Here is a 224,125-nt window from a genome sequence, read left to right as displayed (position 1 = left end):
CAGCTCGTCCCAGAGCCAGACCTGGGCGACGGTGTGGCAGGACGCTGCCCAAGTCGCTTGTGGACGGTCGTAGGCGGCGCCGGTGTAGCCGTGGCGCTTGCGGGCGTCTTCGCGCCATTCGTGGAGCTTCGCGCGCCACGCGGGCCGGTCGGCCGGGTCCGCCGGCGCGGCGAAGATCTTGGCCTCGTCCAATGCGGACAGCGGGCCGCGCACCTCGGTCGGCCGGTCGATCGGCCGCGGGACGAGCGGGTCGAAACCGGCGGTCATCGTGCCTTTCCTTCGAGTTCCGCCACTTCCGCGGCGGTCGGGACGGCGGCCTGTGCCCCGGGCCGCGTGACGGCCAGCGCGGCGGCGGTGCCCGCTCGCCGTGCGGCGTCGGGGAGGTCGTGCCCGTGGGCCAGTGCCGCGGCGAGGACGCCGCAGAAGGTGTCGCCCGCGCCGGTGGTGTCCACGACGTCCACCGGGATGCCGGGGATCCGCACGGGTTCTTCGCCGCGGCGGAGCACGGCGCAGCCCTCGCCGCCGAGGGTGACGACCACCGCGGGCACGCGCTTGAGCAGCTTCTCGGGCTCACCTGCGAGATCGGCGGCTTCGTGCTCGTTCACGACGAGCACGTCGACGACCTCCCACAGCGAATCGGGCAGCTCCCGCGACGGCGCGGCGTTGAGGATCAGCCGCGCCCCGGGCCGCTTGGCCGCGGCGGCGGCCGCGACGACGTCGAGCGGAATCTCGAGCTGGGCGAGCACGACGTCGGCTTCGGCGATCCGATCGGCCTGCGCGGCCCCGATCTTCACGTGCTCGTTGGCGCCCGGGGCGACGACGATGGCGTTCTCGCCGTCCGGGGCCACGGTGATGAAGCCGGTCCCGGTGGGCGCGTCGGCGCGTTCGACGAGGTCGGTGCGCACCCCGGCGCCGCCGAGGGAGACGAGGATCAGGTCGGCGCCTTCGTCTTCCCCGAGCGCGGCGACGAAACTGGTGTCGGCACCTCCGGCCAGCGCGGCGGCGACGGCCTGGTTCGCACCCTTGCCGCCGGGGCTGCGGCGGAGGCGGTCACCGAGGACGGTCTCACCGGCTCGGGGCACCCGGGTCACGTCGACGGCGAGATCCACGTTGGCCGAGCCGACGACCACGACCCGCCCGGTCATCGGACCCCCTCCGCCAGCGCCGCCGTCCGCGCCGCCAGCTCCGCGATCCGCCGTTCCCCGCCCGGCAGCGAAGTCGCTATCCGCCCGTCCAACGGCTTGCTCCAGTACTCGCCGACCCCGCTCACCGCGCCCACCACTCCCCCGACCGTCGCGGCCGCCGAGTCGGTGTCCCAGCCGGCCGTCACCGCGATCGACACGCTCGGGCCGAACTCGCCGTCGCCCTTCGCCAGCGCGTACGCGATCACCGCCGCGTTGTTGAGCACGTGCACCCAGTGCAGGTGCCCGTATTCCGCGTGCAGCCGGTCGAGTCCGCTCGCGACATCACCGTCCGCGGCCGCCGAGCGTCCGAAGTGGACCGCGGCCGCCAGTGCGCTCGAAGCCGGGATCGCCGCCGTCGCCGCGTCGAGGACCTCGTCCACCGTGTCGCACACCATCGCCGCCGAGGCCAGGCCCGCGGCCCACATCGCGCCGTACACGCCGTTGCGCGTGTGGCTCAGCCGCGCGTCCACCCGCGCCAGCCGGGCCGCGCCGTGGACGTCGCCCGGGTGGATCCAGCCGAACACGTCGGCGCGGATCAGCGCGCCGATCCACTCCCGGAACGGGTTCCGGTACGTCGCCGTGTCCGGGCGCGCGTCGAGGAGGTTCCGGTACGCCGCGCGCTCCGCCGTGAACACCCGGCCGGCGGGCAGGTTGTCCAGCCACAGCTGGGCGACGTCCTCCGTGGTGAACCCCCGGCCGTGCTCCTCCACCAGGGAAAGCGCCAGCATCGGGTAGTTGAGGTCGTCGTCCTCGGGCATCCCGTCGATGTTCTCCTCGAGCGACGTCGGCGCCGACCGGCGGTTCCACGGCCACCGCTCGGCGACCTCCCGAGGCAGCCCCACCGCGGTGAACCACCCGGTGAGGGGCCACCGGCCCGTCGCACGCAAGATCTCCTCGATCCCCTCGCGCGGGATCTTCTCCACCGGCTTCCCCAGCAGGCAGCCCGCCGCCCGGCCAGTCCACGCGTTCAGCTCGCGGCCACGGGAGCCGCGGGGCAGCGAAGGCGCCGCCGGCAGCTCCGGTTCCGGCTCGGGCACCGGCGCGTCCAGCGAGTCCAGCAGCTCCCGCGCCAGCGCCCGCAGCCTGGGTGCCGCGGGACCCGCGCCGCTCACCGCGGGCACGGGATCACCGCCCGCCGCGATCCACCGCGCTCGCGCAGCGGCGACGTCCTTGCCCTCCGCGGCGGACTGGACCAGCTCGTGCGGGAGCAGGTCCTCGGGCTGGGCCCAGGTCAGCCTCACGCCGTCGCCTCCAGGAACGCCGCGCGCGCGGCGGCCCGCTCGCGATCGGCCTTCAGGATGTCCACCGCCGCCGAAGCCAGCAGGTGCCCGGTCTCGCGCAGGTCCATCCGGCTGGCGTCGCCGACCTGGTCGACCCACTCGGCGGGCACCACTGCCGTGCCGCCGAGACCAGCGCAGATCGCCGCCGCCATCACGGCGATCGAGTCGGCGTCCCGGCCGTAGTTCACCGCCGCCAGCACCGCGCCGCGGAAGTCGCCCCGGTGCGCCAGCACGAACGCCAGCGCGGCGGGCAGCTCCTCGATCGACTTCGTCCGCGACGGCCGCCGCGCGTCCATCGACATCTCGCGGTAGCGCGGCCCGACCGAGTCGAACGGCGCGACGGTCTCGCGGACGAGAGCCGCCAGCGCGCGTTCTTCCTCGTCGGTGCCCGGGGGGACGGACCGGTCACCGAAGGTCTCCACGACCGCGCGCAGCGCCGCCGCGGTCCCGTCGTGGGCCACGTCCAGCGCGGCCGCCACGACGTCGTCGAGCGACGCGCCCGGGGCGACCGCGGCCGCCACCATCGCGGCGAGCACGCCCGCCGCCTCGCGGCCGTAGCTCGACTGGTGCGCGCCGGTCAGGTCGATCGCCTCGGCGTACGCGGCCCGCGGATCACCCGCGTTGACCACGCCCACCGGCGCGACGTACATCGCCGCGCCGCAGTTGACCACGTTGCCCACGCCCGCTTCGCGCGGGTCGACGTGTCCATAGTGGAGCCTCGCGACGATCCACTTCTCGGCCAGGAAGACCCGCTGCAGCAGCAACGCGGTCGACTCCAGCTCCGGCACCCAGCGCGGCTCGCCGATCATCAGCGGCACCAGGTCCTCGGCCATCGCGTACGCGTCGAGGTGCGCGCGGCGCTTCGCGTACACCTCGACGAGCGCCCGCGTCATGAGGGTGTCGTCGGTGACGTGCCCGTCGCCCTTGTGGTACGGCGCGATCGGGCGGGCCGTCCGCCAGTCCGGGTACCACGGCCCGACGACACCGGTCACCCGGCCGCCGTGCCGCTCTTCGATCTGCTCGGGCGTCCACCCTTCGGTGGCGCCGCCGAGTGCGTCCCCGACGGCCGCACCGGTGATCACCGCGACGGCCCGGTCTTCCAGCCAGGTCACCAATCCGCTCCTGTCACTTGTTGACGTTCTTCCAGCCGTCCTCGAGCTGCTTCGCGAGGCCGGCCGCGTCGATCTTCCGGGCGAGGAACTGCTGGTACGCCGGGGTCGCGACGGTGTCCTTCCACTGCGCGTACTTGCCGGCGAACAGGTAGGGCGCCGAGGTCAGGTGCTCGCCCGAGGCGAGGATCGCGTCCCAGCCGTTCTTGCCGGCGAGCTTCGCGGCCAGCGCCTGGCGCGCCGAGGTCGTCGGCGGGATCAACGCGTCGGCCTCGTTGATCGCGGCGAGGTTTTCGGTGCTGGTGAAGAAGTCCACGAACTCCGCGGCCTCCTTGACGTGCGCCGAGTCCTTGTTCACCGACAGCGTCTGCGGGTTCGCCGCCTGCGCGGGACCGGCCGAGCCGGCCAGCGGCGGCAGGACCACCCAGTCGAAGCCCTTCGGCGCGTCCTTGGCGATGTTGGCCGCCTGGTAGGAACCCTGGACGGTCATCGCGATCTGCCCCGCGTAGAACGGCGCCAGGGCCTTGGTGCCGGACTGCGTCAGCGTCACCGGCAGGATCGAGTGGTCCTGGTGCGCCATCGCGTCGACGAGCTGCGGCAGCGCCTGCTCACCCGGCCCGGCCGTCAGCTTGGCGTCCTTGCCGGTGCCCTCGAAGTACTTCCCGCCGAACCCGGGCGCCAGCGCGACGAACGCCGCCGTCGGGCTCGACAGGCCCCAGCCGAGGCCGAACTTGCCGTCCTTGGTCGTCGCCTTCGCGATCTCGCGCAGCTGGTCCCACGTCATCGAGGCGCCGGTCGGGATCGTGACGCCGGCCTGCTGCAACTGGGTCTTGTTCGCGAAGACCACATAGGACTGCAGCTCGGTCGGCTGGGCGATCACCTTGCCGTCCACCGTGACCGAGTCGAGGACGCCCTTCGGGATGTCCGCGCGCTTCTCCGCCGAGAGGTACGGCGTGAGGTCGGCGAGGAAGCCGTCGGTGGCGAACGGCGCGATCCCGGCCGCCTCGTAGTGCACGATGTCCGGCGCCGACCCGGCGTTGAACTGGGTGATCAGCTTGTCGTAGACGCCGTCCCAGCCCGCCTGCACGATCTTGACCTGCACGTCCGGGTGCGCCTTGTTCCAGTCGCCGACGATCTTCTGCGTCGCGGCGATGGCGGCGGGCTGGTCGGACAGGGACTGGAAGGTGAGGGAGACCGGGCCGTCCCCGCCGTCGCCGCTGCCCCCGCCCCCGCAGGCGGTGAGCAGCAGTCCGACGGCCGTCAGCGCGCCGGCGACCAGTGTGCGTCGTGTCATCATCGACCGACCTTTCGAGCGTTCTTTTGAGGGACAGAGCTGGTGGGGAAACAGGGTTTTCATCCCTTCACCGCCCCGGCCATCAGGCCGCTGGTGAGCTTCTTCCGCAGGATGCCGAAGAAGACGATGCTGGGGATGGCCGCGAGCACGGCGCCCGCGGCGAGCGGGCCGAGGGCGACCTTGCCCTCCCCGCCGACGAACATGGTGAGGGTGATGGGCAGGGTGTAGTTCTCCGGCGACTGCAGCAGCACCAGCGCGAAGAAGAATTCGTTCCACGACGAGACGAAGCTGAACATCGCGGTCGCGACGACGCCGGGAGCCAGCAGCGGGAAGACGATCGTGCGCAGCACGGTGAGCCGGTTCGCGCCGTCCATCGCCCCGGCTTCCTCGAGCTCCACCGGGATCGCGGCGACGTAGCCCTGCAGCATCCACAGCGCGAACGGCAGCATGTACGTCGTGTGCACGAGCGTCAGGCCGGCGAGGTTGTCGGCCAGGCCGAGCGTCCGCAGGATGAGGAACAGCGGCAGGATGATCAGCACCACGGGGAAGACCTGGCTGACCAGGATCCACCCGACGCCGGCCGCGCGCACCTTTCCCTTGAGCCGCGCGAGGACGTAGGCGGCGGGCACGGCGATGACGACCGACAGCGCGGTCGAGGCCAGCGCGACGATCAGGCTGTTGGCCGCGGACCGGATCAGGCCCTGCTTGTTCAGCGCCTCGGTGTAGTTGTCCCAGTGCCACTCGCTCGGCAGCAGGCTCACCGTCAGCGAGTTCAGCTCCCCCGACGACTTGACCGACGCGGAAATGAGCCACAGCAACGGGAAACCGAGGAACAGGATGTAGAGCGCGAGGGCCGCGTACTGGGCCGGGCGCACGAGAACCCGCATCAGCGTCCCTTCCCGGCGGTGCGGTCGTCGCGGAACTGCGACCGCAGGTAGACGGCGAGGATGAGCACCACCACGACGACGAGCACGAGGCCCATCGCGGCGGCGTAGCCGATCTCGCGGTTCTTGAAGGCTTCCAGGTAGATGAACAGCACCGGCACCATCGTCTTGCCGCCGGGGCCGCCCGCGGTGAGGACGTAGACCAGCGAGAACGAGTTGAAGTTCCAGATGAAGTTCAGCGACGTGATCGAGGTGACGATCGGGCGCAGGCTCGGCCACGTCACCGCGGTGAACCGCCGCCACGCGCCCGCGCCGTCGACCGACGCCGCTTCGTGCAGCTCGGCCGGGATCTGCTGCAGGCCGGCCAGGAGCGTCACCGTCGTCTGCGGCATGCCGACCCAGACGCCGACGACGATCACGGCGGGCAGCGCGGTGGAGAAGTCGCCGAGCCAGTTGATGTCGTCGGGCAGCCCGACGCTGCCGAGGAAGGCGTTGAGCGGGCCGCCGTTGGCCGAGTAGATCATCTGCCACATGATCGCCACGACGACCGGCGGCATCGCCCACGGGATGAGCGCGAGGACGCGCGTCAGGCCTTGGAGCCGCAGGCCGGAGTTGAGCAGCAGGGCCAGTCCCATCGCGGCGGCCAGCTGCAGCAGCGTCACGCCGACGGTCCAGATCATGCCGATCCGCAGCGAGTCCCAGAACAGGTCGTTGCCGGCGAGGCGGACGAAGTTGTCGACGCCGGCGAAGTCGTAGTCCGGGTGGCGCACCAGGCGCGCGTCGGTGAAGGCGAGGAAGATGCCGACGACGAGCGGGGCGACGCTGAGCACCAGGATCGGGATCAGCGACGGCAGCACGAGGGCGATCGCCTCACGCCGCCGGGTGCGCGCCAGGACGGGCTTCTTCTTCCCCGCCGGTGGCGCCGGGCGCGTCAGGGTCGCGGTCATGCGGCACCTCCGGTCGACTCGCGGACCCTCAGCTCCGGGCCGACGGCGATCTGCTGGGCCTCGTGGTCCGGGTCGTCGGCGAGCTGGAGCATGATCCGCGCGGCCGCGCGCCCGCGTTCGGTCGAGCCGAGGGACACGCTGGTCAGGCTCGGCTGGAAGACCCGGCCGAGCTCGGTGTCGTCCATGCCGGTGATCGCGACGTCCCCGGGCACCGACAGGCCCTTCTCGCGGACCGCGCGGATCGCGCCGATGGCGAGCAGGTCGTTGGCCGCGACGAGCGCGTCGAGGTCGTGGCGGGCGAGCAGTCCGCGCGCGGCTTCGAGGCCGGCGGTGACGGTGAAGTCGGCGGCGACCTCCTGGTCGACCAGCTCGAAGGCGGTCGTCTCGGTGGCGGCGTCGAACCCGCGCTGGCGGGACGCGCCGGGCGTGGTGTCCAGGGGCCCGTTGAGGAACCCGATCCGGCGGCGGCCGATGGCGTGCAGGTGGTGGACGGCCGCGCCGATCCCGCCCGCTGAGTCGGTGGAGACCGAGCTGATCCCCCGGTCGTCCAGCGCCCGCCCGATCACCACGACCGGCACCGGCGCCTGCTGGATCTCCCGGATGAGCCGGTCGTCGGTGCGCAGCGGGCTGACGATCATGCCGTCGACGAACCCGCTGTTGAGGCTGCGCACGAGTTCGGTGGTCGACGTCGCGGTGTCGCCGGTGGTCATCACGACGACGCGGTAGCCGTGCGGTTCGAGGACCTCGTGGATGGCCCGCATCATCTCGACGTAGACGGGGTTCCCGATGTCCGCGACGGCGAAGGCGACCTGGAAGGTCTTCTTCAGCCGCAGCGACCGCCCGATCGCGTCCGCGCTGTACCCGAGCTCGGCGGCCGCGGCGCGGACCCGCTCGACCATCGCCCGGCTCGCGCCCGTCCCGTGCAGGGCGCGGGAGGTCGAGGCCAGGGAGACCCCGGCGCGCTCGGCCACCTGCAGCAGCGTGGCGCGTGTTGACGTCATCGTCGCTTCTACCCTCGAGTCAGGTGCTGGAAACGTTTCCAGTTCCGGATACTGGACTTGGAAACGTTTCCAATCGGATTAATCCTGATACTGGCACCTGCTCGGCGGACGTGTCAACACGGCACGGAGCGCGCCCGCCCGATCACGAGCGGCACGCACCCGACGGACGTCGGCGACCGGAGTGGCCAACACACCGGAGACCCGGACGCGTTGGCCACTCCGATCGGCGCGAACTGCACGCGCCCTGCCCTCAGCCGACCACGTCGATGTCGAACGGCTCCGCCGCGCTGTACTCGAGGTCGGCCCACACCGCGCCCGGCAGTGCGAACCGGCGGTGGGAGGTGAGGCGGTCGTCGTAGCCCGGGTCGGACTTCGGGTTGTGGCCGACGCCGACCTTGTCCGAGCCCCACGCGAAGATGTTGCCGACCCACATCGGCTTCGCCACGCCGTCGCGGTTGATGCGCGGGCGGACGATGACCGCGGCGCCGGCGCTGCCGGAGAGGTTGAGCCGGACCGTGTTGGAGCCGGCGTTGGGCGGGGTGACCGTGATGCGTTCCATGAGCTCCACTCCGGGTTCGGTGGCAAGGGGTGCCGGTGACGGCCCGTCGACGCCGGGCCAGAAGTCCGCCACGACGGAGATGTCGATGCCGGGCGCGACGTCGAGCAGGTACTGCGCCGCGATCGCGCCCGGCGGGATTTCGGGGCGCCCGGTGGCCGTCGCGATCCAGTACAGCGGCGGTTCGACGCCCTGGTCGGCGAACGCGGCCTTGACCTTCGGCCACGTCGACCGGTTGCAGTAGATCACCGGGTGCGCGAAGCCCGACCGGCGCCGCATCGCCGCCCAGCCGGGCGCTTCCTCGGGCCGCGCGTCGCCGGGTTCCACGTCGAGGACGTGACCGTCGTTTGTGGACGCCTTCTTGACGATCCGCACCTTCAGCGCGTCCGGGAAGAGCGCCCAGTCGTCGTCGGTCCACGGCGCGAGCTTGATCCGGTCGACGTACCCGGCCACCAGCGCGGGCCGCCGGTCCTTCTTCAGGATGTTGCGCGCGGTGAGCGCGTCGTACATGGTGCGCATCGGCTGCCTCGAAACTCGGCTCGGCGGACATCTGCCCGTCCACCATCGCCGAGCCGCGGGCGGCGCCACCACGGCGAAGAGGGCGCCCCTTCGGGCAGCATCACCGTACCGACCGAACAGTCGGCGCGGAATCCGTTGCGCCGCACCCGGTTCCGTTACTCTTCCCGCAACTGTTCCAGGCCGGCCGACCGCCACAGCACCGGCAGTGTCACGGCGGTCACGACCAGCACCGCGGCGGCCGCGGTCGCGGTCAGCACGCCGATCGTGGCCAGGTCGACCACCATCGGGCGGTGCACCACCCAGGTGAGCAGCAGCCAGTCGAGCCCGAGCCCGGCGAGCACGGCGACGAAGACCGCCACCGCCACCGGGATCGCCAGCTGCCACAGCAGCGACCGGGCGAGCACCCCGCGCCCGACGCCGTTCGCCATCAGCGCGGCAAGGCTGCGCCGACGTTCGCGGAGCTGTTCCCACGCCGCGATCAGCAGGCTGCCCGCGGCGAGCAGCAGCACCAGGACCGAACCCACCGAAAGCACCCGCGTGATGAGCGCGTAGGTGCCGTCCCGGCCGGTGCCCAGCGACGCGACGACCCCGTTCCAGCCCACGACGTTCCGCACGCCCTCCACGACATCGGGACCGGCGGCGGGGATCGTCGCGTTCGCGCTCAGCCTGCCGTTCGTCCATTGTGGAGAATCGGCCGCGCATCCCGCGCACGTCGCCGTTACCACCGGAATCGCAGCCAGGCCGGGCAGCGCGTGCAGGGCGGTGGTGAACGCCTCGACGTCGGCGGGGCTCGTGGCGAAGGCGGTCGCCAGCACCCGGACATCGCCCGCGGGCGGCTGGTCGCTCTCCGCCCGCGCGTAAACCCCCTGCAGCGCAATGGATCCGGCCAGCACGACGGCGATGCCACCGACCAGCCGCGCGGCCGTGGCGCTGTCGAGCTGGAGCCGGCGCACGGCCAGCAGCCACGCGGGCGACCCGCCGCGCAGCGTCCCCGCGACGCGCTCGACCAGCCACGGCAGCACGAGCGGCACGGCCGCGAGGACCAGCACGACACCGGCGATCACGGCCGGGTCGAGCGCGTCCTCGGCCCCGGCGCGGACGGCCAGCAGCGCCCCGCCGGCGACCGCGGGCAGCAGGCGCCACCACAGTTTCCGCCGCACCCGCGTGCCGCGCCGGACGACGCCGAGCGGCTCGACGACGACCCGCCGCAGCGCGAAGACGGCCGCCGCGCACGCCAGCAGCGGCAGCGCCAGCAGGGCCGGGACCGCGAGCCGCCAGTCCGGCACGACGTCGGCGGCGAAGATGCCGCCGCGGAAGGCGGACACGGTGATCCGCGGGACGAGCGCGCGCACGAGCAGGAACAGGGCCCCACCGGCGACGAGCCCGCCGAACGAGCCGAGCAGGGCTTCCCCGGCGGCGATCCGGCGCACCTGGCCGCGGTCCGCGCCGACGAGCCGCAGTGCCGCCAGCCGCCGGTCCCGCGCCGCCGCGGCGAGCCGGGTGCTGGTGACGACGAAGACGAACACCGGCACCAGGCACGTCGTCGCGCCGACCACGACCAGCAGCAGTTCGAGCGGGTCGAGCCCGCGCCGCACGGGTTCGCCGCCGAACCCGCTGACGGTGAGGGCGCCGGGTTGCGTGGCGACGGTCGCGGAGCCGATGTAGAAGAACAGCTCGTTGGGCCCGGTCAGGCCGGCGTCGCCGATGGTGCCGATCACCCGCTGCGTGAAGCGCGGGCGCAGCAGTTCCCCTTCCGGCGACTGGAGAAGCGCCGCGAGCGCGGGCGAAAGCACGGCCTCCCCGGGGCCGGGCAGCCGTTCCACACCCGGCGCGGCGGGCAGGCGAGGACCGGTGGGCTGCACGAGGTAGCCCGGCAGACCGCGCCCGCGGAACTCGTCGTCGCGCTCGGCGGCGTAGACGGGGTCGACGCCGTCCACAGCCACCGCGACGGCTGTCCGCCCGGCGGAGCGATCGGCCCGCGCGCCGAGCATGTGCGGCAAGGAGGTGGCGGTGAGCAGCACGACCACCCCGAACCCGACCCCGGCGGCGGTCAGGGCCAGCCGTGCCCACGCGGTCCGGACCCCACCGCCGCCGAGGGCGAGCCGCATGCCGAGGGCGAAGTCGGCGATCCAGCGGCGGATCACCGGGCCGCCTCGAGCCGGCGGGTCCGGCCGTCGCGGACGACGACCTCGCGGTCGGAGTACGCCGCCACCCGGGCCTCGTGCGTCACCAGGACCACCGCCGCGTCGCGGTCGCGGGCCGCGGTCGTCAGCAACTGCATCACCTGCTCGCCGTTGAGGGAATCCAGGGCTCCCGTCGGCTCGTCGGCGAACACCACGCGCGGCGCGGTCACCAGCGCGCGGGCGACCGCCACCCGCTGGCCCTGCCCGCCCGACACCTCCCCCGGCCGCTTGCCTTCGATGCCCGACAGGTCCAGCTCGGCCAGCATCGCGCGGCCCCGCTCGGCGGCGACCCTGCCGCGTACGCCGTTGAGACGCAGCGGCAGGGCGACGTTCTCCAGGCAGGTCAGCTCCGGCACCAGCTGCCCGAACTGGAACACGAACCCGAAGTCCGTGCGCCGCAAGGAAGAGCGGGCGCGGTCGGACAGGCCGGCCAGGTCCGCGCCGTCGTAGCGGACCGTGCCGCCGTCCGGCTGGACGATGCCGGCGAGGCAGTGCAGCAACGTCGACTTGCCCGCGCCCGACGGCCCCATCAACGCCACGACCTCGCCCGCGCGCACCCGCAGGCTCGCCCCCGCGAGCGCTTCGGTCGGCCCGTAGGCCTTCCGCACTTCCGTCGCCTCCAGCAGGACGTCGCTCACGCGATCGCCTCCGCCAGCTGGTCCAGCCGGGCCGCGGTCAGCTCCAGCCAGCGGAGGTCGGCCTCCAGGTGGAACAGCGCGTGGTCGCAGATCAGCTGGTCGACGAGGTCACCCCCGGTCTTGCGGCGGGTCAGCTCGCGCATGGCGTCGAGGTGCGCCGACCGCTGGACGTCGAGGACCTCGGCGGCCGGCCGGCCGGACAGCAGCGCGAGCACCACCTTCGTGTACAGCGTGTTCTGCAGGTACGCGTCGGGCTTCTCGGGCGTCCCCAGCCAGGCCCCGACGTCGGCGACCCCGGCGTCGGTGATCGCGTAGCGCTTCCGCTCGGGGCCGCCGTCCACCTCGACGCCGTCGGCCTCGACGAGCCCCTGCTTCAGCAGCCGCGCGAGGGTCGAATAGACCTGGCCGTAGTGCACCCGGCGGTCGTGCCCGAACCGGTCGTCATACGCGCGTTTCAGGTCGTAGCCGTGCCGCGGGCCGCCCTCGAGCAGCCCGAGCAAGGTGAGTCCGATCGACATGCCGACGACTGTACACGGTGTGTATAGCTACGGTTTATACACCCCGTTCATAGTGATCAACCGCCGCCGCCAGGACCGTCCGCAACGGCGTCGCCGGACGGCCCAGCAGCTCCTCGAGCGCGGGGCCGGTGACGGCGAATTCGCCCCGGCGCGCGGCGTGGAACATGCCGAGCAGCAGGCTCGCCTGCGCCTCCGGGACGCCGTGCCCGGTCAGCCCGGCCACCCACTCGTCGTCCCCGGCCACGACCCGCCGGACCGGGCGGCCCGTCAGCTCGGTGAGCAGGCCGGCGACGTCGTCGAGGTCGAGGGCGGCCGGCGCGGTCAGCGGCGGCGTCGGCCCGTCGAACCGCCCCTCCTCGGCCAGGACGATCGCCGCCGCCTCGGCGAGGTCGGCGTGGGCGGTCCAGGACACCGGCCCGTCGGCGGGCGCGACGAGTTCGCCGGTCCGCAGCGCCTCCCCCAGCAGCAGCGGGACGGTGGCGGCGTAGAAACCGTTGCGCAGCGCGGTGAACGGCGAGCCCGCCGCGGCGAGGTGCCGCTCGGTCGCCGCGTGGTCGGGCATCGGCGCGAACAGCGAGTCCCCGGCGGCCGCCTGGTGGCTCGTGTAGAGAACGCGTTTCACCCCCGCCTCGCGCGCGGCGTCGATCGCCGCGATGTGGTGCGCGCGGGCGGTTTCCCCGGTCGAGTCCGTCGAGACGACCAGCACCTGCGCCGCCCCTTCGAACGCCTCGGCCAGCGATGCCGGGTCGGCGAAGTCGCCGCGGCGCACGCGGACACCCCGGTCGGCGAGTTCGGCCGCGCGGGCGGGCTCGCGCACGCTCACGCCGATTTCGGCGGCCGGGACGCGGTCGAGCAGGTGGCCGACGACCTGCGAGCCGAGCTTGCCGGTTCCCCCGGTGATGACGATCATGGCGGTTCCCTTCGTTAACGTCGTTAGTAACTACGTTAGCACCAATGCTAGCCATCATGCGTTACCATTGGAACCATGAACCGGACGGAAGCCCGCGAGAAGATCGTCGAGACCGCCGCGCGGCTGCTCCGGGAGCAGGGGGCCGCGGCGGTGACCGTCCGCGCCGTCGCCCAGGCGGCCGGCGTGCAGGCGCCGGCGCTCTACCGGTTCTTCGAGGACAAGGACGCGCTGCTCGACGCGGTCGCCGAGCACGTCTTCACCAGCTACGTCGAGGGGAAGTCGGACACCGCGGGCACCGGCGACCCGGTGGCCGACCTACGGGCGGGCTGGGACGCCCACATCGGGTTCGGCCTCGCCAACCCGGCCGTGTTCGGCCTGCTGGTCGTCCCCGGCCGCGTTTCGCCGGCGGCCGAAGCGGGCCTGGCGGTCTTGCGCGGCCGCATCCACCGCGTCGCCACGGCCGGACGGCTCCGCGTCCCCGAGCCGCGCGCGGCCGAACTGGTCCACGCCGCCGGGACCGGGACGGTGCTCGCCCTGCTGGCCGCGCCCCCGGAGAGCCGCGACCCCGGCCTCGCCGACGCCATGTGGGAGGCGGTCGCCCACCGGATCCTCACCGACGCCCCCGAGCCGGACGCGGCCCCCGCCGCGCCGCTCACCGACGCCGAACGCGCACTGCTGGCCGAATGGCTGGCCCGCCCGCGCCAGTGAGTTATTCACCCGCAAGGGGTTTGCGCGATTCAGGGACACTTCCGTCAGCGGTGTAACAACTTTCGGACTCCACACGCCATACGGGACAGCGTTCGCACTTGTCCGGTCCCCACCGCACCTGGAGTTCGTGATGGGCTATCGAAGATCAAGACGTGCCTTGGCATGGGGTGTCGTCGCACCGCTCGCCATCGGCTTCGCCGTGGCCACCGCGCCACCGGCCGCCGCCGTGCCCGCCGGGTTCACCGACACCGTCGCCATCGGCGGGCTGAGCTCGCCGACCGCCGCGGCGTTCGCGCCCGACGGCCGGGTCTTCATCGCCGAGAAGAGCGGCCTGGTCAAGGTCTTCGACTCGCTCGCCGACCCGACCGCGACCGTGTTCGCCGACCTGCGCACCGCGACCCAGGACTTCTGGGACCGGGGCCTGCTCGGGCTCGCGGTCGACCCCGGGTTCCCCGCCCGGCCGTACGTCTACGTCTCCTACACGCTCGACGCCGAGCCGGGCGGGACCGCGCCGCGCTGGGGCGACACCTGCCCCACGCCGCCGGGCGCGACCGACAAGGGCTGCGTCGTCACCGGCCGCGTCTCGCAGCTCACCATGGGCCCGGACGGGACGGCGGTCAGCGAGAAACCGCTGGTCACCGGCTGGTGCCAGCAGTACCCGAGCCATTCGATCGGCGCGCTCGCCTTCGGCCCGGACGGCGCCCTGTACGCGGGCGGCGGCGACGGCGCCAGCTTCAACTTCGCCGACTACGGCCAGGTCGGCAACCCCTGCGCCGACCCGCCGTCGCCGGCCGGCACGAACCTCTCGCCGCCGGCCGCGGAAGGCGGCGCGCTGCGGTCGCAGTCCCCGCGCCGCGCGGCCGGGCAGCCGGTGCTGCTCAACGGCACGCTCCTGCGCATCGACCCCGACACCGGCGCCGGGCTCCCCGGCAACCCGTTCGCGGGCAGCGCCGACGCCAACGCCCGGCGCATCATCGCCTACGGCGCCCGCAACCAGTTCCGCTTCGGGTTCCGGCCCGGCACGAACGAGCTGTGGGCCGGTGACGTCGGCTGGAACACCTGGGAAGAGATCAACCGCGTCGCGGACGTCGGCGACGGCGTGGCCGAGAACTTCGGCTGGCCCTGCTTCGAAGGCACCGCCCGCCAGGCCGGCTACGACGGCGCGAACCTCGACCGCTGCGAATCGCTGTACTCCGCGGGCGGCCAGACCGCGCCGTACTACGCCTACAACCACAACGCCAAGGTCGTCGCGAGCGACCCGTGCCCGACCGGCGGCTCGTCGATCAGCGGCATCGCCTTCGAATCCGGCAGCAACTACCCCGCCGAGTACGCCGGCGCGCTGTTCTTCGCCGACTCCTCCCGCGGCTGCATCTGGGCGATGCAGACCTCCGGCGGCCAGCCGAGCCCGAGCCGGCTGGTGCCGTTCGTGACCGGCGTCAACGTGCCGGTGCAGGTGCTCACCGGCCCGGACGGCGACCTGTTCTACGTCGCGCTCGGCGCCGGGGAGCTCCACCGGGTCGGCTACCCCGGCGGCACCAACCGGCCGCCCGTCGCCGCGGCCACGGCGACGCCGTCCAGCGGGCCCGCGCCGCTCACCGTCCAGTTCGACGGCACCGGTTCCACCGACCCGGACGCCGGCGACACCTTGTCCTACGGCTGGGACCTCGACGCCGACGGCGCGTACGACGACTCCACGGCGTCGCGGCCCACCTGGACCTACACCGCGGCGGCGACGGTCGACGCGGGCCTGCGGGTCACCGACTCGCACGGCGCGACGGCGACGACGACCGTCCGCGTCGCCGTCGGGAACCCGGCCGGGCTCGACCCGGTGCCGGTCATCGACACGCCCGACGCCGCGCTCACCTGGTCGGTCGGCCAGACCGTGCCCTTCGCCGGCCGCGCGATCGACGCCCAGGACGGCCAGCTGCCGCCCTCGGCGCTGTCCTGGCGGCTCGCGATCCGGCACTGCGCGGCCAACGGCACCTGCCACACCCACAACGTCCAGGACTTCCCGGGCGTGGCCTCGGGCTCGTTCGTCGCACCCGACCACGAGTACCCGTCGTACCTGCAGCTGACGCTGACCGCGACGGACTCGACCGGCCGGACCGGGACCAAGACGATCGACCTGCAGCCGAAGACGGTCACGCTGAACTTCACCTCCAGCCCCAGCCAGGCGATGCTCACCGTCGGCGGGACGCAGCAGCGGACCCCGTTCTCGCGCACGGTGATCGCCGGTTCGACCAACTCGATCAGCGCGAACAGCCCGCAGAACCTGCCGCCGCTCAACCTCAAGTACGCCTTCACCAGCTGGGCGCACGGCGGGGCGCGGACGCAGAACGTCGTCGCGCCGCCGACGCCGGCGACGTACCAGGCGAACTTCCGGCTCTGCTGGCTGCTCCAGCCCTGCTGAGCGGGTGACCCGGCCCCGCGCGGGGCCGGGTCAGCCCTGGGGCACCGGTGTGTTCTCCGTCTTCGGCCCCGGGGTCTTCGTCTTGTCCTCGTTCTGCCGCTTGCCCGCGTGCGTGGACGGCTTGCCCGGCTCCGGGTCCGCCGCCACCTCGGGCTTCGTCGGGTTCGCGGCCCCCGCCGACCCGCCGGGCCGCTGCTCGCCGGTCGGCTCCCCGGTCGTCTCGGCGGCGGGGGTGGCGGACCCGGTGAGCGACGGCGCGGGCTGCGCGTCCGACGTCCCGGAGGACGCGGCGGGCGCCACGGCTCGCGTGCCGGGTCCCCGCCCGGCCGGCTGCGTGGTCGTGCTGTCCGGCCCGGAAAGGGGCGGCACGTCGGCGGAGGTGCTCGCGCCGATCGTCACGGTCGTGACCAGCGCCGCGCTCGCCGCGGCGACCTTCGCCGCCGTGGCCCACGACAACGCCGACGTGCCCGCGCTCGCCGCGGCGCCGGACGAGGCGAGCGAGCCGGTGGCGGACAGCCACTGCGACACGACCGGGACGCCCAGGATGAGCGGGATGATCGTCGCGGGCAGTTCCTGGTTGAGCTGCCGGAGGCCGCCGGCGAGCTCCCGGCAGTCCGCGCAGCGGTCGAGGTGGGCGGTGATCCGGTGGGCCTTGTGGTCCCCGATCCCGTCGCGCACGTACCGGGCCAGCTGCGCGGAGACGACCTTGCAGTTCCGCCGCCGCGCGGCCGGCACGTGCTGGTCCAGGTACGCCTGGCGCAGGCCTTCGCGGGCGCGGTAGGCCAGCGCGGCGACGCCGTTCGGCGTCATCCCGATGTCGGCGGCGATCCGCGCGGGCGAATCGCCGTCGATTTCGGTCCGCCACAGGACGGTTCGCCACCGTTCGGGCAGGCTCGCGAACGCATCCGCGGCGACGGTGGCGTGCAGCCGGCTGCCCACCGGCTCGTCGCTCCCCTCCCCCGGCAGGACGTCCGGCACCTCGGCGACGAGGGAGACGGCGGAGTCGCGCCGCCGCCAGCTGATCATCGTGTTCCGGATGGTGGTCAGCAGGTACGGCCGGAAATCCTCGTCCGGACCTTCGCCCGAGCGCAGAATCCGCAGTACGCGGGTGAATCCTTCCGCGATCAGGTCGTCGCGCTCGGCTTCGTCGGCCGCGATCGCGGCCGCCACCCGGCGCGCGGCCCCGAGGTGCCGGTCGTACAGCCGGCCGAACGCGGCGATGTCCCCGCCGCGTACCGCCTCGATCAAAGCCGCGTCGCTCGGGCCGTCCACCGTCCCGGCCACCGCCGGCGCCACCTCGGTCACCACACCCCCTCGCCCGTGCGCTTGCACGTGCAGAAACGTTCCGCGAATAGTCGCGCAACGAGTGACACCCGCGCAAGGTTGCGGCGCCGGAAGGACTTCCCGGATTTCTCCGGATCCGAGTGACCGGTGCCTGCGATTTGTCACTTCCCTGAGCTTTCCCCGGTGTTTCCGCGTCCCCGGACGGACGCTTCGTTGCCCTGGCCCGTACCGGCGAGTAGAAGACGGAGGCGGTGGCCGGCCCGGCCACCGCGCCTGTGTCCGATGTGGACGGTGGTGGGAGCCGGAGCCCTCCCGCCGCGGGCCACCACCAGGAAGGATTCCCATGCGCAGAGCCCTGCTCGTCCTGCTGACCGCGCTCCTGACCGGCCTCGTGCTCACCGGAACCGCCCACGCCGCCGCGCCCACCGTCACCGCCGTGCCCGCGAACGCCGGCAAGGGCTGGCCGGTCAGCGGCGCCCAGGGCGTCCTCGACCTCACCTCCCGCGGGTACGTCGAGGAGGAGTACCTGCTGTCCGGCGAAGCCGACACATTCACCCAGACGGGCCTGTGGACCGACGACGGGCGGTGGGCCACGCGCGTCGCGAGCACCGGCAACCCGTACACCACGCGGATGGTCGTGGTGCGGCCGTCGGATCCCGCGCGCTTCACCGGCACCGTCGTCGTCGAATGGCTCAACGTCAGCTTCGGCGTCGACATCCCCGTGGACTTCTCGCAGTCGTACGAGCACTTCACCCGGCAGGGCTACGCCTACGTCGGCGTGACGACCCAGAAAGCCGGAGCGGACAAGCTCAAGAGCCTCGACCCCGGCCGGTACGCCACCGTGGACCTGAGCGGGGATGCGCTTTCCTACGACGTCTTTTCCCAGGCCGCGCAGGCCGTCCGGACCGACCCGCGGCTGTTCGGCGGCCGGTCGCCGTCGGTCGTGCTGGCCACCGGCCACTCGCAGTCCGCGCTGCGGCTGACCACCTACGCCAACGCGATCCAGCCGGTGCGCCACGCCTACGACGGCATCATGATCCACGGCCGCGCCGCGCTCGCGGCCCCGATCGGCGACGGCGTCCTCGGCCCGCTCTCGGCCCGCATCCGCACCGACCTCGACGTGCCGGTCTTCGTCCTGCAGTCGGAAACCGACGTCGTCGCCTCGGCTTCGGTCCGCCAGGACACCGCCCGGGTGCGCACCTGGGAAGTCGCCGGCACCGCGCACGCCGACCAGTACGGGCTCGACCTCTACAACGCCGCCAACGCCCGTGACCGGTCCCTCAACGACGGCGCGCCGACGACGTGCGACAAGCCGGTCAACAGCATGACCTTCCGGTACGCGGAGAACGCGGCGTTCGCGCACCTGGACCGCTGGGCCCGCGGCGGCGCGGCCCCGCCCGCCGCGCCGCCGATCGCGCTGCTGCTCAACCTGATCGTGGTGCGCGACGGCGACGAGAACGCCCTCGGCGGTGTCCGGCTGCCCGATCTCGACGTGCCGGTGGCGGCGTACGCGCCGAACAACAGCGGCGGCAACGTGCCGGGCGCGTGCCTGCTCCTCGGGACGACGACACCGTTGTCACCGGCGCGGATCCGGCAGCTGTACCCGGACCACGCCACCTACGTCGCGAAGTTCACCGCGGCGGCGGACCGGGCGCTGCGGGCGGGCTACCTGCTGCGGCCCGACCGCGACGAGGCCGTGGCCCGCGCCCAGGCGGCCCCGGTGCCGTGACGCCCACCGTGTTGCCCGAAACTGGAACGTGTTCTAGTCTGGCGCCGCGGAAGGGAGACCGATGGACGAGCAGGCGATGCGGCACCCGAACCACCTCGGACACCTGGTCGTGTCCGCCCTCAAACGCCACCGGGACAAGCCCGTCATGGTGCTCGGCGACACCACGCTGACCGGGGGCCGGACCGCCGAACAGGTCAGCCAGTACGCCCAGGCCTTCGAAGCGCTCGGCGCCGGCACCGGGGCCCCCGTCGCGCTGCTGTCGCTCAACCGGCCCGAAGTCCTGCTCGTCACCGCCTCCGGGCAGGTGCAGGGCTCGCGGCGGACCGCGCTGCACCCCCTGGGATCACTGGACGACCACGCCTACATCCTCGAAGACGCCGGCATCACCACGCTGATCATCGACCCGGTGCCCGCGTTCGTCGAGCGCGCGCTCGGGCTGCTCGAGAAGGTGCCCGGGCTGACCCAGGTGCTCACCATCGGCCCGGTCCCGGAACCGCTGTCGCACGTCGGCAAGGACCTGACCGCGGCCGCCGCCGGCTTCGAGCCGAAGCCCCTCGTGCCCGTCGAGCTGCCTCCGGACCAGGTCGTCTCCATCACCTACACCGGCGGCACCACCGGAAAACCCAAGGGCGTCATGGGAACCGCGCGGGCGATGACCACGATGACCCAGATCCAGCTTTCCGAGTGGGAGTGGCCCGAAGCGCCGAAGTTCCTGATCTGCACACCGCTCTCCCACGCCGGCGCGGCGTTCTTCGCCCCGACGCTGCTCAAGGGCGGCTCCCTGGTCGTGCTGCCGAAGTTCGACGTCGCCGAAGTGCTGCGCGTCATCGAGGAGCAGCGGATCACCGCCACCATGCTGGTGCCGACCATGCTCTACGCCCTGATGGACCACCCCGACTCGCGCACCCGCGACCTCTCGTCGCTGCAGACGGTCTACTACGGCGCGGCGTCGATCAACCCGGTGCGGCTGCGCGAGGCGATCGACCGGTTCGGGCCGATCTTCGCGCAGTACTACGGCCAGTCCGAAGCGCCGATGGCGATCAGCTACCTCGCCAAGGGCGACCACGACGACGCGCGGCTGGCGTCCTGCGGGCGGCCGTCGGCCTTCCTGCGCACGGCCCTGCTCGGCCCGGACGACGAGCCCGTGCCCCCCGGCGAGCCCGGCGAGATCTGCGTGGCCGGCCCCCTGCTCGCCGGCGGCTACTGGAACCTCCCGGAGGTCACCGCGGAGACCTTCCGCGACGGCTGGCTGCACACCGGCGACGTCGCCCGCGAAGACGAGGACGGCTTCTGGTTCATCGTCGACCGCGTCAAGGACATGATCGTCACCGGCGGTTTCAACGTCTTCCCCCGCGAAGTGGAGGACGTCGTCGCCGAGCACCCCGCGGTCGCGCAGGTCGGCGTGATCGGCACCCCCGACGAGAAGTGGGGTGAGGCCGTGACCGCGGTCGTCGTCCTGCGCGAAGCTCTGGACGAGGCCGCCGTCGAGCGCCTCACCGGCGAGATCCAGGCGGCGGTGCGGGAGCGCAAGGGCCCGGTGCACGTGCCCAAGCAGGTGATCGTCGCGGAGTCCCTGCCGATGACCGGGCTGGGCAAGCCGGACAAGAAGGCGCTGCGCGCCCAGTACGAACCCCGCGGCGCCGCCGTGTAGGGCGTTATACAGCGGCCGGGCTGCTACGGTGTACTCAACTTGTTGATTAGGTGAGGTGCCCGCATGAGCAGCTTCCGCAAGGCCGTCGAGGCCCGCGATCCCGACGCCATGGCCGCGACGCTGGCGGAGAACGTCGTGTTCCGCAGCCCGGTGGCCTTCAAGCCGTACCCCGGCAAGGCGATCACCGCCGCGATCCTGCGGGGCGTCCTGCGCGTCTTCGAGGACTTCCGCTACGTGCGTGAGCTGAGCGGCGGTGAAGGGCGCGACCACGCCCTCGTCTTCGAGGCGCGGATCGGCGACGTGCGGGTCGAGGGCTGCGACTTCCTGCACCTCGACGCCGACGGCCTGATCGACGAGTTCACGGTGATGGTCCGCCCGCTGTCGGCGGCGCAGGCGCTGGCCGATGCCATGGCGGCGCAGTTCGGCCAGATTCAGCGGGAAGCACTCAACTAAGTGAGTATCGCTCTGCGCCACGCGCTGCTGGCGGCGTTACTCGAAGGCGAGGCGTCGGGCTACGACCTGGCGAAGGGCTTCGACGCCTCGGTGGCGAACTTCTGGGCGGCGACCCCGCAGCAGCTCTACCGCGAACTCGACCGGATGGCGGCCGACGGCCTCGTTTCGGCGCGGACCGTCCACCAGGAGCGGCGGCCGGACAAGCGCCTGTTCTCGGTGACCGAGGCGGGCCACCGGACCTTGCACGAGTTCACCGCGCGCCCGCCCCGCCCCGGGGTGATCCGCGACGAGCTGCTGGTGCAGGTCCAGGCGGTCGACGTCGGCGACGGAGCCGCGGTGCGGAAGGCGCTCGAGGAGCGGATGGCGCGCGCGGAGACCAAGATCGCCCGCTACGAGCGGCTTCGCGCGCGCCTGCTCGACGGCCGGTTCGAGGACGACTACCTGGCCACGGCGGAGCGGATCGGGCCGTACCTGACGCTGATGCGCGGGCTGTCGTTCGAGCGGGAGAACCTGCGCTGGTGCGAGCAGTCCCTGAAGGTCCTGCGGCAGCGCGTGGCCGGGGAACAGCCCGTCAGCTGAGGCCGGCGTCGTGGACCAGGATCGCCACCTGGGTGCGGTTGGCCGCGTCCAGCTTCGCCATGATGCGTCCGATGTGGACCTTCACGGTCGATTCGCTCACCACGAGCGCCTTCGCGATTTCCGCGTTGCTGAGTCCGCGTCCGATGTGGACGGACACGTCGTGCTCCCGCGGCGTCAGCACCGAAAGCCGGGCGCGGGCCCGGGTGCTGCCGCCGCCCGAGGCGAAGTCGGTGAGCAGGCGCTTGGTGATCTTCGGCGACAGCATCGCCTCACCACGGGCGGCCACCCGGACCGCCGTCACCAGCTCGCGCGGCGGGGTGTCCTTGAGCAGGAAGCCCGCCGCGCCGTGGCGCAGCGCCGTGTAGACGTACTCGTCGACGTCGAACGTCGTCAGGACGACGACCGCCGGGGCCGCCGGGTGGCCGGCCAGCCGCTTGACCACCTCGAGGCCGTCGACCTTCGGCATCTGGACGTCGGTGAGCACGACGTCCGGCCGGTAGCGGTCGGTCAGCTCGACCGCGCGCGAGCCGTCGGTGTCCTCGGCGACCACTTCGAGGTCGTCGGCCGACTCGAGGATCATCCGGATGCCGCTGCGGACCAGCTCCTCGTCCTCCAGCAGCACGACCTTCACCGTCACTCGGTCTCCCCTCCCACCGGGAACCGGGCCAGCACCCGGAACCGGCCGTCGCCGGACGGGCCCGTCCGGAGTTCGCCGCCCGCCAGTTCCACGCGTTCCCGCATGCCCACCAGGCCGTAGCCGGACCCCGGGACGGTGCTGCCGTGCGGGGTCAGCCGGTTGGTCACCTCCACGGTGAGCCGGTCGCCGGTGACCTCCAGCCGGACCTCGACGGCCGCGTGCGGGGCGTGCTTGCCCGCGTTGGTCAGCGCTTCCTGGACGACCCGGTAGACGGCGCGGCCGACCTGGTCGGGCACCGCGGGCAGCGGGTCCGGCAGCGCCAGCTCGACCCGCGCCCCGGTCGCGGTGACCTGCTCCACCAGCTCCTCCAGCGACGCGAGGACCCCGGCGCCCGGCGCCTCCACCGCGTCGTCGCGCAGCACGCGCAGGATGCCCCGCAGCTCGTCGAGCGCGGTCGCGCTGGTGGCCCGGATCGTCTCGGCGGCCTGCTCGGTCTTCTCGTCCGGGGCCCGCAACGACAACGCGCCCGCCTGCAGCGCGACCGCCGTGACGCGGTGGGCGACCACGTCGTGCATCTCCCGCGCGATCCGCCGCCGCTCGGCGAAGACCGCCTGGTCGGCCAGCAGCGTCCGGGTGCGCTCGGCCTCGTCGGCCCGCTCCCGCAGCACCGCCAGCAGCGTGGCGCGCTGGTGCATCCACAGGCCGGCCAGCACCGGGCCGAGCACGAAGAAGCCGAGCACGAGCACCACGGACGTGAAGCTCGCCGGTGACCGCAGCACCGGCACGACGTTCCCGGCGACCGCGGCGATGACGACCGCCAGCCCGGTCACGACGCTCACGCCGTACCGCACCGCGACCGAGTACTGCGCCACCATCAGCGGCAGCAGCGTGACCCCGGCCGGCATGCACCCCACCGCGACGAGCAGCACCAGGAACGGCCACCGGCGCCGCACCAGCAGCGCGAGCCCCGAGACGAACACCGCCGGCACGTAGAGCGCCGGGTGCGGATCACGCGGGTCGCCGCCGGTCAGCGTCACCACGATGATCGCGGCGGCCACCGCGACGTCGAGCGCGAGCAGGACGGCGCGCCCGTCCCACCACGCCAGCGCTCGTTTCACCGTGCCCAGGTTAGGGCGCACCCGGTCAGCCGTCACGGCGAGGCAGGGTGAAGGTCACGACCGCGAGCGCCACGGCCACCAGCCCCGCGTACAGCGCCGTCCCCGGCAGCGCGGACAACGCCGTGCCGGTGAAGGGAAGCGCGGTCACCGGCACGCGCCCGAGCACGGCCAGCGTCGTCTCCCCGACGAACACCCACACCGCGAAGGCGCCGATCGCGAGGCCGGTGTGGCGCAGCAGGCCACCGAGCGCCACCCCGGCGAGTCCGGAAAGGACGGTCAGCGCCAGCACGCCGCCCACCGCCCTGCCCGCCGCCCCCACGTCGGCGGGCAGGGCGCCCCCGCCGGTCAGCACCCCGGCGGCGGTCAGCACCACCATCAGCAGCCCGCCGAGCAGGCCCAGCCCGGCGGTGACGAGCGCCCGCGCCGCGACGATCCGGACCGGCGAGCGCAGCACGAGCCGCGTGGTGGCGAGGGTGCCGTGCTGGTGGTCGAGCCCGAAGGCGGCGACCCCGGCGGCGGCGACCAGCAGGGCGCCGACCCGGTCGGCGAGGCCGAACGCGGACGTCACGGCGTCGAGGGTGCCCAGGTCGCGTTTGAGGCCCCAGTACAGCCCGGAGGCGAACTGGACCACCCCGGCGGCCGTGAGGAGGAGCCAGGTGGAGCGGAGGGAGCGGACCCGGAACCATTCGTAGGCGAGCGCGTGCTTCACGACGCGGTCCCCCGGTGCCGCACGGCCGCCGCGGTCGCGGCCAGGAAGGCGTCCTCCAAGCCGCTCTGCCGCACGAACAGCTCGCGGACGGCGACCCCGGCTCGCGCGGCCACCGCGGCCACCCTGCCCGTGTCGGCCGTCTCGACGACCAGTTCGCCCGCGGCCTCCTGCCGCACCCGCAGGCCGGCCCGCGCCAAGGCCACCAGCAGCACGCCGGCCCGCTCGGCGCGCACCACGACGTCGGCCCGCGCGTGCGCCCGGACGAACTCGGCCAGCGGCCCGGCCGAGACGAGCCGGCCGGCGCCGATCACGATCAGGTCGTCGGCGAGCAGCGACATCTCCGCGAGCAGGTGCGACGACGCCAGGATCGTGCGGCCCTCCGCCGCCAGCCGGCGCAGCAGGTCGCGGATCCAGCGGACGCCCTCGGGGTCGAGGCCGGTGGCCGGTTCGTCGAGGAGCAGGTACTCCGGGTCGCCCAGCAGCGCGGTGGCCAGGCCCAGCCGCTGCTTCATGCCGAGGCTGAACCGGCCGGCGGGCCGGTTCGCGACGGACTCCAGCCCGACGGCCGCCAGCACCTCCCGCACCCGCCGCGCCGGGACGCCGCCGCCCGCGGCGACCATCCTCAGGTGTGCCGCGGCGGATCGCGCCGGGTGCACCGCCGCGGCGTCGGTGAGCACGCCGACCGTCCGCAGTGGACCGGGGACGGCCGCGTAGACCCGGCCGCCGAACGTGGTGCGGCCCGCGCCGCGGGCGAGGCCGAGCATCAGCCGGATGGTCGTCGACTTGCCCGCGCCGTTGGGGCCGAGGAAGCCCGTGACCACACCCGGCCGCACGGTGAAGGACAGCCCGGCGACACCGGAGCCGCCGCGGTAGGTCTTGGTGAGTCCTTCCGCGACGATCATCGGCGGGCGGGCAGGGAGGCGTCACGACGGCCGACCGCGAACCACAGCAGGCTGCCCAGGAAAGGCGCGCAAAAGGCGAAAATCACCCAGACGAGCTTCATGCCGCCGGTCAGCCGCGAGCCGAGGATGCTGACGAGCGCGGACAGGAACAGCACGGCGAAGGCCAGCACGACCGCGCCGGTCAGGCCGAGCAGGAGCCACGACCAGGTTTGCTCGTGGCCTTGGATCAGGTCGGCCGGGTGCATCGGTTCTCCTTTGGCGAAGGCGGAAAGGCGACACACCGAGGATCGCGCGTTTCCCCGCCCGCGCACATCCTGAGTCCGGAGGACCCGGGGTCATCAGAAAGTACTACTCCGGAACCGGCGCTTGTACGGCTCTTGTACGCCCGCCGCCGACCATCGGCCGGACAAAGTCTGGAGGACACGTGAGAACCACACTGAAGGCCGCGGTCGCCACCATCGGGCTGGCCACCGCGCTCACCGGGCTGGCCGCTCCCGCCGCGCAGGCCGCGTCGGCCTACCCGGTTTCGACCACAGTGGACGGACGGACCGTCAAGGACCCCGACGTGGCCGTGGGTTCGCAGCGCATCGCGAACATGTACCCGGCGGGCACGTCGGTCACCCTGGCCTGCCAGGACACCGGCCCGGCCTACGGCGGCAGCAGCATCTGGGACCTGACCACCGACGGCCTGTGGGTGCCCGACGCCTACGTCAAGACCGGCTCGACGTCGATGGTCGCGCCGCAGTGCACGTCACCGCACTCCTTCCCGGCGAAGGCCGACCTCAACGGCCGCGCGAAGAAGGGTGACGCGGCCGACGCGGCGGGCAGCGTCGCGGACAAGTACCTCACCGGCGCTCCGGTGCCCGTGGTGTGCCAGGCCACCGCGTCCGACGAGATCTGGGACTTCACCGCCGACAACCTGTGGGTGCCCGACCAGTACGTCAAGACCGGCACCGAAGGCTTCGTCAGCGGCATCCCGCACTGCGACACCGACGGCCTCAAGCCGGGCGGCTCGGCGTTCCCCGCGGACCCGCGGGCCGACAGCGCGATCGCGTTCGCCAAGGCCCGGCTGGGCCACACCGACTGGAACAACCAGTGCGAGCTGTTCGTCGAACGCGCCTTCGGCACGAGCGGCCGCTTCGCCACCGCCACGACGCACTACCAGTGGCAGAAGAACAACGGCCGCATCCACACCGGCTCGGTCGCCCCGGCCGGCGCCGCGGTCTTCTTCACCAGCACCACCAGCGCCGGGCACATCATGCTCGCGCTCGGCGGCGGCGTCGCGATCAGCACCGGCCCGTCGGTGTACCAGACGAGCACCTACGCGCAGCGTTCCGACTACCTCGGCTGGGCGTACGTCCCGTCGAGCTGGTGAACGGATACCGCCCATCCGGCGAAGGATGTTGCTTCCCCACCCCGCCCGGTACGACCATGAGCCGGGCATCGATCGGACTCTTGGGGGTCACATGAAGTCACGCCATCGATTGACCAAAGCCGCGCTCGCTGCCGGCGTGCTCGCGGGGCTGCTCGCCGCTCCCCCGGCCGCGCAGGCCGCCGCGGGGCCGACCACGCTGACCGCGAGCCAGTACACCCTGGCCGCCAACTACAACCAGTTCGACGCCGTGAACAGCGCACTGGTCTCGACGCTGGGCACGGCGGCCGTGCACACCGTCATGGAGAACGCGAACCACGACCGCACGGCGCTGCCGTCGTCGTTCTCGGTGGCCGGCCTGTCCGGCGGCTTCCGCTTCGACAGCGGCGACAACTCCGACTGCTCGAACTACCCGCAGGGCATCACGACCAGCCGCGACGCCGTCGGCACCGCCAACAGCGGCAACTACGACGGCCACCAGCTCGTGCTGGTCAGCTGGTACACCAAGGACGGCTGCGACGGCGCCCAGCAGCGCAGCCGGATCACCCTGGTCGACTGGGACGCCACCTACCCGAACGCCTACCGCAAGGTGCTGCTGGTCGAGCCGACCGGGACCGCGGCGGCGCCGGACTTCAAGGACATCCCGATCCACGCGGGCGGGGTCTCCTGGTACGGCGACTACCTCTACGTCGCCGACACCGGGAAGGGCATGCGCGTGTTCGACATGCGCAAGATCCTCAAGACGAACACCGGCGGCACCGCCGACCAGATCGGGCACCAGAGCGGCAGCACGTACTACGCGCACAACTACGCCTACGTCCTGCCGCAGGTCGGCACCATCACGTCGAAGACGACGTCGGGCACGAACCTCGCCTGGTCGTCGATCTCGCTCGACCGGGTCAGCAAGTCGATCGTCATGACCGAGTACACCTGCTCGTCGGGCTGCACGGACTACCCGAACCGGGCGCCGCGGGCGATCCGGTACCCGTTCGACTCCACCGGGGTGTTCGCCGCCACGACCACGGCGAGCCAGGCGCTGCAGCTGCCGTGGTACAAGCTCAACGGCGTCGCGTCCCACAACGGCCGCTGGTGGTTCAACTCCTCCGGCCAGAAGCAGCTCTACTACTGGAAGCCGGGCGCGAGCTCGTCCACGTTCGCGTGGGTGAGCGGCGGCGAGAGCATCTCGTACTGGGAGGACGCCACGGCCGCCGACCTGCTGTGGTCGCTGCAGGAGGGCGTGGGCAACCGCAACGTCTTCGCGGTCACCCAGGCCACCTACGGCGGTGGCTGAGGTAGCCTGACCACATCGGACGATTCGGACAGCGCAGCGACCCGGGGTGGTACCACCGCCTCGGGTTGCTGCTCGCCGTCCTGCTGGTCCTCGGCGGTGCACCCGCCGTCCAGCCGTGGTCGCCGGTCCCCGACGGCCCGGCGGTGGCCACGGCGCCGGCGCACGACCTCGTCTCGGTCCGCCCCGCCGCCCCGCGCGGGCCGGCCACCACCCCGGTCCCGTGGGCGATCGGCCCGGCTTCGCCCGGTGCCGCGCCCCTCTTGAGGCCGGGGCACACCGAACGGTCCGGCGAGACCCTCCACGCGGTCTCGGTTCCGGCATCGCGGTCCACCCGCGCCCCACCCGCCTTCGCGAGCTGAAAGCCCGTTCCACGACGCCGTCGCCCGGCGCCGTGGTCACTGCTGCGCGAAGGAAATCCCATGTTGTCCGTTGTCGTGTTGACCCTGCTCGCCGCCACCGCCGCGGTGGCCGTCGGCCTGCTGTGGAAGATGTACCGGGCCGACGAGCCCCTGCTTGGCGGGCTCGGCATCTGCCTGCTGGTCGGCCCCGGAACCCTCCTCGGGTTCCTGTACGTCGGGTTGGCCGCCTAGCCGCGCAGCTGTGCGAGGAGGGTGGTCCGGCCGTCCGCGATGTCATGAAAGAGTCGTTCACCTCGCCGGACGACATGAACGACCCTTTCATGACATCCCCGCGGCGCCGGGCAGACCACGCGGGGCCACGGTCGCCGAACGGCTCCGAACGATTTCGATACAGGCCTAGCCGCGCAGCTGCGCGAGGAGGGTGTCGAGGACGCCGTCGCCGACGAGTGCCTGCCGGATGCCCCACCGGTTGGTGTTGCCGGTCTTCACCGCCTGCGCCCGCGCGACGAGGTCGTCGGCGGCCGCGGTGAGCCGGCCGGCCGTCGCCTGGTCGCCGCGGGTGGCGGCGGCCAGTGCGTCGAGCCGGGTCACCAGCGCGCCGCCCCAGAGTTCGGTGGCGTCGAGCCAGGGTCCGGCTTCCGCGACGAACGCGCGCTGCACCCGGCCGTCCCGGATCACGCCGGCGGCGTCGCGGATGCGGACCGCGTACGCCCGCAGGTCGGCCAGGGCCCGGTGGTCCCCCGCGTCCCAGCGCTGCCAGAACCGCGCGGCCTTCGCGGCCAGGACCGGCGCCTGCGGCTGCCACGGCGCCGGGCCGAACGTCGGGGCCAGGTGCTCCAGGTCGGCGAACACCGTCAGGGCGGCCGTGGCCCGCGGGTCGTCGCCCGCCAGCCGGGCCAGCGCCCGCGGCCACGACCGCTGCGGCGAGTACCCCGCGTCGTTCCAGGCGAAGTCCGCCGCGCCGAACTCGGCGACCTCGCTGGCGGCCTCCTGGTTCATCGGGTTGGCGACGATCCCGTTGAGGTACCGCGAAAGCCCGGCCTCACGCTGGGCGTAGGGCGCGAGCAGCAGCCGCCCTGCCGACTGCTCGTAGTCGTTGACCGGGTAGTTGTCCCAGAGGAACACCTTGCGGCCGTACACAGTGGACACCTGCGCGGCCTCGTCCGTGGTCACGCTGGGCGGGACGACGTCGGTCCCGGTCCACTGCACCACGACCGAGGGGTCGAGGTGCTCGCGCAGCTCGGTCTTGTACGACGAGTCCTTCAGGTCGCTGTACTCGGTCGGCACGGTCTGCAGCGGCCGGACCCCGTTGTGCGTCTTGACGAACTCCTCGGTGATCGTGTTGAGCAGCGAGACCTGCGCGGTGCCCGCGGCGGCCTGCCCGGGCGCGCCGAAGGCCGTCCGGTCGGCGTCGCAGTTCCACTTCGTGTACGAGATGTCGTCGAACGGGATCGAGAACGACCGGACGCCGAGGTCGTAGACGGACTGGAACTTCGCTTCCACCGCCGCGATGTCGGCCGCCGAGGAGAAGCAGACAGAGACGCCCGGCGAGAGCGCGTAGGTGAACTCGACGTGGTGCGCGTTGGCCGACCGCACGAGCTGCCCGAGCGTCGCCAGCTCGCCGGCCGGGTACGGGTCGCGCCACCGGGCGCGCAGGTAGGTGTCGTCCTTGGCGCTGTAGATGTAGGTGTTGGCCTTGACTTCGCCGAGGAAGGCGAGCTGCCGCAGCCGATCTTCGGTCGTCCACGGCGGACCGTAGAAGCCCTCGATCGACCCGCGCAGCGCCATGTTCGGCCAGTCGCGCACGGCCACACCGCGCACCGCCCAACCGGGTCCACTCCGGACGAACAGCTGCCGCAGCGTCTGCACACCGTAGTACTGGCCGGCGCCGTCGCGGCCGCCGATGGTGATGCCCGCGCGCGACACGCTGAGCGCGTACCCCTCGGCCTGCGCCGGGACGTCCCGGCCGGTGCTGCCGAGCCGGACGACCAGGCCGTGGCCGCGGTCGGTGACGCCGTGGTCGCGCAACACCGACGTCAAGAGATCCTTGGCCGCCGCGTCGGTACCGGAGTCGGTGACGAGCGCCACCGACCGGGGCAGCGGCACGTCCGCGGACACCCGGCTGATCTGCTGCGGCGTCGGGGAAACCACCGGGAGCGCGCCACCTGCGGCAGCGGGTAGCGCGGTTCCGGTGAGGGTGGCGGCCACCGTGACGACGGCGGCGAACAGGGCGCGGTGGCGGGTCATGGCTGCCTTTCAGACGGCGGTGCGGTACAACGCGAAGGTGGCCAGGTACGGCGTGGCGCGGGACTGCGTGACGACGACGCGGAGGTGGGCAGCGGTCACCGGCGCGGGCAGGGTGACCAGGCGGGTGTAGCCGATGGTCGTCACCGTGGCGAGGGTCCGCCAGGTGCCGCCGACCTCGGCCTCCACCCGCGCGCCTTCGACGTGCTGGCCGCGCGTGATGTCCTCGCCGAGCCGGACCTGGTCGAACGTGACCGGCCGGGGCAGCCGGACGTCGAGCGGGCGGTCCAGGCGTTCCGCCGTGGTCAGCGAGGCGTCCGTGACCGCGGCCGGGCCGCCCGCGGCGAGGTTGCGGGCCTGCGTCCGGGCGATCGCCTGCCCGAAGCCGGCCAGCGCGGCGGTGTCGGCGGCGGCGATCCGGCCGTCCGGCCCGGGCGGGACGTTGAGCAGCAGCGACGAGTTCCGCCCGGCCGTGCGGCGGTAGATCTCGACCAGCTGCGCGGGCGTCTTCGGCTGTTCGTCCGGGTGGTAGAACCAGCCGGGCCGGATCGAGACGTCGGACTCCGCCGGCGCCCACTGCAGGTAGCGCACCGACGGGTCCGCCAGCACCTGCCGGGAGCCGAGGTCGGCGGCGGTCGCGCCGCCGAGGAACAGCTCCTCGTTGTGCGCGGTTTCCGGGTCGCCGGTGGTGGGCAGCGGGCTCCACTCGGTTTCGCGCGCCTGCCCGGATTCGTTGCCGACCCAGCGCACGCCCGCGGGCCCGGCGAAGGTGACGGTGTCCGGGGACAGCGCGTGGATCAGCCGGAACCACGTCGTGAAGTCGTAGTTTTCGCCGATGCCGTGGTCCCGCCACGGGTTCGCGCCGTCCAGCCACAGCTCGTCGATCGGGCCGTACTGGGTGAACAGCTCGTAGATCTGGTTGAGGTAGTAGGCGTTGTAGTCGTCCTCGTCGACGGTGAACCGCGGCAGTTTCCCGGCGGCGAGCGCGGCGGCCCGGTCGTCGTGCGGGACGAGCGTCGGGATGGTCCGGCGGGTGACCGCACTGCCGGTCCCGTAACGCGCCTGACCTTGCGGCGTGCTGGCCCGGTCTTCGTAGGTGGCTTGTTCTTCGATGCTCAACGGCTGCCCGGCGGCGACCTTGGCTTCGATCCGCCGCACTTCGTCGGCGAAGAACTGCTTCGGCAGCTCGGCACCGTCGGCGGGCGAGAGGTAGACGCCGACCTCGAGCCCGGCCGCGCGCGCCGAATCGACGTAGTCGCGCAGGACGTCGCCACGCGGGTTGGCGCATTCGGTCCGCGCCTGCCAATACGCCGAGGGGTCCTGGACGCGGTTCGCCTCCGCCGCGTCCCGGGCCGGGGCCGCGCACCCGGGCGTGACCCACCACGGGCTCGCGACGACGGAGTGGTTCGTGTAGCGCGTCGGGTAGAGGACGAAGCCGTCGTGGTGCTTGGCGGTGAGCATCACCTGCGTGACGCCGGCGGCCTTGAGCGAGCGCATCCACTGCGCGGTGTCGACGGCCGGCGGGGCGAAAGTGGATTCCTTTTCGGCGCCCGAGCCCCATTCGCGGTCGGTGAAGGTGTTCATCCCGAAGTGGGTGAAGGCGGTGACCGGCCGCTGCTGCCAGGCGAGCTGACCTTTCCGCGGGACGACGGCCGCGGCCTTGGCGACGATCCGGGCCGGGCTGTCGCAGGCCTGGACGGTCATGATGGTCGCGGGCCGGACCGGCCCGGTGCACGCGTCCGCCGAGGCGGCCGGCACCGCCACCACCGTGCCGGAAACGACGATGGATGCCAGGACCAGACCGCGAAACGTCATGACTCTCCTCGTGACGAACCGCGCCACAGACCCGGCGGCGGCAGGACGGGGTGGACGTTCGTCAGGTTAGGTCGGCCAGCCATCGGATGTCTAGACCTGACGAAGTGACAACGAATGTCGTGGACCGGTAACCCGCTTGACGTCCGGTAGCCTGTGTTCACTATTCGAACAGCGGTACCAGACTTTCGGCGGAGGCCCCCGTGACCAAACCGACGCGGTCCACGGACACCCGCGCCGACCAGGCCGACATCCAGGCCGTCAGCCGGGTCAGCCAGATCCTGTCCCTGTTCGACCCCGCGACGCCCGAGGTCACCGCCGGCGAGGTCGCCGAGCGCCTCGGCCTCAACCGCACGACGGCGTACCGCTACTGCACCTCGCTCGTCGCGGCCGGGCTCCTGGAGCGCAGCAACGAAGGCGGTTACGCGCCGGGCGGGCTCCTGCTGCAGCTGGGCGCGTTCGCGATCGGCCACCGCCGGGTGGTCAACCTGGCCCCGCGGCACATGCAGGCCCTCTCGCGGGCGACGCAGACGAGCGTGGTGCTGAGCCTCTGGGGCCTCACCGGCCCGGTCGTCTCGCGGGTCGAGGAGAACGTCTCGACGATCGTGGTGGTGTCCGTGCGCGTCGGCAGCCACCTGCCGCTGGACACCGCGCAGAGCAAGGTCTTCCTCGCCTACCACGCCGACCAGCTGTCGATGGAACGGCTGATCGGGAACCTGTCCGGCACCGCGCGCGACGAGCTGCGCGCCGACGTCGACCGCGTCCGCGCGGTCGGCCACTGCTCCGCGATGAGCACGCCCGGGATAGTGGCCGTGGCGGCGCCGGTCTTCGACGAGTACGGGATCTGCGCGACGATCGCGATCGTGGGCCCGGACAACACGTTGTCGATGGGCGACGACACCCCCGAGCTGCGCGTGGTGGTCGACACCGCGCGGGAGCTCACCCACGAGCTGGGCGGGCACTACCGCCCGGACGACGTCCAGCGCGCGGTGTAGGGCAGCCACGCCGGAGCCGGGAGGGGCGGCACGTCCGCGTACTCCCGCGTCCCGGCCAGCGCGCTGCCGACGAAGCCCTCGTCCACCCCGGCGACGCCGTCGACCAGCTCCCGGAGCGCGGCGGGACCGCCGAGCCACAACGCCGTCACGACTTCCACCGCCCGTGCGCCGGCGGCGAGGAACCGCAGCACGTCCTTCGCGGTGCGGGCGCCGTTCGTCCCGATCAGGGGCACGTCGAGCCGCTGGAACGCCTTGCCCACCCAGTACAGGCTCATCGGCAGGCACCCGGGTGAGCTCCACGCGCCCCACGAGCCCAGCACCGCACCGCCGTCGAGGTCGGGCAGGAAGCCCGGGTAGCGGCCGACCAGCCCGACCGCGTCCGCGCCCGCCGACCGGGCCGCGCGGGCCAGCGCGACGACGTCGGACGCCTGGCCCGGCAGCTTGACGAACAGCGGCACGCCGACGGCGTTCCGCACGGTCCGCACCGCGTCGGCCACACCGTCCACTTCGGTCAGTTGCCGCACCGCGCGCGCCTCGCGGCCGTGCGGGGCGCCGATGTTCAGCTCCACCGCCGGGACCACCGAGGCCAGCGCGCGCCCGATCCGCGCGGCCGCGGCCGGGTCGCCGAGGGTGATGCTGCCCAGTACCGGGCAGCCCCGCGGCGCACCGTGGGCGACCGCGGCGGCCAGGGTGGCGAGCCAGTCGTCCAGGCCCACTCGAGCCAGCCCGGACCGGTTGAGCAGCCCGTCCCCCGGCCGTCCCGAGCCCGGCGCCCGCACCTCCCCGCCGGCGGAAACGAAGGCGTAGTCCGCGATGTCCAGCTGACGCCGGGCGGCGGCGCTTTCGTTGACCGACTTCGCCACCACCGCCCCGGCGCCCGCGTCGACGCACGCGGTGATCCCGTCGAGGGTCATGGTCAGCTCCGAGGAACCGACCCACACCGGGTTGGCGGCGGCGAGTCCCGCGACGTCCATTCAGGACAGTTTCGGGATGGTGCTGTCGTCGGCCATGTCGACGTCCTTGGTCTCCGGGCCGAGGAAGCCGCCCAGGCTGATCAGCAGGCCGGCGACGACGATCAGGACGCCCGGCGCGAGGTGCGCGGGCAGGAACCCGTCGAACTGCTGCAGGTAGAACTGGTAGAACGCCGGGAGGATGAGCGCGAGGCTGTAGCCGACGCCGTAGCCGGTCGACCGGATGCCGGCCGGGAAGCGCTCGGTCAGGTAGGCCGCGATCGGGCCGAACGTGCCGACGGTGAACACGCCGATGAGCACGCCGAAACCGAGCGCCGCGCCGAAACCGCCGTTCGACGCCATCAGCAGCGTGTAGGACCCCGCACCCAGCACGACCATCGAGAAGCCGTAGCCGATGTAGAACCGCCGGCGCCCGATGCGCTGGGACAGCATGCCGAACAGCGGGTACGAAAGCGCCGCGGACGCGTTGATCACCAGCATCGTCAGCGTGACCTCTTTGCTGGACAGCTCCAGGTGCGCCTTGAGCTGCGCGGGTGTCACGGCGGCTTCCATGTTGGTCGCGAGCCAGGTGCCGGTCATCAGGATGAACACCTGGCCCAGCGCCCGCGGGTACTTCTTCAGCAGCCGGACGAACGGGAGCTTGTGCTTCTCGCCGGTCAGCTGCGCCGGGGGTTCGTGGACCTGCTTGAGGTAGTAGCGGAACAGCACCGCGGCCAGCAGCGCGCCGACGAAGAACGGGATCCGCCAGCCCCACTGCACGTACGCGCTGTGCAGGCCGGCGGCGGGCAGCAGCTGCAGCATGAGCAAGGTGAGCGCGGCGATCACCGCGTAGGCGGCGGGCGAGGTCGACGTGATGATCGAGGCGTAGAGGCCGCGCTTGTGCTTCGGGCTCCACTCCATCGCCAGCGGCACGGCGGTCGTGTACTCGCCGCCGAGGAAGATCCCGTCGACGAACCGCAGGGCGATCAGGATGCCGACCGACCACATCCCGATCGTCTCGTGCCCGGGCAGGCACGCGGTCAGCAGCGTGATGGTGCCGAACCCGCCGACCGCGACCAGCGTCGTGCGCTTGCGGCCGACGGTGTCGGCGAAGTGGCCGAAGATGACCGCGCCGAGCGGGCGGCCGATCAGCGTCGAGGCGAACACGAGCGACGCCAGCAGCGCCGTCGTGCTCGCGCTGAGGTTCGCGGCCTGGAAGTACGCGGTCGCCGGCGCCAGCACGACGATCGGCAGGTAGATGTCGAACTGGTCGACGAAGTACGCGAGCGTCCCGCCGCGCACCGCGGCGCGCACCTTGGCGGGGTCGGGGCCGTGCGGGGTACCGGGTCGCGCGGCCGTCTCCGCGGCGCTGGGCGGTGTGGACATCATCGTCCTCCGTTTTCGAACCTAGTGTTCACGAAGCGAACGTCAGTCACTCTAAATACCGCCAACCGTGAACACAAGAGCGGTCACGGGGTTGACAGCCGGTCTTATAGTGAACTTTGACTTCATAATGCGAACGAGAGGCACGCTGATGAGCCCCGCCATCGCCGCCGTCCTGGACGGCCTGGTCGACATGCACGTCCACTCCGGCCCGAGCCCGTTCCCCCGGCGCTTCGACCACGTCGAGGCCGCGCAGGACGGCGCCCGGATCGGGATGCGCGCCATGGTCGCGAAGTCCCACCACCACAACACCCAGATGGACATCCTCGCGATGAAGGGCCGCCTCGAAGGCGTGCAGGCGCAGGCCTTCGGCGGCATCGCGCTGAACAGCACCGTCGGCGGCCTCAACGTGCACGCCGTGCGGATGACCCTGCGGATGGGCGGCAAGGTCGTCTGGTTCCCGACCATCTCCTCCGGCAGGCACATCGACTGCCACCCCGAGGACGGCGCCTTCCCGACCACGACCGTCCCGCTGACGCTGGAGCGCATCGACATCGTCGACGGCGACGGCGTCCTCAAGCCCGAGGCGCTCGAGATCCTCGACGAGATCAAGGAGCAGCAGGCCGTCCTCAACGGCGGGCACATGTACCCGGAGTACATCAAGACGCTGTTCCAGGAAGCGCACGAGCGCGGGATGAAGCGGATGGTCGTCAGCCACCCCGACTTCGTGATCGGCGCGGACCCGGCGCTGTGCCGCGAGCTGATCGAGCTGGGCGCGTTCATCGAGCACGAGGTCGGCATGTACGACCCCGAGGGCACCCAGAAGTGGGACCCGAAGAACCTGCTGACCTGGATCGAGGCGCTCGGCCCGGAGCACACCGTGCTGGCGTCGGACTTCGGCCAGAAGGCCAACCCGAAGCCGGTCGACGCGTGGCTGCGCGTCGGCGAGGCGCTGCTCGACCTCGGCCTGCCGGAGAAGGACCTGCGGCGGATGGTCCGCGACAACCCGACGTACCTGCTGAACCTCGACGCCTGAAAGGACCCGCTCGTGTACGAAAAGGACGATCCCCGCTCGGCGCTGGCCACCGCGGCCCGGCCCGACAGCGGCGCCGAGATCACCGCCGCGCAGTACCTCGACCTGCGCGAAACCCCGGTCGTGCGGGCGCAGAACGTCATCCTGATCCACACCGACGCCCGTGACGGCGACGACCTCGACAACGGCACCCTCGAAGGCGAGCTGGCGATCGTCGTCACCGGCGCCTCCCCCGCGTTCACCGTGCTCACCGCCGACGGCGCGACCAAAGTGGACTCGCCGGGGCTGGTCGTGGTCCCGCCCGGCGCGTCGCGGATCAGCGTCCACGGCGACGGCCCGCTGGTCCGGCTGGTCGAAGCCACCGAGCCCGCATGGCGGGACCGGGTCGCCAACGCCGCCGCTTACGCGCAAGCCCACCCGCGCGTCACGCTGCTGGAACGCTGGCCGGCGCCAGCCGAAGAGCGCGTCCGCTTCTACCCGCTGTCGGAGGTGCCGGACGACCCGAAGCGGTTCGGCCGGATCTTCCGGACGCGGTCGTTCATGGTGAACTTCCTGCCCCTGCAGGACGGCCCGCGCGACCCGCGCAAGCTCTCGCCGCACCACCACGACGACTTCGAGCAGCTTTCCCTGGCCGTGCAAGGGGAATACGTGCACCACATCCGCACGCCGTGGCTGCCCGACAGCACGACCTGGCGCGAGGACGAGCACGTGCGGATCGGCAGCCCGTCGGTGACGATCATCCCGCCGCCGACCGTGCACACCTCCGCGGCGAGCGACCCGGGTGTGAACCAGCTGATCGACATCTTCAGCCCGCCGCGGGTGGACTTCTCGGAGAAACCGGGCTGGGTCCTGAACGCCGACGACTACCCCATGCCGTGAGCGGCCGCACCGGCGGCGGGCTGTTCACCCGTCCGCACACCCCCGTGGGCACCTGGCTGAAGATCGCCTCGACCGAGCCCGCCGAGGTCATGGCGTTCGCCGGGTTCGACTTCGTCGTCGTCGACCTGGAGCACGCGCCGCTGGACCTGGTGACGGCGTACCGGCTGATCAACACCGCCGCCGCGCTCGGCGTGACGCCGATCGTGCGGGTGCCGGACAAGACGCCGTCGACGATCCAGAAGATCCTCGACGCGGGCGCCATGGGCATCCTCGTGCCGCACGTCGACACCGTCGAGGAGGCGGCGGCGGTCGGGCGGGCGTGCCGGTTCCCGCCGCACGGCGGCCGCGGCGCGGGCGGCACCAGCCGGGCCGGGGCGTGGGGGCTTCGCGCCACCTCCGAGTACCTGGCCACGGGCAACGACGACGTCCTCTGCATCCCGCAGCTGGAGAGCGTCGAGGCGATCAAGGCGGCGCCGGAGATGCTGGCACTGGACGCCGTGGACGCGGTGTTCGTCGGCGCGGCCGACCTGTCGATGTCGATGGGCTCGACGCCGGCGGCGCCGGACGTGCTCGACCTGATCGCCTCGGCGATCGCGGCCGCGCACGACGCCGGGAAGAAGTGCGGGCTGGCGTTCGGCGGGGTCCCGGACAAGGCCGCGCAAGCGGTCCGCGACGGCTGTGACTTCGTGCTGCTGAGCAATGACACCACGATGCTGGCCGAAGCCGCGCGTGGGCTGGTCACCGCCTTCCGGGAAGCGGTTTCATGACGCTGTCCCTGCCGCGCACGGCGTTGTCGATCGCCGAGCTGGATGACCTCGACCACGACGGCGTCGTCCGGTTCGTGCGCGCGCTCGAAGAGTTCGGCCACCAGATGGTGTGGATTCCCGAGGTCAGCGGGCGTGAGGCGTTCACGACGGCGGCGCTGGTGCTGTCGGCCACCGAGAAGCTGATCGTCGGCAACGGGGTCGCCCGCGCGCTCGAGCGCGTCCCGAAGTCGGCGGGCTCGGCGGCGCGGGACCTCGCCGCCGGCTACCCCGGGCGGTACGTGCTGGGGCTCGGGGTCAGCGGGGCGGTCCGCGAACGCGGGGTCGGGCCGCTGCCGTTCCTGCGCTCCTACCTCGACGGCGTCGACAAGGTGGCGCCCGGGGTGCCGCGGGTGCTCGGCGCGTACTCGGCCGGGATCACGAAGCTCGCGGCCGAGCGCGCCGACGGGCTGATCACGTTCCTGGTCACGCCCGAGCACACCCGCTGGGCGCGCGAGACGGTCGGGGACCTGTTCCTGTCCGTCGTCCAGTGGGCGGTCGTGGGCCGCTCGCGCGCGGAGGCGCGTGAAGTCGCCCGGCAGCGGCTGGCCTACTACCTGACGCTCCCCCACCAGATCGCGAAGCTGACCCGGCTGGGATTCACCGAAGCCGACCTCGCGCCGCCGGGATCGGACCGGCTCGTCGACGCGCTGGTCGCCTGCGGCACGCCTTCGCAGGTGCGCGAAGCGGTCCAAGCCCAGTACGACGCGGGCGCCACGCAGGTCGCGCTGACCCTGGTGGGCCCGCTCGACGACGGCAAGCTCGCCGCCTACCGGGCCCTCGCCGAGGAGGAGAACTGATGCGCACGGCCGAAAAAGTCATCATCACGACCGCTATCACGGGGTCGGTCAACATCCCTTCGCAGAGCCCGTACCTGCCGTTGTCCGCCGACGAAGTGGCCGACGCCGCTTTGGAGGCCATCGAAGCCGGGTCCGCCGTCGTGCACCTGCACGCCCGCGAACCGGACGGGCGGCCCACCGCCGACCCGGCGGTCTTCGAGAAGATCGTCGGGCGGATCACCGCGCAGACCGACGCGGTCGTCAACATCACCACCGGCGGCGCGTCGTCGATGACGATGGACGAACGGCTCGCGGCGGCGCGGCAGCTGAAGCCCGAGCTGGCGTCGATGAACATGGGGTCGATGAACTTCGTCTACTCCGGCATCGCGGACAAGGTGACGGAGTGGCAGCACGACTGGGAGAAGCCGTACGTGCGCAACACGTACTCCCACCCGTTCGTGAACACCTTCGACCGGATCGAGGACACGCTGCGGACGCTCGGTGCGGCGGGCACGCGGTTCGAATACGAGTGCTACGACATCGGGCACCTGTACTCGCTGGCCTACTTCGTCGAGCTGGGGCTGGCGAAACCGCCGTTGCTGATCCAGGGCGTGTTCGGGGTGCTGGGCGGGATCGGCGCGGACCACGCGAACCTGGAGCACATGGTGCGCATCGCCGACAAGCTCTTCGGCGACGACTACCAGTTCTCGGCGTTCGCCGCCGGGCGCGACCAGCTGGCGTTCGGCACGCACAGCGCGTGGCTCGGCGGGCACGTGCGGGTCGGGCTGGAGGACAGCCTGTGGATCGGCAAGGGGAAGCTCGCGAAGAGCAACGCCGAGCAGGTCCGCAAGATCCGCGCGGTGGTGGAAGATCTCGGCAAGCCGATCGCGACCCCGGCCGACGCCCGGGCGATGCTGGCACTGCGAGGAGGAGCGGCATGAGCTTGCTGGCGGGCAAGGTGGTCCTGGTCGTCGGGGCCAGTTCGGGCATCGGCGCGGACGCGGCACGCGTGTTCGCCGCGGACGGGGCGTCGGTGATGCTGGTGGCGCGGAACGAGGAGCCGCTGGCCAAACTGGCCGCGGAGCTTTCCGACCACGACGTCGCTTACACGACGGGTGACATCACCTCGGCGTCCGATGTGGACGCTTTCGTGGCGGCCACGGTGTCCCGCTTCGGCCGCCTGGACGGCGCGTTCAACAACGCGGCGATGGGCGGCAGCGGCCGGCTCGACACCGTTTCGGAGGCGGACTTCGACCGGATCATGGCGGTGAACGTGAAGGGTACGTGGCTGTGCCTGCGCGCCGAGGTGGGCGCGATGACGGGCGGCGGCTCGATCGTGAACGTGAGCAGCATCGGCGGCCTGCGCGGCAGTTCCGGCATGGGCGCCTACCAGGCGACGAAGCACGCTGTGATCGGCCTGACCCGCACCGCGGCCCACGACTTCGGGCCGCTGGGCATCCGCGTCAACGTCCTCGCCCCGGGCCCGACGGAAACCCCGATGCTGGACGAGCTGCGCCGCACGATCCCCGGCGGGGTGGAGGCCCGCATCGCCGCGACGCCCCTGCGCAAGGCGGGCACGGGCGCGGAAGTCGGCTCCACGGCGGCGTTCCTGCTCAGCGACCGGGCGAGCCACCTGACCGGGGTGGTCGTCCCGGTCGACGGCGGCTTCACCGCGTAGCCTCAGGCCAGGTCGGGGATCAGCTCCCCGATCAGGCGGATGCTCTTCAGGACCTTGTCGTGCGGGATGGCGCCGATCTGCTGCAGGCACATCATGCGGTCGATGCCCAGGTCGGCGTACGCGCGCAGCTTCTTGCGGCACGTCTCCGGGCTGCCCACGATCAGCGAGTCCTGTGCGCTCAGCACCTCGAACACCTCGTCGTCGGCGACCTGCTCGCCCTGCAGGATGCGGGCGATCAGCAGGTTCGCCGCCGACGGGGTGTTCGCCGCCTCGCCGCGGAGGAACTCGCCCGTCAGGCCGCCGCCGTCCGGGGCGGCCAGCAGCTGCTCGTTGCGGGCGTTCTGGCGGACGAACTCCGTCGCCGCTTCGAAGAACGTCAGCGCCGTCACCGTGTACCAGGCGGCCGCCGCCGCGGCGCCGTTGTGCATCGCCTCCTCGTCGGTGTCCGCGCAGTGGACGAACGTGAAGAAGCCGACCTGGTTGTTGACGTACGCGCCGACCGGCTCGGTGCACGCCGCAGCCGCCTCGCGGTACAGCGAGATCAGGCGGCCCGCGCGTTCGAGCGACTCCCACATCGTCGTGCCCAGCACGCCCACCCCGCGCCGGCCCGCCTCCTCGAACGACGCCGGGCTCGCCGCCGCCTGCCAGAGCGGTGGGTGCGGCCGCTGCAGCGGCTTGGGCCCGATCGGCACGTCGTCGATCCGGTAGTCGTCGCTCTCGTACGAGAACCGCTCCGAGGTCCACATCTTCGGCACCATCTCGAACGCCTGCTGCGTCTGGGCGCGGGCCTCGGCCGGCTCGATGCCGAACAGGCGCCACTCCGGGATCGTCGAGCGGGTCAGGCCCAGCTCGACCCGGCCGCCGCTGAGGTGGTCGAGCGTCGCCGCGCGTTCGGCGACGCGGATCGGGTGGTTGAACCGGCCCGGCGCGAGCACGGCGGAGTGGCCGAGCCGGATCCGGCTGGTGCGCTGGGACAGCGCGGCCAGCATCAGCTCCGGCGCCGAGGAGAGGCTGAACTCCCCCGCGCCGTGGTGCTCGACCTGCCACCAGCAGCCGTACCCGAGCTCGTCGGCGAGCACGGCCTGCTCGATCGCCTGGCGGAACCGCAGCCGCTCGTGCCCCGCCGGCCACGGGCGGGGGTTCTGGATCTCGTTGAACAGGTCGATCTGCATCCGCGGCCTCCGCTCGTCGGGTCACCGAGAAGTCAGTCCCCGAGAGCGACCGGGCCGTTACCGGAGTCGCACGTTCGGCCGAACGGTCAGCCCGGCCCCAGGTCGGCCGACAGCCAGTGCTCCGGCCGCAGGAACACCGTGATGTGCTCGCCCAGCTCCTTCCGCTCGTAGGCCACGAACTCTTCGGCCGCGCCCGGTGGCAGGTACCGCGACGCCATCTCCAGCGACCGCTCCTCGGAGTCCGGCTCGGTCCTCGTTACCGGCCCTTCCACCGAGACGTAGCGGACCGTCGGCGACGTCCGCTGCGCCAGCAGGCTGAACCGGCCCGCGGCGAGGATCGCCCGCGTCTTGCGCGCGCCGGGGCCCGTGCGCACCCACAGCTCGCCGCCCGGCGTGTACTGGTACCAGATGGGCACCACGAGCGGCGCCCGGTCGGGCCGCTCCACCACCGACAACGCGCCGACGTGCGGCTGGGCCAGAAACTCTTCGCGTTCCTCCTTGGTCAGCACCATGCCCCGGAAGCTACCCGCGGGGTCCGACAAAAACGTAGGCTGGCGCGACGAGGTCCCACGAACGAGGCGGTGACCATGGCCGTCCAGCCGAGCCGGGCCGAAGTGCTCGCCGCCCTGTCGCTGGCCATCGACCTCGGGCTGGGCCAGCCGATGGAGCACATGCTGCGGTCCGCGCTGCTCGCCACCCGGCTCGCCGACCGGCTCGGCCTCGACGACGAACAGCGGGCGACGACGTACTACGCCACCCTCGTCGCCTGGATCGGCTGCCACGCCGACTCGCACGAGCTGGCCCGCTGGTTCGGCGACGACATCGCCTTCCGCGCCGCCACCTACCGGGTGAACTGGACCGGCCTGCCCTTCCTGCGGCTGCTGGCCACCCACGTCGGGCGGGACAAGGCGCCGCTCGCGCGCGGCGTGCTCGCCGCCGTGTTCCTCGCCGGCGTCCGCGGCCGGATGGCGGCGCTGATCCACTCCCACTGCACCTCGGCCGCCCGCCTGGCCGACCGGCTGGGGCTGGGCGGCGCCGTCCGCGACGCGCTGGCGTGCACGTTCGAGCGCTGGGACGGCAGCGGCCTGCCCGCCGGCGCGCGCGGGGACCAGCTGCCGATCGAGATGCGCGTGGTGCACCTCGCCGAAGTCGCCGAGGTGCACCTGCGCCGCGGCGGGCCGGACGCCGCCGTCGCGCTGGCCGAAGCGCGCGCCGGCAGCCAGTTCGACCCCGCCGTCGTCGCCGCGTTCACCGCCGCGGCACCGGAAATCTTCGCCGGGCTCCTCGACGAAGACGTCTGGACGGCCGCCCTCGGCCAGGCCCCGGACCGCGACCGGACGCTCACCGAGCCGGAGCTGGACGAGCTGCTCACCGCGATCGGTGACTTCGCCGACCTCAAGTGCCCGTTCGCCATCGGCCATTCCCGCGGCGTGGCCGGCCTCGCCGCCGAGGCGGCCCGCCGCGCGGGACTGTCCGAAGCGGACACCCGGCTCGTCCGGCGGGCCGGGCTCGTGCACGACCTGGGCCGGCTGGGCGTGCCCAACAGCGTCTGGGAAAAACCCGGCCCGCTCACCGAAGCCGAACGCGAGCGGGTCCGGCTGCACCCCTACCTGACCGGCCGGATCCTGCGCCGCGTAAAGGGATTGGCGGACGTCGCCGCCGTCGCCGCGGCGCACCACGAGCGGCTGGACGGCTCCGGCTACCCACTCGGCGCGGGCGGTGCCGCGCTGACGCCGTGCGCGCGCCTGCTGGCCGCCGCCGACGTCTACCACGCGCTGCGCGAGCCCCGGCCGCACCGGCCGGCGCGCGACGCGGTCGACGCCGCCGAGATCCTGCGCCAGCACGCGCGCGAAGCCCGGCTCGACGCGCACGCCGTCGAAGCCGTGCTGCTCGCGGCCGGGCACCCGGCCCGCCGCCGGGCGTCCTACCCGGCCGGGCTGACCGCCCGCGAGGCCGAGGTGCTGCGCCTGCTCGCCGGGGGCGGCTCGAACCGGGAGATCGCGCGGGCGCTGTCGATCAGCGAGAAGACCGTGCGCAACCACGTCGAGCACATCTACGCCAAGGCCGGCGTCACCAACCGCACCGGCGCCGGGCTGTTCGCCCTCGAACACGGCATCACGAGCGCGTTCCCGGCCGCCGGAAGATGAGGCATCCGCCCCATGCGGCGGCAGGCGGGCCCGGGCGAGGCTGACGGCGTCGAAAGGAGCGCGCCATGCCCACCCGCGCCGTCATCAGCCTCACCACCGGACTCGAAGACCCCGAAAAGGTCACCGTGGCGTTCCTCGTCGCCGTCGGCGCCGCCGAACAGCACCGCGAGACGCTCATGTTCCTCACCAAGGAAGCGGTCCGGCTCGCCCAGGACGGCTTCGCCCAGGCCGTGGCCTGCGAAGGCTGCCCGCCGCTGGCCGACCTGGTCAAGCGCTACGAAGCCGCGGGCGGCCGGTTCCTGGTCTGCCCGATCTGCTTCACCGCGCGCCACCTCGCCGACGCCGACCTCGTCTCCAACGCCGCGCTCGGCGGCACCGTACCGATGTGGGAGTGGATCGGCGATGAGCCCGTCACGACCTTCAGCTACTGAAACCACGCTGGGCGAACAGTTCGCCCGCGCGCTCGCCGCCCGCGACGCCGCCGCGCTGCATGGCGTCCTGGCCGACCGGGTCGACTTCGCGGCGCTGACCCCGGGCCGCCACTGGACGGCGTCCGACCCGGCGGAGATCGTCGGCGACGTCGTCCTCGGCCGCTGGTTCGGCGCGGCCGACCGGATCCGGGAGCTGTGCTCGGTGACGACCGGCCGGGTCGCCGACCGCGAACACGTGGCCTACCGGCTGCGGGTGCACCGCGACGGCACCGACCACCTCGTCGAGCAGCAGGCCTACTACACCGTGCGGGACGGCGGGATCGACTGGCTGCGGGTCCTGTGCTCGGGCTACCGGCCGCTGCCCGGCTGAGATCCGGATCACGTGGGCGTGGCTCACCGCGCCCACGGGGCCTCCTCCTGCCATCCTTTGCCGTCAGGAAAACAGGCGGACGGAGGCACCCGTGGGCGTCATCAGCTGGATCGTGCTCGGGCTCATCGCGGGGTTGATCGCGAAGGCCCTCATGCCGGGCAAGGACCCCGGCGGCTGCATCATCACGATCCTGCTCGGGATCGGCGGCGCCTTCGTCGGCGGCTGGGTCGGCAAGACCCTGTTCCACACCGACCTCGGCACCTTCTTCGACCTGCGCACCTGGGGCCTGGCGATCCTGGGCGCGCTGATCATCCTGGTCGGCTACCGGCTGATCTTCGGCCGCCGTGACTGACGCCGGTCAGTTCAGCGTCACGCCGTACGCGCTCAGCGCCTCGCCCACCGGCTGGAAGTACGACGTGCCGCTGCCCTTGCCGGACGTGATGCCCAGGCCGACGCTGCCCGCGAACAGGCAGCCGCCCGAGTCGCCGGGGTTGACCAGCGCGGTGGTCTGGATCAGCTGGTACACCGAGCCTTCGGCGTAGTTGACCGTCACGTTCAGCCGCTGGACCGAGCCCGACGTCAGGTGCGTCGTGCTGCCGCTCTTGCTGATGCGCTGGCCGACCGTCGCGGTGCCGGCGGAGCTGATGCGCTGGGTGGAGCCGTTCCACAGGGTGACCGCGCCGGGGGCGCTGCCGGTCGTGTTGCGGATCAGGCCGTAGTCGTTGGTCGGGAAGCTCGCCCCCTGCGACGGGCCGACGTTCCACTGCGACACCGCACGCGTGCAATGGCCCGCGTCGATGAGGTAGTTCTGGCCGCCGCGGTTGGTGTTGAAGCCCGCCGAACAGCGGGTGCCGCCGCCGGTGATGGCTTCGCCGTTGTAGATCGCGGTGTGCATCTCGCCCGCGACGCGCTCCACCCGGACGCGGTCGCCCAGCGCGCGGGCCGCCTCGAGCAGCGCGCCGGTGCCCTTGGCCGCGTCGGCGATGGTCAGCACGACCTGGTTGGTCTTCGGGTCGAGCCCGATCGAGGTGTGCGCGACCGCGGGCAGCGCCTGGAGGGCGTCCTGCGCGCTCGCCAGCGCGGAGCTGGAGTGCTTGACCAGCTTGGCCTGCGCGCCCGCCGCGGTGACCTGGTCGGCGGCGGCCTGGTCGAGCACGTTGACGACCGGCTCCGCGGCCGCGTCGAGGTAGCCGTCGGCGGCGCGGGCGCCCAGCGAGGCGGTGACCTGGTGCAGCTTGTCGACGCTCGCGGCCTGCGTGCGCAGCAGGGCGACGGCGGCGGACTCGCTGATCCCCGCGTCCGCGGCGAGGGACGCGACCGCGTCGCGCTGCACCGACGGCGAGTAGCCGTCGATGGTGGTGGCGGTGGCGCTGACGGGTGAGAAGAACCCGATCGCCGCGGCGGCGGCCAGGAGGGTCGTGGCGGAGCGTGCGGTTCTGCGCATGCCGGTGCTCACTTTCGCGGGGTGAGCCGGCGAGGGGTGGCCGCGCCGGCTCAGGAGTGGGGGAACCGGTGATCCGGTGGGCTCGAGGGTGGTGCGCGGCCCGCGAACGGCGGTACCGACTTTCGTCGGACAGGACAAAAGATAGGTATCGGGCAAATCGCCCTACGCAGTTCCAACGGACAGCAAGCCCGCCGGTCACTGTGCGCGGTTCGGGCGTACGAGTGGTTCAGCCGCCACCGGCCTGCCGGGCGCGTACCGTTTCAAGAACGGACATGGCGCGCTCTCCTCCCCCTCGGTGCGCGCCATGTCCCCCTCGGCCGGCTACTCCGGTGACCACGAAGGTTCACCGGGCCGGGGTCCTGGGTCAGGGTCCGGGTCCCGGCAAAGTCGCGGCGGTTTGCCCGGCGGCGGCTTCGCCGACGTCTTGAATGAGTCATTCAGGTCTTCGGAGGTCCTGAATGACTCATTCAAGACACCGCAGGGCCGCCCGGCGCCGGTCGGTTCAGACCGAGGGCGGTCGGCCCCCGGCGACTTAGCCGGAGCCCTGGGGTCCTGGGTGGTGAGGCCGGCCTGTCGAACGGTCTCGTGCCGATCTCCGGGAACGGCCGGCTCACCGCACTAGTCCGGCCGGCCTTCCCAGTGCACGATGCCCGGCGGCTCGACGAACTTGCGCAGGTGCTGCTCCTCGGTCCGCCCGTGCAGCGGGAACCGGAAGCTCGAGCCGTCCGGCCAGGTCAGCGTGTGCCGCCGGAAGTTCACCGCCGGTGCCTGCGGCTGCCGCGCCTCCCAGACGAGGCTCGGCGGCGGCGCGTCGGCCGGGTCGACGTAGGTCGAGCCGGTGTCCACCAGCGCCACGCACGACGGCGAGAACGCCAGCCACGGCCCCCGCAGCGACCGCAGCCGGTCGGCCAGCTCCAGCACCTGCGCGTCCGCCGGGCCGGTCACCCGGACCTCCCGCTGGAACGGCCGCCCGGCCCCGCCGCCGTTGGCCAGGGAGAACACCGACACCACCGCGGTGCCGACGCCGCGCAGGACTCCTTTGAAGAACTGGCCGACCTGCCCCTCCCCCTCGACCGTGCCGTCCTGGCGACGGCCCGGCACGGCGAAGCCCACGTCGGGGTCGCCGAGGCGCAGCACGATCACCGGCTCGCGCCAGCGGTCGCGCACCAGCGCCTCGACCCGCTCGCGGAACCCCGGGCGGACCTGGGCGTCGTCCGCCCACTGCTCGGCACGGGCGTTGAGCGCGGCCGCCCGGTCGGTCAGATGTCGAGGTCCTTCCGGGTCTCCTCCGGACTCCGGTCCCCGCCGATCTCGCTCTTGTTGAACCACGGTTCGTCCCCTTCGGGCGTCACGGCGTCCTTGCCTTCGGCGAACGCGCCCTTCGCGGCGCCGATGCCCGCCTTCACGCCGGCGCCGGCGAGCAGCGGCCCGGCACCCGCCGAGGCGCCGAACATCGTCGTGAGCACCCGGTTGCTCGGCTGGAAGCCCTGCGCGACCGCGCCGAACCCGAACTTGGTCTCGCCGGGCATCACGCCGATGCGGAGCTTGGTCGTGAACTTGACGACGTTGGTCGAGAACTTCGCCAGGAACTCGATGAAGGTGTCCAGCAGCTTGCCGAACTTGCCCAGGTACCCGGTGACCTTCTTCAGGACCGCCGCGGCCTTGGCGATGGACGCGGTCATCGCGGCGGCCACCGAGCTGCCGAAGCTGATCACCGACGCGGCCAGCGCCGGCAGCCACAGCGTGATCAGCCAGGACACCAGCTCGGTGATGATCCCCTTGATCACCTCTTCGATGACCACCATGACCATCGACCACATCTGCAGCACCTCGGCGACCGAGCCGGCGGCCGAGCCGATGCCGCGGATGCCGGAGGAGAAGTCGCCGAGCGCTTCCTTCGCGGCGTTGCCCGCTTCGTCCACCCACTCGGCCAGCGCGGTGTCGCCGGTCTTCTCGAAGTCGTCGGCCAGCGCGACGAAGCCCTGCGCGATCGTCACGAAGTTCTCCGACGCGTGCCCGATCGCCGGGCCGTCGCCGGTGACTTGGTGCAGCGCGTCCTGCAGCGGCTGGACGAGCTCGAGCAGCATGTTCAGGCCGTGGCTGACCAGCCAGCCGATCGGGTCCATCGCGAAGGTGACCATGTCGCCCGCCGCGGCGCCGACGAACGCGGCCCCGTCACCGACCAGCGCGCCGCCCGCGGACAGCAGCTCACTCGGGTTGTCGGCCTGGAACGCCTGCTGGGCGTGCGCCCCGATCGACTTGCCCGCCTTGTACGCCGTGCCGGCCACCGGCACGAAACCCGCCGCGCGGTCGAGGTTCGCGCCCATGCTCTCGTCGTAGGCCTCGACGTTCAGCGCGTCGGCGATGCTCTTCTTCGGCTCCGTCATTCGCCCTGGCCCCCGACCGCGTCGATTTCCGCCTCGTAGCGCCCGAAGGCGATCTTGCCGGCGTCTTCCATGCCCTGGTACATCTCCGCGGCCTTGGTCAGCTTCGTGGTGAAGCCGTCGACGCCGTCCTTGAGATCGGTCAGCAGCGACCGCAGCTCGGCGAGGCGCTCGGTGTAGCCCTGCTTGGCGAAGAGGCCGATCAGGCCCCAGGCTTCGTTCGTCACGTCGGCCGCGTCGATCTTGGCGCCGAACTTCTCCGCTTCACCCTCGTAGAAGGGCAGCTGCCGGGCGTAGGCGTTGATCGCGCCGATGTTCGTCTGTATTCCGTCTGGCATCGCGGTTTCCCTAGGATCGGCGGAGGATGGGGCCCTGACCGAAGTCGTCATCGTCGTCGTCGGCGGCGGGCCGCCGGACGGGCCGCGACGGCTGCCGCGGCTGCGGTTCCGACGCGGGCTCGGGCGCCGCGGTTCCGAACGCCTCGCTCTGGGCTTCGCGGACCTGCCCGGAGACGTCGACGCCGAACGCGTCCCCGAAGGCTTCGTCGACGATCCCGGCCTGCTGCTGCACGGCCCCGGCCACGGCCCGGCGGATGGTCGCCATGATCGTGGCGGCGAGCTGGCCCGGCTCGACGCGCGTGGCCCCGGCGGTCAGCCGCAGGTCGGTGACCGTCCCGCCGGCCCCCGCGACCACGGTGACGGTCCCGTCCGGCGAAGTGGCGGTGCTCTCCAGGCGCGCAACCCGCTCCTGCATGTCACCGACGCCGGCGAAGCGGGCTTCGGCCTGCCGCACCTTGCTCCGGAAGTTTTCGAACTGGGCGATCAGCTCGTCCATCTGGGCGGACATGTGTCTCCCTTGCGCATTACGGGTGCCGTTGTCCGCATCATGACAGATCCGCCCGCGCGCCGATCCGGTTTCGGCGGATCCCGGCGGTCAGAAGTCGACGAGCTCGACCGACACCGCGCAGGTGTCCCCGATTTCGAGCCCTTCGGCTTCGCGGACGGCCCGCTTGACCGGCAGCACGTAGGCGCCGCGCGCGCTGTCGGGGAAGATCGACGTCCGCCAAGCCGTGCCGCCGACTTTCACCCGGACGCGTACGGCGCCGAACCCGCGCCGCGGCCCGGCGGTGAGCTCCCGGATGTCTTCCGACGCGTCGGCGGGCAGGCTCACGAAGGTCCAGGTTTCGGTGCGCCGGGCGTCCCACTCCCACAGCTCGGCTTCGAAGACGACGTTCACGAGCAGGGCGGCCGGTAGTGGTCGACGCGCAGCCCGCGGAACTCCAGCTCGTTCGGCGTCTTCCCGACGAACACCAGCCCGCGTGCCTCCGGCAGCGCCGAGGCGAACGAATACGGCGGGGTGCCCAGTTCGGGCAACGACGTCCACCGATCGGGTGCGAAGCCGAAGAACTTCGTGACCAGCCGCCCGTGGGTGGACGGCACCAGCGTCAGCCACTTGTCGCCGCCGCTCCAGTGCGAGGTCGGGCGCAGCTGGACGTAGAGGTCGTCGGTCGCCCGGTAGGTCAGCCAGAACCCGGCCGAGTGCGAAAGGTCAGCCTGGGCCTCGAACTGGTTCCCGAGCCAGACGACGGCGACGTGCCATTCGGCGTTCAGGAAGGAGATCTTCGCCGTGTACCGGTGGTGGTCGCGGACCAGGAGGCTGCCGGTCGCCGGGACGGTGGTGCCTTCGCCGCTCGCGAGCCACTGCTGGTACCGGTCGATCGACGGCGTCGCGCACTCGCGGCCCGGCGGCGCGGCGCCGGCCGGAGCCGGGGCGATCAGGGGGAACACCAGCAGCGAAGCCACTGCCGAGAGCGTCCTGGCGAAGGGAAACCGACCGCGCATCCCGGGAAGCTAGCACAAAAGGGCGTCCCCGCCGCCGGTTCACGACCGCCCGGCCGCGGCGCTGGGCCGGACGGCTAGGCTCGTCGTCGGCGAAAACGACCACCATCGCCGACGCCGAACGGCGGGCAAGTGCACCACGATACGGGAGAACAACCCATGCTGGACCGAGCGGTCATCGACGCCCTCTTCCCCGCCGACCTGCCCGAGCCAGGGCACTGGGAGGAGCGCTACCCCGCCCGGCAGCTGCCCGAAGGCGCGCTGGTCACGCGCTTCGGCCCGTCCCCGACCGGGTTCGTGCACATCGGCGGCATCTACACCGCGACCATCGACCAGGACGTCGCCCGCCGCTCCGGCGGCCGCTACCTGGTGCGGGTCGAGGACACCGACCAGTCGCGCGAGGTCGAAGGCGCCGTCGCGCAGTTCGAGCGCGGCTTCCGCTACTTCCACCTCGCCGCCGACGAGGACATCGAGCGCGGCGGCGACTACGGGCCCTACCAGCAGTCGGCCCGCGAACACATCTACCTCAGCTACGTGCGCGAGCTGCTCCGCGAAGGCAAGGCGTACCTCGACTTCGCCACCAAGGACGAGCTGGCCGCCATCACCCAGCGGCAGCAGGCCACCAAGCTGCCCACCGGGTACTACGGCAGCTGGGCGATCTGGCGCGACGCCGACCCGGCCGACGTCCAGGCCAAGCTCGACGCGGGCGCCCCGTACGTCGTGCGGTTCCGCGCCCCGGACGACACCGGCGCGCGGGCCCGGTTCACCGACGCCATCCGCGGGCCGCTGGAGGCCGAGGCCAACCGCAACGACGTCGTCATCCTCAAGAGCTCCGACCAGAGCCCGCGGCTGCCGACCTACCACTTCGCGCACGCCGTCGACGACCACCTCATGCGGGTCAACCTGGTGATCCGCGGCGACGAGTGGATCTCGTCGGTCCCGGTGCACCAGCAGCTGTTCGACGCGCTGGGCTTCGAGCCGATCACCTACGCGCACATCGCGCCGCTGATGAAGCAGGAGGGCGGGTCCAAGCGCAAGCTGTCCAAGCGGAAGGACCCGGAGGCGTCCGTCGACTTCTACATCGAAGCCGGTTACCCCACCGAGGCCGTCCTCTACTACCTGCGCGGCCTGGCCAACGGCCGGCTCGCCGAGCTGCCGCTCGAGCAGGCGCTCACCGAGCCGATCAACCTCGCCGAGTGCGGCGTGGCCGGCCCGCTCGTCGACCTGGTCAAGCTCGACGACATCTCCGCCGACCACATCGCGACGCTCTCCGGCGCGGCGATCCTCGACGCGGTCCGCACCTGGGCCGAGCAGTTCGACAAGGAGCTGCTGGCGGTCCTCGACGCCGAGCCCGAACTCGCGCTGCGGGCCCTCGCCGTCGAGCGCGACGGCGCCGAGAACCCGCGCAAGGACCTGAAGAAGTGGAGCGAGTTCCGCGCCGTCTACGGGTTCTTCTTCCCGCAGCTGCACGCGGCGGTCACGGGCGCGGCCGACGAGCGCATCGCCGCCCTCGGCGTCGACCCGGCGGTCGTCCAGGCGGTCGCCCGCGACTTCGCCGAGGGCTACCAGCAGCTCGAAGACGGCGGCGAGTGGTTCGACCAGATCCGCGCGGTGGCGGCCAAGCACGGCTTCGCCCGCAACGCCAAGGAATTCAAGAAGGACCCCGGCGCGTTCCCGGGCTCGATCCGCGAGGCGTCGCAGATCATCCGCATCGCGCTGTCGGGCTCCACGCGCAGCCCGGACCTGCACGCGATCAGCCAGGCGCTGGGCCGCGACGAGGTCCTCGCGCGGATCGCGCCGCTGACGAAGTAGCGGCGCCCGCCCGGCCGGGGTTCACCCGGCCGGGTCGGCCTTCGTTTCCTCCATCATCAGCAGGGCGCCCTGGCTCTCGCCCGTCGAGCCGCGCAACGCCCCGCAGAGCAGCCGGACGACCGCCGCGCGCCCGCGGCGGTTGATGGCGTGCAGGGTCAGCTCGCCGTGGTAGGCCGGGTCGGCCAGCGCCTCGCGCACCACCGGGCGCACCTCCCCCACCGGCAGGCCGATGTCCAGGTTCAGCAGGTGGGTGCCCTCGGCCTCCTCCCGCCGCACGCCCCAGAGGTCTTCCGCGCCGCGGTTCCACGCCTTGATCCGCATCTCGGAGTCGATCACGACGATGCCGGCCCGGATCGAGGTGAGCACCGACTCGAGGAACTCGTTCACCTCGTCGAGGTCGAGGCTGCGCTCGCGCAGCGCGTCGTTGATCGTCTGCAGCTCGTCGTTGGTCGACTGCAGCTCCTCGTTCATCGTCTCCAGTTCCTCGTTGGTGGACTGGAGCTCTTCGTTGGTCGTCTCCAGTTCCTCCACTGTGGACTGGAGTTCCTCGTTGGTGGTTTCGAGCTCTTCGTTCGTCGACTGCAGTTCCTCGTACGCCGACTCCAGCTGCCGGTTCGTGTGCTCCAGCTCGATCAGCAGCTGGCGCGCCCAGCTCACGTCGTGGAACACCACCGAGACGCCGAGCAGCGTCTTGGCGTTGTTCACCAGCGGGTTGACGTGCACCTCGTACCACACGGTCTCGCCGGCCCGGCGCCACTCGACGTCCTTGATCCGCAGCGACCGGCGTTCCAGGCGGGCCTGCTCGACGTACGCGCGCAGCGCCACCGGCCGGTAGGAGACGTCCAGGTCGCGCAGCGGCCGCCCGATGTCGCGTTCGGACAGTCCGAACGCGACTTCCGCCTGCGAGTTGATCAGCGCCGTCGTCTCGTCTTCGGTGACCACGATCTGGGCGACCGGGCTCGCCGAGAAAGCGTGCTCCCGCAGCCCTTCGAGACCGGAGATGTCCTGGCTGCGCCGCTGCGGGAAGCCGTGGGAAACGAAGTGGTTGAAGCTGATCGGGGAATTGATCGCCTTGCGGAAGACCCGCCGCTTGAGGTCCAGCGGCTCGAAGATCCGGGCGTGCGAGAGCAGCATCTCGGCCTTGCCGAGGAACAGCACGCCGCGGGGCGCGAGCGCGAAGTGGAACCGCTCCAGGACCTTCGTCTGCGTCTCGGCGTTGAAGTACATCAGCGTGTTGCGGCAGACCAGCAGGTCGATCCGGGAGATCGGCGCGTCCTGCACCAGGTCGTTGCGCCCGAAGATGACCGACCGGCGCAGGTCCTTGCGGAAGCAGTACCGGCTGCCCTGCAGCTCGAAGTACTGCTCCAGCTGGGCTTCGGTGAGCCCTTCGACCTCGGCCGGGGTGTAGGCCGCGTGCCGGGCCTGCGCCAGCGCTTCGTCGTCGACGTCGGTGGCGTAGATCTTCACCCGCTGCCGGAACGCCTCGATCCCGAGCGCGTCGGCGAAGAGCATCGCCAGGCTGTAGGCCTCCTGCCCGCCCGCGCAGCCGGCGCTCCACACGCGGATCGGCTCTTCGGGGCTGCGCTCGGCGAGCAGCGCGGGCAGCACCTGCTCCCGCACGTACTCCCACGCGTCGGGGTCGCGGAAGAACCCGGTCACGTTGATCAGGATGGTGTTGAACAGCGCGACGAACTCGTCGGCGTTGACCTGCAACTGGTCGATGTAGTCCGCGTAGCTGTCGATCTCCACCTGGCTCATCCGGCGGCGGACCCGGCGCATCAGGCTGCTCCGCTTGTACCCGGTGAAGTCGAAGCCCCGCGACTCCTTGAGGTAGGTCAGCACGGACTCGAACTCGCCGTTGGGTTCCTTGGGCTCGCTCACGATCCGACACGCTACCCGGCGGAACCGCCACCGCTGGTTCGGGGACGCCGGACGAGAACGGCCCAGACGACCTTCCCGCCGGCCCACGACCGGCTGCACCCCCACGTGCGGGCCAGCTGCGCGACGAGCTTCAGCCCCATGCCGGGTTCGAAGGGGGAAAGCCGTTCGAGCAGCACGGCCGGGCGCGCGTCCTGGTCCGCCACCGCGACCGTGCACACGCCGCGGCGGAGGTCGAGGCGCAGGCGCGGTTCCGAGACGGTGTGCTTCAGGACGTTCTCCACCAGTTCGGTGGCGACGAAGCGGGCGTCTTCGGCGAGTTCGGGGACGCCCCACTGCGCCAGCCTGCCGGTGACGAACTCGCGGACCAGCGCCGAACTGCCCTCGGTCCGGGGGAAGGTGCGTTCGCTCCGCCGGCGCACCGGGTGGTCCAGTGCCGCCACCGCCCCGGTCAGGTCGTCGCGGACCGGCAGGTAGCGGTCGACGACGTGGCGGTTCAGCAGCGCCCGGTGGCCGGGCTCGGCGGCCACCAGCGTGAACGGGATGCCCGGCCAGTCCCCGATCCGCATGGCGATCAGCGGGAAGACGCTCGCCAGCGCGGGGTCGTGGATCCGCAGCGCCCGGATGTCTGCCACCAGTCCTTCGGGGGCGTCCGTCGCGATCTTGAGCAAGCCGTCGCGCAACACCGGGTACGAGCCGGTGTCCAGCTCGCCGGAAACCGTCACCAGGGTCGCCTCCTCGATGCGGTCGACGGCCAGGTTCACCACGGAGCCGGTCATGCCCGCCCCCGCGCTTCGTCGTCCTCCACGACCGCGCGCAGCAGGAAGCGGCGCAATGTCTCCGCGGCGCCGGCGGCTTCGCGGGCGGACGCGGCGTAGCGCTCCGCCAGCCCGCGCGGCTGCCCGCGACCGGTCTGCGCGGCCAGCTTGCCGGCCAGCGCCGCCTTCTCGTCGAGCGCGCGCAAAGCCCGCTGCAGCGCGAGGCGGAACTCGTCCTCCTGCGCGGCGAGCAGGGCTTCGGCCGACCAGGCGTGCCCGATCCGGCAGCGGTACCGGCCGGCCGGGTCGATCTCGGTGAGCGGGCCCTCGCAGTCGGGGCAGGCGAAGTCCGTGGCGAGGTTCCGTTCGGCGGGTTTGAGCGCCCCCGCCCGCACGCCGTCCCTGGCGATCCGGTCCTCCAGCAGGAGGACGTCGGACGGCGGCCCGGCCCCCGCCGGGTCCAGCGGCATCCGGACCAGCTTGTCGAGCACCTCGCCGAGGTCGGCGGCGCGGGCCGGGTACGCGGTGTCCACCAGGGACAGCGCGTTCTCCGGCATGCCGCTGTAGAGCGCGTCCGCCGGGTCCTGGACCACGGCGGCACCGCCCTGGTCCACGATCGCGCGCAGGCCCGCGGCCCCGTCGTCCAGCACGCCCGACAGCACGACCCCGACCACGCGCGGTCCGCCCGACAGCGCGGCCGACCGGAACAGGGCGTTGACCGCCGGCCGGTGGCCGTTCTCGGTCGGTCCCTGCGACAGGACCAGGCAGCCGTCTTCGGTCAGCAGGTGCCGGTCCGGCGGCGCGACGTAGACCGTGCCGGGCTCGATGGCCTCGCCGTGACACGCCGACCGAGCGGGCAGCCGGCCCGCGTTGCCGAGGATCCGGGGCAGCGCGCTGTGCGCCCGCGCGGCGATGTGCATGGTGATCAGGACGGCCGCCGGGAAGTCGTCGGGCAGCCCGGACACGAGGGCGCGCAGCGCCTCGACACCGCCGGCCGAAGCACCGACGACCACGAGGTCACGCCGGAAGGGCGGCACGGCGTCCACCTCCTCTTACCTGCGGCTCCACGGTAGCCGAGCCGGGCCGTTACGACGAGTAGCCCCCGTCGGCCGGCTTAAACCCGTGGGGTGCCCGACGTGCGCCCGGACGGCCCCCGCGAGTTCCGGCAGCGGCAGCACGGTGTGGACCATGCCCGGTGAGGATCGCGGCACCCGGCATCCCGAACTGCGCGGACGTGGCTTCGTCCTGGGCGAAGACGGTGCCCCCGCAGCGGACGACCGCGCGGATCCCCGCCTGGCCGTCGGTCCCCTTTCCGGTCAGGACGACGGCGAGCGCGCGGGGACCGCAGGTGACGGCGAGCGTCGCCAGCAGCAGGTCCGCCGAAGGCCGCGCCGGGGGCAGCGCGCCGGTGTCCAGCAGCCCGATCCGGGCCGCCGGGGTGACCAGCAGGTGCCGGGCCGCCGGCGCGACCAGCACGGTGCCGGGCGTCAGTTCGTCGCCGTCCACGGCTTCCGCGACGCGCAGCGCGGTGCGCGCGTCGAGGATCGGCGCCAGCCCGCTCGGCCGGCTCGGGTCCAGGTGCTGCGCGACGAGCACCGCCGCCGGCAGGCCCGCCGGCAGCGGCCCGAGCACCTCGGACAGCGCGTCCAGCCCGCCGGCGGAGGCGACGAGGGCGACGACCGGGACCCGCACGGGGTAGGCGGGTTCCGGAACGCCACCGGCCACGGTCCGCGGCCGGCCACGGACTTCCCGGCGACCGCGCATACCCCGAGTCTGGCACCCCGCCGCACCGGTCACCAGGTGCCCGGAGTGTCCTCGGTGCCGGACTCCGGGCGGACGTGGCATGCTCGACGCGTGACCACCTGGATCGACGTGATCAACTTTGTCCGGACGCGGTACGAAGTCCTGGAGGAGTCGGACGGCTGGCTGCGGTTCCGGCTGAACGGCCCGAGCGAGCGGACCCAGCAGGCGACGGTGCACCACCTGCCCGAGCTCGACGGCGGCTCGTGGATCGAAATCTCGTCCCCGGTCGGCTGGGCCGACTCGATCGACCTGCGGAAGCTCCTCGAGCTCGCCGGTGGCTCGGCGGTCGGCGGCGCGGCCGTGGTGGACGGCGTCGCCCTGCTCAAGCACACCGTGCCGCTGGAGGACCTCAGCATCCAGGAGGAGTTCGAGCGCCCGCTCAAGACCGTCGTCGCCCGGGCGGACGCCTTCGAGCACGAGCTGACGGCGGCCGACGAGTTCTGACCGTCCACAGGGGACGTCCCGGTGGGACGCGCCCGGCGGCGTCGGGCATGCTTGTCCGCGGTGTCATCGGGCCGAGGGGACGTGAGGGCGAAAAATGGGTGCTTCACCCGAATTGACCATTCCGGCGAAGGTCGACAGCCCGGTGCCGCCGAAGCCACCGGCGTCCGGGGCCGCCCGGTGGCTGCTGGAGCACCGGGTCGCCCCCGTCGGCCGCGCCGGCGGTGAGGACCACGGCACGCCGCAGGCGTGGTGGAAGGTCATGTGCCTCACCGGCGTCGACTACTTCTCCACGCTCTCCTACCTCCCCGGGATCGCCGCGCTCGCCGCCGGGGCGCTGTCGCCGCTGGCCACGCTGCTGATCGTCGCGCTCACCCTGCTCGGGATGCTGCCGATGTACCGCCGGGTCGCCCGGGAAAGCCCGCACGGGCAGGGCTCGGTCGCGATGCTGGAGAACCTGCTGCCGTTCTGGCGCGGGAAGCTCTTCGTGCTCACGCTGCTCGGGTTCGTGGCCACGTCGTGGATCATCACGATCACGCTGTCCTCGGCCGACGCCACCGTGCACATGCTGGAAAACCCGTACCTGCCGGGGTTCCTGCACGGCCACGCCGTCCTCATCACCGTCGTGCTGCTGCTGGTCCTCGGCGGGGTGTTCCTGCTCGGGTTCAGCGAGGCCGTCGGGGTCGCCATCCCGCTCGTCGCGGTCTTCCTGCTGCTCAACGCCGTGGTCACCGTCGCCGGCGTGGTCGACCTGCTCGGCGACTCCGCGGCCCTTTCCCACTGGACCGACGCGCTGACCGCGGGCGGCGGTGGGTTCGGCGGCATCGTCGGGCCGGCCGTGATCGCGTTCCCGCTGCTCGTGCTCGGGCTCTCCGGGTTCGAGACCGGCGTCAGCATGATGCCGCTGGTCGCTGCGAAGGGGAAGACGGCGGAAGAGAAGCTGGAGTCGCGGATCCACAACACGCGCAAGCTCCTCACCGCCGCGGCGCTCATCATGTCGGTCTTCCTCATCGCGACCAGCTTCATCACCACGGTGCTGATCCCGGCGGACGCGTTCAAGGAAGGCGGCGAGGCCAACGGCCGTGCCATGGCCTACCTCGCCCACCACGAACTGGGCGAGATCTTCGGGACCGTCTACGACATCAGCAGCGTCCTGATCCTGTGGTTCGCCGGCGCGTCGGCGATGGCCGGGCTGATCAACATCGTCCCCCGCTACCTGCCCGCCTACGGGATGGCGCCGGAGTGGGGCCGCGCCGTCCGCCCGGTCGTGCTCGTCTACACCGCGATCAGCGTCCTCATCACCATCGCGTTCGGCGCCGACGTCAACGCCCAGGCGGGCGCCTACGCGACCGGCATCCTCGCGATGATGGTCTCGGGCGCGGTCGCGGTCAGCATCTCGGCGATCCGCCACCGCCAGCGGGGCGCGGCCGCCGGCTTCGTCGTCTTGACGCTCGTCCTGCTGTACGCGCTCGTCGAGAACGTCATCGAGAAGCCGGACGGGATCGCCATTTCGGCGCTGTTCATCCTCGGGATCATCGTGGTCTCGCTGGTTTCGCGGGTCACGCGGACCACGGAGCTGCGCGCCGAGCACATCGAGTTCGACGACGAGGCACGCCGGTTCATCGCCGACTCGCTGGCCCACGACGGCGCCCTGAACATCATCGCCAACAAGCGCCAGGGCGGCGACCTCGCCGAGTACTCCGCCAAGGAAGCCGAACAGCGCGGGATGAACCCGGTTCCCGGCGCCGCCGACGTCCTGTTCCTCGAGATCGACGTCGTGGACCCGTCGGAGTTCAGCAACGTGCTGCAGGTGCGGGGCGTCGACGTCGACGGCTACCGCATCCTGCGCGCGAACAGCCCCGCGGCGCCCAACGCGATCGCCGCGATCCTGCTGACCCTGCGCGACGTCACCGGTGTCCGGCCCCACTGCTACTTCGAGTGGTCCGAGGGCAACCCGCTCGGGCACCTGTTCCGCTACCTGCTCCTCGGCCGCGGCGACACCGCGCCGGTGGTCCGGGAGATCATCCGCAGCAGCGAGAAGGACGCCGACCGGCGCCCCGGCATCCACGTCGGCGGCTGAGCGATGGGGTCGTTCGACGTGCCGCTCGACGGCGAACGCGTCCAGCTCGAGGCGTTCCTCGAGGAACACCGCGCCGGACTCGAAGCCGCCCTCGACGGGCTGACCGAGGAGCAGGCCCGCCGCCGGCTGGTCCCGTCGGCGACGACGGTGCTGGGGCTGCTCAAGCACGTGACGTGGATGCAGCGCGTGTGGTTCGAGGAGTGCGTCGGCGGTACGCCCCGCGGGGAGCTCGGCCTGGTCCCGGGTCCGGACGAGTCGTTCCGGCTGGGCGAGGAGGACACCGTGGCGTCGGTCACGGCAGCGCACCGGGAGGCCTGCGCGACGGCTCGGCGGGTGGTGGCGGAGCTGCCGCTGGACACGGTGGTGACCGGACACCGGAGCGGGCCGCGCACGCTGCGGTGGGTGTATCTGCAGGTGCTCCGGGAGCTGGCCCAGCACGGCGGGCACGCGGACATCCTGCGCGAACAGCTCCTGGCCGGCTGACCGGCGGGCTCCGGAGGGGTGCCGGCGATGTCATGAAAGGGTCGTTCACCTCGCCAGACGACAGGAACGACCCTTTCACGACATCCCCGCGACGCCGGGCAGACCACCCGGCGAGGCTCAGCGAGCGGCGGGCGGCGGTCCGGCCCGGCGGACCGGCGCACGAGCCGGCGCCGGGGCCCGCCCGGCGGGCGGCCGCGGCCCACGCACCGGCGGGCGCCCCTCGCGGACCGGTGGCCGCGCCGGGGCCTGGCGCACCGGGCGGCGCTCCGGTTCCGGCTCGGGCGGCAGCGGACCGGGGCGGTTCGCCCACGAGTCGAACAGCAGGATCAGGCCCGCGAAGACCGCGCAGCCCAGCCCCAGCATGATGTTGACCAGGGAACCGAGGATTCCGGCCACCAGCAGCACCGGCAGCACGGCCATCAGGCAGTACGGGTCGATCCGGCCGAATTTCCGGCGTGCCGGGCCCTCGCGCGAGCTCACCTCGCGGCCCCCGGCTTCCTCCTCGGCATTCTTGCAGTATGCAGCGTCCGGCCCGGCGGGGCCACCTCCCCCCGCAGGGCCGTCTCGACCTCGGCGGCGGTGAGCCGCCTCGGGCCGACGTAGTACAGGACCGCGCCGGGCGGCAGTTCCGCGTCCCAGGGCGGGTTGACCTCCAGGTTCGCGCCGGTGCGCACGGCCAGCACCGTCGCGCCGTACGTGCGGCCGAGCGCGAGGCGGCAGTGTTCGGCGGCGAGCGGGCCGAGGGACTCCGGCAGCGTGACCGAGAACGTGTCGGCGCCCCCGGCCGTCATCAGCTCGGCGTAGACCTCGGTGATGCCCGGGGACGTCAGCTCCTCGGTCACCATCCGGGGCGTGTGCCACTGCACGCAGCGGATCCGCGGGTCGACGTACCGGACCAGCTCGGCGCGCTCGAGGTCCCGCAGGGTCACCACGACGTGCGCGGACGTCGTCGCGTGGTCCACCGTCACCGCGACCGCCAGCGCGGCGTTGTCGTCGGCCACGTCGACCAGGACCGCGGCGGCGCGCGCCACGCCCGCCCTGGCCAGGACGCCGTCCGCCGTCGGGTCGCCGCGGACGAACTGCACCGGGGAGTCCGGCATCGGGTGGACGCCGACCTCCTCCCCCGCGCAGAGCACCAGCCCGGGCACCCCGTCGGCCAGCAGCTGGGCCACGATCCGCTCGGTCCGCCCGGCGGCGTACCCGATCAGCACCGTGTGCCCGCTCGCGCGCACCGCCTCCGTCCCCTGCATCCGCCGTCCCTTCGCCTGTTCCAGCACCGAAGCGAGCTTGGTGAACACCGTCGTCAGCGTCGCGATCCCGCCCACGATGACGTAGGCGCCCACGAACCGCCCGGCGACCGTTTCGGGTGAGAAGTCGCCGTACCCGACCGTGGTCGCGGTGACGACGAAGTACCACCAGTACGTCCCGGGTCGGACCAGCTCGCTGCCCGCCGGCTCGGCCAGCGCCATCAGCGGCCAGCTGGTCGCGAACACGACGAGCACCACCGCGGCCGGCAGCAGCCAGCCGCGGCCGGGGGTGAGGACCCAGCGCGCGAACAGCCGCGAAAGGAAGAACGCCACCCACCCTCCTCACTCAGCGCGACCGCGGTCCCGACACCCGATCACACGGTGCGACCGGGCACAACGATCTTTACCCGACCGTGACGACGGACAGAAACGGACAGAATCCCGCCGATCGCGGGAAATCCCGCCGTCCCGTGGTGCACTGGCTGCGATCTACGCGAAGGGGTACGCGCATGGTGCACGACGTCCGGCGGCGGTTCGGCGCAGCGGTCCTGGTGGCGGCGACGGCGTGCGGGGTGCTCACCGGCCCCGCGGCCGCGGCGCCCGCCGCACTCCCCTCGCTCGAGTTCGCGAACCCCGGCAGCCAGGCCCTGTACGGCGCCGCCTACGACGAGGCGCTGGACAACCTCTTGCGCACCAACACGATCGGCTACGACCCGAAGTACGACAAGAGCGGCCTGCTCGACCCGTCCGTCGGCTTCGTCCGCGCCGGCGGCGGCTACGCCCAGCCGTGGACGCGCGACGCGTCGGTCAACAGCTGGAACGCGGCCAGCCTCCTCGACCCGGCACTGGCCCGCAACACGCTCTGGGCGGTGGTCGACAAGGACGCCGGCGGCGCGCTGCGCGTGCAGCAGGACGACCAGCAGTGGGACCAGGTCGTCTGGGCGACCGCCGCGTGGCACCACTTCCTCGTCACCGGCGACCGCGCCTTCCTCGAAGACGCTTACGCCACCACGAAGAACACCCTCGCCATCCGGGAAACGGCCACCACGGCCGGGTTCAACCGCACCTACGGGCTGTTCACCGGCGCGTCCTTCTTCAACGACGGCATCGCCGGTTACCCCGCGCCCCCGGCCGACGCCACCGAGTCGGTCAGCACCGGTAGCATGCCCTGGCCCGGCGTCGCGAGCGGGATGTTCTTGAGCACCAACGAGGTCTACTACGCGGCCTACGTCACCGCCGCGAACATGGCCGGGCAGCTGGGCCGTCCCGCCGCGGAAGCCGCCGCATACCGCACCAAGGCCACCGCGCTGAAGAACGCTATCAACCGCAACTTCTGGAACCCGAAGACCGGCCTGTACGACTACCAGCTCCTCGCCGACGGCACCCGCGGCGCCTACCAGGAGGGCACCGGGCTGGCGTTCGCGCTGCTCTTCGGCGTCGCGAACCCCGCGCAGGCCCGCTCGATCGTCGCCAACGCGCGCGAAATGACGTGGGGCATGCCCGACACCTACCCGAACTGGGCGCGCTACTCCGACGCGCAGCCCGGCCGCCACAACGCGATCGTCTGGCCGCTCGTGCAAGGCCTGTGGGCGAAAGCGCTGGCCGGGCAAGGCGAGCTGAACGGTTTCGCCGCCGAGACCGCGCGCCTGGCGAAGCTGGCCGGGTCGAACAGCGGTTACTGGGAGATCTACCACGGCGGCACCGGGGTCGTCGACGGCGGCTACCAGCGGCTCGGCGACACCGTGAAGTTCCACTGGGGTTCCGAGCCCGACCAGACGTGGTCGGCGACGGCGTTCCTCGACATGATCCACAGTGGACTGTTCGGGCTGCGCTTCACCGCACGCGGCCTGTCCTTCGCCCCGGCCCTGCCCAGCGGCTGGGGCGACGTCACCCTGCGGCACCTGCGCTACCGGGCCGCGGACCTCACCGTCACGCTCCGCGGCGCGGGCACCGTGATCCGCTCGGTCACCCTCGACGGCCGGCCCGCCGCGGCCGAACTCCCGGCCACGCTCGGCGGCGCGCACACCGTCGAGATCACGCTGACCGGCGCGCCCGCGGGCGACCGCGACGGCGACGGCGTCCCCGACGCCCAGGACCGCTGCGCCGACACCGCCGGGACCGTCGCGGGCTGCCCGGACCCGGCGCACCTCGAAGCCGAAGACGCGCACAACACCGGCGGGGTCAAGACGAACGTGAACCACACCGGCTACTCCGGCCGCGCCTTCCTCGACGGGCTCTGGGCCGAGGGCGCGGCGTCGGCCTTCACCATCCACCGCACCACGACCGCGCCGTCGACCGGCACGCTCACCGTCCGGTACGCCAACGCCAACGGCGACGCCCGCACCATGACGCTGTCCGTCGACGGCCACCCGCTGCGGCAGCTGAGCTTCCCGAAGGTCTCCGACAGCTGGGACGACTGGGGCACGGCGACCTTCGCCGACGTCCCGCTCACCGGCCGGGACCCGGTGCTGACCCTGTCCTACGCGCCGGGCGACACCGGCCGGATCAACCTCGACTGGCTCGGGTACCGCTGACCGCGAACACCATCCCGATGTCCGCGGCCTCCTGGACGGGGTCCTGCACCGCTTCGACGGTGAACCCGCGGGAGGCGAAGACGTCGCGGACGGTGTCGCGGTGCTCGCGCCAACCCTCGACCTCGACGACGGCCTGCCGCACCAGCGGCCAATGGCGGTCTTCGAGGCCGCGCAGGACGTCGAGCTCGGCCCCTTCGACGTCGACCTTGAGCAGGTCCACGCGCTCGATGCCGTGCTCGTCGAGCACCGCCGAGAGCGGCCGGACCCGGACGCGGTGGGTTTCGAGTTCGCGCAGCACGCGGAGCTTGCGCCCGACGATGCCGCGCAGCACGGGCGCGGGCACCCGGCGCAGCCCGCCGCCGAGGCCGCCCCGGCGGATCATCTCGACGACGCTCGCGGTGACCCGGCGGCGCTCGACCTCGACGTTCCCCTCGTCCCGCAGCGACGACGAAAAGATGGTCGCGGCCGGGAAGTAGCTGAAGTCGAGCTCGTCCTCGGCGGCGGCGAGGCCGTACGGCAACGCGGTCAGCCGGCCGTCGAAGAAGTCGCGGCCGTTGCAGTCCAGCGTCGCGAACAGGGGCGGGAGCGGTTCGAAGGCGTAGATCCGCGCGTCGCCGCCGAGGCGCTCGAACACGGCCGCCGAGAAGACCCCGACGTTGGCGCCGACGTCGAGGACGGTCGCGCCGGGGGCCAGGTCGATGCCGTGCGCGAAGTAGGCGCCCACCTCCTCGCGCAGGAAGGCCACCTCCCACGCGTTGATGCTGTGGAGGTCGATCGCGTCCAGGGGCACGGGCGAAGGAATATCAGCATCGGCCGCGGTGGTCCACCCCCGGAAGGCGCTTTCCGCGCCGGCGTGAACCGGCGCCCGCCGGGGTAACTGCCGGGCATGACCGAAGCCGAGCACCAGCCCATCAGCCCCGACGTGCCCCGCACGCCCGGTACCCCGGACGTCGACCTCGACATCGAAATCCCCGAGACCGACCGGAAGCGGCCCGGCGGCCAGGACGTCGACGAGGACGCCGTCGAGAGCGAACCGCCCGGCTGAGCTACCCGGCCGGCCAGGGGCGGGCCGCGGTCAGCAGGCCGATCATGCCCGCGACCAGCCGCATCTGCTCCACCGTCCGGATGTCGGCCTCGACCAGCCGCGGCGAGCACACCAGGATCGCCAGCGCCTGGGCCCGTGAGAGCGCGACGTTGAGCCGGTTGCGCGAGAGCAGGAAGTCGAGCCCGCGGGGCAGGTCGACCGCCGACGACGACGTCATCGTCGTGAGCACCACCGGCGCTTCCTGGCCCTGGAACCGGTCGACCGTGCCGACCCGCACCCCGGGGAACCCGGCCTCCTCCAGCGCCCGGCTCACCGTGCGCGCCTGCAGGTTGTAGGGCGCGACCACGACGATGTCGGCGTCGGTGAGCGGCCGGGTCGTGCCGTGGTCGGTCCACGCGCGCCCGTGCAGGTCCGCGACGATCGAGGTGACGACGGCGGCTTCTTCGACCGAGCGGGTCGTGTTGCCGGTGTGGTCGGCCTCGGCCAGGTACAGCCCCGCCTCGACGCCCTCGATGGACCGCTCGGCCGCCGACGGGTGCGAGTGCAGGCGGCCGGCGTAGGACAGCTCCGACACCGGCGCGCAGACGGCCGGGTGCATCCGCCGCGTCTCGTCGAGGAAGTAGCCCAGCTCGGGCGGCATGATGTCGGCCTCGCCGATCAGGTGGCCCAGCGCCGAAGCCTCCGCGCCCGCCGGGTGCGTCCCCTGCACCACCTGCGGCAGCTGCTGCGGATCGCCCAGCAGCAGGACGTTCTTGGCGCACACGGACACCGCGAGCGCGTCGGCGAGGGCGAACTGGCCCGCCTCGTCGATGATCATGAAGTCGAAGGGCTCTTCGCGGATGGCGGCGTTGGCGAACGTCCACGCGGTGCCGCCGACCAGGTGCCCGGTGTCGTGCTCCTCGCGCCACTTGACCAGCGCCGGGTTGCTCTTCGGCTGCTCCCACGGCGCCGCCGGGTCCGGCGTCCGCTTCGCGCGCTTGGCGCACGGCAGGTCGGGCGCGTTCTTCTTCGCCGCGCTCAGCACGTTTTCCACGGCCTTGTGGCTGTTCGAGGTGACCGCGACGGTCCGGCCCGCGCGCACCAGCCGGGCGATCAGCCGCCCGGCGAGGTAGGTCTTGCCCGCGCCCGGCGGGCCCTGCACGGCGAGCGTCGAGCCGTCCATCTCTTCGACCGCGTCGATGACCGTGGCGACGAGGTCGTCGCCCGGCGCGGGCAGCGCGGCGCCCCAGCGCAGCCGCGGCGGGGTCCGGCGGAGCAGGTCGATCCCGGGGTGGCGCGGCAGCTCCGGCAGCGTTTCGACGGTCAGCCGGGCGAGCTCGGCGACCGCCTCGTCCTTGGGCGACGGCCGGACCGGGCTGCCGGGCAGGACCGCCGTCGGCCGGTCGTTCGTGGTGGCGTCGGGCGGGCTGCTCTCCTCGACCGTCAGCTCGACCGCCGACGCGGCGACGACCTTCCCGTCGCGGGCGGTGTCGCCGTAGCGCAGCCGCACCTCGTCGCCGGGCGCGAACGGGTGCGGCCGGTCCGGGTCGCAGGCGAGCTGCAGCGTCCGCTTCGCCGTGCGCACCCGCCCGGCCGGCGGCACCCACTCCCCTGCTTCGAGTGCCACCGGGACGGCGCAGGCGGTGTCGACTTCGAGGTCGCCGAGCGGCGCGGCCAGCTGGCGGAAGTACTCCCACCAGGCCGGGTTGGTCTCGCGGCGGTGGTAGCCGACGGACGCCGCCAGCAGCGCCCGGGCGCGGTCGTCCGCGGTGAAGTCCGCGGGGTCGTCCGGCAGTCCTTCGAGCAGCGGCTCGACCAGCGCGGCCAGCGCCGCGGCCCGTTCGGCGCGCCGCTCGGCGGCGACGTCCTCTTCGGCCGCGCGCAGCAAGGCGTCCTCGGCGGATTCCTCGGCCGGCTCCGGCCCGTCGATCCCGGCGTCGGCGCGGACGCGGTGCAGGAAACCGAACAGCCGCAGCGCCGAGACGCAGTCGTCCTCGGTGTCCTCGGCGATCCGGCGCAGCACCTCGTCCGCGCGCTCCGGCTCGCCGGACCGGTCGAACGCCAGGTACTCCTCGTACTCGTCCACGTCCGACACGGCGGTCTTGGTGCGGGCGCCGGGCTGGTAGAGCGGCTCGAGGTGGCGGATCGAGTACGACCGCTGCGACACGCGCAGCGCCTTGCGCACGACCGCGTGCAGGTCGACGACCGCGCCGCTGCGCAGCAGGTGGTCGACGGTCTCCTCGCGGGTGCCGTGCACGGCCGCGAGCCGCTTGATCGCGGTCACCTCGTAGGGCGCGTAGTGGTAGACGTGCGAGCCGGGGTGTTCGGCGACGCGCGCGGCGGCGAAGTCGACGAACTCCTCGAAGGCGCGTTTCTCCTGGGCGCGGCTGTGTGCCCAGAAGGCGGTGAACCGCCGGTCGCCGTCCTCGGTGACCGCGCCGAAGAGGTACTCCAGCCCTTCGCCGGCGAGGGCGTGCGGATCGCCGGCCAGATCGACGAACACGTCCCCCGGCGCGGGCGCCGGCAGCGCGGCCAGCTCGTCGGGGCCGACGACCTCGTAGCTGATCTCGCCGGTGGTGTCCTGCCGGACCTGCAGCGCGGCCTGGGCTCGCAGGGTCTCGAACGCCGTCACGGACAGGTCCCGCGGCCGGTCGCCCGGCCCGGCGGCGGCCAGCGCGTCGATCGAGCCCAGCCCGGCGGCGGTCAGCTTGCGCCGCTGGTCACCACGCATCCCGGCGACGAGCGAGAGGTCGCGGTCGGCCTCCCGGGCCGACGCGCAGTGCCGCGCGAACCCGCACCCGGCGCAGGCCGGCCGTTCGTCGGCCCACAGCGGGACGGGCAGCCGCGGCTTGCGGTCGCGCAGCCGGGCGCGCAGCCGGTGCACGAGCGGGCGGAAGTCGTCGACCCGCAGCGTCCGGGTGGTGCCGTCGCTCAGCCCGAGGTGCACGTCCGGCCCGGCGACGTCCCCGAGCGCGTCGGCGCAGGCGGTCAGCCGCACCACGGCGGCGGGCGTCGCGTGCCGGACCGGCTGGGCGTCGTGGACCTCGTAGCGGCCATCGGCGGTCCGGACGAGCGAATCGACCCGCGCGCTGAAGTCGCCGTCGCGCAGGACGGCGCCGGGGATGACCGGCGCGCCGGCGCGGATCGCTTCCCGGGTGGCTTCGGCGTCGCCGGCGGGTTCGTCACCCGGGGTCGCCGGGTCGGCGGGGCGGGGCGCTCCGGGCAGGCCCGCGGTCCAGGCCTGGTGGAGGAGACTGCGGTGCTCGCATTCGAGCAGGTCGGCGAGATCGGCTGGGGTGACCATCGTCGCGAAGTCTTACACGGCGAGCGCGGACGGCTCCCCGACACGCCCCGGCGGACGACATTCACTTCGTCCGGCGACAGGGCTCCGGCGCCGCGAGGATGTCATGAACGACCCGTTCATGTCGTCTGGCGAGGTGAACGACCCTTTCATGACATCGCGGATCGCCGGTTCACGTCATCGGGCCGGGTCGTCCAGCAGGCGCGCCAGCTCGGTGGCCGCCTCCTCGTACCCCGCGTCGCTCACCCGCTGCAGCTCCAGCAGGTCACCGGCGGTGACCGCCCGGCGGGTGAGCAGGCGGCCGGCGTGCATGCTGCCCTCGTCGAGCAGCTCGCTCAGCGCCGCGACGTCGCCGCGCGCGTCGGCGAGGTCGGCCAGGCGGTCGAGGGCGCGCTCGTTGCCCTCGTCGGCGAGCGCGCGCAGGGTGGCCGGATCCAGGTTCGTCATGCGATCGAGTCTGCGACCCTGCCCCTGGGGCAGGGTCAAGCGCGGCATCATGGCGGGGTGATCACCATCGGCAGGCTGGCCGCGTACGCCGGCGTTTCGATCAAGACGATCCGCGTCTACCACGCGAAAGGCCTGCTCCCGGAGCCGGACCGGGACGCGTCCGGCTACCGGCGCTACACCGCCGCGCACGCCATCGACCTGCTCAAGATTCGCACCCTCGCCGAAGCCGGCGTCCCGCTGGCGCGCATCAAGCAGCTCGGCGACGCGACACCCGAGTCGGTCCGCGAAGCCCTGCACGACGTCGACCGTGAGCTGACCGCGCGCATCAAGCGGCTCCGCGAAACGCAACGGCGGCTCCGCCGGCTCGGGTCCGGCCCGGTGCACGGGCTGCCGCCCGAGGTCGCGCGGCACCTCGAAGGGCTCCCCGGGCTGGGGTTTTCCGCGCGCTGGGTCGCGATGGAGACGGACCTGTGGATCCTGGTGTACGCGACGCACCCGGAGCTGGCCGCGGAGTCCTTCCGGGACCAGTCGGAGGCCCTGGCCGACCCCGGCTTGCGGCAGCTCTACCTGGACTACGACCGCGCCCACGACCTCGACCCGGCGGACCCGGCGCTCGCCGCGCTGGCCGAGCGGATCATCACCGCCACCCGGCGGCGCTACGGCCCCGGTCCCCTGCCCGGCCTGGACGCACCGTCGGCCGTCCCGGCGCTGATCCAGAACGCGGTGAACGCCGAGTCCCCGGCGTGGCGGCGCCTCGACGGACTGCTCCGCGCGCAGCTGGTGCCGGGCACGTAATGTCCCGGCACGGACGCCCAGCGCCGCGCCCCGAGGAGGTAGCCGTGCCGCATCGAGGTCGTGTTCCCGGGGCCACCGGGCCGGTGCTCGGGCGCGCGCTCAAGGTGCTCGAAGCCTTCTCCCCCGACCACCCCGAACTCCGGCTCAGCGAGGTCGCCCGCCGCGCCGGCCTGCCCGCCGCCACCGCGCACCGGCTGCTGCGCGAGTTCTGCGCCTGGGGTGCGCTCGAGCGGGACGAAGCGGGTGTCTACCGGGTCGGGCTGCGGCTCTGGGAGCTGGGCTCGCTGGCCCCGCGCGGCCTCGGCCTGCGCGAACGCGCCCTGCCGTTCCTGGAGGACCTCTCGCAGATCACCCGGGAGAACGTCCAGCTCGCCGTCCGCGAGGGCACCGAAGTGGTGTTCATCGAACGGATCGCCGGCTCGGGCGCGGTCCCGGTGCTGACGCGCGTCGGCGGCCGGTTCGCGCTGACCGCCACCGGGGTCGGGCTCGTGCTGCTCGCCCACGCGCCCGCCGACGTGCAGGAAGACGTCCTCGCCGGCCGGATCGAGCGCTACACACCGGAAACCGTCACCGATCCGGATCGCCTGCGCCACCTGCTCGCCGATGTCCGCACCCACGGGTTCTCCATCAGCGAGCGCCAGGTGACCCTCGACAGCCTTTCGGTCGGCGCCCCGATCCACGACGCCCGCGGCCAGGTGGTCGCGGCGGTCTCCCTCGTCGTGCGGTACGGCAGCGCGTCGCCGCACGCCCTCGCCCCGCTGGTCCGCACGAGCGCCCGCGCGATCTCCCGCGCGCTCGGCTGAGCTTTCCGACTTATGGAAACGCCCTTCGCGGCGAGGGGCCCGCCCGCCCAGGCTGGGGGCCCCGCCACGAGAGGACGAACTCCGATGAGCGCCATTCCCCGTGACCAGTGGTACGTCGCCGCCTACGGCTCCGAAATCGGCGCGGAGCTGTTCAGCCGCACCGTGTGCGGCGAGCCGGTCCTGTTCTGGCGGACACGCGACGGGAGCGTGACGGCCGTGGCCGACCGGTGCGTGCACCGGCGGTTCCCGTTGTCCCAGCAGCCTTCGCGGCTCGTCGACGACCAGGTCGTCTGCGGCTACCACGGCTTCACCTACGGCGCGGACGGCAAGTGCGTCGCGGTGCCGGGCCAAGCCCGGGTGCCCCGGACCGCCCGCCTGCCGCGGTACCCCGTCGTCGAGCAGGACTCCTTCGTCTGGATCTACATCGGCGACCCGGAGAACGCCGACGCCGCGCGGATCCCGCGGGCGCCCTACCTCGACTCCCCCGGCTACACGACGGTCGCCGGGATGGAACCGCTGAAAGCCCGGTACTCGCTGCTGGTCGACAACCTGCTCGACCTGTCCCACGAGACCTACCTGCACGGCGGCTACATCGGCACGCCGGAGGTCGCCGCGACGCCGATCACGACCGAAGTCGACGAGGAGAACGGCGTCGTCTACGTCTCGCGCCACATGGACGACGCGGAATGCCCGCCCTTCTACGCCAAGTCGACCGGTCTCCAGGGCCGGATCGCGCGCTGGCAGGACATCGAGTACACCCCGCCGTGCCTGTACAAGCTGCACAGCCGGATCGCGCCGGTCGGGTCCGTGCCGCGGCCGGACGGCAGCGATCCCGACGCCTTCCACGTCGAGGTCGTCTACGCGATCACCCCGGAGACCGAGCACTCGACGCACGACTTCTGGGCCGTGGCGCGGGATTTCGCGCTCGACGACGAGGGCGTGTCGGCGTTCTTGGCCGAGAACAACCGCACGGTGGTGCTGCAGGACGTCGAAGCGCTCGACGTCCTCGAACGGGTGATCGCCACGGAACCCGCGGGCTACCAGGAACTTTCGGTCAACATCGACACCGGCGGTCTCGCCGCGCGCCGGATGCTCCAGCGGCTGGTCTCGCCGTGAACCGCGTCCTCTGGGTCCCCGGCACCGACTGGCTGCACGCGATCTGCCACTGCGGCGCCGAACGGGACTTCGACGACCCGGTCGCGCTCTGGGACTGGCTGCTCGCCCACCCCGAAGGACATCGATGAAACTCCTGGTGGCAGACAAGGAAAAGGTCGCGGACGACGTCGTCCGCCTGACGTTGCGCGCCCCGGACGGCGGGCCGCTGCCGCCGTGGGACCCCGGCGCGCACATCGACGTGGAACTGCCCGTCGGCGTGCGGCAGTACTCCCTTTGCGGCCGTCCCGAAGACACCTCGGCGTACCAGGTCGCGGTGCTGCGGGAAGCCGACGGCCGCGGCGGCTCGGCGTACGTCCACGACAACCTGGCGCCCGGCCGGCACGTCGTCGTGTCGGCGCCCCGCAACCACTTCCCGCTGGTGCCCGCCGAGCGATACCTGTTCGTCGCGGGCGGCATCGGCATCACGCCGATCCTGCCGATGCTCGAACGCGCCGGCGAATGGCAGCTCGTGTACGGCGGCCGCACGCGCTCGTCGATGGCCTTCACCGAAGAGCTGGCCCGCTACGGCGACCGCGTGACGATCCGGCCGCAGGACGAGGAAGGCCTGCTCGACCTCGCCGGCTTGCCGGCCGGGCCGGGCACCGCGGTGTACTGCTGCGGCCCGGCCCCGCTCCTGGCGGCGGTGGAAGCACTCGGCTTCGCGGACCTGCACGTCGAGCGCTTCACCCCGGAACCCGACGACGGCCCGCGCACGGCGTTCGAGGTGGAGCTCGCCGGGTCGGGCCGGGTGCTGGCGGTGCCCGCGGACCGGTCGATCCTGGACGTCGTCGAGGAAGCCGGGGTCCCGGTGCTCTCGTCGTGCCGGGAAGGGACGTGCGGCACCTGCGAAACCGGGCTGCTCGGCGGCACGCCGGACCACCGCGACGCCGTGCTGACCGCGGCCGAGCGGGAGGAGAGCGAGGTGCTGATGCTCTGCGTGTCCCGCGCCCGCTCGCCGCGGCTCGTGCTCGATCTCTGACGCCCGGCGGCTAGCGCAGGCGCAGCTTCCGCAGCGTCTTGAGCCCGGAAAGCATGCTCTCGACGTACTTTTCGTAGCCCTGCCCCGGCCGCGGGCCCATCACCTGCTTCTTCAGCACCGCCAGGTTCTGCCCGTCGGTGTACTTGAGCAGCCCCTGGTCGCCGTGGCGGGCGCCGACGCCGGAGTTCTTGACGCCGCCGGACGGGGTGCCCTTGGCCGCGTAGGCCGTCGCGAGGACGTCGTTGACGTTCACGTTGCCGGAATCGATGCGGGCCGCCAGCGCGCGGGCCGCCGGGACGTCGGTGCTCCAGACCGAGGCGTTGAGGCCGTAGTCCGTGTCGTTGGCCAGCGCGACCGCTTCGTCGACCGTGCGGTAGGTGTGCAGCGCCACCACCGGGCCGAACGTTTCCGTGACGCCGCAGAGCATGTCCTTCGTGACGCCCTCGAGGATCGTCGGCTCGAAGAACGCCGGGCCGAGGTCGGGGCGCGGCTTGCCGCCGCACAGCACCTTCGCGCCCTTGGCGACCGCGTCGTCCACATGGGACTTGACGCGGCGCATGTGGTCCACCGACACGAGCGAGCCCATCTCGGGGCCGAAGTCGTACGCGGCGCGGACGTCGAGGGCCTTCGCGCGCGCCACGAACGCGTCCTTGAACTCGGCGTAGCGGGACTCCGGCAGGTAGATCCGCTCGACGTGCATGCAGATCTGCCCGGTGTTGCCGAACGCGCCGAACACCGCGCCCTGCACCGCTTCGCCGATGTCCGCGTCGTCCAGCACGATCATCGGGTTCTTGCCGCCGAGTTCGAGGCAGCAGCCGATGAGGTTGCGCCCGGCCCGCTCGCCGATGACCTTCCCGGTGGCCGTCGAGCCGGTGAACATGACGTAGTCGGCCTGGTCGATCAGCGTCGGGCCGACGTCCGGGCCCTCGCCGCAGACGACCTGGAACAGGCCTTCCGGCAGGCCGGCTTCTTCCAGCAGCCGGATGCCGTAGAGCGGGGAGAGCGCTGTCTTGTTGTCGGGTTTCAGCACGACCGCGTTGCCGGCCATCAGCGCCGGGACGGCGTCGGAAATGCCGGTGGCGAACGGGAAGTTCCACGGCGCGATGATGCCGACGACGCCCTTGGGCCGCCGGACCTCGGTCGAGGACGTCACCAGCGGCACCGGCCCGCCGCGCTTGACCGGCGCCAGCAGCTTGGCCGCCCGCTTCAGGTAGTGGCTCATCACCATCGGCGGGTCGCAGGTCTCCTCGATCGCCATCCGCCGGTTCTTGCCGCTCTCGACCTGGATGAGGTCGGCGATGTCCCGCGCGTGGTCCACGAACAGCGTGTGCGCCCGCTTGAACACGGCCAGCCGCTGCTTGACCGGCGTGGCGGCCCACTTCCGCTGCGCCTCGCGCGCCACGGCGAACGCCCGCTCGATGTCCTCGGGGCTCGACTGCGGGAGCTCGACGAGGACGTCGCCGGTGTAGACCTCGGTCAGCTTCCAGGTCGAGCCGGCCGAACCCGGGACGCGGGCGACAAGCCGGTCTAGGAAGGCGCCGGTCACCGACGCCGGGCGGGTGAGGCCGACCGGGGTGAGGGTCATGACCGGCTCCCGAGGACGAGCTGTGCGCCCATTTCGCCGATCATGATGCAGGGCGCGTTGGTGTTGCCGCCGGTGATCGACGGCATGATCGAGGCGTCGCAGACGCGCAGCGCGTCGACCCCGCGGACCTTGAGGTCGGGCCCGACGACGGCGAGCTCGTCGACGCCCATCCGGCAGGTACCGACGCCGTGATAGACCGACGTCGCGCGGTTGAGGATCGCGTCGCGCAGCGCCTGGCCCTTGAGGTGCTCGCCGGGGTGGATCTCCTCCTTGACGGCGCCGCCGAAGGCCTTCGAGGCCATGATCTCGCGGACCATCTCGGAGCCTTCGCCGAGCACTTCGAGGTCGGCCGGGTCGGCGAGGTACTGGAAGTCGATGAGCGGCGCGGCCGTGGGGTCGGCCGAGGCGAGCCGCAGCGTACCGCGGCTCTTCGGGTAGATCAGCGTGGTGAGCACGGTCAGCGCGCCCCGCTTGTCGACCGCGTGCCGGATCGGGGCGTCCTGGTTCGGCGAGACGTACGCCCAGGGCAGCAGGTGCAGCTGCAGGTCGGGGACGGCTTCGGCCTGAGACGTGCGTAGGAAGGCGACCGCCTCGAAGACCGAGTTGGCCAGGAAGGTGGAGCCGGGCCGCAGCAGCTCCTTGGCCAGGCCGCGGGCGAAGAACGGCGCCGTGCCGCGGAGCTTGCTGGAGGAGACCTGGAAGGTCAGCGCGTGGAACATGTGGTCGTGCAGGTTGTCCCCGACGGGCAGGTCGGCGACGACGTCGATGCCGTGTTCCTTCAGGTGCTCGGCGTGGCCGACCCCGGAGAGCATCAGCAGCTGCGCGGACCCGACGACCCCGGCGGCGAGGATGACCTCCTTGCCCGCCCGGATCGTGCGCTGGCTCCCGTCGGCGTCGACGACCTCGACGCCGGTGGCACGGCCGTTCTCGATGAGCACCTTCTTCGCCAGCACGCGCGACTGGAGCTGCAGCGACGACGGCGCGTGGTGGAGGTAGCCGCGCGAGGCGCTGTAGCGCAGGCCGTCGGCGGCGTTCTGCTGCATCCGGCTGACGCCTTCTTGGGACTCGGCGTTGTAGTCGTCGAGGATCTCGCAGCCGATCGCGTCGGCGGTGGCCTCGAGGAACTGCAGGGTCCCTTCCTGCGGGATCTTGTTGCGGGTGATGCGGATGGGCCCGCCGGCGCCGCGGAAGGCGTTCTCGCCGTCCTCGAAGTCCTCCATCCGCTTGTAGGCGGCGTTGACGCTGTCGGCGTCCCAGCCCTCGTTGCCCTCGGCGGCCCAGGAGTCGAAGTTGGCGCGGTTCCCGCGGACGTAGACCATGCCGTTCACGGAGCTGGACCCGCCGACGACCTTGCCCCGCGGCACCGGCATCCGGCGATCTAGAACGTGTTTCTGCGGAACGGAGTAGTAGCCCCAGTCGACGATCTTCTTCAGCTGCGGCACCGCGTGCATCGGCGCGACCATGCCGGGCTTGGTGACGAGCAGCTGCTCGTCGCTCTTGCCCGCTTCGAGCACGATCACGCTGGCTCCGGACTGCGCCAGCCGCCCGGCAACCGCCGCACCGGAGCTCCCCGACCCGACGACGACGTAATCGGCTTCGTCGCCGCGCGGCGCCCGCTTCGCCATTTCCGCTCCTCGGTCCGCCCGGACACGTAAACTGTAACGTGTTCTAGTCAGGCAACCGTATAGCGTCAAGCCCCGGAAGCGCAACGGTCACCGGCGCGGGCCGGTCGCCGACGCCGGCGACGCCATGAACGACCCTTTCATGACGTCCGACGACAGGGTCCCGGCAAAGTCGGGCAGCACGGCCGATCCGCCCATCCGCGACGTCATGAACGAGTCGTTCACCTCGTCCGACGACATGAACGACCCTTTCACGGCCTTCCCGCGACGCCCGGCAGACCGCTCGACTGCGACTTTGCCGGGACCCTGGCGTCCTACGAGGTGAACGACTCGTTCATGTCGTTCGCGGGCCGGCCCGCACGAGCCGAGCCCGCTCCGGAAGCGCAACGGCCCCCATGCAGTCCACCGGCCGGCGCGTGAAGGTCTTGAATGAGTCATTCAGGACCCCCGAAGACCTGAATGACTCATTCAAGACGTCAGGCCCGCGAGCGCGACGGCCCCGGGATCAGCCAGCCACCAACGCTGGCGACGCCATGAACGACCCTTTCATGACGTCCGACGAGATGAACGACCCTTTCATGCCGTTCGCGAGCCGGCCCGCACGAGCCGAAGCTCAGCCCCAGGTCAGGAACCGGTAGTGCAGCCCGGTCGACGACTCCAGCCACTCCCCCACGGACTCCGCCGCCCGCCCCACCTCGGGCGCGTACGTGTCCCCTTCGAAAGACTCCCGGATCTCCGTCACCACGACCCGGTCCGCGACCGACAGCGCGGCCGCGTACACCGCCGCCCCGCCGATCACCCACACATCGCCCGACACCGCCGCCAACGCCAAGGTCAGCGACGGAAACGTCTCCGCCCCCTCCTGCGGGGTCCGCGAAAGCACCAGGTTCCGCCGCCCCGGCAGCGGCCGAAACCGCGGCGGCAGGGACTCCCACGTCCGCCGCCCCATCAGCACCGCCGCGCCCGCCGTCACCTCGCGGAAGTGGCGCAGGTCCTCCGGCAGGTGCCAGGGCAGCTGCCCGTCACGGCCGATGACGCCGTTCGACGACTGGGCCCAGATCAGCCCGATCACACCGCCACCGGGGCCTTGATGCCCGGGTGCGGGTCGTAGCCCTCGACCGAGAAGTGCTCGTACGTGTAGTCGAACAGGCTCTCCGCCGGCTTCAGCCCGAGCACCGGGAACGGCCGCGCGTCGCGGGCGAGCTGGGTGCGGACCTGGTCGACGTGGTTGTCGTAGATGTGGCAGTCGCCGCCGGTCCAGATGAAGTCGCCGACGCCGAGGCCGACCTGCGCGGCGATCATGTGGGTCAGCAGCGCGTAGCTGGCGATGTTGAACGGGACGCCGAGGAACAGGTCCGCGCTGCGCTGGTACAGCTGGCAGGACAGCTTGCCGTCGGCGACGTGGAACTGGAAGAACGCGTGGCACGGCGGCAGCGCCATCCGGGGGATGTCGGCCACGTTCCACGCCGACACGATGATCCGCCGCGAGTCGGGGTTCTCCCGCAGCGTGCGCAGGACCTCCGCGATCTGGTCGACGTGCCCCCCGTCCGGGGTAGGCCACGAGCGCCACTGGACGCCGTAGACCGGGCCCAGGTCGCCGTCGTCTCCCGCCCACTCGTCCCAGATCGTCACGCCGTGCTCGCGCAGCCAGCCGACGTTGGCGTCGCCGCGCAGGAACCACAGGAGCTCGTACGCGATCGAGCGGAAATGGACCTTCTTCGTGGTGATCAGCGGGAAGCCGTCCGACAGGCGGTAGCGCAGCTGGTGCCCGAAGATCGACCTCGTGCCCGTACCAGTACGGTCCCCCTTGCGGGTTCCCGTTTCGAGCACGTGGCGGAGGAGGTCTTCGTACTGCGTGTCCGGCATGCCCGCGAGCCTAGTACCCGCCCCCGCGACACCACCGGGTGGAACCTGCGCCATAACTTGACTCATTCCAGATACGGTCCTAGGGTCGGCCGTGATGTCCGACTACGAAGCGCAGTTGCGAGCCGTCTCGCTCCGCGTGACGCGGCCCCGGCTGGCCGTGCTCGCGGTGCTGCGCGAAAACCCCCACGTCGACACCGAAACGGTGATCGACCTGGTGCGCGCCGAGCACCCGTCGGTGTCGCACCAAACGATCTACGATGTGCTGCGTGCGCTCACCGACACCGGTCTGGTGCGGCGCATCCAGCCCGCCGGTGCGAACGCCCGCTACGAGTCACGCGTGGGTGACAACCACCACCACGTCGTGTGCCGCTCCTGCGGGGCGATCGCCGACGTCGACTGCGCCGTCGGCCACACCCCCTGCCTCACCGCCTCGGACGACCACGGTTTCGTGATCGACCAAGCGGAGGTCGTCTACTGGGGCACCTGCCCCGACTGCGCGGCCGAACGCACCCGAAATGATTCGCCGCTCTCGGAAGGAAGTAAATGAGCTCCACCCAGGACAACGCCCCGTCCAGCGCGCAGGGCGTGGACCAGAAGGCGGCGGCCGGTTGCCCGGTCGCGCACGACTCCGTGACCTCGCACGGAAGCGAGAGCGAGAACCCGGCGATCGACTCCCCGACGTCGAAGACGGGCGGCCGTCCGCGCACCAACAAGGACTGGTGGCCCAACCAGCTCGACCTGACCGTGCTGCACGCGCACTCGTCGAAGAGCAACCCGCTGGGCGAGAAGTTCGACTACGCCAAGGAATTCGCGAAGCTCGACGTCGAGGCCCTCAAGCAGGACATCGTCCAGGTGCTGACCACCTCGCAGGACTGGTGGCCCGCCGACTTCGGCCACTACGGCGGCCTGATGATCCGGATGAGCTGGCACGCCGCGGGCACCTACCGCATCCACGACGGCCGCGGCGGCGCCGGTGACGGCGGGCAGCGCTTCGCCCCGCTGAACAGCTGGCCGGACAACGCCAACCTCGACAAGGCCCGGCGCCTGCTGTGGCCGGTCAAGCAGAAGTACGGCCAGAAGATCTCGTGGGCCGACCTGCTGGTGCTGGCCGGCAACGTCGCCCTGGAGTCGATGGGCTTCAAGACCTTCGGCTTCGGCTTCGGCCGCGTCGACACCTGGGAGCCGGAGGAGATCTTCTGGGGCCCCGAGGACGACTGGCTGGGTGACGAGCGCTACGCCAGCGACACCGAGATGGTGCCGGAGCTCGGCGCGACCGAGATGGGCCTCATCTACGTCAACCCCGAGGGTCCCCGCGGCAGCGCGGACTTCAAGGCCGCGGCGAGCTTCATCCGCGAGACCTTCGCCCGGATGGCGATGAACGACGAAGAGACCGTCGCCCTCATCGCCGGCGGCCACACCTTCGGCAAGACCCACGGCGCCGGCGTGGCCGACGACCACGTCGGCCCGGAGCCCGAGGGCGCCCCGCTGGAGGCCCAGGGCCTCGGCTGGCTGAACACGCTCGGCAGCGGCAAGGGCCCGGACCAGATCACCAGCGGTCTCGAGGTCACCTGGACCGACAAGCCGACCGAGTGGAGCAACCGCTTCTTCGAGATCCTGTTCGGCTACGAGTGGGAGCTCACCACCAGCCCCGGCGGTGGCAAGCAGTACGTCGCGAAGGACGCGCCGGAGATCATCCCGGACCCGTTCGACCCGAACAAGAAGCACAAGCCGACGATGCTGACGACCGACCTGTCGCTGCGCTTCGACCCGATCTACGGCCCGATCTCGCAGCGGTTCAAGGACAACCCGGACGAGTTCGCGCTGGCCTTCGCCAAGGCCTGGTACAAGCTGCTGCACCGCGACATGGGCCCGGTCAGCCGCTTCCTCGGCCCGTGGGTCGCCGAGCCGCAGCTGTGGCAGGACCCGGTCCCGGCCGTCGAGGGCGAGCTCGTGGGCGACGCCGACATCACCGCCCTCAAGGCGAAGGTGCTCGACTCGGGCCTGTCGGTCGCGGAGCTGGTTTCGACCGCGTGGGCGTCGGCCGCGAGCTTCCGCGCCACCGACAAGCGCGGTGGCGCCAACGGCGCGCGGATCCGCCTGGAGCCGCAGCGCAACTGGGAGGTCAACCAGCCGGAGCAGCTCGGCAAGGTCCTGGAGGTCCTCGAGGGCATCCAGCGCGAGTTCAACGAGGCCGGCGGCGCGCAGATCTCGCTCGCCGACCTGATCGTGCTGGCCGGCTCGGCCGCCGTCGAGAAGGCCGCGCGCGACGCCGGCGTCGAGACGACCGTGCCGTTCCACCCGGGCCGCACCGACGCCTCCCAGGAGCAGACGGACGTCGACTCGTTCAAGGTGCTCGAGCCGCGGGCCGACGGCTTCCGCAACTACCTGCGGGCCGGCGAGAAGCGCCAGCCGGAGGTCCTGCTGGTCGACCGCGCCTACATGCTCGACCTGACCGCGCCGGAGATGACGGTCCTGGTCGGCGGCCTGCGGGCGCTCGGCGCGAACCACGGCGGTGCGGCGCACGGCGTCCTCACCGACCAGCCGGGCGTGCTGACCAACGACTTCTTCGCCAACCTGCTCGCGCCGGGCACCAAGTGGAAGGCGTCGGAGTCGGCCGAGAACGTCTACGAGATCCGCGACGTGTCGACCGACGAGGTGAAGTGGACCGCCACCGCGGTCGACCTCGTCTTCGGCTCGAACTCGCAGCTGCGGGCCCTCGCCGAGGTCTACGCCAGCGACGACGCCCGCGAGAAGTTCGTGGGCGACTTCGTGGCGGCGTGGACGAAGGTCATGGAGCTCGACCGCTTCGACCTCGCCTGATCGCGACGCCAAGGCCCGGCCGGTCCACTGTGGACCGGCCGGGCCTTCGGCGTTCAGGACCGGGCGGCCGCCTCCGTGAGGGCGCGGCGGGTGAGCACCCGGGCCAGGTGACGGCGGTACTCCGCGGTCGCGTGCGGCTCGTCCGGCGGGTTCGTGCCGTCGGCCGCCAGCGCCGCCGCGTCCGCGATCGACGCGCCCGACGCCAGCGCCTCCTCCGTGGCGGTGGCCCGCAGCGGCACGCCGCCCATGTTGATCAGGCCCACCCGGCCGCCGGTGACGGCCACGCCGACCATCGCCCAGTCGATCGCGCGGCGGGTGAACTTCTGGAAGCCCCAGCCCTGCCCGGTCTGGCGGGGCAGCCGGACCTCGGTGAGCAGCTCGTCGGGCTCCAGCGGCGTCGTGAACGGGCCGAGGAAGAACTCCGCCGCCGGGATGCGCCGCTCCCCCGCCGGGCCGCGCGCGACCAGGACCGCGTCCGACGCCAGCACCGCCGCGGGCAGGTCGGCCGCCGAGTCGGCGTGCACCAGCGAACCGCCGATCGTGCCGCGGTGGCGGACCTGGCGGTCGCCGACCTCGCCGGACACCCGCGCCAGCAGCGGCGCGTGCTCCCGCAGCACCGGGTCCTGCTGGAGGTCGTGGTAGCGGGACAAGGCGCCGATCACGACGTCGCCGCCGTCGAGCCGGACGTACCGCAGCTCGTCGACCGGGCCGATGTCGACCACGTACTCCGGCGCGGCCAGCCGCAGCTTCATCAGCGGCAGCAGGGAGTGCCCGCCCGCCAGCACCTTGGCCTCGTCGCCGTGCTCGGCGAGCCTGGCCAGCGCTTCGTCCACTGTGGACACGCGCTCGTAGCGGAATTCGGCGGGGATCACCGGTCCACCTCCTGGCCCGAAGCGTCGATCACGGCGCTGACGATGTTGTGGTAGCCCGTGCAGCGGCAGAGGTTGCCCTCGAGCCCGGCCCGGACCTCGTCGCGGGTCGGCTTCGGGTTGTCGTTCAGCAGCGACACCGACGCCATGATCATCCCCGGCGTGCAGAACCCGCACTGCAGGCCGTGCTGCTCGCGGAACGCCCGCTGCACCGGGTGCAGCGACCCGTCCGGCTCGGCCAGCCCCTCGACGGTGGTGACGGCGTGGCCGTCGGCCTGCGCGGCCAGCACCGTGCAGGACTTCACCGACTCGCCGTCGAGCAGCACCGTGCAGGCACCGCAGGACGTCGTGTCGCAGCCGATGTTCGTCCCGGTGAACCCGGCGGTGTCGCGCAGGAAGTGCACCAGCAGCGTCCGGTCCGGCACCTCCTCGGTCACCGGCCGCCCGTTGACCTCGATCGAGACCTTCACCGCGCGCTTCCCTTCCCCGCTGCTTCCAATGCTTCCCAGACCCGGATCGGGGTCGTGGGCATGTCCACGTGGTGCACACCCCGCGCCGAAAGCGCGTCCACCACGGCGTTGTGCACCGCCGGCGTCGAACCGATCGTCGCCGCCTCGCCGATCCCCTTGACGCCCAGCAGGTTCCGGTCGGTCGGGGTGGCCATGTCGACGAGCTCGAAGTCCGGCAGCTCGGCGGCGGTGACGAACGAGTAGTCCGCCAGCGTCGCGGTCGTCGGGTTGCCGTCTTCGTCGTAGGTGACGACCTCCATCAAGGCCTGCGCCGCGCCCTGCCCGAGCCCGCCGTGGCGCTGGCCGCGGAAGGTGAGCGGGTTGACGATCGGGCCGGCGTCGTCGACCGCGACGATCCGGCGCAGGTCGACCTTGCCGGTCTCGGTGTCGACCTCGACCACCGCGAGGTGCGCGCCGAACGGGAACGTCGGCTTGCCGCCGCCGAACCAGACGTCGGCCGAAAGCTTGCCCTCGCCGGCCGTTTCGGCCACCTGCGCCCAGCTGAGCACGGTGCTCGACGGCGCGCCGCGGACCTGCCAGACCCCGCGTTCGGCGTCCAGCTCGAGGTCGTCCGCCGCCGCCTCCAGCAGGTCGGCCGCCAGCTCACGCGCCTGCGCGATGACCTCCTCCGCCGCCTGCCGGATCGCCGAGCCGCCCAGCTGCAGCGAGCGGGAGCCGAACGTGCCGACGGCCTTGGGCACCTCGTCGGTGTCGCCGTGGCGGACGGTGATCTTGTCCAGCGGGACGCCGAGCTGGTCGGACAGCAGCATCGCCAGCGACGTGCCGAGGCCCTGCCCGTGCGGCGAGCTGCCGGTCCACGCGACGACCGAGCCGTCCGGGTGGATGTCGACGCGGCCGCTCTCGCCACCGCCGTCGCCGCCGGTGATCTCGACGTAGGCCGCGATCCCCAGCCCCAGTTCGACCGGATCGCCGGCTTCGCGGCGCCGCTTCTGCTCGGCCCGCAGCTCGGCGTACCCGGCGGCGTCGAGGACCTTGTCCAGCGCCGCCGCGTACTCGCCGGTGTCGTAGGAGGCGCCGGTCGGCGTCTGGTACGGGAATTCCTCGGGCCGGATGAAGTTGGCGCGGCGGACGTCGGCGGGGTCCAGCCCGATCTCCGCGGCGAAGACGTCCATCCCCCGCTCGACCGCGGCGGTCGCCTCGGGGCGGCCCGCGCCGCGGTAGGCCGCGATCGGCGTGGTGTTCGTGACGACCGCGCGGCTGCGCGTCTCCACCTTCGGGAACCGGTAGACGCCGACGGCCATCAGCTCGGTCAGCGTCGGCAGGAACAGCGTCCGCGGGTACGCGCCGGCGTCCTGGACGACGTCGAGGCGGTAGGCGAGGACGGTGCCGTCGCGCTTCCCGCCGATCGTCACGGTGTTGAGCTGCCCGCGGCCGTGCGTCATCGCGGTGAGGTTCTCGCTGCGCGACTCGACCCAGCGCACCGGGCGCCCGATCTCCTTGGCGGCCCAGCCCAGCACGGTCGCTTCGGGGTCGGCGCCGATCTTCGCGCCGAAGCCGCCGCCGACGTCGGGGGCGACGACCCGGACGTTCTCTTCGCCCACGCCGAGGCTCGCGGCCAGCTGCGTCCGGGCGATCTGGGCGTTCTGGGTCGACAGCCAGACCGTCAGCCTGCCGTCTTCGCCCCACGCGCACGAAGCACCGCGCACTTCGAGCGGCGCGGGCGCGACGCGCTGGTTCACGATCGTCTGCGAAACCACGACCTCGCACCCGTCGAAGATCGCGTCGTCGAACTCGGCCACGCCGTTGACCTGCACGACGTTGCTGCCGGTTTCGGGGTACAGCAGCGTCTCGTCCGCCAGCGCGGCGCCGATGCTCGCGACCGCGTCGAGGGGGTCGTAGTCGACGTCGACCAGCTCGGCCGCGTCGGCCAGCTGGTAGCGCTCCTCGGTGAGGACGAGCGCGACCGGTTCGCCGACGTAGCGCACGACGCCGTCGGCCAGCCACGGTTCCTGCACCGGCCCGGCCGCGTGCCCGCCGAGCCCGAGGTCGGCGGCGGTGAACACGCCGAGCACGCCCGGCGCCGCCTTCGCCTCGCTGACATCGATGCCCTCGATCCGCGCGTGCGCGATGGGGCTGCGCACGAACACCGCGTGCGCGGCGCCGGAAAGCGCTTCCTCCCGCAAATCGTCCACGTAGGTGCCGCCCGCGGTGATCAGGTTCTGATCCTCCTGGCGGACGACCCGGGTCCCGACAATGCTCATCTGGTCTCCTGCTCGCCGTTACCCCGCCGATCATGCCTTGTCCGCGGGGCCGCCGTCAGCCCGAGAGCGGCAAAGTCTTTCAGGCGTAAGCCTGCCAGCCGAGCACGACGGCCAATCCCAGCCCGGCCAGCCCGATCCCGATGCGCAGCGGCGTCGCCGGCAGGTGCCGCACGAGCGTGGAGCCCAGCCACGAGCCGCCGAGCGAACCGAGGCAGACGGCGAGCGCGGCGAGCCAGACGACCTTGCCGGTGCAGGCGAAGACGATCGCGGCGAGGAAGTTCGCCGACCCGGTGACCAGGTTCTTCGCGGCGTTCGTCCGGGCCAGCGGCTGGCTCCACACGGAGACGAGCAGGGCGAGCATGAGCACGCCCGCGGCGGCCCCGAAGTAGCCGCCGTAGACCCCGATGAAGAACGCGGCGACGCCGGTGGCGGGGCTGAGGCCGTGGTGGTCGGCGGCTTCGGCCAGGCGGCGCAGGCGCGGGCCCGCCATCAGGACCAGCGCGGCGCCGCCGATGAGCCACGGGACGATCGCGGTGAAGGCGCCGGACGGGGTGAAGAGCAGCACGAGCCCGCCGGCCGCGCCGCCGACGGTGGTGATGAGGCAGAGCGGGACGAGCCGGGCGCGCTGGCCGGCGAGTTCGGGCCGGGCACCGGCGGCCGCCCCGGCGGTGGTGCCGAGCATGGCGACGGTGTTGGTCACGTTCGCGACGACCGGCGGCAGCCCGGCGGCGAGCAGCGCCGGGTAGGAGACGAGCGAAGCGAGCCCGGCGGTGGCCCCGGTGAGGCCGGCACCCACGCCGGCGAGCACGAGCAGGAGGAAGGTGGCCGGGTCGCTGATCACGTTGTCATCCCAGCACGGCGGACGCGGCGGCTCGCGGTGACCTTCCTCCCACCCTGGCCCGCGACGTCTTGAATGACTCATTCAGGTCTTCGGAGGTCCTGAATGACTCATTCAAGACACCACAGGGCGCCCCTCGGCGACTTTGCCGGAGCCCTGTCGCCCGACGCGATGAAAGGGTCGTTCATGACGTCGCAGCGACCCCGGCGGTATAGGTCGTTATACGAATTACCCGGGCGTTGTCCGAAACCGGACGAGATCGCCGCCCGGGCTTGCCCCCGCGGAGCGCGGCGTCCCAGAATCCGCGCTGACAAGGTTGTCAACGGCCTGGGAGGTCACGGCATGGGCGAGTTCGACCGGCGGCACGCGCTCGCCCTGTTCGGCGCGGTGGGCGCCGCCGCGCTGCTGGTGAACCTGCCCGGCCGGGCGGCCGCCGCCGCGGGGCCGCCCGACCCGGTCGCCGCCACCTACCTGCGCGTCCTGCTGCGGCACACCCGCTGGGCCGAGCAGCAGTTCGACGCGAAGGCCGGGATCTACCCGGCCCGCGACTTCACCTTCGCCGTCGTGCTCGGCAACGCCGTCCTCCTCACCCGCGACGGCTACGACCCCGCGGTCGCCGGCGTCGACCGCGACACGCTCAAGGCCCACACCCTCGCCACGATCCGGCACTTCGCCGCGTCCAGCCTGCTCACCGGCGGCACCGAGTGGGGCCGGAAGCTGTTCTTCGACACCACGTTCCAGTCGTACTTCCTGCTCGCCGCCCGGCTGCTGTGGGCGGAGCTGGACGCGGCCACGCGCGCGAACGTCGAACGCATCACCACCGAGCAGGCCGCCTACACGACCGCGCTCGGCGAAAACGACGACCCCGCCTCCGGCAGCTGGACGCCCAACGGCCTCAAGGGCGGTTTCGTCGGCGACACGAAACTGGAGGAAATGGGCGTCTACGCGCAATCCCTCGCCCCGGCCCTCGCCTGGGCGCCGGCCGACCCGCGCGCGAGCCAGTGGCGAGACGCCTTCGGGACGTGGAGCCGCAACGAAGCCGGGCTGCCCGCCGCCGACCTCGCCAACCCGCGGCTCGTCGACGGCCGCCCGGTCAGCGCCAACACCGCGACCAACCTCTACGACACCTTCCTCGTGGAGAACCACGGCTCGTTCGGCCCGCACTACCAGGAAGAGCTGTGGCGCACCTCCGGCCGCAACACGATGCACTTCCTCGCCGCCGGGACGCCGCTGCCCGAAGTGCTCACCGCGCAGCCCAACGGCGAACTGCTCTGGCGCACCATGTTGCTCATGACCAGCGACGCCGGCGAGCCGCTGATGCCGATGGTCGCCGACCGCGAGCACCTCTACGGCCGCGACGTCATCCCGCTCGCCTTCCGCGCCCAGGTCCTCGGCGACCGCTACGCCGCCTACGCCGAGGCGCAGCTGGCCGCGCGGCTCGAGCCCTACCAGGCCTACGCGCCCGCCGACCGGATCACGAAGTTCTCCGGCGAGCCGAAGTACGAGCCGGAGGCCCGCGCCGAACTCGCCATCAGCTACCTGCTGCACGAGTGGCGCGCGAGCCACGGCGGCCCGGTGACCGCCGCGAGCAAGGACGAGTTCGACGCCCACGCCGCCGGGGTCGCGGACTTCGGGACCGGGCCGGGACTGCTCGCCCACCGCTCCCCCGCCGCCTGGGCGGGCACGGTGACCAAGCCCGGGTTCGTCAAGTTCGCCTGGCAGCCACGTCACGACGACTGGCTCTTCGTGCTCGGCGGCGCCAACCCGGCGCTGCTGCCCGCGACGAACATCGCCGTGCGCGAACGCCACGCGACGACGTACGAGAAGGTCCGCGACGGCTTCGACGCCACCGTCGGCGTGCTGCGCTTCGACACCGGGTACGCCGCTCTCGCCACCCTGCCGACCGGCGCCGCCGTCTACGCCAGCACCGGCGTCGCCGCGAGCGAAGGCGTCCTGAACGTCTACAACCTCGCCATGCCGGGCGTGCCCGGCCTCGACGGCGACCGCGCCTACACCGCCGCCGAAGGCACCGTGACGGTCAAGGCGCAGGCCGCGCCGTCCGGTGCCCGCACCGACGACGTCACCTTCGCCCGCGTCACCGCGCGGTACGTCCGGATGCTCGGCGTCACACCGGATCCGCAGTACGGCTACTCGCTCTGGGCGTTCGAAGTCCGCGACGGCGACGGCCCCGATCTCGCGCGAACCGGGACGGCGACGGCGTCCTCCGCAACGGCGGGCAAGGAAGCGAAGTACGCCAACGACGGCGATCCGGCGACGCGCTGGGCGGTGTCCACATCGGACCGGCCGCGCGCGGACAGCTGGCTCGCCGTCGACCTCGGCGCGGCGCGGGCCTTCGACCGCGCCCGGCTCAGCTGGGAGGCGGCCGCCGGGCGGAAGTACCGGCTCGAAACCTCGTCCGACGGCGTGACCTGGACGGCGGTGGCGACCTACCCGGTCCCGGCGCTGCGCAGCACCGGCGGCCGGCTGGACATCGACGGCCGGGCCGGGATCGTCGTCGACAGCCCGAACCCGATCACCGTCACCGGCGACCGCGTCGTCCTCTCGGACGGTCCGGCCGCTCCCCTGCTCGCGGAGCTGTACCCGGCACCGGCCGGCGCGAAGCCGTCCGGCCGCGTGGCGACCACCGCGCCCGCGGTCCGGGCGAGCGTCACCGACGGCTTCCTGGTGCTGGTCAACCTTTCCGGCACCGCCGCCGCGGGCACGGCGAACCTGCCCCAGTCCGGGTCAACCCGCCGGCTCTACCGCGGCGAGCAGGTCCTCACCGCGACCGGCACCACGGTCACGCTGGACCTCGCCCCCGCCGAGGGCCGCGTCGAACCGCCCCGGTTCACCGTGCGCGGCCCGGCCGGGCTCACTGCGGTCGTGCGCGACGCGAGCCGCGTCGACCTCACCGCGCCCGGGCCGCTGCCCGCGGCCGTCACGGTCACCCCGGACGGCGGCCGCCCGCGGCAGGTGGTGCTGCCGCCGCGCCGGACGGTGCCCGTCGTGTTCGGGGAGCTCCGCCCGTACCCGCTGGCAGACCTCGCGCTCGGCGCGCGCGTCTTCCCCGCCGAACCGCTGCCGCCCGGGATGTCGGGCCCGGCCGCGGCCGTCGACGACGACCCGGCGACCGCGTGGCGGCCCGGCCCCGGCGGCCGGCTGGTCGTCGATCTCGGGGCGGTGACGGCGGTTTCCGCGGTCGAGCTGGCCTGGACGCTCGGGCGCGTGCCCGCCGCCACGGTGGAAACCAGCACCGACGGCGTCACCTACACGACCGCGGGCCCCGCGGGCCGTGGCCGCACCACGACCGTGAAGCTCGGTGGCCCGGCGCGGTACGTCGCCGTCCGGACGGAGTGGCGGACCGGCGACGCCGGCCTGGCGCGGTTGTCCGGCTGGACTTGATCGATCTCGGACCGGTCGCGGCGGGCCCGGGGGCGAGTACCTTGGCACCACAGGGCTTGCCACCCCCTCGGGAGGACGGATGCGCGTCACGATCGCCGAGGTCGCCCGCCGTGCGCGGGTGAGCAAGACGACCGTGTCCAGGGTGCTCAACAACAAAGCCGACGTGGACGCGGCGACCGCGATCCGGGTGCGCGAGGTGATCGCCGCGACCGGGTACATCCCCAGCGCCGGCGCGGTCGGGCTGGCCCGCGGCGTGACCCGCACGGTCGGGATGCTGGTGCCCGGCCTGACCTGGCCGTGGATGGGCGAAGTGCTGCAGGGCGTCGCCGACGTCGTGGAGTCGAAGGGCTACGGCCTGCTGCTGTCCACCGCCAACCGCGGCGCCGAATCCCTGGACGAGTTTTCGCGGCAGGTGTCGGCGAAGGCGTTCGACGGCCTGCTGCTCATCGAACCGCCCGACGCGGTGCGCCACCTGCGCGTGCTGCACGACTCCGGGCTGCCGGTGGTGGTCATCGACGACCGCGGCCGCCGTCCCGCGTTCCCGTCGGTGGGCACGGACAACCGCCACGGTGGCGCGGCGGCGGCCCGGCACCTGCTGGCCACCGGCCGCACCCGGCTGGCCACCGTCACCGGCCCGCGGGACTTCGGCTGCACCGCCGACCGCCTCAACGGGTTCAACGAAGCCGTCCTCGACGCCGGGCTGACCCTCGATCCGCGGCTGATCATCGAAGGCGACTTCACGAGCGAGAGCGGCGAGGCCGCGATCCTCCAGCTGCTGGCGTCGGGTCCGGAGTTCGACGCGGTGTTCGCGCACAACGACCTCACCGCCGCCGGGGTGCTGGCCGGGCTGCGCAAGTCCGGGCGCGCGGTGCCGGGGGACGTCGCCGTGGTCGGTTTCGACGACATCCCCCTGGCCGCGCACACCCAGCCGCCGCTGACGACGATCCGCCAGCCGCTGCGGGCGATGGGCGAGACGGCGGCCCGGCAGCTGCTCGCGCAGCTCGCCGGGGCGCCGCCACCGGGTCAGCCGCTGATCGTCCCGACCGCGCTGGTGGTCCGGGAATCGACCCGGTCACCGTAGGCCTACTGGTACACCCGCACGTAGTCGATCACCATGTCCTGCGGCAGGACGGTCCCGGCACCCGGCGGGCCGGGGAAGTCCCCGCCGATCGCGTTGTTGAGGATCAGGAAGAACGGGTGGTCGTACACCCACGGCCCGCGCGTGCTCTCGACCGTGTCCCGGTTGATCGTCTGGAACGCGTTGCCGTCGACGTAAAAGGTCATGTGCGAGGCGTCCCAGTCGAGCCCGAAGCGGTGGAAGCCGGCGGAGACGTCCTGACCGAAGTCGAACGGCGCGCCGATGCCGCCCGCGCCGTTGTACGCCGGTGCGTGGATCGTCGAGTACGCCAGGTTCGGCGACTTGCCGACGTGCTCCATGATGTCGATCTCGCCGCAGTTCGGCCACGGCGTGCCGCCGAAGAAGTTGGCGCCCAGCAACCAGAACGCGGGCCACAGCCCCTGCGTGCCGGACACCTTGATGTTCGCCTCGACGTGGCCGTAGGTGAAGCTGAACTTGCCCGCGGTGTTGATCCGGCCCGAGGTGTACTGGCAGGTGCCGCTGCCGCTGACCGGGTCGACCGGGCACGCGCTGCCCGGGGTGGCCTCGCGGCGGACCTGGATCACGAGGTTGCCGCGGCCGTCCTGCTTGGCGTTGTTGTTGTTCGTGTAGTACTCGAGTTCGTTGTTGACGCCGGGGCCGGTTTCGGCGGTCCACTTGGCCGGGTCCGGGTTGGCGCCCGCCGCGCCGTTGAACTCGTCGCTCCACACCAGCGTGCCGGGGAAGTGCGGGGCCGGCGGCGCGGGCGGCGGGGTCGTCGGGCTGCCGCCGGTGCCGTAGACGTCGAAGCCCCACAGCGAGTAGCCGTAGCCGTTGGACCGGGCGGTGCCGTACATCCGGACGTACCGGCCGGAACCGTTGACGGTCAGGGTTTCCTTGAAGCCCTTGCCGGTGGTGGTCGAGTACACCGATGTCCAGTTCGCGTTGTCGTTCGACACCTGGATCTGGTAGGCGACCGCGTACGCCGGGTCCCACTGCAGGACCACCTGGTGCACGGCCGCGACCGCGCCGAGGTCGACGGTGATCCAGCCGGGGTCGACCCAGCCGGTCGTGGCGCTCGTCGCCCAGCGGGTCGCCGGGTCGCGGTCGAACGCCTTCGCCGGGACGCAGCCGGGGCAGGCCCCGTCGTCCTGGTACGACGACGCCGTCCCGGACTTCCCGTACGACAGCAGGACGTCGCCGGGCTGCGTGGTGCCGCCCCCGCCGAAGACCTGGAACTCCCACAGCGAGTAGCCGTACTGCGTGGCGCGCTGGGTGCCGGTGAGCCGGACGTACCGGCCGCTGCCCGTGACGTTCAGGGTCTGCGTCCCGCCGGCGCCGGTGGTCGTCGCGTAGAGGGACGTCCACGTGGCGCCGTCGGCGGATGCCTGGAGCGTGAAGGCCTTGGCGTACGCGGCTTCCCAGTTCAGCACCACCTGGGACAGCTGCTGGGTGGACCCGAGGTCCACCTGCAGCCACTGCGGGTCGGCGAAGGCGCTGGACCAGCGCGTGCCGGCGTTGCCGTCGACCGCCGCGCTCGCGGGGAAGGCGGCGGATTCGGTCGAAGACGCCGTCACCGGACGGCCTTGGGAGAGCAGGACGGGCGCGGCCCGCGCGGCCGGCGCGGTGAACAGGGCGGCCACGGTCAGGGCGAGAACGGCGAGAACCCGGGTTCTCGGCATGCGGCGTTGCATGGGTACCTCCACGGCGAACCGGCGCCGGGGCGGCCTTGCCCCGGCGCGGATCGGCTCACGTGGTCCTCGGCGCGGGTGTGGGTCCCGCTCCTCGGCACGCTCTTAGTTCAGGATATAAATAAAGAGCCGTAAAATGTCAACTTCCCTGCGCCGGGCGGTCGCGGACCAGCCCACGGACTGGTCCGGGAGAACGAATCCGCGCCGGATCCTTGACTCCGCCGAACCCGGCGGTGTTCACTTCGACCCGCTGGAACCGGTTCCGTGACCGCCACCCGGGCCGGTTCCCCGCGTCACGCACACCCTCGGGCTGACCGGTTCGCGCTCCTCGCACCCGCCCTGGCACTGCTCCTCCGGCTCACGATGCCGGCGGGTGCCGGGGCGCGAACCCGCCGCACCACCCGACGCCGGCGCGAGCTGTGGGGCTCGCCCGGCCCGTTTCGCCCGCCCTCCCCCCGATCAGCAGGCAGGCCGATGAGATCAACGACGTTCTCCCCCGTTCACCGCCTCCTCGTCATCGCCACCACCTTCGTCACCGCGGTCACCACCGCGGCGGTGGTCGGCTCCGCGCCGGCCCAGGCCGCCGCGTGCGGCAGCACCAACCTCGCGCAGGGCCGCACCGCGACCGCGTCCTCGACCGAGAACGGCGGCACGCCCGCGTCCGCCGCGGTCGACGGCAACGCCGGCACGCGCTGGTCCAGCGCGTTCAGCGACCCGCAGTGGCTCCAGGTCGACCTGGGTTCCGCGCAGCAGCTCTGCGACGTGGTGCTCACCTGGGAAACCGCGTACGCGAAAGCGTTCTCCGTCCAGCTTTCTCCGGACGCCAACAGCTGGACCACCGCGTACTCGACCACCGCCGGCACGGGCGGCACGCAGACCGTGTCGCTCACCGGAACCGCGCGCTACCTGCGCGTTTACGGCACCCAGCGGGCGACCGGCTACGGCTACTCGCTCTGGGAAGTCGCGGTGCACGGCACCGGCGGCGGGACGACCATCCCGCCGACCGACCCGCGCAACCCGGACCTCGGGCCGAACGTGTCGGTGTTCGACCCCTCGACGCCGGCCGCGACCATCCAGAACCGGCTGACCCAGATCGCGGACCAGCAGCACACCAACCAGTTCGGCAGCGAGCGCTACGCCGTGCTGTTCAAGCCGGGCACCTACACCGCCGACGTCAACCTCGGCTTCTACGAGCAGGTGGCGGGCCTCGGCCTCTCCCCCGACGACGTCACCCTCAACGGCCACGTCCGCGTCGAGGCCGACTGGCTGCAGCAGGGCGACAACCCGAACAACAAGGGCAACGCGACGCAGAACTTCTGGCGCTCCGCCGAGAACCTCTCGGTGACCCTGCCCGCCGGGCAGGTCGAGCGCTGGGCCGTCGCGCAGGCCGCGCCGTACCGCCGGATGCACCTGCGCGGCAGCCAGATCCAGCTGTGGAACGGCGGCGACGGCTGGGCCAGCGGCGGCCTGATCGCCGACAGCAAGATCGACGGCGTGGCCGTTTCCGGTTCGCAGCAGCAGTTCCTGACCCGCAACAGCGAGCTGGGCGGCTGGCAGGGCGGCGTCTGGAACATGGTGTTCGTCGGCTCGACCGGCACGCCGCCGGCGTCGTTCCCGAACCCGCCGGAGACGGTCGTCGGACCGACCCCGGTGGTCCGCGAGAAGCCGTTCCTCTACGTCGACGGTTCGGGCAGCTACAACGTGTTCGTCCCGGCGCTGCGGCAGAACTCGTCCGGGACGAGCTGGGGTCACGGCGCGCCGGCCGGGCAGTCGATCTCGCTCAGCGAGTTCTACGTCGCGCACCCGTCCGACTCCGCCGCGACGCTCAACGCCGCGCTGGCCGCGGGTAAGAACCTGCTGGTGACGCCCGGCGTCTACCACCTCGACCAGGCGCTGAACGTCACGCGCCCGGACACCGTGGTGCTCGGCCTCGGCCTGGCGACGCTGATGCCCACGACCGGGACCGCGGCCATCACGACGTCCGATGTGGACGGCGTGAAGATCGCCGGGCTGCTGATCGACGCGGGCGCGGTGAACTCGCCGGTGCTGGTGCAGGTCGGCCAGCCGGGCTCGACCGCCAACCACGCGGCCGACCCGACGTCGCTGCACGACGTGTTCTTCCGGATCGGCGGCGCGGCCGTCGGGAAGGCCACGCAGACGCTGGTGGTCAACTCGAACAACGTCATCGGCGACCACATGTGGCTGTGGCGCGGCGACCACTCCTACGGCGTCGGCTGGAACGTCAACACCGCGGCCAACGGCCTGGTCGTCAACGGCGCGAACGTGACGATGTACGGGCTGTTCGTCGAGCACTACCAGCAGTACGAGGTGCTCTGGAACGGCAACGGCGGGCGGACGTACTTCTTCCAGAACGAGATGCCGTACGACCCGCCGGACCAGGCGTCCTGGTCCAGCGGCGGCGGACGGCAGGGCTGGGCCGCGTACAAGGTGGCCGACTCGGTGACCAGCCACGAAGGCTGGGGCCTGGGCAGCTACTGCTTCTTCAACACCAATCCGTCCATTGTGGCCAGTCATTCGTTCGAAGTCCCGAACACCAGCGGGGTCCGGTTCCACAACCTCGTTTCGGTGTCACTCGGCGGCGTGGGCACGATCGCCCACGTCATCAACGACTCGGGTGACGCCGCGAACACCGGGCACCAGGTGAGCCCGCTGGTCTCCTACCCGTAGGACGGCGGCGACGTAGGCGTCCGGGCGGACCAGCCAGGCTTCGCCCGGACGCGCGCCGAGCGCCCCGCCCACGGGGATCTCGGCGCTTCGGATTCCTTCGGCCCGCACGCCCGGGGTCGTCAGGAGCAGGAACCCCTGCCGGGCCAGGTCACGCAACCGTCCACTCCCGACGGTGACGTCCGGCAGCAGCACTCCCGGCCCCGGCGGCGGCAGCGCCCCGCGGGGTGGCCGGCCGGCGAACGGCCGCGTGGGATCGGACGTGGTCAGCGGCGAACCGGTGTACCAGAACGGCTCGGCCAGCCGTCCGGAGTCGACCTGCTCGTGCACCGCCGGATCGCCGGCCGCGCGGGTGAGGACGTCGAGGCGGCGCGCGCGCTGCCCGTCGTCCTGCGGCACCAGGAAGTCCATCGTCGCCGTCGTCACGGCCGCGTTCTCGGCCGCCGCCGCGTGCCGCTCGGCGTGGTAGCTCTCGAGCAGGTCCTCGCCCGCGTCGCCGCGCAGGACCCAGGCGAGCTTCCAGGCCGCGTTCTCCGCGTCGGCGACGCCGGAGTTGAGCCCACGCGCCCCGAACGGCGCGACCAGGTGCGCGCAGTCCCCGGCCAGCAGCACGCGCCCGACGCGCATCCGGTCGACCAGCCGCGTGTGGAAGCGGTACACCGAGCGCCAGACGACCTCGTACGGCCGGTCGCCGATGATCGCCCGGATCCGCCGGTCGAGCGCGCCGCCGGTTTCCTCGGCCGCGAGGTCGTAGTCGTCCGGGACCTGCCAGTCGATGCGGAACTGCGAGCCCGGGCACGGGTGGATGAGCACCTGCCTGCCCGGGTTCCACGGCGGGTCGAAGTGGAAGCGGCGCTCGGCCGCCCACCCCGGCAGGTCGGCGCGGATGTCGCAGATCAGGAAGAGGTCGCGGAAGGAGAACCCGTCGAGGTGCTGTCCGAGGGCGCGGCGCACGGTGTCACCCCGCGAGCCCGCGCAGGCGATCGCGTAGTCGGCCTCGATCCGGCGCGGCCCGTCCTTCGTCTCGCACTCGATTTCGACGCACCCGGGCTGCGTCACGCCGGTGACGCGGTGCCCGCGCCGGACGTCGATCAGCGGCTGCCGCGCGATCAGCTCGTCGAGGACCTCTTCGACGCGGGCTTGGGAGATGTTGACGAACGGCGGCAGCGCGGAGCCGCCGTCGGGCAGCTTCAGCGAGAACAGCTCGGTCTCGCGGTGGAACGTCCGGGCGGTCGTCCAGGTGAGCCCTTCCTCGGCGAGGCACCCCGCGCCGAGCGAGGCCCAGACGTCCAGGGTGTCCCGCTGCTGGCAGATGGCCTTGGACCCCACGGGGTCGCGCACCTCGTGCTCGTCGACGAGCACCACGGGTACGCCCCAGCGCGCGAGCAGCAGCGCGGCCGTCTGGCCGACCGGGCCGCTGCCGAGGACGGCAGCTCTCATCGTCCTAGCCCTGGAGCTGGTCCCAGACTTCGCGGTCGCGTTCGGCGGTCCACACCACCGGCCGCTCGATGCCGCCCAGCTCGTCCCACAGCCGGGAGACGTCGAAGGGCAGGCAGTGCTCGAAGATCGGCCAGTGGCCGTACTGGTCGTTGAGGGCCGCGTGCGTGCGTTCGAAGGCGTCCTTGAGCGTGCCGCCGGCATCGCGGACCGCGCCGACCTCGCGGATCATGGTGGTCAGGAAGTGCCGCGTCTGCGCGATCGCGGCCTCGACGGCCTCCGCCCCACGGCTCACCCCACCCCGCCCGCCGATCAGGGTCTCGGCGCCGAACGCGCCGACCCGGTCCAAAGTGGACGAGGCCCAGTCGCGGTGGAACGCGTCCCCGGTGTAGAGCGCGGCTTCGGCTTCCACGAGGTCACCGGCGTAGAGGATCTTCTGCCGCGGCAGCCAGGCCACGATGTCGCCTTCGGTGTGCCCGCGCCCGCAGTACTGCAGGACGAGGTCGCCGCGGTCGCCCCCGAGGTCGATGGTGAGCCGGTCGGAGAAGGTCAGCGTCGGCCAGGTCAGTCCCGGCACGGAATCCGCGCCCTTGGCCAGCCGCGGCATCCGCCCGAACTCACTGGCCCAGTCCTCCTTCCCGCGTTCGGCGACCAGCGCGCGGGTGTTCTCGTGCGCGACGATGACTTCGGCGTCGAACGCGGACGCACCGAGCACGCGCACGGCGTGGTAGTGGCTCAGCACCAGGTAGCGCACGGGCTTGTCGGTGTGTTCGCGCAGCTTCGCGAGCCACTCGCGGGCGGCGACGGGCGTGGCGAGCGCCTCGAAGCAGACGAGGAAGTCCTCGCCTTCGATGGCCCCGATGTTGGGATCCCCCTCGGCGGTCAGCGCGTAGACGCCGTCGTCCAGGACTTCCAGGGTCTGCGCTTTCTCCGCCAGGTCGGCCGAAGAGGCGAACGCTTTCTTCGTCACGGCTAGGGCTCCTTGATCGTCAAAGCATTGACTATCTCGTCTCAGGCTAGCCCGCCGCGCCGCCGCGCGGAACCCCCTCGTCGCCTAACCTGACCGCATGACCGACCGACCGGCCGACCTCGACTACCTCTCGTTCGTCGACTACGCGATCGGGAAGACGCGGGCCGAGCTCCCCGCGACCGACCCGGTGGCGATGCGCCTCGGCCTCACCCTGCACCGCCTCGCGGGAGCACTGGTCTACGACTGGGAGTCCACGGTCCACCGCCCCCGAGGCTGGAGCTGGGGCGGCTTCCGGGTGCTGTTCGTGCTGTGGCTGGCCGGGCCCCTGGAGTCCCGCCACGTGGCCCGGCTGGCCGGCATGAGCCGGGCGGCGGTCTCGGCCCTGGTCAAGACGCTGGAGCGAGACGGGCTGGTGACCCGCTCGGCGGTACCCCGTGATCGTCGGGCCGTGGAGCTGGACCTGACGGAGGCGGGCCATGCGTCGGTGGCCGAGGCGTACCAGGAGCACAACGAGCGGGAGCAGGCTTGGGCTGCGTCGCTGACGCCGTCTGAGCGGACGACGCTGATCGGCTTGCTGGAGAAGCTGACGACAGGCCCGGCCGCGGCGGCGGCACAGCGGCTGACGTAGGGCGTCGGCGGCCGGTGATTCGAACGCGGTCAGGATCGGGTGCGGATCGTTGGCGGATGGGGTCGCGCCCGCGGTTCGAGCCAGTGTGAGCGACGGAAGCCGTAGTTGGCGCAGCCGGCGCTGGGTCCACGATCCAGTTGACGACGGTCCACAGGCGGGTAGGCGCCGAACCGCGCAGGGCATCCACCGCGGCCGAAACCGCGATCAGCGGGACTCCCCGGGGGAGGGTGAATCCCTGGCCGCGCCAGCAGTTCAGCACATGGGGGTGGGCCCGTAGCCGGTGGCTGCGGGCCTGTCCCGTGTTCAGGCTGCGAAGGGCAGGGGTTGGTGGATGTTGTTGCGCCGGGGTTTTCGGCGTTTGTCCAGGAACCGTGGTGGCAGGAACTCCGGATGGCCGTCGGTGGCGATCCGGACTTGCCAGCCGGAGCGGTGCAACAACCGGTGGTGATGGCCGCACAACAGGACCAGGTTCGCCAGCTCGGTCGGGCCGCCCTCGGCCCAGTGCCGGATGTGATGGCCCTGGCAATGCCGCGGTGGGCGATGGCAACCCGGGAACGCACACCCTCGGTCGCGCAGGAACAACGCCCGGCGCAAGCCGGGTGAGATCAGGCGGCGGGCACGACCTAAGTCGAGGGGTTCGCTGGCGGACCCGAGGACAGCGGGGATCAACTTGCAGTCACAGGCATGCAGGCGGGCTTCGGCGGCCGTGATGAGGCCAGTGTCGCCCAGGGTGGCCGTGCCGAGGCCGGATTGCAGGTCGGTGAGGGAGACCGCGACCATGACGTGGGCGCGTTCCCCAGCCTGCGTCGGTAACTCTGGAGAATTCAACGCCAGGTCGACCGCATCGGAGAAAGCATCGCCGTAACGTTCCTGCGGGGAGCGGAGATCGTCGGCGCCGCGGCGTTCGGCCAACGCGTCGAGCAGGGCGCTGGCGCGGGTGCCGGTTTCGTCGTCGAAGCGACCGGACAGTTCCCAGGTTCCGGTGCGTTTGCGGCGCAACGACAGTTCCCGGGCGGGGATGGTCGGCTCGGTGTCGTCGGGTTCAACCCCGTCGGGGTCGAGGTGGGCCAGGATCCGCGCGCCCAGGGCGGCGACTTGCTTGTGACCGGCGTCGGCGGCGAAAGTGAGGAGATCGTGTTCGGCGGTGTCGCGGTGGGTGGCGGGGATGCGGGAGACGGCCTCGACGATGGTGTCGATCATCGGGGTACTCAGCGAGCCGGTGCGGGCGGCGGCACCGGTGGCCGGGGCGACCGCGGGAGTGTGAGTGGGGTTTAGGGCCTGGGCACGAGCGACGGTGCGTCTGGCGGCAGCGTGCGGAACATCGGCGAGGTGCTCATAAAGCCGTGCGGTGGAACGGTATCCGAACAGCTCCATAACGCCGCGGGACTCGATTTCCACCAGCAACGCACCGATTTCCGCCTCAGCAGACCGCACCACAGTGAGCAGCGAAACAACACGGTCGGCCAAGGCCGCCGCATCCGCTTGCCACACCGCTTCTCTGTCCACACACCAAGACTACCGACCATACGAACACCTGTTCATCACACGATCAGGTGGAACAGATCAACTGGCAATCCCCGGCAGCCGCAACGTGTGCCCCGTCTGCTCAGCCTTCGCCCGCAAGTACCGAACATTGCTGTCAGTCGCGAAAACCCCAGTGGGAACCTGATCCCGCACGGCAATCCCAGCAGCCCGCAACTGCGCGGCCTTGTCGGGATTGTTGGAGAGCAGATCGACCTCGCCGGCCCCGAGCGCCTTGAGCATCTGCGCCGCGACGGCGTAATCCCGGCCATCCTCGGGCAACCCGAGCGCGGCATTGGCGGCGTAGGTGTCGAGGCCGCCGTCCTGCAACGCGTAGGCGTCGAGCTTGTTGTAGAGCCCGATCCCCCGGCCCTCCTGCCGCAGGTACAGCAGGTACCCACCGGCTTCGGAGATCCGTTCGACGGCCTCGGCCAGCTGCGGCCCGCAGTCGCAGCGCGCGGACCCGAAGACGTCGCCGGTCAGGCATTCGGAGTGCGGGCGGACGAGGGGGACGGCGCCGGGCGTGCCGAGCACGAGGGCGAGGTGCTCGCCACCGTCTTCGAGGCCGCGGAAGGTGACCGCTTCGGCGTCCACCTCGAGCCCGCCGTGCAGCCGCAGCGGGATGCGCACCCGCGTCCGCACCTCGGCCGTCACGTCGTCGCCCCTGGAGTCACCCACATGATCGACCCTACACGAAGTTCAAATTCGAACTGGCGGGCCTCAGGCATCCTCGGCCGCGGCGGCCACCTCCTCGGCCTCGAGCTGCTGCGCCAGCCCCACGACCGATGCGAGGATCTGGCGCACGTTCTTCGTCAGCTTCTTGAGCCCGAGCCGCGCCAACACGGCCCGAAAGACCGCCTCTTCGTTGTCCCAGCCTTCGCGCCCGGCCATTTCCCTCATGACCGTGGCGAGCTCGCGCGGCGGCACGTCATCCAGGTCACGCGGCCCCAGCGTCCGCACGTGGACCAAGGGCTGGTCCGGCAGCCGGTAGGTGGCGGGACGGACGCCCGAACGCCCGAGCGGATCGTCGGCGAGGAGGACACCCCGGCGGACCGCGAGACTCACCGCCGAGTTGAGGACCCGAGCCAGCTGCGAACCGACTCGGAGACCACCCGACGATTGCACGTACACGCGATGGATCCGGTCACCCCGCACCGGTCCTTCGGCGGCCACGATCGCCCGGATCCCTTCGACCAGCTGATCACGTCCCGCGTCGGCTGCCGGCGTCAACGAACCGGCATAGGTCACGTACTCGCTCAGCTCCAGCCGCGCACCGTTCGCGGTCGTCCGATCGGCTTGTGGCAGGTCTGGCCGCTCGATCGGACTCGGTTCGAGCAGAGCACCCGGCTCGACATCGAGCTCAAGATCACCGGTGAAGCTCTCCGCCACCTCGTCGGCGGGGTCGAGGACGATCGCCGGTGCTGGAGCAACGACGGCTTCCGCCTCCGGTACCTCCGTTGCCGGCGACCAGCCCGAAGGGTGGATGTCTTCTTCCTCGAGCATCTCCCACAGTCCGGCGAGGGCTTCCGCCCGATCGACGTCGAACGCGGAGCCGGGGATCCGGAAGAACCGCCAACCGCACCGCTCGAGGTCGCGCTGCCTAGCGAGATCGCGGTCGTAGGCTTCGGGGCCGTGCCATTCGTCGCCGTCGCACTCGACGGCGAGGCGCCCGTGAGCGCCGATCACGACCAGGTCGATCCGGTACCCCATGGCCGGGTACTGCGCGTGCACGAGGTAGCCGCGGTCGACGATGCGGTTGTACACGCGCTGTTCGAACAGCGAATCGAACGGTTCGACCCGCCGGTCTTCCGGCACCACCTCGCTCGAAACCCCGGCGTCGGCGTTCTGCCACCGCGCCATCACCCCGTAGCTGTAGTCGAGCAGCTGGAACCGCATGCAGTCCCGGTTCGGGAGTTCGTCCGGGCGGACCGAGTGGAAGACCCAGACCTGGTCCTTCGCCCGCGAAACCGCCACGTTGTACCGCTGGACGTACTGTTCGTGCGTCAGCGGAACCATGCGCTTGCCAGGCGCCGGCGCCGCGACCATGGACAGGAAGATCACGTCCCGCTCGGATCCCTGGAAGTCGGCCGCGTCGCCGCAGCGGAAGTCGCGGCTCGTCCAGTCCTCCTTCGAGATGCGTCCGAGGAGCTTGTTCTGGATCTCCTTCGCCTGGGCCGGGCCGAGCAGCGAGACGACTCCGAAGGTCTTGCCGTCGTAGGCCGGATCGGCGAGGCACTTCTCGATCTGGTCGATGATCGCTTCGACCTCGACGGGGTTGCTCTTGTTCGTCGTGCCGCGCTCGTAGCCGTCTTCGAGGTAGACGGCCTTGATCGGGTCGAGCCGGTCGACACCGTACTGGCGGACCGGGACCAGCCGGATGCCTTCCGGCTCGTAGGCGATCCGGTTGGAGAAGCCGATGATCTCGGGGACGCACCGCCGGTGCTCGATCAGGGTGATCGACTTCCCGTAGCGCATCTTCGCCTCGTCGAAGAAGCTGCGACGCGGCTCCTGCCACGTATCGCGGTACCGGTCGGCGGCCAGGTACTGCCGGGCCAGGTCACGCAGCTGCTGCTGGTCCACGCCGACCGCCGAGGGGGAAACCTGCTTGTCGTCCCCGATGACCACGATCTTCTTGGCGAGGTACTGCAGGAAGACCGCTTCCGTCCCGGCTTGCGAAGCCTCGTCCACCACGACCACGTCGAACATGTCGGGGCGCACGCGGAGCTGCTCGGCGATCCGGTAGATCGGCATGATCCACACCGGCACCGAAGGACGGCAGCGATCCATCGCCTTCCGGATTTCGGCGCGGCGCTGGTTGCGGTAGATCCCGGTGTTCTTGCCCGCCCGCTGGACGAGCTGCGCGTACTGGGTCAAGTCCGCGCGCGCGGACCCGTGGAGGCGTTCCGGCGATGCCGCGTGGTCCCACGCCCGCCGCGCGGCGATCGCTTCGGCCTCCTTCCGGATGGCCTGCTCGATCCTGGTCACCTCGGCCTGGAGGAAGTTCACGTCGATCGCTTCCTGCTGCGTGACCCACACCCGCGCCGCGGTCCAGCGCCACGCCTCCGAGAAGTTCGCGAGCCGCCGCGCCCAGACCGGGTCACCAGCGTCCGCGGCCACTTCCTCGTACAGCCGCGGCGCGGCTGCCTTCAGCACACCGCCGAGGTGGTCGCGGCGATCCGCCTGGCTGCGGACCTCCACCAGGCGGGTCAGGGTCCGGTGCGCACGGGCGAAGTTCTCGGTGTCACGCTTCTCCACGGCGTCCAGCAAGCCGGCGACGCACTCGGCGGAGTCGGACCACTGGGCGGTTTCCCGGACGAACTGGGCCAGCGCGACCAGTGGTGCTCCCGCCGCCACCTTGGCTTCCTCGGCCGCCGCGGCATCGGTCAGGCTCGCGTACTCGCGGACGCCGCCGAGATCGTTCCAATCCGGAGACGGCAGCCCGAGCCGGCGCAACCGCCCCTCTTCGGCGACCAGTTCGTCGGCGAGACCGAGCACCCGGTGCAGCTGTTTGAGCTCCACGCTGTGCCACTGAAGACGTTCCTGAAGGGTGTCCTCGAGCGGGATCTTGATGGTCTCGGGCCAGGCTCGGTCGAGCGCCGCCAGCACCCGGCTGCCCTCAGCCCAGGCGATGAACGTGTGCAGCTGGGGGCCCGACGTCGGGGTCAGTCCGTCGACCCGGACGTTGTCGAACAGCGGCTGGGCCTGCTTGAGGATCTTGGGCGCGAAAGCGCCGATCTTGGGGCTGCCGTCGGCCATCGTCTTGATGGCACCGCCGCCCGAGAGGAACCGCAAGAGCTCGCCGGCGAGGGAGACGAGTGCGCCCAGGTCCCCGCCGCGCACGACCACGTCGGTGAGCGGACCGAGCGGGCCGACGAAGCCCGTGGCTGTGGCGATCAAGTTCTGGATCGTGCCGCCGCGCGCACGCCACTGGTCGGCCCGCCCGGTCCGGATGTCCCGCAGCGCCTCGTCCAGCCACTGTTCCCGGCGCCCGAGCAGGTAGTCCGCTTCGTCGGCGAGGCGGTTAAGCCGGCTCTGGACTTCGGCACGCTGTGCGGGCGCGAGTCGCCGGACAGCGGCGAACGCGGGGTGCTCCTTGAGCACGGTGTGTTGGGAATCCGCGGTGGTGGCACGGCCTTCGGCGGCGACCAGGCGCGCGAACTGCTCGGCGTCCGGCAGCTGCGCAACGGCGGGCAGGCGCAACCGGGCTTGGGGTTCGTCGGACCGCAGGCTGTCGTCGATCAGGTAGCCGTGCCACTCCTGCGCTTCACCCGTGCTGAAGGGCGCTTCGTCGTCGGGGCCGATCGCGCTGAAGTCACGCAACCAGCCCAGCTGATCCTGCTCGGCGGTGAGCTGCTGGGCGATCTTCGAGAGCGTCCCCTGGTAGCCGCAGTGCTCCCAGGTCAGGACTTCCCGTTCCCGCGCTTGGACGAGCTTGCTGTGGGCGGCGGATCGCTCGCGACGCAGCCGGTCGACGGTCTCCAGGTGCCGCTGCACGGCACGCGCGTTTTCGGTGCCATCGTGGTCACTCGCCGCCGCCGCGATTTCCTGGACCGCCACCTTCAGGTCGGCCATGTCTTCCCGGGAAGACCCGACGACCGCGACCGCGAGGGGCTTGACCGCGTCCGGGAGCTTGTCGCGCACTTCCCGCAGGGCCCGGTCGGTGTGGGCGGTGACGAGAACACGCTTGCCCTGCGCGAGCAGGTGGGAGATCAGCGCGGCGGCGGTGTGCGTCTTGCCGGTGCCCGGCGGCCCTTGCACCAGGGTCTGGGACGCGGCGTCGACCCGCCGGATCACGGCGAGCTGGCGGTCGTTGACCGGCAGGGGGAGGAACGGCTCGTCATCGACGGTCAAGATCGCGCCGTCGCCCGTGGCCGCCGGCGCGGTCGGGACGTGGTCGGGGTCGATCAACGGGATCAGCCCGTCCGGCACCTCCCCGGTTGCGTCCAGCTGGCTCAGGATGGTGTCGAAGATTTCGATCAGGCCCTGCTGGCTCCGCCTCCGCAGGACGAGCGCCGGTGCGTACGCAGCGACCCCGAACTTGCCCGGGACTGCAGCTTCGTCCTGCTCCCGGTACTCGCCATCGGGGTCGAGGCTGTGGACGAGCCGGCGCGCGAATTCTCCGGTGGCGACCGGATCCAGGGCCGGCCCCTCGTAGGCTTTGATGTCAGCGCGCACCTCGTCGATCTTGTCCGGCGCCGTGACCAGGCTCGGATCGACCATGTCGAGTTCGAGCTGCACCGGCTCGCCCGACTCGACGATGCGGGCCTCGAGCCGTCCGGTCCGGTCGTCGAAGTCGACGGACGCCGGGCTGGTCAGCAGGTGGCGCTTGATCACGTGGCCGTCGACGGGCTGCCAGCTGAGACAGCCGGTCCCGGCGACCAGCTCCAGCTCCTCCGGGCTTTCCTTGGCGTAGACGTACACCGTGTAGAGCCGCGCGTACAGATCCCGTGCCGGACGGTCGACCCGCTCGCGTCCGGCCCATTCCTGCCAGCGCGGCAGCCAGGTGGAGTACTTCCGCTCCACGTCCGGGAACTGGTCCAGGCTCAGCTGCGCCGGTGCCTTCGCCGCGCCCTCTTCCGCATCGGGCTCGGGCTCCACATCGGTGATTCGCTGCCGGAGCGACGGCGTCTTCTCGGCGTCGTCGAGCGGCTCCGTCAGCCATCGCGCGAGGTCCGCGTCGGGTTCGGGCGGGAGCGTCACCGGCACGCGGTCGACCGACAGGAGCGGCGCGTCCGCCGGCGGCGCGTCCCCGGCCAGCCGCGTGATCGCCGGATGGACGGGGAGATCCGCGAGCCAGAGCACGTCGCCGTCGCGCCGGTAGGTGTCGACCGATCGCACCGGGTTGGCCCTCAGCTGCTGAGCCCCGCGGAGAAACTCGAACAACCGACGCGCGCGGTCCACCAGCGACGTACTCATTCCACCTGCCCAATTCCGCCAGTCATGAGCGTGATCGGGGAAACCACGCTTCAGCACAATCGCGATCACGGTCAGAATGTCACTGACAGTTATCAAATCGTGAAGCGCGGGATTGCCGGGTGACACGCTGACCGGGCGGAACCCGAAAACCGGTGGCGGCCCCGCCGTAAGCTCACCCCATGATCCCCGCCACCACCGCGGCGTCCTTCCTCCTCGTCGTCCTCCTCGGCGCGATGTCCCCCGGCCCCGACTTCGTCGTCGTCACCCGCTCGTCCCTCACCGGCGGCCGGCGCGCCGGGATCGCCGCCGGGGTCGGGATCGCCCTCGGGGTCTTCGCCTGGGTCGTCGCGATCGCCCTCGGGGTGGCCGCGGTCCTCACCGCGTCGGCCGTCGCCTTCACCGTCGTCAAGCTGGTCGGGGCCGCCTACCTCGTCTTCCTCGGGGTCAAGGCCTGGCTGGCCGTCCGCCGCGGTGAATACCGGGACCTCGGCGGCGAGCGCAAAGACCCGCTCAAAGCCGGGGCCGCGTTCCGGCAAGGGCTCTTCACCAACCTGCTCAACCCCAAGGTGGCCGTCTACTTCCTCGCCCTGCTCCCCCAGTTCCTGCCTGCCGACGGCTCCACCCTGCAGACCCTCGAACTCGCCGCGATCGCCACCGCCGGCACCGTCGTGTGGTTCGTCACCCTCGCCGTGGTCGTCGGGGCGCTGAAGAAGGTCTTCCGCGACGGCCGCGTCCGGCGGGGGCTCGATGCCGTGCTCGGCAGCCTGCTCGTCGCGCTCGGCCTGAAGGTCGCCGCCGAAACGGCGTGAACCCGGGCGTCAGCCGAGTTTCTCGGCCGCCAGGCGGGTGCCTTCCACCCGGGCCTTGATCTTCGCGAAGGCGATGTCGCGCGACGTCGACGTGTCGTCCGCGAACGGCGAGAACCCGCAGTCGTCGCACGTCCCGAGCCGCTCGGCCGGGACGTACCGGGCCGCCGCCAGGACGCGGTCGCGGACCTCCTCCGGGGTCTCCACGCGCGGGTCGATCGGGTCGGTCACGCCGACGAAGACCCGCTGGTCGGCCTTCAGGTTGTCGGCGATGACCGCGAGCGCGCGATCGGGGTCCGGCTCGCTGGCCAGCTGGACGAAGAAGCGCCCGGCCTTGAGGTCGAACAGCGCCGGCAGCAGGCCCGCGTAGTCGACGTCGAGGCTGTGCACCGAGTCCAGGTCGCCGCCCGGGCAGGTGTGGACGCCGATCTTCGCGCGCTCCTCCGCCGTGAACCGGTCGAGGACCGCGTTGTTCAGCTCGACGAACTGCCGCAGCAGGCCGCCCGACGGGTCCAGCTTCAGCGACAGCCGGCCCTCGGTGAAGTCGATCTGGACGCTGTCGGCGCCCGCGTCGAGGCTGCGGCGGATGTCCGCCTCGGCCTCGTTCACCAGGTCGGCGATGAACTGCTCCTGCGAGTACCCCTCGATGCCGTCGGCCGGGTAGATCAGGGAAACGGCCGAAGCCGCGATCACCGCCTGCTTGACCGGCTTGGCCGTGAGCGCCTTCGCCCGGGTCAGGTACTCGTCGGCGTGGGTCGCGTAGCGGAACGGACCCGCGGTCAGCCGCGGCAGCTGCCGGGTGTGCCCGTCGGCGAACGGGATGACGACGCCGTCCGGCGCCAGCGCGGTCAGCCCGGCCAGCGGGTACGTCGCGAAGCTCGGCTTGCCCTGCTCGCCGTCGGTCAGCACCGGGGAGCCGGTCTCCTCGAACCGGGCGATCGTGTCGGCCAGCGCGCGGCTCTCCAGCTCGGCGAGCGCGGCGGCGTCGATCCGCCCGGCGGCGAACTCCCCGAGGCCCTCGACGAGGTACGCCGGGCGCGGGATGCTGCCGATCGGTTCGGTGGGCAGGGTCATCGAGGTCCTCCAGCTGGGTTCAGGCACGCGAGAGGACGCAACGGCCGCCCCCTCGGTCACCGGCCACGTTCGCAAGGCAACTTAACGTGCTCACGGGCGCTCACGGAGCGCGGATCACCCGGTCGGCTCAGTAAAAAGCACGAATTCGGAAGGCGTTCGGCGGTTCGTTGGGAGGACGATGGGGTATTCGCTTTGGCGATACGGCGGGTACGGCGCCGAAGGAGTACCCCGATGCTCAGTCACCACGATCGCACCGAGCTCGAAAAGATCGAACGCAGCCTCGAGCTCAGCGACCCCGATCTGGCCACCGCGCTGCGCGAGGGCAAGCGGCCGAAGTCGCGCGCGCTCCGGAGCACCGTCCTGATCATCTTCGACGTCGTCGCCGTGACGCTGCTGGTCGTGGGGCTGGTCCTGCCCGGCCCGGGTGTCACGCTGTGCGGGATCATCGCGCTCACCGGCACCGTCTGGACCCACGTGGCGCGGCACCGGATCTGAGGCGAGACTGGGCCCGTGAAGTGGGTCCTGCACGTCGACCTCGACCAGTTCATCGCCGCGGTCGAGATCGCCCGCCACCCCGAGCTCGCGGGCCGGCCCGTCGTCGTCGGGGGCAACGGCGACCCCACCGAACGGGCGGTGGTCGCGACCGCCTCGTACGAGGCCCGCGAGTTCGGCGTCCAGTCCGGCATGCCGCTGCGGCTCGCCGCGAAGCGCTGCCCGGACGCCGTCTTCCTGCCCAGTGACCCGGACGCCTACCTCGAGGTGTCGGCGCGGGTGATGGGGGTGCTGCGGGAGTTCCCGGTCGTCGTGCAGGTGCTGGGCTGGGACGAGGCGTTCCTCGGGGCGGAGACCGACGACCCGGAGGCGCTCGCGGTGGCGTTGAAGGACGCCGTGGCCCGCGAGACCGGGCTGTCGTGCGCGGTCGGGATCGGCGACAACAAGCTGCGGGCCAAGCTCGCCACCGGGTTCGGCAAGCCGGGCGGGATCTACCGGCTGACGCAGGAGAACTGGTGGCCGGTGATGGCCGAGCGGCCGACCGACGCGCTGTGGGGCATCGGCGGCAAGACCGCGAAGAAGCTGGCTGAGCTGGGCATCCGCACGGTGCTCGACCTGGCGGGCGCGGACGCGGCGGTGCTGGCCGCCCGCTTCGGCCCGAAGACCGGGCCGTGGCTGCGGCTGCTCGGCGGCGGCATCAGCGACGCCGACGTGAACGCGACCCCGTACGTGGCCCGGTCCCGCAGCCGCGAGACGACGTTCCAGCGCGACCTCACGGACCCGGCCGAGATCGCGGCGGAGGTCTCGGCGCTGGCCAAGCGGGTCACGCAGGACGTCCTGGACGAAGGCCGCCCGGCGGCGCGGGTGGCGGTCAAGGTGCGATTCGTGCCGTTCCTGACCCACACGCACAGCATCACGCTGCCGGAGCCGACGTCGGACGCGGCGGAGCTCGACCGGGCGGCGCGCGAGGTGCTGGGCATGTTCGAGCTGACCCGCGCGGTGCGGCTGCTCGGCGTGCGGGCCGAGTTCCTTCGCGAGGACGACGACTAAATCTCGTCAGGCAGCGGCAACGGCCGGTCCGGGTCCAGCTCGACGCCACCGGCCTTCAGCGTGTGGTCCAGCATCGCCCAGATCGTGCCGGTCAGCTGGTCGGTCAGCTGCGCCAGGCTGAGCGCGCCCGGGTGGTCGAGCCAGCGGGTCGTCGCCGACTCGACGTAGCCGACCAGGCCGAACGCGATCGTGTCCGCCGGGGCCGGGTCGAGGCCGAACGCCGTCAGGTAGCCCGAGAACAGGCCGCTGAGGTGGCGGGCGATCGTGCCGCGGACGTCGGTCGTGGCCGGGACCGCGCGGGCCAGGTAGCGGTGCAGGGGTTCGTGCTCGGTCAGCCAGCGCAGGTGCGTCGAGATCACCGTCGTGATCATCTCGTGCGGGGATCCCGAAGGGTGCCACAGCGGCGCGAGCTCGGCCGTCACCAGCTCCGCCGCGCGCTCGGCGATCGCGCGCTGGAGGTCGGCCGCGTCGGCGAAGTGGCGGTACAGCCGGGTGCGGGCCACGCCGGCGCGCTCGGCGATCTGCTCGGTCGAGACGTCCGGGCCGTGCTCGGCGATGGCCGCCAGTGCCGCGTCGACGAATTCGGCGCGCCGCCGCTCCTGCTGGCCCGCCCAGCGCGCCGCCCGTCCGTCGACCTTGGTCACCCGGGAAGCCTACTCAAGTCCCGCGAGCCGGTGTACGCTCGCCGAAGTAACTAGTACAGCGCGTACCCCCTACTTTTCCGGAGGCCGCCATGGGCGTCGAGGCCCAGGACCGGGACGTCACCGCGGCTCGCCTGCTCAAGAGCTCCGCGAAGAACTCCTACGACCCGTACGTCGACGTCGACTGGGCCGCGCCGCTGGTCGAGGGCAAGGCCTACATGCCGCTCGAGCGCGTCTCCCTCTACGGCACCGACCTTTGGGCGAAGCTGACGCCGGAGCAGCGGATCGAGCTGTCCAAGCACGAGATCGCCAGCATCATGAGCGTCGGGCTGTGGTTCGAGATCGTCCTCATGCAACTGCTCGCCCGGTACGTCTTCGACCTCGACGCGCGCACCGAGCACGCGCAGTACGCGATGACCGAGATCGGCGACGAGACGCGGCACTCGGTGATGTTCGCCCGCACCGCCGAGCGGCTGGGCGTCCCGCGCTACGGCGTCCCCAAGGTCGTGCACCGCGCCGCCAAGGTGTTCGGCGCGACCGCGGCCGGCCCGTCGATGTTCGCCAGCGTGCTGGTCGCCGAGGAGACCACCGACCGGCTGCAGCGCTCGATGATGGACGACGACGGCATCCAGCCGCTGATCCGCTCGGTCAACCGCATCCACGTCGTCGAGGAGGCCCGGCACGTCCGGTTCGCCAAGGAGGAGGTGCTGCGCGAGACGCCGAAGCTGTCGAAGGCGGCCCTGCAGCGGCACCGGGTGCGCACCGCGCTGGTCGCGTTCGGCGTCATCGACAGCATGGTCGACCCGCGGATCTACCGCAGCGTCGGGATCGACCCGCGCGAAGGCCGGGCCGCGGCCCTGGCGAACCCGCACTTCCACGAAACGCGCCGCTGGATGGCCGAGAAGATCGTGCCGTTCCTGCGCGAAGCGGGGCTGATCGGCGGCCGCTCGGAGGGCATCTGGCGGCGCGCGCACCTCGTCTGAGGCACTCGCGCGCGGAATTCCGCTCGCCCCGGGGTGCCCGGTTCCGCCAGGATGCCCGGGTGACGACGAAGGTCCGGCCGGCCCGCGCCGGCGACGAAGCCGTGCTCGCCGAGATCGACGAGCGCACGTGGGACTCCACCGTGTCCCCCGCTCCCCCGCCGCCGCCCGGCACGCCGTTCTTCGACGAGGGCGCGCGGCCGGAGAACTTCCTCGTCGCCGAGCACGACGGCGCCGTCGCCGGGTACGTCCGGCTCAGCGAGGGGTTCGGCATCCCGGCCCACGCGCACGTGCTGGTGCTCGGCGGGCTCGCCGTCGACCCGGACCGCCAGGGCCTCGGCATCGCGGGACGGCTGGTGGACGCGGCCATCGCGGAGGCGCGCCGGCGCGGGGCCCGCAAGCTGACGCTGCGCGTGCTGGGTCACAACGCCGCCGCCCGCCGGGTCTACGAGCGGTCCGGGTTCACCGTGGAAGGCGTGCTGCGCGGGGAATTCCGCGTCGACGGCACCGACGTCGACGACGTTCTCATGGCCCGGACGCTCGCTTGACAGCTTCGCGGCGGCTTTGCCATCCTGGATCCGGGCCGAGAGGCGCTGCGACGGAACTCCTTCCGCCACGCTCGGCCCGCGACACGCATCCAAGGGCGCCTCCCGCGAGGGAGGTGCCTTTTTTGTTGCCGTGCCCCGGTTCCTCCCGAGCGTTCCGCAACCAGCCGTCAGGAAAGAGCTCGAGGAATGAGTGACAAACTCGCACGCCGCAACGGTCTCGACTTCGCCGTCGCCGACCTTTCCCTGGCCGACGCCGGCCGCACCCAGCTGCGGCTGGCCGAGCACGAGATGCCCGGCCTGATGGCGATCCGCCGCGAGTACGCCGCCGCCCAGCCGCTCAAGGGCGCGCGCATCGCCGGGTCGCTGCACATGACCGTGCAGACCGCCGTGCTGATCGAGACACTGGTCGCGCTCGGCGCCGAGGTGCGCTGGGTGTCCTGCAACATCTTCTCCACCCAGGACGAGGCCGCCGCGGCGGTCGTCGTCGGCCCCGAGGGCACCGTCGACGCCCCGTCGGGCACCTCGGTGTTCGCCTGGAAGGGCGAGACGCTCGAAGAGTACTGGTGGTGCACCGACCAGCTCTTCGCCTTCGACGGCGGCAAGACCCCGAACATGATCCTCGACGACGGCGGCGACGCCACCCTGCTGGTGCACAAGGGCGTCGAGTTCGAAGCCGCGGGCGCCGTCCCGCAACCGTCCGAAGAGGACCCCGAGGAGTACCGGATCATCCTCGACACCCTCCGCGCGAGCGTGGCCGCCGACGGCGGCCGCTTCACCCGGATGGCCAAGGAGATCCGCGGCGTCACCGAGGAGACGACCAACGGCGTCAAGCGGCTCTACAAGCTCGCCAAGGACGGCGAGCTGCTCTTCCCGGCGATGAACGTCAACGACTCCGTCACGAAGTCCAAGTTCGACAACAAGTACGGCATCCGGCACTCCCTTGTGGACGGACTGAACCGGGCCACCGACGTGATGATCGGCGGCAAGCGCGTCGTGGTCTGCGGCTACGGCGACGTCGGCAAGGGCGCGGTCGAGGCGCTGCGCGGCCAGGGCGCCCGGGTCGCGGTCACCGAGATCGACCCGATCTGCGCGCTCCAGGCGTCGATGGACGGGCTCGACGTCGTCGAGCTCGACGACGTGGTCGCCACCGGGGACATCTTCATCACCACCACCGGCAACTTCGGCATCATCTCCGCCGACCAGATGAGCCGCATGAAGCACAACGCGATCGTCGCCAACGTCGGGCACTTCGACAACGAGATCGACATGGCCGGGCTGGCGAAGCTGCCGGGCATCGTGAAGAAGGAGATCAAGCCGCAGGTGCACGAGTGGGCGTTCCCGGACGGCCACTCGATCATCGTGCTCTCCGAAGGCCGCCTGATGAACCTCGGCAACGCGACCGGCCACCCGTCGTTCGTGATGTCGAACTCGTTCACCAACCAGGCGATCGCGCAGATCGAACTGTTCGCCAAGCCCGGCGAGTACGCCACCGACGTCCACCGGCTGCCGAAGCACCTCGACGAAAAGGTGGCCCGCCTGCACCTCGACGCACTCGGGGTGAAACTCACCAAGCTCACGAAGCAGCAGGCGGACTACATCGGCGTCGACGTCGAAGGTCCGTACAAGCTCGATCACTACCGGTACTGATCCGAGATTGCTCCGTTTGACGCAGTTTGCGGCACCGGGAAAGTGGCCATCCTCCCCGTGACAGCGCATCCGCCCGGCCGGCACGCCGGACGGGTCCCATGCGAAGGAGTGTGTGTCAAGTGATCATTCTCGGTGTAATTCTTCTCGTCATCGGGTTCATCGTGGGTATCCCGGTGCTTTACACCATCGGCATCATCCTCGCGGTGGCCGGCGTGGCACTGGCCATCCTGGGCGGCACCGGCCGCCGGATCGGTGGGCGTGCGCACTGGTACTGATTCCCGACCGGCCCGCGGCCTGGCGCGTCAGCAGCAATGCTGGCCGCGCCAGGCCGTTCGGCCTTCGTTCACGGCCACCGCGGCGATCGCGAGCGCGACCGCCGGGTCGGCCCACCACCACCCGGACAGGGCGTTGAGCAGCAACCCCGCCAGCAGCACCGCGGAAAGCCAAGTGCAGAGCAGGGTCTGCCGCGAATCCGCCACCGCGCTGGCCGACCCCAGCTCCCGCCCCGCGCGGCGCTGCGCCGCGGACAGGGCGGGCATCACCGCGAGCGAAACCGCCGCGAGCACGATTCCGGTCCGTGAGCTTTCCGGCGCGGTACCGCTGAAGAATGTGCTGACGGCCTCGATCGTGACGTAAACCGCGAGCGCGAAAAACGACAGCGCAATCGCTTTCAGAGCCCGGCGTTCCCGGCTTTCCGGGTCCGCGCCGGAAAACTGCCAGGCGACCGCGACGGCGGAAGCGACTTCGATCACGGAATCGAGCCCGAAACCGATCAGCGCCCCCGAGGAAGCCGCGCTCCCCGCGGCCAGCGCGACGACCGCCTCGACGACGTTGTAGGTGATGGTCGCCGCCACGAGCAGCCGGACCCGGCGCACCAGCACCGCGCGGCGGTCCGGCGCCACCGCGAGCGGCGCGCAGCACCCGTCCGAACACCCGGGGCTCGTCACGCCGGCTCGCAGTCGGCCCGCGGTTCGACCGCCAGCACGACGTGGACGAGTTCGCGCAGCGCGCGGGCCAGGTGGGCGTCGGCGATCTCGTAGCGCACCTGACGCCCCTCGTAGCCCGCCACGACGAGCCCGCAGCCGCGCAGGCACGACAGGTGGTTCGAGACGTTCGACCGGCTCAGCCCCAGTTCCGCGGCCAGCTTCCCGGGATAGGCGGGACCGTCGAGCAGCGCGGTCAGGATCCGGCAGCGGGTCGGGTCGGACAGGGCGCGCCCGATCCGGGCCAGGGCCGCTTCCCGCGTCTCACACGTCACCATGCGATGAACTGTACATCGACGGCTGACATATCCACACTGGACACCGGGAAAATAAAAGGGTCCTCCGGCTCCGAGGGGGAGGGAGAGCCGAAGGACCCCGTTAGTGTTAGCACATCGCCAAGCCCGTGTACACGGCTGCATACACGATCGTGTTACCGCGCTGACACCTTCCTTACGCCGCGAAGGCCTCCCCGCCGGGCGGCGGGAAGGCCTTCGCGGATCCTGGCGGGAGGCTCAGGAAGCCTGGCGCAGCAACGATTTCTCCGGCGCGGCGGCACACCCGCAGCCACCGAGGGCCGGGCAGTCGACGATCAACGCGTGCCGTACGCGGTCGCCGTCCACACAGGCCGGATCGGTGCACTCGGCGAACCCGCCTTCCGGGTGCACCACCAGCGTGCCGTGGCAGTGGTCGATCCGCGCGTCACAAGAAGCGCACTCCATGCCCCCTTGGTACCACCGGGAAGCGGCCGGGCCCGGGACCGCGGCGGCGTGTCGGCCGGACCACCCGTCCGGGGTCAGGCGGACTTCGGCGCCCGCTTCCGCGGCGCCGCCTTCTTCTTCGCCGGCTTGGCGTCCTCATCGGACGCGTCCGAAGCGGACGCCTCCGAAGTGGACGCACGCGACTTCTTCGCCGCGTCGACGCTGGCCTGCAGCGCCGCCATCAGGTCGACGACGTCGGCCTTGGCGGTGACCGCCGCGGGCTTGGTCGTCTCCTCCCCCGCGACCTTGGCCTCGATCATCTCCTCGAGGGCCTCGCGGTAGTGGTCGTGGTACTTCTCCGGCTCGAACACCGGCTCGGCCAGCGAGTCGATCAGCGAGCCCGCCATCGACAGCTCCTGCGGGCGGATCTGCGGCGGGTCGTCGCGCAGGAACGGGAAGTCGGGCTCGCGGACCTCGTCCGGCCACAGCATCGTCGTCATCACCAGCACGTCGGCGTGCACCCGCAGCACCGCCATGCTCTCCCGCTGCCGCACCGCGACCTTGGCGATGGCCACCTGGCTCGACTTGTGCAGCGCGTCCCGCAGCACGACGTACGGCTTCACCGCGTTCTTCTGCGGCTCCAGGTAGTACGTCCGGTCGTACTGGATCGGGTCGATCGACTCCAGCGGCACGAACTCGAGCACGTCGATCGTGCGCTGCGTGGGCAGCGGCAGCTCGGCCATCTCGGCGTCGGTGATGACGACCATCTCGCCGTCGGGCAGCTCGTAGCCCTTGGCGATCTCCGGGTACGGGACCTCGGCGCCGTCGATCGTGCAGAACCGCTTGTACTGGATGCGGCCGCCGTCGGCCTCGTGCACCTGGCGCAGGGAGACGTTCTTGTTCTCGGTGGCCGCGTAGAGCTGGATCGGGATGCTGACCAGCCCGAACGACACCGAGCCCTTCCACATCGCCCGCATGCCACGTACCTCCGGGGTCGCCTTCACGCTACGTGACCACCGTAGCCCGAATCGTCCCCCGGCGACAGTCCGATCTAGACCTCTGCCAGGTACTTCTCCCACTTGGCCGGGTCCAGGAACCAGTGCTGGAAGTCGGTCGGGTCGGTGAACCCGTTGGCGAACCGCCGGGCCACGGCCGGGTTCTGGCCCGCCACCCCGAGGATCTGGAGCACGTGCGGGGGCGGCGGCAGGAGCAGCGCGTTCGTCCATTCGGTGACGTGCTTGGCGTACTCCCAGTAGCGCTCGAACGTGGCGTCCATCCACGCGGCGTCGAACGGCCGGGCGCCGCGCTCGAGGATCGCGCTCAGGTAGGTCGCCGCGCAGTGGCTCGCGTTGTTGGAACCCTGCCCGGTGATCGGGTCGTTCGCCACGACGACGTCGGCCATGCCCAGCACCTTCGCCCCGCCGGGCAGGGTGCCGACCGGGTTGCGCACGACGGGCGTGTACCCGCCGGCCAGCGCGGCCTTCCCGTCGGTGAGCTCCGCGTCGCGGCAGCGCTCGTACTCCCACGGCACGAACCGGCGCATCAGGTCCAGCAGGCGGGTGAAGTGCTCCGCCGCGGCCGGGTGGTCGTCGAAGCAGTCCAGCGGGCCGCCGGGGATCCCCTCGAAGAAGAGGATGTCGCAGTTCCCGCTCAGCGTGTACGCCGGGATCATGAACAGCTCGCCGACGCCGGGCACGATGTTGAACCGCACGGCCATCTTGTCCGGGTGCTCCGGCCGCGGCCGCACGCCGTGGGCGTAGACCAGGGACAGCGCGCGCATCGGCTTCGTGAACGGCGACCGCTCGGGCACGCGGTCGAACAACTGGACCAGCTCGCCCTTGCCGGCCGAGATGATCACCAGGTCGTACAGCCGGGACAGCGCGTCCAGCTCGGACGTCATCACGCCGTGGATGACCAGCTTGCCGCCGCGGTCCTCGAACAGCTCCAGCCAGCCCGCCATCTTCACGCGCTGGTCGACCGACTGCGCGTAGTGGTCGAGCTCGGCGAACCAGTCCAGCGCGCGGCCGCCGTCCGGCCCGGCCACCGACACGCCGAGGCCCTCGACCCGGACGGTCTCGTCCTCCCACTGGTTCAGCCCGAGGTCGCGCTCGTGCTGCAGCGCGTCGTTGAACATGCACTGGGTCGACATCACGCGCCCGTTCCGGATCTCCTCCGGCGTCCGCGCGGACATCACCGTGACGTCGTAGTCCTTCGCCAGCAGCCCGAGGGCCAGCTGCAGCCCGGACTGGCCGGCGCCCACGATCAGGACTCTGCGCATGAAGCTCTTCTCTCCTCGGTTCAGGCGGGCGCGACGCTGCCGGCCAGCTCACGCGGCCCGGACAGCACGGCGAGCGACAACGTGTGGCTGACCAGCTCGGTCAGGGTGGCGATCGTCGAGGCGCGGTCCCGCGCGTCGCAGGTGACCAGCGGGACGGCCGGGTCGAGCGCCAGCGCGTCGCGGACCTCTTCGAGGTCGTGCACCGGCTTGCCCTCGAACTGGTTGACCGCCACCACGAACGGCAGCTCCGAGTCGTTCTCGAAGTAGTTGATCGCCGCGAACGACTCGTCGATCCGGCTGGTGTCGACCAGCACGACCGCGCCGAGCGCGCCACGGCTCAGGTCGTCCCAGAGGAACCAGAACCGCGCCTGGCCCGGCGTGCCGAACAGGTACAGCAGCAGGTCCGGCCGCAGCGTGATCCGGCCGAAGTCCATCGCCACGGTCGTGGTCGACTTGCCGCCGGGCGGGATCTCGTCGACGCCTTCGCCGGCCTCGGTCATCCACGCTTCGTTGCTCATCGGCGGCACTTCCGAGACCGCGCCGACGAACGTGGTCTTGCCGACACCGAAGCCCCCGGCGACGACGATCTTCGCGGAGATCGTCAGCAGATCGCCCTCAGGCGGGGAGCCGCTTGAGCCCATCAAGGATCCTCTCGAGCACGTTGGTGTCGTGGTGGTAGGCGTGCGCGGTGGGGTGGACGAACACCGCGCCCTGGGACGCGAGGTCGCCGATCAGCACCCGCACGACGCCCAGCGGCAGGTCCAGCCCGACCGACAGCTCGGCGATCGAGGACCGCACCCGGGCGCGTTCGTAGAGCGAGCGCGACTCGGGCATGAGCGTGTCGCTCAGCGCCGGGTCGTACTGCGGGACCGACACCAGCGTCTCCACCAGCAGCTGGTGGCGGGTGCTGGTGCGGCCGCCGGTGAGCGCGTACGCCCGGATCCGGCGGCTGCGCCGCGGCAGGGCGGTGTCCTTCTCGGACATGGTCTTCCCATCCGTGTCGGGCACGTCCATCACACCCGCGGCCGGCGCGCGGTGAGCACCTGGCGCAGTTCGGCGCGCACCTCGGGGGTGAGCGCGTGGCCGGCGTTGGTGATGAACTGGGTCATCTCGTAGGCGACCACCTTCATGTCCGCCTCGCCCGAGGTCAGCACCGCGAGCCCGGCACCGGAACCGATGCCCATGAACAGGAAGTAGCCGTGGGTGAGCCGGATGATGATCTGCTCGCAGGCGCCCTTCCCGAACAGCGCCGCGCTGTTGCCCGCCAGCGAGAGCAGGCCGCTGGCGATCGCGGCGAGCTGCTCGGCCTCCGCTTCGCCGACCGAGTCCGACGCGGTGAGCGGGAAGCCGTCGACGCTCATGATCAGCGCGTGGCTGACCCCGTGCACCTTCCGGACGAAGTCGTCGAGCAGCCAGGCGAAGTTCGCCGGAGCCGGGTGGGGAGCGCTCACGGGGTGGTTCCTCCGGGCGTTTCGTCCTGCTGGGCGTGGTTTTCGGCGTGGGCGGCCCGCTCCCCGTCGGCGAACGCGCCGAGGTCGGCGAGCAGCTTCTCGTGCCCGTTCACGGCCGGTTCCGCGGCCGGGGGCGGCGGCGGTGGTGGTTCGGGGGCGGCGCCGCGGATGCTGCCGGGCACGCGGCGCGGCAGGCCGTTGGCCGTCATGCCGCCGGTGGCCCGCTCGACCGGCCGGGGCCGGGGGGTGGGCTTGCGCGGCACCGGCGCGGGCTCCTCACGCGGGAACGCACCCGGCCGGCGGCGCGGCAGCCCGCCCGCCGCCACCGGTTCGGCGCCGGTCTTCGCCGGTTCGACCGTCACGGTCCGGGTGCCCGACCACGCCTTGTCGGCCAGCTCGGTGACCACGCCGGTGGGCAGCAGGACGGTCGCGACCGTGCCGTGCGGGCTGCGCCGGTCCAGGCGCACGCTGACGTCGTGGCGCGCGGCGAGGCGGGCGACCACGGCGAGGCCCATGTGCCGCGCCGAGGCGTCGTCGAGGTCGCCGCCCGCGGCCAGCCGCCGGTTGAGGCCGTCGACGCGGTCGGCGGGGATGCCGATGCCCTCGTCTTCGATCCGGACGAGCACGCTGCCCTGCTCGGTCAGGTGCGCGCTGACGTGCACCGGCGAGCTGGGCGAGGACTGGTTGGCGGCGTTGTCGAGCAGTTCCGCGAGCACCCGGCCCAGGTCCTCGGCGGCGAAGCCGACGACGCCGAGGTTCACCACCCGGCCGATGGTGATCCGGGCGTAGTGGTCGATCGAGGACATCGCCGCGCGGACCAGGTCGAGCACCGAGGTCGCGCGGGCGGCGTCGTCGGCGGTGTCCTGCCCGGCCAGCACGCGCAGGTTCTCGGCGTTGCGCCGCAGCCGCGTGGCGAGGTGGTCGAGCTGGTAGAGCTCGGCGAGGCGGTGGTGGTCCTCCTCCCCCGCTTCGAGCTCTTCGAGCCGCGCGAGCAGCTGGTCGAGCAGGTTGAGGTCACGCAGCGCCACGCTGGCGCAGATCTCGGCCAGGACGCCCTCGTCCGCGGGCGGCGGCGCCGGCGTCACTTCGGGACGCGACAGCTCCGCGATCGCCGGGCCGGCCGGCGGCGCGGACGCGGGGTGCTTCGGCGGCGCGGTGAGGTACTGCGCGGCGGCCACCCGCGAGCGGTCCAGCAGGACGCGTGATCGATCCAGGAGTTCCCGGGCCCGGCTCGCCATGTGGTCCCACTTCTTCCTTGCTCAGGTTCGGCAACGGCTGCATCGCGCCGACCCCCGGGCGGCGATGCCGGACATGCAAGCAGAAAGGTTCGTCGGATGTCCACAGCCGGTCCCCGCGCGATCGCTCGACGTGACCGGATTTCGGCCCCGTCGCTGCTGGTGAGCGCAGCCGGCTAGGCCATTCGGTGCATTTTTGCATCTTGCACCCGGCAACAGAGCGCACACGGCAAGCCCGCAACTTGCGGGCCGCGCACTTTTTTGCGGGGCACGCAAGTTTTTCGCTACACTCCGTTCATGCCGCCGGACGACCCACCCAAGCTGACCCTGCGCGAGCGCAAGAAGCGCGAAGCACGCAAGGCGCTCGCCCAGGCGGCACTGCGGCTGACGCTGGACCGCGGGCTGGAGAACGTGAAGGTCGAGGACATCGCCACCGAGGTCGGCGTGTCACCCCGCACGTTCAACAACTACTTCTCCAGCAAGGAGCAGGCGGTCTGCTCGGTCGTCGTCGACCGGCACGAGGGGATGCGCGAGGCCCTGCTCGCGCGGCCGGACGACGAGCCGCTCTGGGATTCGGTCAAGCACGCGGTGCTCGAGCAATATTCGCGTGAGGGCGAGCCCGATCGCGCGTATGTTGCGCGTATCCGTGAGCTGATGGGACGGCTCATGCTGCGCGGGGAGTTCCTGAACGCCCACGCGGCCGTCGAGCGCGTCCTGGCCGAAACGATCGCGAAACGGGTGGGCGGTGTGGACCACCTGTTGTGCCGGCTGATGGCGGCCTCGGTGGAAAGCGCTGTCCGGGTGGCCTTCACCAACTGGTTCACGACCGAAGGCGAACCGTTCCTCCCGATCCTGGAACGGCTGCTCGACGAGCTTTCCGCGGGGATGCCCACCCTGACGGCCGGCGCCACTGCTCCGCAACCCGAACCGACCACCACTCCACTGGGGGAATCGTTGTGCTAGTCAAGCTCCTGCGCAGCCACCTGCGCCCGTACCGGAGCACGTTGTGGGTGATCGTCGCGCTCCAGCTCGTGCAGACGATCGCGATGCTCTACCTGCCGACGCTGAACGCCGACATCGTCGACAACGGCCTGATCAAGGGCGACATGGACTACATCCTGCGCGTCGGCGCGATGATGCTCGTCATCACGCTCGCGCAGATCGCCGCGTCGATCGGCGCGGTCTACTTCGGCGCCCGCACCGCGATGGCGATCGGCCGCGACATCCGCGCCGGCGTCTTCCACCGCGTGCAGGACTTCTCCGCCCGCGAAGTCGGCCAGTTCGGCACGCCGTCGCTGATCACCCGCACCACCAACGACGTCCAGCAGATCCAGATGCTGGTGCTGATGACACTGACGCTCATGGTGTCGGCGCCGATCATGTGCGTCGGCGGCATCATCCTCGCGCTGAACCTCGACGTGCCGCTGTCGTCGCTGCTGCTGGTCATCGTGCCGGTGCTGGCGGTCGCGGTCGGCACGATCATCGCCAAGATGCGCCCGGCGTTCCGGCTGATGCAGGAGCGCATCGACCGGATCAACCAGATCCTGCGCGAGCAGATCATGGGCATCCGCGTCATCCGCGCGTTCGTCCGCGACAAGCACGAACGGGAGCGCTTCGACGTCGCCAACGACCAGCTGCTCACCGTGTCGCTGCGGGTCGGCAAGCTGATGGCGCTGATGTTCCCGATCGTCATGCTGGTGATGAACGCCTCCAGCGTCGCGGTGCTGTGGTTCGGCGGGCAGCGGATCGACTCCGGCAGCATGCAGATCGGCGCGATGACCGCGTTCCTGTCCTACCTGCTGCAGATCCTGATGGCCGTCATGATGGCCACGTTCATGTTCATGATGGTGCCGCGCGCCGAGGTCAGCGCCGAGCGGATCAGCGAGGTGCTCGACACCGAGTCGAGCGTCCGCCCGCCGGTGTCGCCGATCCGGCCCGGCGCGGTGCACGGGCACCTGGAGCTGTCCGGCGTCGAGTTCCGCTACCCCGGCGCGGAAAAGCCGGTGCTGAGCGACATTTCGCTGATCGGGCGGCCGGGTGAGACCACCGCCGTGATCGGCTCGACCGGTACCGGCAAGACCACGCTGCTCAACCTGATCCCCCGGCTGATGGACGCCACCCGCGGCACGGTCAAGGTGGACGGCGTCGACGTCCGCGACCTCGACCCGGCGGTGCTCGCCCGCGCGGTCGGGCTGGTGCCGCAGAAGCCGTACCTGTTCGCCGGCACGGTGGCGAGCAACCTGCGCTACGGCAACCCGGACGCCACCGACGAAGAGCTGTGGCACGCGCTCGAAGTGGCGCAAGGCAAGGACTTCGTCGAAGCGATGCCGGAGGGTCTCGACGCGCCGATCGCCCAGGGCGGCACGAACGTCTCGGGCGGGCAGCGCCAGCGGCTCGCGATCGCGCGGATGCTGGTGCACAAGCCGGAGATCTACCTGTTCGACGACTCGTTCTCCGCGCTCGACTACGCGACGGACGCGGCCCTGCGCCGCGCGCTGGTGTCCGAAACGGCCGACGCCACGGTGGTCATCGTCGCGCAGCGGGTCAGCACGATCCGCAACGCCGACCGGATCATCGTCCTCGACGAAGGCCGCGTCGTCGGCACCGGCACCCACCACGAACTCATGGACGGCAACGAAACCTACCGGGAGATCGTGCTGTCCCAGCTCACCGAACAGGAGGCGGCGTGAGTACCACGGAATCGCCCAAAGCCGCCGTCACCGACGCCGGGGAACGGCCGACCGCGCAGCGGCACAAGAACACCGGCGCCGCGACGGCCGGGCCCGGCCGCTGGATGGCCGGCGGTGCCCCGCCGGAGAAGGCGCTCGACTTCAAGGGTTCGCTGAAGCGGCTGCTGCGGCTGCTGCGCCCGCAGCGGGTCGCGCTCATCGGCGTGCTCGTGCTCGGCGCGGCCAGCGTCACGCTCACCGTGATCGGCCCGAAGATCCTCGGCCAGGCCACCGACGCGATCCTCGCCGGCGTGCTCGGCAAGCAGGTGCCGCCGGGCGTCACCAAGGAGCAGATCGTCGCCGGGCTGCGCGCCCGCGGCGACGGCACGCTGGCCGACATCTACAGCCGCGTCGACCTCGTGCCCGGCGCCGGCATCGACTTCGACAAAGTCGGGCAGATCCTGCTCATCGTGCTGGCGCTGTTCGTGATCTCGTCGTTCTTCGGGCTGATCCAGGCCCGGCTGACGACGACGCTGGTGCAGCAGGCGGTGTACCGGCTGCGCGAAGAGGTCGAGGCCAAGTTCGCGCGGCTGCCGCTGAAGTACTTCGACCGCCAGCCGCGCGGCGAGGTGCTTTCCCGCGTCACCAACGACATCGACAACCTGGCGATGTCGCTGCAGCAGACGCTGTCGCAGATCGTCTCGTCGCTGCTGACGGTGATCGGCGTGCTGATCATGATGTTCCTGATCTCGCCGCTGCTGGCGCTGATCGCGCTGCTCACGGTGCCGCTGTCGGCCGTCGTGGCGGCGAAGATCGGCAAGCGGGCGCAGCCGAACTTCATCAAGCAGTGGTCGACGACCGGGAAGCTCAACGCGCACGTCGAGGAGATGTACACCGGCCACTCGCTGGTCAAGGTGTTCGGCCGCCGCGAGGAGGCCGCGGCGATCTTCGACAAGCAGAACGAAACCCTGTACCAGGCGAGCTTCAAGGCGCAGTTCATCTCCGGCATGATCCAGCCGGCGATGATGTTCATCGGCAACCTGAGCTACGTGCTGGTGGCGGTGATCGGCGCGCTGCGCGTGGCGTCGGGCAGCCTGACGCTCGGCGAGGTGCAGGCGTTCATCCAGTACTCCCGCCAGTTCAGCCAGCCGGTGACGCAGATCGCGAGCATGGCGAACCTGCTGCAGTCCGGCGTGGCCTCGGCCGAGCGGGTGTTCGCGCTCCTCGACGCGGAGGAGCAGGGCCCGGAGCCCGCTTCGCCGGAGCGGCCCTCCCCGGTGCGCGGGCGCGTCGAGTTCCAGGACGTGTCCTTCCGCTACCTGCCGGACAAGCCGCTGATCGAGGGCTTGTCGCTGACCGTGGAACCCGGCCAGACGGTGGCGATCGTCGGCCCGACGGGCGCGGGCAAGACGACGCTGGTCAACCTGCTCATGCGCTTCTACGAGCTGGACAGCGGCCGGATCACGCTCGACGGCGTCGACATCGCGAAGATGAACCGCGAGGAACTGCGCGACCAGACCGGCATGGTGCTGCAGGACGCGTGGCTGTTCGGCGGCACGATCGCGGAGAACATCGCCTACGGCGCGGACAACCCGACGCACGAGGAGATCGTCGAAGCCGCGAAGGCGACGCACGTCGACCGCTTCGTCCGGACGCTGCCGGACGGCTACGACACGGTGCTGGACGACGAAGGCGGCACGGTCAGCGCGGGCGAGAAGCAGCTGATCACGGTGGCGCGGGCGTTCCTGGCCAAGCCGGTGATCCTGATCCTGGACGAGGCGACGAGCTCGGTCGACACCCGCACCGAGGTGCTCATCCAGCGGGCGATGAACTCCCTGCGCAGCGGCCGGACGAGCTTCGTGATCGCGCACCGGTTGTCGACGATCCGCGACGCCGACGTGATCCTGGTGATGGAGCACGGGCAGATCGTCGAGCAGGGCGACCACGAGACGCTGCTGGGCAGCGGTGGGGCTTATGCGCGGCTGTACGCGGCCCAGTTCGCGGAGGCGATGGCCGAGACGGACTGAGCGTGCGGGGCCTGCCCGGCGCCGACACCGGGCGGCCCCGCACGCATGTCATGAAAGGGTCGTTCACCTCGCCGGACGCCATGAAAGACCCGTTCACGACGTCCGGGCCGCGCCGCCCGGTACCCTGGAAGTTCTTCCAGCGGAAGGGGTACCGGGGCGGCCATGGCCGACAGACTCGACGAATACCGCGGCAAACGCGGCAAGGACCGCACCCCCGAACCCTGGCCGGACGGCCCGCCCGAGCCCGGGGGCGACGACCTCTTCGTCATCCAGGAGCACCACGCCAGCCGCCTGCACTGGGACTTCCGGCTGGAGCGCGACGGCGTGCTCGTCTCGTGGGCCGTGCCCAAGGGCCTGCCGCTCTCCCCCGGCGTTCCCCGGCTCGCCGTGCACACCGAAGACCACCCCATGGAGTACCTCACCTTCGAAGGCGAGATCCCGGCCGGCGAGTACGGCGGCGGCCGGATGACCGTGTGGGACACCGGGACCTACGAAACCCTGCACTGGAACGACCACAAGGTCGAGGTCGTCTTCCACGGCGGCCGCGCGCGTGGCAAGTACCTGTTCCTCAACCGGCACGACGAGGACGACCGCGACTGGACGCTGCGGCGCCTCGACCCCGCCGAGCCGGGCCACGAAGACGCGCCCGAGTTCCTCGAGCCGATGACGGCCGTGCCCGGCGAGCTGCCCGCCGACGACGACGCGTGGGCCTACGAATTCGCCTGGGGTGGCCTGCGGACGATGCTGCTGGTCTGCGGCGGCCGGGTCACCGCGCACGACGGGACCGGCGCCGACGTCACCGGGCGGTACCCCGAGCTGCACAAGCTCGGCGAAGACCTCGGGTCGACCGAAGTGCTGCTGGACGGCGAAGTCGTCGTGATCAAGGACGGCAAGCCGTACCCGGACGGGCTCGAAGAACGCCGCAAGGCCGACGGCGCCGCCGCCAAGCGGCTCAAGGCGCACTGCCCGGTCTTCTACTTCGCCGCCGACGTCCTGCACCTCGACGGCCACCCGACCCTGGACCTGCCGTACACCAAACGCCGTGAGCTGCTCGACGGCCTGGCCGTCGAAGACCGGCACTGGCAGGTGCCGCGCTACTACACCGGTGGCGGCGAGGCCGTCGCCGGGGCCAGCCGGCAGCACGGCCTGCCCGGCGTGGTCGCGAAACGGGCCGACAGCCCGTACCGGCCCGGCGACGCCTCGGGCGACTGGCTGCTGATCAGGAACTGACCCGCCGGGCCAGCGCCACCCCCGCGACGACGACCACGGCGCCCGCCACGACGTTGCCGATCAGGGCAGCCGTCGAGGGCGGGGTTTCGCCGCCGTGGCGGAGCAGCCACGGCGAAACCGCGGCCCACGCGCCCAGTACCGGGACGACCCAGCCGATCAGGGCGAGCCGCCGGGTGGCCGTGCGGGCGATGGCCAGCGCGATCAGGACCAGGCCGACCAGGGTGTCGCTCAGCGCGAGCACGCCCGCGCCGCCGAAGCCGGCGATCCACGGGGCCAGCACCAGGTAGAGCCCGGCCAGCAGGACGAAGCCCGCCGCCGCGCCGATCAGCGCGGTGCGCGGGCGGGGAGCCGGGGTGCTGTGCGAAGTCATCTCCTCACCTCCGCCCACGCGGGTACCCGGCCGTCGCGGCCGGTAACCGGGGCCTGTCCGCCGCCCTCGGAACGGACAGGCCCCGGGATGTCAGCAGCCGCAGGTGTAGTACGTGATGTCCCAGTGGCTGCCTTCGTCGCAGTAGAGGTTGCCGGACCCGGCTTTCCACTGCGGGTAGCCGTCGCCGCGCAGGCCGATGTAGCTGAAGCTGTTCTTGATGTAGGAGTCGATGCAGCTGTTGTGCGAGATGTCGACCTTGTAGCCGTTCCAGTGGCTGTAGGTGCCGGACGCGTGCCCGGTCTCGGTGCCCCCGGTGATGTTGATCGCGCAGCCGCTCGCGCGCTTGAGCGTGATGACGCCGCTGACCGTGCTCTGGTTGATCTGCTCGTACGACGTGCACGTCGAGTTGTAGCGGTCCGTGCAGCCGCCGCTGGACGAGTGCGTCACCCCGGCCGCGGACAGCTGCGACGCCGCCTGCGACTGCGTGAGCTTGGTGACCTCGACGCTCGCCGACGCGGTGCCGATGGTCGCGAACACCACCGTCGCCGCCGAAGCGACCAGCCCCAGCGCCGCCCGCGCCAGAATCCGTTGTCCCGGCATGCCTTGCTCCTTCTCGTGCGACGATCCGAACGGCGGCAGCCAAATGGGGGCGGCCATAACTTCGCCAAACACCGCCGCCGCGGATCGGGGCACGAGGCCGTCAGGTCCTGATCTTCGTCAAGAGTTCACGGCTGCGGTCGCGCGCCGGGGATTCACCGGTCACGGCGGCCAGCTCCCCCAGCGCGCGCAGTTCCCAAAGCGGGAACCCGAGCTCGCGGAACAGCCCGGCCGAGCCGCGCAGGCACCGCACCGCCTCGGCCGCGGCGTTCTCGGCCGCGTGCGTCCGGCCCAGGCTGAGCAGGGCGTACCCGGCGCCGCGGCGGTCGTGCAGCTCCCGGAACACGCCCATGGCGGCGAGCAGGTGCCGCCGCGCGCCCGCCGGATCACCCGCGCGGCGGCGGGCTTCGGCCAGGCTGCGGTGGGTGTAGGCGGCGGCGTGCCGGTGCCCGATCTGGTCGAACAGCGCCAGCGACCGCGTCAGGCAGCGCTGCCCGTCGGCGAGTTCCCCGGCATCGGTGTGCAGGTCGCCGAGGCTGCGCAGGACGTGCGCCTCCCAGTGCCGCTCCCGCGTCCGGACGGCGCCGCCGAGCGCGCCGGTGAGCAGGTCCGCCGCCTGGTCGCACCCGCCGTGGCGGCGCAGGACGTCGGCGTAGCGCTTCGCGGCCTGGTCGTGCCAGCGGCCGTCGTCGCATTCGCGGGCGAGCAGCATGCTCACTTCGAAGCTCTCGACCGCGCGCCGCACGTCCCCGACGTCCTCGGCCAGCGAGCCCAGCTGCGCCGCCGCGGCCGCCTGCCCCCGCCGGTCCCCGCAGGCTCGTAGCAGCTCGAGGGCTTCCCGCAGCTCGGCTTCGGCGGCGTGCGGATCACCGCCGTCGAGGTGGACGTCGGCGAGCGCGGCCAGCGCCGTCCCGGTGCCGCGTGGATCGTCCAGGACCCGGAAGCGGTGCTCGGCCATGACGAAGTAGTTCCGCGCCTGCCGCGCGCGCCCGTGCTGCCAGTGCACGGCGCCGAGGTCGTAGAGCTTCCCGGCCTCCGCGTGCGGATCACGACGCCGCCGCGCCGCGGCCAGCCCGGCGACGGTGACCGCGCGGGCCGCGTGCCCGAGCCACGGCGTGCCGGCGAGCGCGGTGCAGGCGTCGGCGAGCTGCTCGGTCAGCTCGTGCCAGCCGCGTGAACCGGCCAGCCGCACGGCGGCCGCGAGGTGCCCGGTTTCGGCGGCCGCCCAGGCGACGGGGTCCGCCGCGATCCGGCGCAGCACGGCCGGGTCCGGCCTGGCCGTCGCTGGAGCCGGGCGTCCGAGTGCGTGCCTCGCGAGCACCAGCGCGGCCTCGCACGCCCGCCGCAGTGCGGCCGGGTCCACCTCCCCCGGCGTGCCTTCGGCCAGTACCAGCCGCACGAACGGCGGGACCGTCCCGGCCGGCTCCAGCAAGTGCGCGGCGGCCAGCGCGTCGAGCCGGTCGCGGGCGTCCGCCGCCGGGCGGCCGAGCAGTGCCGCCGCCGACCAGTCCGGGACCGCGCCCTCGAACGCCGTGAGCAGCCTCAGCAACGCGACGTCGGCCGCCGGTCGCTCGCGCAGCGCCGACGTCACCGCGGCCCGGACGCTCAGGTCCCCCGCCGTCAGCTCGTCGAGGCGCCGCCGGCCGTCGGACAGGCGGGCCGCGAGTTCGGCGATCCGCAAGCCCGGCCGGGCCGCGAGCCGCACGCCGGCGATCCGGACGGCCAGTGCGAGCCCGCCGCACCGGCCGAGAAGCCGTTGCGCCGCTTCGGGTTCCGCGCGCACCCGGGGTTCGCCCACGATAGCGGCGAGCAGCGCCAGAGCGTCCTCTGTGGACAGATCGGGCACCGGGACCGGGTGCGCGCCGCAGAGGCCGGGCAGTTCGCGGCGGGTGGTGACCAGCGTGGCGCAGCCGGGGCCGCTCGGGAGCAGCGCCCGCACCTGGGCTTCGGACGCCGCGTCCTCCAGCAGCACCAGCAGCCGCCGGTCGGCGGTGTAGCCGCGCCAGAGACCCGGCAGGCCCGCGCGGTCGGCCAGTTCGGCCGGAGTCGCGCCGAGCGCGCGCAGGAATCCGGCCAGCACGGCCGCGGGTTCGGCGGGCGTGCCGTCCGGGCCGCGCAGCGACGCCGTCAGCTGGCCGTCGGGGAAACGGCGGCGGACGCGCCACGCGGCCTGCACGGCGAGCGCGGACTTCCCGGCCCCGGCGGCGCCGTGCAGCACCACCGGTGCCGGGCCCCGGAGCGCACGCGTGACGACGGCGAGTTCGGCCGCGCGGCCGGTGAGGTCGGGCACGGCCGGCGGGAGCTGGGCGGGCGGGCCCGGCGTCGTCCACTCGGTGCCGGCGATCCGGCGGTACACCGCGACGAGGTCCGCGCCCGGCCACACGCCCGCCTCTTCCCAGAGCGCGCGCCGGGTCCGGCGGAGCACCTCCAGCGCCGATTCGCGGCGGCCGACCGCGCCGAGCGCGGCCGCGAGCCGGGCGGCGAAGCGCTCGTCGGCGGGGCGGGCCGCGACCACCGGGCCGAGCCGCTCGACCACCGACCGGCCGTCGCCGTCGGCCAGCTCCAGTTCGACCAGCTGCAGCAGCGCCGCCGAGCGCCGGTCCTCCAGCCACAGCTTGTGCGCCTCCAGCAGCGGCCCGCCGGCGACGTCGGCGAACGCGTCGCCCCGCCAGCAGGCCAGCGCGCGTTCGAGGGCGTGCCGGCGCTGGGCGCGGTCGTCGGCGCCCGCCGACAGCCACGTCAGGAACTCGTCCGCGTCCAGCTCGCCCGGCTCGACCGCCAGCGCGTACCCCCGCGGCCCGGACCGCAGCCGCTGCCCGGCCTCGGCGGCACCGAGGCCGGGTGAGAGCGTCTTGCGCAGCTTCGACACGGTGACCTGCACGATCGCCGCGGCGCTCGACGGCGCGCCGTCCGGCCACAGCTCGTCGACCAGCGTGTCGCGGCCGACGTACTGGCCGGCGCGGGCGAGCAGGACGGCGAGCAGCCGCCGCGGCTGCGAAGCCGAGGGCAGCGGGACGGAGGCCGTCATCGGGCCGAGCACCTGGAATCGCACGGCTACAACACCCCACCCGCGAGATCACCTGATCGAGCGAGCTGAATCTAACCGCCGGGCGCGCGGCGCGTCCCCCGATCACCCGGATGGCCGACGACGTCGGTCAGGTGTGCGCGAGCAGCCGCCCCAGCAGTTCGGGGTGCTCGGCCAGCCCCTGGCGCAGGGTGTGTTCCCGCAACGGCTTGAGGTCGCCGTACGGCTGGTTCGCCCAGTCCAGCGCGCCCTGCGGCGGCTCGGGGTCGTACTCGATGGCGAACTGGACGTTCGTCGCGACCTGCCGCCCGGCCAGCCGTTCCACCAGGTGCAGCGCCAGGTCGATGCCCGCGGACACCCCGGCGGCGGTGATCACGGAGCCGTCCTCGACCCACCGGCGCGCGACCGGCGTGGCCCCCAGCCCGGCGAGGACGTCGCGGAGCATCCAGTGCGTCGTCGCCTGCTTGCCTTCGAGGAGGCCCGCCGCGCCGAGGATCAGCGAGCCGGTGCAGACCGACGTCATCAGCTGCGCACTTTCGGCCGCGGTGCGCAGCCAGGCGAGGAGGCGCTCGTCGGCCATCGCGCGCAGCGTCGGCACGGTGCCACCGGGGACGAGCACCGCGTACGGCGCCGGGACCTCTTCGAAGGTGTGGCTCGGGGCGACCCGCAGCGGCGTGTCCGTGCCGACGGTGTCCGTGCTCGCGCCGACGACGACGGTCCGGTAGCCGGGATCCATCTGCGCGAGCGCGCTGAGCACCTGGAGCGGGCCCACCAGGTCGAGCGGCGTCAGCCCGGGGTAAACGACGAAGGCGAGGGTCTTCTGCTCATCGGTCATGCCCCCGACCATGGCGGGCCGGGACGGCGGGCGGGCCGCCGATGTCCGGATTCCTGCGAACCGCGTCCGAGCGCCGGGTCCGGCTGCTAGCGTTCGATCATGCCAGGGTCACCCAGACGGGTCGTGATCGTCGGGTACGCCGACGCCGAGCTGCTGGACATCGCGTGTCCCGCCGACGTGTTCGACGCGGCGAACCGGCTTGGCGCGCGGCCGCCGTACGAGCTCCAGCTGGCCTCGGTCGACGGGCACGGCATCCGCACCTGCGCCGGGCTCGTGCTGCAGCCGCACCTGCGGCTCGACCAGGTGGCGGGCGACCTCGACACGCTGGTCGTCGCGGGCGGCTGGGGCAGCCCGGCCGCGGCGGCCGACGAGCGCGTCCTCGCCCACGTCCGGCGGCTCGCGCGCACCAGCCGCCGGGTCGCGTCGGTCTGCACGGGCGCCGAGGTGCTCGCCGCGGCCGGCCTGCTCAACGGCCGCCGCGCGACCACCCACTGGCGCTACGCGGCCAAGCTCGCCCGGGAATACCCGGCGGTGACGGTGGACCCGGTGCCGCTGTACGTCCGCCACGGCAACGTCTACACGGCGGCGGGCGTGACGAGCGGGCTCGACCTGACGCTGTCGCTGGTGGAGGCCGACCACGGCCCGACGCTCGCCCGCGAGGCGGCCCGCGCGCTGGTCACGTACCTGCAGCGGCCCGGGAACCAGGCCCAGGTGAGCCTGTTCCTGTCCGGTCCCCCGCCGGAGCACCGCGAGGTCCGCGACCTCACCGCGTACATCGCCGAGCACCTCGACGAAGACCTGGGCACGCCGGCGCTCGCGGCCCGCGCGGGCATCAGCACCCGCCAGCTGACCCGGCTGTTCGACGCGCACCTCGGCACCACGCCGGGCCGGTACGTCCGCACGATCCGCACCGAGCAGGCGGCCCGCCTGCTGTCCGGCACGGACCTCCCGCTGGCCACGATCGCCCGCCGCTGCGGCTTCGGCTCGACGGAAACGCTGCGGCAGGCGTTCCTCGACCACTTCGACACCCCGCCGTCGGCGTACCGGCGGGTGCACGTCCGCCAGGCGTACGGCTGAGCCAACCGGACGAACCGGTCCGTCGGCGGCCCCTGGCGCGGGCGCCGGGATCCCGCTGTCAGGATGTGCGGGTGGACCGCCCCGACCTCGCCGACGACGACACCGGACCGATTCGCCGGGTGACGGACGAGCTGTCCCCTTCGCCGGGGCCCGGGACGTCCGGAACGCCGGGAACGCCCGGGAAACCGGCCCGCCGCACGCCCGAGGGAGCACGCCGCCGGACGGACACCGGCCCGCGGCGCGCGCCCGCCGAGACCGGCTCGCACCGGATCCCGGCCGAGACCGCGGCCCCTCGAACCGGTCGCCGCGCCGACACCGGCCCGCAGCGGGTTCCGGCCGCCGACCAAGCCGACACGGGGGCATCCCGCCGCGGGGACACCGCCGCCTCCCGCACCGGCCGCCGAGCCGACACCGCAGCTCCTCGTCGCAGCGACACCGGCCCCCAGCGAGTCCCCCCGGGCGACGCCGAACCGCCCCACCGAGGCGACACCGGCCCCCAGCGCGCCGCTCGCCGAGGCGACACCGGGCCCCAGCGAGTCCCGCGTGGCAGCAGGCCGCGCACTCCGGCGGAAACCACCCCCGCGGCCGAAACCGGCCACGGGCACGGGCACGGACATGGCCACGGCCCCGCCGCCCCCGCGTCCCGCCGGGTCAAGCTCCTCCTGATCTGGCTCCTCGCGCCGCTCGCCCTGGCCACCGTCGTCGGCATGATCGTGCTCTACCCCTGGGGCAAGGCCTCCCCGACCAGCGTCGTCCCCCAAGGCACGCCGGTGCACGCGAACATCACCGCCACCAGCACCGGCCCCTGCCTCGCGCAGGGCCAGGTGCAGGTCGGCGACCAGGCCGACCCGAACGCGAAGCCGTGCCTGACCGTCGACCTCACCATGACCGACGGGCCCGCGAACGGGAAGCAGCTCAAGCTGACCGTCCCGATCGAGCCCAGCACCCCGCGGTTCACCGCCGGGGACGCCGTCGTGCTCGCCTACAACGGCGGGAACGCCGCCGATCCCGCCAGTTTCCAGCTGGTCGACTTTCAGCGCGGGACGCCACTGCTCGTGCTGGCCGCGCTGTTCGCCATCGCGGTGCTCGTGCTCGGCCGGTGGCAGGGGGTCGCCGCGCTGGTCGCGCTCGGGCTGTCCTTCGTCGTCATCGCGCTGTTCATCCTCCCCGCCATCCTCGCCGGGGAGAACCCGCTGGTCGTGGCGATCGCCGGGGCGGGCGCGATCATGTTCATCGCGCTCTACCTGACCCACGGGCTGTCGGCGAGAACGTCCGCCGCCGTGCTCGGGACGCTCGTCAGCCTCGCGCTCATCGGGGTCCTCTCCGCGATCTTCTCCGCCGCGGCCTCGCTCACCGGCCTCGACGACAGCACCTCGACGCTCATCGGCTCGCTCGGCCACGGCATCGACGCGCGCGGGCTGCTGCTCGCCGGGGTCGTGATCGGCGCGCTCGGCGTCCTCGACGACGTCACCGTCACCCAGACCAGCGCCGTCTGGGAGCTGCGCCGCGCCAACCCGGACCTGACCTGGCAGGAGCTGTACCGCTCCGGCCTGCGGATCGGCCGCGACCACGTCGGCTCCGCGGTCAACACGCTCGTGATGGCCTACGCCGGGGCCGCGCTGCCGGTGCTGCTGTACTCGTCGATCTCCGGGGTCGGCCTGGGCGCGCTGCTCGGCAGCGAAGAAATCGCGCAGGAGATCATCCGCACGCTCGCGGGCAGCGTCGGCATCGTCGCGGCCGTCCCGGTGACGACGGTCCTGGCCGCGCTGATCGCCTCCCGCGAGCCGGCGGCGTACCTCAGCAGCACCACGAAGGCCGTTCCGTCCCACCCGTAACACCGGAGCACCCCGGCCGCGCCGGACCAGCGAGAACGCGGTAGGAAGGCGGCATGCTCCTGCTCGCCGGCCCACGGTTCCTGGTCCGCGGCACGCTGCGGGTGGTCACCGCCACCGTCCAGGCCGTGGAGTCGCTCCCGCGCATCGCGGCCGCCCTGGAGGACGTCCGGGCCACGCTGCACCACGTCGAGCGCCTCACCGCGTACATCGCGCAGGAGGTGCCGGAGCTGGTCTACCAGCTCGAGCAGCTGCGCGAGGCGGACGTCAGCCGAGAGTCGCCACGAACCGGCTGACCGCTTCCATCGTGAAGCGCTGCACGTACTTCCCCGACGGCGCCACCGACGCCAGCCGGTAGAGCGGGCGTTCCGCCACACCGGCGCCGCGCGCTTCCGCCTTCAGCTCGGCGACCAGCAGCTCCCCGAAGACGAGGCCGTTCGCCTCGGTGTTGTTCATCAGCGCGTTCGCCAGCTTCCGCAGCTGCAGGATGCCCAGCTCGCGGCCGCCGGTCCCGGAGAACACCGCGAGGTCGACCTTCGCGACCTTGCCGCGCTGCCCGGCGTTGACCAGCAGGCTGACCGTGCGGCTGCCCCGGACGTCGCCGACGACGAGGTCGAGCCGGGTCGCGGTGACCAGATCGACCCGGCGCAGGCCCCAGGTGCGCACGAGCAGCGTCGAGCCCTCCAGCCAGACGCGGCGCCGGATGCTGACCGCCATCACGTACAGCAGGGGCAGCGCGATCACGAGCGCGACGACCAGCCCGGTCACCGTGCCGCCGATCAGCCCGGCGACCCCGCCGAACGCCGCGGCCACGATGACCACGCCGATCAGGCCCGAGATCCCCCGGCGGCGGCGCCCGCGCGGGTCCTCCTCGAACAGCGCGACCCGCTCGGTCGGCTCGTCGGCCATGCTCACGCCCCCGTCCCGGCGAGGAACGGGTTGCCCACGCGTTCCCGGCCGATCGTCGTCGCCGGGCCGTGGCCCGGCAGCGCCACCGTGTCGTCCGGCAGGCCCGCCAGCAGCTCCCGCACCGCGCCCGCCACGTCGCCGCGGCCCACCGACCCGGCGAACAGCGTGTCGCCGGTCAGCGCGAGCCTGCCGCCTTCCGCCGTCTCCAGTACGAGCACCACCGAACCCGGGGTGTGCCCCGGCGCGGGCCGGACGTCGATGTCCAGCCCGGCGAAGGTCCCGGTCTCCAGCGGGAGGCTGGGCCCGTCGTGGAGCGGGGCGTCAGCCGGGTGCAGGTGCAGCGGGACGCCGTGCTCGGCCGACAGCGAAGCGGCCGAAGCGACGTGGTCGGGGTGCCCGTGGGTGGCCACCAGCGCCGCCGGGACCAGCCGGTGTTCGGCCAGCGCGGCGGCCAGCGGCGCGGCCACCTCCTGCCCCGGGTCCACGACCACGCACGGCCCGCCGGCGGCCTCCGCCAGCAGGTAGCAGTTGGCCTGCAGCGGGCCGCTGCCGAACCCGACGACGAGCACCGAACGCCTCCCGGACATCTGCGCCGGATGGCGCCGATCACGATCGGGTTGAGACTAGCGGGCCCTGTACATGGTCCTCACAGGCTGTGCCCATACACTGCCGCTACCTCAGACGTGTGACACGAGCGGAAACCTGGAGGGTACGGGGTGGCGACCAACCAGCAGCGCCGCGAAGCTGCGAAGCGCAAGCTCGAGAGGCAGCTCGAGCGCCGATTGGAGCAGCAGAAGCGACGCCGGAGGATCGGCGCCGGTGTCGTCGGCGTGGCGGTCCTCGTCGTCGCGGGCGTGGTGGTGTGGATCGTCAGCGCCAACGGCGGGGACAGCACCGACGCGGCCGCGTCGTCGTCGGCCACCCCGCCGCCGACCGAAGTCCAGATCCCGACGCAGCGCACCGCGCTGCCGAAGCGGGCCACGGCGCTGCCGAACCCGACGACGTGCGACTTCAAGGCCGACACGACGGGCAGCAAGGCGCCGAAGAAGGTGAACCCGCCGGACGGCAAGAACGTCCCGTCGACCGGCACGGTGAACGTGACGCTGAAGAGCACCGCGGGCGACATCCCGCTGACGCTCGACCGGTCGCTCGCGCCCTGCGCGGTGCAGAGCTTCATCAGCCTCGCGAAGCAGAACTTCTACAACGACACCATGTGCCACCGGCTCGGCACCGAAGGCCTGCAGATGCTGCAGTGCGGTGACCCGTCGGCCACCGGTGACCCGACGACCGACGGCCAGGGCGGCCCCGGCTACACGATGCCGGACGAGGCGTTCCCGGAGATCAAGTACGGCCGCGGCATCCTCGCCATGGCGAAGACGTCCGCCCCGAACTCCGGCGGCAGCCAGTTCTTCATGGTCTACGGCAACGCCGAGGGCCTCCCGGCGGACTACTCGGTGTTCGGCAGCATCAGCGACGAGGGCCTGAAGGTGCTCGACGCGGTCGCCAAGGCGGGCATCGCCAACCCGAACCCGCAGGACGGCACCGGGGCGCCGACCAAGCAGGTCAAGTTCACGGGCGTCACCGTCCAGTAGTGCCGCCCCGCTACGAGCTGAACGGGGATCCGCTCGGCCCGGACGCCGCGATCGCGGGAATGGTCTCCTACGGCCACTTCACCGCGATGCAGGTCCGGGACGGGCGGGTCCGCGGGCTCGCGCTCCACCTCGAACGGCTCGCAGCCAGTACCCGGCTGCTGTTCGGCACCGACCTCGACGCCGGCCTGGTGCGGTCGTACGTCCGGCAGGCGATCGCGGGCGAGCCGGCCCTTTCGGTGCGGGTCCTGGTCCTCACGCGCTCGCTCGCCGAGCCGATGCACCCGGAGATCCTCGTCCGGACGCTCCCGCCGCACCCGCCCGACCCGACGCCGTTGCGGCTGCGGACGGTGCGCTACGAGCGCGATCTGCCGCAGGTGAAGCACCTGGGCACGTTCGGGCTGATCCACCACTCCCGCCAGGCCGCGCTGGCCGGGTTCGACGACGCGCTGTTCGTCGACCACGCCGGGCGGATCAGCGAAGCGTCGATCTGGAACACCGGATTCCTCGACGGCGACACGGTCGTGTGGCCGGAAGCCGCGGTGCTGCCCGGGATCACGATGCTGCTGCAGAAAGAAGCCTTGCGACGGCTAGGCGTGCCGCAGGAGACGCGCGAAGTCCGGCCCGCCGACCTCCGCGACTTCGACGCCGTGTTCGTGACGAACTCCGAAACTCCCGGCCGTCCGGTCGCCGCCGTGGACGACCTGGTCCTGCCGCCCGCGGACCGCGCCGTGGAATTGCTCGCGAAGGCCTACGAAACCGTTCCCTGGGACGAGATCTGAACCGCGGCCGCACCGGCCCCGTGTAAGGGGGCAACACCGGAACCCGCCGGGGTCGCCGGGGAGAGGTGCCGACCATGGCCGAAAACCGGGCTTCCGCGGTGCGCCGCGTCCTCGGGCGGGCCGGGCAAGCCGGCGCCGCCGGCGTCCTCTTCGCCGTGCTCGCCGGGGGTCCGGCGCTCGCGCAGACCGAGCCGCCCCCGCCGTCGGTCAAGTACTTCATCGTGCCGCACGCCGACAACCCGGACGACATCACGCTGTTCAAGATCGCCGAACGCGCGCTCGGCGACGGGAACCGCTTCCCGGAGATCTTCCGGCTCAACCAGGGCAGACCCCGGCCCGACGGCACGCCGTTCACCGACGCCACGCGGATCGAGCCCGGCCAGGTACTCCAGCTGCCCGACGACGCCCAGGACCCCGCCGTGCGGTTCGGTCCGCTGCCGGCCGCTCCTCCCCCGGCGCCCGCCCCCGTGGTGGCCGAAGCGCCGTCCGGGGTCGGCGTCGGGCTGGCGTCGGCCGTCAGCGGCTCCGGTGGCCTGCTGACCGGCCTGCTCGCCGGGCTCTGGTGGCGGCGACGGCCGCAGCTCGTCCCGCCACCGCCGTTCGAACCGGTTGCCGGCGACGAGGACGACGGCAGCGGCTCGGTCAGCGGCACGCTGCCGATCCCGGTCGTGCCGGAGGTGCTGCGGCCGGAACCGATCACGGCCGAGCACTCGATCATCGTCCTCGACACCGCCGAAACGCAGGTGATCGCCGCCGTCCGGCCGGGCTCGCGGTTCCACTTCAAGCTGGGCGGGCCACCCGATTTCGCCGACGGCTCGACCGTGCTCGTCGTCGACGACGACGGGCGGTGACCGGCCCTGCGCTGAACGGCTCAACCGGCGCCGGAACTCTGGTCACGGCCCGCCGGTCCCGCAATAGTCGAACGATGACCTCGGATCCGTTCGGGACCCTGCGCAAGGCGCTGTGGATCGGCGGCGCCCCATGGACCGGGAAGTCCACGGTCGCGCGCCTGCTGGCCGATCGCCACGGGCTGACCACCTACCACCACGACGACCGCGCGCGCCCCGCGACCGCGCCCGGCGACACCCCGGCCGGCGAACAGCTGACCGCGGTGCTGGCGGAGTTCGAGCAGCGGTTCCAGCGGGCACTGGACGAACTGCGCGCGTGGGAGTCCCCACGTCCGATCGTCGCCGAAGGCGGGGGCCTGCACCCGGAACTGGTGGCCCCGCTGGTGGATTCCCCGCGCCGGATGGTGGTGCTCGTGCCGACCGAGCTGTTCCGCCAGCACCAGCTGCGCCACCGGCCGGACGAGCCCACGATCCCGGAGCAGCGGAGCCGGCTGACGCGCGACCGGATGCTGGCCGCGCAGGCGGTCCGCTCGGCGCGGGCCCGCGGCATCCGGGTCATCGAAATCGACGGCAGGCTCGATCCGGCGGGCGTCACCGACGTCGTCGCCGAGCACTTCCGCGAGTACCTGGACGCCTGATTCCCGCTCGGCGCGGGGAAATCAGCGGAAGGTGAAGCGCGGCGGGCGGCGCTCGAGGAACGCGGCGACGCCCTCCGCGTAGTCCTCGCCGTGCAGGGCTTCGGAGCGGATCTCCTCGACTTCCGCGTCCGAGGTCTCCTGGCCGGCGACGATCTTCTCGATGATGCGGTTCATCCCGCGGATCGAGGCCTGGGACCGCGAGCACAGCGTCGCGAGGAACTCCGCCGTCGAGGATTCGAGCGATTCCGCCGGGAAGACGTCGTTGAGCAGGCCGATTTCGCGGGCCCGGCCCGCGGTGATCAGCTCACCCGAAAGCAGGAAGTACTTGGCGTGCGCGGGGCCGATCAGGGACACCAGCTGGCGCGTCGAGTCGAAGTGGTAGACGATGCCGAGCTTCGCCGGGGTGATGCCGAACCGCGAACCCTCCGCGGCGAAGCGGAAGTCGCAGGCGACCGAGACCTGGCAGCCGCCGCCGATGCAGTTGCCCTGGATGATCGCGACCGACGGCTTGCGCATCGAGGTCAGCGCCGCGACCGCGCCCTCGACCGCCTTGTCGTAGCTCGCCGCGCCCTCCGCCGTCGTGCGCAGCTCGCCGAATTCGCTGATGTCGGCGCCCGCCGAGAAGTGCTTGCCCGCGCCCGCGATCACCAGCACCTTCAGCGCCGGGTCGGCCTCCACCTCGGCCACCACGTCCGGGATCGCCGACCACATGCCGTAGGTGATGGCGTTCATCTTCTCCGGCCGGGTGAAGGTCAGCCGCGCGACCTCGCCGTCGCGCGTCAGCTGGAATCCGTCGGTCATGAACCGCACCCTAGCTTCTCGCCCTCAGCGAAACCTGCGGTGTGTGACGTGGTCGTGTCGCTAGCTTGGGGTCCATGGCGGTCATCGAGGCAGGCGGGACAGCGTTCGGGTACGACGAAGCGGGAGAGGGGCCCGCGGTCGTGCTGCTGCACACGGCGATCGGCGATCGCCGCATGTGGGACGCCCAGTTCACCGCGCTCGCCGCCACGCACCGGGTGATCCGCTACGACCGCCGCGGCTTCGGCGAAACCGCCGACGGCCCCGGCGAGTTCGCCCACTACGAGGACCTGCTGGCCCTGCTCGATGCCCGGGGGATCGAGCGGGCCGCGCTGGTCGGGGCGTCCATGGGCGGGGCGTGCGCGCTGGACGCCGCCCTCGCCGCGCCGGAGCGGATCACCCGGATCGCCCTGCTCGGCTCGGGCCTCACCGGGCACGAGTGGCCGGACCACATGCAGGCCGACATCGCCCGCCTCACGGCCGAGATCATGCCGCCCGAGCGGCTCGCCCGCTACCGCGCCCGCGAAGGCGACGTCGACCCGGCGGACGTGCGGGCGATGGCGGACGCCAACATCCGGTACCTGGTCGCCGGCCCGTCCCGGGACGTGTCGGTGCTGCCGGCCGGGATGCTGGCGCTGGTGCGGGAAATGTGCGAGCAGGTGTACCGGCACGACTGGACGGCTCCACAGTGGACGGAGCGGATCCCGGACACCCGCCACCGGCTGGCCGAGATCACGACGCCGGCGCTGGTGGTGATCGGGACGGCCGACGCGCCCGGCCTGATCGAGCTTTCCGAGCACCTGGCGGAGTCCTTGCCGGACGCGGAACTGGTCGAGCTGGCCGACACGGGTCACCTGCCGTCGATGGAACGCCCGGAGGAAGTCACCGCGCTGCTGCGCAAGTTCCTTTAGCACCTGCCCCGAGCGCCCCAATGTGGCGTTGGTTGCGTCAGACGCACCGAACGCCACATTGGGTGCGCTGGACGCACCGAACGCCACATTGGGGCGCATGAGCCGGGCCGGGGCCGAAGCGTCCGGAAAGGACTCAGGTGAAGATCTTCTGCACCTGGTCGGAAATCTTCGCCACCAGCTCCGAGACCTGCGCCAGCCCGCCCAGCAGGCCCTTCACCTTCTCCCACCGGCTGCGCACCACCGCGGGCTCGGCGTCGCCGGCGCGGAGGTCGGCCGTCAGGTCGGTCAGCGTGTCCTCCAGCACCTCCTGCTTCGCCAGCTCCTTGCCGCGCACCTCGGCCGTCAGGCGCTCGACGAGCTCCAGCAGCGACGAGACCGCGGCCTCTCCCCCGCCGCCGTCGACGCCGGTCTGGGTGATGTCGCCCGAGTTGTCGCCGCCGATGCTGACCTTGTTCGAAATCCGGTGTCCCATCAGGCCTCCGTCCTGGTCGCTTCCTCGGGCTTGCCGGGCGGGCGGCGGCGCCGGTCGCCGCGCACCCCGGTCTGGGTGATCGGGGCGCGGTTGTCGCCCTCGATGGTGATGTCGTTGTTGATCACGACCGCCGCCTGCTCGTCGAACTTGGCCGTCGAGAACCCGGCGTCGCCGAGGAGCTTGCCGATCGCCGGCAGGAGGCGGCTTTCGATGATCTTTTCGTAGCGTTCGATGTCGACGAGCTGGAAGTAGTCCGTGAACAGGTTGACCGATCCCAGCTCCCGCAGCGTTTTCGCGGTGCCGTAGCGGTCCGGGTCGAGAACCCCGGGCTCGCGGCCGGGGCGGCGGATCCACGACGCGAGGTTCGCGATCCGGACCGGCAGGCTCGCCGGCATCTCCAGCCACGCCAGCAGTCCTTGGCCGAACGGGCGCAGCGAGTCCGGCCGCATCTTGTCCACCGCGCGGTACTCCGCCTTGACCGGCGGCAGCATGAACGGCGTCCACTCGACGTACAGCGTCGTGTCGTCCACGGCGACGTGCAGGAACGTCGTCAGCACGAGCTCCCGGTCCCAGGTCTCGACCTGGAAGCAGAGGTAGTAGCGCGCCCATTCCTTCGGCTCGGTCCGGAGCTGCCCGACGTGCGCCTCGGTCAGCCGCGTGTGCGGTGGATGCTCGATGTCCGGCAGGTAGGCCGCCGCTTCCGGTTCCGCCAGGTGGTCGATGAGCTCGGCGGCCGGGGTGAACACGGCCTCGGTCACGGTGAGCGCGGCCAGCCGGCGGTCCGGGGACAACGCGCTGGAGTTTCGCAGGTTCCCGATCGCCGTGCGGATCCCGTCGTACAGCGCTTCGGTGGTCAGCTCCGGCCGGGGGTCCGGGGCGTCTTCGACGCGCTCCAGCGGGATCGCCATGGACCAGGCCGCGCGCCGGAACCCGGCGCCCACGAAGGGGTTGTAGCCGCGGTACACCACCAGCGGCGCGCCGGGGGCACCCGCGAATTCGTCGTCCCGCCGGAACCGGCCGAGCTGCTCGCGGAAGTCTTCGGTGAACGCGCCGGTGAGGCTGCCGGTGTCGGGCGACGGCGGGGCGAGGCGCCGGAAGCGGCTCGTCAGCAGGTTCCACAGCGACCACCGCTCGATCGTCACCACCACGAGCACCACCACGGCGAGCACGATGCCGACGACGAGCCGGGCCGTGTCGCCACCCGAGGTTTCGTCGTAGTAGTCCTCGTACTGCGCGGCGTACCGGCTGCGGTCGTCGTCGAAGAGCACGTCCGCGTAGGTCAGCAGCAGCCAGACTGCCACGATGGAAAGGCCGATCACGACGAGTGTCTTCGGGTTGAAGGTGCGCTGCGTCGCGTAGGCGGTCTTGCCCGCCCGCGCCGCCACGAGCAGGACCGAGAGCACGATCCAGGCGTACAGCAGCACGTTGTCCCACGACAGCGAGACGACGACGGCCATCAGCAGCACCAGGATCGCGTCGTAGTTCTTCCGGCGCGCCCTCGCCCGCACCGCCTCGGTGAGCACGCGGCCCGCGTCGATCCCCGGCGACGCCGGGACCGGCCGGGTGGGCTCGACGAGGAATTCCTTGATCGCCCGGGTGCTGTAACCGGGGTCGAGGTAGGACGCTGCGCACAAGTACCGCGTGGTGTCGTCGGACATGCTGCTCCCTCCGGCGCAACCCGCGCATTTCCGGCCCACCTGCAATTTGCAGACCGTAGCATGCGCCCGCCGATTCCGGGGACGGTATTTACACCCTCGTCCCCCGGTTCCGGGAATCGTCGAAGGACAATTCCCGGACACGTCACGACAACAACTTCGCGGTCAGTTCCCCGCGGCTGCGGACGCCGGTCTTGCCGAACACCGACTTCAGGTGGTCCTGCACCGTGTGGGCCGAGATGGCCAGCCGCTCCGCGATGTCCACTGTGGACAGACCGGCGAGCACCTCGCGGCACACGTCGCGCTCGCGGGCGGTCAGGCCGTAGGCCGCGAACAGCACGCTCAGCAGCTCGGCGCCCGAAGCGCGGCCGACGGTCACCACCGTCTCGCCGCCGTCGTCCCCGGCCACCAGCCGGCCGGCGTGCAGCAGGATCCAGCCGCCGTGGGCGTCTCGGACCCGCGCGCGGAACGTCCCCGTCGCCGCGGCGCGGGCGCCGACCACCACGGCGCGCACCAGCACCGCGAACCGGCCGGGCGCGATTTCGTCCACTTCGGACCGCCAGCGCTCGGCCGCCGCGGTGGCGGCGCGCTGCCTGCCGTCCGGGCCGACGACCACGATCGCCGGTTCCGCGGGCTCCCCCGCGCCGCGCGTGCGCGCCGCCACCCGCGTCGCCGCGGCCAGTGCCGGGGCGACCGACGTCAGGAACTCGACCTCGCGGTCGCTGAACTCCCCGCACCGGACCAGGCCCGCCGCGGCCCAGCACGTGCCGTCGACGCGGAACACCGCGCGCAGCTCGTGGCCCAGCCCCAGCGGCCGCCACACCTCGGCGAGCCGCCCGCTGCGCTCGGCGTCGCGGCGCGGCAGGTCCGACAGCCGCGCCACCGGCACCGGCCGCCGGGCCAGCTCGGCGAAGGTGTGGGGCTGCCGTCCGTCGTACTCGTAGGTCGCCAGCAGCGGCTCGTACTCGCCGGGGATGCGGGCCCGGCCGCTGGTCATCGAGCTGATCACCGCGGTGTCCGGGTCGAGCGACGCCCAGCACGCGAGCTCCGCGGGGACCACGCGGTCGACCAGCTCGATGGCGGCGGCGTGCAGCTCGGCGACGCCGAGGCCCGCCGTCGCGAGCGCGGCGACCTCCCGCCGCACACCCTGCGCCCGGCCCTCCCACATGGACGCAGTATGCGCGCACCGCGCGGCCCCGCGGTATCCCGGAATCCGGGGATACCGCGCCGCTCCCCCGGTTCCTAGCGTCGGCGGCATGACCCACTTCAGCGCACCGGGCGCCGGCCCGGAACTCGACACCGGCGACGCGCGGATCACCGTCAAGATCGGCGCGGAGCACACCGGGGACGCCTTCGAGGTGTTCGAAGTCGACGCCCCGCGCGGGCCGTCCGTCCCGCCGCACGCCGACCCCTGGGCGAAGGCCTTCTACGTGCTGCACGGGCGGATCACCGTCTACGTCGACGGCGAACTGCACGACCTCGGCCCCGGCGCGTCGATCAGCGTCCCGGCGGGCGCGGTCAACACGTTCACCGTGCACACGCCCTCGGCGCAGTTCCTGGCGGTCAGCCTGACCGGCGGCATGGGCCGCTTCTTCCGCGACGTCGACCGGGCCGGCCCTGAGCAGGCCCCCGAAATCGCCGCGCGGCACCAGATCGAGTTCGCGTCGTGAACGCCGTGGCGCAGGTCTTCGCGGGCGTCGCCGTGCTGGTGCACCTGCTGGCGTTCACCTGGGAAGTGCTGCTGTTCGAACGCCGGGGCGTGCACGAGGGCATCTTCCGGATCCCCTCGGCGAACCTGCCCGCGACCCGGTTGTGGTCGTTCAACGTCGGCTTCTACAACCTGTTCCTCGCCGCGGGCCCGGTGACCGGGCTGGTCCTGCTGCACACGGGCGACGCCGTCGCGGGCCGTGCCCTGGTGCTCTACTGCTGCGCGTTCATGCTCCTGGCCGGGATCGCGCTCGGCGTGTCCGACGTGCTCGCCCTCAGCCGTCCCCGCGGCGCCGGCCGGGGCGGCGCGCTCGCCCAGGCGCTCCCGCCGCTGGGCGCGCTGGTCGCGGCGCTGTTCTAGCCGGACCCGGTGCGCTCGATCAGCTGCTCGCTCCACTCCCGGATGGCCGCGGCCTGCCCGGGGGTGAGCCGGTCGAGGACGAGCCTGCGGACGTTGCCGCCGTGGGCGCGGGTGGCGCGCTCCGCCGTCCGGCGGCCTTCGGCGGTCAGCTCGACGCCGGTGCGGCGGCCGGTCGCGCCGTCCTCGGCCCGCGCCACCAGGCCGCGGTTCTCCATCCGCGTGAGCAGGTGCGAGACGCGGCTCTTCTCCCAGTCGAGCGCGTCGGCCAGCTCGCCGACGCGCATCGGCGCGCTCAGCGTCATCAGCACGCTGAACTCGGCCTTCGAGATGCCGCAGTCGCGTTGCAGCCCCCGGTCGAGTTCGCGGACGAGCAGGCGCTGGGCGCGCATCCAGGTGTCCCAGAACGCCCAGTCCTCGGTGCTCAGCTCCGCCATGCCGTCAGTCTACGCTAGAGTTGACACGTCAACTCTTGGGGAAGGACACCGATGAAGACCTTGGTTCAGGGCGGCGTGGTGCTCAGCATGGATCCCGGCGTGGGCACGCTCCCGCGCGGCGACGTGCTCGTCGAAGACGGCCGCATCGCCGCCGTCGCCCCCGCGCTCGACGCCGGCGGCGCCGAAGTCGTCGACGCCACCGGCAAGATCGTCCTGCCCGGCTTCGTGGACACCCACCGCCACACCTGGCAAACGGCGTTCCGCGGGGTCGGCGCCGGCTGGACGTTCGACCAGTACCGCACCGCCGTGCACGGCACGCTCAAGCCGCACTACCGGCCGGAAGACGTCTACCTCGGCACCCTGCTCGGCCGCCTGGAAGCGCTCGATTCCGGCGTCACGACCATGCTCGACTGGTTCCACTGCGCCACCGCCCCGGAGAACGCCGACGCCGCGATCCAGGCCCTGCACGACGCACCCGGCCACGCGATCTTCTGCTACGGCGCCGACGGGCCGGACATCGAGCCGGAGATCCGGCGCGTGCGGAACCTGCTGCCGGGCGACGACATGGCGCTGGGCCTGCACGGACCCGTGCTGTCCACAATGGACGAGACCGCGGCGGACGTCGCGCTGGCGCGGGAACTCGGGCTCCCGGTGAGCACGCACGTCCACGGAACTGGTGGCTGGCGGCACGGCGACCGGCCGATCGCCGGGATGGCCGAGCGCGGCCTGCTCGACGACCGCACGACGATCGTGCACGGCAACGGCCTGTCCGACGACCAGCTGGCGATGCTCGCCGACGCGGGTGCTTCGGTGTCGATCAGCCCGGACGTCGAGCTGAAGATGGGCTTCGAGCCGGTTGTCGCCGGCCGGGCGCTGGCCGCCGGGCTGCGGCCGTCGCTGTCGATCGACGACTGCCCGTCCGCCGGCGGCGACCTGTTCGGGGCAATGCGCACGCTGTTCGCGGTGGAGCGCGGCATCCCGCCGCGGGACGTCCTGGCGTTCGCCACCGTGGACGGCGCGCGGGCCTGCGGGCGCGGTGCCCGGACCGGCAGCCTGACCGCCGGCAAGGACGCCGACCTGGTCCTGCTCGACGCCGAGGACCTGTCGGTCTTCCCCGTCGGCGACCCGGCGGGCACGCTCGTCTCGGCCGGTCACCCGGGGCTCGTCGACAGCGTCTTCGTCGCCGGCGAACCGGTCAAGCGCGACGGGCGGCTGCTCGGCGTCGACCTGCCGGCCCTGCGCGCCCGGCTGCGGGCATCGCGCGACCGGATCGCCGCGGCCGCCGGGATCGCCGTCGACGGGTCGTGGGTGCCCTAGGAAGCCGACGTCACGCGGTAGACGTCGTAGACGCCTTCCACCCCGCGGACCACCTTGAGGACGTGGCCGAGGTGCTTCGGGTCGCCCATCTCGAACGAGAAGCGGCTGACCGCGACCCGGTCGCGGGACGTGGTCACCGAGGCCGAGAGGATGTTGACCTTCTCGTCGGCCAGCACCTTGGTGACGTCCGACAGCAGCCGGTGCCGGTCGAGCGCCTCGACCTGGATGGCCACCAGGAACACCGACGACGCCGAGGGCGCCCACTCGACCTCGACCAGCCGCTCGGGCTGGGACTGCAGGTCACCGGCGTTCGTGCAGTCCGTGCGGTGCACCGAAACGCCGCCGCCGCGGGTCACGAACCCGAGGATCTCGTCGCCCGGCACCGGGGTGCAGCAGCGCGCGAGCTTCGCCCAGACGTCGCTGGCGCCCTTGACCACGACGCCGACGTCGTTGGAGCCGCGGCGGCGGGTCACCGTGGACGGCGTGGCGCGCTCGGCGAGCTCCTCCTCCGCCGCGTCGACCCCGCCGATCAGCGCGACCAGCCGCTGGACGACGTGCTTCGCGCTGGTGTGGCCCTCGCCGACCGCCGCGTACAGCGACGAGATGTCCGCGTGCCGCAGCTCGGTGGCGACCGCGCCCATCGACTCCGCGGAGACCAGCCGCTGGATCGGCAGGCCGACCTTGCGGATCTCCTTGGTGATGGCTTCCTTGCCGCCTTCGATCGCCTCGTCGCGGCGTTCCTTGGCGAACCACTGCCGGATCTTCGCGCGCGCCTTGGGCGAACCGGCGAACTGCAGCCAGTCCCTGCTGGGGCCCGCGTTCTCCGCCTTCGACGTGAAGATCTCGACGACTTCGCCGTTCTCCAGCTTCCGCTCGAGCGCGACCAGGCGGCCGTTGACGCGGGCGCCGATGCAGCGGTGCCCGACCTCGGTGTGCACGGCGTAGGCGAAGTCGACCGGCGTCGACTCCACCGGCAGCGTGATCACGTCGCCCTTCGGCGTGAACACGAAGATCTCGCGCGAGGCCAGCTCGTAGCGCAGGGACTCGAGGAAGTCACCCGGGTCCGCCGCCTCGCGCTGCCAGTCGAGGAGCTGGCGCATCCACGCCATCTCGTCGACGTCCATCGCGTTGCCGTTGTGCGTGCCCTTGGTTTCCTTGTACCGCCAGTGCGCGGCGATGCCGTATTCGGCGGTGCGGTGCATCTCGTAGGTGCGGATCTGCACCTCGAGGGGCTTGCCGTCCGGGCCGATCACCGTCGTGTGCAGCGACTGGTAGACGCCGAAGCGCGGCTGTGCGATGTAGTCCTTGAACCGGCCGGGCACCGGCTGCCACAGCGCGTGCACGACACCCATCGCCGCGTAGCAGTCGCGGACGTCCTCGACCAGGATCCGGACGCCGACCAGGTCGTGGATGTCGTCCAGGTCGCGGCCGCGGACGATCATCTTCTGGTGGATCGAGTAGTAGTGCTTCGGCCGCCCCTCGACCTTCGCGGTGATCCGCGACGAGACGAGGTTGCTGGTCAGGTCGGTGATGACCGAGCGCAGGTAGATGTCCCGGGAGGGCGCGCGGTCGGCGACCAGGCGCACGATCTCGTCGTACTTCTTGGGCTGCAGGATCGCGAACGCGAGGTCTTCCAGCTCCCACTTGACCGTGGCCATGCCCAGGCGGTGGGCCAGCGGGGCGAGCACTTCGAGCGTTTCGCGGGCCTTGCGGGCCTGCTTCTCCGGCGGCAGGAAGCGCATGGTGCGCATGTTGTGCAGCCGGTCGGCGAGCTTGATGACCAGCACGCGCGGGTCTTTGGCCATCGCGATGACCATCTTGCGGATGGTCTCGGCCTCGGCGGAGGTGCCGAGCTTGACCTTGTCCAGCTTCGTGACGCCGTCGACGAGTTCCGCGACCTTCTCGCCGAAGTCGGCCTTCAGGCTCTCGACGGCGTAGCCGGTGTCCTCGACCGTGTCGTGCAGCAGCGCCGCGACCAGGGTCGTGGTGTCCATGCCCAGCTCGGCGAGGATGGTCGCGACGGCGAGCGGGTGGGTGATGTAGGGGTCGCCGGACTTGCGCCGCTGGTTCCGGTGCAGCTCCTCGGCGACGTCGTAGGCGCGCTGGAGCAGCCCGAGGTCGGCGTTGGGGTGCAGCTCGCGGTGGATGACGGCGAGGGGCTCGAGGACCTGCTTGACCGGGGCGGCGCGCTGCGCGGTGATCCGCCGGGCGAGGCGCGCCCGGACCCGCCGGGTCGCGGACGGGTTCGGCGCCGCGCCGTTCGGCTTCGGCGACGCGGGCTGTGCCGCCGCCTGCCCGTTCTGCTGGGCGCCCTGTTTCGGGGGCACCGCGGCGTCGAGCTCCTGGCTCACCCGCACCTCCTGCTGCTCGTGCGGCCTTCGGACCACCAGGGTAGCCGTTGCGCCTCGTGGTCCTGTCGGGTGCGCCCGTTCAGGGGGATGGCGAGGCCTCTACCAGCAGCTTTGCATTCTGGGTGACCCACCACCCCGATGCCCGATTGTGACTACGGACGGTTCGGGCTTCGGATCGGGGTTGCGGGGGGGGCCTGGGTGGCGTGCGGTGCGGGTTGAGTGCCGGCCGTCCGGTTAGCGCTCTCAACAGGTCTTTAGGGCGTGGACCTTGCGGTCGCCGAGGATCTCGCGGCCGCCGAGGCCGCCCAGCTCCAGGACCACCGACACGCCGTCGACCACGGCTCCCGCGTCCTCCAGGAGCTTGCCCGTCGCCGCGACCGTGCCGCCCGTGGCCAGGACGTCGTCCAGGATCGCGATGCGCTGGCCGGGCCGGACGACGCCCGCGGGCAGCTCGACCGTGGCCGTGCCGTACTCCAGTGCGTAGTCCACCCGGCCTGCCACCTGGGGAAGCTTGCCCGGCTTGCGGATCAGCACCACGCCGAGGCCGCGGGCGTACCCGACGGCCGCGGCGAGGAGGAACCCGCGGGCTTCCACGCCCGCGAGTGCCTCCACGCCGGGCTCCAGCGATTCCGCCAGCGCGTCGGTGACCGCCTTGAACGCGGCCGCGTCCGCGAAGAGCGGGCTCAGGTCGCGGAACAGGACGCCGGGCTCTGGGAAGTCCGGCACCTCGGCGATCAGGCCGAGGGCGTCGTCCAGCCGCACGTCAGCGCTTCCGCTTGCCGGACGGCTTGCCCTGCGGGCGCTGCTTCTGGATCCGGGCGGGGACGCTGGCCGCGGCCGCGTACGCCTTCTCCTTGCGCAGCTCCTTGGCCAGTTCGTCGTCGTCCGTGGCGTCGAAGTCCGCCTCGCCCGCCGCCTTGCGCTCCTGGTTGGCGCGGCGCTGGCGGACGCGCTCGGCCTGCTGCGCGTACTTCGGGTCGCGCATCTTGAAGTCGACCAGCAGCGGCGTGGCCAGCGCGACCGACGACAGGACGCCGACCAACGTACCGGTGAGCTGCACCAGCGCGAGGTCCTGCAGCGTGCCCGAGCCGAGCAGCACGTACCCGACGATCAGCAGGCCCAGGATCGGCAGCAGCGCGATGAACGCGGTGTTGAACGACCGCATCAGGGTCTGGTTCAGCGCCAGGTTGGCGGCCTCGCCATACGTGCGGCGGGTCAGCCCGAGCAGGCCGCGCGTGTTCTCGCGGACCTTGTCGAACACCACCACCGTGTCGTAGAGCGAGAACCCGAGGATCGTCAGCAGGCCGATCACGGTCGCCGGCGTGACCTCGAAGCCGACCAGCGAGTACACGCCGGCGGTGACCAGGATGTCGTGCAGCAGCGAGATCAGCGCCGCCAAGGCCATCCGCGCGTCGAAGTAGATCGCCAGGAAGATGACCACAGCGACGAGGAACACCCCGAGCGCGATCAGCGCCTTCTGCGAGATCTCCCCGCCCCAGGACGCGCTCACCGCGCTGTCGCTGATCGTCTGCGCGCTGGGCTGGCCGTTGCCCGCCTTCGGGCCGAGGTCGGTGAACAAGCCCTGCTTGAGCTTGGCGACGTCGGCCGCGTTCAGCGTGTCGGTGCGGATCTGGATGGTCGCCGCGTTGCCGGTGCCGACCTTCTGCGCTTCCGCGGCCGGGCGGCCGAGCGCCTTCTGGAACGACTCCTTCGCCTGCTCCTCGGTGATCACGCCGTGGATGCCGTTGGCGGGCATCTGGATCTGCGTGCCGCCCTCGAACTCGATGCCGAGGTTGAAGCCGCGGAACACCATCGACGCGAGGCACACCAGCACCAGCGCGCCGAAGAAGACGTACCAGCGCTTGCGCTTGCCGACGACGTCGAACGCGCCGGTGCCGACGTACAGCCGGTGGAAGACGCTTTCCTTCTTGCCGGGCTTGGCCGCCACCTTGGCGTTGCCCTCGGCGTCCGTGCCCAGTTCTTCGACCCCCACGTCAGGCCTCCTTCACGTTCGCGCGGCCGACCGAGGTCGCCTTCTTCCGCTGCGAACCCAATTGCTGCACGGCGCCGAGACCCAGGTGCCTCGGATTGGACAGGAACGCGTTCTTCGACGTGGACACCATGGCCACCAGCGGGTGCGTCACCAGGTACACGACCACCAGGTCGAGCACCGTGGACATGCCGAGGGTGAACGCGAAGCCCTGGACGTCGCCGACCGCGATGACGTACAGGATGGCCGCGGCCAGGAAGCTCACCGCGTCCGAAGCCAGGATGGTGCGCCGGGCGCGGACCCAGCCGCGCGGCACCGCGGACCGGAACGTCCGGCCCTCCCGGATCTCGTCCTTGAGCCGTTCGAAGTAGATGACGAACGAGTCCGCCGTGATACCGATGGCGATGATCAGGCCGGCGATGCCCGCGAGGTCCAGCGTGTAGCCAATCCAGCGGCCGAGCAGCACCAGCACCGCGAACACCAGCGCGCCGGACAGGGCCAGCGACAGGATCGTGAGCACGCCGAGCAGCCGGTAGTAGAACAGGCAGTAGACGAACACGACCAGCAGGCCGATGCCGCCGGCGATCAGCCCGGCCTGCAGCGACGCGAGGCCCAGGGTCGCCGACACGGTGGTCGCGTCCGAAGAGGCGAACGACAGCGGCAGCGAGCCGTACTTGAGGATGTCCGAGAGGTCCTTCGCCTCGGACTGCGTGAACTTGCCGGTGATCTGGGTGTTGCCGTCGAGGATGGCCACCTGGATGTTCGGCGCGGACACGACCTGCGTGTCGAGGACGAACGCGGCCTGCTGGCCGGTGTTCTTCGAGGTGAAGTCGGCCCAGGTCTTGGTGCCGTCGGCCTTGAAGCTGAGGTTCACCACCCACTGGCCGCGCTGCTGGTCGTAGCCCGAGTTCGAGTCGGCGATCTCGGTGCCCGGCAGGAACTCCGGCTCCAGCAGGTACTTGTACGTGTCGTGGTCACCGCAGGCGACCAGCGGCAGCTTCGGGTCGTCGTTGCCCTCGAGGGGGTCCTTGGCGTTCGGCGCGCAGGTCAGCGACGCCATCGCCTTCGCGACGAGCTCCTGGTTCGCCTGGCCGTCGGCGCCGATCAGCTTCGGGTCCTGGCGCAGCGCCTTCGCGGCCTGGATCTCCTTCGCGGTCTCGGCGTCGACCGAGCCGTCCGAAGGGGCCGGGGCCTGGCTCGACGGCGGCGGCGTGGCGCTGCTGCTCGGGGCGGCCGGGGTGCTGCTCTGCTGCTGCGCGGGCGCGGCGGCGGCACCGCCACCACCGGCGGCCGGGCTCGACGGCGGCGCGCTCGACGAGGCGGGCGGCGCGGAGCTGCTCGGCGCACCCGACGTCGGCGTGCCGGTGGCCGGCGGCGGGGTCGTCGTCTGCGGCGGCACGACCGGCTGCGTCGCGTTCGCGACGACCTTCCGGAAGCCCAGCTTCGCGGTCTTGCCCAGGTTCTTCGCCTGGTCGCCCTGCTCGCCGGGGACCGTGATGACGACGTTGTTGCCGTCGAGGAGGACCTCGGTGCCGCTGACGCCGATCCCGTTGACGCGCCGTTCGATGATCTGGCGCGCCTGGTTCAGGGACTCCCGCGTCGGCTGGCCGCCGTCGGGGGTGCGGGCGGTGAGCGTGACCCGGGTGCCGCCCTGCAGGTCGATGCCCAGCTTCGGGGTCGGCTTGTGGTTGCCGGTGAGGAACACCAGCGCGTACAAGACGATCACGATCAGGGCGAACAGGGCGAGATAGCGTCCCGGGCGGAGATGCCCGGCTGAAGCTGCCACAGTGCTTCGGTCTCCTCGGACGGGGTGGACCCCAACGTTGCGGTGCCCGCCCGGAGGGTTACCGGGAGGGACTGTGTGCGATTCACTCCCGGGCACGGGTATGACGGCGGACACGCACGCAGCACCGAGACACTACTCGGTGCTGCGTGAGCCCGGCGTTGCAGGCCACACCGACTTTCGTCGGGGCTTCCGGCGCGTGCCCGGGAGGGAACGCGGGGTTACTTCTTGCCGTGCTCCAGCGGCGGCGCCACCTGCGCGGTGGTCTGCGGCTCTTCGGTCTTGACGCCGGCGTCGGAATCGATGATCGACTCCTCGGCGGGGGTCTCCGCGTCGTCGGCGGAGTCCTCGTCGGTCTCGACGACGGGCTCGACCTTCTCGCGGACCGCGAGCCGCAGCCAGGTGGTGACGACGCCGGGGGCGATCTCGATGTCGATCGTGGTGTCGCCGGTGGCGTCGGCCACGGTGCCGTAGAGACCCGAGGTGGTCATCACGCGGTCACCGGGCGCCAGGCTGCTCTGCAGTTCCTGCTGCGCGGCCTGCTGCTTCTTCTGCTTCCGCGTGCTCATCACCAGCGGCACGGCGAGGACGAGCACGAGCAGCAGGGGCAGCAATAGCTGTTGCATGATTCTCCGTTCGACGGACACCGGGCCCAGCCGAAATGTCCGGTTTTTGGGTATGTGCTCCTGTCAAGTGTGCCAGGTACCAGCGCGGACGCCAGCACCCACCCGCCGGTGCGGGCCGTTCAGTCCTGGTCGAACAGCGACGGCCCGCCCTGGTCCGGGCGCCCCGGGAGGTCCGCGGGCGGCACCATGCCGAGGTGTTCCCACGCGGCCGCGGTAGCGACCCGGCCGCGCGGGGTGCGGGCGAGCATACCGGCGCGCACGAGGTAGGGCTCACACACCTCTTCCACGGTCGTCGCCTCCTCCCCCACGGCGACCGCCAGCGTCGAAATGCCCACCGGCCCGCCGCCGAACGACCTGGTCAGCGCGGTGAGGACGGCCCGGTCGAGCCGGTCGAGGCCGAGCTCGTCGACGTCGTAGACGGCCAGCGCGGCGCGGGCGACCTCGAGGGTCACCTTGCCGTCGGCGCGGACCTCGGCGTAGTCGCGGACGCGCCGCAGCAGCCGGTTCGCGATCCGGGGCGTGCCCCGCGAGCGGCCGGCGATCTCCTGGCAGCCGTCGCGGTCGATCGGGATGTCGAGGATCGTCGCCGCGCGGCGGACGACCAGCTCCAGCTCGGTGTCGGTGTAGAACTCCATCTGGCCGGTGAAGCCGAACCGGTCGCGCAGCGGCCCGGTCAGCGAGCCCGACCGGGTGGTCGCCCCGACCAGTGTGAACGGCGCGATCTCCAGCGGGATGCTGGTGGCGCCCGGTCCCTTGCCGACCACGACGTCGACCCGGAAGTCCTCCATCGCGAGGTAGAGCATCTCCTCGGCGGGGCGGGCGATCCGGTGGATCTCGTCGATGAACAGGACGTCGCCGGGCGCCAGGTTGGACAGCATCGCGGCGAGGTCGCCGGCCCGTTCGAGCGCCGGGCCCGAGGTGATCCGGATGGCCGCGCCCAGCTCGGCGGCGACGATCATGGCCATCGACGTCTTGCCCAGGCCGGGCGGCCCGGAGAGCAGGACGTGGTCGGGCGGCACGCCGCGGCGGCGCGCGCTCTCCAGCACCAGCTCCAGCTGCTCGCGCACGCGCGGCTGCCCGACGAACTCGTCGAGCTTGCGCGGGCGCAGCGTGCCTTCGACGTCCCGGTCGCCGGTCTGGGCCCACGCCGAAAGGGCGTCGTCCTCGTCCACGGCTTCATACTCCACGGCCGCGTCCTACCGCTTCCGGCCGAGGGTGGCCAGTGCGGCGCGCAGCACGCTGGGCGTCGTGTGCCCGTCACCGTCGGCGAGCACCTTGTCGACCGCCTGCTCGGCCTGCTTGGCCGGGAACCCGAGCCCGGCCAGCGCCTCGACGACCTCCGAGCGCAGCGCGCCGGGTGCCGTGACCGCGGGCGCGCCGTCGGCACCGCCGAGCGCGGTGACCTTGTCCCGCAGTTCGAGGGTGAGCCGTTCGGCGCCCTTGCGGCCGATGCCGGGCACCGACGTGAGCACGGTGATGTTGCCTTCGACCAGCGCGGCGCGCAGCTTGTCGGGGTCGAGCACGGCGAGCGTCGCGAGCGCGAGCCGCGGCCCGATCCCGGACACCGTCTGCAGCAGCCCGAACAGCTCGCGCGCGTCGGCGTCGGCGAACCCGAACAGCGTCAGCGAGTCTTCGCGCACGACCAGCGCCGTGTGGAGCCGGGCCTCTTCGCCGCGGCGCAGGGTGGCGAGGGTCGCCGGGGTGGCCTGCACGGCGAAGCCGACCCCGCCGACCTCGACCACGACGTGGTCCAGCCCGACCGAGAGGACTTCTCCGCGTACCGACGAGATCATCGTGCTGCTCCTGGGTTCTTCGCCTGCTTCGCCGCGGCGGCGAGGCGGGCCTTGTGGGTGCGGGCCATTTCGGCGGCGCGGGCTTCGGCCTCGGCGAGCCGCGCGCGCATCGGCTCCCGCCAGAGGTGGCAGATGGCCAGCGCGAGGGCGTCGGCGGCGTCGGCGGGCTTGGGCGCGACCTCGAGGTTGAGCAGCCGCATCACCATGGCGGTGACCTGGGCCTTGTCCGCCCGGCCGGACCCGCTGACGGCGGCCTTCACCTCGCTCGGCGTGTGGAACACGACGGGCAGGCCGCGGCGCGCGGCCGCGAGCGCGACCACCCCGCCCGCCTGCGCGGTGCCCATCGCCGTCCGGACGTTGTGCTGGGCGAAGACGCGCTCGACGGCGACGGCCTGCGGCTTGTACTTGTCCAGCCAGCGTTCGACCTCGTCGGAGATGCCGAGCAGCCGGTGCGCCAGGTCGGCGTCGGGCGGTGTCCGCACCACGTCGACGGCGACGCAGCGGACGGCCCGGCCCTTGCCGCCGTCGACCACCCCCAGGCCGCACCTGGTCAGACCGGGGTCGACCCCGAGCACCCGCACCCGCTTTTCCCTCCGCCGCGAACATCCGTTCGAGTTCGCAGGCTACTGGGCGCGGCCTCCGGCAGGATGGGTGACATGCCGGAGCCGTCGGATTTCGTCACCCACCTGGGTCTTCAGCCGCTGCCCGTCGAAGGCGGGCGGTGGGCGCAGAGCTGGCGCTCGGACGCCGGGTCCGCGATCTACTACCTGCTCGTCGCGCCCGAGTTCTCCGCACCGCACCGGCTGGACCGCGTCGAGGTGTACGCCCACCACGCGGGCGCGCCGGCCGCGATGCTGCTGCTGCACGAAGACGGCTCGGTCGAGCGGCCGGTGCTGGGGACCGACGTCGCCGCCGGGGAGCGCCCGCAGGTGGTGGTGCCCGCCGGGACGTGGCAGGCGACCGTGACGACCGGCGCGTGGAGCCTGCTGGGCACGGTCGTGGTGCCGCCGTACACCGACGACTGCGTGGAGTTCGCGGCCGCCGCGGACCTGGCGTTGCGCTACCCGGAAGCGGCCGCCGACCTGCGGAAGTTCTAGGGACCGTCGACGCCGGGTGTCCAGCTCTCGGGGTCACCGCTCTCGGTCAGCACCGGCTGCCACCGCGCGAAGCCCTCGGGGGCGTCCGGGTGCCAGGGGAACTTGCCCTCCGGCGTCGCGACGATCAGCTGCAGCGCCGGGAAGTCGCCGTCGGGGTAGATGAGGAAGGCGGTGCCGAAGTACTCGGGGTAGTGCCCCTTGTTGACCCGCTCGAGGACGACCGGGACGCCGTCGAAGAAGTCGTCGTAGCGCTTGCCGACCTCGAAGATCTCGCCGTTGGCCGCGCGGTCGACGTAGGCGTCGAGCAGCACCTGGCCCATCTGGTCCGGCAGCCCGACCACGACGGCTTCCGGCACGTGGTGCAGCGCCCACGCGCAGGCGGTGAAGCAGTAGCCGGCGCCCTCGTCGTCCGCCGCGACCGTGATGACCGCGTTGCCGCGTTCCTTGGCCTGCCCCTCGATCCATGCGATGAGACGCTGTTCGTCGGGCGTCAGTTCGGCGGCGAGATCGGCGGAGGCGGCGGGGGTCGTCGAGGTCACGGCGCACATTCTGCCTGAGAAGCCCCCGAGAGCCCAGTGCCCGGGCCGGAAAGTTTCCGGCCCGGGCACTGTTTCCTTGCGAGGCAAGGGAAAACTCAGCCGACTTCGGCGAGCACCTCGTCCGAAACGTGGATGGCTACGCAGTGCGTACACGTTCCTCCGCCGCCGGACCGACCCGCGCGTCAACTGGTTCAGGCGAGGGGCGTGATCGTGCCGCCGCCCGACAGCACGAAGGCCGCCAGGAACCTGTCCCCTGGCGGCCTTCAGCACGCATCTCGATCTCGCGTCAGCCGACTTCGGCGAGCACCTCGTCCGACACGTCGAAGTTCGCGTACACGTTCTGGACGTCGTCGCAGTCCTCGAGGGCGTCGATCAGCTTGAAGACCTTCTTCGCGCCCTCGGCGTCCAGCGGGACGCTGACCGACGGGAGGAACGTCAGTTCCGCCGACTCGTACTCGAACCCGGCCTCCTGCAGCGCCTTGCGCACCGGGACCAGGTCGCCGCCCTCGGAGACGATCTCGAAGCTCTCGTCGAGGTCGTTGACCTCTTCGGCACCGGCGTCGAGGACCGCCATCAGGACGTCGTCCTCGGTCGCGTCGCCCTTCGGCATGATCACGACACCCTTGCGGGTGAACATGTAGGCGACCGAGCCCGGGTCGGCGAGGGAGCCGTTGTTGCGCGTGAGCGCGGTGCGGACCTCCATCGCGGCGCGGTTCTTGTTGTCGGTGAGGCACTCGATCAGCACCGCCACGCCGTTGGGGCCGTAGCCCTCGTACGTGATGTTCTGCCAGTCGGCGCCGCCCGCCTCTTCACCGGCGCCGCGCTTGCGGGCGCGCTCGATGTTGTCCTGCGGGACCGAGTTCTTCTTCGCCTTCTGGATGGCGTCGTAGAGCGTGGGGTTGCCGTCCGGGTCGCCACCACCGGTGCCCGTGCGGGCGGCCACCTCGATGTTCTTGATCAACCGCGCGAAGAGCTTGCCGCGCTTCGCGTCGAGGTTGGCCTTCTTGTGCTTCGTGGTGGCCCACTTGGAGTGGCCGCTCATCTCTCCTCCATCTGTTCCGTACCCCGGCCGGGCACCGCGTCTCAGGCTGCCTTCCGCACGAGGTCGACGAACAGCCGGTGCACCCGCACGTCGGGCGTCAGCTCCGGGTGGAACGCGGTCGCCAGCACCGCCCCCTGCCGGACCGCGACGATCCTAGCGGTCTCGTCTCCCACGCCGGGCACGCCGCTGACCGTGGCGAGCACCTCGACGCCGTCCCCGGCCTTCTCGACCCAGGGAGCCCGGATGAACACCGCGCGCACCGGCCCGCCGTCCACCTCGGCGAAGTCGAGGTCCGCCTCGAAGGAGTCGACCTGCCTGCCGAAGGCGTTGCGCCGGACGACGACGTCGAGCCCGCCGAGCTGCTGCTGGTCGGGCCGCCCGTCGAGGGTCTGCCGCGCCAGCAGGATCATCCCGGCGCACGAGCCGAACGCGGGCATGCCCCCGGCGATCCGCGCGCGCAGCGGTTCGAGCAGCTCGAACGTCTCGAGCAGCCGCGACATGGTGGTCGACTCGCCACCGGGCAGCACCAGACCGTCCACTTCGGACAGCTCGGCGGCGCGCCGCACGGGCACGGCCCGCGCCCCCGCTTCGGCCAGCATGGCGACGTGCTCGCGCACGGCACCCTGCATGGCGAGCACCCCGATGACCGGTTCCGACGACACCCGACCTCCCGAAAGACCTTCCCACCAGCCTAGACGCACTCCCCCGCCGCGGTACCGGCAGGTCAGCCCCGTCCCGAGCGCCCCAATGTGGCCTTCGGTGCGTCAGCCGCACCCAAGGCGGCCTTCGGTGCGTCTGACGCAACCAAGGCCGCCTTGGGGCGCTCGGGGAGGCGCGCATCAGGGGACGCCGGCCAGCCGCAGCAGTGCCGCCGTCGCCGCGGCCGCGACGACCACCAGCACGAACGGCGCCTTCCGCCACGCCAGCACGCCCGCCACCAGCACCCCGGCCGGCCGCGCGAAGCCCGCGAACCCGTGTCCCTCGGTCAGCGCGCTGACCGCGACCAGCGCCGCCAGCGGCACGACCGCCGCCAGCGCCATCAGCCGCTCGGCCTTCGGTGACAGCTTCACCCGAGTGCGCAGGACCGGCCCGGCGAAGCGGAGCGCGAACGTCCCCAGCGCCAGCACCGCCGTGCCGACCAGGAGCTCGACCCCGTCCATCAGCGCGCCTCCTGCAGTTCGGGCTCCTTGGCCGCGAGGCCCACGGCGACCCCGGCCAGCGCCAGCAGCACCGGCAGCCCGGCGGGCAGGAACGGCGTCGCGACCAGCGCGACCACCACCCCGGCCAGCACCGGCAGCCGCGCCGCCCGGTCGCGCAGCGCCGGCAGGACCAGCGCCAGGAGCACGGCCGGGAACGCCGCGTCCAGGCCGAAGACGTCGGTGTCGCTGATCGCCGTGCCCGCGAACGCGCCCGCGACCACGCCGAGGTTCCAGCAGGCGAACAGGCCGATCCCGCACGCCCAGTACGCCGCCCGGCGCTGGTGCGCCTCGCGCTGGGCCAGCGCGAACGCGACGGATTCGTCGATCATCAGGTGGCTGCCCGCGAGCCGGCCGGGCCACCGCTTGCCCAGGACGTCCCCGATCGCGAAGCCGAACGGCAGGTGCCGCGCGTTGGCCAGCAGCCCGGCCAGCACGGCGGCGAACGGGTTGCCGCCGGCCGCCACGATCCCGATGAACATGAACTGGGACGCGCCGGCGAACACCAGCAGCGACATCAGCATCGGCAGCCACAGCGGGAAGCCCGAACTCACCGCGATGGCACCGTAGGAAACCCCCACGAGACAATCGGCGACGCAGACGAGGCCGATGTCCCGGGCGAGGCCCCGATCGAGTGTTCGCCATATCGAACGCATGTGTTCTACAATGAACGCCCGGCCCGGTGTTCGTCAAGATGAACAGACAGACCGATGGAGCGAACGGAATGGCACCAGCACCCACGGGCGCGCCCCTCGACATCATCGCCGCGTCCCTGCGCCGGGAGCGCACCCGCGCCGGCCTGTCCCTGACCGAGGTCGCGAAGCGCGCCGGCCTCGCGAAGTCGACGCTGTCGCAGCTCGAATCCGGCACCGGCAACCCCAGCGTCGAGACGCTGTGGGCCCTCGGCGTCGCGCTGGACGTCCCGTTCTCCCGGCTGGTCGAGCCGGAACGGCCGAAGGTGCGCGTGGTCCGCGCGGGCAAGGGCCCGACGGTGTTCGCCGAGCACGCCGACTACGCGTGCACGCTGCTCTCGGCCTGCCCCACCGGCGCCCGCCGCGACATCTACGTCGTCCGCGGCGAACCGGGCACGCCGCGGCGCTCCGACCCGCACATGACCGGGGTGGTCGAGCACATCGTGCTCTGCGCGGGCCGGGCGCGCGTCGGCGTCCTGGACGAGCCGGAGGAGCTCCTGCCCGGGGACTACATCTCCTACCCGGGGGACGTGCCGCACATCTTCGAGGCCCTGGAGCCGGGGACGTACGGCGTGGAGATTTCGGAGTACGTGTGAGTCACCAGCCGCGCTCGGCGAGGCGGTGCGGCTCCGGCAGCTCCTCCACGTTGATGCCCACCATCGCCTCACCCAGCCCGCGCGAGACCTTCGCCAGCACGTCCGGGTCGTCGTAGAACGTCGTGGCCTTGACGATCGCCTCGGCGCGCTGGGCCGGGTTGCCGGACTTGAAGATGCCGGAACCGACGAACACGCCCTCGGCGCCGAGCTGCATCATCATCGCCGCGTCGGCCGGGGTCGCGATGCCGCCCGCCGTGAACAGCACCACGGGGAGCTTGCCGTTGGCCGCCACCTCGCGGACCAGCTCGTACGGCGCCTGCAGCTCCTTCGCCGCGACGAACAGCTCGTCCTCCGGCAGCGACGTGAGCCGCCGGATCTCCTGGCGGATCTGGCGCATGTGCGTGGTCGCGTTGGAGACGTCGCCGGTGCCGGCCTCACCCTTGGAGCGGATCATCGCCGCGCCCTCGGTGATCCGGCGCAGCGCCTCGCCGAGGTTGGTCGCGCCGCAGACGAAGGGGACCGTGAAGGCCCACTTGTCGATGTGGTTGGCGTAGTCGGCCGGGGTGAGCACCTCGGACTCGTCGATGTAGTCGACGCCGAGGGACTGCAGGACCTGCGCCTCGACGAAGTGGCCGATGCGGGCCTTCGCCATGACCGGGATCGAAACGGCCTCGATGATGCCGTCGATCAGGTCCGGGTCGCTCATCCGGGCGACGCCGCCCTGGGCGCGGATGTCGGCGGGCACGCGCTCGAGCGCCATGACCGCGACCGCGCCGGCGTCTTCGGCGATCTTGGCCTGGTCGGCGGTGACCACGTCCATGATCACGCCGCCCTTGAGCATCTCGGCCATGCCGCGCTTCACCTTGGCGGTGCCGGTGACGGACTGGACGGTGCCACTGGGGGTGGTCTGCTGCTCGGACACGACGGGGCCTTTCCACAAGGAGAACAGGGGGTGACGAATCCGAGGGTAGGTCGGCGGTGGACCCTTCAAGCAGGCCAGTGCGCGGCTATCTCAGCAGTCCACTTCCGGCACGCCGCCGACCAGGACTTCCGCGGCCCGGGTGCGTGCGTAGAGCACGTGACGTCCGGCACGGTGGCCGCTGACCAGGCCCGCTGCCTTGAGCGCGCCGAGGTGCTGCGACACCGCCCCGGCGCTCAGGCCGGTCCGGCGGGCCAGCTCCGCGGTGGACGCCGGCGCGGCGAGCTCGGTCAGCAGCATCGCGCGGCCGCGGCCCACGACCCCGGCCAGCGCGCCGGGCGCGGTGGCCGTGCCGGTCTCCCACAGCGTCGCGATCCCGCGCGGCGGGTAGCGCAGCACCGGCTGCCAGCGCGGGTCGGTCTTGGAGAACACCCGCGGCCAGACGAACGCCGACGGCACGAGCACCAGACCGCGCCCGTCGAGCGGCACCGCGGCGTGCAAGTGCCGGTGCGCCACCGTGAGCGTGCCGCCCTCCCAGCGGACCAGCGGGGTGAGGTCGTTGAACAGCTCAGCCGCCCCGCCCTGGGCGAGCAGCCGCGACCGGTGCAGCACGTCGGCTTCGAGCAGTGCCCGGATCCGCGGCCAGTCGGGCGCCAGCACGAGGTCCCAGTACCGCTCCATCACCGCCGCGAGCCGCTCGAGGCCCGCCTCGGGATCGCGGTAGAAGCGGTTCAACGCCGGCGACCGCGGCCCGGTCATCGCGTCCAGCTCGCGCCGGACGACGCGGGCGGGGACGTCGCGCAGGTCGGCGAGCTCGTCGGTCAGCTCGGGCAGGGGTGACGCCGGCGTGCCGGCCAGGAAACCGGGCAGGTGCCGCAGCGGGACGAGGTCGCGCAGCAGCCCGATGTCCAGGCCGGCCGCGTCGAGCGCCGCGGTGGCGCGCTTGACCCACGGCAGGTGCAGCGCGTGCGCGCCCGGCTGGTTGAGGACGCGGACGCTCGCGACGATCTCCCACGCCGGGGAGAACGCGAACCGGGTGTGCGCCAGGTCCTCTGTGGAGAATGCCAGGTCGAGCACGCGCTGCCTCTCTGCCGACGTGCCGCGGAGCTTACGTCTCTCCGATATGGACAGTCGAGCGGGGCTCGGAAAGCCCTTGCGGGAAAGCGAAAATTCCTCGCGGGTCGTACTTCCGGGCGATCGCGCGCAGCCGCGGCAGGTTCACCCCGTAGTACGCCTCGGCCCAGTCCGGCATTTCCGGGTCGAGGTAGTTGACGTACCCGGTGGTGCCGAACTCCGGGCCCAGCCCGTCGCGCACCGCCGCCAGCGCGCGCCGCGCCCCCGCCTCGCCGCCGTTCGCCGGCTCGGCGCCGTGCAGGAACTGGAAGCTCGCGAGCGCGGAGCGGTGCGGGAACGCCGTCTCGCGGGCGCCGACGCGGGCGATCGCGCCGCCGGCGGAGTCGATGAGCGTGCCCACGGCCGGATCGCGGACGAGCACCTCGACCACGGCGGCCGGGTCGGGGGCGGCCCGCAGCAGCATCCGCGAGGTCCCGACGTACGCCGCCCGCGCCGCGACCGCCCCCGGCCGGGACTCCGGCTCGTCGAACGCCCGCATCGCGCTCAGGTGGTCCAGCACCCGCGCGCCCCGCTCGGCGGGTGCCGTGCCGACCCGGCGGACCAGGTCGTCGAGCAGCTCCTTCAGCCGGGCTTCGCTGCCGAGGAAGGTCCCGCTGGCCACGGCGGTGACCGCGTCGATGTTCACCCCGCACCACAGCTCGTCCGGCTGCGCGGGCAGCCACTCCTGCCAGGCGGCGAACAACGCGGCCTGTGCGCCGTCCGGGAAGGTGAGCTTGAAGGTGGCGACGTCGGCGATCGGCACGGTCCGGAAGGTGAACCCGGTGACGATCCCGAAGTTGCCGCCGCCCCCGCCGCGCAGCGCCCAGAACAGGTCCGGGTCCGCCGCGCGGGACACCGTGCGCACCCGGCCGTCGGCGGTGACGATCCGCGCGGCCTCCAGGTGGTCGCACGTCAGCCCGTGCTTGCGGTCGACCAGGCCGACGCCGCCACCGAGGGCCAGCCCGGCGATGCCGACCGTGTCGCAGCTGCCCGCCGGGAGCACCCGCCCGGCCGCGGCGAGCGTCGTGGCGATCGGCCCCAGCCGGGCTCCGGCGCCGATCACCGCGCGGCCGTCCGGACGCGCTTCGACGCCCGAAAAGCGGCTCAGGTCCACGACGATCCCGCCGTCCACTGTGGAATAGCCGGGGTAGCTGTGGCCGCCGCTGCGCGCGGCGACCGGCAACCCGTGCCGGGCCGCGAAGCCGACGGCCGCTTGGACGTCTTCGACGCGCGCGGCGCCGACCACGGCGGCCGGCACCCGGTCGTCGTACATCGTGAAGAAACCCTGCTTGGCCTCCGGGTAGCCGGGGTCGCCCGGCCGGAACAACGGACCCGAGAGCCGCTTGCGCAGCCGCTCCCAGTCGTCCGGCGGCGGCCACCCCGCCAGTCCCGCCACCGGCACCGCTCCGGAAACCCGCAAGAAAGTCCGCCTGTCCACGTCACTCCCCCTGCCCCGCGTCCCCCCGGGCATTCGGCTGGTCCCGGGGGCCCTGCCTTGCCGTGACCAGGGTAGCGGGTGTGTGATCGAGGACACATCCCGTACACCAGCCGTTCGCCGAGGAGTCGTCATGGCAGACAAACAAGCCAAGAACGCCGACACCGGGGCCGCCGTCGCTGTGGACGACCCCGCGAAAGTGCGCAACGTCGTGCTCGTCGGCCCGTCCGGTTCGGGGAAGACCACCCTCACCGAGGCCCTCCTCGCCGCCTCCGGCACGGTGCCGCGCGCGGGCTCGGTCGTCGACGGGACCACGGTGTGCGACCACGACCCCGCGGCGGTCCGCCAGCAGCGCTCGGTCGGCCTCTCGGTCGCGCCGGTGCTGCACCAGGGCCACAAGATCAACCTGATCGACACGCCGGGGTACGCGGACTTCGTCGGGGAACTGCGGGCCGGGCTGCGCGCGGCCGACGCGGCGCTGTTCGTCGTCTGCGCCGCCGAGGGGGTGGACGCGGCGACGGTCGCGGTGTGGGAGGAGTGCGCCGCGGTCGGCATGCCGCGCGCGGTCGTCGTCTCCCGGCTCGACCACCACCGGGCCGACGCGATGGCCGAAATCGCCGCCTGTCAGGCCGCGTTCGGCGCCGGGGTGCTGCCGCTGTACCTGCCCGCGGGCGACGGCCTGGTCGGGCTGATCACCCAGCGGTACTTCGACTACTCCGGCGGGCTCCCGGCGAAGATCGGCGAACCCGACCCGGCGGAGCTCGAACGGATGGCCGAGGCCCGCAACGAGCTGATCGAAGGGATCATCGCCGAGAGCGAAGACGAGTCGCTGATGGACCGGTACCTCGCCGGGGAGGAGATCGCCGAGGACACCCTCATCTCCGACCTGGAGACCGCCGTCGCGCGCGGGTCGTTCCACCCGGTCATCCCCGTGTGCTCGACCAGCGGCATCGGCCTGACCGAGGTGCTCGACGGGATCGTCCGCGCGTTCCCCTCGCCGCTGGAGCACCAGCCGCCCGAGGTCACCACGCCGGACGGCGGGACGCACGCCGCCATCACCGCCGACCCCGCGGGCCCCCTCGCCGCGGAGGTCGTCCGGACGGCGGTCGACTCCTACGTCGGCCGGGTGTCACTGGTCCGGGTGTTTTCCGGGACGCTGCGCCCCGAGCGGCCGGTGCACGTGTCCGGGCACGGTCTCGCCGAACGCGGCCACGAGGACCACGACGCCGACGAGCGCGTCGCGCACCTCTACTCCCCGCTCGGCGCGAACCTGCGGGAAGTGCCGTACTGCGTCGCGGGCGACCTGTGCGCACTGACCAAGGTCGGCTCGGCGGAAACCGGCGACACCGTCTCCTCGCCCGACGACCCGCTGCTGATGGAGCCGTGGGCGATGCCGGAGCCGCTGCTGCCGGTCGCGGTGGTCGCGAAGACCCGCAGCGACGAGGACACCCTCGCCCGCAACCTCTCCCGCCTGGTCGCGGGCGACCCGACGCTGCGGCTGGACCGCAACGCCGAGACCGGTCAGCTGGTGCTGTGGTGCATGGGCGAGGCCCATGCCGACGTCGTGCTCTCGCGGCTGCGGGCGGGCGGCGCCGACGTCGACACCGAACCGGTGAAGATCAGCCTGCGCTCGACGTTCAGCAAGCCGGCGAAGGGACACGGGCGGCACGTCAAGCAGTCCGGCGGGCACGGCCAGTTCGCCGTGTGCGACATCGAGGTCGAGCCGCTCCCGCGCGGCGCCGGGTTCCAGTTCGTCGACAAGGTCGTCGGTGGTTCGGTGCCGCACCAGTTCATCCCGAGCGTCGAGAAGGGCGTGCGGGCCCAGCTGGCGCGCGGGCTGGCCGACGGGCATCCGGTGGTCGACGTCAAGGTGACGCTGGTCGACGGGAAGGCGCACAGCGTCGACTCCTCGGACGCGGCGTTCCAGACGGCCGGCGCGCTGGCGCTGCGGGAGGCCGCGGCGAACGGGCACATCACGATGCTCGAGCCCTTGGAGGAGGTGGCGATCCGGCTGCCGGACGAGCACCTCGGCACGGTGCTGGGCGACCTGTCGTCCCGGCGCGGCCGGGTGCTGGGCACCGAGGCCGGCGACGGCGGCCGGACGGTGATCCGGGCGGAGGTCCCGGCGACGGAACTGGTGCGGTACCTGATCGACCTGCGCTCGATGACCTCGGGCACGGCGACGTTCACCCGCCGCCACGCCCGCTTCGAGCCGATGCCGGAAGGGATGGCGGTCCACTGAACGCCGTGGCCGGTCGTGAGTGTTCAAGGCGGTTCTAACCGCCCTGAACACTCACGACCACTGGACCACGTCAGAAGTCGAAGCCGCCGGGGCGGCCGTTGCGGTCGGCCAGCAGGCCGGCGAGCGTCGCGATGGCGATCTCCGGCGGCGTGCGCGAGCCGATGTTCAGCCCGACCGGCCGGTGCACCCGGGCGATGTCGGACTCGGCCACACCCAGCCCTTGCAACGCGGCCACGTGCGGGCCGGGGTGCCGCGGGTTGCCGAGCACGCCGATCCAGCGCGGGTTCCCGCCGAGCGCGGCCTTGAGCACCTCCCCCAGCTCCGGCCGGTGGTGGTCGGTGACGACGACGTCCGCCGACGCGTCGAGCGGCGGCAGCGTCGTGGCGGCGTCGACACCCTCGGGCCCGTCGGTCGCCCGCGCGGGGTCGGGCTCGTACAGCGCGACGTGGTAGCCCAGCTCCCGCGCGAACGTCAGCAGGTGCCGCGCGACCGGCGACGCGAACACCGCCACCAGGGTCCGCACACCGGGGTCCGCTTCCGCCTCGCCGTGGGCGACGTCGCAGGTCTCGCTCATGCCGCCCAGTCTGTCAGCCGCCGCCCTCTTCGCCCACCGTCACACGGAACTGCCACACGTCCGTCTTGCCCCTCACGAGCACCAGGTACCCGTCGGTCACGCGCAGCAAGACCCGCTTCTGCGGCGACGACGGCCGTGGCGGCCGGTGCTGCTTCGCCAGCAGGTACGCCTCGCCGAACGCGGTGTCGCGGTCGGCGTACCCCGCCGCGTCGGCGACGCCCCAGCCCCGGCCGTCGCCCATGCCGCCCTGCTCTTCGATGACCACCCACCACGTCGAACCCATGCCGCTCCGACGCGGCGAGGCCCGGCGTGGTTTCAGAGCTCTTCGAGCACGCTCAGCCGGAAGTGGAACGTCGACGTCCGGCCCTCGACGACCACCAGGTAGCCGCCGTCACCGCGCAGGACCTTCCGCGACTTCGGCGACCACGGGTAGGCCGGCTCGTACTCCCGGGCCAGCCGCAGCGCCTCGGTCTCCGCGGTCTCCCGGTCCGCGAAGGAAAACTGCTCGGACAGCGACCAGTTCCGTTCCGAGCCGCGCTGCTCCTCGACGACCACCCACCAGCTCATTCGGGTGCCGTCACGGTCTCGCCGAGCGTCACGCGGAAGTGGAACGTCTGGGTGCGCCCGGTCGCGATCACCAGGTAGCCGTCACCGACCCGCAGCACCTTCCGCTCCTTGACCCCCGACGGGTGCACCGGCTCGTGCTCGAACGCCAGCCGGCGCGCCACCTCGTCGGCGTGGGCGCGGTCGCCGCCCGCCGGCTTCGTCTTGGTGACGTTCCAGGCGCGCGCGTCCCCGCCGCCGCGCTGTTCTTCGACGACCACCCACCACATGTCAGACCTCCGGCTCGGCGAACTCGAAGTACTCCGGCAGCGGGGCCGTGCCCGCCAGCTTGAAGTACCGGACCTTGCGCCGCCGCCGCAGCCGCAGCGTGTCGCGGACGGCGTCGTTGTGGACGCGGCGGGCGATCACCACCCGGTGCTCGGCGTCGGTGAGCTCCTCGGCCAGCTCGGCGGGCAGCCCGGCCCGGTCGACGCGGCTCAGGTGCAGCGTCAGCTCGTTCTCCTCGGCCTCGCGGTCGGCGCGCGGAGCCGCTTCGGCGCGTTCGGCCGCCGTCCGCAGCCCGGTGTCGCCCAGCACCACCGCGACCGCGCGCGCCACGACGGCCCGCCGGGCCAGCGCGGCGTCGAGCGCGGCCCAGCCCGCGTCCATCCGGACGTGCAGCCGGTCGAGCCGGTTCGCCGTCGCCACCAGGAACAGCCCGCCGGCCACCACGACCAGCGCCAGCAGCGGCAGCAGCCACTCGAGCACCGTCACCGGGTGAGCTCCCGTTCCGGCGCCGCGACGCGCCGCGGGTCGGCGGCCACCGCCGTCTCGTAGACGCGCAGCACCTGCGTCGCCACGACCGACCAGTCGAACATCGTGACCCGCTCGCCCGCCGCCGCGGCCAGCGACGCCCGGCGGGCCGGGTCGCCGAGCAGTTCGCGCAGCCCGTCCGCGAGCGCCTCGGGGTCGCCGGTCACGGTCAGCATCCCGGCGTGGCCGTCGTCGAGCACCCGCCGGAACGAGTCGAGATCGCTGGCCAGCACCGCCGTACCCGCCGCCATCGCCTCGGTCAGGATCATCCCGAAGCTCTCGCCGCCGGTGTTCGGCGCGCAGTAGACGTCGACGCTGCGCAGCGCCCGGGCCTTGACGACGTCGTCCGCCTGGCCGAGCAGCTCCAGGTGGGGCGCCAGCTCCGGCCCGGCGTCGCGGCGCAGCTGCTCGGCGTCCCCGCGACCGACCACGACCAGCCGCAGGTCCTCGAACTCCGGCAGGATCCGGCGCAACGCCTCCAGCAGCACGCCCATCCCCTTGCGCGGCTCGCCGAAGCGGCCCACGAACCCGACCGTGCCGCCGGCCCGCGGGTAGCCCGGCAGCGGCGTCGCCGAGGAGAAGAACTCGACGTCGACGCCGTTCGGGATCTCCACGGCGTCGCCGCCCGCGTGCTCGACCTGGACCCGGCGGGCCAGCGCCGACACCGCGATCCGCGCCGTGATCTTCTCCAGCAGCGGCCGCAGCACCGGCTGGAAGGCCGACAGCGTGCGCGAGCGCGTGGTCGCGGTGTGGAACGTCGCCACGATCGGGCCGTCGGCGATCAGCAGCGCCAGCAGCGACAGGCTCGGCGCGGCGGGCTCGTGCAGGTGCAGGACGTCGAAGTCGCCCTCGCGGATCCAGCGCCGCACCCGCGCGTAGGACACCGGCCCGAACTGCAGCCGCGCGACCGAGCCGTTGTAGGGGATCCCGAGCGCCTTCCCGGCCGGGTGGACGAACTCCGGCAGGTCGGCGTCGTCGTCGGCGGGGGCGAGCACCGAGACCCGGTGCCCGCGGGCGAGCAGCGCCTTCGTCAGGTCGATCACGTGGCCCTGGACCCCGCCGGGCACGTCGAACGAGTAGGGGCAGACGATCCCGATCCGCATCGGGCGCGCGGCCACGCCTCAGCTCGCTTCTTCGAGGCTGACCCGGTCGCCCGCCTCGAGGTCGGCCGGCCAGAACTTCTGCAGCATGTGCCAGTCGGCCGGGTGCGCGGCGATGTCGCCGGCGAAGATGTCGGCCAGTGCCTGGGTGGCGGCCGGGACCTCGGCGCGGGCGGTGACGCGGATGCGCGGGTGCAGCCGGATCTGCCAGCCGTCCTCGGTGAACCAGCAGCCGGCCGGGATCAGCGCCGCGCCGGTCGTGGCGGCCAGCCGGGCCGGGCCACCCGGGAAACGGGCCTGCTCGCCGAAGAACTTGACCGGGATGCCGCTGGTCGTCAGGTCGCGGTCGCCGACCAGGCACACGGCCTTGTTCTCGCGCAGCCGCTTCAGCAGCACGCGCATCGCCGAGCTGTCGCCGGTCAGCGGCACGATCTCGAAGCCGAGCGACTCGCGGTACTCCACGAACCGGCGGTAGAGCGACTCGGGCTTGAGGCGTTCGGCGACGGTCGTGAACCCGCCGAGGTAGTCGGCCAGCCAGACGCCGGCGATGTCCCAGTTGCCGCTGTGCGGCAGCGCCATCACCGCGCCGTTGCCCTCGGCGAGCGCGGCGTCGAGGTTCTCGACGCCGGTGATGGAGGCCGCGACCTTGCCGCTGACGTCCTTCTGGTCCATCGACGGCAGCCGGAACGTCTCGTGCCAGTACCGGGCGTACGAGCGCATCGCGCGCCGGGTCAGCTCGTCGAGCTCGACCGGGTCGGCCTGCGGGACGACGCGGGCGAGGTTGGCGCGCAGCTGCCGCACGCCCCCGCCGTCGCGCTTGACGGCGAGGTCGGCGCCGAGGGAGAAGACCGTGCTGCCGAACCCGGCGGGCAGCCAGCCGGCCAGCCGCCACCCGGCCGCGTAGCCGAAGGCGCTCAACCGCTCCGACAGCCTGGTCATGCCGGCTGCTCCCCCGGAGCGGCTTCACGAGCCGCCTTCGCGACCGCGGCGAAGCGCTGGAGCAGGGTGATGACCGACAGCACGGCCAGCAGCCAGAGCGTCACGTCCACGGTGTACGGGATGCCGAAGCCGTGCAGGCCGGTGCCGACCAGGGCGATGATCAGGCGCTCGGCGCGTTCGACGAGCCCGCCGTCCACCGGCAGGCCGGAGGCGTCGGCGCGGGCCTTGACGTAGGAGATGACCTGGGCGAGCACCAGGCACAGCAGCGCGGCGGCGGCGGCCGGGTGGTTGTCGTCGACGACGAAGCACCACCAGGCGATGGCGGCGAACAACGCGCCGTCGACCAGCCGGTCGCAGGTCGCGTCGAGCACGGCACCGAACGGGGTGCCGTAGCCGCGGGCCCGGGCCATGGCGCCGTCGAGCAGGTCGAGCATGGCGAAGCCCCACACCGTGAAGGTGCCCCAGAGCAGGTAGCCGTTCGGGAAGAAGGCCAGGGCGCAGGCGACGGCGCCGGCGGTGCCGAGCACGGTCATCGCGTTCGGGGTCAGCCCGACGCGGACCAGCGCCTGGCCGATCGGATCGGTGACGCGGGAAACGGAGGCACGCGCGAAGATATTGAGCATCGGTTCGTCAGAGGCACCTGGCTACGAGGGTCGGGTGGGCGAATGCAGCCTATCCACCCGGCTCGGCGAACCCGACGCGCCGCCCCGGCTCAGCCCGATTTCGAGAGCTCGCGCGCCTCTTCGGCGGCCTGCGCGGCGGCGCACTTCGGCGAGAGGCGCTGCCGGATCGCGGCGCTGATCTCCCCGAGCGCGACGACCTGCTCCGGCGTCAGCGGGTCGAAGAGGCTCTCGCGGACGGCCTCGACGTGCCCGGGCGCGGCCGCTTCGAGCGCGGCGAAGCCGGCGTCGGTGAGGACGGCCCACGCGCCGCGCTTGTCGGTCGGGCAGGCTTCCCGGCGCACCCAGCCGTTGGCCTCCAGCCGCGCGACGGCGTGCGAGAGCCGGCTGCGCGACGCCTGGCGGGCGTCGGCGAGCTCGCTCATCCGCAACCGCCGGCCCGGCGCCTCGGAGAGGGAGACGAGGACTTCGTAGTAGGTGTGCGGCATGCCCGAGTCGTGCTGCAGCTGGCCCTCGAGGTGCGCGCTGAGCATGCGGGTGGCCGCGTTGAACTCACGCCAGACGCGCTGCTCGTCGTCGCTGAGCCATCGGGTTTCGGACATACCCCCAGCATACCCTCGGTTGAACACTCAATAAGGGTTTTTCCGGACGCGCTGAATTGACGCTCACCACGCGTCGGCGAGCAGGTCCCGCGTTTCGCCCAGCAATTGCGGGAGCACCTTCGTCTGCCCGATCACCGGCATGAAGTTCGCGTCCCCGCCCCACCGCGGCACCAGGTGCTGGTGCAGGTGCGCCGCGATGCCCGCGCCCGCGATCACGCCCTGGTTCAGGCCGATGTTGAACCCGTGCGCGCCCGACACCGCGCGGATCACCTTCATCGCGTGCTGGGTGAACTCGGCGACCTCGCGCGTCTCCTCTACCGTCAGCTCGGTGTAGTCCGCGACGTGCCGGTACGGCACCACCATCAGGTGCCCGGGGTTGTACGGGTAGAGGTTCAGCACCGCGAACACGGTCTCGCCGCGCGCGACGATCAGCCCCGTTTTGTCGTCCAGGGAAGGGATGCGGCAGAACGGGCAGCCGGTGTCGCCGTCGCCGTCCGGCTTGTCCTGGCCCTTGATGTAGGCCATCCGGTGCGGGGTCCAGAGGCGCTGGAACGCGTCCTGGACCCCGACGCCCTGCTGCTCGACGAGCTCGGGACCCTCACTCACCGAACGACCGTCTCCAGCGCCTCGGCCGACGGCGACGCGTTCTCGCGGCGCTCGACCCACTCCGCGATCGCGGCCACCGCCTTGTCGACCGGCACGCCGTTGATCTGGCCGCCGTCGCGGAAGCGGAACGACACCGCGCCCGCCTCGACGTCCTTCGCGCCGGCCAGCAGCATGAACGGCACCTTCTGCGTGGTGTGCGTCCGGATCTTCTTCTGCATCCGGTCGTCGCTCGCGTCGACCTCGGCGCGGATGCCCTTGGCGCGCAACGCCTTCTCGATGGCCTGCAGGTGCTCGACCTGATCAGCGGTGATCGGGATGCCGACCACCTGCACCGGCGCGAGCCACGCCGGGAACGCGCCCGCGTAGTGCTCGGTCAGCACGCCGAAGAACCGCTCGATCGAGCCGAACAGCGCGCGGTGGATCATCACCGGCCGCTGGCGCGAGCCGTCCGGCGCGGTGTACTCGAGCTCGAACCGCTTGTTCTGGTTGAAGTCCAGCTGGATGGTCGACATCTGCCAGGTGCGGCCGATGGCGTCCTTGGCCTGGACCGAGATCTTGGGGCCGTAGAACGCGGCGCCGCCCGGGTCCGGGACCAGTTCGAGGCCGGAGTCGATCGCGGCCTGCCGCAGCGTCTCGGTGGCCTCCTCCCACTCCCAGTCCTCGCCGATGAACTTGTCGGAGTCCCCGCGGGTGGACAGCTCGAGGTAGAAGTCGGAGAGGCCGTAGTCGGCGAGCAGGTCGAGGACGAACTTGAGCAGCGACTTGAGCTCGCCCGGCATCTGCTCCTTGGTGCAGTAGATGTGCGAGTCGTCCATCGTCAGCCCGCGCACGCGGGTCAGGCCGTGCACCACGCCCGACTTCTCGTAGCGGTACACCGTGCCGAACTCGAACAGCCGCAGCGGCAGCTCGCGGTAGGACCGCCCGCGCGAGCGGAAGATCAGGTTGTGCATCGGGCAGTTCATGGCCTTGAGGTAGTAGTTCTCCTCGTCGAACTGCACCGGCGGGAACATCGTGTCCGCGTAGTACGGCAGGTGGCCGGAGGTGTGGAACAGCTCGCCCTTGCTGATGTGCGGGGTGTTCACGAACTCGTAGCCGGCCTCTTCGTGGCGGCGGCGCGAGTAGTTCTCCAGCTCGCGGCGGATGATGCCGCCCTTCGGGTGGAACACCGGCAGGCCGGAGCCGATCTCCTCGGGGAAGGAGAACAGGTCCAGCTCGGCGCCGAGCTTGCGGTGGTCGCGGCGCTCGGCCTCGGCGATGCGCTCGAGGTGGGCGTCCTGCGCCTCGGTGGACTCCCACGCGGTGCCGTAGATGCGCTGCAGCTGCGGGTACTTCTCGCTCCCCCGCCAGTACGCCGCCGCGACGCGGGTCAGCTTGAACGCGGGGATGAACTTCGTCGTCGGCACGTGCGGGCCGCGGCAGAGGTCACTCCAGACACGTTCCTTGGTGCGCGGGTCGAGGTTGTCGTAGATGGTGAGCTCGCCCTCGCCCACCTCCATCACCTCGGCGGTGTCCACTTCGGACTTGAGGTCGACGAGCTCGAGCTTGAACGGCTCGTCCGCCAGTTCCTTCTTGGCCTCGTCGACGGAGTCGAAAACGCGCCGGGAGAACTGCTGGGCGCCCTTCACGATCTGCTTCATGCGCTTTTCGAGCGCCTGCAGGTCCTCCGGGGTGAACGGGGTGTCAACGGCGAAGTCGTAGTAGAAGCCGTCCTTCACCGGCGGGCCGATGCCGAGCTTGGCTTCCGGGAACTGCTGCTGGACGGCTTGGGCGAGCACGTGGGCCGCCGAATGGCGGATGACGCTGCGCCCGTCCTCGGTGTTCGCGGCGACCGGCTCGACCTCGGCGTCCGCCTCGGGCGCCCAGGCGAGGTCGCGCAGCTTCCCGTCGGCGTCGCGCACTACGACGATCGTGTCCTCGCCCTTGGTCGGCAGGCCGGCTTCGCGGACCGCCGCGCCCGCCGTAGTGCCCGCCGGTACCACCACACGGGAGGCGGCCACGGGGGAAACGGGGGGCGACTGGGACACGATCGGCTCCTCAAGCTGGAGTGACAAAGACGACGCCGTCGATGCTAGTCGGCGGCCCGTGCGCGCCTCACGCGCGTCCGGGAACGCGGAACGGGCCGCCCCCGGTTCCGGAGGCGGCCCGCGTCACCGACGTCAGAGGGTCTCGACGACCTGGTCGAAGTCGAGGCGCGGCAGGCGGTCGAACCACGGGTTCTCACCCGGCTTGCCGACGTTGACGATGACGAGCGAGCGCCACTTCTTGTCGGCGAAGAACTCGTCGTCGACGCCCTGGGCGTCGAAGCCGGTCATCGGGCCGGCGGCCAGCCCGGCGGCGCGGACGCCGATGATGAAGTAACCGACCTGCAGCAGCGAGTTCAGCTTGGAGAACTCCACGCGACCCTGCTCGTCGGCGAAGTTGTCCTTGACCTGCGGGGCGTGCGGGAAGACCTGCGGGATGTTCTCGTGGAAGTCGACGTCCGCGGCGAGCACGACGGTCAGCGGCGCGGCTTCGGTCTTGTCCCGGTTGCCCGGCGCCAGGTGCGGCAGCAGGCGGGCCTTCGCCTCGGCGGTCCGGAGCACCAGCGCGCGCAGCGGCTGGGTGTTCATCGACGTCGGGGCCCACTTGACGAGGTCGTAGATCGCGCGGACCTGCTCCTCGGTCACCGGCTCGGAGCTGAAACTGTTGGCCGTGCGGGCCTCGCGGAAGAGGAGGTTCTGGACGTCCGCGGGGACCTGGAGGCCTTCGGTCTGCTCGGCAAAGGTGGTCATGGGGCTGCGTTCCTTCCGTTGGTCGGTACTCCCCGTCCAACTGGGTTGAGCGTTGAACTATTTCGCGTTCAACCAGTTGCGTGGATCACAACCCCGGGACCACGGCGTCACTTTCGTCGGGAAAGATGCATCGCCTCACACCGGTTTTACAACGGACACGGCCGCCGACCCCCTCCAGCGGGGTCGGCGGCCGTGGTGCGAAGCGCGCGGTCGGCCGGCTCAGTAGGCGCCCTGGCCGCCCATCACCGCGCGGAAGGTCTTCCAGAGGATCACCAGGTCCAGCGCGAGCGACCAGTCCTCGACGTAGCGCAGGTCGAGCCGGATGCTCTCGGCCCACGTCAGGTCGCTGCGGCCGCTGACCTGCCACAGCCCCGTGAGCCCCGGCTTCACCAGCAGGCGGCGGCGGGCGTCGGGCGCGTACTGCGCCGTCTCCTCCGGCAGCGGCGGGCGCGGGCCGACGAGCGACATCTTCCCGGACACGACGTTGAACAGCTGGGGCACCTCGTCGAGCGAATACCGGCGCAGGAAACCACCCACGCGGGTGACCCGCGGGTCGCGCTTCATCTTGAACAGCGGGCCCGCGCCCTCGTTGTCGGCGGCCAGGGTCTGCTTGATCTCGTCGGCGTTGGTGACCATCGTGCGGAACTTGAGCATGGTGAAGACGGCGCCGTCGCGGCCGACGCGGCGCTGGCGGTAGATCACCGGGCCGCGGTCGTTCAGCTTGATCGCGAGCGCGATCACCAGCAGCAGCGGCGAGAGCATCGTGAGCAGCAGGGCCGAGCCGCAGCGGTCGACGATCTCCTTCACCACCCGGCGCCCGCCGGTGAACATCGGCGCCGTGACGCGCAGCAGGGGCATCCCGAGCACGCCGGTGACGTTGAGCCGCGGGCCGGCGACCTCCATCAGCACCGGCGCCACGACCATCTCGGCGCCGGTCCCCTCCATGTCCCAGGCCAGCCGCTGCAGGCGCTTCGGCGTCCAGTACTGGTCCGCGGTGATCGCCACGACCCGGTAGCCGCCGCGGCGCACGTGGCGGGACAGCTCCTCGAGCCGGCCCACGACCGGGACGCCGTCGATCTCGCCGCTGTCGCGCTCCTCGCCGTGGCCGCTGAAGGTGCAGGCGGCCTCCACGCGCCAGCCGACGTGCACTTCCGAGCGGGTGCGGGCGATCAGGTCGGCGACCGTCTCCGGGCTGCCCGCGGCCATCACCGGCAGCAGGCAGAGACCCTTGGCGCGCTTGCGGTGCAGCACCTGGCGCAGCAGGTACCGCTGCGGGAAGGCGACGAGCGCGATGGCGGGCACGACGACGAACACCCAGACCTGGACCTCGAGCGCGCCGAACAGCAGGCCGCCGAGCGCGACCAGGACGGCGGCGGTGAGGAAGCCGCGGCCCAGGGTGCGGTACTCCTCCGCGCCTTCGCCCAGCACGCGCGGGCTCCAGGCCCGGCTGACCGGCAGCGAGACGAACACGGCGAGGATGGTGCCGAAGGCGTGCATGTCGTGCGGGGCAACGCGATCGATGACGAACGCGCTGATCGCGATCACCAGCAGCGTGATGAACACGTCGCTGCCGATGACCCAGGCTCTGTACCTCGCTTCCCAGGCCGCGGGCAACGCCTTGGCGGACGGCGTCGCGTCCGGCTCCGCCAGGTGCTCGTCCCGCTTGGCGGGACGCGGGATGGCCTGGAGGTCGATGTGCGGCGGTGGCTGGCTCACCGTGTACGAAGGCCGCACCGACTCTTCCATCTGACCTCCCGTGAACAAGATTCGGTTGATCTCACAGGCACGCTGCGTCACCGTTGGTGATTTCGGAGAGTCATCACGACTCAGCTGTCGCGCAGTGCCCGGAGAGGCTTCACACGGCAAGGTATCGGCGACTCTCTCAGCATCGTTACAAGGATTTCCAGCCACATGCTGCGCGACTTCCCCGCCAAGAAATGGCCGCAAGATAACAAGATGATGACGATGGGTAATAGGGCGTATCCCCAGGAAAATTACAATCCGTAGTCAAAAAGGGCGATGCCCGCACCCGGGTGGACCACGTGCCGCCGAACGGCCGAACGGGCCCCGGAGATCCACTGTGGACACCGCGGGCGCGTCGTCGTCCACAGTGGACCGGGACATCGCCGCGACGCCGCCCCGGCGGCGGCGCGTGAGCGGGCGGTTACGTTCGCCATCGGACCGTCACGCGCGCCGGTTTTTGTCGCACGTGCCCGCTCGCGCGTGCCGAGGATCACATACGCCCTCCCACGGGGTCCCGTTCGACAGAAATCCGCCGCGGCGGCAAGTCGCGGAGGCAGGTTCGGCGCCCCCTCCCGGCGGGGGCGCGAACCGCTCTCGTCAGCAAGTACGGCGGATTCGAACGGACCGTTCACTCCGGTTCGGGCCGGCGACCGGAAAGCCGAGCCGACCTGGGGACGCGTGAAAACGCCGAAGGCCCCGGACGAGTGCGTCCGGGACCTTCGGCGTCGAGCTTCGGTGGGCGATACTGGGATCGAACCAGTGACCTCTTCGGTGTGAACGAAGCGCTCTCCCGCTGAGCTAATCGCCCGCTCGCGGTGTTGGCGAAACTTTAGCGTACGACTTCCGGGCGCCTGCAAACGGGTGGTCCTCGCCGACCACACTCCGCTTACCGGCGAGTACGGAACGAACAACCCCGAGCTAGCCGGGGTTGTCCGGCCCGGGGGCCGCCCGACGCCACGTTCGACATCCGTGCGACGGTGCTATCGCCCGGCGACTAAACCGCGCAGTATGGAGGCGTGGGCCCCCGCGGGGCGCGCGGTCACACGCGCGCCGTGGGGTGGTCACGGACGGCAGACGGGGGCCCATGAGCCCGGACGGGTGATCTGCGGCGCACCCGCGACGGAACAGGCCTCCCGATGCGTCCCACTTGGTGACGCCCTCGGCCGGGCCGGGCCGGGAAGGGAGACGAAGGGTAGGACGATGCGCAACGATCACGTGACGCTCCGCTCGACGGCGGTCTTCGACCTGCTGGCGCCGCGGACTCCCGCGGTTCCGGTCAAGGTGGAGCTGCGCTACGACACACGCGACCCGTACGCGGTCGTCGCCGCCTTCCGCACCGGCCGCGCCGGCTGGGTCGAGTGGGTGTACGCCCGCGACCTCCTCGCGGACGGCCTCCTGGCCGACGCGGGTGACGGCGACGTCCGCATCCGCCCGTCCGTCGAAGACCCCGAGTCCGTGCTGATCGAGCTGAACTCGCCGTCCGGGCACGCCATGTTCGAGGCGTCGGCCCAGGAGCTGGCGGACTTCCTCGACCGCACCTACGACGTCGTCCTCCCGGGCAACGAGCACCTGTGGGTCGACGTCGACGACGCCCTGACCCACCTCATCCCCCACGATCTGGCCTGATGACAGGCTTGCAACGGCGGAGTGACACCCCGGTGTCACCGCCGTTTTCGGGGTCCGATATGGTTTTCACACACCACGGCGACGGGGGAACGACAACCCGGAGCTGCGGAGTGCGGATGTAGCGCAGCTGGTAGCGCATCACCTTGCCAAGGTGAGGGTCGCGGGTTCGAATCCCGTCATCCGCTCGGTAGGCTCTCGAGCCTGTCACGGTGGAGTGGCCGAGAGGCGAGGCAACGGCCTGCAAAGCCGTGTACACGGGTTCGAATCCCGTCTCCACCTCGCGCGATTAGCTCAGCGGGAGAGCGCTTCCCTGACACGGAAGAGGTCACTGGTTCAATCCCAGTATCGCGCACCACATGTTTTCGCAGGTCAGGAGCCCTGTCCCTCTTCGGAGGGGCGGGGCTTCAGTCGTCAGATGGCGACAATCCGGCGGCGGCCCCCGGCCCGATCGCCCGCTGGGACCGCAGGTGCGGGAACCACAACACCCGCTCCCCAGATACAGCAACGCCAGCGAACGCTGCCAGCGCTCCTCCAGGTCGTCCACGATCTCGTTCACCATCGCCGGGGTCACGTGGTCGTAGACGCGGGATGCCCTTCATCTTCTGCCCCAGCCGCGCGCGGCGGGCGACCTCCGGGATCCCGTCCTCGGTCAGCCACGTGCTGTGGGTGTGCCGGCCCTCGTGGAAGGTGAACGACGGCAGGATCGGCGGTCGCCGCTCCCCCGCCACGGATGCCCTTCCGGCGTGCACAGCACGAACGGCTCCCGATGGCTGTCCATCAGTTCCTCGTAGAGCACCGCGATCCCCGGCGGCAGCGCCACGAACCGCCTCCCCGCAGGAGTTTTCGTCCGCCCCTTCTTCGGCCGGGCGTTCCCTCGCCGAGTCGGCGGACGACTCTTGACGTTCGACTCTTCCTGCCTCCTTTGTAGACCTTCCCACTCACCTCCTTCAGTGGTGACCGGATCTCGATCCCCCTCCGCTCGGAGTCGTACTCATGCCGCTGCTGCCCGACAAGTTCACCCCATCGGGCGCCGGTATAGACATCCATCAAGCACAGCACAAACCCGACTTGCCCAGACCCACCTCGTAGAGCCGCATCGCCGCACACAGCGCCTGCGCCGGCGTCGCCACCAGCCGCTCGGCCTCGAACTCACCCTTGGACACCCGGACGCCGTTGCACGGGTTGGCCGGGATCATCCGCGCCCGCACCGCACCGTTGAGGATCGTGGAGAACAACGCGAAGTACGACGCTGCTACCAAAGGCGCTTGAGGGGCGCTGCGCCATGCTCGCAGGGTTGGCGCCGCCGGCGCTTCCCGTCGTTCGGCCTGCCTCGTTCGCCCCCTTATCCCGGCGAGGCATCGGGCACACCGGAACCTCCAGGTAAGGACTATACAGTCCACTTTTGGGCGGGGTTGATGCATCCGGCCGGGGCCAGGACGACTACTGTGCAAGCCATGACGGCCGACTGGAACGACGGACCCGGCCCCCGTGTCGAAGCTTCGGAGCCGGATCCCCGTGCACGCGTCGTCGCTGTGGCGACCACCCTCCTCGTGCGCCACGGCGTCAGCTCGCTGAGCCCGGCGCGCATCCAAACCGCCGCCGGGGTGACCCGGGCGGAACTCGAGCAGTTGTTCCCGGACCCCGACGCGATCGTGGAGGCGATCGTGTCGACCCGGCTGGACGCCGTGTTCCGAGCTCAGCGTGCCCACCTGGACGCCGTTCAGCACCTCAGCGACCTGGAACGGTGGCTTCTCGACCGGCTCACACCCGAAACCGCCCGCGCGCTCGGTTCGCTGATCCACCTCCTCGCCGACCGCCACGATCGGGGGCACCGCGCGCTCGCCAAGGCGTTCTCCCGGTGGAAGGCGTTGCTGGCCTCAGCCTTGTGGCGCCTCCAGGCCGCCGGCGAACTCGACCGAGGAGCAGACCCCGAGGAACTCGCCATCGGCCTCATCGCCGCCCTGCAGGGCGGTCACTTGCTGGCACACCTCGCCCAGGACGCCAACCCCTTGCGAGCGACCCTGGCGATGGCGTTCGACCAGATTCGCGCCCATACCCCATAGTGGACCTTATAGTCCATCTATATGTGCCCTCGCTCAGGTTCCGTCGGAGCCGGCCCCCTACGGACGAACGCGGATGATCGTCTTGCCTTTGACGCGCTCCGCCGGGTTGAAGGCGGCGACGGCGTCGTCGAGCGCGGCAACTGTGCCGATGTTCGTCTTCAGCCGCCCCTCCCGGACCCGCTGAGCGATTTCGCCCAGCTGAGCGCGGTCGGCTTCGACGACGAAGTCGATCGCCAAGCCGGCGGCGGGCCGTGCCTCCGGCGGGCCGGCGATCGTCACCAGCGTTCCCCCGGCGCGCACCAGGTCCGCGGACCGCTTCTGGATGTCGCCGCCGAAGACGTCGAAAACCAGGTCGACCCCGCCGACCTCGTCCAGCGAGTCGTGCTCGAGGTCCACGAACTCCCGCGCCCCGAAGTCGAGCGCCGCCTGACGATCGGCGGCGCGCCCGGTGCCGATGACGTGCGCGCCCGCCTCGCGCGCGAGCTGCGCCACCATCGAACCGACCCCGCCGGCCACCCCGTGCACCAGGACGCTCTGCCCCGCCTCGACGCGGCCGTGCACGAACAACCCCTGCCACGCGGTCAGGCCCGAGATCGGCAGACTCGCCCCGACCGTGAAGTCGATGTCACCCGGCAACGGCGCGAGGTTCCGCGCCTCGACGGCCGCGTACTCCGCCAACGTGCCGTCACGGGTCCAGTCGGTCAGGCCGAATACCCGCTGTCCCACCGACAACCCCCGCGTGCCGTACCCGAGCGCGCTGACCACGCCAGCCAGCTCGTGCCCGGGCACCGACGGCGTGCGGTCGCGGCCGAGCCGGTCGACCCAGGCCGACGGCCACGTCAGCTCGCCGGGGGTGAACCCCGACGCGTGCACCTCGACGAGGACGTCGTTGCCCGCCGCCTCCGCTCGCGGCCGCTCCACCACCTTCATCCCGGCCGTTCCCGCGGCCTGGTCCGTCACCACGATCGCCTTCATCCGGCACCTTCCTGCATTCCCTTGGTCACAGCCACACCGACCGGCTCAGCCGGTCGGCCCGAACCGGCTCACCCGGATCCGCTTCTCCTCGATCCCGACGTCGGCGAGCAGACCGGTCGCCGCGTCGCAGAACCCTTGCGAGCCGCAGACGTAGACGTCGCGGTCCGCCTCGGCCAGCGGCCGGAGGTCCTCGGCCGTGAGGCGGCCGATCGGCCGGGAACCGCCCGCCGGGCCTCGGCGGGTGTAGACGACCGTGGTCTCCGGACCGGTGATTTCGTCCGCGTAGTAAAGATCTTCGGGTGATCGGACGGACACGACCAACCGCATCAGGCCGGGGCGGCCCGCGCCCCGGGCCAGCCGCAGCATGGACATCAGCGGGACCACCCCGGAGCCCCCGGCGACGCCCAGGACGGGCGCGTCGCCGTCCCAGGAGAAGAACCGGCCGATCGGGCCGCGGACCTGCAGCGTGTCACCGACCCGGACCACGTCGTGCAGGAACGCCGACACCTCGCCGTCCGGCAGCTTCTCGACGGTGAGCTCGATGTGCTCGCCGCCGGGCGCGCTGGCCACCGAGTAGTCCCGCTGGGCGTGGTAGCCGTCCGGGGCGGTCAACCGGACGACGTAGAACTGGCCCGCCCGGTGCGTCCGGGGTTCGGCGAGCCGCAGCCGGAACGTCTTCGCGTGCGGGGTCTCCTCGCCGATCGCGGTCACGACGCCGGTCTGCCAGGACGAAGCCGTGGCCATCAGTCGCCCTGGTAACGCTGCTCGAGCCACGGGTCGCCGTGGTCGTGGTAGCCGTTGCGCTCCCAGAAGCCCTGCTGGTCCTCGGCCATGAACTTCAGCCCGGACACCCACTTGGCGCTCTTCCAGAAGTACAGGTGCGGCACCAGCAGCCGCGCCGGGCCGCCGTGGATGTCGTCCAGCGGTGCGCCGTTGACGTCCCACACCACCCAGGCGCGGCCGTCGACCACGTCCTCGATCGGCAGGTTGGTCGTGTAGCCGGTGTGCGACCGCGCCATGACGTAGGCCGCGTCGTCGCGCACCCCGGTGACGTCGAGGAGGGTGTCGACGGAGACGCCGTCGAACCTCATGCCGAACTTGGACCACGTCGTGACGCAGTGGATCGCGCCTTCGTACCGGTCGCCCGGGAGCGCGTGGATCTGGTCCCACGTCCAGGTGGTCGGCGTGTCGACGAGGCCGTCGATGGTGAAGGTCCACGTCGCGGTGTCGATCGACGGCGTCGCTTCCGCGTGCAGGACCGGCCAGTCGTCGCCCGCGTCGTACTGCCCGGGTGGCAGCCGGGGGTCCCGGCCGGCGCGCCCGCGCCCGGTGAAGCCTCTGGTGATCACCATCTGTCTCTGCCTTTCTCGTGCGTCGGCGGTCATTCCGGAACGATGTGGATGGCCGCTTCTTCGGCGGAGGCCGCGGCGCCGTCCAGGCCGACATCGGAGGCGAACACGTAGGGGTACACCTCGTCCGCGTCCGGGTCCTCGACCAGCCGTCCGGCCCGCGCCACGCCGACCTGGTCGTCGTACAGCTCGCCGTCCGTGTCGGACGCGTCACCGAGCCCGTCGCCCCGGTCCGCGGCGTCGAAGACGTCCGGCAGCTCCCGCGCGAGCCGTTTGCCGAGCTCCTCGTGGCCGGCGGCCTCCCGCGCCGTCACGCCCCAGTCGAAGACCGCGACGGGGTGGTCCGGCGGGGTGTAGCCCTCGTCCAGCACATCCGCCACGCCGCGGTCCACGAGGCTGTCCTCGGGTTCCAGCAGACCGTTGTCCAGGTCGAAACCGCCGTCGTACTCGTCGGAGTCGTCACTCATGGGGTTCTCGCATTCGATCCGCCGCGTCGTTCCGGGCAACCCTAGCTCGTCTGGACTATTTAGTCCATCGAGGCCAGGACGTCGGCGAGGTCGGCCAGCAGCGCGGCCTTCGGCTTGGCGCCCCGCAACAAGAATCAGCGTCGGGATGGACAACACCTCGAGGACGGGGGTCACGGTGTTGGCCATGGCTTTTCCTTCAGGGTCGACGTAGCTTTTCATGGACCATACAGTCCAATCAGCCGGGCGTCTCCACCCAGTTCTTACGAAAGGCGAACGCACCCGCGCCGACCGGCCGTCCGGCGGAATAGCACGGGCCCGCGGCACGTCTGTACCTCCGCACGTCCAGGTGCGTTCCACCTGGTGCCCCAGCTTCGCGCCGCAAGGCGGGGAAGGGAGAGCTGTGCCTCAGCAGGCCAAGTACCACAAGAACCCGGAAGCCGTCTCGCGGCTGAACCCGGAGCAGTACCGCGTCACCCAGCAGGACGGCACGGAGCGTCCGTTCGCGAACGCGTACTGGGACAACCACGAGCCGGGCATCTACGTCGACGTCGTGTCCGGCGAACCGCTGTTCGCCTCGGTCGACAAGTACGACAGCCGGTCCGGCTGGCCGAGCTTCACCAAGCCGATCGACAAGGCGAACGTCGTCGAGCGGGAGGACTTCAGCCACGGGATGATCCGGGCGGAGGTCCGCTCGCTGCACGGGGACAGCCACCTCGGCCACGTCTTCGACGACGGCCCCCTCGACAAGGGCGGGATGCGCTACTGCATCAACTCCGCGTCGTTGCGGTTCATCCACCTCGACGACCTGGAGGCGGCGGGCTACGGCGCCTACCGCGCCCTGTTCACGAGCGGCACCGACGGCAAGTGACGTCTCCGGCGCGCGAACCCCGGTTCGCGCGCCGGAGCGAGGGAGGAGAGCCATGCCGGAACCGCACCGGGCGATCCCGGTGGAGATCGTCGCGCTGCTGGTCTCCCCCGCGCACGCCTTCGAAGGTCGTCCGGCCGACGGCCCGCGGCCCGATCCGGAACCCGTCGAGCACGCCGAGGTCACCGTGCGCGCCGGGCTCGGGCTCGTCGGGGACCGGTACTTCAACCAGCCCGCCCACCGCCGGGCCGCGGTCACCCTCTTCGCCGCCGAGTCACTCGACGTCCTGGCCCGCGACCTCGGCCTCGCCGCGGTACCGGACCCGCACCTGCCGCGACGCAACATCGTCGTGCGCGGGTTCCCCGTCGACGAGCTGGCCGCGCCGCGCGGCGGGTCCGGCGCGGTGTTCGGCCTCGATTCCGGAGCGGGCGAAGTCCGGTTCCAGGCCTACCGCCCGGCCCACCCGTGCGCGTGGATGGACGTGGTACTGGCGCCCGGCGCGTTCCGGGGGCTGCGCGGCCACGGCGGCGTGCGCTGCACCCCACTGGACGACGGGGTCCTGCGCGTCGGTCCCGCGACCCTCACCGTGACCTGACGCGGTGCCTCAGGGCTGGAAGCCGCGGATGTGGTCGATGGCCATGTCGAGCGCGATGCGCATCGGCTTGACGTCGTGCTCGGTCTGCGCGAGCAGGTACCCGCCCTGCAAGGCACCCATCAGGCCGATGGCGAGCCGTTCGGGGTCGGCGTCGGGCCGCAGCTTGCCGGAGTCCCGCATCCGCCGCAGGCCGTCGGTGATCAGCCCCTGCCAGGTCTCGAAATGGCCGGCGAGCGCCGAGCGCGCCCGCTCGTTCTGGTCCGAAAGCTCACTCGCCAGCGAACCCAGGCGGCACCCGTAAGCCCCGTTGCGCAGGGCACTGCGCTGGACGATCGCGTCCCGCCAGCGCTCGAGCCCGCGGATCGAATTGAGCCGCCGCAGTTGCTCCGCCTGGGTGGTCAGCACCTCTTCGGCCTGGTACTCGATGACGTCCTGGACCAGGGCGTCCTTGTCGGGGTAGTGGTGGTAGAGCTGCGACTTGCTGGTGCTGCTCGCGGCGCGGACGTCGTCGAGCGTGGTGGCGGCCACCCCTTTCACCGTCATCAAGTCGACAGCGGCCCGCAGGATCCGCGCCCTGGTCGCTTCACCACGCGCCGTCCGCCGGACCGGCCTCACAGAGCTCTCCGGTTCCACCACGGCACCACATTATCGCACCGGAGCGCCTCGGCGGCCGAGCCCGGGCCGGCGGCCCCGGCGCGGCGGAATACGGACCTTCCGGACCAGTCGCCGACGTCGTCACCCGCGGCCCAGCGCGAGCGCGACCCGGGCGGCCAGCGCGGGGACGACTTCGGCGTCGAACCACGTGTTCCGGGCGTGCCAGCGGTAGTTCAGCGGTGACGGGTGCACCAGCGGGAACTCGGCGGCGAGGTACTCGCCGTAGGCCCGCACGGTCTCGGTGAGGTTCGCCTTGGCCCGGCCGGCGAGGTAGAACCGCTGCGCGTACGCGCCGATGAGCACGCGGAGGGTGACCTCGGGCATCCCGGCCAGGATCCGCGGGTGCCACCGCGGCGCGAAGTCCCTGCGCGGGGGCAGGTCGCCCGTCTTGCCCTTGCCGGGGAAGTAGAAGTCCATCGGCACGATGGCGAACAGCTCGGGGTCGTAGAACTCGTCGTCGCGGACGCCGAGCCACGAGCGCAACCGCACGCCGCTGGCGTCGTCCCACGGGATCCCGCTCTCCTGGGCCCGCCAGCCCGGCGCCTGGCCGATGATCACGACCCGCGCGGACGGCGACCCGGCCCACACGGGCCGGTAGCCGAGGTCCCGCGCCCACGCGTTGGAGGGGTCCGCCGTCAGCTCGTCCATGACCGCGCGCAAAACGTCTGCCAACTGCACTCCGGGTTTCCGTCGTCGGGAAGATCGAGCGGGACGATACGCTAAGTGGACCATCTCGTCCATCCTGACCCGGCCTCGCCTAGGGTCGGAGCATGCAGACCTGGTCTTCGGCCGCCGTGCCCCGCGTCCCCGGCACCCCGCCCCCGTTGCGGCTCCACGACACCGCCACCGGCCGGCTCGAGCCGACGGCACCGGGCCCCGTGGCGAAGATGTACGTCTGCGGCATCACGCCCTACGACGCGACCCACCTCGGGCACGCGGCGACGTACCTGGCCTTCGACCTGGTCCACCGGCTGTGGCGCGACGGCGGCCACGACGTCCACTACGTCCAGAACGTCACCGACATCGACGAGCCCCTGCTGGAGCGCGCCGAGCGGGACCACGAAGACTGGGTGGCGCTCGGCAGCCGCGAGACCGCGCTGTTCCGTGCGGACATGGCGGCGCTGCGGGTGCTGCCGCCGCGGGAGTTCGTCGGCGCCGTGGAGGCCATCCCCGAAATCGCCGAGATGATCGGCGAGCTCCTCGCCACCGGCTCGGCCTACCGGGCCGACGATCCCGCCTACCCGGACATCTACTTCGACCGGTCGGCCACCGGCCGGTTCGGCTACGGGTCGAACTACGACGAGGCGGCCATGGCGAGGTTCTTCGCCGAGCGCGGCGGCGACCCGGACCGCCCGGGCAAGCGCGACCCGCTCGACGCGCTGCTGTGGCGGCTCGCCCGGCCCGGCGAGCCGTCGCGGGAATCCGCGCTCGGGGCGGGACGGCCCGGCTGGCACGTCCAGTGCAGCGCGATCGCGCTCAACCGGCTCGGCCTCGGGTTCGACGTCCAGGGCGGCGGGTCGGACCTGGTGTTCCCCCACCACGAGTTCAGCGCGGCCCACGCGGAGGCCCGCACGGGCGGTCACCCGTTCGCCCGGCACTACGTCCACGCCGGGATGATCACGCTCGACGGCGAGAAGATGTCGAAGTCCCAAGGCAACCTGGTGTTCGTGTCGCGGCTGCGGGCCGAGGGCGTGGACCCGTCGGCGATGCGGCTGGCGCTGTTCGCCGGGCACTACCGCACCGATCGCGCGTGGACCGGCGAGCTGCTGCACCAGGCCCAGGAGCGGCTGGCGCGCTGGCGGGTGGCGACGTCGGCACCGGCGGGCCCGGCGGCGGAGGACACGGTCGCCACCCTGCGGGACCGGCTCGCCGACGACCTGGACACCCCGTCGGCGCTCGCGGCCGTCGACGCGTGGGTGGCCGGCGCGCTGCGGCAGCCGGGCACGGATGCCGACGCTCCCGCGTTGATCCGGACCGCCGTCGACGCACTCCTCGGAGTCGCCCTGTAGGACGCTTCCGCCGCGGGCGTTTCGGCCAGTCTGTCCGGCTCGGCGCGAGGGGCTCGGCCGGAATCCTTGCGGCAGCGGTAAGAGGTGCTCGCCGGTGGGCACCAACTAGCGATCACCCGCAGGGAGGGGACGTCGTGCTCGTGAGCTTGCCCGAAGAGCCCGTCAAGGTCGCGGTCTCCGACGGCTCGATCGCCATTCTGGTCACCGGTCGCCTGACCACGCCGTCCGCCGTCGAGCGGCTCTGCGCCGAACTCGACTTCGCGACGGCCGTCTGCCGCGGGGTCGTCACCGTCGACCTGACCGGCTGCACCGCGCTCGGCCTGGACGCGGCGCTCGCCCTCCGGAAGCACCACGCCGCGCGGTACCGCTGCCGGTTCCGGATCGTCGCCTGCCCGTCGTCGATGCTCGCCGTGGTGGGTGTCCCGCTCGGCAAAGCGACCTCGCGCCGGTGATCTCGCTGGCCAATGGGCACGATCGGGAACTCGTCCTCCACCACCGCCTTCCGGCCTACCTCGCGGCGGTGAGCGCGGCCGTCGGCGTGGGGGTGGAGTCCTGCACGGCCGACTTCGGCAACCCCGCGTCCGCCTACATCGCGCTCGACACGCGGCTGCTGCGGCATCCGGGCCGGGACGTCGCCCTCCTCTGGGACGAGCGGCACGGCTGGTCGGCCGCGGTCGAGCACGACTCCGGGCCGGATCTGCTCGTGGTCGCCTACCTCGGTGGCGAACTGGTGCCCGGGCCGCAGCGGCTGGCCCGGTTCCTGGCCGCCGTGCGGCGCGGCGACGTTCCCGCCGTGCCGGTCGTCCCTGTCCTCCACGACGGCGAAGCGGTGCTGCTCGACGGGCTGCGGCGCTACCGGCCCGACGGCTGGCAGTGGCCGCGCTGAACGGCGATGTCAGCCGGGTTGCCTCCGCCGCGCGGTCCGGACCCGCGCACCGCACGAGGGCGAGCACCAGGTGCGCCGCCCGCGACGGCCGACGTCGAGGAAGTAGTTGGAGCAGCCGGGCGCCGGGCAGGCACGCAGGCGCCGCCGGTCGCGGCCACCGAACAGCTCCACCGCCTGACGGGCGATCTGGCCGACCGCCGCGACCCCGCCCGGCACGTCACCCTGGACGCCCAGCTCGGGTTCGGACCGCGGCCGCCACACCAACGCCGGCCAGTGCGGTGCCCCGGCGACCGCGCTGTTGAGGACGTTCAGCGCCGTGGCCCGGTCCGGGACCGGCGGGAGCCCCTGGCGCCGGTCCCCCGTCAGTTCGCCCGCCAGGCCGCGGACCGCGTCACGCAGCCTCCGCAAGTCGTAGGCCGCCATGCGGGCGCTCAACGGGGTCGCCGACGCCAGCCAGTGCGTGAACGACGGGTGCTGCTGGGGCAGCCTCGGCGCGATCTCCCGGATCCAGTCCATCGTGGACTCCGAGGTCGCCAGGACGTCGGTGACGCCGCCCGGGCCCGACCACACCGTGTTCATCAGGTCGACCGGCAGTTCCTCGCCGGTGAGCCGCGCGTGGTGCGGTGTCGTCAGCATTTCTTCACCTTCTTCCCATGAGCCGGGTGTCCCGGCGCGTAAGAACCGCCGAAGATCAGGTGCTAACGTCCGAGACCGCGGCTCGAAACTCTCGAGGTAGGGCATGAGCGACTGGGACGCACTGAACGAGTTCCTCCGGACCGATCCGCGGGACATCGGGTGCGACCTCGCCCTCGACGCGCTCCCCGCCTACTCGGAGATGGCCGCCGCCGGCGAGAACCCCGACGAGCTTTTCCCCGGCCTGGCCGCGCACCTGAAGTCGTGCCCTGCCTGCTCCCGCGATCACGAGGCACTGGTGCGCGCGATCCGCCAATTCGGTGGCGACGAACTCCGCTGACCGGTCAACCTCGCAGCTGCTGCGACGGCGACGCGTGGCTGTTGACCCGCTGCTTGCCGAAGAAGCCGATCTCGCCCTCGGTGTGGATGCGCTCGATCATGTGCGGGTAGTGCAGCTCGAACGCGGGCCGCTCGGAGCGGATCCGGGGCAGCTCGGTGAAGTTGTGCCGCGGCGGCGGGCAGGACGTCGCCCACTCCAGCGAGTTGCCGTAGCCCCACGGGTCGTCCACCGTGACGATCTCGCCGTACCGGTAGCTCTTGAAGACGTTCCAGATGAACGGCAGCGTCGAGGCGCCGAGGATGTACGCGCCGATCGTGGAGATCGTGTTCAGCGTCGTGAAGCCGTCGCTGGTCAGGTAGTCCGCGTACCGGCGCGGCATGCCCTCGGCACCCAGCCAGTGCTGGACGAGGAACGTGCCGTGGAAGCCGATGAACGTGGTCCAGAAGTGCCACTTGCCGAGCTTCTCGTCCATCATCCGGCCGGTGATCTTCGGGAACCAGAAGTAGATGCCCGCGAACGTCGCGAAGGCGATGGTGCCGTAGAGGACATAGTGGAAGTGCGCGACGACGAAGTAGCTGTCCGACACGTGGAAGTCGATCGCCGACGCGGCCAGCAGGATGCCGGTCAGGCCGCCGAAGAGGAACGTGACGATGAAGCCCATCGAGAAGATCATCGGCGTCTCGAAGGACAGCTGGCCCTTCCACATCGTGCCGATCCAGTTGAAGAACTTCACGCCGGTCGGGACCGCGATCAGGAAGGTCATGAACGAGAAGAACGGCAGCAGCACCGCACCCGTCGCGTAGAGGTGGTGCGCCCAGACGGAGAACGAGAGCGCGGCGATGGCCAGCGTGGCGAAGACCAATCCCTTGTAGCCGAAGAGGGGTTTGCGGCTGAACACCGGGAAGACCTCGGACACGATCCCGAAGAAGGGGAGCGCGATGATGTAGACCTCGGGGTGGCCGAAGAACCAGAACAGGTGCTGCCACAGGATCACCCCGCCGTTGGCCGGGTCGAACACGTGCGCGCCCAGCCGTCGATCGGCCTCCAGCCCGAAGAACGCCGCGGTGAGGACGGGGAACGCGACGAGGATCAGGATCGACGTCACCACGATGTTCCAGGTGAAGATCGGCAGCCGGAACATCGTCATGCCGGGCGCGCGCAGCGAGACGACCGTGGTGATCATGTTGACGGCGCCGAGAATGGTGCCGAGGCCGCTGACGATCAGGCCTATGATCCACAGGTCGGTGCCGGGTCCGGGGGTGTGCGTGGCTTCGGACAGCGGCGTGTAGCCGGTCCAGCCGAACTCCGCCGCCCCGCCGGGGGTGAGGAAACCCGAGACGACGGTCAGGCTGCCGAAGAGGTAGAGCCAGTACGAGAACGCGTTGAGCCGCGGGAAGGCGACGTCGGGCGAGCCGATCTGCAGCGGCAGGACGAAGTTCGCGAAACCGAACAGGATGGGCGTCGCGTACATCAGCAGCATGATCGTGCCGTGCATGGTGAACAGCTGGTTGTACTGCTCCTGCGAGAGGAACTGCAGCCCGGGACGCGCGAGCTCGCTGCGCACCAGCATTGCCATCGCCCCACCGATCATGAAGAAGGCGAAGGCCGTGACCAGGTACATCACGCCGATCTGCTTGTGGTCCGTGGTGCTCATCAGGCGCAGCAACGCCGAGCCCTTCACGGAACGGCGCACGGGGTACGGCCGGGTGACGATGGGGCCGGGCGCGGTGGTCTTCATGGTTTTCTCCCGTCGGGCAACGAGCTTTCCGGCGGCTCCCCACCGGCGACGAAGGCGGTTCGCGGCTGCTGCACCGAGGCCAGCGAGACGATGTCGCGGCCGAACAACCCGGCGGTCAGCCAGACCGCCAGCACGCGGACCTTGCGTTCCCAGGTGGGGATGGCCAGCACGTGGTAGCCGCGGTGGATCAGCCAGGCGAGCGGTCCTTTGAGCACGAGCCGCCGGTACTGGAAGATGCCGTGCCCGATGCCGAGCACCGCCACGGCGCCGAGGCTGCGGTGCCGGTAGTCCTTCGGTTTTCCGCCGCGCAGGGTCGCGGCGATGTTGCGGGCGAGCAGCTTGCCCTGGCGGACGGCGTGCTGGGCGTTGGGCACCGTGCGGGTGCCCGGGACCGGTGCGGTGAGGTCCTCGATCCCGGCGTCGTCCCCGGCGGCCCACGCGTCGGGGACCGGTTCGCGGTCGGTCCCGACCCGGAGGTCGGGCCGGACGAGGAGGAACCCGCGCTCGTCCACCGGCAGGTCGGTGTGCCTGCCCACGACCGGGTTCGCCGCGTTGCCCGTCGTCCACACGATGAGCTCCGAGTCGAACTCTTCGCCGGTGGACAGCACGACGCGCCCGCCGGTCGCCGACTCGATCCGCGTGTTCAGGTGCACCTGCCCACCGCGCTGCCGCAAGAAGCGCACCACCCAGCGGCCGGGCGGGCCGGTCACCTCGGGCAGGATCCGCGCGGACGCCTCGACCAGGTGGAACCGCAGTTCGTCGCGGTCCAGTTCGGGATAGCGCCGCAGGACCGAGGACGCCAGCGACAGCAACTCGGCGAAACCTTCGACGCCGGAGAAGCCGCCGCCGACCACGGTGACCGTGAGCAGCCTCTGCCGCTGCGGTCCCGGAGCCAGCGTGGCCGCCCGGTCGAAGGACGTCAGCAACCGGTCGCGGATGGCGACCGCCTCCTCGACGTGCTTGAGCCCGATCGCCTGCTCCGCGACGCCGGGCACCGGGAACTTGCGGGTGACCGCGCCCGCGGTGACCACCACGAGGTCGTAGCCCAGTTCGAACGCGTCGCCGTCGGCGGGCCGGACCGTGACGACCCGGTGCTCGTGGTCGATCGCGGTGACCATCCCGGCGACGACGCGCGTGCGGTGCAGGTGGCGGCGCAGCGACACCGCGGCGTGCCGGGCCTCGATCGAGCCGGCCACCACCTCGGGCAGGAACGGCTGGTAGGTCAGGTACGGCCGCGGGTCGACGACCGTGACCTCGGCCTGGCCCCGCCGCAGCTTCTTTTCGAGTTTCCAGGCGGCGTAGAAGCCCGCGTAGCCGCCGCCGATGATCAGGATCTTGTGCATGACGTCCCGCCTCACCCGGGAAGACGGCCGAGCGACAGGATCGACGTCCGGCGGCGCAAAGCGAGCGCGGCGACCAGCACTGCCGCGGCGCTCGCGGCCACCTGGAGCGTCACGGAGACTTCGAAGAGCCGCGCCAAGGACGCTCCGGAGTGCACGATGACACGGAGGCTCGCGGGTCCACCGAGTGCGAAGTGGAACAGCAAGCCCAGGACCAGTGAGCCGGCCGCCGAGGCGAGGACGAGACCGGCGCCGTCCCGGGCCGCGACCCGGAAGTGGCGCGTGACGCCGATCGCGGGACCGACGATGCCGAAGACGGCGAGGCACGCCCCTTCCAGCAGGGCGACGCCGCCGGCGAGCAGCCCCAGCAGCAGGAAGTCGGCCAGCACGAGCACGGCCTGCGCCGTGACCGCGGCCGCCATCAGCCGGTCCACCCTGGCGACCAGCCGTGGCAGGTGGAGCACCGCCTTGCCGTTCACCGCGTTCGTCATGGTTCCTCCTCCTAGCGCCCGGCGGGGACGACAGGGAGGCCCCCGGCCCGTGGGGAGCGAGACCGGGACGCGGCACCACTGCCCGGCAGTGGGGGCATCACTGTCGAGTGCTTTGCGCCGGACCGGCCGGACTTCTTACCGCCGGAGCACGGCCCGCCGTCAGGCGTAGCGGCCGGAGAACTGCGAACCGTCTTCGGCGTGGGTGAACCGCAGGCCGACGATCGAGCCGTTCTCGACCAGCCACCGCAAGTCGTACGAGGCGCGGTAGCTGGGTGGCCAGAACGACGCGAAGCGGCCGTGGCTGTCGACGTACCATTCCCCGCGCGTCGGGTGGCCCCGCTCGACGTAGGTGGTGACGCCGTCGGCGTCGAAGACTTGTTCGGCGCCGTCGTCGTAGACGATCCGCCCGGCCGTCAGTGCGGCGACCAGGTTCTTCGTGGTCACTTGCTCGCCGTCGGCGGGGCTGAGTGACTCCAGTGAACGGGGCATGGCACTCCTTTCAGGACTGGCCGCCGACCGAGGCGTGGAGGGCGGCCCAGCCGGCCGCGAACTTCGCGACGCCCTGCTGCTCGAGCGTGGTGTACACGTCGTCGAGGTCGATCCCGGCGGCGGCGACGGCCGCGATGTCCGCCGCCGCCTCTTCGCTCCGCCCGGTGACCTGGTCCCCCGCGACCTCGCCGTGGTCGGCGAACGCCGAGAGCGTCGCGGGCGGCATCGTGACCACGGTTCCCGGTGTGATCAGGCCGGTGACGTACTTCGTGTCCGGGTAGGACGGATCCTTCACCCCCGTGGACGCCCACAGGAGCCGCTGCGGTCGGGCGCCGTCTTCGGCCAGGCTCCGCCACCGGTCGCCTTCCCACACCTCCGCCAGGGCCTGGTGCGCGAGCCGGGCGTTGGCCAAGGCGGCGCGGCCCCGCAGCTCCCGGACGCCCTTGGCGTCGAGACGCATGTCGACCTCGGTGTCCACTCTCGACACGAACAGCGAGGAGACGGAGTGGATCGACACGAGGTCGTGGCCGTTCTCGCGGGCCTGCTCGAGCCCGTCGACGTAAGCCGCCCCGACCTCGGCACAGCGGCGTGCCGAGAAGACCAGGGTGACGTTCACGTTCACCCCGGCCGCGAGGGCGCCCGTGACGGCCCGGACACCCGCGCGCGTGGCCGGGATCTTGACCAGGAGGTTGGGCCGGTCGACGAGCTCCCAGAGCTGGACGGCCTCCGCGATGGTCGCGGCGGTGTCGTCGGCGAGCTCGGGGTTCACCTCCAGCGACACCCGGCCGTCGACGCCGGCGGTCCTCTCCCAGACCGGACGCAGCACGTCCGCCGCGCGCTGGACGTCCCAGATCATCACCGCGCGGACGGCCTCCGCGACGTCGATCCCGTTCGCGGCCAGGCGGTTGAGCTGGAGAGCGTAGCGGCTGCCGCGGGCGACGGCGTTCGCGAAGATCGTCGGGTTCGTGGTGACGCCCGTGACCGAGCAGTCCCGCACCAGGCGTTCGAACTCGCCGTCTTCCAGGATGTCGCGGGAGAGTTCGTCCAGCCAGATCGCGACGCCGGCGTCGCCGAGCGCGCGGAGCTTGTCCTCGGTCACTTGGTCTGGTCCCGTTCCAGCGCGGCGGTCTCCTCCGGCGGGTCCGGTGTCCACAGTGAACCGGGCACGGCCCGGCCGCCGGACCCGAGCTTGTTCATCTTCTTCGGCACCGGTGCGCCCTGGTAGTCGAGCGGGGTCGAGGCCAGGGGCTGGTGGACCTCGATGAACGCGCCGTGCGGCAGGCGTTTGATGATGCCGGTCTCGACGCCGTGTTCCAGCACCTCGCGGTCGGCCCGCTGCAGGCCCAGGCAGATCCGGTAGGTCACGTAGTAGGCGATCGGCGGCGCGAGCAGCACGCCGATGCGGCCCGCCCACGTCGTCGCGTTCAGCGAGATGCGGAACTGGTCGGCGATGATGTCGTTGAACCCCGACAGCTCGATGACCAGGAGGAACCCGATTGCCATCATGCCCAGCGAGGTGCGGACCGGGGCGTCGCGCGGCCGCTGGAGCAGGTTGCGGTGACCGGTGTCCTTCGCGAGCTTCCGCTCGATCCACGGGTAGAGGATCAGGATGCCGAACAGCAGCGGCATGCCGACGGCGCCCGGGAAGAACACCGCCGGGATCGTGTGGTTCCCGAGGTAGACCTCCCACGCGGGCCAGATCCGGAGCATGCCGTCGGCCCAGGCCATGTACCAGTCCGGCTGGGAACCGGCCGACACCTGCGCCGGGTTGTACGGGCCGAAGTTCCACACCGGATTGATCTGGAACAGCCCTGCCATCAAGGCGGTCACGCCCGTGACGAGCACGGCGAGCGCGCCGCCGTGGAGGGCGAACTCGGGCATGATCCGGATGCCGACGACGTTGGTTTCCTTGCGGCGCACGCCCGGGAACTGCGTGTGCTTCTGGTACCAGACCAGCGCCAGGTGCACGCCGGTGAGGGCGAGGAGGATGCCCGGCAGCACGAGGATGTGCAGGGTGTAGAGCCGCGGGATGATCTGGTCGCCGGGGAACTCGCCGCCGAAGAGCGCCCAGTGGATCCAGGTGCCGACGACGGGCACCGAGAGCACGATGCCCGACAGCGTCGCGCGGATGCCCGTGCCGGACAGCAGGTCGTCCGGGAGCGAGTAGCCGAAGAAACCCTCGAACATGCTGATCAGGAGCAGCAGCACCCCGATGACCCAGTTGGCCTCCCGCGGGCGCCGGAACGCGCCGGTGAAGAAGATCCGGAAGGTGTGCAGGAGCGAGGCGGCGATGAAGATCAGCGCACCCCAGTGGTGCAGCTGCCGCACGAACAGCCCGCCGCGGACGTCGAAGGACAGGTCCAGCGTCGTGCGGAAGGCCTGGGACATCTCCAGACCCTGCATGTTCGTGAAGCTGCCGTGGTAGACGACTTCCTGCATCGAGGTGTCGAAGAAGAGCGTCAGGTACACGCCGGTCGCGATCACGAGGAGGAAGCTGTACAGCGCCACCTCGCCGATCAGGAACGACCAGTGGGTCGGGAACACCTTGTTCATCTGGTGCCGCAGGCCGTTGGCCAGGTGGTACCGCTGATCCGCGTTGCCCGCGGCCTCCCCGAGGCGCCGTTCGAGCGCGCCGGTACCCCTGGTCGGCGTGGTCAATGAGCTCATGCTGCATTGGTGTCGCCGTCGGCGCCGGTCTTACGCCTCGAGCTGGAACGGCCGCCGCCAGACGAGGACGGCGACCGTCCCGGCGAGGATCGGGGCGGTGAGCCCGAACGGGATCGGGACCACGGGGTCGGCGAGGACGAGGATTCCCGCCAGGGGCAGGACGGCGTTGACGACGCGGTCGGCGTGGGGCCGGATCGCGAGAGCCCAGACGCCGAGGACGAACACGGCGAGCGGGATCGTGGCGGCGAACGACGCGAACGGCTGGTGCAGTGCGGAGTGTCCCGTGAGGACATCGATCTCGACCTCGATCCCCGCCGAGAACGCGCCCGCGGCGGCGAAGACGAAAAAGTGCCCGTACACGTACGCCAACGAGCCCGAGACGTCCGTGATGGCGTGGTGGTGCGGTGGCCAGAAGTACATCCACCACAGGGCCGCCGTGGCGATGAGCACCAGCACCGCGATGCCGAGGAGCCGGCCGGCCGACTCGACGTCGTGCTGCGCGGAGATGATCGCGTTGGCGGAAGCCAGCAGGCTCTCGCCGAGGAGGATGAGGGTGAACAGGCCGTAGCGTTCGGTGATGTGGTGCGGGTGCCACGGCGTGGTCCCGGTGCGCTCGGCGACGATCGGCACGGCCAGTTCCGCCACGACGAGCACGACCAGGGCGATGGTGAGTTCGCCGGCGGGCAGCAGCAGGGAACCGAGCCACAGCACCTGCACCACCGCGATGCCGGCCGCGTAGCCGCGGGCGGCCCGGCGGGTGGGGCCGGGCCACCGGGCCGCGCGCAGCCACTGCGCGATCAGGGCCACGCGCATCACGACGTAGCCGATGACGAGCACCGAGTAGTCGTGCTCGTCGAACGCCGGTCCGATGCCGGACGCGAAGACGAGCACGCCACCCATCTGCAGGATCGTCAGCACCCGGTACAGCCAGTCGTCGGTGTCGAAGGACGTGGCGAACCAGGTGAAGTTCATCCACGCCCACCAGATCCCGAAGAACACGAACCCGTAGCCGGCGATCCCGTCCAGCGCGTGCCCCTCAGTGAGCCCGTGGTGCAACCGCCCGGCGGCGATGCTCACGGCGACGACGAAGACGAGGTCGAAGAACAGCTCCAAAGTGGACGCCGCCCGCCCGGCCTCGGCCGGGTCCCGCGGTCCCATCGGGACGAGCCGGAACCGGGAATGGGCTGTCATGACGCGGTTCTCTCCTCGACGTGGCGTGCTGACCGGTGTCCACTCAGGACGCGGCGATGCCTTCCCCACCGGCCGCGTCCGGCACCGCGGTCGTGCCGACCGCCGTCAGGCCGCCGTCGTGGCCGATGCGGAACGCGGCGACTTCCCCGTTCTTCCCGCCCTGGGCGTAGAGGAACTTCCCGTCGCCGGACGCGGTGAGGTCGATCGTCCCGGCCGCGGCGGCCGTCTGGCCGGTCACGGCGGCTTGGCCGTGGCCCACCTGGTAGGTGGTGATGGTGCCGCTGCCCGCGTTGGCGACGTAGGCGTGGTCGCCCACGGCCGCGATCCAGCAGGACCCTTGCTGGCCGGTGGCCACGGGCGCCGAGAGCGTCGCCCGCCCGGTCCGGTCGAGGCGCGCCGAGACGAGCGCGTTCGGGCCCGCTTCGGTGAGCAGGACCCGGCCGTCGCGACCGAAGACGAAGCCGAACGGCACCGACCCGGCACCGGTCGACGTCACCGTCGCCTCGGCGGAGAGCCCGGACACGGGGTGGACCGAGTAGGCCATCAGGCTGTCCCCCACGGCCTTCGTCGCCACCACGACGTGCGACCCGTCGGGCGTGAACTCGACCTGGGCGGGCGTGTGGGTGAACTGCGGCACGGCGTCGGGGTCGAGCCCCAGTTCGCGGTGCTCGCCGGGCACCAGGTGACCGCCGAGGTTCCGGTAGCCCTGCAGCGAGCCGCCGTGCAGCGCGTTGAGGACGTACACCCGGTCGCCGTGGACCGCGACGCTCACCGGGAACCGCCCACCGGAGGCGACGGTCTGGATCCGGGTCAGGCGGCTGCCGTGCACGGCGAACACCGTCACCGTGTCGCTGCCCGAGTTCGTCGCGAACAGGAGGTGGTTGCGCCTGTCGTAGACCAGCGAGCCCTGCGACGCCTGGTGGTCGACGACGGCCCCGTCCAGCACGCCGCCGAGACCACCGGTCCGGTAGACAGCCGACTGCGTGAGCGTTCCGTCGGCGGACCGGAGGTAGGCGACGACGGCGTTGCCCGCCGGGCTGTCCGTTTGCACGAACACCGCGCCTTGCCCGGTGGCCGCGGCCGCCGACGGCGCCGTGCTCGTGACGGCCGCCAGGACAGCGGCGGCGCCGAGTGCCACGCGGGTGAACAAGTGTCTTGCCATTCTCTTGCGGGTTCCTTTCCAGTGGTGACGGGGAACGGCGAACTCAAGACTTCGACGGCCGCTGGTTTGCGCGCAGGACGACCGGACCGCCGTTGGCACCCCGGACCGCGCGATCGAGCGCGGCCGCGGCCTCGGCCAGCGGCAGCGCCAGGCCCACCGAGAGGGTCAGCCTGCCCTCACCGAGCAGGGCGCTCAGCTTCGTGAGCTGGTCGGTGTCCGGGCGGACGTAGACGTCCGCGAAGCTGACGCCCCACCCGGCCGACCGCGGGTCGCCCGTGATGGTCGCCAGCCGGCCGCTTTCGCGCACCGCCCGGACGGCGTCGGCGCTGCCGCCGGGTACCGCGTTGAGGGCGGTGTCGACGCCGGCGCCGCCGGACCACTTGCGGACCTGGTCCGGCCAGCTCCGGTCGCGGTAGTCGACGACCTCGACCGCGCCGGACCGCGCCACTCGATCGGCGCTCGCCGGTCCGGCGGTGGCGATCACCCGGGCGCCACGCAGGACCGCGAGCTGAACCGCCAACCCGCCGGTCGCGCCTCCCGCGCCGTGGACGAGCAGCGTCTCGTTCTCAGCGACTCGAAGCGATTCGGAGAGAGCTTGCTCGGCGGTCAGGGCGGGCACGGGGAACGCCGCCGCCGTCTCCCACGGCACGTTCGGGGGTTTGGCCACGATCAGGTCGGCGTCGACCACCACCCGCTCGGCCCAGCAGCCCTGGTGACGCAGCGGGAGCGGGTGGCCGAGGACTTCGTCACCCGGCCGGAAACCCGTCACGCCAGAACCGACCGCGACGACCGTCCCGGCCACCTCGACGCCGAGCGCCATCGGCGGGGTCAGCCCGACGTCCCACCCGCCCGAACGGACGATGTCGTCCCAGTTGCCGACGCCGGCCGCCGCGACGTCGAGCACCACTTCGCCCGGCCCCGGGCCGGGCGGCTCCGGCAGGTCGAGCAGCTCGACCCGGCCACCGATTTGCCGCACACCAGCGCCCAGCACCACGATTCTCCGCCTCACATCGAGCAGCGAGCCACCGAGTTCGGTGACCGTCCCGGGTGGGACAGTGTTTCTGCGTACGATGTGCGCGTCTTCTTACGCCCGGGGCGAAGATCAGGCCTGGAACGCCCGGATGCCGTCGAGCGCCATGTCCAGTGCGATTTTCATCGGGGTGACGTCCTGTTTGGTCTGCGCGAGCAGGTACCCGCCCTGCAGCGCCCCCATCAGCCCGACCGCGAGCCGCCGCGGGTCGGCGTCCGGCCTCAGCTTGCCCGCGGCTCGCATCCGCTCCAGGCCGTCCGCGATCAGGCCCTCCCACGTCGCGAAATGCGCGGCGAGTGCCGTGCGCGCTCGTTCGTCGCGATCGGACAGTTCACTCGCCAGGGAACCGAGAGGACAGCCGTACGCGCCGTTGTGGAGGGCGTTGTGCTGGACGACCGCGTCCCGCCACCGCTCGAGTCCGCGCATCGAGTTCAGCCGCTTGAGCTGCCCTTCGTGCCAGGCGAGCAGGTCCTGCGCCCGCCGGCCGATGACCTCTTGGACCAAAGCGTCCTTGTCCGGGAAGTGGTGGTAGAGCTGCGACTTGCTCGTGCCGCTCGCCGCGCGGACGTCGTCCAGCGTGGTCGCGGTCGCGCCCTTCACGGACATCAGCTCGACCGCCGCGTCCAGGATCCGGGCTCGGGTCGCCGCGCCCCGGGCCGTCAACCGCGTGCGCTCCGGTTCTGCCACACCGTCAGGCTACCCCACCGGACCTGCGAAGACGGACATCACGTGGCGCAGCACCATGGCGAACTGCGCCAGCACCTCGTCCGGCGGGCCGGCGTCGCGGGACCGGGCCATCGCGCCGACGAGCGCCCCCGTGACGGCGGTCGCCGGCTCCGCCGGCGGCACGCACGGGGCGAGCGCGCCCCGGTCGCGCAGCCGCGAGAACGCGTCCCCGAGCGCGGACTGCCACGGGGCGAGGTGCGCCGCGAGCGCCCGGCCGACGCGGTCGTCGGGCCCGGTCGTCTCGTGCGCGATGATGCCCAGCGGATATCCGGCCGGGACCCGGGTCGCGCGGTAGGCGGCCACGACGTCGTCACGCCATCGGCACAGGTCGTCGAGGCCGGTGGCGGCGGTCAGCCGGTGGCCGGGGTCGGCGAAGACCTCGTGGACCTGGTCGCGCACCACCTCCGCGACGAGCTCCCCGACGTCCGCGAAGGACTCGCGCAGCCAGGACTCGTCCACGCCCGCCAGCGCGGACGTCACGTCGCGGGATTCGGCAGGCGTCCGGGTGGATCCACCATGAACCACACCGTATACTGGACCACAGCGTCCATGCAGATCGCGGCGGACGCCGCCCGTAATGCTTCCGTAAGGTGCGGCCCATCGGGTTTTTCGTGGACCGTGCAGTCCAGCTGTAGACCGTACTCAAGGCCTCCGGTGCGGTAACCTGACGGCCGTGGACGCACCGGAGGGCACGACGCAGACAACCCGGCTGACCGCGCGTGGCGCGGCGACCCGGTCCCGCATCGTGCGGGCGGCTGTCGACCTCATGCAGGTCAACGGGGTGGCCGCGACCACGCTCGACGACGTCCGGGCCGCCAGCGGCACCAGCAAGTCGCAGCTGTACCACCACTTCCCCGACAAGACCGCCCTGGTGCACGAAGTCGTGGCGGTGCGAGGCACGCAGCTCGTCGGGCAGCAGGGGGACCAGCTGCGGCGGCTGAACTCGATCCGCGACCTCGAACGCTGGCGCGACGCGATCGTCCGGCGCGCCGCCCTCCGGCACGACGTCCACGGCTGCGCGCTCGGCTCACTCGCCGCCGAACTGGCCGACCGGGACGAAGAAGCCCGCGTGCTGCTCGCGAAGTACTTCGAGATCTGGGAAGAACTGCTGGCCGAGGGGCTGATCCGGATGCGCTCCTCGGGCGCGCTCCGGCCGGACGCCGACCCGGGGAAGCTCGCCACGTTCCTGGTGGCCGCACTGCAGGGTGGTTACCTCCTCGCGCGGATGGCCCGCTCGGCGGAGCCGATGAAGCAGACCCTCGATCTGGCGATCGACCACGTCCGGAGCTTCCGCGCCACGTAGTCGCCACACCACAGCAGTGGACGATAGCGTCCAAAAACCACCCGGGTCGATGTGTACTGCGGCCCGCCCGTCCGCTAGTGTTCGGGGCATGTCGGGTGACCGGACCGGGAGGCACGCCGAGGACGCGCACCGGCTGGCCGTGACCGCCTCGATCGACCTGGTGCGCGACCGCCCGCTGGGCGAGATCACCCTCCCCGAAGTCGCCGCCGCGAGCGGCGTCCCCGAGCCGAAGCTCCGGCAGGTCTTCGCGGACGAAGAGGCCCTCATCGAGGCCGTGGTGCGCGCGCAGGTGGACACCGTGCTGACCGGCCAGAAGGCGTTGCTGGACGGAGTGCGCTCGCTCGCGGACCTCCGGGCGTGGCGCGACAAGCTCGTCGAGGACAACCAGGTCACCGGGGGCGTCGGCGGTTGCCCGATCGGCTCCCTCATCGGCGAGCTCGCCGGGCGCCACGACCGCGGGCACCGCGCGCTGGTCGCCGGGTTCGCGGCGTGGGAAGGCCTCCTCGCCGGGGCCTTCCGGCGCATCCAGGAACGCGGGGAGCTCGACTCCCGCGTCGACCCCGGCACGATCGCCACCGCCGTCATGGGGGCGCTGCAGGGCGGATTCCTGCTCGCCAGGACCACGCGTGACCCCGGGCAGCTGGCCACGGTGCTCGACGTGTCGCTCGAGCATCTGCGGGTCGCCCCGGCCGGCACTTCCCTGCCCCGCGCGCATTCACTGTCGACAAAGGACGACTGATGAAGATCGGTCCGCTCGAAGAAACCGACCGGGAACGCTGGGAAACCCTGGCGCGCGGCTACAAGGAGTTCTACCGCACCGAAGTCCCGGACGAGGGTTACGAGCGGACGTGGCGGCGGCTGCGGCGGGCCGAGGACGTGTTCGGCTGCGCCGCCCGGCTCGACAGCGGCCGGATGGTCGGTTTCGCGCACTACCTGTTCCACGCCAATCCGTGGGCGGCCCGGTCGTGTTATCTGCAGGACTTGTTCGTGGCGGAAACCGAGCGCGGGCGCGGTGTCGGGCGGGGCCTGATCGAGTACGTCGCCCAGGTCGCCCGTGACCACGGCGCGGCGCGGCTTCACTGGCTCACCCAGCAGGACAACGAACGCGCCCGGCTGCTCTACGACAAGGTGGCCGTCGCCCGCGGTTTCATCAGCTACGACCGCTTTCTGGACTGAGCCCGCACCGGCCGCCCGCCCGCGAGGCGGGACGGGCAGCCGGTGCGTCCGCGGTCTACATGAAGGTGAACAGGCGATCCGCGTCGAACCGCGAAATCGGGCCCTTGTAGGCCTTTTCCTCGTCGGGGTAGCCGAGCGCCAGCAGCACGGTCGTGGTGTGCCCGGTTTCGCGGATCTTGAACGCCTTGTCCACACTGGTCGGGTCGAACCCTTCCAGCGGCGTCGCGTCGAAGCCGAGTTCGACGGCCGCCATCATGGCCATCCCCATCACCAGGTACGTCTGCTTTTCCATCCAGTGGTTGAGATCCTTGTAGGCGTAGTTGCGCAGGTTCAGGAAGTCCCGCGTCATGTACTGCCACATCGCGCGCTTCGCCGGATCGGGGAACCGGCCGTCGGCGTCCTCCTTGCCGAACACGTCGTCGAGGTGGCTGTCCGGCACGTCCGCCCGGGTGGTGAGGATGAGGGTGTGCGACGAGTTCAGGATCTTCGCGCCGTTGTCCTGGAACCGCTCCCCCAGGTTGTCGGCGAGCTGCCGCTTGGCTTCGGCCGACGCGAGGACGTAGAAGTGGTTGGGCTGGATGTTCGTCGACGTCGGCGCCGACCGCATGAACCGCAGCAGCTGCTGGAGGGACTCCTCCGGAATCGTTTTGCTGCCGTCGAACGCCCTCGTGAGGTGCTGGTTCATGAGCTTGTCGAGATCCATGGCGATCTGCCTCTTCTTCCGAGTGGTGGTGGAGGTACGTCAGTGCTTGGCGCCGGCGATCAGTGCGCCGATCCGGTCGAAGCCCATGCCCGCGGTGGCGGCCGCGAGGTCGCCCGCGACGAGCGCCTTCGCGGCTCGTTCGAGTGCGGCCATCGCGCCGGCGTACAGGAACGGGCCCAAGCTGATGCGCTTGACGCCCGCCTGCCGCAGTTCATCGACGGTCAGCACCTTGTCCGCGGGTGACACGAGAACGTTGACCGGCGTCGGCGCGACCGCCGTGACGATCGCGCCGAGTGCGCCGAGGTCGGGAGGAAACGGCGCGTACACCACGTCCGCGCCGACCTCCGCGAAGGCCGTCAAGCGCCGGATCGTGTCGTCGAGATCCGGCCGGCCCTGGATGAAGTTGTCGGTGCGCCCGGTGACGACGATGCGCCGTTTTGCCGCGGCCACGGCGGCGCGCACGCGGTCGACGGCGTCGTCGAAGTCGCGGATGGGCCGGGCTGGATCGCCTGTGGTGTCTTCGATCCCGATGCCGGCCAAGCCGTGCTCGACGGCGGCTTCGACGGTCGCCGCGACGGCTTCGGGTGTGTCGCCGTAGCCGTCCTCGAAGTCCCCGTTCACCGGCAGCCCGGTGAGCCCGCCGAGCAGGCGGGCGTGCTCGAGGTGCTCGTCGCGGCCGACTTCGTGCCGGCCGTCGGGCCGCCCGAGTGTGGCGGCCAGCGCCCCCGACGACGTCGCGACGGCCTCGAAACCGGCGTCGGCCAGGAGCAGAGCCGAGAGACCGTCCCAGGCGTTCGGCAGGACGAGGCCGCCGTCGCGGGTGTGCAGCGCCATGAATTGCTCGTAGAGCGCGGAGCCCGGCATTTCGCACCTTTCCTGGTTCGGCCGCTCAGGCGGGGATGTCGATGCCGGTCTGGTTGACGTTGTTGATGTAGTTGGTGAGCAACGCCTGCACCGCGACCGCGACGATCGCCAGGATCTGGGGGTCGGTGTACCCGGCCGCCCGCACGGTGGCGAGGTCCTCATCGCTGACGCGGCCGCGGCTGTCCACGAGCCGGTGCGCGAACCGGGCGGCCGCGGCGCGCTTGGGGTCGACCGAGCCGCCGGCGCGGCTCAACGCGATGTCCTCATCGGACATCCCGCCGAACTCGGACGACACGTGCGTGTGCATGGCCAGGCAGTAGTCGCAGCCGTTCGCTTCCGAGACGGACAGGGCGATGCTGTGCCGGGTCCGCGCGTCCAGCACCCGGCTCAGCTTCCCCTGCAGGGTGGTGACGACTTCGAGCACGGCCGGGTTCGACGCGATGAGGGTGAACATCGCCGGGACGAAGCCGAGCTGCGCGCCGACCCCTTCGAGGATCTGCCGCGATTCGGCGGGGACGTCCTCGGGAACGGCCAATCGTGACACGGTGAATCAACCTCCGATGGTGTGTGAGTCTTGAGCGTCGGCCCGGTGTCCGCTCTTACGGCTTATCATGGACTAATTAGTCCACAGTTGAGCCGGGAGAAGATCATGGACGCGCGGCCGGACCGGTCACTGCACTGGCGGCCGGCCTTCCCGGTGGACGCGAAGCTGACGCTCAAGGCCCTGCGGCGCGGACGGCACGATCCGGCCCACCGCGAGGAGGCCGACGGCCTGTGGCGGACGGCGTTGACCTCGACCGGGCCGGTCACCTACCGGATCCGGCAACACCGCCTCGACGACCTGGAAGTCGACGCGTGGGGCCCGGGCGCCGACGAGCTCGTCGAGCACATCCGCGCCGAACTGGGTGCCCACGACCACCCCGAGGAGTTCCGGCCCGCCCACCCCGTACTCGACCGGGCTCGGCGCCGGCTGCCGGGCCTGCGCGTCCCCCGCACGGGCCGGGTGTTCGAGGCGCTGGTGCCCGCGATCCTCGAGCAGCGGGTCGTCGGCCTGGACGCCCAGGCCGCCTGGACCCGGTTGCTGCGCGCACACGGCACGCCGGCGCCGGGCACCGCTCCCGCCGCGATGCGCGTCATGCCTCACCCGGAGGTGTGGGCGAAGATCCCGGTCTGGGACTGGCGGCGAGCCGGAGTCGACCTGCGGCGATCGCGGACGGTCGTGCTCGCCGCCCGTCACGCGGGCAAGCTCGAACGCGCCGCCGCCGACCCTGCCGGGGTCTACCGCCTGCTGTCGGCGATGCCGGGTATCGGGGTGTGGACGGCGGCGCAGGTCGGGCACCGCGCGCTCGGTGACGCGGACGCACTCCCCCTCGGCGACTTCGACCTCGGCCGGATGACCGGATTGGCGCTCGCGGGCCGCGCCCTGGCCGACAAGGAAGTCGAAGCGTTCTACCGGCCCTGGCGACCGCACCGGTACCGGGTGGTCCGCGTACTCGAACTCACTCCCGGCCTCGCCCCGCGGCGCAGTCACCGGGCCCCGCGCGCGGCCGTTCCGCTGAGGAAGCCGGTCTCGGGGTGTGGACAGCGGCGCAGGCCGGGCAGCGCGCACCTGGCGACGCCGAGCCGCTCCCGCTCGGCGACTGCGATCTCGGCCGGTCGGGCCCGCGCGCGGCCGTTCCGCTGACGCCGCCGGGCGTCGAGGCGCGCACCGTAGCGCAGGCCGGGCAGCCCACACCCGCCGACTTCGACCTCGGCCGCCCAGGCCCCGCGCGCGGCGCTTCCGCCGACGAGCGCGTCAGCGCCGCGGATCGCGGGCGGCGACCACGGTGAACACGGTGGCCACGAGGGCGAGCGCGCCGTACCCGATGGCGATCTGCGGCAGGGAGAACGTCGCCGAAAGCTGACCGGCGACCAGGGCGGGAATCGTCGCGCCGGAGTAGGAGAGCAGGTAGACCACCGTGAAGATCGGGGCCCGGTCCGCCACGCCGCTGCCCGCCAGCAGGCCGCGGGTGGCCGCGCTGATCGCGATGCCCTGGCTCGCCCCCGCGACGACGGTCGCCGCGAAGAACAGCACCAGCGCGCCCGTCGCGATCGCCGCGATGATGCCGATCATGCCCGCCAGGAAGCCGAGCATGCCGGCCCGCTGCGCCACCGCGGGCGCGAACCGGCCGCTGATCGGCGCACCCAGCGCGCTCGGTCCCATGTACGCGGCGAACACCAGCCCCAGCGCCAGAGGGCTGCGCGTGTGGAGCTGGTCCGCCACGAGCGCGGGCACGAACGCCTGGTAGAACGCCCCGGTCGCCCAGGTCGCCAGCAACACCGCCGCCGCGACCGGGACCAGGTGCTTGACCTCGGCCGGTACGCGGATCCGGGGACGCAGGGATCGCCAGACGCCCGGCTCCGGGGTCACGGTTTCCGGGCTGACGAAGATGAACACGGCCGAGAGCAGGAGCAGGCCGATCACCACGAGGTAGATCAGCTCCCGCGGCCACGGACCGAACTGCACGAGCGCGCCGGAGCCGATGGCGCCGACCGCGAGGCCGAGCATGACTGTCTGGCTCGACGCGACCGAAGCGAGCCAGGCCGGTCTGGCCGGTGCGGCGTCGACGATGTAGGACGTGAGACTGCTGCTGGCCAGGCCGGCACCGAAGCCCATCAGGAGCCGCCCCGCGATCAGGACGCCGACGTGGTGCACGTCCAGCAGCAGCACACAGCCCAGCAGGAGCAGGCCGAGGCTCGCGATCGACGTGGGCCGCCGCCCCAGGTGGCCGGACACCCGGCCCAGCACCAGCAGCGTGCCGAGAGTCGCGACGGAGTAGGCGACGACGGTGATCGAGATATCGGCGTTGGTGAAGCCTTCCTCGGCCCGGTAGACGTTGAACAGCGGGATCGTGGAGCCCACCGCCGCGAACGACACCACGAGCGACACGACTCCGGCCGGGAAGGCCCGGGAAAGCCGTTCGCCGCGCCGGGCGGCACTCGGTGCCACGTCTCGCATCAGATAACGCCTTTCTCGCCGGGAACGCGGCTTACATTGGACCATGCAGTCCGCTTTGGCGTGACGCCGTGGTGCTCCCACGCGTAGCCCCACAAGTAGGACGTCGCGTACGAGCGGTACGGCCGCCAGGGCTCACTTCGCCGCTCCGCGGCCTTCGGCGTGATCGCGTGGTCCAGCCGGTCGAGCGCCGTGATCGCTTGGCGCACGGTGAGATCGTGGGCCAGGAAGACGTCCGGCCGGTGCAGGTAGTGCAGCAGGAACCGCTGCGCCGACGACGGGCCGAGCCCCGGCAGCGCCTCGAGCCGGGCCCGGACTTCGGCGTCGGTCATCGTCGCGAGCAGGCCCGGATCCAGCAGGCCGTCGCCCGCGTGCCGGGCGAGCACCCGGAGCGTTTCGGCCTTCTGGTGCGACAAGCCGACGTCGCGCAGGGCCTGCTCACCGGCCGAGACGACCTGCTCCGCGGTGATGGAACCGCCGAGGTGCTCGACGAGCCGGTGGTGGATCGCGACGGCGCTCGCCCTGCTCAGCTGCCGCGAAGTGACGGCGAAGGCGAACCACTCGAGCGGGCTGCGCACCTCGACGGGCAGGTGCGTCTCGTAGGCGTCGATCGGCCCCGCCGACCGCACCCACGGGGCCAGCGAGTCGTCCAGCGAGCCCAGGTACCCGGCGGCGGCACACTGTTCCTCGGTCGCACGCTTTCCAGTGCGGGTCATGGTCACGGCTCCAGCTTCGCAGACCTGGACCAGATAGTCCACTCTGCGGCATGATGCCCGGCAAGACGACCACCCGGAACGGAGTGACCACCATGTCGACACCCACAGCCCTGATCACCGGCGGCACCAGCGGGATCGGGAAGGCGGCCGCCGAGGCCCTGCACGGCCGCGGATACCGCGTCGCGGTCACCGGCCAACGCCAGGAAAGCGTCGCCCGGGCACGGAAGGAGCTGCCGGAGGACGTTCTGGTCCTGCGGGCCGACGCTCGCTCGCTCGCGGACACGGACAAGGTCATCGCCGAAGTCGGCGCCCGGTTCGGGAGCCTGACCACGCTGTTCCTGAACGCGGGCGTCAGCCTTCCGATGACCCTGGACAGCTACGACGAAGCCGCGTACGACGAGGTGTTCGCCGTCAACACCAAAGGCCAGTTCTTCACGCTGGCCAAGGCGTTGCCGCTGCTGACCGACGGCGCGTCCGTCATCGTCACCGTCGGCATCGGCGCCACCCGCAGCCTCACCGGCAACAGCGTCGCGGCCGGGTCGCACGGCGCGATGCTGGCCATGCTCCCGACCCTCGCCCTCGAGCTCGCCCCGCGCCGCATCCGGATCAACGCGGTGAGCCCGGGATTCACCGACACCCCGATGACGCGCACCGCGCTCGGCACGCAAACCGACGACGTCGCGGGGACGATGACGGCGATGGCGGAGCAGAACCCGTTCGGCCGCCTCGGCCGCCCCGAGGACATCGCGGGCACCGTCGCGTTCCTGGCTTCGGACGAGGCCGCCTACGTGACCGGTCAGGAAATCGTGGTGTCGGGCGGTGCCGGGCTGGCCATCTGACCGCGGCCGGCGGTGCCCGGGACGACCGGCCGCCGCGACCGCGGCAGCCCCTCGACCACCAGCCGGTAGGAGTCGAGCACGAGCTCCTCGACCAGTTCCTCGTCGACGGTGCCGCCACCCGTCAGCGTGATCCAGTGCTTCTTGTCCATGTGGTAGCCCGGGGTGATGTCCGCGTGCTGCTCGCGCAGGGCCGCGGCGTGGTCCGGGTCGGCCTTCAGGATCACGACCGGGTGACCCGGCAGGTCGGTCATGAGCAGGAAGACCTTCCCGCGCACCTTCCAGAGGCCCCAGTCGGGCGCGGACCGCCGCTCGAGTTCGGCGTCCGGAAGGCTCGCGGCGCGATCACCGGCGATCCGCTGCACCTGCTGTCCGTCCATGTGCTCGGCTCCTTCGGGTGGACCTGAGTGGACTAAGTAGTCCATAGTAGCCTCAACCGGACAACAGCACGAAGGGAAGTGGACCGGATGAAGGCGATCGTGGTGACGGACGAGGCCGCCGGCCGGGCGGGGATGACACTGGCCGAGCGTCCCGATCCGGACGTGGCGAAGCTGGCCGACCTCTCCGGGGCGAACTACGGTGACGTGGTCGTCGAGGTCCACGCGTCGGGGTTCACCTGGGACGAGCTGTCGTGGCCCTCGACCTGGGTCGACCGGCGCGGCCACGACCGGACGCCGTCGATCCCCGGGCACGAGGTGGCCGGCGTGGTTTCCGCGCTGAGCTACGGCGCCGCCGGGCTGTCGGTCGGCCAGCGGGTGTTCGGCCTGACGGACTGGACTCGCGACGGAACCCTGGCGGAGTACGCGGTCGTCGAAGCGCGCAACCTGGCGCCGCTGCCCGGTGACGTCGACTTCACCACCGGCGCGGGCGTGGTCATGTCCGGCCTCACCGCGTGGCAGGGCCTGTTCGTGCACGGCCGCCTGGAGGCGGGACAACGCGTCCTCGTGCACGGCGCGGCCGGCGCCGTCGGCTCGATGGCGACGCAGCTCGCGCGCGAGGCGGGCGCCTACGTCATCGGCACCGGACGCGCGGCCGACGCGCACACCGCACGGGAATTCGGCGCGAACGAGTACGTCGACCTGGAGAACGACGAACTGGCGGACGTCGGCGGCGTGGACCTGGTGTTCGACGTGTTCGGCGGCGACCTCGGGGCCCGCTCGGCACGTTTGGTCCGGCCCGGCGGAACGCTGGTCACGATCGCCGGCCCGCCCGAGGTCCGGCCCGCCGACGGCCGCACGATCGACTTCGTGGTCGAGGCCGACCGGACCCAGCTGGGCGAGATCGTGCGGCGGGTCCGCGACGGGCGGGTGCGGGCCAACATCGGCACCATCGCGTCCCTGGACGACGCCGTCGCCGCCTTCAACCCGGCCGGGCGCAAGAAGGGGAAGACGATCATCCGCGTGCGCCCGTAGCCGGGTCAGGACAGGAATTCGTGGGCCACCAGGTGGGCGCGGATGTTGCGCCGGGCGTCGAACATCGCCTTGTAGATGGCGTTGCGGTTGGTGTCCAGTTTCGCCGCGAGGGCGTCCATCGGGATGTTGTCGATGGCCAGCGCGACGAAGACGGTCCGCTGGCGTTCGGTCAGCGCGTTCTCGATGGCGCGGCCGAGCGCGGCCCGCAGCTCGTTGGCCTCGACCTGCCGCAGCGGTTCGTCGCCGGCGGCGGCCGGCGCGCGGCCGGTCTCGCCGCCGTCGGGGAACACGCGGTGGTCGCGCCAGAAGTGCCTGCCGACCTTCGTCGACACCTCGAGGATGACGAACTTGAACGCCCAGGTCTTGAACTGCGCGTCGCCGCGGAACTCGCCGATCTTGCGGGTGATCCGCATGAGCGCGTCGGCGGCGGCCTGGTGGGCCAGGTCCTCGAGCTCCGGGCCGGTCAGCCGCAGGGTCGGCGACCTGCGGACGGTCTCTCCCCGCGCGATCTTGAAGAGCATCGCGTACAGCCTGCGGCAGGCGGCTTCGAAGGTCGGGCTGCCCGGGCTGAGTTCCCGGACCCAGTTCGCGGATTCGGGGTCGAAGCTCCGCCCGTCGACCAGGACTCGTCCGTCCACTTCCGAGGCGGTCATGCGAACCGGGGTTTCGGCCCGGTGCCGGTGGTGCGTCTCGACCGGACGTGGAACACACCTGACGTCACGCCGCCTCCCCTCTCCACGATCGATCTTCGGCACCCGCTCGAACACGCTGGGCAAGCGCCTGGGGCCACTATCATTATTAGCAAAACAGGACTAAAAAGTCCAGATTACGGCGCCGATCTCACGGCCGCCGCGATAGCGCCCGAGACGAACATGGCGGCGGCGCAGACCACGCACACCAGCCGGTAACCGGGCAGGAACTCCCCGGCCTGCGTGTAGGAATCACCGGTGAGCCCCACCAGCGGGGGAAGACCCGCGACCCACACCAGGCCGGCGGTGCGCGCCACGGTGTTGTTGACCGCGGACGCGACGCCGACGTGGCCGCCCGGCAAGGAGGACAGGGCGACGGACGTCAGCGGCGCCACCATCGTCGCGGTCCCGAGGCCGAACACGCACTCGAGCGGGATCGCGACGCTCCAGAACCCGGTCTCCGGCCCCACTCGCAAGGCCAGCAGCGCGGCCGTGCCGCACAGCACGGGTCCGATGGTCAGCTGCGGTCCGGGCCCGATCCGGGCCGCGAGCCTGCCGCTGAGCCTCGACAGCGCGAGGCTCAGGACGGTGACCGGCACCATGGTGCTGCCCGCCTCGGCGGGGCTGTACCCGGCGACCGTCTCGAGCGCGATCGTGAACATCAGGGAGAACACGGCGAACGCGCCGTAGATGACGAACGTGATCACGTTGATGGCGACGAACGGCCTCGACCCCAGCGCCGCCGCGGGCAGCATCGGCGACGGCGTTCGCCTTTCGTACCAGGCGAACCCGGCCCCCGCGCCGACGGCGACGACCGCACTCCCCCAGCCCCATGGCCGCGTGGGCTCGGCAGGCAGCACGGTCAACGCGTACGTCGCCGCCGCGAGGGCGGCGAACGCCAGCGCCGAACCACCCCAGTCCATTCCGGACGAACCTTCGTCGCGGGTCTCCGGGAGGTGGCGCAGGCTGACCACCAGCACGACGACCGCCACGGGCACGTTGATCAGGAAGATCCAGCGCCACGACCCCAGCGACAACAGCCACCCGCCGGCGAACGGCGCGAGCACGCCCGCGATCCCGGCGAACCCGGACCAGGTGCCGATCGCCACCGGGCGGTCGCCGGGCGCGATCGTCGACTGCAGGATGGCCATGCTCGCGGGCGCCATCAGCGCACCGCCGACGCCCTGCAGGATTCGCGCCCCGACCAGGGTTCGCACGTCGGGAACGGCCGCGCACAGCACCGAGGCGAGCGTGAAGACCGCGACACCGGCGAGAAAGATCCGCCTGCGCCCGTACCGGTCCCCCAGCCCGCCGGCGAGCAGGATCAGCGAGGCGAGGCTGAGCGTGTACCCGGTCACCGTCCACTGCAGCGACGCGAAGCTCGCGCCCAGGTCCCGGCCGATGTCGGGAAGAGCAACGGTCACGACGCTCGCGTCGATGCCCGCGATGCTGGCGCCGAGAACCGTCGCGACCAGGATCCGGCGGCCTTGCCGGGAGCGGACCGGAAAGCCCACCGGTCTCGACAGGACAGCTTCCGAACCGGTCACGGTGAGCCCCCTCCACGTGCTGGCGGTTACGGCCGGGGCACCACCCGATCGAGGTCGGCGACTTCGGCCACCGTCAGCCGGATGTCGGCCGCGGCCACGTTCTCCGCCAGGTGCCGGACGCTCAGCGTGCCCGGGGTGGGCAGCATCGCCGGCGACCGGTTCAAGAGCCACGCCAGCGCGATCTGGGCGGGCGAGACACCGCGCCGCCGGGCCGTCGCGGCCACCGGTCCGTCCACAGTGGCCAGTGTGCCGGTCGCCAGCGGCAGCCACGGGATGAACCCGATGCCCACCGACTCCGCGTAGTCCACGAGCGGGTCGGCCGCGCGGTCGACGAGGTTGTATTCGGCCTGGACCGTCGCGATGTCGGCGTGTTCACGGGCTTCCCGCAGCTCGGCCAGTGTCACCTCGGCCAGCCCGATCCGCCCGATCTTCCCTTCGCGCTGCAGCTCGGTGAGCAGGCCGAGCTGGTCGGCGATCGGCGCGTGCGGGCTGAACCCGTGCAGCTGGAACAGCGGGATGCGGTCGAGCTTCAGGTACCACAGCCGCGTCTCGATCTGCTTCCGCAGGAACGAAGGCCGCGGCAACGGCTCCCACTCCCCCTGGGGCGTCCGGAGCAACCCGCCCTTGATCATCAGCAGCAGATCGTCGGGGAACGGGCTCAGCGACTGGGCGATCAGCTCTTCGTAGTCGAACGGCCCGGACGACTCGGCGACGTCGATGAGGTTCACCCCGAGGTCGACGGCCTCCCGGAGGACACGCTTGGCCTCCGCGGCGTCTTCGGGATGACTCCAGACGCCGGACTCGCTCATCTGAGCGGTCCCGAGCCCGAGCCGGGTGATTTCGTGTCCGCCGATCGAGTAGGTACCGCATCGGTCGGGAAGGGTTCCGGGCATGGTCGTTTCTCTTTCGGCGTGCGTCGGTCAGGTTTCGGTGGGTTCTCCCGGCGGCGCCAGGCCGCCCGGCACGTCGAGGTCGTACCGGCGCAGGCGGAACACGTCGAGCCTCGTGCCGTAGTACTTGCCGGTCTGCCCGACCCAGTCCATGCCCATCCGCCGTGCGGCGGCCGCGCCCCGCCGGTTCGCCGGACGCGCGACGGCGAAGATCTCGTCCACACCGGCCTCGAACGCGTAGTGGGCGACCGCGTCGCCGGCTTCACCGGCGTAACCGCGGCCCCACCGGTCCCGGGCGATCTGGACGCCGACCTCGAGGTCGATGTCATCGGGCGGCAACGGCAGCAGCGAGACCGCGCCCACCACGCGCCCGCCGGCGCGTTCGGCGACCTTCCACCGGCCGACCGGCGGCTCGGCGGCCGGGGCCCAGCCGTCGAGCAGCCGCCGCATGGCGGCCAGGTCCGGCACCCGATCCATGGCCGGCGCCAGCCACCGGGCCACTTCCCCGTCACCGAAGATGCTCAAGGCCGCTTCGGCGTCGGCGGTGGTCCACGGGGTCAGGTGGAGGCGAGCGGTCCGGATCGAAGGTCCGTCGATCTCGACCGCGTGCGATGCCCGGGGCACCTGCGCACCCCTCACCGTTCGCGTGGCTCGCGGTCGGGCACCGTGGCCCGCCCGGGGAACCGGTCGTCGACCAGGTCCCGGTACTCGGGGTGGTCGGCGATGTAGTCCGCGACGAAGGTGCAGTAGTTGGTCAGCTTCTGGTCCCGGCCGCGCAGATCGTCCAGTGCGTGCTTCACGAGCCGGGACGCGATGCCCCGGCCCCGGTACCCGGGTTCGACGATCGTGTGGCTCAACGTCACCCGCTGCCCACCGCGCGGGACGTGGTAGACGATCATGCCGACGACCTGCCCGTCGACCACGGCTTCGTACGATCCCGTGTCGCCGTTGCGGCGGACGTCCATCTCGGCGGTCATTTCACTTCTCCTGAGGTCTTCTTCCGGTGTTGCGGCCGAACGGCACGGTGAGGTGCCAGGTCGGATCTTCGAGCGGTGTGCGCGGCACTTCGAACGTCGTGGTCCACTCGCTCCGGACGGCGCCGCCTTCGGAGAAGGTCAACGTCAGCGTGCCGGACCCGGTCCGGGGCGCACCGCGGCCGGCGAGGTGGAGCACGTCCGGGATCATGCTCAGCAGGACCGCGTTGACGTGGAGTTCGTGGTGGCCGTCCGCCGTGCTCCCGCCCGGCCCGTGGGTCGTGGCGAGCATGATCTCGGTTTCGCCCAGCACCTGCGCGCTGACCGAGAGCTCCCACGATGGCGGGTGGTCGCCGCCGTCGGTGGTGGTCAGGACAGCCGACGACAGCTTCAGGGCCCCGTCGGACCTCGCCGCGAAACCCAGCTGCTCAGTCACCGTGGTGGCCCTTCTCGCGACCGCTCGGCGCGGCTTCGTTCTCCAGCGCTCATCATGCCCCGAACAGAACCATTTAGTCCAGTCTTTGTATCGAAACCTCCGCTACTGTCGGTCAGATCACGACGAAGACCGGACTGGAAGGTCCATCAGAGTCCGGTCAGGACTGCGGCCGCACGGCCGAGCGGAGAGCCGGGAAGCTGACGCGGCCCCGGTAGACGCGGCCGTCGACGAACAGCGCGGGGGTGCCGCGGACGCCCAGCTCGGCCCCGGAGGTGTAGTCGGCCACGACGGCGGGCCGGAACCGCTGCACGGCGGCGCCGGTGACCTCGCCCGCCCCGATCCGCGCCGCGTAGGCCCGCAGGTGGACGTCCGTCAGCTCCATCTGGTGGGTGAGCAGCAAGTCGTGCATCTCCCAGAACAGCTCCCCCGACGCCTCGGCGGCCAGCGCCGCGGTGAGCGCGTACGGGTGGATCGTGAAGATCGGGAAGTGCCGGAACACCAGCCGGATCGAGCCGTCCGAGCCGTCGACCAGCTTGCGCAGCTCGGGTGCCGCCGCCGCGCAGTACGGGCATTCGAAGTCCCCGTACTCCACCACGGTCACCGAAGCCGACGGATTGCCGTACACGTGGCGGTCGAGATCGACCTCGCTCGGTGTCGTCACAGGCGATCCCTCCACGGCACGACGGGTCCACTCCGGACAGTGCTCGTCCGACGGTACCCGGTGGCCCGTCGGGCATACTCGGCCCGTGAAACCCGACTCGAGCCGGTTCACCGAAGGTCTCCTCCCCCAGCTGCCGGCCATGGCCCGCCGCGTGAACACGCCGCTGCCGTACCTGACAGCCGGGTTGCGCCGGTTCCTGCTCACCGAAGCCGGCAGCGCGGTCCTGCTCCTCGCCGCCACGGTGGCCGCGCTCGTCTGGGCGAACGCGGCGGGGGCGAGCTACGACGCGTTCTGGGGCGTCCAGGCGGGCGTGGAGGCCGGCGGCGCGCACTTCACGCTGGATCTGCGCGCCTGGGTGAACGACGTGGCCATGGTCGTGTTCTTCGCCGTGGTGGGCTTGGAGATCAGCCGCGAGGTGTCCGTCGGCGAGCTCCACGACCTGCGCTCGATCGTCGTCCCGGCCTGCGGCGCGCTCGGCGGGCTGGCCGTGCCCGCGATCATCTACTTCGCTTTCGCCGGTTCCGGCCCGGCCGCCGCGGGCTGGGGCATCCCGGTGTCGAGCGACACCGCGTTCCTGATCGGCGTACTGGCGCTGTTCGGGCCCCGCTGCCCCGACCAGCTGCGGCTCTTCCTGCTCACGCTGGCGATCGGCGACGACATCGGGGCGATCGCGGTGATGGCCGTGTTCTACACCCACCACGTGTCCGTCGTGGCGCTCGCCGCGGCCGCCGGGCTGGTCCTGGCGCTGCTCGCCCTGCGGGTGCTGGGCGTGTGGCGGCTGACGCCGTACCTGGTCGTCGGCGCCGGGCTGTGGGCGGCGGTCGACGCTTCCGGCGTCCACCCGACCCTGGCCGGCGTGCTGATCGGCCTGCTCGTGCCGGCGGGCGAGGTCGACGGCCACGCCCGCGAACGCCTCCGCCTCTACGGGCGGGCGGTGATCGAGCGCGCGGACTCGACGCGGGTGCGGCTCGCCACCACCGCGATGAAAGCGACGCTTTCGGCGAACGAGCGCCTGCAGGCGATCCTGCACCCGATCAGCGCCTTCGCGATCATCCCCGCGTTCGGCCTGGCCAACGCCGGCGTGCGCCTCGACGGTGCCGCCTTGCGGTCGGCGATGTCCTCCCCCGTCACCCTCGGCGTCGCGGTCGGCCTGGTCGCCGGCAACACCCTCGGCATCTCCCTGGGCGCGGGGATCGCGCTCCGGACGCGAATCGCGACCCTGCCCGGCCGCGTCCGCTACAGCCACCTCATCGGCGGCGCGATGCTGGCCGGTATCGGCTTCACGATCGCGTTGTTCATCACCGATCTGGCGTTCACCGATCCCGGGCTCCAGCAGCAGGCCAAGGTCGGCGTCCTCGGCGGGTCCCTCTGCGCGGCGGTGCTGGGGTCCGTCGTGCTGCGGTTCCTCGGCGAGCGCCTCCCGCTCTGCTCCTTCGACGAGCAGTTCGCGCTCCCGGCGCTGCCCGAAGGCCCGTGGCTGGATCCGAGCTTGGCCTAGCGGCATCGTGAGCAGCCATTATCGTTGACCCGTGAGCGACCGAGCGGCTGAGCGCCGCCCCCGGACGACGGGCCTCGACCTGCACCTGGGGCGGCTCGACGGGAACGTGCGGGCCAGCCTCACCGACGCGGTCCGCGACGCGATCCGCGCCGGCCGGCTCGCGCCCGGGACCCGGCTGCCGTCGAGCCGCGCCCTGGCCGCCGACCTCCAGGTCGCCCGCAACACCGTGGTCCGGGTCTACTCCGAACTCATCAACGAGGGCTGGCTCACCGGGCTCCAGGGTTCCGGCACCAAGGTTTCGGAACGGGTGGCCGAATTCGTCGAGGAGCAACCGCGGCCCGCCGACACCCGCTCGCGACCGGGGCACGACCTGCGGCCCGGGCACCCGGACCTGTCGTCCTTCCCGGGCGACGAGTGGATCCGCGCGGTCAAGAAGTCGATCAGCGTCGTGCCGTTCGAGGCGTTCGGCTACACCGATCCCCACGGCCGGGGCGAACTCCGCGACACTCTCGCCCGCTACCTCACACGAGCCCGCGGGCTGCGCGCGCACGCCGGCAACGTCGTCGTGTGCAGCGGCGCCGCGGAAGGGGTGCGGCTCGTCGCGGCCGCGCTCGCGGCGGCCGGGGTGACGCGGGTGGCGGTCGAGGAGTTCGGCCTGCCGACCCAGCGCCGCGCGCTGGCCGACGCCGGGCTCGAAACCGTTCCCCTCGCTGTCGACGCCGACGGCGTCGACCCGTCAGTACTGGACCGGTCGCCGGGGATCGGGGCCGTGCTCCTCACCCCGTCACACCAGTTCCCGCTGGGGGTGGCGCTGCGGTACGACCGGCGCGCGGCGATCGTCGAGTGGGCCCGCCGGCGCGGCGCGCTGGTCATCGAGGACGACTACGACGGCGAGTTCCGCTACGACCGGTCCCCCGTCGGCGCCCTGCAGGGCCTCGACCGCGATCACGTGCTGTACCTGGGCACCGCGAGCAAATCGCTCGCGCCGGGCCTGCGCCTCGGCTGGCTCGTGGTGCCGGACCGCCTCGTCGGCGCGGTCATCGCGCAGAAGGGCGAGACCGAGGAAACCGTCGGATTCGTGAACCAGCTGGCGATGACCGAGTTCGTGGAGTCGGGCGCCTACGACCGGCACATCCGGGCGATGCGCGCGCAGTACCGCCGCAGGCGCCGGCACCTCGTCGAGACGCTCGCCCGGCACGCGCCGAAAGTGCGGATGGCGGGCACCGCCGCCGGATTGCACGTCCTGCTCGAACAACCCGGGCGCACGGACGATGAGCTCGTGCGGCGGATCGCCACCGAACAGCTGACCGTCGAGCCTCTGGGCTTCTTCCGCCATCCCGACGCCGCCGCGGCCCGCAACGGCGTGGTGATCGGGTTCGCCGCACCGTCGCCGAGCGGGTGGCCGGGGGTTCTCGAGCGGCTGGTCCGCGCACTCGCGTGACCCGAGTGGTCCCCGCCCGCGCGTCCCAAGTGGACCCAGGTCCCGAGCCGGACCGGCGCTAGCCTCGCGGACAGGCCGGCGAAGCCTCGCGGCCGCCCCAAGTTGCCCGCTCACCACGAGGACTCAGCATGAAAGCCATCATCGTCAAGGACCCCGCCGCAGGGATCGAAGGGTTGACCCTGACCGACCACCCGGCCCCGCGCGCCGCCACGAACGACGTCATCGTGCGCGTGCACGCGGCCGGCTTCACCTCCGGCGAGCTGGAGTGGCCGGGCACCTGGACCGACCGGGCGGGCCGCGACCGGACGCCCAGCGTTCCCGGGCATGAGCTGTCAGGCGTCGTCACCGAGCTCGGCTACGGCACCACCGGCCTCACGGTCGGGCAGCGCGTGTTCGGCCTCGCCGACTGGACCCGCGACGGGTCGCTCGCCGAGTTCACCGCCGTCGAAGCCCGCAACCTCGCGCCGCTGCCATCCGGCGTCGAGCACGCCGTCGGCGCCGCGTTGCCGGTCTCCGGGCTGACCGCGTGGCAGGCCTTGTTCGACCACGGCCGGCTCCAGGCGGGCCAGACCGCGCTGATCCACGGCGCCGCCGGCGGGGTCGGCTCGATCGCGGTGCAGCTGGCGAAGCGCGCGGGCGCGACGGTGATCGGCACGGGCCGCGCCCACCACCGTGAGGTCGCCATCGACCTGGGTGCCGACGTTTTCGTCGACCTGGAAACCGACCGGCTGGAAGACGTCGGCGAAGTCGACTTGGTTCTCGACGTGTTCGGCGAGGAGATCGGCGTGAAGTCCGCCGGCCTGGTGCGGGCGGGAGGCACGCTGGTCACCATCGCCGCCCCGCCGGAGTTCGAACCGCGTTACGGGCGGTCGGTCTTCTTCGTCGTGGAACCGGACCGGGCCCAGCTCACCCAGCTGGCCGCGCTCGTGCGCGAAGGCAGCCTGCGCGTCCTGGTCGGATCCCGCCATTCGCTGGAGGAGGCACCGAAGGCGTTCAGCGCCGGACGGCAAGGTGGCGGGAAGCCGATCGTCGTGGTCGACCAGTCCTAGGCGCCGCAGCCGGCCGACCGGCGAAAGGCGGTGGCGAGGCTGCCCCCGCGAGGTAAGAAGTCGCACCCCGCCAGGCGCTGACTCTCTGAAGCGATCCGCCGAACGGCAACGAGGACCGACTCAGAACAGGAGAACGGTGGGCACCAGAATCGGAAAGGTCAAGAGACCCTTCACGTTCATCGTGACGTTGGCAGCCTTCCTGCTCGTGGTTTCCGCGACTTCGAGCTCCGCGGCACGAGGCGGCGGCGACGTTCACAGCTCGGTGACGGCACAGCCGTCATCGACTTACCCGCAATCCCAGCCACCCGCGGGGTTCCAGTCCAAGTACGCGGAGGTGAACGGCTTCCGCATGCACTACGTGGTGGGCGGCAAAGGTTCACCCGTGGTCATGCTCCACGGGTTCCCCCAGTGCTGGACCGAGTGGAAGCAGCAAATGGTTCCGCTCTCCAGGGACCACACGGTGATCGCCGTCGACCTGCGTGGCGCTTGCGACTCCCAGGTGACGCCCAGTGGCTACCAGGCCGCGCAACTGGCGGCGGACGTGCACCAGCTGGTGAAGCAACTGGGGCTCGACCAAGGCGTACAGGTGGTCGCCCACGACATCGGCGTGTGGGTGGCCTACGACTACGGCGCGCAGTGGCCATCGGAGGTGCGGAGCATGGCGGTGATGGAGGCTCCCATCCCCGATGAAAGCGTTTACAGCTACCCGGTTCTCAACGCCGACCCGGACAAGCCCGCGGCGTGGCACTTCGGCCTGTTCCAGCTGTCGCTCGCCGAAAAGCTCATCGCCGGCAACGAGCGTGTCCTGGTCGAAGACATGATCACCGAGTACCTGGGTGGCAACAAGTCGCCGTTCACGGCGTCGGACTACGACTTCTACGCCGCCAACCTGAAGAAGCCGGGCCACACGACGGCCTGGATGAGCGTCTACCGCGGGCTCCGCACCGACGTCCAGCGGAACCAGGAGTTCCTGGCCCGAGGCAAACTGAAGATGCCGATCCTCGCGATCGGTGGTGAAGACTCCTTCGGTGAGGCAGTCCCCGACCAGTGGCATGACTACGCCGTGAACGTCCAGGGACGGGTTCTGAAGGATTCGGGTCACTTCGTGACGGAGGAGAAGCCACGTGAAGTGACGGCCATGCTGCAGTCCTTCCTGCAGAAGTAGCGCTGAAGTCACGGGGATGCCGGCAAACACAAGGGTCTTCGAGTTGACCAGCGTTCCCGTGCTGAAGCTGAGCGACGGCGTCGAGATGCCCCAGCTCGGCTCCGGCGGCTTCCAAGTGCCGGCGCCTCTCTGACTCGAGCAACTCGATCTCTACCTCATCCACTGGCCACTTCCCAAGCGCGACAAGTACGCCACCTCGCGGACGAAAGAGTGCCCTGGAGCCCGCTGGCCAAAGGGCGGCCACCTGCTGAACGAGCCCGCCATGACGCGGGTGGCCCGGTCTGTCACGCCCGCGCGCGTCGCCGAGAACGCCGACCGGCCCGGACGCGGACACGTTCGACCTGGTGTGAGCGCAGTCGGCAGACGAAGGCCTCTGCTACGTGACGACCAAGGAGAGCATAATGCCTGAAAACGAAAGGGGAACGCTGCCGCGTCGCGCAACGCAAGTGCGCGTGATTTCGACATCGTCGTGCGCTGCGGCTGTCCCGATTCAGCCTGCGGCCACTTCCGTCGCCGCCACTGGTTCGGAACCGGGGAGCAGGCGCGGCTGGGCTGCAGTCGGCGCCATCGCGCTCGGCGCGTTCATCGTAGTGATGACGGAGACGATGCCGGTGGGGCTGCTCCCGCGGATCGCCGACGGCTTGCATGTGCCGCTCGGCCTCGCGGGGTTGATGGTGCTCGTGCCGGGTTTCAGCGCGGCGGTGTCGGCGCCGCTGTTCTTCCTCGGTTCCGGACGGTTCAACCGGCGATCGGTCATCCTCGTCCTCGGCTTGACGGTGCTGGTGTCGAACGCGATCGTCGCCGTGGCGCCGAACTTCGGCTTGGTGCTGATCGCCCGCATGGTGTTCGGCGCCACCCTGGGGGCTTTCTGGACCGTGGTGTCACCGGTCGGGCCCAAACTGGTGGGCCCGACCGGAGGCACGCGCGCCATCACCATCATCGCGGCGGGTATTTCGGGTGGAACGGTGGTGGGGTTGCCGGCGGGACAGTTTCTCGGTGATCTCGTGGGCTGGCGTCTCACGTTCGCCGTCGCCGCGGGGGCGACACTGCTCGTCGTGGTCGCGCAGGCGACCGTGCTGCCGAGTATTCCGCCGGCCGGGTCAACGCGCATGCATGATCTCTCACGAGTCCTGAGCGGGCGGGCAGCGCAGTGGGGGATGGCGGCGGGCGCGATCGTGTTCGTCGGCCAGTTCACCGCCTGGACGTACATCACCCCGTACCTGACCGATCGCACACATCTGTCCAGCGGTGTGATCTCCCTGCTCTACGTCATCTACGGCGTCGGTGGGATCGTCGGCTCCCTCGTCGCCGGATCGTTGTTCGAACGCGGAGTGATCGCCAGCTTCGCCGGTGCGGCGACGGTGGTGTCCGCACTGCTCATCGGGCTGGCGATCGCGGGCGTTCTCCCCTGGCTGGCCGGCTTGTTGTTCGTGTTGTGGGGCCTGTTCTGGGGAATCGTGAACCCGGGAACACTGGTCTGGATACTCGACGCGGCACCGGAAACCCCCGAAGCCGCGTCCGCGGTGAACGTGACAAACCTTCAGATAGCCCTGGCAGCAGGATCTGGCGTCGGCGCGATCCTTGTTTCGTCGACAACCTTGCAAACGGTGTTCCTTACGGCGGGCGTCATTGTCCTGGCTGCCGCCGCGCTCGCCGCAGTAGCGGCACGGTCCGCAACACTCGCCCGCAGGGAATAGCGAGGCCGGTGAGCCGCACCGCGCGTTCCTCGAGTGCCCACTCCTCCCACGCGAACACGCACACCGTCGCTACCCCGTCGAACTCAAGCCGCGCAGGGTGCCGAACAACGCGTCCCGGTCCACCTCGCCCTGGCCGACACCGTGGGGGGCGGCCGCCGAGCAAACGCCGTGACCCAGAGTTCCGGATTTGTCCCTTTCCGGAGCGGCAGGGCTTCAGTCGTCAGATGGCGATGAAATGGCGATGGGCCCCGGGCCGAGCTCCAGTCCTCGGGACCTCAGGTGCGGGAACCACGCCCGCCGCGCGACCTCCGGGACCCCGTCCTCGGTCAGCCACGTGCTGTGCCGGCCCTCGTGGAAGGTGAACAACGGCAGGATCGGCGGTCGCCGCTCCCCCACCCCGGACTCGTCCAGATCGATGCCGTCCCACGCCGGCCGCCAGAACCGGATCCGGAAGTTCGATCGCCGCTGCCGGCCGTCCGAGTGTGCTCATCGCTCTTCCGGTCTCCTTTGTAGACCTTCCCGCTCACCTCCTTCAGCGGCGACCGGATTTCAATCCCGCGGCGCTCGGAGTCGTACTCGTGCCGCACAACACGAAACCCGACATCCCCAGCCCCATCTCGTAGAGCCGCCGCTCGGCCTCGAACATCAAACAGGCCGCCAAGACCGAGGCCGGGAGGACTCGCAGGCTCTGTTTACTCCACTTTGGACCCGTGTAGGAAGGGGCCGCGAATACCGCACAGCGTCGTGCTGGTTCAGTGGCGCTCTTGTCCCGATTCAGTCAGCAGGCCAACCGTTTTCAACTGCGGCAGATCACTTCGTCCCTTGGCGGACATCCGTCCCGTGCTCGGCGAACGCCTTGAAGTCCTCCATGTGCTGCTGCGACTGCTTGCGGAAAGCGCCGGGCATCACCAGCCCCACCAGCCGCACCAGCAATCCGTCGAACCGGAATTCGCTCTCGCTCTCCCACGTCGTGGTGTCCGGGCCGGCCGCGATCAGCCGGTCGCGCTGGGCCTGCCACATGCCCTCGCCGACGATCTCGCGGTCGTAGTGCACGACCACGGAACCGGGAATGGCGTGCAGGTCTTCAGGTTCCAGGCGGGTGATGGTTTCGGTGGCCTCCATCGTCCGCTTCCCCCTTCGAAACACCACTCGCGAGGTGGTGCCGAGCCGGCCGTGCGCTCCGTCCACCGGCTCGTGCAGTACCAGGCCCCGCAGCCACTTCGGCAGGTGCGCCGGGTCCGCGAGCATCTGGAGCACCTTCTCCCGCGGCAGGGCGATCTCGATCGAAGTGGTGTACTTCATCAAGCGTCTCCGCCGTTGGCGTAGAACGCGGTGGTGGCCTTGACGGCGGCCGCCACCTGATCCGGGTCGCCACCGGCGGCCAGGTGAGCTTCGCCCCACGCCGCAGCGCTGCGCCGCATGAACTCCTGCCCCGTCGGCGAGGCCTGGAACTCCTCGTGATCGAGGGGCTCGCCGTCTGCCAGGAGCCGGGCCAGGGTCAGGAGATGCAGGTCCCAGCCCACACCGCCGGCACCGGGGCCGTAGGTCGGGAACATGGGCTCCCCGACGGCCGCCGCATGGACCAGTTCAAGCTCGGTGTCCCCGGCAGGACCCGGGGACAGGCGCACCTCGACCTCGCTCGTGCCCGGCCACTCGTCGGCATCCGGCCCGAAGAGCCAGGACACCCGCAGCAGCCGCGGCGGCTCGCACCGGAGGATCTCCCCGTGTTCACCGCCGTCCAGCTCGAACGCCCCGCCGAGCCGCAGGTCTCCGGTGACCGGCTTCAACCAGCGCCCGAGCCGCTCAGGGTCGGTGATGGCGTCCCACACGTCGTCGACCGGCGCGTCGTAGCGACGCCGCAGCTCCACCGTGTACGCGTCACCGGCGGGCAGGGTCGCTGTTCCCATCGTCCGGCGCGCAGCGGCCAGTTCGTCCAGCAGATCCTTCACGTCACGTTCCTTTCACCGGCGGATCGGGCCGGGACCGGGATGCACGCCTGCCTCGAGCCAACTCGGTGCCCAGGGCATCGAGCCGCTGGTCCCAGAACCCGCGAAACCGGTCCAACCACACGTCAACCTCGCTCAGCGACGTCGGGTCGACGGCATAGAACCGGCGAGCCCCCTCGGCCCGGACCGACGCGAACCCGTTCTCCCGCAGAACACGTAGGTGCTGGGAAACAGCCGGCTGGGACAGGGCGAACTCAGCCCGGATCACGTCCGTGACCGCCCCAGAGGTCTGCTCCCCCTCGGCGAGCAGCTCCAGAATGCGCCGGCGCACCGGGTCGCCGAGGACGTCGAACGCGTGCACGCCCGGAAACATACCAGCCCTGACTTATATAAGCCAGGGCTGGTACTGCAGCGGACCGAGCCGGCCAGGACGGGCGATCAAAGGCAGTCTCGTGAACACCGGGCTTTCCGGTGGGACGCCGGAGAAGTAGTTGTTCATTTGGGAGCTGGTGACCAGCAGTCGGTTGCCGCTGATGGTGACGCCGGTGGCGAGGATGAGCCGGTAGAGCGCGCCGCTGCCCCAGTAGCCGATGACCAGGGACTCGCCGTCGGGAGTGGTCGTGATGCGGGGGCGTTCACCTCGGCGGCCGGGATGCGATAGACGACGGCGCGGTAGGAGTCGGTGACGTCGCCGTTGGCGGCGACGACCTCGTCGTTGACCAGCGTCGGCTCGCTCGGGTTGGCGACGGTGTAGGTGGAGTCGAGGGTGTCGGCGGTGGTGTAGATGAAGAAGTGCCCGGTGAAGGCGCCGGCGAGCAGCAGCCGGTTGCCGTCGACCTTGACGCCGGTGACCTGGGTGCGGACGTCGCGGTGACATCGGGAAGCGGGCGTCGCCAGGCGGCGTGCGCTGTGGTGCGGGTGGACATCGTGATGGACCCTTCCGCTCGGAGGGCGGGGGTTGATCTTCCGGTGCTGGTCAGCGCAGCGCGGCCGTCATCGCGTCGGTCAGGGAGGTGGTGGGCCGTCCGATCAGGCGGCTCAGGTCGCCCGAGTCGCCGAGATCGGCGTCGGCGAGGACGTGGGCCAGGCCGGCGGGCAAGCCCGTGCCGGTCAGTCCCTCGACGAGCGTGTCCGCAGGAAGGTCCGTGCAGGCGATCGGCGTGCCAGCGGCGGCCGACACGGTGGCGGCGAGTTCGGCGCTGTCGGCCTGTTCCTGCTGGACGTCCCGGTTCGACCGGCGGCCGGCAGCTCCGGACACCCGAGCCCGAACCGCGGCCCCAACCCGCACCGGTCCGAGCCAGGCCCGCAACGGTGACCACGCCGCTCCCGTGGCCGGCGCGGCCGTTGTGCGAGTGCGGCTCCGCAAAGAAGTCAGTGCGTTCCGGTTGGGCTGTTCTCGGTGAGGTCGTACAGCTCCAGGAACGTGCCTGGCACGTCGTTGACGGCGGCGCGAAACGCCGCCACGTCGTCGGCGTAGCCGTCTTCCGCGGTGTTGAGCGTGCCGGCCATCGCCAGCACCGACTCGTGCAGGTCGATCGCGACCTTGCCGGGATCGTTGTCGTAGGTGATCTCGGTCGTGGTGACGTCGCCGAGGAGGAGGTCGCCCAGCCAGGACACGATCGTGATCGCCCGGTTCACCGAGTCCCGCAGCGGGAACCAGCCGACGATCGTGCCGATCCGGCTCACCTGCGTCCACAGCCCGGCGAGGTCGTGCTCGGAGGTGGTGCTCGTGGTGGCGCCGAGCGCGGTGACCGCCGCCGAGATGAGGTTGACGTTGTTCTTCCGGTAGGTGTCGATGATCGTGGCGCGCTCGTTGATGAGCAGACCGAGGCCGTTGGCCATGAGCGCGTGGTTGTTCAGCGTGGGACCGGTCGAGGCGAAGAAGCCCTCGGCCGCCAGGTCCGCGGCGGTGCCGGTCCAGTCCTTCTGCCAGTGGGCGCCCTCGCCCTGCCTCCCGAACAGCCAGTCCACCTCCTCGGCCAGCGTCAGCGACGTCTGCAGCGCGGGATCGGACTGCTCCCCGCCCTCACTCGCGGTCGCGCCGAAGTCGGCGGCCATCCCCATCAGCGCGTCCCGCGCGTTGCGCAGCACCGGGATTTGCTGGTCCGCGAACTTCGGCAGCCGCTCGTAGACGTACGCGCGGTCCTGGTAGGACCACTCCTCCGCCTGGGCCATCAACAGCGGGAGGCCGCAGTCGATCGTCTCCGGCACCGGGACCGACGTGCCGTCGGCGCTCGGCGGCCAGACGACGGACTGGGCGCCGCCCTCGCCCGACCAGATCAGGCCCGCGCAGGAGGTCGGCACGCCACCTTCGCGACCGCCCTCGTACCAGGACAGCACCGCGCAGTTGCCGGAGGTGGCGTGCGCGTACACCTCGGGCTGCCGGTGTTCGTACACCGGCGTGTAGTGGCTCTGCTTGTAGATGTGCAGTGCGGGTGGGATGGCGTCCCCGCTGACGACGCAGTCGTGGATGGTCTGCTGCCAGCGGTCCACCAGCGCCGCCTCGAAGTCGTCGAGCACCAGGCTGAGCGCGCTCGCGTAGTCCTCCTGGCTCCCCGGGCCGGTCATCTCAGTTTCCCTCCGCTGCGGTGTCGAAGCCCTCGGCGTGCTCGGTGGTGCCCTCCGGCCGGGCCGTGTCGTCGGCCTCGGTCTCCGGGTCCCAGTCGGCGTTGCCGTAGTCGCGCGTGCCGCCGCCGTCGAACGCGGCCGCGTAGTCTTCGAAGATCTGGCGCTGGTCGTCCTCGGTGTTCGTGTAGGCCGCGGCGCCCGCCTCCAGCTGTTCGGCCGCGAGGTGGTAGCGGCTGCTGGCGGTCCGCAGGTACTCGACGAATTCGTCGACCAGCGCGATGACGTCGGTGTCGGCCGCAGTGGCCGCCCCGTCCCGGTCGGTGAGGTGGCCGACGGCAGCGTCCACGCTGCCGATCTTGCCGGTGACGTCGGCGTAGGCGTCGGCGATCAGGTAGCACTTCTTCGCCATGTTCATGATGGTTTCGATGTTGACGGTGTACCCGGTCATCTCACTTCCCCCTGAATGCGACGGTGCTGATTTCCACGGCGGTGGCGGGCCGGTAGACCGTCCTGATGACGATGAGCAGGCCGTCCCGCCAGAGCGCGTCCGACTCGCCGCCGCCGCCGAAGCTCTGGTTGCGCAGGACTTTGTTGAGCTTGTCGTCGGCCAGCGCGGCCGGGCCGATCGCCAGCACCGGCGTGGCCTTGCCGTCGGCCGGGTTCACCGAGAACACCATGGCCTTGGCGCCGTTGGGGTTCTCGGGCTGGAACGCGATCAGCCGGTTGTCGTCGGTCGGGACCATCGCCAGGGCCCGGCCCGCGACCTTGCCGGTACGCCACGCCGCGTC

General features: G+C 71.9%; 227 protein-coding genes, 4 tRNA genes, 1 pseudogene and 1 riboswitch (2 of these 233 only partly in view). Of the genes and pseudogenes, 85 read left to right on the top strand and 147 right to left on the bottom strand.

The window, feature by feature from the left end:
* The 13 genes from EIY87_RS40945 to EIY87_RS40885 all read right to left on the bottom strand — a co-directional run.
* Window positions 1-267: the start of an SUMF1/EgtB/PvdO family nonheme iron enzyme gene (locus EIY87_RS40945; RefSeq protein WP_125315341.1), read on the bottom strand. Its footprint begins 1,587 nt before the window's first position; 267 of the gene's 1,854 nt are visible here — the first part of the coding sequence; the start codon lies at window positions 265-267; the stop codon falls past the left edge of the window.
* Window positions 264-1,145: a ribokinase gene (locus EIY87_RS40940; protein WP_125315340.1), complete on the bottom strand. Its 882-nt coding sequence runs from the start codon at window positions 1,143-1,145 to the stop codon at window positions 264-266. The genes EIY87_RS40945 and EIY87_RS40940 overlap by 4 nt, the downstream gene beginning before the upstream one ends.
* Entirely contained in the window at window positions 1,142-2,425 is a 1,284-nt protein-coding gene (locus tag EIY87_RS40935) for an ADP-ribosylglycohydrolase family protein (RefSeq protein ID WP_125315339.1), read from the bottom strand. Before EIY87_RS40935 ends, EIY87_RS40940 begins: the two co-directional genes overlap by 4 nt.
* Window positions 2,422-3,576: an ADP-ribosylglycohydrolase family protein gene (locus EIY87_RS40930; protein ID WP_125315338.1), complete on the bottom strand. Its 1,155-nt coding sequence runs from the start codon at window positions 3,574-3,576 to the stop codon at window positions 2,422-2,424. The genes EIY87_RS40935 and EIY87_RS40930 overlap by 4 nt, the downstream gene beginning before the upstream one ends.
* Window positions 3,577-3,589: 13 nt before the next feature.
* A complete protein-coding gene (locus tag EIY87_RS40925; protein WP_225440358.1) occupies window positions 3,590-4,867 on the bottom strand; it encodes an ABC transporter substrate-binding protein in 1,278 nt (425 codons plus the stop codon).
* A 59-nt stretch (window positions 4,868-4,926) separates the two neighbouring features.
* Complete coding sequence (locus tag EIY87_RS40920; protein WP_125315336.1) at window positions 4,927-5,754, bottom strand: carbohydrate ABC transporter permease; 828 nt, start codon at window positions 5,752-5,754, stop codon at window positions 4,927-4,929.
* The gene (locus EIY87_RS40915) at window positions 5,754-6,698 is read right to left on the bottom strand and encodes a carbohydrate ABC transporter permease (protein ID WP_125315335.1); all 945 of its coding nucleotides are present in this window, start codon (window positions 6,696-6,698) and stop codon (window positions 5,754-5,756) included. The genes EIY87_RS40920 and EIY87_RS40915 overlap by 1 nt, the downstream gene beginning before the upstream one ends.
* Entirely contained in the window at window positions 6,695-7,699 is a 1,005-nt protein-coding gene (locus tag EIY87_RS40910; protein ID WP_125315334.1) for a LacI family DNA-binding transcriptional regulator, read from the bottom strand. Before EIY87_RS40910 ends, EIY87_RS40915 begins: the two co-directional genes overlap by 4 nt.
* Before the next feature lie 250 nt (window positions 7,700-7,949).
* Complete coding sequence (locus EIY87_RS40905) at window positions 7,950-8,774, bottom strand: hypothetical protein (RefSeq protein ID WP_125315333.1); 825 nt, start codon at window positions 8,772-8,774, stop codon at window positions 7,950-7,952.
* A gap of 155 nt (window positions 8,775-8,929) precedes the next feature.
* Window positions 8,930-10,918, bottom strand: a complete 1,989-nt coding sequence (locus EIY87_RS40900; RefSeq protein WP_125315332.1) for an FtsX-like permease family protein — start codon at window positions 10,916-10,918, stop codon at window positions 8,930-8,932.
* Window positions 10,915-11,595 (bottom strand): ABC transporter ATP-binding protein, encoded by a 681-nt coding sequence (locus EIY87_RS40895; protein ID WP_125315331.1) that lies wholly within the window; start codon window positions 11,593-11,595, stop codon window positions 10,915-10,917. Before EIY87_RS40895 ends, EIY87_RS40900 begins: the two co-directional genes overlap by 4 nt.
* Entirely contained in the window at window positions 11,592-12,113 is a 522-nt protein-coding gene (locus tag EIY87_RS40890) for a PadR family transcriptional regulator (RefSeq protein WP_125315330.1), read from the bottom strand. The genes EIY87_RS40895 and EIY87_RS40890 overlap by 4 nt, the downstream gene beginning before the upstream one ends.
* Before the next feature lie 34 nt (window positions 12,114-12,147).
* On the bottom strand, window positions 12,148-13,023 hold the full coding sequence (locus tag EIY87_RS40885; RefSeq protein WP_125315329.1) for an NmrA family NAD(P)-binding protein: 876 nt from the start codon (window positions 13,021-13,023) through the stop codon (window positions 12,148-12,150).
* A 75-nt stretch (window positions 13,024-13,098) separates the two neighbouring features.
* Between EIY87_RS40885 and EIY87_RS40880 the strand changes: the two genes are divergently transcribed.
* Together EIY87_RS40880 and EIY87_RS40875 are read left to right on the top strand one after the other, a co-directional pair.
* Window positions 13,099-13,731 (top strand): TetR/AcrR family transcriptional regulator, encoded by a 633-nt coding sequence (locus tag EIY87_RS40880; RefSeq protein ID WP_125315328.1) that lies wholly within the window; start codon window positions 13,099-13,101, stop codon window positions 13,729-13,731.
* Window positions 13,732-13,861: 130 nt separating this feature from the next.
* The gene (locus EIY87_RS40875) at window positions 13,862-16,141 is read left to right on the top strand and encodes a PQQ-dependent sugar dehydrogenase (protein ID WP_125315327.1); all 2,280 of its coding nucleotides are present in this window, start codon (window positions 13,862-13,864) and stop codon (window positions 16,139-16,141) included.
* A 30-nt stretch (window positions 16,142-16,171) separates the two neighbouring features.
* Here the strand turns inward: EIY87_RS40875 and EIY87_RS40870 are convergent, their stop codons facing one another.
* Complete coding sequence (locus EIY87_RS40870) at window positions 16,172-17,446, bottom strand: sigma-70 family RNA polymerase sigma factor (protein ID WP_225440356.1); 1,275 nt, start codon at window positions 17,444-17,446, stop codon at window positions 16,172-16,174.
* A 322-nt stretch (window positions 17,447-17,768) separates the two neighbouring features.
* Between EIY87_RS40870 and EIY87_RS40865 the strand changes: the two genes are divergently transcribed.
* The 4 genes from EIY87_RS40865 to EIY87_RS40850 all read left to right on the top strand — a co-directional run bounded on the left by EIY87_RS40865 (window position 17,769) and on the right by EIY87_RS40850 (window position 21,837).
* Complete coding sequence (locus EIY87_RS40865) at window positions 17,769-19,154, top strand: alpha/beta hydrolase domain-containing protein (protein ID WP_191984451.1); 1,386 nt, start codon at window positions 17,769-17,771, stop codon at window positions 19,152-19,154.
* A 61-nt stretch (window positions 19,155-19,215) separates the two neighbouring features.
* Entirely contained in the window at window positions 19,216-20,805 is a 1,590-nt protein-coding gene (gene fadD8, locus EIY87_RS40860; RefSeq protein ID WP_125315325.1) for a fatty-acid--CoA ligase FadD8, read from the top strand.
* A gap of 63 nt (window positions 20,806-20,868) precedes the next feature.
* A complete protein-coding gene (locus tag EIY87_RS40855; protein WP_125315324.1) occupies window positions 20,869-21,258 on the top strand; it encodes a nuclear transport factor 2 family protein in 390 nt (129 codons plus the stop codon).
* Between the two features lie 6 nt (window positions 21,259-21,264).
* Window positions 21,265-21,837 (top strand): PadR family transcriptional regulator, encoded by a 573-nt coding sequence (locus tag EIY87_RS40850; RefSeq protein ID WP_191984468.1) that lies wholly within the window; start codon window positions 21,265-21,267, stop codon window positions 21,835-21,837.
* Here the strand turns inward: EIY87_RS40850 and EIY87_RS40845 are convergent.
* Genes EIY87_RS40845 through EIY87_RS40825 form a run of 5 tightly spaced genes read right to left on the bottom strand, consistent with a single transcriptional unit; the run spans window position 21,830 to window position 25,448 of the window.
* The gene (locus tag EIY87_RS40845) at window positions 21,830-22,474 is read right to left on the bottom strand and encodes a response regulator (RefSeq protein ID WP_125315323.1); all 645 of its coding nucleotides are present in this window, start codon (window positions 22,472-22,474) and stop codon (window positions 21,830-21,832) included. The two genes, EIY87_RS40850 and EIY87_RS40845, sit on opposite strands and share 8 nt — an antisense overlap.
* Entirely contained in the window at window positions 22,471-23,592 is a 1,122-nt protein-coding gene (locus tag EIY87_RS40840) for a sensor histidine kinase (RefSeq protein ID WP_125315322.1), read from the bottom strand. The genes EIY87_RS40845 and EIY87_RS40840 overlap by 4 nt, the downstream gene beginning before the upstream one ends.
* Window positions 23,593-23,617: 25 nt before the next feature.
* Window positions 23,618-24,301 (bottom strand): hypothetical protein, encoded by a 684-nt coding sequence (locus tag EIY87_RS40835; protein WP_125315321.1) that lies wholly within the window; start codon window positions 24,299-24,301, stop codon window positions 23,618-23,620.
* Entirely contained in the window at window positions 24,298-25,203 is a 906-nt protein-coding gene (locus tag EIY87_RS40830; protein ID WP_125315320.1) for an ABC transporter ATP-binding protein, read from the bottom strand. Before EIY87_RS40830 ends, EIY87_RS40835 begins: the two co-directional genes overlap by 4 nt.
* Window positions 25,200-25,448, bottom strand: a complete 249-nt coding sequence (locus EIY87_RS40825) for a PLD nuclease N-terminal domain-containing protein (RefSeq protein ID WP_125315319.1) — start codon at window positions 25,446-25,448, stop codon at window positions 25,200-25,202. Before EIY87_RS40825 ends, EIY87_RS40830 begins: the two co-directional genes overlap by 4 nt.
* 179 nt (window positions 25,449-25,627) lie before the next feature.
* Here EIY87_RS40825 and EIY87_RS40820 point away from each other — a divergent pair, with 179 nt between their 5' ends.
* From EIY87_RS40820 to EIY87_RS47915, 4 genes are all read left to right on the top strand, one after another.
* Window positions 25,628-26,578 (top strand): hypothetical protein, encoded by a 951-nt coding sequence (locus EIY87_RS40820; protein WP_125315318.1) that lies wholly within the window; start codon window positions 25,628-25,630, stop codon window positions 26,576-26,578.
* A gap of 91 nt (window positions 26,579-26,669) precedes the next feature.
* Window positions 26,670-27,866 (top strand): hypothetical protein, encoded by a 1,197-nt coding sequence (locus tag EIY87_RS40815; RefSeq protein ID WP_125315317.1) that lies wholly within the window; start codon window positions 26,670-26,672, stop codon window positions 27,864-27,866.
* Window positions 27,867-27,931: 65 nt separating this feature from the next.
* Window positions 27,932-28,225 carry a hypothetical protein gene (locus EIY87_RS40810; RefSeq protein WP_125315316.1) on the top strand — a complete coding sequence of 98 codons (294 nt, stop codon included), beginning with the start codon at window positions 27,932-27,934 and terminating at the stop codon, window positions 28,223-28,225.
* 60 nt (window positions 28,226-28,285) lie between these two features.
* Window positions 28,286-28,456: a hypothetical protein gene (locus EIY87_RS47915; protein ID WP_158641453.1), complete on the top strand. Its 171-nt coding sequence runs from the start codon at window positions 28,286-28,288 to the stop codon at window positions 28,454-28,456.
* 165 nt (window positions 28,457-28,621) lie between these two features.
* Here the strand turns inward: EIY87_RS47915 and EIY87_RS40805 are convergent, their stop codons facing one another.
* Window positions 28,622-30,472: a beta-N-acetylglucosaminidase domain-containing protein gene (locus EIY87_RS40805; RefSeq protein ID WP_125315315.1), complete on the bottom strand. Its 1,851-nt coding sequence runs from the start codon at window positions 30,470-30,472 to the stop codon at window positions 28,622-28,624.
* Window positions 30,473-30,481: 9 nt separating this feature from the next.
* Complete coding sequence (locus EIY87_RS40800; RefSeq protein ID WP_125315314.1) at window positions 30,482-32,284, bottom strand: alpha-L-fucosidase; 1,803 nt, start codon at window positions 32,282-32,284, stop codon at window positions 30,482-30,484.
* A gap of 200 nt (window positions 32,285-32,484) precedes the next feature.
* On the opposite strand from EIY87_RS40800, the gene EIY87_RS40795 reads away from it, so the two are divergent.
* Window positions 32,485-33,276 (top strand): IclR family transcriptional regulator, encoded by a 792-nt coding sequence (locus EIY87_RS40795; RefSeq protein ID WP_125315313.1) that lies wholly within the window; start codon window positions 32,485-32,487, stop codon window positions 33,274-33,276.
* Here the strand turns inward: EIY87_RS40795 and EIY87_RS40790 are convergent.
* Window positions 33,243-34,250: a dihydroorotate dehydrogenase gene (locus EIY87_RS40790; protein ID WP_125315312.1), complete on the bottom strand. Its 1,008-nt coding sequence runs from the start codon at window positions 34,248-34,250 to the stop codon at window positions 33,243-33,245. The two genes, EIY87_RS40795 and EIY87_RS40790, sit on opposite strands and share 34 nt — an antisense overlap.
* Entirely contained in the window at window positions 34,251-35,612 is a 1,362-nt protein-coding gene (locus EIY87_RS40785) for an MFS transporter (RefSeq protein ID WP_125315311.1), read from the bottom strand.
* 148 nt (window positions 35,613-35,760) lie between these two features.
* Between EIY87_RS40785 and EIY87_RS40780 the strand changes: the two genes are divergently transcribed.
* From EIY87_RS40780 to EIY87_RS40755, 6 genes are read left to right on the top strand one after another with little or no spacing between them, the layout of a single operon-like run.
* On the top strand, window positions 35,761-36,645 hold the full coding sequence (locus EIY87_RS40780; protein ID WP_125315310.1) for a DUF6282 family protein: 885 nt from the start codon (window positions 35,761-35,763) through the stop codon (window positions 36,643-36,645).
* A 12-nt stretch (window positions 36,646-36,657) separates the two neighbouring features.
* On the top strand, window positions 36,658-37,521 hold the full coding sequence (locus EIY87_RS40775; RefSeq protein ID WP_125315309.1) for a cupin domain-containing protein: 864 nt from the start codon (window positions 36,658-36,660) through the stop codon (window positions 37,519-37,521).
* Window positions 37,518-38,288, top strand: a complete 771-nt coding sequence (locus EIY87_RS40770; RefSeq protein ID WP_125315308.1) for an HpcH/HpaI aldolase family protein — start codon at window positions 37,518-37,520, stop codon at window positions 38,286-38,288. The genes EIY87_RS40775 and EIY87_RS40770 overlap by 4 nt, the downstream gene beginning before the upstream one ends.
* On the top strand, window positions 38,285-39,124 hold the full coding sequence (locus tag EIY87_RS40765; RefSeq protein WP_125315307.1) for an LLM class flavin-dependent oxidoreductase: 840 nt from the start codon (window positions 38,285-38,287) through the stop codon (window positions 39,122-39,124). The genes EIY87_RS40770 and EIY87_RS40765 overlap by 4 nt, the downstream gene beginning before the upstream one ends.
* Window positions 39,124-40,044 (top strand): BKACE family enzyme, encoded by a 921-nt coding sequence (locus tag EIY87_RS40760; RefSeq protein WP_125315306.1) that lies wholly within the window; start codon window positions 39,124-39,126, stop codon window positions 40,042-40,044. Before EIY87_RS40765 ends, EIY87_RS40760 begins: the two co-directional genes overlap by 1 nt.
* Entirely contained in the window at window positions 40,041-40,781 is a 741-nt protein-coding gene (locus EIY87_RS40755; RefSeq protein WP_125315305.1) for an SDR family NAD(P)-dependent oxidoreductase, read from the top strand. The genes EIY87_RS40760 and EIY87_RS40755 overlap by 4 nt, the downstream gene beginning before the upstream one ends.
* A 2-nt stretch (window positions 40,782-40,783) precedes the next feature.
* Here EIY87_RS40755 and EIY87_RS40750 read toward each other — a convergent pair whose 3' ends face one another.
* Both EIY87_RS40750 and EIY87_RS40745 read right to left on the bottom strand, forming a co-directional pair.
* Window positions 40,784-41,953, bottom strand: coding sequence for an LLM class flavin-dependent oxidoreductase (locus EIY87_RS40750; protein WP_125315304.1), 1,170 nt, complete (start codon window positions 41,951-41,953; stop codon window positions 40,784-40,786).
* A gap of 86 nt (window positions 41,954-42,039) precedes the next feature.
* Entirely contained in the window at window positions 42,040-42,465 is a 426-nt protein-coding gene (locus tag EIY87_RS40745) for a pyridoxamine 5'-phosphate oxidase family protein (RefSeq protein WP_125315303.1), read from the bottom strand.
* 75 nt (window positions 42,466-42,540) lie between these two features.
* On the opposite strand from EIY87_RS40745, the gene EIY87_RS49200 reads away from it, so the two are divergent.
* From EIY87_RS49200 to EIY87_RS40725, 4 genes are all read left to right on the top strand, one after another.
* Window positions 42,541-44,100, top strand: coding sequence for an HD domain-containing phosphohydrolase (locus tag EIY87_RS49200; RefSeq protein WP_125315302.1), 1,560 nt, complete (start codon window positions 42,541-42,543; stop codon window positions 44,098-44,100).
* A 65-nt stretch (window positions 44,101-44,165) separates the two neighbouring features.
* Entirely contained in the window at window positions 44,166-44,531 is a 366-nt protein-coding gene (locus tag EIY87_RS40735) for a DsrE family protein (protein WP_125315301.1), read from the top strand.
* Complete coding sequence (locus EIY87_RS40730; RefSeq protein WP_125315300.1) at window positions 44,503-44,901, top strand: hypothetical protein; 399 nt, start codon at window positions 44,503-44,505, stop codon at window positions 44,899-44,901. The genes EIY87_RS40735 and EIY87_RS40730 overlap by 29 nt, the downstream gene beginning before the upstream one ends.
* Before the next feature lie 91 nt (window positions 44,902-44,992).
* Window positions 44,993-45,253, top strand: a complete 261-nt coding sequence (locus tag EIY87_RS40725) for a GlsB/YeaQ/YmgE family stress response membrane protein (protein ID WP_086856240.1) — start codon at window positions 44,993-44,995, stop codon at window positions 45,251-45,253.
* Window positions 45,254-45,259: 6 nt separating this feature from the next.
* On the opposite strand, the gene EIY87_RS40720 is transcribed toward EIY87_RS40725, so the two are convergent.
* From EIY87_RS40720 to EIY87_RS40690, 7 genes are all read right to left on the bottom strand, one after another.
* Window positions 45,260-46,345 carry a S1 family peptidase gene (locus tag EIY87_RS40720; protein ID WP_125315299.1) on the bottom strand — a complete coding sequence of 362 codons (1,086 nt, stop codon included), beginning with the start codon at window positions 46,343-46,345 and terminating at the stop codon, window positions 45,260-45,262.
* Window positions 46,346-46,963: 618 nt separating this feature from the next.
* The gene (locus tag EIY87_RS40715; protein WP_318531920.1) at window positions 46,964-47,674 is read right to left on the bottom strand and encodes a hypothetical protein; all 711 of its coding nucleotides are present in this window, start codon (window positions 47,672-47,674) and stop codon (window positions 46,964-46,966) included.
* Window positions 47,605-48,732 (bottom strand): hypothetical protein, encoded by a 1,128-nt coding sequence (locus EIY87_RS40710; protein WP_125315298.1) that lies wholly within the window; start codon window positions 48,730-48,732, stop codon window positions 47,605-47,607. The genes EIY87_RS40715 and EIY87_RS40710 overlap by 70 nt, the downstream gene beginning before the upstream one ends.
* Entirely contained in the window at window positions 48,729-49,067 is a 339-nt protein-coding gene (locus EIY87_RS40705; RefSeq protein ID WP_125315297.1) for a hypothetical protein, read from the bottom strand. Before EIY87_RS40705 ends, EIY87_RS40710 begins: the two co-directional genes overlap by 4 nt.
* A 10-nt stretch (window positions 49,068-49,077) precedes the next feature.
* Complete coding sequence (locus EIY87_RS40700; protein WP_125315296.1) at window positions 49,078-49,575, bottom strand: YbaB/EbfC family nucleoid-associated protein; 498 nt, start codon at window positions 49,573-49,575, stop codon at window positions 49,078-49,080.
* Window positions 49,576-49,662: 87 nt separating this feature from the next.
* Window positions 49,663-49,965 (bottom strand): DUF1905 domain-containing protein, encoded by a 303-nt coding sequence (locus EIY87_RS40695; protein WP_125315295.1) that lies wholly within the window; start codon window positions 49,963-49,965, stop codon window positions 49,663-49,665.
* Window positions 49,962-50,570, bottom strand: coding sequence for a hypothetical protein (locus EIY87_RS40690; RefSeq protein ID WP_191984450.1), 609 nt, complete (start codon window positions 50,568-50,570; stop codon window positions 49,962-49,964). Before EIY87_RS40690 ends, EIY87_RS40695 begins: the two co-directional genes overlap by 4 nt.
* A 156-nt stretch (window positions 50,571-50,726) precedes the next feature.
* On the opposite strand from EIY87_RS40690, the gene EIY87_RS40685 reads away from it, so the two are divergent.
* Window positions 50,727-52,379, top strand: a complete 1,653-nt coding sequence (locus EIY87_RS40685; protein ID WP_125315294.1) for a glutamate--tRNA ligase — start codon at window positions 50,727-50,729, stop codon at window positions 52,377-52,379.
* 21 nt (window positions 52,380-52,400) lie between these two features.
* On the opposite strand, the gene EIY87_RS40680 is transcribed toward EIY87_RS40685, so the two are convergent.
* The 4 genes from EIY87_RS40680 to EIY87_RS40665 are packed head-to-tail and all read right to left on the bottom strand — an operon-like array spanning window position 52,401 to window position 56,779.
* Window positions 52,401-54,260 (bottom strand): CheR family methyltransferase, encoded by a 1,860-nt coding sequence (locus EIY87_RS40680; protein ID WP_125315293.1) that lies wholly within the window; start codon window positions 54,258-54,260, stop codon window positions 52,401-52,403.
* Window positions 54,261-54,271: 11 nt separating this feature from the next.
* Complete coding sequence (locus EIY87_RS40675) at window positions 54,272-55,036, bottom strand: ATP-binding protein (RefSeq protein WP_125315292.1); 765 nt, start codon at window positions 55,034-55,036, stop codon at window positions 54,272-54,274.
* Window positions 55,033-56,052 (bottom strand): chemotaxis protein CheB, encoded by a 1,020-nt coding sequence (locus EIY87_RS40670; protein WP_318531919.1) that lies wholly within the window; start codon window positions 56,050-56,052, stop codon window positions 55,033-55,035. The genes EIY87_RS40675 and EIY87_RS40670 overlap by 4 nt, the downstream gene beginning before the upstream one ends.
* A 49-nt stretch (window positions 56,053-56,101) precedes the next feature.
* The gene (locus tag EIY87_RS40665) at window positions 56,102-56,779 is read right to left on the bottom strand and encodes a chemotaxis protein CheB (protein ID WP_225440355.1); all 678 of its coding nucleotides are present in this window, start codon (window positions 56,777-56,779) and stop codon (window positions 56,102-56,104) included.
* A gap of 90 nt (window positions 56,780-56,869) precedes the next feature.
* Here EIY87_RS40665 and EIY87_RS40660 point away from each other — a divergent pair, with 90 nt between their 5' ends.
* The 3 genes from EIY87_RS40660 to EIY87_RS40650 all read left to right on the top strand — a co-directional run bounded on the left by EIY87_RS40660 (window position 56,870) and on the right by EIY87_RS40650 (window position 59,822).
* Window positions 56,870-57,262 (top strand): hypothetical protein, encoded by a 393-nt coding sequence (locus EIY87_RS40660; RefSeq protein WP_125315290.1) that lies wholly within the window; start codon window positions 56,870-56,872, stop codon window positions 57,260-57,262.
* A gap of 94 nt (window positions 57,263-57,356) precedes the next feature.
* A complete protein-coding gene (locus EIY87_RS40655; RefSeq protein ID WP_125315289.1) occupies window positions 57,357-59,339 on the top strand; it encodes an APC family permease in 1,983 nt (660 codons plus the stop codon).
* 3 nt (window positions 59,340-59,342) lie between these two features.
* Window positions 59,343-59,822, top strand: a complete 480-nt coding sequence (locus tag EIY87_RS40650) for a DinB family protein (RefSeq protein ID WP_125315288.1) — start codon at window positions 59,343-59,345, stop codon at window positions 59,820-59,822.
* A 117-nt stretch (window positions 59,823-59,939) separates the two neighbouring features.
* On the opposite strand, the gene EIY87_RS40645 is transcribed toward EIY87_RS40650, so the two are convergent.
* Both EIY87_RS40645 and EIY87_RS40640 read right to left on the bottom strand, forming a co-directional pair.
* On the bottom strand, window positions 59,940-60,302 hold the full coding sequence (locus EIY87_RS40645; RefSeq protein ID WP_125315287.1) for a hypothetical protein: 363 nt from the start codon (window positions 60,300-60,302) through the stop codon (window positions 59,940-59,942).
* Window positions 60,299-61,402: a potassium channel family protein gene (locus tag EIY87_RS40640; protein WP_125315286.1), complete on the bottom strand. Its 1,104-nt coding sequence runs from the start codon at window positions 61,400-61,402 to the stop codon at window positions 60,299-60,301. Before EIY87_RS40640 ends, EIY87_RS40645 begins: the two co-directional genes overlap by 4 nt.
* Window positions 61,403-61,578: 176 nt before the next feature.
* Between EIY87_RS40640 and EIY87_RS40635 the strand changes: the two genes are divergently transcribed.
* Window positions 61,579-63,603, top strand: coding sequence for an MGH1-like glycoside hydrolase domain-containing protein (locus tag EIY87_RS40635; protein WP_125315285.1), 2,025 nt, complete (start codon window positions 61,579-61,581; stop codon window positions 63,601-63,603).
* Here EIY87_RS40635 and EIY87_RS40630 read toward each other — a convergent pair.
* A complete protein-coding gene (locus EIY87_RS40630) occupies window positions 63,575-64,393 on the bottom strand; it encodes an FkbM family methyltransferase (protein WP_125315284.1) in 819 nt (272 codons plus the stop codon). The genes EIY87_RS40635 and EIY87_RS40630 overlap by 29 nt on opposite strands.
* 96 nt (window positions 64,394-64,489) lie before the next feature.
* Here EIY87_RS40630 and EIY87_RS47910 point away from each other — a divergent pair, with 96 nt between their 5' ends.
* The gene (locus EIY87_RS47910) at window positions 64,490-64,648 is read left to right on the top strand and encodes a hypothetical protein (protein ID WP_158641452.1); all 159 of its coding nucleotides are present in this window, start codon (window positions 64,490-64,492) and stop codon (window positions 64,646-64,648) included.
* Between the two features lies 1 nt (window position 64,649).
* On the opposite strand, the gene EIY87_RS40625 is transcribed toward EIY87_RS47910, so the two are convergent.
* Both EIY87_RS40625 and EIY87_RS40620 read right to left on the bottom strand, forming a co-directional pair.
* Window positions 64,650-67,931, bottom strand: a complete 3,282-nt coding sequence (locus tag EIY87_RS40625) for a TM0106 family RecB-like putative nuclease (protein ID WP_125315283.1) — start codon at window positions 67,929-67,931, stop codon at window positions 64,650-64,652.
* Between the two features lie 174 nt (window positions 67,932-68,105).
* Window positions 68,106-68,375, bottom strand: coding sequence for a hypothetical protein (locus EIY87_RS40620; RefSeq protein WP_125315282.1), 270 nt, complete (start codon window positions 68,373-68,375; stop codon window positions 68,106-68,108).
* Between the two features lie 57 nt (window positions 68,376-68,432).
* On the opposite strand from EIY87_RS40620, the gene EIY87_RS40615 reads away from it, so the two are divergent.
* The 5 genes from EIY87_RS40615 to EIY87_RS40600 all read left to right on the top strand — a co-directional run bounded on the left by EIY87_RS40615 (window position 68,433) and on the right by EIY87_RS40600 (window position 72,107).
* On the top strand, window positions 68,433-69,170 hold the full coding sequence (locus EIY87_RS40615) for a MerR family transcriptional regulator (protein ID WP_125315281.1): 738 nt from the start codon (window positions 68,433-68,435) through the stop codon (window positions 69,168-69,170).
* Complete coding sequence (locus EIY87_RS40610) at window positions 69,170-69,973, top strand: IclR family transcriptional regulator (protein ID WP_125315280.1); 804 nt, start codon at window positions 69,170-69,172, stop codon at window positions 69,971-69,973. Before EIY87_RS40615 ends, EIY87_RS40610 begins: the two co-directional genes overlap by 1 nt.
* A gap of 84 nt (window positions 69,974-70,057) precedes the next feature.
* Entirely contained in the window at window positions 70,058-71,089 is a 1,032-nt protein-coding gene (locus EIY87_RS40605) for an aromatic ring-hydroxylating dioxygenase subunit alpha (protein WP_125315279.1), read from the top strand.
* Window positions 71,086-71,217, top strand: a complete 132-nt coding sequence (locus EIY87_RS49065) for a hypothetical protein (RefSeq protein WP_255482109.1) — start codon at window positions 71,086-71,088, stop codon at window positions 71,215-71,217. The genes EIY87_RS40605 and EIY87_RS49065 overlap by 4 nt, the downstream gene beginning before the upstream one ends.
* Window positions 71,214-72,107: a PDR/VanB family oxidoreductase gene (locus tag EIY87_RS40600; protein WP_125315278.1), complete on the top strand. Its 894-nt coding sequence runs from the start codon at window positions 71,214-71,216 to the stop codon at window positions 72,105-72,107. The genes EIY87_RS49065 and EIY87_RS40600 overlap by 4 nt, the downstream gene beginning before the upstream one ends.
* 10 nt (window positions 72,108-72,117) lie before the next feature.
* Here EIY87_RS40600 and EIY87_RS40595 read toward each other — a convergent pair whose 3' ends face one another.
* The 5 genes from EIY87_RS40595 to EIY87_RS40580 form a co-directional block, all read right to left on the bottom strand.
* Complete coding sequence (locus EIY87_RS40595; protein WP_125315277.1) at window positions 72,118-73,692, bottom strand: succinic semialdehyde dehydrogenase; 1,575 nt, start codon at window positions 73,690-73,692, stop codon at window positions 72,118-72,120.
* Complete coding sequence (locus tag EIY87_RS40590) at window positions 73,689-75,317, bottom strand: GMC family oxidoreductase (protein ID WP_125315276.1); 1,629 nt, start codon at window positions 75,315-75,317, stop codon at window positions 73,689-73,691. The genes EIY87_RS40595 and EIY87_RS40590 overlap by 4 nt, the downstream gene beginning before the upstream one ends.
* Before the next feature lie 87 nt (window positions 75,318-75,404).
* On the bottom strand, window positions 75,405-75,554 hold the full coding sequence (locus EIY87_RS47905; RefSeq protein ID WP_158641451.1) for a hypothetical protein: 150 nt from the start codon (window positions 75,552-75,554) through the stop codon (window positions 75,405-75,407).
* Between the two features lie 373 nt (window positions 75,555-75,927).
* Window positions 75,928-76,386 carry a dihydrofolate reductase gene (locus EIY87_RS40585; RefSeq protein ID WP_125315275.1) on the bottom strand — a complete coding sequence of 153 codons (459 nt, stop codon included), beginning with the start codon at window positions 76,384-76,386 and terminating at the stop codon, window positions 75,928-75,930.
* On the bottom strand, window positions 76,383-77,180 hold the full coding sequence (locus EIY87_RS40580) for a thymidylate synthase (RefSeq protein ID WP_125315274.1): 798 nt from the start codon (window positions 77,178-77,180) through the stop codon (window positions 76,383-76,385). Before EIY87_RS40580 ends, EIY87_RS40585 begins: the two co-directional genes overlap by 4 nt.
* A gap of 94 nt (window positions 77,181-77,274) precedes the next feature.
* On the opposite strand from EIY87_RS40580, the gene EIY87_RS40575 reads away from it, so the two are divergent.
* Both EIY87_RS40575 and katG read left to right on the top strand, forming a co-directional pair.
* Complete coding sequence (locus tag EIY87_RS40575; protein WP_086857501.1) at window positions 77,275-77,727, top strand: Fur family transcriptional regulator; 453 nt, start codon at window positions 77,275-77,277, stop codon at window positions 77,725-77,727.
* Window positions 77,724-80,000: a catalase/peroxidase HPI gene (gene katG, locus EIY87_RS40570; RefSeq protein WP_125315273.1), complete on the top strand. Its 2,277-nt coding sequence runs from the start codon at window positions 77,724-77,726 to the stop codon at window positions 79,998-80,000. Before EIY87_RS40575 ends, katG begins: the two co-directional genes overlap by 4 nt.
* Before the next feature lie 53 nt (window positions 80,001-80,053).
* Here the strand turns inward: katG and EIY87_RS40565 are convergent, their stop codons facing one another.
* From EIY87_RS40565 to EIY87_RS40550, 4 genes are all read right to left on the bottom strand, one after another.
* Window positions 80,054-80,872 carry an FAD binding domain-containing protein gene (locus tag EIY87_RS40565; protein ID WP_125315272.1) on the bottom strand — a complete coding sequence of 273 codons (819 nt, stop codon included), beginning with the start codon at window positions 80,870-80,872 and terminating at the stop codon, window positions 80,054-80,056.
* On the bottom strand, window positions 80,869-81,339 hold the full coding sequence (locus tag EIY87_RS40560; protein ID WP_125315271.1) for a (2Fe-2S)-binding protein: 471 nt from the start codon (window positions 81,337-81,339) through the stop codon (window positions 80,869-80,871). Before EIY87_RS40560 ends, EIY87_RS40565 begins: the two co-directional genes overlap by 4 nt.
* Window positions 81,336-83,600 (bottom strand): xanthine dehydrogenase family protein molybdopterin-binding subunit, encoded by a 2,265-nt coding sequence (locus EIY87_RS40555; protein ID WP_125315270.1) that lies wholly within the window; start codon window positions 83,598-83,600, stop codon window positions 81,336-81,338. The genes EIY87_RS40560 and EIY87_RS40555 overlap by 4 nt, the downstream gene beginning before the upstream one ends.
* A gap of 79 nt (window positions 83,601-83,679) precedes the next feature.
* Complete coding sequence (locus tag EIY87_RS40550) at window positions 83,680-84,441, bottom strand: sulfite exporter TauE/SafE family protein (RefSeq protein WP_125315269.1); 762 nt, start codon at window positions 84,439-84,441, stop codon at window positions 83,680-83,682.
* Window positions 84,442-84,780: 339 nt separating this feature from the next.
* Between EIY87_RS40550 and EIY87_RS40545 the strand changes: the two genes are divergently transcribed.
* The gene (locus EIY87_RS40545) at window positions 84,781-87,840 is read left to right on the top strand and encodes a discoidin domain-containing protein (RefSeq protein ID WP_125315268.1); all 3,060 of its coding nucleotides are present in this window, start codon (window positions 84,781-84,783) and stop codon (window positions 87,838-87,840) included.
* A gap of 79 nt (window positions 87,841-87,919) precedes the next feature.
* Entirely contained in the window at window positions 87,920-88,921 is a 1,002-nt protein-coding gene (locus tag EIY87_RS40540) for a LacI family DNA-binding transcriptional regulator (RefSeq protein ID WP_125315267.1), read from the top strand.
* Between the two features lie 2 nt (window positions 88,922-88,923).
* Here EIY87_RS40540 and EIY87_RS40535 read toward each other — a convergent pair whose 3' ends face one another.
* On the bottom strand, window positions 88,924-90,618 hold the full coding sequence (locus EIY87_RS40535; RefSeq protein WP_225440354.1) for a discoidin domain-containing protein: 1,695 nt from the start codon (window positions 90,616-90,618) through the stop codon (window positions 88,924-88,926).
* Between the two features lie 483 nt (window positions 90,619-91,101).
* Here EIY87_RS40535 and EIY87_RS40530 point away from each other — a divergent pair, with 483 nt between their 5' ends.
* Window positions 91,102-93,315, top strand: a complete 2,214-nt coding sequence (locus EIY87_RS40530; RefSeq protein ID WP_125315265.1) for a discoidin domain-containing protein — start codon at window positions 91,102-91,104, stop codon at window positions 93,313-93,315.
* Here the strand turns inward: EIY87_RS40530 and EIY87_RS40525 are convergent.
* Together EIY87_RS40525 and EIY87_RS40520 are read right to left on the bottom strand one after the other, a co-directional pair.
* Window positions 93,217-94,752 carry an FAD-dependent monooxygenase gene (locus EIY87_RS40525; RefSeq protein ID WP_125315264.1) on the bottom strand — a complete coding sequence of 512 codons (1,536 nt, stop codon included), beginning with the start codon at window positions 94,750-94,752 and terminating at the stop codon, window positions 93,217-93,219. The genes EIY87_RS40530 and EIY87_RS40525 overlap by 99 nt on opposite strands.
* A 4-nt stretch (window positions 94,753-94,756) precedes the next feature.
* Window positions 94,757-95,719, bottom strand: a complete 963-nt coding sequence (locus EIY87_RS40520) for an MBL fold metallo-hydrolase (protein ID WP_125315263.1) — start codon at window positions 95,717-95,719, stop codon at window positions 94,757-94,759.
* Window positions 95,720-95,816: 97 nt separating this feature from the next.
* Here EIY87_RS40520 and EIY87_RS40515 point away from each other — a divergent pair, with 97 nt between their 5' ends.
* Window positions 95,817-96,347 carry a MarR family winged helix-turn-helix transcriptional regulator gene (locus EIY87_RS40515; RefSeq protein ID WP_125315262.1) on the top strand — a complete coding sequence of 177 codons (531 nt, stop codon included), beginning with the start codon at window positions 95,817-95,819 and terminating at the stop codon, window positions 96,345-96,347.
* Window positions 96,348-96,650: 303 nt separating this feature from the next.
* Here the strand turns inward: EIY87_RS40515 and EIY87_RS40510 are convergent, their stop codons facing one another.
* The 3 genes from EIY87_RS40510 to EIY87_RS49195 all read right to left on the bottom strand — a co-directional run bounded on the left by EIY87_RS40510 (window position 96,651) and on the right by EIY87_RS49195 (window position 103,706).
* Complete coding sequence (locus EIY87_RS40510; protein WP_125315261.1) at window positions 96,651-97,853, bottom strand: HNH endonuclease signature motif containing protein; 1,203 nt, start codon at window positions 97,851-97,853, stop codon at window positions 96,651-96,653.
* Window positions 97,854-97,910: 57 nt separating this feature from the next.
* Window positions 97,911-98,522, bottom strand: coding sequence for a GTP cyclohydrolase II (locus tag EIY87_RS40505; protein ID WP_125315580.1), 612 nt, complete (start codon window positions 98,520-98,522; stop codon window positions 97,911-97,913).
* 66 nt (window positions 98,523-98,588) lie between these two features.
* A complete protein-coding gene (locus EIY87_RS49195; protein WP_318531918.1) occupies window positions 98,589-103,706 on the bottom strand; it encodes an AAA domain-containing protein in 5,118 nt (1,705 codons plus the stop codon).
* A 257-nt stretch (window positions 103,707-103,963) separates the two neighbouring features.
* On the opposite strand from EIY87_RS49195, the gene EIY87_RS40495 reads away from it, so the two are divergent.
* A complete protein-coding gene (locus EIY87_RS40495) occupies window positions 103,964-104,593 on the top strand; it encodes a LysE family translocator (protein WP_125315260.1) in 630 nt (209 codons plus the stop codon).
* A gap of 9 nt (window positions 104,594-104,602) precedes the next feature.
* Here EIY87_RS40495 and EIY87_RS40490 read toward each other — a convergent pair whose 3' ends face one another.
* Entirely contained in the window at window positions 104,603-105,664 is a 1,062-nt protein-coding gene (locus tag EIY87_RS40490; protein WP_125315259.1) for a cobalamin-independent methionine synthase II family protein, read from the bottom strand.
* Window positions 105,665-105,895: 231 nt separating this feature from the next.
* Between EIY87_RS40490 and EIY87_RS40485 the strand changes: the two genes are divergently transcribed.
* A complete protein-coding gene (locus EIY87_RS40485) occupies window positions 105,896-106,159 on the top strand; it encodes a DUF3040 domain-containing protein (protein ID WP_125315258.1) in 264 nt (87 codons plus the stop codon).
* Between the two features lie 15 nt (window positions 106,160-106,174).
* Window positions 106,175-107,206 carry a DNA polymerase IV gene (locus tag EIY87_RS40480; RefSeq protein ID WP_125315257.1) on the top strand — a complete coding sequence of 344 codons (1,032 nt, stop codon included), beginning with the start codon at window positions 106,175-106,177 and terminating at the stop codon, window positions 107,204-107,206.
* Here the strand turns inward: EIY87_RS40480 and EIY87_RS40475 are convergent.
* Window positions 107,203-107,850, bottom strand: coding sequence for a TetR/AcrR family transcriptional regulator (locus EIY87_RS40475; protein ID WP_125315256.1), 648 nt, complete (start codon window positions 107,848-107,850; stop codon window positions 107,203-107,205). The genes EIY87_RS40480 and EIY87_RS40475 overlap by 4 nt on opposite strands.
* 89 nt (window positions 107,851-107,939) lie before the next feature.
* Here EIY87_RS40475 and EIY87_RS40470 point away from each other — a divergent pair, with 89 nt between their 5' ends.
* The 4 genes from EIY87_RS40470 to EIY87_RS40455 all read left to right on the top strand — a co-directional run bounded on the left by EIY87_RS40470 (window position 107,940) and on the right by EIY87_RS40455 (window position 111,297).
* Window positions 107,940-108,830 (top strand): AurF N-oxygenase family protein, encoded by an 891-nt coding sequence (locus EIY87_RS40470; protein ID WP_125315255.1) that lies wholly within the window; start codon window positions 107,940-107,942, stop codon window positions 108,828-108,830.
* Between the two features lie 59 nt (window positions 108,831-108,889).
* Window positions 108,890-109,375: a GNAT family N-acetyltransferase gene (locus EIY87_RS40465; protein WP_125315254.1), complete on the top strand. Its 486-nt coding sequence runs from the start codon at window positions 108,890-108,892 to the stop codon at window positions 109,373-109,375.
* 31 nt (window positions 109,376-109,406) lie between these two features.
* Window positions 109,407-109,483, top strand: a riboswitch (S-adenosyl-L-homocysteine riboswitch).
* A 78-nt stretch (window positions 109,484-109,561) separates the two neighbouring features.
* Window positions 109,562-111,022, top strand: a complete 1,461-nt coding sequence (gene ahcY / locus EIY87_RS40460) for an adenosylhomocysteinase (protein WP_125315253.1) — start codon at window positions 109,562-109,564, stop codon at window positions 111,020-111,022.
* Between the two features lie 119 nt (window positions 111,023-111,141).
* Complete coding sequence (locus tag EIY87_RS40455; protein ID WP_004559113.1) at window positions 111,142-111,297, top strand: hypothetical protein; 156 nt, start codon at window positions 111,142-111,144, stop codon at window positions 111,295-111,297.
* Window positions 111,298-111,324: 27 nt separating this feature from the next.
* On the opposite strand, the gene EIY87_RS40450 is transcribed toward EIY87_RS40455, so the two are convergent.
* The 9 genes from EIY87_RS40450 to EIY87_RS40410 all read right to left on the bottom strand — a co-directional run bounded on the left by EIY87_RS40450 (window position 111,325) and on the right by EIY87_RS40410 (window position 117,670).
* The gene (locus EIY87_RS40450; protein WP_125315252.1) at window positions 111,325-111,969 is read right to left on the bottom strand and encodes a cation transporter; all 645 of its coding nucleotides are present in this window, start codon (window positions 111,967-111,969) and stop codon (window positions 111,325-111,327) included.
* The gene (gene cmtR, locus EIY87_RS40445; RefSeq protein WP_125315251.1) at window positions 111,966-112,283 is read right to left on the bottom strand and encodes a Cd(II)/Pb(II)-sensing metalloregulatory transcriptional regulator CmtR; all 318 of its coding nucleotides are present in this window, start codon (window positions 112,281-112,283) and stop codon (window positions 111,966-111,968) included. The genes EIY87_RS40450 and cmtR overlap by 4 nt, the downstream gene beginning before the upstream one ends.
* 234 nt (window positions 112,284-112,517) lie before the next feature.
* Window positions 112,518-112,724 carry a hypothetical protein gene (locus EIY87_RS40440; RefSeq protein ID WP_125315250.1) on the bottom strand — a complete coding sequence of 69 codons (207 nt, stop codon included), beginning with the start codon at window positions 112,722-112,724 and terminating at the stop codon, window positions 112,518-112,520.
* A gap of 74 nt (window positions 112,725-112,798) precedes the next feature.
* The gene (ku, locus tag EIY87_RS40435) at window positions 112,799-113,680 is read right to left on the bottom strand and encodes a non-homologous end joining protein Ku (protein ID WP_125315249.1); all 882 of its coding nucleotides are present in this window, start codon (window positions 113,678-113,680) and stop codon (window positions 112,799-112,801) included.
* 74 nt (window positions 113,681-113,754) lie between these two features.
* Window positions 113,755-114,981, bottom strand: coding sequence for a styrene monooxygenase/indole monooxygenase family protein (locus tag EIY87_RS40430; protein ID WP_125315248.1), 1,227 nt, complete (start codon window positions 114,979-114,981; stop codon window positions 113,755-113,757).
* 20 nt (window positions 114,982-115,001) lie between these two features.
* A complete protein-coding gene (locus EIY87_RS40425; protein ID WP_125315247.1) occupies window positions 115,002-115,622 on the bottom strand; it encodes a GTP-binding protein in 621 nt (206 codons plus the stop codon).
* Window positions 115,597-115,965, bottom strand: a complete 369-nt coding sequence (locus tag EIY87_RS40420; protein WP_125315246.1) for a DUF742 domain-containing protein — start codon at window positions 115,963-115,965, stop codon at window positions 115,597-115,599. The genes EIY87_RS40425 and EIY87_RS40420 overlap by 26 nt, the downstream gene beginning before the upstream one ends.
* 29 nt (window positions 115,966-115,994) lie before the next feature.
* Window positions 115,995-116,432, bottom strand: a complete 438-nt coding sequence (locus EIY87_RS40415; protein ID WP_125315245.1) for a roadblock/LC7 domain-containing protein — start codon at window positions 116,430-116,432, stop codon at window positions 115,995-115,997.
* Window positions 116,429-117,670, bottom strand: a complete 1,242-nt coding sequence (locus EIY87_RS40410) for a sensor histidine kinase (protein ID WP_125315244.1) — start codon at window positions 117,668-117,670, stop codon at window positions 116,429-116,431. The genes EIY87_RS40415 and EIY87_RS40410 overlap by 4 nt, the downstream gene beginning before the upstream one ends.
* A gap of 294 nt (window positions 117,671-117,964) precedes the next feature.
* Here EIY87_RS40410 and EIY87_RS40405 point away from each other — a divergent pair, with 294 nt between their 5' ends.
* The 4 genes from EIY87_RS40405 (at window position 117,965) to EIY87_RS40390 (ending at window position 123,593) form a co-directional block, all read left to right on the top strand.
* Window positions 117,965-118,630, top strand: coding sequence for a TetR/AcrR family transcriptional regulator (locus EIY87_RS40405; RefSeq protein WP_125315243.1), 666 nt, complete (start codon window positions 117,965-117,967; stop codon window positions 118,628-118,630).
* On the top strand, window positions 118,624-120,357 hold the full coding sequence (locus EIY87_RS40400; RefSeq protein WP_125315242.1) for an ABC transporter ATP-binding protein: 1,734 nt from the start codon (window positions 118,624-118,626) through the stop codon (window positions 120,355-120,357). The genes EIY87_RS40405 and EIY87_RS40400 overlap by 7 nt, the downstream gene beginning before the upstream one ends.
* The gene (locus tag EIY87_RS40395) at window positions 120,354-122,363 is read left to right on the top strand and encodes an ABC transporter ATP-binding protein (RefSeq protein ID WP_125315241.1); all 2,010 of its coding nucleotides are present in this window, start codon (window positions 120,354-120,356) and stop codon (window positions 122,361-122,363) included. Before EIY87_RS40400 ends, EIY87_RS40395 begins: the two co-directional genes overlap by 4 nt.
* Before the next feature lie 162 nt (window positions 122,364-122,525).
* Window positions 122,526-123,593 (top strand): DNA polymerase ligase N-terminal domain-containing protein, encoded by a 1,068-nt coding sequence (locus tag EIY87_RS40390; protein ID WP_125315240.1) that lies wholly within the window; start codon window positions 122,526-122,528, stop codon window positions 123,591-123,593.
* On the opposite strand, the gene EIY87_RS40385 is transcribed toward EIY87_RS40390, so the two are convergent.
* From EIY87_RS40385 to EIY87_RS40370, 4 genes are all read right to left on the bottom strand, one after another.
* Complete coding sequence (locus EIY87_RS40385; protein WP_125315239.1) at window positions 123,583-123,963, bottom strand: SPW repeat protein; 381 nt, start codon at window positions 123,961-123,963, stop codon at window positions 123,583-123,585. The two genes, EIY87_RS40390 and EIY87_RS40385, sit on opposite strands and share 11 nt — an antisense overlap.
* Window positions 123,964-124,053: 90 nt before the next feature.
* Window positions 124,054-124,563, bottom strand: a complete 510-nt coding sequence (locus EIY87_RS40380) for a hypothetical protein (RefSeq protein WP_125315238.1) — start codon at window positions 124,561-124,563, stop codon at window positions 124,054-124,056.
* A 100-nt stretch (window positions 124,564-124,663) separates the two neighbouring features.
* Window positions 124,664-127,612 carry an AfsR/SARP family transcriptional regulator gene (locus EIY87_RS40375; protein WP_125315237.1) on the bottom strand — a complete coding sequence of 983 codons (2,949 nt, stop codon included), beginning with the start codon at window positions 127,610-127,612 and terminating at the stop codon, window positions 124,664-124,666.
* A gap of 103 nt (window positions 127,613-127,715) precedes the next feature.
* Window positions 127,716-128,420, bottom strand: a complete 705-nt coding sequence (locus EIY87_RS40370) for a DJ-1/PfpI family protein (protein ID WP_191984449.1) — start codon at window positions 128,418-128,420, stop codon at window positions 127,716-127,718.
* A 99-nt stretch (window positions 128,421-128,519) separates the two neighbouring features.
* Between EIY87_RS40370 and EIY87_RS40365 the strand changes: the two genes are divergently transcribed.
* The 3 genes from EIY87_RS40365 to EIY87_RS40355 all read left to right on the top strand — a co-directional run bounded on the left by EIY87_RS40365 (window position 128,520) and on the right by EIY87_RS40355 (window position 131,625).
* On the top strand, window positions 128,520-129,497 hold the full coding sequence (locus tag EIY87_RS40365; RefSeq protein ID WP_125315235.1) for a GlxA family transcriptional regulator: 978 nt from the start codon (window positions 128,520-128,522) through the stop codon (window positions 129,495-129,497).
* Between the two features lie 71 nt (window positions 129,498-129,568).
* The gene (locus EIY87_RS40360) at window positions 129,569-131,332 is read left to right on the top strand and encodes a YibE/F family protein (protein WP_125315234.1); all 1,764 of its coding nucleotides are present in this window, start codon (window positions 129,569-129,571) and stop codon (window positions 131,330-131,332) included.
* Between the two features lie 53 nt (window positions 131,333-131,385).
* A complete protein-coding gene (locus EIY87_RS40355) occupies window positions 131,386-131,625 on the top strand; it encodes a hypothetical protein (RefSeq protein WP_125315233.1) in 240 nt (79 codons plus the stop codon).
* On the opposite strand, the gene EIY87_RS40350 is transcribed toward EIY87_RS40355, so the two are convergent.
* Both EIY87_RS40350 and EIY87_RS40345 read right to left on the bottom strand, forming a co-directional pair.
* The gene (locus EIY87_RS40350; protein WP_125315232.1) at window positions 131,597-132,238 is read right to left on the bottom strand and encodes a hypothetical protein; all 642 of its coding nucleotides are present in this window, start codon (window positions 132,236-132,238) and stop codon (window positions 131,597-131,599) included. The two genes, EIY87_RS40355 and EIY87_RS40350, sit on opposite strands and share 29 nt — an antisense overlap.
* A 2-nt stretch (window positions 132,239-132,240) precedes the next feature.
* Window positions 132,241-132,807, bottom strand: coding sequence for an MBL fold metallo-hydrolase (locus EIY87_RS40345; protein WP_125315578.1), 567 nt, complete (start codon window positions 132,805-132,807; stop codon window positions 132,241-132,243).
* A gap of 147 nt (window positions 132,808-132,954) precedes the next feature.
* On the opposite strand from EIY87_RS40345, the gene EIY87_RS40340 reads away from it, so the two are divergent.
* From EIY87_RS40340 to EIY87_RS40325, 4 genes are all read left to right on the top strand, one after another.
* Window positions 132,955-133,830 (top strand): peptidylprolyl isomerase, encoded by an 876-nt coding sequence (locus EIY87_RS40340; RefSeq protein WP_125315231.1) that lies wholly within the window; start codon window positions 132,955-132,957, stop codon window positions 133,828-133,830.
* Window positions 133,830-134,609 (top strand): aminotransferase class IV, encoded by a 780-nt coding sequence (locus EIY87_RS40335; protein WP_125315230.1) that lies wholly within the window; start codon window positions 133,830-133,832, stop codon window positions 134,607-134,609. The genes EIY87_RS40340 and EIY87_RS40335 overlap by 1 nt, the downstream gene beginning before the upstream one ends.
* A 74-nt stretch (window positions 134,610-134,683) precedes the next feature.
* On the top strand, window positions 134,684-135,460 hold the full coding sequence (locus tag EIY87_RS40330; protein ID WP_125315229.1) for a hypothetical protein: 777 nt from the start codon (window positions 134,684-134,686) through the stop codon (window positions 135,458-135,460).
* A gap of 74 nt (window positions 135,461-135,534) precedes the next feature.
* Window positions 135,535-136,095 (top strand): DEAD/DEAH box helicase family protein, encoded by a 561-nt coding sequence (locus EIY87_RS40325; RefSeq protein ID WP_125315228.1) that lies wholly within the window; start codon window positions 135,535-135,537, stop codon window positions 136,093-136,095.
* Window positions 136,096-136,116: 21 nt separating this feature from the next.
* On the opposite strand, the gene EIY87_RS40320 is transcribed toward EIY87_RS40325, so the two are convergent.
* The gene (locus tag EIY87_RS40320; RefSeq protein WP_191984448.1) at window positions 136,117-136,896 is read right to left on the bottom strand and encodes an enoyl-CoA hydratase-related protein; all 780 of its coding nucleotides are present in this window, start codon (window positions 136,894-136,896) and stop codon (window positions 136,117-136,119) included.
* A 74-nt stretch (window positions 136,897-136,970) separates the two neighbouring features.
* On the opposite strand from EIY87_RS40320, the gene EIY87_RS40315 reads away from it, so the two are divergent.
* Entirely contained in the window at window positions 136,971-137,804 is an 834-nt protein-coding gene (locus EIY87_RS40315) for an alpha/beta fold hydrolase (RefSeq protein ID WP_125315226.1), read from the top strand.
* Between the two features lie 133 nt (window positions 137,805-137,937).
* On the opposite strand, the gene EIY87_RS40310 is transcribed toward EIY87_RS40315, so the two are convergent.
* The 3 genes from EIY87_RS40310 to EIY87_RS40300 all read right to left on the bottom strand — a co-directional run bounded on the left by EIY87_RS40310 (window position 137,938) and on the right by EIY87_RS40300 (window position 141,099).
* Window positions 137,938-138,276: a hypothetical protein gene (locus tag EIY87_RS40310; protein WP_125315225.1), complete on the bottom strand. Its 339-nt coding sequence runs from the start codon at window positions 138,274-138,276 to the stop codon at window positions 137,938-137,940.
* On the bottom strand, window positions 138,276-139,934 hold the full coding sequence (locus EIY87_RS40305) for a hypothetical protein (protein WP_125315224.1): 1,659 nt from the start codon (window positions 139,932-139,934) through the stop codon (window positions 138,276-138,278). The genes EIY87_RS40310 and EIY87_RS40305 overlap by 1 nt, the downstream gene beginning before the upstream one ends.
* Window positions 139,935-140,076: 142 nt before the next feature.
* The gene (locus EIY87_RS40300) at window positions 140,077-141,099 is read right to left on the bottom strand and encodes a helix-turn-helix transcriptional regulator (RefSeq protein ID WP_125315223.1); all 1,023 of its coding nucleotides are present in this window, start codon (window positions 141,097-141,099) and stop codon (window positions 140,077-140,079) included.
* Window positions 141,100-141,187: 88 nt separating this feature from the next.
* Between EIY87_RS40300 and EIY87_RS40295 the strand changes: the two genes are divergently transcribed.
* Together EIY87_RS40295 and EIY87_RS40290 are read left to right on the top strand one after the other, a co-directional pair.
* Window positions 141,188-141,601 carry a cupin domain-containing protein gene (locus tag EIY87_RS40295; RefSeq protein ID WP_191984447.1) on the top strand — a complete coding sequence of 138 codons (414 nt, stop codon included), beginning with the start codon at window positions 141,188-141,190 and terminating at the stop codon, window positions 141,599-141,601.
* The gene (locus EIY87_RS40290) at window positions 141,598-141,999 is read left to right on the top strand and encodes a DUF1304 domain-containing protein (RefSeq protein WP_125315221.1); all 402 of its coding nucleotides are present in this window, start codon (window positions 141,598-141,600) and stop codon (window positions 141,997-141,999) included. The genes EIY87_RS40295 and EIY87_RS40290 overlap by 4 nt, the downstream gene beginning before the upstream one ends.
* Here the strand turns inward: EIY87_RS40290 and EIY87_RS40285 are convergent.
* On the bottom strand, window positions 141,996-142,433 hold the full coding sequence (locus tag EIY87_RS40285) for a MarR family winged helix-turn-helix transcriptional regulator (protein ID WP_125315220.1): 438 nt from the start codon (window positions 142,431-142,433) through the stop codon (window positions 141,996-141,998). The two genes, EIY87_RS40290 and EIY87_RS40285, sit on opposite strands and share 4 nt — an antisense overlap.
* Before the next feature lie 51 nt (window positions 142,434-142,484).
* Between EIY87_RS40285 and EIY87_RS40280 the strand changes: the two genes are divergently transcribed.
* On the top strand, window positions 142,485-143,750 hold the full coding sequence (locus tag EIY87_RS40280) for an amidohydrolase family protein (protein ID WP_125315219.1): 1,266 nt from the start codon (window positions 142,485-142,487) through the stop codon (window positions 143,748-143,750).
* On the opposite strand, the gene EIY87_RS40275 is transcribed toward EIY87_RS40280, so the two are convergent.
* The 8 genes from EIY87_RS40275 to ruvC form a co-directional block, all read right to left on the bottom strand.
* Window positions 143,747-146,101 carry a RelA/SpoT family protein gene (locus EIY87_RS40275; RefSeq protein ID WP_125315218.1) on the bottom strand — a complete coding sequence of 785 codons (2,355 nt, stop codon included), beginning with the start codon at window positions 146,099-146,101 and terminating at the stop codon, window positions 143,747-143,749. The two genes, EIY87_RS40280 and EIY87_RS40275, sit on opposite strands and share 4 nt — an antisense overlap.
* Before the next feature lie 243 nt (window positions 146,102-146,344).
* The gene (locus EIY87_RS40270) at window positions 146,345-146,863 is read right to left on the bottom strand and encodes an adenine phosphoribosyltransferase (protein WP_125315217.1); all 519 of its coding nucleotides are present in this window, start codon (window positions 146,861-146,863) and stop codon (window positions 146,345-146,347) included.
* 1 nt (window position 146,864) lies between these two features.
* Complete coding sequence (secF, locus tag EIY87_RS40265; protein WP_125315216.1) at window positions 146,865-148,094, bottom strand: protein translocase subunit SecF; 1,230 nt, start codon at window positions 148,092-148,094, stop codon at window positions 146,865-146,867.
* Window position 148,095: 1 nt separating this feature from the next.
* A complete protein-coding gene (secD, locus tag EIY87_RS40260; protein WP_191984446.1) occupies window positions 148,096-149,877 on the bottom strand; it encodes a protein translocase subunit SecD in 1,782 nt (593 codons plus the stop codon).
* Between the two features lie 218 nt (window positions 149,878-150,095).
* Window positions 150,096-150,500, bottom strand: coding sequence for a preprotein translocase subunit YajC (yajC, locus tag EIY87_RS40255; protein WP_191984445.1), 405 nt, complete (start codon window positions 150,498-150,500; stop codon window positions 150,096-150,098).
* 119 nt (window positions 150,501-150,619) lie between these two features.
* Window positions 150,620-151,687, bottom strand: coding sequence for a Holliday junction branch migration DNA helicase RuvB (ruvB, locus tag EIY87_RS40250; RefSeq protein ID WP_191984444.1), 1,068 nt, complete (start codon window positions 151,685-151,687; stop codon window positions 150,620-150,622).
* Between the two features lie 9 nt (window positions 151,688-151,696).
* Window positions 151,697-152,293: a Holliday junction branch migration protein RuvA gene (ruvA, locus tag EIY87_RS40245; RefSeq protein WP_125315215.1), complete on the bottom strand. Its 597-nt coding sequence runs from the start codon at window positions 152,291-152,293 to the stop codon at window positions 151,697-151,699.
* A complete protein-coding gene (ruvC, locus tag EIY87_RS40240; RefSeq protein WP_125315214.1) occupies window positions 152,290-152,874 on the bottom strand; it encodes a crossover junction endodeoxyribonuclease RuvC in 585 nt (194 codons plus the stop codon). The genes ruvA and ruvC overlap by 4 nt, the downstream gene beginning before the upstream one ends.
* Window positions 152,875-152,949: 75 nt before the next feature.
* Here ruvC and EIY87_RS40235 point away from each other — a divergent pair, with 75 nt between their 5' ends.
* Entirely contained in the window at window positions 152,950-153,390 is a 441-nt protein-coding gene (locus EIY87_RS40235) for a cupin domain-containing protein (RefSeq protein WP_125315213.1), read from the top strand.
* Here EIY87_RS40235 and EIY87_RS40230 read toward each other — a convergent pair.
* The 5 genes from EIY87_RS40230 to EIY87_RS40210 form a co-directional block, all read right to left on the bottom strand.
* Window positions 153,387-153,938 (bottom strand): DUF4262 domain-containing protein, encoded by a 552-nt coding sequence (locus EIY87_RS40230; RefSeq protein ID WP_191984443.1) that lies wholly within the window; start codon window positions 153,936-153,938, stop codon window positions 153,387-153,389. The genes EIY87_RS40235 and EIY87_RS40230 overlap by 4 nt on opposite strands.
* A gap of 277 nt (window positions 153,939-154,215) precedes the next feature.
* Complete coding sequence (locus EIY87_RS40225; protein WP_086858843.1) at window positions 154,216-154,971, bottom strand: YebC/PmpR family DNA-binding transcriptional regulator; 756 nt, start codon at window positions 154,969-154,971, stop codon at window positions 154,216-154,218.
* A 41-nt stretch (window positions 154,972-155,012) separates the two neighbouring features.
* A complete protein-coding gene (pdxT, locus tag EIY87_RS40220) occupies window positions 155,013-155,633 on the bottom strand; it encodes a pyridoxal 5'-phosphate synthase glutaminase subunit PdxT (protein ID WP_125315211.1) in 621 nt (206 codons plus the stop codon).
* Window positions 155,634-155,810: 177 nt separating this feature from the next.
* Window positions 155,811-156,131 (bottom strand): AzlD domain-containing protein, encoded by a 321-nt coding sequence (locus EIY87_RS40215; protein WP_125315210.1) that lies wholly within the window; start codon window positions 156,129-156,131, stop codon window positions 155,811-155,813.
* Window positions 156,131-156,823, bottom strand: coding sequence for an AzlC family ABC transporter permease (locus tag EIY87_RS40210; protein ID WP_148106224.1), 693 nt, complete (start codon window positions 156,821-156,823; stop codon window positions 156,131-156,133). Before EIY87_RS40210 ends, EIY87_RS40215 begins: the two co-directional genes overlap by 1 nt.
* A 68-nt stretch (window positions 156,824-156,891) precedes the next feature.
* Between EIY87_RS40210 and EIY87_RS40205 the strand changes: the two genes are divergently transcribed.
* Complete coding sequence (locus tag EIY87_RS40205) at window positions 156,892-157,455, top strand: helix-turn-helix domain-containing protein (RefSeq protein WP_163046677.1); 564 nt, start codon at window positions 156,892-156,894, stop codon at window positions 157,453-157,455.
* Window position 157,456: 1 nt separating this feature from the next.
* On the opposite strand, the gene pdxS is transcribed toward EIY87_RS40205, so the two are convergent.
* From pdxS to EIY87_RS40190, 3 genes are all read right to left on the bottom strand, one after another.
* Entirely contained in the window at window positions 157,457-158,377 is a 921-nt protein-coding gene (gene pdxS / locus EIY87_RS40200; RefSeq protein WP_191984442.1) for a pyridoxal 5'-phosphate synthase lyase subunit PdxS, read from the bottom strand.
* 90 nt (window positions 158,378-158,467) lie between these two features.
* Window positions 158,468-159,451 (bottom strand): DUF5937 family protein, encoded by a 984-nt coding sequence (locus EIY87_RS40195; protein WP_125315207.1) that lies wholly within the window; start codon window positions 159,449-159,451, stop codon window positions 158,468-158,470.
* Between the two features lie 31 nt (window positions 159,452-159,482).
* Window positions 159,483-160,925 (bottom strand): FAD-binding oxidoreductase, encoded by a 1,443-nt coding sequence (locus tag EIY87_RS40190; protein ID WP_125315206.1) that lies wholly within the window; start codon window positions 160,923-160,925, stop codon window positions 159,483-159,485.
* Window positions 160,926-161,055: 130 nt separating this feature from the next.
* Between EIY87_RS40190 and EIY87_RS40185 the strand changes: the two genes are divergently transcribed.
* Complete coding sequence (locus tag EIY87_RS40185; RefSeq protein WP_125315205.1) at window positions 161,056-163,164, top strand: elongation factor G-like protein EF-G2; 2,109 nt, start codon at window positions 161,056-161,058, stop codon at window positions 163,162-163,164.
* A 70-nt stretch (window positions 163,165-163,234) separates the two neighbouring features.
* On the opposite strand, the gene EIY87_RS40180 is transcribed toward EIY87_RS40185, so the two are convergent.
* From EIY87_RS40180 to EIY87_RS40115, 14 genes are all read right to left on the bottom strand, one after another.
* A complete protein-coding gene (locus tag EIY87_RS40180; protein ID WP_125315204.1) occupies window positions 163,235-163,738 on the bottom strand; it encodes an XdhC family protein in 504 nt (167 codons plus the stop codon).
* A 13-nt stretch (window positions 163,739-163,751) separates the two neighbouring features.
* A complete protein-coding gene (locus EIY87_RS40175) occupies window positions 163,752-164,021 on the bottom strand; it encodes a hypothetical protein (RefSeq protein ID WP_125315203.1) in 270 nt (89 codons plus the stop codon).
* A gap of 32 nt (window positions 164,022-164,053) precedes the next feature.
* Window positions 164,054-164,305, bottom strand: coding sequence for a hypothetical protein (locus EIY87_RS40170; protein ID WP_125315202.1), 252 nt, complete (start codon window positions 164,303-164,305; stop codon window positions 164,054-164,056).
* Window positions 164,302-164,571 (bottom strand): hypothetical protein, encoded by a 270-nt coding sequence (locus EIY87_RS40165; RefSeq protein ID WP_125315201.1) that lies wholly within the window; start codon window positions 164,569-164,571, stop codon window positions 164,302-164,304. The genes EIY87_RS40170 and EIY87_RS40165 overlap by 4 nt, the downstream gene beginning before the upstream one ends.
* Window position 164,572: 1 nt before the next feature.
* Complete coding sequence (locus tag EIY87_RS40160; RefSeq protein ID WP_125315200.1) at window positions 164,573-165,055, bottom strand: NUDIX hydrolase; 483 nt, start codon at window positions 165,053-165,055, stop codon at window positions 164,573-164,575.
* Window positions 165,052-166,197 (bottom strand): glycosyltransferase family 4 protein, encoded by a 1,146-nt coding sequence (locus tag EIY87_RS40155; protein ID WP_125315573.1) that lies wholly within the window; start codon window positions 166,195-166,197, stop codon window positions 165,052-165,054. The genes EIY87_RS40160 and EIY87_RS40155 overlap by 4 nt, the downstream gene beginning before the upstream one ends.
* Before the next feature lie 18 nt (window positions 166,198-166,215).
* Window positions 166,216-167,133, bottom strand: a complete 918-nt coding sequence (locus EIY87_RS40150; RefSeq protein ID WP_125315199.1) for a phosphatidylinositol mannoside acyltransferase — start codon at window positions 167,131-167,133, stop codon at window positions 166,216-166,218.
* Window positions 167,130-167,756, bottom strand: coding sequence for a phosphatidylinositol phosphate synthase (gene pgsA, locus EIY87_RS40145; protein ID WP_125315198.1), 627 nt, complete (start codon window positions 167,754-167,756; stop codon window positions 167,130-167,132). Before pgsA ends, EIY87_RS40150 begins: the two co-directional genes overlap by 4 nt.
* An 89-nt stretch (window positions 167,757-167,845) precedes the next feature.
* Window positions 167,846-168,355, bottom strand: coding sequence for a MarR family winged helix-turn-helix transcriptional regulator (locus EIY87_RS40140; protein ID WP_125315197.1), 510 nt, complete (start codon window positions 168,353-168,355; stop codon window positions 167,846-167,848).
* A gap of 63 nt (window positions 168,356-168,418) precedes the next feature.
* Entirely contained in the window at window positions 168,419-168,961 is a 543-nt protein-coding gene (locus tag EIY87_RS40135; protein WP_125315196.1) for an HIT family protein, read from the bottom strand.
* On the bottom strand, window positions 168,958-170,985 hold the full coding sequence (thrS, locus tag EIY87_RS40130) for a threonine--tRNA ligase (RefSeq protein ID WP_125315195.1): 2,028 nt from the start codon (window positions 170,983-170,985) through the stop codon (window positions 168,958-168,960). The genes EIY87_RS40135 and thrS overlap by 4 nt, the downstream gene beginning before the upstream one ends.
* Window positions 170,986-171,117: 132 nt before the next feature.
* Window positions 171,118-171,732 (bottom strand): malonic semialdehyde reductase, encoded by a 615-nt coding sequence (locus tag EIY87_RS40125; protein ID WP_125315194.1) that lies wholly within the window; start codon window positions 171,730-171,732, stop codon window positions 171,118-171,120.
* Between the two features lie 219 nt (window positions 171,733-171,951).
* Window positions 171,952-173,478, bottom strand: coding sequence for a sugar transferase (locus tag EIY87_RS40120; RefSeq protein WP_191984441.1), 1,527 nt, complete (start codon window positions 173,476-173,478; stop codon window positions 171,952-171,954).
* A 733-nt stretch (window positions 173,479-174,211) separates the two neighbouring features.
* Window positions 174,212-174,283, bottom strand: a tRNA-Val gene (locus EIY87_RS40115).
* A gap of 392 nt (window positions 174,284-174,675) precedes the next feature.
* Between EIY87_RS40115 and EIY87_RS40110 the strand changes: the two genes are divergently transcribed.
* The 4 genes from EIY87_RS40110 to EIY87_RS40095 all read left to right on the top strand — a co-directional run bounded on the left by EIY87_RS40110 (window position 174,676) and on the right by EIY87_RS40095 (window position 175,456).
* Complete coding sequence (locus EIY87_RS40110; protein WP_033293569.1) at window positions 174,676-175,101, top strand: SsgA family sporulation/cell division regulator; 426 nt, start codon at window positions 174,676-174,678, stop codon at window positions 175,099-175,101.
* A gap of 112 nt (window positions 175,102-175,213) precedes the next feature.
* Window positions 175,214-175,286 (top strand) — tRNA-Gly (locus EIY87_RS40105).
* Between the two features lie 23 nt (window positions 175,287-175,309).
* Window positions 175,310-175,380: transfer RNA gene (locus tag EIY87_RS40100), tRNA-Cys, on the top strand.
* 1 nt (window position 175,381) lies between these two features.
* Window positions 175,382-175,456, top strand: a tRNA-Val gene (locus EIY87_RS40095).
* A gap of 49 nt (window positions 175,457-175,505) precedes the next feature.
* Here the strand turns inward: EIY87_RS40095 and EIY87_RS40090 are convergent.
* Window positions 175,506-176,351 (bottom strand): annotated as a pseudogene (locus EIY87_RS40090) (tyrosine-type recombinase/integrase); the annotation flags it as partial.
* A gap of 204 nt (window positions 176,352-176,555) precedes the next feature.
* Between EIY87_RS40090 and EIY87_RS40085 the strand changes: the two are divergent.
* Window positions 176,556-177,164, top strand: coding sequence for a TetR/AcrR family transcriptional regulator (locus EIY87_RS40085; protein WP_158641450.1), 609 nt, complete (start codon window positions 176,556-176,558; stop codon window positions 177,162-177,164).
* A 57-nt stretch (window positions 177,165-177,221) separates the two neighbouring features.
* Here the strand turns inward: EIY87_RS40085 and EIY87_RS40080 are convergent, their stop codons facing one another.
* Genes EIY87_RS40080 through EIY87_RS40065 form a run of 4 tightly spaced genes read right to left on the bottom strand, consistent with a single transcriptional unit; the run spans window position 177,222 to window position 179,955 of the window.
* On the bottom strand, window positions 177,222-178,139 hold the full coding sequence (locus tag EIY87_RS40080) for an NADP-dependent oxidoreductase (RefSeq protein ID WP_125315192.1): 918 nt from the start codon (window positions 178,137-178,139) through the stop codon (window positions 177,222-177,224).
* Window positions 178,140-178,184: 45 nt separating this feature from the next.
* Window positions 178,185-178,883, bottom strand: coding sequence for a ferredoxin reductase (locus tag EIY87_RS40075; RefSeq protein WP_125315191.1), 699 nt, complete (start codon window positions 178,881-178,883; stop codon window positions 178,185-178,187).
* Window positions 178,883-179,491, bottom strand: a complete 609-nt coding sequence (locus EIY87_RS40070; protein ID WP_125315190.1) for a sulfite oxidase-like oxidoreductase — start codon at window positions 179,489-179,491, stop codon at window positions 178,883-178,885. Before EIY87_RS40070 ends, EIY87_RS40075 begins: the two co-directional genes overlap by 1 nt.
* Before the next feature lie 29 nt (window positions 179,492-179,520).
* The gene (locus EIY87_RS40065) at window positions 179,521-179,955 is read right to left on the bottom strand and encodes a DUF5709 domain-containing protein (protein WP_125315189.1); all 435 of its coding nucleotides are present in this window, start codon (window positions 179,953-179,955) and stop codon (window positions 179,521-179,523) included.
* Window positions 179,956-180,355: 400 nt separating this feature from the next.
* Between EIY87_RS40065 and msrB the strand changes: the two genes are divergently transcribed.
* Together msrB and EIY87_RS40055 are read left to right on the top strand one after the other, a co-directional pair.
* Window positions 180,356-180,823, top strand: coding sequence for a peptide-methionine (R)-S-oxide reductase MsrB (msrB, locus tag EIY87_RS40060; RefSeq protein ID WP_125315188.1), 468 nt, complete (start codon window positions 180,356-180,358; stop codon window positions 180,821-180,823).
* A gap of 52 nt (window positions 180,824-180,875) precedes the next feature.
* Window positions 180,876-181,415 carry an MOSC domain-containing protein gene (locus EIY87_RS40055; RefSeq protein WP_125315187.1) on the top strand — a complete coding sequence of 180 codons (540 nt, stop codon included), beginning with the start codon at window positions 180,876-180,878 and terminating at the stop codon, window positions 181,413-181,415.
* Window positions 181,416-181,424: 9 nt separating this feature from the next.
* On the opposite strand, the gene EIY87_RS40050 is transcribed toward EIY87_RS40055, so the two are convergent.
* Complete coding sequence (locus EIY87_RS40050; RefSeq protein WP_225440384.1) at window positions 181,425-182,030, bottom strand: TetR/AcrR family transcriptional regulator; 606 nt, start codon at window positions 182,028-182,030, stop codon at window positions 181,425-181,427.
* 120 nt (window positions 182,031-182,150) lie between these two features.
* Window positions 182,151-182,741: a uracil-DNA glycosylase family protein gene (locus tag EIY87_RS40045; protein ID WP_225440353.1), complete on the bottom strand. Its 591-nt coding sequence runs from the start codon at window positions 182,739-182,741 to the stop codon at window positions 182,151-182,153.
* 98 nt (window positions 182,742-182,839) lie between these two features.
* Between EIY87_RS40045 and mshC the strand changes: the two genes are divergently transcribed.
* The 3 genes from mshC to EIY87_RS40030 all read left to right on the top strand — a co-directional run bounded on the left by mshC (window position 182,840) and on the right by EIY87_RS40030 (window position 184,964).
* The gene (gene mshC / locus EIY87_RS40040) at window positions 182,840-184,078 is read left to right on the top strand and encodes a cysteine--1-D-myo-inosityl 2-amino-2-deoxy-alpha-D-glucopyranoside ligase (protein WP_125315185.1); all 1,239 of its coding nucleotides are present in this window, start codon (window positions 182,840-182,842) and stop codon (window positions 184,076-184,078) included.
* 134 nt (window positions 184,079-184,212) lie between these two features.
* Window positions 184,213-184,530, top strand: coding sequence for a hypothetical protein (locus tag EIY87_RS40035; RefSeq protein ID WP_125315184.1), 318 nt, complete (start codon window positions 184,213-184,215; stop codon window positions 184,528-184,530).
* The gene (locus EIY87_RS40030) at window positions 184,527-184,964 is read left to right on the top strand and encodes a DUF6292 family protein (RefSeq protein WP_125315183.1); all 438 of its coding nucleotides are present in this window, start codon (window positions 184,527-184,529) and stop codon (window positions 184,962-184,964) included. Before EIY87_RS40035 ends, EIY87_RS40030 begins: the two co-directional genes overlap by 4 nt.
* Window positions 184,965-184,973: 9 nt before the next feature.
* Here EIY87_RS40030 and EIY87_RS40025 read toward each other — a convergent pair whose 3' ends face one another.
* The gene (locus tag EIY87_RS40025) at window positions 184,974-185,600 is read right to left on the bottom strand and encodes a CGNR zinc finger domain-containing protein (protein ID WP_158641449.1); all 627 of its coding nucleotides are present in this window, start codon (window positions 185,598-185,600) and stop codon (window positions 184,974-184,976) included.
* 103 nt (window positions 185,601-185,703) lie between these two features.
* On the opposite strand from EIY87_RS40025, the gene EIY87_RS40020 reads away from it, so the two are divergent.
* Window positions 185,704-185,937 carry a hypothetical protein gene (locus tag EIY87_RS40020; protein WP_125315181.1) on the top strand — a complete coding sequence of 78 codons (234 nt, stop codon included), beginning with the start codon at window positions 185,704-185,706 and terminating at the stop codon, window positions 185,935-185,937.
* 4 nt (window positions 185,938-185,941) lie between these two features.
* Here EIY87_RS40020 and ctaD read toward each other — a convergent pair whose 3' ends face one another.
* The 11 genes from ctaD to EIY87_RS39965 form a co-directional block, all read right to left on the bottom strand.
* Window positions 185,942-187,675: an aa3-type cytochrome oxidase subunit I gene (gene ctaD / locus EIY87_RS40015; protein WP_125315180.1), complete on the bottom strand. Its 1,734-nt coding sequence runs from the start codon at window positions 187,673-187,675 to the stop codon at window positions 185,942-185,944.
* The gene (locus EIY87_RS40010) at window positions 187,672-189,018 is read right to left on the bottom strand and encodes an NAD(P)/FAD-dependent oxidoreductase (protein ID WP_125315179.1); all 1,347 of its coding nucleotides are present in this window, start codon (window positions 189,016-189,018) and stop codon (window positions 187,672-187,674) included. The genes ctaD and EIY87_RS40010 overlap by 4 nt, the downstream gene beginning before the upstream one ends.
* 11 nt (window positions 189,019-189,029) lie before the next feature.
* Window positions 189,030-189,506 carry a hypothetical protein gene (locus EIY87_RS40005; protein ID WP_125315178.1) on the bottom strand — a complete coding sequence of 159 codons (477 nt, stop codon included), beginning with the start codon at window positions 189,504-189,506 and terminating at the stop codon, window positions 189,030-189,032.
* A gap of 159 nt (window positions 189,507-189,665) precedes the next feature.
* Window positions 189,666-189,995, bottom strand: coding sequence for a hypothetical protein (locus EIY87_RS40000; RefSeq protein ID WP_125315177.1), 330 nt, complete (start codon window positions 189,993-189,995; stop codon window positions 189,666-189,668).
* A gap of 10 nt (window positions 189,996-190,005) precedes the next feature.
* Window positions 190,006-191,094 (bottom strand): transaldolase, encoded by a 1,089-nt coding sequence (gene tal, locus EIY87_RS39995; RefSeq protein WP_125315176.1) that lies wholly within the window; start codon window positions 191,092-191,094, stop codon window positions 190,006-190,008.
* Window positions 191,091-192,662 carry a cytochrome bc1 complex cytochrome b subunit gene (gene qcrB / locus EIY87_RS39990; protein WP_125315175.1) on the bottom strand — a complete coding sequence of 524 codons (1,572 nt, stop codon included), beginning with the start codon at window positions 192,660-192,662 and terminating at the stop codon, window positions 191,091-191,093. Before qcrB ends, tal begins: the two co-directional genes overlap by 4 nt.
* Window positions 192,663-192,692: 30 nt before the next feature.
* Entirely contained in the window at window positions 192,693-193,853 is a 1,161-nt protein-coding gene (locus EIY87_RS39985; RefSeq protein WP_125315174.1) for a low temperature requirement protein A, read from the bottom strand.
* A 43-nt stretch (window positions 193,854-193,896) separates the two neighbouring features.
* Window positions 193,897-195,015, bottom strand: coding sequence for a lactonase family protein (locus tag EIY87_RS39980; RefSeq protein ID WP_125315173.1), 1,119 nt, complete (start codon window positions 195,013-195,015; stop codon window positions 193,897-193,899).
* 43 nt (window positions 195,016-195,058) lie between these two features.
* On the bottom strand, window positions 195,059-196,006 hold the full coding sequence (locus EIY87_RS39975; RefSeq protein ID WP_148106223.1) for an NADP-dependent oxidoreductase: 948 nt from the start codon (window positions 196,004-196,006) through the stop codon (window positions 195,059-195,061).
* Between the two features lie 111 nt (window positions 196,007-196,117).
* Window positions 196,118-196,732 (bottom strand): TetR/AcrR family transcriptional regulator, encoded by a 615-nt coding sequence (locus tag EIY87_RS39970; RefSeq protein WP_225440352.1) that lies wholly within the window; start codon window positions 196,730-196,732, stop codon window positions 196,118-196,120.
* A 9-nt stretch (window positions 196,733-196,741) separates the two neighbouring features.
* Window positions 196,742-197,251 carry a hypothetical protein gene (locus tag EIY87_RS39965; RefSeq protein ID WP_125315171.1) on the bottom strand — a complete coding sequence of 170 codons (510 nt, stop codon included), beginning with the start codon at window positions 197,249-197,251 and terminating at the stop codon, window positions 196,742-196,744.
* 193 nt (window positions 197,252-197,444) lie between these two features.
* On the opposite strand from EIY87_RS39965, the gene EIY87_RS39960 reads away from it, so the two are divergent.
* The 3 genes from EIY87_RS39960 (at window position 197,445) to EIY87_RS39950 (ending at window position 199,250) form a co-directional block, all read left to right on the top strand.
* On the top strand, window positions 197,445-198,074 hold the full coding sequence (locus EIY87_RS39960; protein WP_225440351.1) for a TetR/AcrR family transcriptional regulator: 630 nt from the start codon (window positions 197,445-197,447) through the stop codon (window positions 198,072-198,074).
* Window positions 198,075-198,162: 88 nt separating this feature from the next.
* Window positions 198,163-198,813 carry a TetR/AcrR family transcriptional regulator gene (locus EIY87_RS39955; RefSeq protein ID WP_158641448.1) on the top strand — a complete coding sequence of 217 codons (651 nt, stop codon included), beginning with the start codon at window positions 198,163-198,165 and terminating at the stop codon, window positions 198,811-198,813.
* Window positions 198,813-199,250, top strand: a complete 438-nt coding sequence (locus tag EIY87_RS39950) for a GNAT family N-acetyltransferase (protein WP_125315169.1) — start codon at window positions 198,813-198,815, stop codon at window positions 199,248-199,250. The genes EIY87_RS39955 and EIY87_RS39950 overlap by 1 nt, the downstream gene beginning before the upstream one ends.
* A 55-nt stretch (window positions 199,251-199,305) precedes the next feature.
* Here the strand turns inward: EIY87_RS39950 and EIY87_RS39945 are convergent, their stop codons facing one another.
* Genes EIY87_RS39945 through EIY87_RS39935 form a run of 3 tightly spaced genes read right to left on the bottom strand, consistent with a single transcriptional unit; the run spans window position 199,306 to window position 201,361 of the window.
* Entirely contained in the window at window positions 199,306-199,953 is a 648-nt protein-coding gene (locus EIY87_RS39945; protein ID WP_125315168.1) for a nitroreductase family protein, read from the bottom strand.
* 39 nt (window positions 199,954-199,992) lie between these two features.
* Window positions 199,993-200,817, bottom strand: coding sequence for an isocitrate lyase/PEP mutase family protein (locus tag EIY87_RS39940; RefSeq protein ID WP_125315167.1), 825 nt, complete (start codon window positions 200,815-200,817; stop codon window positions 199,993-199,995).
* Between the two features lie 25 nt (window positions 200,818-200,842).
* Window positions 200,843-201,361: a carboxymuconolactone decarboxylase family protein gene (locus EIY87_RS39935; RefSeq protein ID WP_125315166.1), complete on the bottom strand. Its 519-nt coding sequence runs from the start codon at window positions 201,359-201,361 to the stop codon at window positions 200,843-200,845.
* 105 nt (window positions 201,362-201,466) lie between these two features.
* Here EIY87_RS39935 and EIY87_RS39930 point away from each other — a divergent pair, with 105 nt between their 5' ends.
* A complete protein-coding gene (locus EIY87_RS39930; protein WP_191984440.1) occupies window positions 201,467-202,501 on the top strand; it encodes a DNA-3-methyladenine glycosylase family protein in 1,035 nt (344 codons plus the stop codon).
* A gap of 111 nt (window positions 202,502-202,612) precedes the next feature.
* Here the strand turns inward: EIY87_RS39930 and EIY87_RS39925 are convergent, their stop codons facing one another.
* Window positions 202,613-203,815, bottom strand: coding sequence for an MFS transporter (locus EIY87_RS39925; RefSeq protein ID WP_125315165.1), 1,203 nt, complete (start codon window positions 203,813-203,815; stop codon window positions 202,613-202,615).
* Window positions 203,815-204,528, bottom strand: a complete 714-nt coding sequence (locus EIY87_RS39920) for a DNA-3-methyladenine glycosylase family protein (protein WP_125315164.1) — start codon at window positions 204,526-204,528, stop codon at window positions 203,815-203,817. The genes EIY87_RS39925 and EIY87_RS39920 overlap by 1 nt, the downstream gene beginning before the upstream one ends.
* A gap of 92 nt (window positions 204,529-204,620) precedes the next feature.
* Between EIY87_RS39920 and EIY87_RS39915 the strand changes: the two genes are divergently transcribed.
* The gene (locus EIY87_RS39915; RefSeq protein ID WP_125315163.1) at window positions 204,621-205,367 is read left to right on the top strand and encodes an SDR family oxidoreductase; all 747 of its coding nucleotides are present in this window, start codon (window positions 204,621-204,623) and stop codon (window positions 205,365-205,367) included.
* On the opposite strand, the gene EIY87_RS39910 is transcribed toward EIY87_RS39915, so the two are convergent.
* Window positions 205,325-205,744 (bottom strand): MmcQ/YjbR family DNA-binding protein, encoded by a 420-nt coding sequence (locus EIY87_RS39910; RefSeq protein ID WP_125315162.1) that lies wholly within the window; start codon window positions 205,742-205,744, stop codon window positions 205,325-205,327. The genes EIY87_RS39915 and EIY87_RS39910 overlap by 43 nt on opposite strands.
* Before the next feature lie 87 nt (window positions 205,745-205,831).
* Here EIY87_RS39910 and EIY87_RS39905 point away from each other — a divergent pair, with 87 nt between their 5' ends.
* A complete protein-coding gene (locus EIY87_RS39905; protein ID WP_125315161.1) occupies window positions 205,832-206,776 on the top strand; it encodes an NADP-dependent oxidoreductase in 945 nt (314 codons plus the stop codon).
* Window positions 206,777-206,781: 5 nt separating this feature from the next.
* Here EIY87_RS39905 and EIY87_RS39900 read toward each other — a convergent pair whose 3' ends face one another.
* The 7 genes from EIY87_RS39900 to EIY87_RS39870 form a co-directional block, all read right to left on the bottom strand.
* Entirely contained in the window at window positions 206,782-207,429 is a 648-nt protein-coding gene (locus EIY87_RS39900; RefSeq protein ID WP_125315160.1) for an RNA polymerase sigma factor, read from the bottom strand.
* Between the two features lie 173 nt (window positions 207,430-207,602).
* Window positions 207,603-209,012: an MFS transporter gene (locus EIY87_RS39895; RefSeq protein ID WP_125315159.1), complete on the bottom strand. Its 1,410-nt coding sequence runs from the start codon at window positions 209,010-209,012 to the stop codon at window positions 207,603-207,605.
* Window positions 209,013-209,038: 26 nt separating this feature from the next.
* Window positions 209,039-209,905, bottom strand: coding sequence for an aldo/keto reductase (locus EIY87_RS39890; protein ID WP_125315158.1), 867 nt, complete (start codon window positions 209,903-209,905; stop codon window positions 209,039-209,041).
* A gap of 27 nt (window positions 209,906-209,932) precedes the next feature.
* Window positions 209,933-210,526: a GNAT family N-acetyltransferase gene (locus EIY87_RS39885; protein ID WP_225440350.1), complete on the bottom strand. Its 594-nt coding sequence runs from the start codon at window positions 210,524-210,526 to the stop codon at window positions 209,933-209,935.
* An 11-nt stretch (window positions 210,527-210,537) separates the two neighbouring features.
* Window positions 210,538-210,879 carry a GNAT family N-acetyltransferase gene (locus EIY87_RS39880; RefSeq protein WP_125315157.1) on the bottom strand — a complete coding sequence of 114 codons (342 nt, stop codon included), beginning with the start codon at window positions 210,877-210,879 and terminating at the stop codon, window positions 210,538-210,540.
* A 1-nt stretch (window position 210,880) separates the two neighbouring features.
* The gene (locus EIY87_RS39875; RefSeq protein WP_125315156.1) at window positions 210,881-211,312 is read right to left on the bottom strand and encodes a hypothetical protein; all 432 of its coding nucleotides are present in this window, start codon (window positions 211,310-211,312) and stop codon (window positions 210,881-210,883) included.
* 157 nt (window positions 211,313-211,469) lie between these two features.
* Window positions 211,470-211,973, bottom strand: a complete 504-nt coding sequence (locus EIY87_RS39870) for a DsbA family protein (protein ID WP_225440349.1) — start codon at window positions 211,971-211,973, stop codon at window positions 211,470-211,472.
* Between the two features lie 85 nt (window positions 211,974-212,058).
* Between EIY87_RS39870 and nhaA the strand changes: the two genes are divergently transcribed.
* The 5 genes from nhaA to EIY87_RS39845 all read left to right on the top strand — a co-directional run bounded on the left by nhaA (window position 212,059) and on the right by EIY87_RS39845 (window position 218,823).
* Window positions 212,059-213,471 (top strand): Na+/H+ antiporter NhaA, encoded by a 1,413-nt coding sequence (nhaA, locus tag EIY87_RS39865; protein WP_225440348.1) that lies wholly within the window; start codon window positions 212,059-212,061, stop codon window positions 213,469-213,471.
* Window positions 213,472-213,502: 31 nt separating this feature from the next.
* A complete protein-coding gene (pdxR, locus tag EIY87_RS39860; protein WP_125315153.1) occupies window positions 213,503-214,912 on the top strand; it encodes a MocR-like pyridoxine biosynthesis transcription factor PdxR in 1,410 nt (469 codons plus the stop codon).
* A gap of 128 nt (window positions 214,913-215,040) precedes the next feature.
* Window positions 215,041-215,961 (top strand): NADP-dependent oxidoreductase, encoded by a 921-nt coding sequence (locus tag EIY87_RS39855; RefSeq protein ID WP_125315152.1) that lies wholly within the window; start codon window positions 215,041-215,043, stop codon window positions 215,959-215,961.
* 136 nt (window positions 215,962-216,097) lie between these two features.
* Window positions 216,098-217,126, top strand: a complete 1,029-nt coding sequence (locus EIY87_RS39850; protein WP_225440347.1) for an alpha/beta fold hydrolase — start codon at window positions 216,098-216,100, stop codon at window positions 217,124-217,126.
* A 401-nt stretch (window positions 217,127-217,527) separates the two neighbouring features.
* A complete protein-coding gene (locus EIY87_RS39845; protein WP_125315151.1) occupies window positions 217,528-218,823 on the top strand; it encodes an MFS transporter in 1,296 nt (431 codons plus the stop codon).
* 810 nt (window positions 218,824-219,633) lie between these two features.
* Here the strand turns inward: EIY87_RS39845 and EIY87_RS39830 are convergent.
* The 7 genes from EIY87_RS39830 to EIY87_RS39800 form a co-directional block, all read right to left on the bottom strand.
* The gene (locus tag EIY87_RS39830) at window positions 219,634-220,125 is read right to left on the bottom strand and encodes an SRPBCC family protein (protein WP_125315150.1); all 492 of its coding nucleotides are present in this window, start codon (window positions 220,123-220,125) and stop codon (window positions 219,634-219,636) included.
* A complete protein-coding gene (locus EIY87_RS39825) occupies window positions 220,125-220,772 on the bottom strand; it encodes an SRPBCC domain-containing protein (RefSeq protein WP_225440346.1) in 648 nt (215 codons plus the stop codon). Before EIY87_RS39825 ends, EIY87_RS39830 begins: the two co-directional genes overlap by 1 nt.
* A 1-nt stretch (window position 220,773) precedes the next feature.
* Window positions 220,774-221,130, bottom strand: a complete 357-nt coding sequence (locus EIY87_RS39820; protein ID WP_125315149.1) for an ArsR/SmtB family transcription factor — start codon at window positions 221,128-221,130, stop codon at window positions 220,774-220,776.
* Between the two features lie 615 nt (window positions 221,131-221,745).
* Window positions 221,746-222,027 carry a Rossmann-fold NAD(P)-binding domain-containing protein gene (locus tag EIY87_RS39815; protein ID WP_125315148.1) on the bottom strand — a complete coding sequence of 94 codons (282 nt, stop codon included), beginning with the start codon at window positions 222,025-222,027 and terminating at the stop codon, window positions 221,746-221,748.
* A 113-nt stretch (window positions 222,028-222,140) separates the two neighbouring features.
* A complete protein-coding gene (locus tag EIY87_RS39810; RefSeq protein WP_125315147.1) occupies window positions 222,141-223,337 on the bottom strand; it encodes a hypothetical protein in 1,197 nt (398 codons plus the stop codon).
* Between the two features lies 1 nt (window position 223,338).
* A complete protein-coding gene (locus tag EIY87_RS39805) occupies window positions 223,339-223,785 on the bottom strand; it encodes a hypothetical protein (RefSeq protein ID WP_125315146.1) in 447 nt (148 codons plus the stop codon).
* Between the two features lies 1 nt (window position 223,786).
* Window positions 223,787-224,125, bottom strand: the end of a protein-coding gene (locus tag EIY87_RS39800) for a hypothetical protein (RefSeq protein ID WP_125315145.1). It continues 1,233 nt past the right edge of the window; the window shows 339 of its 1,572 coding nt (coding positions 1,234-1,572); its start codon lies beyond the right edge, outside the window — the gene reads right to left on this strand; it ends in the stop codon at window positions 223,787-223,789.

It is taken from the genome of Amycolatopsis eburnea (assembly GCF_003937945.1).
Taxonomy (GTDB): domain Bacteria; phylum Actinomycetota; class Actinomycetes; order Mycobacteriales; family Pseudonocardiaceae; genus Amycolatopsis; species Amycolatopsis eburnea.
This window is presented reverse-complemented; position numbering and strand designations above follow the sequence as displayed.

Coding starts and splice junctions, on each gene's coding strand:
- EIY87_RS40365 (WP_125315235.1), top strand. CDS start 128,520: ATGCCAGGGTCACCCAGACGGGTCGTGATCGTCGGGTACGCCGACGCC.
- EIY87_RS40580 (WP_125315274.1), bottom strand. CDS start 77,180: ATGCCGGACACGCAGTACGAAGACCTCCTCCGCCACGTGCTCGAAACG.
- EIY87_RS40410 (WP_125315244.1), bottom strand. CDS start 117,670: ATGGCGAGCCGGGCCCGGGAACTCCTGGATCGATCACGCGTCCTGCTG.
- EIY87_RS40295 (WP_191984447.1), top strand. CDS start 141,188: ATGACCCACTTCAGCGCACCGGGCGCCGGCCCGGAACTCGACACCGGC.
- ruvA (WP_125315215.1), bottom strand. CDS start 152,293: ATGATCTCGTCGGTACGCGGAGAAGTCCTCTCGGTCGGGCTGGACCAC.
- EIY87_RS40730 (WP_125315300.1), top strand. CDS start 44,503: ATGAGCCCGTCACGACCTTCAGCTACTGAAACCACGCTGGGCGAACAG.
- mshC (WP_125315185.1), top strand. CDS start 182,840: ATGCAGACCTGGTCTTCGGCCGCCGTGCCCCGCGTCCCCGGCACCCCG.
- EIY87_RS47905 (WP_158641451.1), bottom strand. CDS start 75,554: ATGTCGTCGGACGAGGTGAACGACTCGTTCATGACGTCGCGGATGGGC.
- EIY87_RS40655 (WP_125315289.1), top strand. CDS start 57,357: ATGGGTGCTTCACCCGAATTGACCATTCCGGCGAAGGTCGACAGCCCG.
- EIY87_RS40370 (WP_191984449.1), bottom strand. CDS start 128,420: ATGACCGATGAGCAGAAGACCCTCGCCTTCGTCGTTTACCCCGGGCTG.
- EIY87_RS40635 (WP_125315285.1), top strand. CDS start 61,579: ATGGTGCACGACGTCCGGCGGCGGTTCGGCGCAGCGGTCCTGGTGGCG.
- EIY87_RS40940 (WP_125315340.1), bottom strand. CDS start 1,145: ATGACCGGGCGGGTCGTGGTCGTCGGCTCGGCCAACGTGGATCTCGCC.
- EIY87_RS40080 (WP_125315192.1), bottom strand. CDS start 178,139: ATGAAGGCGATCGTGGTGACGGACCAGGCCGCGGGAACGGCCGGGATG.
- EIY87_RS40595 (WP_125315277.1), bottom strand. CDS start 73,692: ATGACCCTCACCCCGGTCGGCCTCACCCGCCCGGCGTCGGTGACCGGC.
- EIY87_RS39925 (WP_125315165.1), bottom strand. CDS start 203,815: ATGCGAGACGTGGCACCGAGTGCCGCCCGGCGCGGCGAACGGCTTTCC.
- EIY87_RS40440 (WP_125315250.1), bottom strand. CDS start 112,724: ATGGAGTGCGCTTCTTGTGACGCGCGGATCGACCACTGCCACGGCACG.
- EIY87_RS40020 (WP_125315181.1), top strand. CDS start 185,704: ATGAGCGACTGGGACGCACTGAACGAGTTCCTCCGGACCGATCCGCGG.
- EIY87_RS40755 (WP_125315305.1), top strand. CDS start 40,041: ATGAGCTTGCTGGCGGGCAAGGTGGTCCTGGTCGTCGGGGCCAGTTCG.
- EIY87_RS40280 (WP_125315219.1), top strand. CDS start 142,485: ATGAAGACCTTGGTTCAGGGCGGCGTGGTGCTCAGCATGGATCCCGGC.
- EIY87_RS40430 (WP_125315248.1), bottom strand. CDS start 114,981: ATGCGCAGAGTCCTGATCGTGGGCGCCGGCCAGTCCGGGCTGCAGCTG.
- EIY87_RS40625 (WP_125315283.1), bottom strand. CDS start 67,931: ATGGTCACCCCAGCCGATCTCGCCGACCTGCTCGAATGCGAGCACCGC.
- EIY87_RS40485 (WP_125315258.1), top strand. CDS start 105,896: ATGCTCAGTCACCACGATCGCACCGAGCTCGAAAAGATCGAACGCAGC.
- EIY87_RS40705 (WP_125315297.1), bottom strand. CDS start 49,067: ATGCCAGACGGAATACAGACGAACATCGGCGCGATCAACGCCTACGCC.
- EIY87_RS40120 (WP_191984441.1), bottom strand. CDS start 173,478: ATGGAAGAGTCGGTGCGGCCTTCGTACACGGTGAGCCAGCCACCGCCG.
- EIY87_RS39900 (WP_125315160.1), bottom strand. CDS start 207,429: ATGACCGCCTCGGAAGTGGACGGACGAGTCCTGGTCGACGGGCGGAGC.
- EIY87_RS40315 (WP_125315226.1), top strand. CDS start 136,971: ATGGCGGTCATCGAGGCAGGCGGGACAGCGTTCGGGTACGACGAAGCG.
- EIY87_RS47915 (WP_158641453.1), top strand. CDS start 28,286: ATGTTGTCCGTTGTCGTGTTGACCCTGCTCGCCGCCACCGCCGCGGTG.
- EIY87_RS40855 (WP_125315324.1), top strand. CDS start 20,869: ATGAGCAGCTTCCGCAAGGCCGTCGAGGCCCGCGATCCCGACGCCATG.
- EIY87_RS40610 (WP_125315280.1), top strand. CDS start 69,170: ATGTCCCGGCACGGACGCCCAGCGCCGCGCCCCGAGGAGGTAGCCGTG.
- EIY87_RS40880 (WP_125315328.1), top strand. CDS start 13,099: ATGAACCGGACGGAAGCCCGCGAGAAGATCGTCGAGACCGCCGCGCGG.
- EIY87_RS39905 (WP_125315161.1), top strand. CDS start 205,832: ATGAAGGCGATCGTGGTGACGGACGAGGCCGCCGGCCGGGCGGGGATG.
- EIY87_RS40920 (WP_125315336.1), bottom strand. CDS start 5,754: ATGCGGGTTCTCGTGCGCCCGGCCCAGTACGCGGCCCTCGCGCTCTAC.
- EIY87_RS40815 (WP_125315317.1), top strand. CDS start 26,670: ATGAAGTCACGCCATCGATTGACCAAAGCCGCGCTCGCTGCCGGCGTG.
- EIY87_RS40525 (WP_125315264.1), bottom strand. CDS start 94,752: ATGAGAGCTGCCGTCCTCGGCAGCGGCCCGGTCGGCCAGACGGCCGCG.
- EIY87_RS40745 (WP_125315303.1), bottom strand. CDS start 42,465: ATGGTGCTGACCAAGGAGGAACGCGAAGAGTTTCTGGCCCAGCCGCAC.
- EIY87_RS40350 (WP_125315232.1), bottom strand. CDS start 132,238: ATGGCCGACGAGCCGACCGAGCGGGTCGCGCTGTTCGAGGAGGACCCG.
- EIY87_RS40085 (WP_158641450.1), top strand. CDS start 176,556: ATGACGGCCGACTGGAACGACGGACCCGGCCCCCGTGTCGAAGCTTCG.
- EIY87_RS40925 (WP_225440358.1), bottom strand. CDS start 4,867: ATGACACGACGCACACTGGTCGCCGGCGCGCTGACGGCCGTCGGACTG.
- EIY87_RS40650 (WP_125315288.1), top strand. CDS start 59,343: ATGGGGTCGTTCGACGTGCCGCTCGACGGCGAACGCGTCCAGCTCGAG.
- EIY87_RS40005 (WP_125315178.1), bottom strand. CDS start 189,506: ATGACGAACGCGGTGAACGGCAAGGCGGTGCTCCACCTGCCACGGCTG.
- EIY87_RS40665 (WP_225440355.1), bottom strand. CDS start 56,779: ATGCGCGGTCGCCGGGAAGTCCGTGGCCGGCCGCGGACCGTGGCCGGT.
- EIY87_RS40690 (WP_191984450.1), bottom strand. CDS start 50,570: ATGCGCGGTCGGTTTCCCTTCGCCAGGACGCTCTCGGCAGTGGCTTCG.
- EIY87_RS40600 (WP_125315278.1), top strand. CDS start 71,214: ATGAAACTCCTGGTGGCAGACAAGGAAAAGGTCGCGGACGACGTCGTC.
- EIY87_RS40700 (WP_125315296.1), bottom strand. CDS start 49,575: ATGTCCGCCCAGATGGACGAGCTGATCGCCCAGTTCGAAAACTTCCGG.
- EIY87_RS40110 (WP_033293569.1), top strand. CDS start 174,676: ATGCGCAACGATCACGTGACGCTCCGCTCGACGGCGGTCTTCGACCTG.
- EIY87_RS40875 (WP_125315327.1), top strand. CDS start 13,862: ATGGGCTATCGAAGATCAAGACGTGCCTTGGCATGGGGTGTCGTCGCA.
- katG (WP_125315273.1), top strand. CDS start 77,724: ATGAGCTCCACCCAGGACAACGCCCCGTCCAGCGCGCAGGGCGTGGAC.
- EIY87_RS40310 (WP_125315225.1), bottom strand. CDS start 138,276: ATGGGACACCGGATTTCGAACAAGGTCAGCATCGGCGGCGACAACTCG.
- EIY87_RS40155 (WP_125315573.1), bottom strand. CDS start 166,197: ATGCGGATCGGGATCGTCTGCCCCTACTCGTTCGACGTGCCCGGCGGG.
- EIY87_RS49200 (WP_125315302.1), top strand. CDS start 42,541: ATGGCCGTCCAGCCGAGCCGGGCCGAAGTGCTCGCCGCCCTGTCGCTG.
- EIY87_RS40830 (WP_125315320.1), bottom strand. CDS start 25,203: ATGATCGTCGCGGAAGGACTCACCAAGACCTACCGCGGCGGCTCCGGT.
- EIY87_RS39910 (WP_125315162.1), bottom strand. CDS start 205,744: ATGGACGGACAGCAGGTGCAGCGGATCGCCGGTGATCGCGCCGCGAGC.
- EIY87_RS40320 (WP_191984448.1), bottom strand. CDS start 136,896: ATGACCGACGGATTCCAGCTGACGCGCGACGGCGAGGTCGCGCGGCTG.
- EIY87_RS39890 (WP_125315158.1), bottom strand. CDS start 209,905: ATGCCCGGAACCCTTCCCGACCGATGCGGTACCTACTCGATCGGCGGA.
- EIY87_RS40685 (WP_125315294.1), top strand. CDS start 50,727: ATGCTGGACCGAGCGGTCATCGACGCCCTCTTCCCCGCCGACCTGCCC.
- EIY87_RS40390 (WP_125315240.1), top strand. CDS start 122,526: ATGGCCGACAGACTCGACGAATACCGCGGCAAACGCGGCAAGGACCGC.
- EIY87_RS40385 (WP_125315239.1), bottom strand. CDS start 123,963: ATGACTTCGCACAGCACCCCGGCTCCCCGCCCGCGCACCGCGCTGATC.
- EIY87_RS39985 (WP_125315174.1), bottom strand. CDS start 193,853: ATGACAGCCCATTCCCGGTTCCGGCTCGTCCCGATGGGACCGCGGGAC.
- EIY87_RS40330 (WP_125315229.1), top strand. CDS start 134,684: ATGGCCGAAAACCGGGCTTCCGCGGTGCGCCGCGTCCTCGGGCGGGCC.
- EIY87_RS40420 (WP_125315246.1), bottom strand. CDS start 115,965: ATGTCCGAGAAGGACACCGCCCTGCCGCGGCGCAGCCGCCGGATCCGG.
- EIY87_RS39855 (WP_125315152.1), top strand. CDS start 215,041: ATGAAAGCCATCATCGTCAAGGACCCCGCCGCAGGGATCGAAGGGTTG.
- EIY87_RS40065 (WP_125315189.1), bottom strand. CDS start 179,955: ATGAGTGACGACTCCGACGAGTACGACGGCGGTTTCGACCTGGACAAC.
- EIY87_RS40225 (WP_086858843.1), bottom strand. CDS start 154,971: ATGAGCGGCCACTCCAAGTGGGCCACCACGAAGCACAAGAAGGCCAAC.
- EIY87_RS40170 (WP_125315202.1), bottom strand. CDS start 164,305: ATGAGCTGGTGGGTGGTCGTCGAGGAGCAGCGCGGCTCGGAACGGAAC.
- EIY87_RS39945 (WP_125315168.1), bottom strand. CDS start 199,953: ATGGATCTCGACAAGCTCATGAACCAGCACCTCACGAGGGCGTTCGAC.
- ctaD (WP_125315180.1), bottom strand. CDS start 187,675: ATGAAGACCACCGCGCCCGGCCCCATCGTCACCCGGCCGTACCCCGTG.
- EIY87_RS40535 (WP_225440354.1), bottom strand. CDS start 90,618: ATGCCGAGAACCCGGGTTCTCGCCGTTCTCGCCCTGACCGTGGCCGCC.
- EIY87_RS40515 (WP_125315262.1), top strand. CDS start 95,817: ATGACCGACCGACCGGCCGACCTCGACTACCTCTCGTTCGTCGACTAC.
- EIY87_RS40205 (WP_163046677.1), top strand. CDS start 156,892: ATGGCACCAGCACCCACGGGCGCGCCCCTCGACATCATCGCCGCGTCC.
- EIY87_RS39930 (WP_191984440.1), top strand. CDS start 201,467: ATGGACGCGCGGCCGGACCGGTCACTGCACTGGCGGCCGGCCTTCCCG.
- EIY87_RS40495 (WP_125315260.1), top strand. CDS start 103,964: ATGATCCCCGCCACCACCGCGGCGTCCTTCCTCCTCGTCGTCCTCCTC.
- cmtR (WP_125315251.1), bottom strand. CDS start 112,283: ATGGTGACGTGTGAGACGCGGGAAGCGGCCCTGGCCCGGATCGGGCGC.
- EIY87_RS39810 (WP_125315147.1), bottom strand. CDS start 223,337: ATGACCGGCCCGGGGAGCCAGGAGGACTACGCGAGCGCGCTCAGCCTG.
- EIY87_RS40800 (WP_125315314.1), bottom strand. CDS start 32,284: ATGACGTTTCGCGGTCTGGTCCTGGCATCCATCGTCGTTTCCGGCACG.
- EIY87_RS40325 (WP_125315228.1), top strand. CDS start 135,535: ATGACCTCGGATCCGTTCGGGACCCTGCGCAAGGCGCTGTGGATCGGC.
- EIY87_RS40590 (WP_125315276.1), bottom strand. CDS start 75,317: ATGGCGAAGCGGGCGCCGCGCGGCGACGAAGCCGATTACGTCGTCGTC.
- EIY87_RS40710 (WP_125315298.1), bottom strand. CDS start 48,732: ATGACGGAGCCGAAGAAGAGCATCGCCGACGCGCTGAACGTCGAGGCC.
- EIY87_RS40890 (WP_125315330.1), bottom strand. CDS start 12,113: ATGTCGATCGGACTCACCTTGCTCGGGCTGCTCGAGGGCGGCCCGCGG.
- qcrB (WP_125315175.1), bottom strand. CDS start 192,662: ATGAGCTCATTGACCACGCCGACCAGGGGTACCGGCGCGCTCGAACGG.
- EIY87_RS39950 (WP_125315169.1), top strand. CDS start 198,813: ATGAAGATCGGTCCGCTCGAAGAAACCGACCGGGAACGCTGGGAAACC.
- EIY87_RS40235 (WP_125315213.1), top strand. CDS start 152,950: ATGCCGGAGCCGTCGGATTTCGTCACCCACCTGGGTCTTCAGCCGCTG.
- EIY87_RS40620 (WP_125315282.1), bottom strand. CDS start 68,375: ATGACGAACCTGGATCCGGCCACCCTGCGCGCGCTCGCCGACGAGGGC.
- EIY87_RS40000 (WP_125315177.1), bottom strand. CDS start 189,995: ATGCCCCGTTCACTGGAGTCACTCAGCCCCGCCGACGGCGAGCAAGTG.
- EIY87_RS40915 (WP_125315335.1), bottom strand. CDS start 6,698: ATGACCGCGACCCTGACGCGCCCGGCGCCACCGGCGGGGAAGAAGAAG.
- EIY87_RS40605 (WP_125315279.1), top strand. CDS start 70,058: ATGAGCGCCATTCCCCGTGACCAGTGGTACGTCGCCGCCTACGGCTCC.
- EIY87_RS40540 (WP_125315267.1), top strand. CDS start 87,920: ATGCGCGTCACGATCGCCGAGGTCGCCCGCCGTGCGCGGGTGAGCAAG.
- EIY87_RS40825 (WP_125315319.1), bottom strand. CDS start 25,448: ATGCACCCGGCCGACCTGATCCAAGGCCACGAGCAAACCTGGTCGTGG.
- EIY87_RS40545 (WP_125315268.1), top strand. CDS start 84,781: ATGGGCGAGTTCGACCGGCGGCACGCGCTCGCCCTGTTCGGCGCGGTG.
- EIY87_RS40905 (WP_125315333.1), bottom strand. CDS start 8,774: ATGCGCACCATGTACGACGCGCTCACCGCGCGCAACATCCTGAAGAAG.
- EIY87_RS40405 (WP_125315243.1), top strand. CDS start 117,965: ATGCCGCCGGACGACCCACCCAAGCTGACCCTGCGCGAGCGCAAGAAG.
- EIY87_RS40470 (WP_125315255.1), top strand. CDS start 107,940: ATGGGCGTCGAGGCCCAGGACCGGGACGTCACCGCGGCTCGCCTGCTC.
- EIY87_RS40780 (WP_125315310.1), top strand. CDS start 35,761: ATGAGCCCCGCCATCGCCGCCGTCCTGGACGGCCTGGTCGACATGCAC.
- EIY87_RS40150 (WP_125315199.1), bottom strand. CDS start 167,133: ATGACCAGGCTGTCGGAGCGGTTGAGCGCCTTCGGCTACGCGGCCGGG.
- EIY87_RS40785 (WP_125315311.1), bottom strand. CDS start 35,612: ATGTCCACACCGCCCAGCGCCGCGGAGACGGCCGCGCGACCCGGTACC.
- EIY87_RS39940 (WP_125315167.1), bottom strand. CDS start 200,817: ATGCCGGGCTCCGCGCTCTACGAGCAATTCATGGCGCTGCACACCCGC.
- EIY87_RS40675 (WP_125315292.1), bottom strand. CDS start 55,036: ATGACCGGCTCCGTGGTGAACCTGGCCGTCGACCGCATCGAGGAGGCG.
- EIY87_RS40490 (WP_125315259.1), bottom strand. CDS start 105,664: ATGACCCTGCCCACCGAACCGATCGGCAGCATCCCGCGCCCGGCGTAC.
- EIY87_RS40355 (WP_125315233.1), top strand. CDS start 131,386: ATGCTCCTGCTCGCCGGCCCACGGTTCCTGGTCCGCGGCACGCTGCGG.
- EIY87_RS40055 (WP_125315187.1), top strand. CDS start 180,876: ATGCCGGAACCGCACCGGGCGATCCCGGTGGAGATCGTCGCGCTGCTG.
- EIY87_RS40750 (WP_125315304.1), bottom strand. CDS start 41,953: ATGCAGATCGACCTGTTCAACGAGATCCAGAACCCCCGCCCGTGGCCG.
- EIY87_RS40300 (WP_125315223.1), bottom strand. CDS start 141,099: ATGTGGGAGGGCCGGGCGCAGGGTGTGCGGCGGGAGGTCGCCGCGCTC.
- EIY87_RS40555 (WP_125315270.1), bottom strand. CDS start 83,600: ATGAGCATTGTCGGGACCCGGGTCGTCCGCCAGGAGGATCAGAACCTG.
- EIY87_RS39980 (WP_125315173.1), bottom strand. CDS start 195,015: ATGGCAAGACACTTGTTCACCCGCGTGGCACTCGGCGCCGCCGCTGTC.
- EIY87_RS39805 (WP_125315146.1), bottom strand. CDS start 223,785: ATGACCGGGTACACCGTCAACATCGAAACCATCATGAACATGGCGAAG.
- EIY87_RS40805 (WP_125315315.1), bottom strand. CDS start 30,472: ATGACCCGCCACCGCGCCCTGTTCGCCGCCGTCGTCACGGTGGCCGCC.
- EIY87_RS40075 (WP_125315191.1), bottom strand. CDS start 178,883: ATGGCCACGGCTTCGTCCTGGCAGACCGGCGTCGTGACCGCGATCGGC.
- EIY87_RS40530 (WP_125315265.1), top strand. CDS start 91,102: ATGAGATCAACGACGTTCTCCCCCGTTCACCGCCTCCTCGTCATCGCC.
- EIY87_RS40760 (WP_125315306.1), top strand. CDS start 39,124: ATGCGCACGGCCGAAAAAGTCATCATCACGACCGCTATCACGGGGTCG.
- EIY87_RS40305 (WP_125315224.1), bottom strand. CDS start 139,934: ATGTCCGACGACACCACGCGGTACTTGTGCGCAGCGTCCTACCTCGAC.
- EIY87_RS40285 (WP_125315220.1), bottom strand. CDS start 142,433: ATGGCGGAGCTGAGCACCGAGGACTGGGCGTTCTGGGACACCTGGATG.
- EIY87_RS40215 (WP_125315210.1), bottom strand. CDS start 156,131: ATGGACGGGGTCGAGCTCCTGGTCGGCACGGCGGTGCTGGCGCTGGGG.
- pgsA (WP_125315198.1), bottom strand. CDS start 167,756: ATGCTCAATATCTTCGCGCGTGCCTCCGTTTCCCGCGTCACCGATCCG.
- EIY87_RS40790 (WP_125315312.1), bottom strand. CDS start 34,250: ATGGACGTCGCGGGACTCGCCGCCGCCAACCCGGTGTGGGTCGGTTCC.
- EIY87_RS40175 (WP_125315203.1), bottom strand. CDS start 164,021: ATGGGTTCGACGTGGTGGGTGGTCATCGAAGAGCAGGGCGGCATGGGC.
- EIY87_RS40735 (WP_125315301.1), top strand. CDS start 44,166: ATGCCCACCCGCGCCGTCATCAGCCTCACCACCGGACTCGAAGACCCC.
- EIY87_RS39920 (WP_125315164.1), bottom strand. CDS start 204,528: ATGACCCGCACTGGAAAGCGTGCGACCGAGGAACAGTGTGCCGCCGCC.
- EIY87_RS40380 (WP_125315238.1), bottom strand. CDS start 124,563: ATGCCGGGACAACGGATTCTGGCGCGGGCGGCGCTGGGGCTGGTCGCT.
- EIY87_RS40720 (WP_125315299.1), bottom strand. CDS start 46,345: ATGCGCAGAACCGCACGCTCCGCCACGACCCTCCTGGCCGCCGCCGCG.
- EIY87_RS40230 (WP_191984443.1), bottom strand. CDS start 153,938: ATGTGCGCCGTGACCTCGACGACCCCCGCCGCCTCCGCCGATCTCGCC.
- EIY87_RS39830 (WP_125315150.1), bottom strand. CDS start 220,125: ATGAAGTACACCACTTCGATCGAGATCGCCCTGCCGCGGGAGAAGGTG.
- EIY87_RS39880 (WP_125315157.1), bottom strand. CDS start 210,879: ATGACCGCCGAGATGGACGTCCGCCGCAACGGCGACACGGGATCGTAC.
- EIY87_RS40180 (WP_125315204.1), bottom strand. CDS start 163,738: ATGAGCGAGACCTGCGACGTCGCCCACGGCGAGGCGGAAGCGGACCCC.
- ahcY (WP_125315253.1), top strand. CDS start 109,562: ATGAGTGACAAACTCGCACGCCGCAACGGTCTCGACTTCGCCGTCGCC.
- EIY87_RS40910 (WP_125315334.1), bottom strand. CDS start 7,699: ATGACGTCAACACGCGCCACGCTGCTGCAGGTGGCCGAGCGCGCCGGG.
- EIY87_RS47910 (WP_158641452.1), top strand. CDS start 64,490: ATGACCGAAGCCGAGCACCAGCCCATCAGCCCCGACGTGCCCCGCACG.
- EIY87_RS40125 (WP_125315194.1), bottom strand. CDS start 171,732: ATGACCACCTTTGCCGAGCAGACCGAAGGCCTCCAGGTCCCCGCGGAC.
- yajC (WP_191984445.1), bottom strand. CDS start 150,500: ATGCAACAGCTATTGCTGCCCCTGCTGCTCGTGCTCGTCCTCGCCGTG.
- EIY87_RS40165 (WP_125315201.1), bottom strand. CDS start 164,571: ATGTGGTGGGTGGTCGTCGAAGAACAGCGCGGCGGCGGGGACGCGCGC.
- EIY87_RS40010 (WP_125315179.1), bottom strand. CDS start 189,018: ATGCACAAGATCCTGATCATCGGCGGCGGCTACGCGGGCTTCTACGCC.
- EIY87_RS40865 (WP_191984451.1), top strand. CDS start 17,769: ATGCGCAGAGCCCTGCTCGTCCTGCTGACCGCGCTCCTGACCGGCCTC.
- EIY87_RS40140 (WP_125315197.1), bottom strand. CDS start 168,355: ATGTCCGAAACCCGATGGCTCAGCGACGACGAGCAGCGCGTCTGGCGT.
- fadD8 (WP_125315325.1), top strand. CDS start 19,216: ATGGACGAGCAGGCGATGCGGCACCCGAACCACCTCGGACACCTGGTC.
- EIY87_RS40765 (WP_125315307.1), top strand. CDS start 38,285: ATGACGCTGTCCCTGCCGCGCACGGCGTTGTCGATCGCCGAGCTGGAT.
- EIY87_RS39915 (WP_125315163.1), top strand. CDS start 204,621: ATGTCGACACCCACAGCCCTGATCACCGGCGGCACCAGCGGGATCGGG.
- ku (WP_125315249.1), bottom strand. CDS start 113,680: ATGCGGGCGATGTGGAAGGGCTCGGTGTCGTTCGGGCTGGTCAGCATC.
- EIY87_RS40210 (WP_148106224.1), bottom strand. CDS start 156,823: ATGCGTTCGATATGGCGAACACTCGATCGGGGCCTCGCCCGGGACATC.
- EIY87_RS40575 (WP_086857501.1), top strand. CDS start 77,275: ATGTCCGACTACGAAGCGCAGTTGCGAGCCGTCTCGCTCCGCGTGACG.
- EIY87_RS40885 (WP_125315329.1), bottom strand. CDS start 13,023: ATGATCGTCATCACCGGGGGAACCGGCAAGCTCGGCTCGCAGGTCGTC.
- EIY87_RS40025 (WP_158641449.1), bottom strand. CDS start 185,600: ATGCTGACGACACCGCACCACGCGCGGCTCACCGGCGAGGAACTGCCG.
- EIY87_RS40425 (WP_125315247.1), bottom strand. CDS start 115,622: ATGGGCTCAAGCGGCTCCCCGCCTGAGGGCGATCTGCTGACGATCTCC.
- EIY87_RS39955 (WP_158641448.1), top strand. CDS start 198,163: ATGTCGGGTGACCGGACCGGGAGGCACGCCGAGGACGCGCACCGGCTG.
- EIY87_RS39845 (WP_125315151.1), top strand. CDS start 217,528: ATGCCTGAAAACGAAAGGGGAACGCTGCCGCGTCGCGCAACGCAAGTG.
- EIY87_RS40070 (WP_125315190.1), bottom strand. CDS start 179,491: ATGGTGATCACCAGAGGCTTCACCGGGCGCGGGCGCGCCGGCCGGGAC.
- EIY87_RS40185 (WP_125315205.1), top strand. CDS start 161,056: ATGGCAGACAAACAAGCCAAGAACGCCGACACCGGGGCCGCCGTCGCT.